This is a genomic window from Ruegeria sp. AM1 (assembly GCF_056540745.1).
In genome coordinates, this window is record NZ_JBQFXH010000001.1 from 615,792 (window position 1) to 838,954 (window position 223,163).

The 223,163-nt window shown below is 58.8% G+C and carries 221 protein-coding genes and 6 tRNA genes (2 of these 227 cut by a window edge); 108 read left to right on the forward strand and 119 right to left on the reverse strand.

Annotation, left to right across the window (positions count from 1 at the left end; translation table 11 throughout):
• The 4 genes in view from ACR0I7_RS03055 to ACR0I7_RS03070 are tightly spaced (at most 40 nt apart) and all read left to right on the forward strand, a layout consistent with a single transcriptional unit that may run on beyond the window.
• A protein-coding gene (locus ACR0I7_RS03055) for a [protein-PII] uridylyltransferase family protein (protein ID WP_480508305.1) crosses the window boundary here: on the forward strand, positions 1-2,328 show its 3' portion. It extends 465 nt beyond the left edge of the window; the window shows 2,328 of its 2,793 coding nt (coding positions 466-2,793); its start codon lies beyond the left edge, outside the window; the stop codon is at positions 2,326-2,328.
• Complete coding sequence (locus ACR0I7_RS03060) at positions 2,315-2,587, forward strand: hypothetical protein (protein ID WP_480508306.1); 273 nt, start codon at positions 2,315-2,317, stop codon at positions 2,585-2,587. Before ACR0I7_RS03055 ends, ACR0I7_RS03060 begins: the two co-directional genes overlap by 14 nt.
• Before the next feature lie 40 nt (positions 2,588-2,627).
• On the forward strand, positions 2,628-3,836 hold the full coding sequence (locus ACR0I7_RS03065; RefSeq protein ID WP_480508308.1) for an RSP_2647 family RNA methyltransferase: 1,209 nt from the start codon (positions 2,628-2,630) through the stop codon (positions 3,834-3,836).
• Positions 3,833-4,375 carry an RSP_2648 family PIN domain-containing protein gene (locus tag ACR0I7_RS03070; RefSeq protein WP_480508310.1) on the forward strand — a complete coding sequence of 181 codons (543 nt, stop codon included), beginning with the start codon at positions 3,833-3,835 and terminating at the stop codon, positions 4,373-4,375. The genes ACR0I7_RS03065 and ACR0I7_RS03070 overlap by 4 nt, the downstream gene beginning before the upstream one ends.
• Positions 4,376-4,402: 27 nt before the next feature.
• Here the strand turns inward: ACR0I7_RS03070 and ACR0I7_RS03075 are convergent, their stop codons facing one another.
• The 7 genes from ACR0I7_RS03075 to ACR0I7_RS03105 form a co-directional block, all read right to left on the reverse strand.
• On the reverse strand, positions 4,403-5,092 hold the full coding sequence (locus ACR0I7_RS03075) for a M48 family metallopeptidase (RefSeq protein ID WP_480508312.1): 690 nt from the start codon (positions 5,090-5,092) through the stop codon (positions 4,403-4,405).
• A gap of 77 nt (positions 5,093-5,169) precedes the next feature.
• Entirely contained in the window at positions 5,170-5,778 is a 609-nt protein-coding gene (locus tag ACR0I7_RS03080; protein WP_480508314.1) for an NAD(P)H-dependent oxidoreductase, read from the reverse strand.
• 101 nt (positions 5,779-5,879) lie between these two features.
• Positions 5,880-7,064: a vWA domain-containing protein gene (locus ACR0I7_RS03085; protein ID WP_480508316.1), complete on the reverse strand. Its 1,185-nt coding sequence runs from the start codon at positions 7,062-7,064 to the stop codon at positions 5,880-5,882.
• Positions 7,065-7,068: 4 nt separating this feature from the next.
• Entirely contained in the window at positions 7,069-7,239 is a 171-nt protein-coding gene (locus tag ACR0I7_RS03090) for a hypothetical protein (protein ID WP_480508318.1), read from the reverse strand.
• 7 nt (positions 7,240-7,246) lie between these two features.
• Entirely contained in the window at positions 7,247-8,614 is a 1,368-nt protein-coding gene (locus ACR0I7_RS03095) for a DUF2927 domain-containing protein (RefSeq protein ID WP_480508320.1), read from the reverse strand.
• Positions 8,611-9,102 carry an N-acetyltransferase family protein gene (locus ACR0I7_RS03100; protein ID WP_480508322.1) on the reverse strand — a complete coding sequence of 164 codons (492 nt, stop codon included), beginning with the start codon at positions 9,100-9,102 and terminating at the stop codon, positions 8,611-8,613. The genes ACR0I7_RS03095 and ACR0I7_RS03100 overlap by 4 nt, the downstream gene beginning before the upstream one ends.
• Before the next feature lie 77 nt (positions 9,103-9,179).
• On the reverse strand, positions 9,180-10,025 hold the full coding sequence (locus tag ACR0I7_RS03105) for an AAA family ATPase (protein ID WP_480508324.1): 846 nt from the start codon (positions 10,023-10,025) through the stop codon (positions 9,180-9,182).
• 383 nt (positions 10,026-10,408) lie between these two features.
• Here ACR0I7_RS03105 and dksA point away from each other — a divergent pair, with 383 nt between their 5' ends.
• Positions 10,409-10,831: an RNA polymerase-binding protein DksA gene (dksA, locus tag ACR0I7_RS03110; RefSeq protein WP_480508326.1), complete on the forward strand. Its 423-nt coding sequence runs from the start codon at positions 10,409-10,411 to the stop codon at positions 10,829-10,831.
• 72 nt (positions 10,832-10,903) lie between these two features.
• Complete coding sequence (locus ACR0I7_RS03115) at positions 10,904-12,052, forward strand: FAD-dependent monooxygenase (protein WP_480508328.1); 1,149 nt, start codon at positions 10,904-10,906, stop codon at positions 12,050-12,052.
• Between the two features lie 4 nt (positions 12,053-12,056).
• Here ACR0I7_RS03115 and xth read toward each other — a convergent pair whose 3' ends face one another.
• The 4 genes from xth to ACR0I7_RS03135 all read right to left on the reverse strand — a co-directional run bounded on the left by xth (position 12,057) and on the right by ACR0I7_RS03135 (position 14,936).
• Positions 12,057-12,836: an exodeoxyribonuclease III gene (gene xth / locus ACR0I7_RS03120; RefSeq protein WP_480508330.1), complete on the reverse strand. Its 780-nt coding sequence runs from the start codon at positions 12,834-12,836 to the stop codon at positions 12,057-12,059.
• Positions 12,837-12,977: 141 nt separating this feature from the next.
• The gene (fosX, locus tag ACR0I7_RS03125; RefSeq protein ID WP_480508332.1) at positions 12,978-13,382 is read right to left on the reverse strand and encodes a FosX/FosE/FosI family fosfomycin resistance hydrolase; all 405 of its coding nucleotides are present in this window, start codon (positions 13,380-13,382) and stop codon (positions 12,978-12,980) included.
• 108 nt (positions 13,383-13,490) lie between these two features.
• Positions 13,491-14,351, reverse strand: coding sequence for an EamA family transporter (locus ACR0I7_RS03130; RefSeq protein WP_480508334.1), 861 nt, complete (start codon positions 14,349-14,351; stop codon positions 13,491-13,493).
• Between the two features lie 261 nt (positions 14,352-14,612).
• Positions 14,613-14,936, reverse strand: a complete 324-nt coding sequence (locus ACR0I7_RS03135) for a HesB/IscA family protein (protein WP_480508336.1) — start codon at positions 14,934-14,936, stop codon at positions 14,613-14,615.
• Positions 14,937-15,012: 76 nt separating this feature from the next.
• On the opposite strand from ACR0I7_RS03135, the gene ACR0I7_RS03140 reads away from it, so the two are divergent.
• The gene (locus ACR0I7_RS03140) at positions 15,013-16,170 is read left to right on the forward strand and encodes a deoxyguanosinetriphosphate triphosphohydrolase (protein ID WP_480508338.1); all 1,158 of its coding nucleotides are present in this window, start codon (positions 15,013-15,015) and stop codon (positions 16,168-16,170) included.
• On the opposite strand, the gene ACR0I7_RS03145 is transcribed toward ACR0I7_RS03140, so the two are convergent.
• A complete protein-coding gene (locus ACR0I7_RS03145; protein ID WP_480508340.1) occupies positions 16,152-16,703 on the reverse strand; it encodes a putative pterin-binding protein in 552 nt (183 codons plus the stop codon). The two genes, ACR0I7_RS03140 and ACR0I7_RS03145, sit on opposite strands and share 19 nt — an antisense overlap.
• 132 nt (positions 16,704-16,835) lie before the next feature.
• Between ACR0I7_RS03145 and argS the strand changes: the two genes are divergently transcribed.
• From argS to ACR0I7_RS03175, 6 genes are all read left to right on the forward strand, one after another.
• The gene (gene argS / locus ACR0I7_RS03150; protein WP_480508342.1) at positions 16,836-18,581 is read left to right on the forward strand and encodes an arginine--tRNA ligase; all 1,746 of its coding nucleotides are present in this window, start codon (positions 16,836-16,838) and stop codon (positions 18,579-18,581) included.
• Between the two features lie 39 nt (positions 18,582-18,620).
• Positions 18,621-19,733, forward strand: coding sequence for an SPOR domain-containing protein (locus tag ACR0I7_RS03155; protein ID WP_480508344.1), 1,113 nt, complete (start codon positions 18,621-18,623; stop codon positions 19,731-19,733).
• A complete protein-coding gene (gene nagZ / locus ACR0I7_RS03160) occupies positions 19,730-20,734 on the forward strand; it encodes a beta-N-acetylhexosaminidase (protein WP_480508346.1) in 1,005 nt (334 codons plus the stop codon). The genes ACR0I7_RS03155 and nagZ overlap by 4 nt, the downstream gene beginning before the upstream one ends.
• A complete protein-coding gene (locus ACR0I7_RS03165) occupies positions 20,724-21,518 on the forward strand; it encodes a segregation and condensation protein A (RefSeq protein WP_480508348.1) in 795 nt (264 codons plus the stop codon). Before nagZ ends, ACR0I7_RS03165 begins: the two co-directional genes overlap by 11 nt.
• Positions 21,511-22,164 carry an SMC-Scp complex subunit ScpB gene (gene scpB / locus ACR0I7_RS03170; RefSeq protein ID WP_480508350.1) on the forward strand — a complete coding sequence of 218 codons (654 nt, stop codon included), beginning with the start codon at positions 21,511-21,513 and terminating at the stop codon, positions 22,162-22,164. Before ACR0I7_RS03165 ends, scpB begins: the two co-directional genes overlap by 8 nt.
• 63 nt (positions 22,165-22,227) lie before the next feature.
• Positions 22,228-22,470: a hypothetical protein gene (locus ACR0I7_RS03175; RefSeq protein WP_480508352.1), complete on the forward strand. Its 243-nt coding sequence runs from the start codon at positions 22,228-22,230 to the stop codon at positions 22,468-22,470.
• On the opposite strand, the gene ACR0I7_RS03180 is transcribed toward ACR0I7_RS03175, so the two are convergent.
• The 8 genes from ACR0I7_RS03180 to ACR0I7_RS03215 form a co-directional block, all read right to left on the reverse strand.
• The gene (locus ACR0I7_RS03180; protein ID WP_480508354.1) at positions 22,471-23,550 is read right to left on the reverse strand and encodes a 2'-deoxycytidine 5'-triphosphate deaminase; all 1,080 of its coding nucleotides are present in this window, start codon (positions 23,548-23,550) and stop codon (positions 22,471-22,473) included.
• 61 nt (positions 23,551-23,611) lie between these two features.
• Positions 23,612-23,688: transfer RNA gene (locus ACR0I7_RS03185), tRNA-Pro, on the reverse strand.
• 60 nt (positions 23,689-23,748) lie between these two features.
• Positions 23,749-24,327: a MerR family transcriptional regulator gene (locus tag ACR0I7_RS03190; protein ID WP_480508356.1), complete on the reverse strand. Its 579-nt coding sequence runs from the start codon at positions 24,325-24,327 to the stop codon at positions 23,749-23,751.
• Between the two features lie 18 nt (positions 24,328-24,345).
• Complete coding sequence (gene ihfA, locus ACR0I7_RS03195; RefSeq protein WP_480508358.1) at positions 24,346-24,648, reverse strand: integration host factor subunit alpha; 303 nt, start codon at positions 24,646-24,648, stop codon at positions 24,346-24,348.
• Positions 24,649-24,744: 96 nt separating this feature from the next.
• The gene (locus ACR0I7_RS03200) at positions 24,745-25,716 is read right to left on the reverse strand and encodes a beta-ketoacyl-ACP synthase III (protein WP_480508360.1); all 972 of its coding nucleotides are present in this window, start codon (positions 25,714-25,716) and stop codon (positions 24,745-24,747) included.
• 22 nt (positions 25,717-25,738) lie between these two features.
• Positions 25,739-26,827, reverse strand: coding sequence for a phosphate acyltransferase PlsX (plsX, locus tag ACR0I7_RS03205; protein WP_480508362.1), 1,089 nt, complete (start codon positions 26,825-26,827; stop codon positions 25,739-25,741).
• A 24-nt stretch (positions 26,828-26,851) separates the two neighbouring features.
• The gene (gene rpmF, locus ACR0I7_RS03210) at positions 26,852-27,058 is read right to left on the reverse strand and encodes a 50S ribosomal protein L32 (protein ID WP_480508364.1); all 207 of its coding nucleotides are present in this window, start codon (positions 27,056-27,058) and stop codon (positions 26,852-26,854) included.
• Positions 27,059-27,265: 207 nt separating this feature from the next.
• The gene (locus ACR0I7_RS03215; RefSeq protein WP_480508366.1) at positions 27,266-27,802 is read right to left on the reverse strand and encodes a YceD family protein; all 537 of its coding nucleotides are present in this window, start codon (positions 27,800-27,802) and stop codon (positions 27,266-27,268) included.
• 83 nt (positions 27,803-27,885) lie between these two features.
• On the opposite strand from ACR0I7_RS03215, the gene ACR0I7_RS03220 reads away from it, so the two are divergent.
• The 3 genes from ACR0I7_RS03220 to ACR0I7_RS03230 all read left to right on the forward strand — a co-directional run bounded on the left by ACR0I7_RS03220 (position 27,886) and on the right by ACR0I7_RS03230 (position 31,068).
• Entirely contained in the window at positions 27,886-28,362 is a 477-nt protein-coding gene (locus ACR0I7_RS03220; protein ID WP_480508368.1) for an outer membrane protein assembly factor BamE, read from the forward strand.
• A gap of 93 nt (positions 28,363-28,455) precedes the next feature.
• Positions 28,456-29,196: a GNAT family N-acetyltransferase gene (locus ACR0I7_RS03225; protein ID WP_480508370.1), complete on the forward strand. Its 741-nt coding sequence runs from the start codon at positions 28,456-28,458 to the stop codon at positions 29,194-29,196.
• 60 nt (positions 29,197-29,256) lie between these two features.
• Positions 29,257-31,068 carry an ABC-F family ATP-binding cassette domain-containing protein gene (locus tag ACR0I7_RS03230; RefSeq protein ID WP_480508372.1) on the forward strand — a complete coding sequence of 604 codons (1,812 nt, stop codon included), beginning with the start codon at positions 29,257-29,259 and terminating at the stop codon, positions 31,066-31,068.
• 54 nt (positions 31,069-31,122) lie between these two features.
• Here the strand turns inward: ACR0I7_RS03230 and ACR0I7_RS03235 are convergent, their stop codons facing one another.
• Positions 31,123-31,674, reverse strand: coding sequence for a sugar O-acetyltransferase (locus ACR0I7_RS03235; protein ID WP_480508374.1), 552 nt, complete (start codon positions 31,672-31,674; stop codon positions 31,123-31,125).
• Between the two features lie 9 nt (positions 31,675-31,683).
• Positions 31,684-32,439, reverse strand: coding sequence for an SDR family NAD(P)-dependent oxidoreductase (locus tag ACR0I7_RS03240; RefSeq protein WP_480508376.1), 756 nt, complete (start codon positions 32,437-32,439; stop codon positions 31,684-31,686).
• Positions 32,440-32,636: 197 nt separating this feature from the next.
• On the opposite strand from ACR0I7_RS03240, the gene ACR0I7_RS03245 reads away from it, so the two are divergent.
• Complete coding sequence (locus ACR0I7_RS03245; RefSeq protein ID WP_480508378.1) at positions 32,637-33,497, forward strand: hypothetical protein; 861 nt, start codon at positions 32,637-32,639, stop codon at positions 33,495-33,497.
• Between the two features lie 70 nt (positions 33,498-33,567).
• Here the strand turns inward: ACR0I7_RS03245 and tyrS are convergent, their stop codons facing one another.
• From tyrS to ACR0I7_RS03260, 3 genes are all read right to left on the reverse strand, one after another.
• On the reverse strand, positions 33,568-34,815 hold the full coding sequence (gene tyrS / locus ACR0I7_RS03250; protein WP_480508380.1) for a tyrosine--tRNA ligase: 1,248 nt from the start codon (positions 34,813-34,815) through the stop codon (positions 33,568-33,570).
• Positions 34,816-34,960: 145 nt separating this feature from the next.
• Entirely contained in the window at positions 34,961-36,238 is a 1,278-nt protein-coding gene (locus ACR0I7_RS03255; protein WP_480508382.1) for an MFS transporter, read from the reverse strand.
• A 147-nt stretch (positions 36,239-36,385) separates the two neighbouring features.
• On the reverse strand, positions 36,386-36,772 hold the full coding sequence (locus tag ACR0I7_RS03260; RefSeq protein WP_480508384.1) for a Rid family hydrolase: 387 nt from the start codon (positions 36,770-36,772) through the stop codon (positions 36,386-36,388).
• A gap of 592 nt (positions 36,773-37,364) precedes the next feature.
• Between ACR0I7_RS03260 and ACR0I7_RS03265 the strand changes: the two genes are divergently transcribed.
• The gene (locus ACR0I7_RS03265) at positions 37,365-38,444 is read left to right on the forward strand and encodes an anhydro-N-acetylmuramic acid kinase (RefSeq protein ID WP_480509697.1); all 1,080 of its coding nucleotides are present in this window, start codon (positions 37,365-37,367) and stop codon (positions 38,442-38,444) included.
• A 2-nt stretch (positions 38,445-38,446) separates the two neighbouring features.
• On the opposite strand, the gene ACR0I7_RS03270 is transcribed toward ACR0I7_RS03265, so the two are convergent.
• Together ACR0I7_RS03270 and ACR0I7_RS03275 are read right to left on the reverse strand one after the other, a co-directional pair.
• Positions 38,447-39,334, reverse strand: coding sequence for a fatty acid desaturase (locus tag ACR0I7_RS03270; RefSeq protein WP_480508386.1), 888 nt, complete (start codon positions 39,332-39,334; stop codon positions 38,447-38,449).
• A 30-nt stretch (positions 39,335-39,364) separates the two neighbouring features.
• Positions 39,365-39,784 carry a cupin domain-containing protein gene (locus ACR0I7_RS03275; protein WP_480508388.1) on the reverse strand — a complete coding sequence of 140 codons (420 nt, stop codon included), beginning with the start codon at positions 39,782-39,784 and terminating at the stop codon, positions 39,365-39,367.
• Positions 39,785-39,872: 88 nt separating this feature from the next.
• Between ACR0I7_RS03275 and ACR0I7_RS03280 the strand changes: the two genes are divergently transcribed.
• On the forward strand, positions 39,873-41,291 hold the full coding sequence (locus tag ACR0I7_RS03280) for a protein adenylyltransferase SelO (RefSeq protein ID WP_480508390.1): 1,419 nt from the start codon (positions 39,873-39,875) through the stop codon (positions 41,289-41,291).
• 1 nt (position 41,292) lies between these two features.
• On the opposite strand, the gene ACR0I7_RS03285 is transcribed toward ACR0I7_RS03280, so the two are convergent.
• On the reverse strand, positions 41,293-42,219 hold the full coding sequence (locus tag ACR0I7_RS03285; RefSeq protein ID WP_480508392.1) for an FHA domain-containing protein: 927 nt from the start codon (positions 42,217-42,219) through the stop codon (positions 41,293-41,295).
• A gap of 219 nt (positions 42,220-42,438) precedes the next feature.
• Here ACR0I7_RS03285 and ACR0I7_RS03290 point away from each other — a divergent pair, with 219 nt between their 5' ends.
• From ACR0I7_RS03290 to ACR0I7_RS03315, 6 genes are all read left to right on the forward strand, one after another.
• Positions 42,439-43,143: an endonuclease/exonuclease/phosphatase family protein gene (locus tag ACR0I7_RS03290; protein ID WP_480508394.1), complete on the forward strand. Its 705-nt coding sequence runs from the start codon at positions 42,439-42,441 to the stop codon at positions 43,141-43,143.
• A gap of 87 nt (positions 43,144-43,230) precedes the next feature.
• Complete coding sequence (locus ACR0I7_RS03295; RefSeq protein WP_480508396.1) at positions 43,231-43,644, forward strand: Fur family transcriptional regulator; 414 nt, start codon at positions 43,231-43,233, stop codon at positions 43,642-43,644.
• A 138-nt stretch (positions 43,645-43,782) separates the two neighbouring features.
• On the forward strand, positions 43,783-44,667 hold the full coding sequence (locus ACR0I7_RS03300; RefSeq protein WP_480508397.1) for a DMT family transporter: 885 nt from the start codon (positions 43,783-43,785) through the stop codon (positions 44,665-44,667).
• Positions 44,668-44,812: 145 nt separating this feature from the next.
• Positions 44,813-46,087, forward strand: coding sequence for a phosphopyruvate hydratase (eno, locus tag ACR0I7_RS03305; RefSeq protein WP_480508399.1), 1,275 nt, complete (start codon positions 44,813-44,815; stop codon positions 46,085-46,087).
• A gap of 124 nt (positions 46,088-46,211) precedes the next feature.
• Positions 46,212-46,733 carry a hypothetical protein gene (locus tag ACR0I7_RS03310; RefSeq protein WP_480508401.1) on the forward strand — a complete coding sequence of 174 codons (522 nt, stop codon included), beginning with the start codon at positions 46,212-46,214 and terminating at the stop codon, positions 46,731-46,733.
• Positions 46,734-46,940: 207 nt separating this feature from the next.
• Positions 46,941-47,108 carry a hypothetical protein gene (locus ACR0I7_RS03315; protein WP_480508403.1) on the forward strand — a complete coding sequence of 56 codons (168 nt, stop codon included), beginning with the start codon at positions 46,941-46,943 and terminating at the stop codon, positions 47,106-47,108.
• Positions 47,109-47,146: 38 nt separating this feature from the next.
• On the opposite strand, the gene ACR0I7_RS03320 is transcribed toward ACR0I7_RS03315, so the two are convergent.
• Genes ACR0I7_RS03320 through mazG form a run of 3 tightly spaced genes read right to left on the reverse strand, consistent with a single transcriptional unit; the run spans position 47,147 to position 49,455 of the window.
• Complete coding sequence (locus ACR0I7_RS03320) at positions 47,147-47,596, reverse strand: GNAT family N-acetyltransferase (protein ID WP_480508405.1); 450 nt, start codon at positions 47,594-47,596, stop codon at positions 47,147-47,149.
• Complete coding sequence (locus ACR0I7_RS03325; RefSeq protein WP_480508406.1) at positions 47,593-48,534, reverse strand: nucleoside hydrolase; 942 nt, start codon at positions 48,532-48,534, stop codon at positions 47,593-47,595. Before ACR0I7_RS03325 ends, ACR0I7_RS03320 begins: the two co-directional genes overlap by 4 nt.
• Positions 48,535-48,588: 54 nt before the next feature.
• Entirely contained in the window at positions 48,589-49,455 is an 867-nt protein-coding gene (gene mazG / locus ACR0I7_RS03330) for a nucleoside triphosphate pyrophosphohydrolase (protein WP_480508408.1), read from the reverse strand.
• 66 nt (positions 49,456-49,521) lie between these two features.
• On the opposite strand from mazG, the gene ACR0I7_RS03335 reads away from it, so the two are divergent.
• The 4 genes from ACR0I7_RS03335 (at position 49,522) to ACR0I7_RS03350 (ending at position 52,491) form a co-directional block, all read left to right on the forward strand.
• A complete protein-coding gene (locus ACR0I7_RS03335; protein ID WP_480508410.1) occupies positions 49,522-50,685 on the forward strand; it encodes a M20 aminoacylase family protein in 1,164 nt (387 codons plus the stop codon).
• A 124-nt stretch (positions 50,686-50,809) separates the two neighbouring features.
• The gene (gene speB / locus ACR0I7_RS03340) at positions 50,810-51,757 is read left to right on the forward strand and encodes an agmatinase (protein WP_480508412.1); all 948 of its coding nucleotides are present in this window, start codon (positions 50,810-50,812) and stop codon (positions 51,755-51,757) included.
• Between the two features lie 53 nt (positions 51,758-51,810).
• On the forward strand, positions 51,811-52,215 hold the full coding sequence (locus ACR0I7_RS03345; RefSeq protein ID WP_480508414.1) for a DUF1499 domain-containing protein: 405 nt from the start codon (positions 51,811-51,813) through the stop codon (positions 52,213-52,215).
• Positions 52,216-52,251: 36 nt separating this feature from the next.
• A complete protein-coding gene (locus tag ACR0I7_RS03350; RefSeq protein ID WP_480508416.1) occupies positions 52,252-52,491 on the forward strand; it encodes a DUF6404 family protein in 240 nt (79 codons plus the stop codon).
• A 105-nt stretch (positions 52,492-52,596) separates the two neighbouring features.
• On the opposite strand, the gene ACR0I7_RS03355 is transcribed toward ACR0I7_RS03350, so the two are convergent.
• Complete coding sequence (locus ACR0I7_RS03355; protein ID WP_480508418.1) at positions 52,597-52,887, reverse strand: hypothetical protein; 291 nt, start codon at positions 52,885-52,887, stop codon at positions 52,597-52,599.
• 63 nt (positions 52,888-52,950) lie between these two features.
• On the opposite strand from ACR0I7_RS03355, the gene prfA reads away from it, so the two are divergent.
• The 3 genes from prfA to ACR0I7_RS03370 all read left to right on the forward strand — a co-directional run bounded on the left by prfA (position 52,951) and on the right by ACR0I7_RS03370 (position 55,680).
• Positions 52,951-54,006, forward strand: a complete 1,056-nt coding sequence (gene prfA, locus ACR0I7_RS03360; protein ID WP_480508420.1) for a peptide chain release factor 1 — start codon at positions 52,951-52,953, stop codon at positions 54,004-54,006.
• Positions 54,003-54,860, forward strand: a complete 858-nt coding sequence (gene prmC, locus ACR0I7_RS03365; protein WP_480508422.1) for a peptide chain release factor N(5)-glutamine methyltransferase — start codon at positions 54,003-54,005, stop codon at positions 54,858-54,860. The genes prfA and prmC overlap by 4 nt, the downstream gene beginning before the upstream one ends.
• A 232-nt stretch (positions 54,861-55,092) precedes the next feature.
• Complete coding sequence (locus ACR0I7_RS03370) at positions 55,093-55,680, forward strand: DUF4167 domain-containing protein (protein WP_480508424.1); 588 nt, start codon at positions 55,093-55,095, stop codon at positions 55,678-55,680.
• Positions 55,681-55,746: 66 nt separating this feature from the next.
• Here ACR0I7_RS03370 and rsmA read toward each other — a convergent pair whose 3' ends face one another.
• From rsmA to lptG, 5 genes are all read right to left on the reverse strand, one after another.
• Complete coding sequence (gene rsmA / locus ACR0I7_RS03375) at positions 55,747-56,589, reverse strand: 16S rRNA (adenine(1518)-N(6)/adenine(1519)-N(6))-dimethyltransferase RsmA (RefSeq protein WP_480508426.1); 843 nt, start codon at positions 56,587-56,589, stop codon at positions 55,747-55,749.
• Positions 56,590-56,669: 80 nt separating this feature from the next.
• Positions 56,670-57,635 carry a 4-hydroxythreonine-4-phosphate dehydrogenase PdxA gene (gene pdxA, locus ACR0I7_RS03380; RefSeq protein ID WP_480508428.1) on the reverse strand — a complete coding sequence of 322 codons (966 nt, stop codon included), beginning with the start codon at positions 57,633-57,635 and terminating at the stop codon, positions 56,670-56,672.
• Positions 57,632-58,885, reverse strand: a complete 1,254-nt coding sequence (locus ACR0I7_RS03385) for a peptidylprolyl isomerase (protein ID WP_480508430.1) — start codon at positions 58,883-58,885, stop codon at positions 57,632-57,634. Before ACR0I7_RS03385 ends, pdxA begins: the two co-directional genes overlap by 4 nt.
• Positions 58,876-61,041 (reverse strand): LPS-assembly protein LptD, encoded by a 2,166-nt coding sequence (locus ACR0I7_RS03390; RefSeq protein WP_480508432.1) that lies wholly within the window; start codon positions 61,039-61,041, stop codon positions 58,876-58,878. Before ACR0I7_RS03390 ends, ACR0I7_RS03385 begins: the two co-directional genes overlap by 10 nt.
• Positions 61,041-62,141, reverse strand: coding sequence for an LPS export ABC transporter permease LptG (gene lptG, locus ACR0I7_RS03395; protein WP_480509699.1), 1,101 nt, complete (start codon positions 62,139-62,141; stop codon positions 61,041-61,043). The genes ACR0I7_RS03390 and lptG overlap by 1 nt, the downstream gene beginning before the upstream one ends.
• A 228-nt stretch (positions 62,142-62,369) precedes the next feature.
• Here lptG and ACR0I7_RS03400 point away from each other — a divergent pair, with 228 nt between their 5' ends.
• From ACR0I7_RS03400 to ACR0I7_RS03410, 3 genes are all read left to right on the forward strand, one after another.
• Positions 62,370-63,833 carry a leucyl aminopeptidase gene (locus ACR0I7_RS03400; RefSeq protein WP_480508434.1) on the forward strand — a complete coding sequence of 488 codons (1,464 nt, stop codon included), beginning with the start codon at positions 62,370-62,372 and terminating at the stop codon, positions 63,831-63,833.
• Between the two features lie 5 nt (positions 63,834-63,838).
• A complete protein-coding gene (locus ACR0I7_RS03405) occupies positions 63,839-64,297 on the forward strand; it encodes a DNA polymerase III subunit chi (RefSeq protein WP_480508436.1) in 459 nt (152 codons plus the stop codon).
• A 104-nt stretch (positions 64,298-64,401) separates the two neighbouring features.
• Positions 64,402-65,448 carry an aldo/keto reductase gene (locus ACR0I7_RS03410; protein WP_480508437.1) on the forward strand — a complete coding sequence of 349 codons (1,047 nt, stop codon included), beginning with the start codon at positions 64,402-64,404 and terminating at the stop codon, positions 65,446-65,448.
• 81 nt (positions 65,449-65,529) lie between these two features.
• On the opposite strand, the gene ACR0I7_RS03415 is transcribed toward ACR0I7_RS03410, so the two are convergent.
• Complete coding sequence (locus tag ACR0I7_RS03415; protein WP_480508439.1) at positions 65,530-66,516, reverse strand: GlxA family transcriptional regulator; 987 nt, start codon at positions 66,514-66,516, stop codon at positions 65,530-65,532.
• 133 nt (positions 66,517-66,649) lie between these two features.
• Here ACR0I7_RS03415 and bcoG point away from each other — a divergent pair, with 133 nt between their 5' ends.
• Both bcoG and ACR0I7_RS03425 read left to right on the forward strand, forming a co-directional pair.
• The gene (gene bcoG, locus ACR0I7_RS03420) at positions 66,650-67,567 is read left to right on the forward strand and encodes a 3-dehydrocarnitine:acetyl-CoA trimethylamine transferase BcoG (RefSeq protein ID WP_480508441.1); all 918 of its coding nucleotides are present in this window, start codon (positions 66,650-66,652) and stop codon (positions 67,565-67,567) included.
• 13 nt (positions 67,568-67,580) lie between these two features.
• Positions 67,581-69,047, forward strand: a complete 1,467-nt coding sequence (locus ACR0I7_RS03425; RefSeq protein WP_480509701.1) for a carnitine 3-dehydrogenase — start codon at positions 67,581-67,583, stop codon at positions 69,045-69,047.
• A 34-nt stretch (positions 69,048-69,081) separates the two neighbouring features.
• Here ACR0I7_RS03425 and ACR0I7_RS03430 read toward each other — a convergent pair whose 3' ends face one another.
• Together ACR0I7_RS03430 and ACR0I7_RS03435 are read right to left on the reverse strand one after the other, a co-directional pair.
• Positions 69,082-69,264: a hypothetical protein gene (locus tag ACR0I7_RS03430; protein ID WP_480508443.1), complete on the reverse strand. Its 183-nt coding sequence runs from the start codon at positions 69,262-69,264 to the stop codon at positions 69,082-69,084.
• Between the two features lie 98 nt (positions 69,265-69,362).
• Entirely contained in the window at positions 69,363-70,235 is an 873-nt protein-coding gene (locus ACR0I7_RS03435) for a helix-turn-helix domain-containing protein (protein ID WP_480508445.1), read from the reverse strand.
• A 108-nt stretch (positions 70,236-70,343) separates the two neighbouring features.
• On the opposite strand from ACR0I7_RS03435, the gene ACR0I7_RS03440 reads away from it, so the two are divergent.
• Genes ACR0I7_RS03440 through ACR0I7_RS03450 form a run of 3 tightly spaced genes read left to right on the forward strand, consistent with a single transcriptional unit; the run spans position 70,344 to position 72,366 of the window.
• Positions 70,344-70,547 (forward strand): DUF2061 domain-containing protein, encoded by a 204-nt coding sequence (locus ACR0I7_RS03440; protein WP_480508447.1) that lies wholly within the window; start codon positions 70,344-70,346, stop codon positions 70,545-70,547.
• The gene (locus tag ACR0I7_RS03445; protein WP_480508449.1) at positions 70,540-71,442 is read left to right on the forward strand and encodes a fatty acid desaturase; all 903 of its coding nucleotides are present in this window, start codon (positions 70,540-70,542) and stop codon (positions 71,440-71,442) included. The genes ACR0I7_RS03440 and ACR0I7_RS03445 overlap by 8 nt, the downstream gene beginning before the upstream one ends.
• A gap of 21 nt (positions 71,443-71,463) precedes the next feature.
• Positions 71,464-72,366: an EamA family transporter gene (locus ACR0I7_RS03450; protein WP_480508450.1), complete on the forward strand. Its 903-nt coding sequence runs from the start codon at positions 71,464-71,466 to the stop codon at positions 72,364-72,366.
• Positions 72,367-72,460: 94 nt separating this feature from the next.
• Here ACR0I7_RS03450 and ACR0I7_RS03455 read toward each other — a convergent pair whose 3' ends face one another.
• The 3 genes from ACR0I7_RS03455 to ACR0I7_RS03465 form a co-directional block, all read right to left on the reverse strand.
• Positions 72,461-73,810 (reverse strand): DEAD/DEAH box helicase, encoded by a 1,350-nt coding sequence (locus ACR0I7_RS03455; RefSeq protein ID WP_480508452.1) that lies wholly within the window; start codon positions 73,808-73,810, stop codon positions 72,461-72,463.
• Between the two features lie 185 nt (positions 73,811-73,995).
• Positions 73,996-74,925, reverse strand: a complete 930-nt coding sequence (locus ACR0I7_RS03460; protein WP_480508454.1) for a glycosyltransferase family 2 protein — start codon at positions 74,923-74,925, stop codon at positions 73,996-73,998.
• Between the two features lie 31 nt (positions 74,926-74,956).
• Entirely contained in the window at positions 74,957-76,564 is a 1,608-nt protein-coding gene (locus ACR0I7_RS03465; RefSeq protein WP_480508456.1) for a peptide chain release factor 3, read from the reverse strand.
• A 109-nt stretch (positions 76,565-76,673) separates the two neighbouring features.
• On the opposite strand from ACR0I7_RS03465, the gene ACR0I7_RS03470 reads away from it, so the two are divergent.
• The 8 genes from ACR0I7_RS03470 to ACR0I7_RS03505 all read left to right on the forward strand — a co-directional run bounded on the left by ACR0I7_RS03470 (position 76,674) and on the right by ACR0I7_RS03505 (position 84,104).
• Positions 76,674-77,036 carry a SnoaL-like domain-containing protein gene (locus tag ACR0I7_RS03470; protein WP_480508458.1) on the forward strand — a complete coding sequence of 121 codons (363 nt, stop codon included), beginning with the start codon at positions 76,674-76,676 and terminating at the stop codon, positions 77,034-77,036.
• Positions 77,037-77,109: 73 nt separating this feature from the next.
• Complete coding sequence (locus ACR0I7_RS03475) at positions 77,110-77,889, forward strand: SDR family oxidoreductase (protein ID WP_480508460.1); 780 nt, start codon at positions 77,110-77,112, stop codon at positions 77,887-77,889.
• Between the two features lie 2 nt (positions 77,890-77,891).
• Complete coding sequence (locus ACR0I7_RS03480; protein ID WP_480508462.1) at positions 77,892-79,007, forward strand: hypothetical protein; 1,116 nt, start codon at positions 77,892-77,894, stop codon at positions 79,005-79,007.
• Between the two features lie 101 nt (positions 79,008-79,108).
• Positions 79,109-80,155, forward strand: a complete 1,047-nt coding sequence (locus ACR0I7_RS03485) for a methyltransferase domain-containing protein (RefSeq protein ID WP_480508463.1) — start codon at positions 79,109-79,111, stop codon at positions 80,153-80,155.
• A gap of 121 nt (positions 80,156-80,276) precedes the next feature.
• A complete protein-coding gene (locus tag ACR0I7_RS03490) occupies positions 80,277-81,323 on the forward strand; it encodes an ABC transporter ATP-binding protein (RefSeq protein ID WP_480509703.1) in 1,047 nt (348 codons plus the stop codon).
• Positions 81,324-81,444: 121 nt separating this feature from the next.
• Positions 81,445-82,227 (forward strand): 5'/3'-nucleotidase SurE, encoded by a 783-nt coding sequence (surE, locus tag ACR0I7_RS03495; protein ID WP_480508465.1) that lies wholly within the window; start codon positions 81,445-81,447, stop codon positions 82,225-82,227.
• Positions 82,224-82,874, forward strand: a complete 651-nt coding sequence (locus ACR0I7_RS03500) for a protein-L-isoaspartate(D-aspartate) O-methyltransferase (protein WP_480508467.1) — start codon at positions 82,224-82,226, stop codon at positions 82,872-82,874. Before surE ends, ACR0I7_RS03500 begins: the two co-directional genes overlap by 4 nt.
• Positions 82,875-82,937: 63 nt before the next feature.
• Positions 82,938-84,104, forward strand: a complete 1,167-nt coding sequence (locus ACR0I7_RS03505) for a peptidoglycan DD-metalloendopeptidase family protein (protein ID WP_480508469.1) — start codon at positions 82,938-82,940, stop codon at positions 84,102-84,104.
• A gap of 48 nt (positions 84,105-84,152) precedes the next feature.
• Here the strand turns inward: ACR0I7_RS03505 and ACR0I7_RS03510 are convergent, their stop codons facing one another.
• On the reverse strand, positions 84,153-84,824 hold the full coding sequence (locus ACR0I7_RS03510) for a helix-turn-helix transcriptional regulator (protein ID WP_480508471.1): 672 nt from the start codon (positions 84,822-84,824) through the stop codon (positions 84,153-84,155).
• Positions 84,825-84,845: 21 nt separating this feature from the next.
• Positions 84,846-85,151 carry a hypothetical protein gene (locus ACR0I7_RS03515; protein WP_480508472.1) on the reverse strand — a complete coding sequence of 102 codons (306 nt, stop codon included), beginning with the start codon at positions 85,149-85,151 and terminating at the stop codon, positions 84,846-84,848.
• A 221-nt stretch (positions 85,152-85,372) separates the two neighbouring features.
• Here ACR0I7_RS03515 and ACR0I7_RS03520 point away from each other — a divergent pair, with 221 nt between their 5' ends.
• From ACR0I7_RS03520 to ACR0I7_RS03535, 4 genes are all read left to right on the forward strand, one after another.
• Positions 85,373-85,588, forward strand: a complete 216-nt coding sequence (locus tag ACR0I7_RS03520; RefSeq protein ID WP_480508474.1) for a twin-arginine translocase TatA/TatE family subunit — start codon at positions 85,373-85,375, stop codon at positions 85,586-85,588.
• A 6-nt stretch (positions 85,589-85,594) separates the two neighbouring features.
• Positions 85,595-86,053 (forward strand): Sec-independent protein translocase protein TatB, encoded by a 459-nt coding sequence (gene tatB, locus ACR0I7_RS03525; RefSeq protein ID WP_480508476.1) that lies wholly within the window; start codon positions 85,595-85,597, stop codon positions 86,051-86,053.
• The gene (gene tatC / locus ACR0I7_RS03530; RefSeq protein WP_480508478.1) at positions 86,050-86,970 is read left to right on the forward strand and encodes a twin-arginine translocase subunit TatC; all 921 of its coding nucleotides are present in this window, start codon (positions 86,050-86,052) and stop codon (positions 86,968-86,970) included. The genes tatB and tatC overlap by 4 nt, the downstream gene beginning before the upstream one ends.
• A gap of 120 nt (positions 86,971-87,090) precedes the next feature.
• The gene (locus ACR0I7_RS03535; RefSeq protein ID WP_480508480.1) at positions 87,091-87,933 is read left to right on the forward strand and encodes an ATP-binding protein; all 843 of its coding nucleotides are present in this window, start codon (positions 87,091-87,093) and stop codon (positions 87,931-87,933) included.
• Positions 87,934-87,959: 26 nt separating this feature from the next.
• Here ACR0I7_RS03535 and ACR0I7_RS03540 read toward each other — a convergent pair whose 3' ends face one another.
• The 17 genes from ACR0I7_RS03540 to ACR0I7_RS03620 form a co-directional block, all read right to left on the reverse strand.
• Positions 87,960-88,604, reverse strand: a complete 645-nt coding sequence (locus ACR0I7_RS03540) for an SDR family NAD(P)-dependent oxidoreductase (RefSeq protein ID WP_480508482.1) — start codon at positions 88,602-88,604, stop codon at positions 87,960-87,962.
• A 42-nt stretch (positions 88,605-88,646) separates the two neighbouring features.
• On the reverse strand, positions 88,647-88,895 hold the full coding sequence (locus ACR0I7_RS03545; protein WP_480508484.1) for a hypothetical protein: 249 nt from the start codon (positions 88,893-88,895) through the stop codon (positions 88,647-88,649).
• Between the two features lie 299 nt (positions 88,896-89,194).
• A complete protein-coding gene (gene purF / locus ACR0I7_RS03550; RefSeq protein ID WP_480508486.1) occupies positions 89,195-90,718 on the reverse strand; it encodes an amidophosphoribosyltransferase in 1,524 nt (507 codons plus the stop codon).
• Positions 90,719-91,363: 645 nt separating this feature from the next.
• Positions 91,364-91,951: a CvpA family protein gene (locus tag ACR0I7_RS03555; RefSeq protein WP_480508488.1), complete on the reverse strand. Its 588-nt coding sequence runs from the start codon at positions 91,949-91,951 to the stop codon at positions 91,364-91,366.
• Between the two features lie 41 nt (positions 91,952-91,992).
• The gene (gene radA, locus ACR0I7_RS03560; protein WP_480508490.1) at positions 91,993-93,357 is read right to left on the reverse strand and encodes a DNA repair protein RadA; all 1,365 of its coding nucleotides are present in this window, start codon (positions 93,355-93,357) and stop codon (positions 91,993-91,995) included.
• Positions 93,358-93,488: 131 nt separating this feature from the next.
• Positions 93,489-94,271 carry a kinetochore Spc7 family protein gene (locus ACR0I7_RS03565; RefSeq protein ID WP_480508492.1) on the reverse strand — a complete coding sequence of 261 codons (783 nt, stop codon included), beginning with the start codon at positions 94,269-94,271 and terminating at the stop codon, positions 93,489-93,491.
• 149 nt (positions 94,272-94,420) lie between these two features.
• The gene (locus tag ACR0I7_RS03570) at positions 94,421-94,873 is read right to left on the reverse strand and encodes a paraquat-inducible protein A (protein ID WP_480508494.1); all 453 of its coding nucleotides are present in this window, start codon (positions 94,871-94,873) and stop codon (positions 94,421-94,423) included.
• 19 nt (positions 94,874-94,892) lie between these two features.
• Entirely contained in the window at positions 94,893-95,246 is a 354-nt protein-coding gene (locus ACR0I7_RS03575) for a hypothetical protein (RefSeq protein ID WP_480508496.1), read from the reverse strand.
• Positions 95,243-95,989, reverse strand: a complete 747-nt coding sequence (locus ACR0I7_RS03580) for an ABC transporter ATP-binding protein (protein WP_480508498.1) — start codon at positions 95,987-95,989, stop codon at positions 95,243-95,245. Before ACR0I7_RS03580 ends, ACR0I7_RS03575 begins: the two co-directional genes overlap by 4 nt.
• On the reverse strand, positions 95,986-96,768 hold the full coding sequence (locus ACR0I7_RS03585) for an MlaE family ABC transporter permease (protein WP_480508500.1): 783 nt from the start codon (positions 96,766-96,768) through the stop codon (positions 95,986-95,988). Before ACR0I7_RS03585 ends, ACR0I7_RS03580 begins: the two co-directional genes overlap by 4 nt.
• Entirely contained in the window at positions 96,765-97,799 is a 1,035-nt protein-coding gene (gene alr, locus ACR0I7_RS03590; protein WP_480508502.1) for an alanine racemase, read from the reverse strand. The genes ACR0I7_RS03585 and alr overlap by 4 nt, the downstream gene beginning before the upstream one ends.
• Positions 97,800-97,967: 168 nt before the next feature.
• Entirely contained in the window at positions 97,968-99,458 is a 1,491-nt protein-coding gene (locus ACR0I7_RS03595) for a replicative DNA helicase (protein WP_480508504.1), read from the reverse strand.
• Between the two features lie 225 nt (positions 99,459-99,683).
• Positions 99,684-100,364, reverse strand: a complete 681-nt coding sequence (locus ACR0I7_RS03600) for an orotate phosphoribosyltransferase (RefSeq protein ID WP_480508506.1) — start codon at positions 100,362-100,364, stop codon at positions 99,684-99,686.
• Between the two features lie 142 nt (positions 100,365-100,506).
• Positions 100,507-101,688 (reverse strand): ammonium transporter, encoded by a 1,182-nt coding sequence (locus tag ACR0I7_RS03605; RefSeq protein ID WP_480508508.1) that lies wholly within the window; start codon positions 101,686-101,688, stop codon positions 100,507-100,509.
• Positions 101,689-101,837: 149 nt separating this feature from the next.
• Positions 101,838-102,320, reverse strand: a complete 483-nt coding sequence (locus ACR0I7_RS03610) for a CinA family protein (RefSeq protein ID WP_480508510.1) — start codon at positions 102,318-102,320, stop codon at positions 101,838-101,840.
• Positions 102,317-102,814 carry a phosphatidylglycerophosphatase A family protein gene (locus ACR0I7_RS03615; RefSeq protein WP_480508512.1) on the reverse strand — a complete coding sequence of 166 codons (498 nt, stop codon included), beginning with the start codon at positions 102,812-102,814 and terminating at the stop codon, positions 102,317-102,319. The genes ACR0I7_RS03610 and ACR0I7_RS03615 overlap by 4 nt, the downstream gene beginning before the upstream one ends.
• Positions 102,811-103,941, reverse strand: coding sequence for a bifunctional 2-C-methyl-D-erythritol 4-phosphate cytidylyltransferase/2-C-methyl-D-erythritol 2,4-cyclodiphosphate synthase (locus tag ACR0I7_RS03620; protein WP_480508514.1), 1,131 nt, complete (start codon positions 103,939-103,941; stop codon positions 102,811-102,813). Before ACR0I7_RS03620 ends, ACR0I7_RS03615 begins: the two co-directional genes overlap by 4 nt.
• A 183-nt stretch (positions 103,942-104,124) precedes the next feature.
• Here ACR0I7_RS03620 and dusB point away from each other — a divergent pair, with 183 nt between their 5' ends.
• The 7 genes from dusB (at position 104,125) to ACR0I7_RS03655 (ending at position 113,256) form a co-directional block, all read left to right on the forward strand.
• Positions 104,125-105,108: a tRNA dihydrouridine synthase DusB gene (dusB, locus tag ACR0I7_RS03625; protein ID WP_480508516.1), complete on the forward strand. Its 984-nt coding sequence runs from the start codon at positions 104,125-104,127 to the stop codon at positions 105,106-105,108.
• Complete coding sequence (locus ACR0I7_RS03630) at positions 105,105-106,172, forward strand: two-component system sensor histidine kinase NtrB (RefSeq protein ID WP_480508518.1); 1,068 nt, start codon at positions 105,105-105,107, stop codon at positions 106,170-106,172. The genes dusB and ACR0I7_RS03630 overlap by 4 nt, the downstream gene beginning before the upstream one ends.
• Positions 106,173-106,205: 33 nt before the next feature.
• Complete coding sequence (locus ACR0I7_RS03635; RefSeq protein ID WP_480508520.1) at positions 106,206-107,573, forward strand: response regulator; 1,368 nt, start codon at positions 106,206-106,208, stop codon at positions 107,571-107,573.
• Between the two features lie 162 nt (positions 107,574-107,735).
• Positions 107,736-109,958, forward strand: coding sequence for a sensor histidine kinase NtrY-like (locus ACR0I7_RS03640; RefSeq protein ID WP_480509705.1), 2,223 nt, complete (start codon positions 107,736-107,738; stop codon positions 109,956-109,958).
• Complete coding sequence (gene ntrX / locus ACR0I7_RS03645) at positions 109,955-111,364, forward strand: nitrogen assimilation response regulator NtrX (protein ID WP_480508522.1); 1,410 nt, start codon at positions 109,955-109,957, stop codon at positions 111,362-111,364. Before ACR0I7_RS03640 ends, ntrX begins: the two co-directional genes overlap by 4 nt.
• 85 nt (positions 111,365-111,449) lie before the next feature.
• On the forward strand, positions 111,450-112,040 hold the full coding sequence (locus ACR0I7_RS03650; RefSeq protein ID WP_480508524.1) for a helix-turn-helix transcriptional regulator: 591 nt from the start codon (positions 111,450-111,452) through the stop codon (positions 112,038-112,040).
• 73 nt (positions 112,041-112,113) lie between these two features.
• A complete protein-coding gene (locus ACR0I7_RS03655) occupies positions 112,114-113,256 on the forward strand; it encodes an MFS transporter (protein ID WP_480508526.1) in 1,143 nt (380 codons plus the stop codon).
• A gap of 9 nt (positions 113,257-113,265) precedes the next feature.
• Here ACR0I7_RS03655 and ACR0I7_RS03660 read toward each other — a convergent pair whose 3' ends face one another.
• A complete protein-coding gene (locus ACR0I7_RS03660; protein ID WP_480508528.1) occupies positions 113,266-113,745 on the reverse strand; it encodes a hypothetical protein in 480 nt (159 codons plus the stop codon).
• Between the two features lie 96 nt (positions 113,746-113,841).
• Between ACR0I7_RS03660 and trkA the strand changes: the two genes are divergently transcribed.
• The 4 genes from trkA (at position 113,842) to hflX (ending at position 118,397) form a co-directional block, all read left to right on the forward strand.
• Positions 113,842-115,218 carry a Trk system potassium transporter TrkA gene (trkA, locus tag ACR0I7_RS03665; protein ID WP_480508530.1) on the forward strand — a complete coding sequence of 459 codons (1,377 nt, stop codon included), beginning with the start codon at positions 113,842-113,844 and terminating at the stop codon, positions 115,216-115,218.
• Positions 115,218-116,756, forward strand: a complete 1,539-nt coding sequence (locus tag ACR0I7_RS03670) for a TrkH family potassium uptake protein (RefSeq protein ID WP_480508531.1) — start codon at positions 115,218-115,220, stop codon at positions 116,754-116,756. Before trkA ends, ACR0I7_RS03670 begins: the two co-directional genes overlap by 1 nt.
• A gap of 130 nt (positions 116,757-116,886) precedes the next feature.
• On the forward strand, positions 116,887-117,126 hold the full coding sequence (gene hfq, locus ACR0I7_RS03675) for an RNA chaperone Hfq (protein WP_005982826.1): 240 nt from the start codon (positions 116,887-116,889) through the stop codon (positions 117,124-117,126).
• Positions 117,126-118,397 (forward strand): GTPase HflX, encoded by a 1,272-nt coding sequence (gene hflX, locus ACR0I7_RS03680; protein WP_480508533.1) that lies wholly within the window; start codon positions 117,126-117,128, stop codon positions 118,395-118,397. Before hfq ends, hflX begins: the two co-directional genes overlap by 1 nt.
• Before the next feature lie 3 nt (positions 118,398-118,400).
• Here the strand turns inward: hflX and ACR0I7_RS03685 are convergent, their stop codons facing one another.
• The 4 genes from ACR0I7_RS03685 to hemB all read right to left on the reverse strand — a co-directional run bounded on the left by ACR0I7_RS03685 (position 118,401) and on the right by hemB (position 123,236).
• A complete protein-coding gene (locus ACR0I7_RS03685) occupies positions 118,401-118,796 on the reverse strand; it encodes an ester cyclase (RefSeq protein WP_480508535.1) in 396 nt (131 codons plus the stop codon).
• Between the two features lie 112 nt (positions 118,797-118,908).
• Positions 118,909-121,371 carry a penicillin acylase family protein gene (locus ACR0I7_RS03690; RefSeq protein ID WP_480508537.1) on the reverse strand — a complete coding sequence of 821 codons (2,463 nt, stop codon included), beginning with the start codon at positions 121,369-121,371 and terminating at the stop codon, positions 118,909-118,911.
• Positions 121,372-121,523: 152 nt separating this feature from the next.
• A complete protein-coding gene (locus tag ACR0I7_RS03695) occupies positions 121,524-122,096 on the reverse strand; it encodes a lipid-binding SYLF domain-containing protein (RefSeq protein ID WP_480508539.1) in 573 nt (190 codons plus the stop codon).
• A 141-nt stretch (positions 122,097-122,237) separates the two neighbouring features.
• Complete coding sequence (gene hemB, locus ACR0I7_RS03700; RefSeq protein WP_480508541.1) at positions 122,238-123,236, reverse strand: porphobilinogen synthase; 999 nt, start codon at positions 123,234-123,236, stop codon at positions 122,238-122,240.
• A 119-nt stretch (positions 123,237-123,355) separates the two neighbouring features.
• Here hemB and ACR0I7_RS03705 point away from each other — a divergent pair, with 119 nt between their 5' ends.
• On the forward strand, positions 123,356-123,880 hold the full coding sequence (locus ACR0I7_RS03705) for a component of SufBCD complex (RefSeq protein WP_480508543.1): 525 nt from the start codon (positions 123,356-123,358) through the stop codon (positions 123,878-123,880).
• 21 nt (positions 123,881-123,901) lie between these two features.
• On the forward strand, positions 123,902-127,357 hold the full coding sequence (gene mfd / locus ACR0I7_RS03710; RefSeq protein WP_480508544.1) for a transcription-repair coupling factor: 3,456 nt from the start codon (positions 123,902-123,904) through the stop codon (positions 127,355-127,357).
• Here the strand turns inward: mfd and ACR0I7_RS03715 are convergent.
• The 5 genes from ACR0I7_RS03715 to ACR0I7_RS03735 all read right to left on the reverse strand — a co-directional run bounded on the left by ACR0I7_RS03715 (position 127,354) and on the right by ACR0I7_RS03735 (position 133,185).
• Complete coding sequence (locus ACR0I7_RS03715) at positions 127,354-128,007, reverse strand: SH3 domain-containing protein (RefSeq protein WP_480508546.1); 654 nt, start codon at positions 128,005-128,007, stop codon at positions 127,354-127,356. The genes mfd and ACR0I7_RS03715 overlap by 4 nt on opposite strands.
• A complete protein-coding gene (locus ACR0I7_RS03720) occupies positions 128,004-129,668 on the reverse strand; it encodes a hypothetical protein (protein ID WP_480508548.1) in 1,665 nt (554 codons plus the stop codon). Before ACR0I7_RS03720 ends, ACR0I7_RS03715 begins: the two co-directional genes overlap by 4 nt.
• Before the next feature lie 58 nt (positions 129,669-129,726).
• On the reverse strand, positions 129,727-130,935 hold the full coding sequence (locus ACR0I7_RS03725) for a multidrug effflux MFS transporter (RefSeq protein WP_480508550.1): 1,209 nt from the start codon (positions 130,933-130,935) through the stop codon (positions 129,727-129,729).
• A gap of 76 nt (positions 130,936-131,011) precedes the next feature.
• The gene (locus tag ACR0I7_RS03730; RefSeq protein ID WP_480508552.1) at positions 131,012-131,671 is read right to left on the reverse strand and encodes a DsbA family oxidoreductase; all 660 of its coding nucleotides are present in this window, start codon (positions 131,669-131,671) and stop codon (positions 131,012-131,014) included.
• Positions 131,668-133,185 (reverse strand): class I adenylate-forming enzyme family protein, encoded by a 1,518-nt coding sequence (locus ACR0I7_RS03735; RefSeq protein WP_480508553.1) that lies wholly within the window; start codon positions 133,183-133,185, stop codon positions 131,668-131,670. Before ACR0I7_RS03735 ends, ACR0I7_RS03730 begins: the two co-directional genes overlap by 4 nt.
• A gap of 64 nt (positions 133,186-133,249) precedes the next feature.
• Here ACR0I7_RS03735 and ACR0I7_RS03740 point away from each other — a divergent pair, with 64 nt between their 5' ends.
• On the forward strand, positions 133,250-133,873 hold the full coding sequence (locus ACR0I7_RS03740; protein WP_480508555.1) for a helix-turn-helix domain-containing protein: 624 nt from the start codon (positions 133,250-133,252) through the stop codon (positions 133,871-133,873).
• Here ACR0I7_RS03740 and ACR0I7_RS03745 read toward each other — a convergent pair.
• The 5 genes from ACR0I7_RS03745 to ACR0I7_RS03765 form a co-directional block, all read right to left on the reverse strand.
• On the reverse strand, positions 133,870-134,097 hold the full coding sequence (locus ACR0I7_RS03745) for a hypothetical protein (protein WP_480508557.1): 228 nt from the start codon (positions 134,095-134,097) through the stop codon (positions 133,870-133,872). The genes ACR0I7_RS03740 and ACR0I7_RS03745 overlap by 4 nt on opposite strands.
• A 192-nt stretch (positions 134,098-134,289) precedes the next feature.
• Positions 134,290-134,949 (reverse strand): aquaporin, encoded by a 660-nt coding sequence (locus tag ACR0I7_RS03750; RefSeq protein ID WP_480508559.1) that lies wholly within the window; start codon positions 134,947-134,949, stop codon positions 134,290-134,292.
• Positions 134,946-135,422, reverse strand: coding sequence for an arsenate reductase ArsC (locus ACR0I7_RS03755; RefSeq protein ID WP_480508561.1), 477 nt, complete (start codon positions 135,420-135,422; stop codon positions 134,946-134,948). The genes ACR0I7_RS03750 and ACR0I7_RS03755 overlap by 4 nt, the downstream gene beginning before the upstream one ends.
• Positions 135,423-135,454: 32 nt before the next feature.
• On the reverse strand, positions 135,455-136,279 hold the full coding sequence (locus ACR0I7_RS03760) for an arsenate reductase/protein-tyrosine-phosphatase family protein (protein WP_480508563.1): 825 nt from the start codon (positions 136,277-136,279) through the stop codon (positions 135,455-135,457).
• A 32-nt stretch (positions 136,280-136,311) separates the two neighbouring features.
• Positions 136,312-138,138, reverse strand: a complete 1,827-nt coding sequence (locus ACR0I7_RS03765; protein ID WP_480508565.1) for an extracellular solute-binding protein — start codon at positions 138,136-138,138, stop codon at positions 136,312-136,314.
• A gap of 323 nt (positions 138,139-138,461) precedes the next feature.
• Here ACR0I7_RS03765 and ACR0I7_RS03770 point away from each other — a divergent pair, with 323 nt between their 5' ends.
• Positions 138,462-139,235: a 3-hydroxybutyrate dehydrogenase gene (locus ACR0I7_RS03770; RefSeq protein ID WP_480508567.1), complete on the forward strand. Its 774-nt coding sequence runs from the start codon at positions 138,462-138,464 to the stop codon at positions 139,233-139,235.
• Positions 139,236-139,259: 24 nt separating this feature from the next.
• The gene (locus ACR0I7_RS03775) at positions 139,260-140,291 is read left to right on the forward strand and encodes a patatin-like phospholipase family protein (RefSeq protein ID WP_480508569.1); all 1,032 of its coding nucleotides are present in this window, start codon (positions 139,260-139,262) and stop codon (positions 140,289-140,291) included.
• Here ACR0I7_RS03775 and ACR0I7_RS03780 read toward each other — a convergent pair whose 3' ends face one another.
• The 3 genes from ACR0I7_RS03780 to ACR0I7_RS03790 all read right to left on the reverse strand — a co-directional run bounded on the left by ACR0I7_RS03780 (position 140,292) and on the right by ACR0I7_RS03790 (position 142,847).
• A complete protein-coding gene (locus ACR0I7_RS03780) occupies positions 140,292-140,969 on the reverse strand; it encodes a DUF502 domain-containing protein (RefSeq protein ID WP_480508571.1) in 678 nt (225 codons plus the stop codon). It lies immediately after the preceding gene.
• Positions 140,970-141,042: 73 nt separating this feature from the next.
• A complete protein-coding gene (locus ACR0I7_RS03785; RefSeq protein WP_480508573.1) occupies positions 141,043-141,957 on the reverse strand; it encodes a pseudouridine-5'-phosphate glycosidase in 915 nt (304 codons plus the stop codon).
• Positions 141,954-142,847, reverse strand: a complete 894-nt coding sequence (locus ACR0I7_RS03790) for a PfkB family carbohydrate kinase (protein WP_480508575.1) — start codon at positions 142,845-142,847, stop codon at positions 141,954-141,956. The genes ACR0I7_RS03785 and ACR0I7_RS03790 overlap by 4 nt, the downstream gene beginning before the upstream one ends.
• A gap of 167 nt (positions 142,848-143,014) precedes the next feature.
• Between ACR0I7_RS03790 and ACR0I7_RS03795 the strand changes: the two genes are divergently transcribed.
• Complete coding sequence (locus ACR0I7_RS03795; RefSeq protein WP_480508577.1) at positions 143,015-144,148, forward strand: HupE/UreJ family protein; 1,134 nt, start codon at positions 143,015-143,017, stop codon at positions 144,146-144,148.
• On the opposite strand, the gene ACR0I7_RS03800 is transcribed toward ACR0I7_RS03795, so the two are convergent.
• Positions 144,145-144,765 (reverse strand): thiamine phosphate synthase, encoded by a 621-nt coding sequence (locus tag ACR0I7_RS03800; protein WP_480508579.1) that lies wholly within the window; start codon positions 144,763-144,765, stop codon positions 144,145-144,147. The two genes, ACR0I7_RS03795 and ACR0I7_RS03800, sit on opposite strands and share 4 nt — an antisense overlap.
• A 154-nt stretch (positions 144,766-144,919) precedes the next feature.
• On the opposite strand from ACR0I7_RS03800, the gene ACR0I7_RS03805 reads away from it, so the two are divergent.
• From ACR0I7_RS03805 to ACR0I7_RS03830, 6 genes are all read left to right on the forward strand, one after another.
• A complete protein-coding gene (locus ACR0I7_RS03805; RefSeq protein ID WP_480508580.1) occupies positions 144,920-145,663 on the forward strand; it encodes an RNA methyltransferase in 744 nt (247 codons plus the stop codon).
• 62 nt (positions 145,664-145,725) lie between these two features.
• Complete coding sequence (ctaA, locus tag ACR0I7_RS03810; RefSeq protein WP_480508582.1) at positions 145,726-146,871, forward strand: heme A synthase; 1,146 nt, start codon at positions 145,726-145,728, stop codon at positions 146,869-146,871.
• 5 nt (positions 146,872-146,876) lie between these two features.
• Positions 146,877-148,346 carry a carboxypeptidase M32 gene (locus ACR0I7_RS03815; protein WP_480508584.1) on the forward strand — a complete coding sequence of 490 codons (1,470 nt, stop codon included), beginning with the start codon at positions 146,877-146,879 and terminating at the stop codon, positions 148,344-148,346.
• Positions 148,347-148,499: 153 nt separating this feature from the next.
• Entirely contained in the window at positions 148,500-148,892 is a 393-nt protein-coding gene (locus ACR0I7_RS03820; protein WP_480508586.1) for a COG4315 family predicted lipoprotein, read from the forward strand.
• 41 nt (positions 148,893-148,933) lie between these two features.
• Entirely contained in the window at positions 148,934-149,446 is a 513-nt protein-coding gene (locus tag ACR0I7_RS03825) for an RNA polymerase sigma factor (protein WP_480508588.1), read from the forward strand.
• Complete coding sequence (locus ACR0I7_RS03830; protein ID WP_480508590.1) at positions 149,443-150,189, forward strand: anti-sigma factor family protein; 747 nt, start codon at positions 149,443-149,445, stop codon at positions 150,187-150,189. Before ACR0I7_RS03825 ends, ACR0I7_RS03830 begins: the two co-directional genes overlap by 4 nt.
• A gap of 61 nt (positions 150,190-150,250) precedes the next feature.
• Here ACR0I7_RS03830 and gyrA read toward each other — a convergent pair whose 3' ends face one another.
• Positions 150,251-152,974 (reverse strand): DNA gyrase subunit A, encoded by a 2,724-nt coding sequence (gene gyrA / locus ACR0I7_RS03835; protein WP_480508592.1) that lies wholly within the window; start codon positions 152,972-152,974, stop codon positions 150,251-150,253.
• Between the two features lie 193 nt (positions 152,975-153,167).
• Between gyrA and ACR0I7_RS03840 the strand changes: the two genes are divergently transcribed.
• A complete protein-coding gene (locus tag ACR0I7_RS03840) occupies positions 153,168-153,437 on the forward strand; it encodes an usg protein (protein WP_480508594.1) in 270 nt (89 codons plus the stop codon).
• A gap of 9 nt (positions 153,438-153,446) precedes the next feature.
• Here ACR0I7_RS03840 and ACR0I7_RS03845 read toward each other — a convergent pair whose 3' ends face one another.
• Together ACR0I7_RS03845 and ACR0I7_RS03850 are read right to left on the reverse strand one after the other, a co-directional pair.
• Positions 153,447-155,018 carry a caspase family protein gene (locus tag ACR0I7_RS03845; RefSeq protein WP_480508596.1) on the reverse strand — a complete coding sequence of 524 codons (1,572 nt, stop codon included), beginning with the start codon at positions 155,016-155,018 and terminating at the stop codon, positions 153,447-153,449.
• Positions 155,019-155,121: 103 nt separating this feature from the next.
• The gene (locus ACR0I7_RS03850; RefSeq protein WP_480508598.1) at positions 155,122-156,075 is read right to left on the reverse strand and encodes a radical SAM protein; all 954 of its coding nucleotides are present in this window, start codon (positions 156,073-156,075) and stop codon (positions 155,122-155,124) included.
• A 162-nt stretch (positions 156,076-156,237) separates the two neighbouring features.
• Between ACR0I7_RS03850 and zwf the strand changes: the two genes are divergently transcribed.
• The 4 genes from zwf (at position 156,238) to ACR0I7_RS03870 (ending at position 161,763) form a co-directional block, all read left to right on the forward strand.
• Entirely contained in the window at positions 156,238-157,692 is a 1,455-nt protein-coding gene (zwf, locus tag ACR0I7_RS03855; protein WP_480508600.1) for a glucose-6-phosphate dehydrogenase, read from the forward strand.
• Positions 157,689-158,360, forward strand: coding sequence for a 6-phosphogluconolactonase (pgl, locus tag ACR0I7_RS03860; RefSeq protein WP_480508602.1), 672 nt, complete (start codon positions 157,689-157,691; stop codon positions 158,358-158,360). Before zwf ends, pgl begins: the two co-directional genes overlap by 4 nt.
• Positions 158,361-158,365: 5 nt before the next feature.
• Complete coding sequence (pgi, locus tag ACR0I7_RS03865; protein WP_480508604.1) at positions 158,366-159,970, forward strand: glucose-6-phosphate isomerase; 1,605 nt, start codon at positions 158,366-158,368, stop codon at positions 159,968-159,970.
• Between the two features lie 173 nt (positions 159,971-160,143).
• Positions 160,144-161,763, forward strand: coding sequence for a long-chain-fatty-acid--CoA ligase (locus ACR0I7_RS03870; RefSeq protein ID WP_480508606.1), 1,620 nt, complete (start codon positions 160,144-160,146; stop codon positions 161,761-161,763).
• A gap of 18 nt (positions 161,764-161,781) precedes the next feature.
• On the opposite strand, the gene ACR0I7_RS03875 is transcribed toward ACR0I7_RS03870, so the two are convergent.
• The 3 genes from ACR0I7_RS03875 to ACR0I7_RS03885 form a co-directional block, all read right to left on the reverse strand.
• Positions 161,782-161,856 (reverse strand) — tRNA-Asn (locus ACR0I7_RS03875).
• 129 nt (positions 161,857-161,985) lie between these two features.
• Positions 161,986-162,060, reverse strand: a tRNA-Asn gene (locus ACR0I7_RS03880).
• A 74-nt stretch (positions 162,061-162,134) separates the two neighbouring features.
• On the reverse strand, positions 162,135-163,043 hold the full coding sequence (locus ACR0I7_RS03885) for an MBL fold metallo-hydrolase (RefSeq protein ID WP_480508608.1): 909 nt from the start codon (positions 163,041-163,043) through the stop codon (positions 162,135-162,137).
• A gap of 50 nt (positions 163,044-163,093) precedes the next feature.
• On the opposite strand from ACR0I7_RS03885, the gene ACR0I7_RS03890 reads away from it, so the two are divergent.
• Entirely contained in the window at positions 163,094-164,413 is a 1,320-nt protein-coding gene (locus tag ACR0I7_RS03890) for an ATP-binding protein (protein WP_480508610.1), read from the forward strand.
• 4 nt (positions 164,414-164,417) lie between these two features.
• Here the strand turns inward: ACR0I7_RS03890 and ACR0I7_RS03895 are convergent.
• Positions 164,418-164,494 (reverse strand) — tRNA-Ile (locus tag ACR0I7_RS03895).
• A gap of 106 nt (positions 164,495-164,600) precedes the next feature.
• Here ACR0I7_RS03895 and purM point away from each other — a divergent pair.
• The 3 genes from purM to rnd all read left to right on the forward strand — a co-directional run bounded on the left by purM (position 164,601) and on the right by rnd (position 167,512).
• Positions 164,601-165,647 (forward strand): phosphoribosylformylglycinamidine cyclo-ligase, encoded by a 1,047-nt coding sequence (gene purM, locus ACR0I7_RS03900; protein ID WP_480508612.1) that lies wholly within the window; start codon positions 164,601-164,603, stop codon positions 165,645-165,647.
• Positions 165,644-166,240, forward strand: coding sequence for a phosphoribosylglycinamide formyltransferase (gene purN / locus ACR0I7_RS03905; RefSeq protein WP_480508614.1), 597 nt, complete (start codon positions 165,644-165,646; stop codon positions 166,238-166,240). Before purM ends, purN begins: the two co-directional genes overlap by 4 nt.
• Before the next feature lie 114 nt (positions 166,241-166,354).
• Positions 166,355-167,512 carry a ribonuclease D gene (rnd, locus tag ACR0I7_RS03910; protein WP_480508616.1) on the forward strand — a complete coding sequence of 386 codons (1,158 nt, stop codon included), beginning with the start codon at positions 166,355-166,357 and terminating at the stop codon, positions 167,510-167,512.
• An 8-nt stretch (positions 167,513-167,520) separates the two neighbouring features.
• Here the strand turns inward: rnd and ACR0I7_RS03915 are convergent, their stop codons facing one another.
• The gene (locus tag ACR0I7_RS03915) at positions 167,521-168,045 is read right to left on the reverse strand and encodes a hypothetical protein (protein ID WP_480508618.1); all 525 of its coding nucleotides are present in this window, start codon (positions 168,043-168,045) and stop codon (positions 167,521-167,523) included.
• 138 nt (positions 168,046-168,183) lie between these two features.
• On the opposite strand from ACR0I7_RS03915, the gene ACR0I7_RS03920 reads away from it, so the two are divergent.
• A complete protein-coding gene (locus ACR0I7_RS03920) occupies positions 168,184-168,594 on the forward strand; it encodes a SufE family protein (protein WP_480508620.1) in 411 nt (136 codons plus the stop codon).
• A gap of 15 nt (positions 168,595-168,609) precedes the next feature.
• Here ACR0I7_RS03920 and ACR0I7_RS03925 read toward each other — a convergent pair whose 3' ends face one another.
• The 3 genes from ACR0I7_RS03925 to ACR0I7_RS03935 all read right to left on the reverse strand — a co-directional run bounded on the left by ACR0I7_RS03925 (position 168,610) and on the right by ACR0I7_RS03935 (position 171,228).
• Positions 168,610-169,263: a DUF1638 domain-containing protein gene (locus tag ACR0I7_RS03925; protein ID WP_480508622.1), complete on the reverse strand. Its 654-nt coding sequence runs from the start codon at positions 169,261-169,263 to the stop codon at positions 168,610-168,612.
• A gap of 85 nt (positions 169,264-169,348) precedes the next feature.
• On the reverse strand, positions 169,349-170,383 hold the full coding sequence (locus ACR0I7_RS03930) for a Hint domain-containing protein (protein ID WP_480508624.1): 1,035 nt from the start codon (positions 170,381-170,383) through the stop codon (positions 169,349-169,351).
• Between the two features lie 146 nt (positions 170,384-170,529).
• The gene (locus ACR0I7_RS03935) at positions 170,530-171,228 is read right to left on the reverse strand and encodes a corrinoid protein (RefSeq protein WP_480508626.1); all 699 of its coding nucleotides are present in this window, start codon (positions 171,226-171,228) and stop codon (positions 170,530-170,532) included.
• A gap of 307 nt (positions 171,229-171,535) precedes the next feature.
• On the opposite strand from ACR0I7_RS03935, the gene ACR0I7_RS03940 reads away from it, so the two are divergent.
• Entirely contained in the window at positions 171,536-172,603 is a 1,068-nt protein-coding gene (locus tag ACR0I7_RS03940) for a PA0069 family radical SAM protein (RefSeq protein WP_480508628.1), read from the forward strand.
• 49 nt (positions 172,604-172,652) lie between these two features.
• Here the strand turns inward: ACR0I7_RS03940 and gltA are convergent, their stop codons facing one another.
• Together gltA and gltX are read right to left on the reverse strand one after the other, a co-directional pair.
• The gene (gene gltA, locus ACR0I7_RS03945) at positions 172,653-173,948 is read right to left on the reverse strand and encodes a citrate synthase (protein WP_480508630.1); all 1,296 of its coding nucleotides are present in this window, start codon (positions 173,946-173,948) and stop codon (positions 172,653-172,655) included.
• Positions 173,949-174,069: 121 nt separating this feature from the next.
• Positions 174,070-175,470, reverse strand: a complete 1,401-nt coding sequence (gltX, locus tag ACR0I7_RS03950) for a glutamate--tRNA ligase (RefSeq protein ID WP_480508632.1) — start codon at positions 175,468-175,470, stop codon at positions 174,070-174,072.
• Positions 175,471-175,548: 78 nt separating this feature from the next.
• On the opposite strand from gltX, the gene ACR0I7_RS03955 reads away from it, so the two are divergent.
• Entirely contained in the window at positions 175,549-177,591 is a 2,043-nt protein-coding gene (locus ACR0I7_RS03955; RefSeq protein WP_480508634.1) for a ComEC/Rec2 family competence protein, read from the forward strand.
• On the opposite strand, the gene lexA is transcribed toward ACR0I7_RS03955, so the two are convergent.
• The 6 genes from lexA to ACR0I7_RS03985 all read right to left on the reverse strand — a co-directional run bounded on the left by lexA (position 177,588) and on the right by ACR0I7_RS03985 (position 182,415).
• Complete coding sequence (gene lexA, locus ACR0I7_RS03960; RefSeq protein WP_480508636.1) at positions 177,588-178,286, reverse strand: transcriptional repressor LexA; 699 nt, start codon at positions 178,284-178,286, stop codon at positions 177,588-177,590. The genes ACR0I7_RS03955 and lexA overlap by 4 nt on opposite strands.
• Before the next feature lie 80 nt (positions 178,287-178,366).
• Positions 178,367-179,539, reverse strand: coding sequence for a molybdopterin molybdotransferase MoeA (locus ACR0I7_RS03965; protein ID WP_480508638.1), 1,173 nt, complete (start codon positions 179,537-179,539; stop codon positions 178,367-178,369).
• Positions 179,536-180,009 carry a cyclic pyranopterin monophosphate synthase MoaC gene (moaC, locus tag ACR0I7_RS03970; RefSeq protein ID WP_480508640.1) on the reverse strand — a complete coding sequence of 158 codons (474 nt, stop codon included), beginning with the start codon at positions 180,007-180,009 and terminating at the stop codon, positions 179,536-179,538. Before moaC ends, ACR0I7_RS03965 begins: the two co-directional genes overlap by 4 nt.
• Positions 180,009-180,821, reverse strand: a complete 813-nt coding sequence (gene trpC / locus ACR0I7_RS03975; RefSeq protein ID WP_480508642.1) for an indole-3-glycerol phosphate synthase TrpC — start codon at positions 180,819-180,821, stop codon at positions 180,009-180,011. The genes moaC and trpC overlap by 1 nt, the downstream gene beginning before the upstream one ends.
• Positions 180,818-181,837, reverse strand: coding sequence for an anthranilate phosphoribosyltransferase (gene trpD, locus ACR0I7_RS03980; protein WP_480508644.1), 1,020 nt, complete (start codon positions 181,835-181,837; stop codon positions 180,818-180,820). The genes trpC and trpD overlap by 4 nt, the downstream gene beginning before the upstream one ends.
• On the reverse strand, positions 181,834-182,415 hold the full coding sequence (locus ACR0I7_RS03985; RefSeq protein WP_480508646.1) for an anthranilate synthase component II: 582 nt from the start codon (positions 182,413-182,415) through the stop codon (positions 181,834-181,836). The genes trpD and ACR0I7_RS03985 overlap by 4 nt, the downstream gene beginning before the upstream one ends.
• 187 nt (positions 182,416-182,602) lie before the next feature.
• Here ACR0I7_RS03985 and ACR0I7_RS03990 point away from each other — a divergent pair, with 187 nt between their 5' ends.
• Positions 182,603-184,105: a divergent polysaccharide deacetylase family protein gene (locus ACR0I7_RS03990; protein ID WP_480508648.1), complete on the forward strand. Its 1,503-nt coding sequence runs from the start codon at positions 182,603-182,605 to the stop codon at positions 184,103-184,105.
• Positions 184,106-184,195: 90 nt separating this feature from the next.
• On the opposite strand, the gene trpE is transcribed toward ACR0I7_RS03990, so the two are convergent.
• The 5 genes from trpE to fabI form a co-directional block, all read right to left on the reverse strand.
• A complete protein-coding gene (trpE, locus tag ACR0I7_RS03995) occupies positions 184,196-185,707 on the reverse strand; it encodes an anthranilate synthase component I (RefSeq protein ID WP_480508650.1) in 1,512 nt (503 codons plus the stop codon).
• Between the two features lie 11 nt (positions 185,708-185,718).
• Entirely contained in the window at positions 185,719-187,560 is a 1,842-nt protein-coding gene (locus ACR0I7_RS04000) for a peptidyl-prolyl cis-trans isomerase (RefSeq protein WP_480508652.1), read from the reverse strand.
• 79 nt (positions 187,561-187,639) lie between these two features.
• Positions 187,640-188,815 (reverse strand): aminotransferase, encoded by a 1,176-nt coding sequence (locus ACR0I7_RS04005; RefSeq protein ID WP_480508654.1) that lies wholly within the window; start codon positions 188,813-188,815, stop codon positions 187,640-187,642.
• A gap of 65 nt (positions 188,816-188,880) precedes the next feature.
• Positions 188,881-189,390 carry a xanthine phosphoribosyltransferase gene (gene gpt, locus ACR0I7_RS04010; protein ID WP_480508656.1) on the reverse strand — a complete coding sequence of 170 codons (510 nt, stop codon included), beginning with the start codon at positions 189,388-189,390 and terminating at the stop codon, positions 188,881-188,883.
• Between the two features lie 6 nt (positions 189,391-189,396).
• The gene (gene fabI, locus ACR0I7_RS04015) at positions 189,397-190,203 is read right to left on the reverse strand and encodes an enoyl-ACP reductase FabI (protein ID WP_480508658.1); all 807 of its coding nucleotides are present in this window, start codon (positions 190,201-190,203) and stop codon (positions 189,397-189,399) included.
• A 136-nt stretch (positions 190,204-190,339) separates the two neighbouring features.
• On the opposite strand from fabI, the gene pdxH reads away from it, so the two are divergent.
• The 4 genes from pdxH (at position 190,340) to ACR0I7_RS04035 (ending at position 192,186) form a co-directional block, all read left to right on the forward strand.
• Positions 190,340-190,945 (forward strand): pyridoxamine 5'-phosphate oxidase, encoded by a 606-nt coding sequence (pdxH, locus tag ACR0I7_RS04020; RefSeq protein WP_480508660.1) that lies wholly within the window; start codon positions 190,340-190,342, stop codon positions 190,943-190,945.
• 142 nt (positions 190,946-191,087) lie between these two features.
• Positions 191,088-191,594 carry a cold-shock protein gene (locus ACR0I7_RS04025; protein ID WP_480508662.1) on the forward strand — a complete coding sequence of 169 codons (507 nt, stop codon included), beginning with the start codon at positions 191,088-191,090 and terminating at the stop codon, positions 191,592-191,594.
• A gap of 7 nt (positions 191,595-191,601) precedes the next feature.
• Positions 191,602-192,066 carry a DUF192 domain-containing protein gene (locus ACR0I7_RS04030; RefSeq protein WP_480508664.1) on the forward strand — a complete coding sequence of 155 codons (465 nt, stop codon included), beginning with the start codon at positions 191,602-191,604 and terminating at the stop codon, positions 192,064-192,066.
• A gap of 43 nt (positions 192,067-192,109) precedes the next feature.
• A tRNA-Pro gene (locus tag ACR0I7_RS04035) sits at positions 192,110-192,186 on the forward strand.
• Between the two features lie 9 nt (positions 192,187-192,195).
• On the opposite strand, the gene ACR0I7_RS04040 is transcribed toward ACR0I7_RS04035, so the two are convergent.
• A complete protein-coding gene (locus ACR0I7_RS04040) occupies positions 192,196-192,630 on the reverse strand; it encodes a hypothetical protein (RefSeq protein ID WP_480508666.1) in 435 nt (144 codons plus the stop codon).
• Positions 192,631-193,165: 535 nt separating this feature from the next.
• Between ACR0I7_RS04040 and ACR0I7_RS04045 the strand changes: the two genes are divergently transcribed.
• Together ACR0I7_RS04045 and ACR0I7_RS04050 are read left to right on the forward strand one after the other, a co-directional pair.
• Positions 193,166-196,783: a vitamin B12-dependent ribonucleotide reductase gene (locus tag ACR0I7_RS04045; protein ID WP_480508668.1), complete on the forward strand. Its 3,618-nt coding sequence runs from the start codon at positions 193,166-193,168 to the stop codon at positions 196,781-196,783.
• A gap of 546 nt (positions 196,784-197,329) precedes the next feature.
• Positions 197,330-197,575 (forward strand): EF-hand domain-containing protein, encoded by a 246-nt coding sequence (locus ACR0I7_RS04050; protein WP_480508670.1) that lies wholly within the window; start codon positions 197,330-197,332, stop codon positions 197,573-197,575.
• Between the two features lie 53 nt (positions 197,576-197,628).
• On the opposite strand, the gene ACR0I7_RS04055 is transcribed toward ACR0I7_RS04050, so the two are convergent.
• A complete protein-coding gene (locus tag ACR0I7_RS04055; RefSeq protein ID WP_480508672.1) occupies positions 197,629-199,173 on the reverse strand; it encodes a trimethylamine methyltransferase family protein in 1,545 nt (514 codons plus the stop codon).
• A 435-nt stretch (positions 199,174-199,608) separates the two neighbouring features.
• On the opposite strand from ACR0I7_RS04055, the gene ACR0I7_RS04060 reads away from it, so the two are divergent.
• The gene (locus tag ACR0I7_RS04060) at positions 199,609-200,124 is read left to right on the forward strand and encodes an outer membrane protein (protein WP_480508674.1); all 516 of its coding nucleotides are present in this window, start codon (positions 199,609-199,611) and stop codon (positions 200,122-200,124) included.
• Positions 200,125-200,126: 2 nt separating this feature from the next.
• Here ACR0I7_RS04060 and ACR0I7_RS04065 read toward each other — a convergent pair whose 3' ends face one another.
• Positions 200,127-200,471, reverse strand: a complete 345-nt coding sequence (locus ACR0I7_RS04065; RefSeq protein WP_480508676.1) for an MmcQ/YjbR family DNA-binding protein — start codon at positions 200,469-200,471, stop codon at positions 200,127-200,129.
• A 216-nt stretch (positions 200,472-200,687) separates the two neighbouring features.
• Between ACR0I7_RS04065 and cysS the strand changes: the two genes are divergently transcribed.
• The 3 genes from cysS to ACR0I7_RS04080 are packed head-to-tail and all read left to right on the forward strand — an operon-like array spanning position 200,688 to position 204,525.
• Positions 200,688-202,085 carry a cysteine--tRNA ligase gene (cysS, locus tag ACR0I7_RS04070; RefSeq protein ID WP_480508678.1) on the forward strand — a complete coding sequence of 466 codons (1,398 nt, stop codon included), beginning with the start codon at positions 200,688-200,690 and terminating at the stop codon, positions 202,083-202,085.
• A 26-nt stretch (positions 202,086-202,111) separates the two neighbouring features.
• The gene (gene cimA / locus ACR0I7_RS04075; protein WP_480508680.1) at positions 202,112-203,746 is read left to right on the forward strand and encodes a citramalate synthase; all 1,635 of its coding nucleotides are present in this window, start codon (positions 202,112-202,114) and stop codon (positions 203,744-203,746) included.
• A 2-nt stretch (positions 203,747-203,748) separates the two neighbouring features.
• Positions 203,749-204,525 (forward strand): squalene/phytoene synthase family protein, encoded by a 777-nt coding sequence (locus tag ACR0I7_RS04080; protein ID WP_480509707.1) that lies wholly within the window; start codon positions 203,749-203,751, stop codon positions 204,523-204,525.
• A 21-nt stretch (positions 204,526-204,546) separates the two neighbouring features.
• Here the strand turns inward: ACR0I7_RS04080 and ACR0I7_RS04085 are convergent, their stop codons facing one another.
• A complete protein-coding gene (locus ACR0I7_RS04085; RefSeq protein WP_480508682.1) occupies positions 204,547-205,764 on the reverse strand; it encodes an MFS transporter in 1,218 nt (405 codons plus the stop codon).
• Between the two features lie 96 nt (positions 205,765-205,860).
• Between ACR0I7_RS04085 and ACR0I7_RS04090 the strand changes: the two genes are divergently transcribed.
• Genes ACR0I7_RS04090 through ACR0I7_RS04100 form a run of 3 tightly spaced genes read left to right on the forward strand, consistent with a single transcriptional unit; the run spans position 205,861 to position 207,643 of the window.
• Positions 205,861-206,493, forward strand: a complete 633-nt coding sequence (locus ACR0I7_RS04090) for a DNA-3-methyladenine glycosylase family protein (RefSeq protein WP_480508684.1) — start codon at positions 205,861-205,863, stop codon at positions 206,491-206,493.
• Positions 206,490-207,155 (forward strand): alpha/beta hydrolase, encoded by a 666-nt coding sequence (locus tag ACR0I7_RS04095; protein ID WP_480508686.1) that lies wholly within the window; start codon positions 206,490-206,492, stop codon positions 207,153-207,155. The genes ACR0I7_RS04090 and ACR0I7_RS04095 overlap by 4 nt, the downstream gene beginning before the upstream one ends.
• Positions 207,155-207,643, forward strand: coding sequence for an N-acetyltransferase family protein (locus ACR0I7_RS04100; RefSeq protein ID WP_480508688.1), 489 nt, complete (start codon positions 207,155-207,157; stop codon positions 207,641-207,643). The genes ACR0I7_RS04095 and ACR0I7_RS04100 overlap by 1 nt, the downstream gene beginning before the upstream one ends.
• On the opposite strand, the gene ACR0I7_RS04105 is transcribed toward ACR0I7_RS04100, so the two are convergent.
• Together ACR0I7_RS04105 and ACR0I7_RS04110 are read right to left on the reverse strand one after the other, a co-directional pair.
• A complete protein-coding gene (locus ACR0I7_RS04105; RefSeq protein ID WP_480508690.1) occupies positions 207,640-208,065 on the reverse strand; it encodes a VOC family protein in 426 nt (141 codons plus the stop codon). The genes ACR0I7_RS04100 and ACR0I7_RS04105 overlap by 4 nt on opposite strands.
• 32 nt (positions 208,066-208,097) lie before the next feature.
• Entirely contained in the window at positions 208,098-208,703 is a 606-nt protein-coding gene (locus tag ACR0I7_RS04110; protein ID WP_480508692.1) for an rRNA large subunit pseudouridine synthase E, read from the reverse strand.
• Between the two features lie 212 nt (positions 208,704-208,915).
• Here ACR0I7_RS04110 and ACR0I7_RS04115 point away from each other — a divergent pair, with 212 nt between their 5' ends.
• Positions 208,916-209,503 (forward strand): HNH endonuclease, encoded by a 588-nt coding sequence (locus ACR0I7_RS04115; RefSeq protein WP_480508694.1) that lies wholly within the window; start codon positions 208,916-208,918, stop codon positions 209,501-209,503.
• On the opposite strand, the gene ACR0I7_RS04120 is transcribed toward ACR0I7_RS04115, so the two are convergent.
• Both ACR0I7_RS04120 and ACR0I7_RS04125 read right to left on the reverse strand, forming a co-directional pair.
• Positions 209,500-209,970 (reverse strand): disulfide bond formation protein B, encoded by a 471-nt coding sequence (locus ACR0I7_RS04120; RefSeq protein WP_480508696.1) that lies wholly within the window; start codon positions 209,968-209,970, stop codon positions 209,500-209,502. The genes ACR0I7_RS04115 and ACR0I7_RS04120 overlap by 4 nt on opposite strands.
• Positions 209,967-210,545 carry a YqaA family protein gene (locus ACR0I7_RS04125; RefSeq protein WP_480508698.1) on the reverse strand — a complete coding sequence of 193 codons (579 nt, stop codon included), beginning with the start codon at positions 210,543-210,545 and terminating at the stop codon, positions 209,967-209,969. The genes ACR0I7_RS04120 and ACR0I7_RS04125 overlap by 4 nt, the downstream gene beginning before the upstream one ends.
• A 134-nt stretch (positions 210,546-210,679) precedes the next feature.
• Between ACR0I7_RS04125 and ACR0I7_RS04130 the strand changes: the two genes are divergently transcribed.
• A tRNA-Leu gene (locus ACR0I7_RS04130) sits at positions 210,680-210,765 on the forward strand.
• A 436-nt stretch (positions 210,766-211,201) separates the two neighbouring features.
• Here ACR0I7_RS04130 and ACR0I7_RS04135 read toward each other — a convergent pair.
• Entirely contained in the window at positions 211,202-211,813 is a 612-nt protein-coding gene (locus ACR0I7_RS04135; protein ID WP_480508700.1) for a type VI secretion system-associated protein TagO, read from the reverse strand.
• A 101-nt stretch (positions 211,814-211,914) separates the two neighbouring features.
• Between ACR0I7_RS04135 and ACR0I7_RS04140 the strand changes: the two genes are divergently transcribed.
• The 4 genes from ACR0I7_RS04140 to ACR0I7_RS04155 all read left to right on the forward strand — a co-directional run bounded on the left by ACR0I7_RS04140 (position 211,915) and on the right by ACR0I7_RS04155 (position 216,851).
• Complete coding sequence (locus ACR0I7_RS04140) at positions 211,915-212,049, forward strand: hypothetical protein (RefSeq protein WP_480508702.1); 135 nt, start codon at positions 211,915-211,917, stop codon at positions 212,047-212,049.
• Positions 212,050-212,624: 575 nt separating this feature from the next.
• Positions 212,625-213,593 (forward strand): TAXI family TRAP transporter solute-binding subunit, encoded by a 969-nt coding sequence (locus ACR0I7_RS04145; RefSeq protein WP_480508704.1) that lies wholly within the window; start codon positions 212,625-212,627, stop codon positions 213,591-213,593.
• Positions 213,594-213,699: 106 nt separating this feature from the next.
• On the forward strand, positions 213,700-216,423 hold the full coding sequence (locus tag ACR0I7_RS04150) for a TRAP transporter permease (RefSeq protein WP_480508706.1): 2,724 nt from the start codon (positions 213,700-213,702) through the stop codon (positions 216,421-216,423).
• Complete coding sequence (locus tag ACR0I7_RS04155) at positions 216,420-216,851, forward strand: universal stress protein (RefSeq protein ID WP_480508709.1); 432 nt, start codon at positions 216,420-216,422, stop codon at positions 216,849-216,851. The genes ACR0I7_RS04150 and ACR0I7_RS04155 overlap by 4 nt, the downstream gene beginning before the upstream one ends.
• A 9-nt stretch (positions 216,852-216,860) precedes the next feature.
• Here ACR0I7_RS04155 and ACR0I7_RS04160 read toward each other — a convergent pair whose 3' ends face one another.
• From ACR0I7_RS04160 to ACR0I7_RS04170, 3 genes are read right to left on the reverse strand one after another with little or no spacing between them, the layout of a single operon-like run.
• A complete protein-coding gene (locus ACR0I7_RS04160; protein ID WP_480508710.1) occupies positions 216,861-217,901 on the reverse strand; it encodes a lipocalin-like domain-containing protein in 1,041 nt (346 codons plus the stop codon).
• The gene (locus ACR0I7_RS04165; protein ID WP_480508712.1) at positions 217,891-220,305 is read right to left on the reverse strand and encodes an ABC transporter permease; all 2,415 of its coding nucleotides are present in this window, start codon (positions 220,303-220,305) and stop codon (positions 217,891-217,893) included. The genes ACR0I7_RS04160 and ACR0I7_RS04165 overlap by 11 nt, the downstream gene beginning before the upstream one ends.
• Complete coding sequence (locus tag ACR0I7_RS04170; RefSeq protein ID WP_480508714.1) at positions 220,302-220,949, reverse strand: ABC transporter ATP-binding protein; 648 nt, start codon at positions 220,947-220,949, stop codon at positions 220,302-220,304. Before ACR0I7_RS04170 ends, ACR0I7_RS04165 begins: the two co-directional genes overlap by 4 nt.
• Positions 220,950-221,110: 161 nt before the next feature.
• Between ACR0I7_RS04170 and ACR0I7_RS04175 the strand changes: the two genes are divergently transcribed.
• Entirely contained in the window at positions 221,111-221,545 is a 435-nt protein-coding gene (locus tag ACR0I7_RS04175; protein ID WP_480508716.1) for an ion channel, read from the forward strand.
• On the opposite strand, the gene cls is transcribed toward ACR0I7_RS04175, so the two are convergent.
• Positions 221,542-222,954: a cardiolipin synthase gene (gene cls, locus ACR0I7_RS04180; protein ID WP_480508718.1), complete on the reverse strand. Its 1,413-nt coding sequence runs from the start codon at positions 222,952-222,954 to the stop codon at positions 221,542-221,544. The genes ACR0I7_RS04175 and cls overlap by 4 nt on opposite strands.
• 22 nt (positions 222,955-222,976) lie before the next feature.
• Positions 222,977-223,163, reverse strand: partial view of an HAD family hydrolase gene (locus ACR0I7_RS04185; protein ID WP_480508720.1) — the end only. Its footprint extends 788 nt past the window's final position; 187 of the gene's 975 nt are visible here — the last part of the coding sequence; its start codon lies beyond the right edge, outside the window; it ends in the stop codon at positions 222,977-222,979.

Below are 223,163 nucleotides of genomic sequence, written 5' to 3' on the forward strand. Positions count from 1 at the left end.
ATGGTGATCCTCGCCATGGGGAAAATGGGCGCGCATGAGCTGAACTACAGCTCGGATATCGACCTGATCGTGCTGTTCGACGAAACCCGTTTTGAGCCTGACGATTTTTATGAGGCGCGGCAGGGGATGGTGCGCGCGACACGGAACTTCTGCGCGACGCTCAGCGATAAGACAGCAGATGGATATGTCTTCCGCACCGATCTGCGGTTGCGGCCTGACCCTGCGGTGACGCCGGTCTGCCTCGCGATGGAGGCGGCTGAGCGGTATTACGAAAGCCTTGGACGCACGTGGGAGCGCGCCGCCTATATCAAGGCTCGGCCCTGTGCGGGGGATCTGGCGGCGGGGCAACGGTTTCTCGAGGCGTTGCGCCCGTTTGTCTGGCGGCGTCATCTGGACTTCGCCGCCATACAGGATGCCCACGATATGCGGCTCCGCATCCGCGAAAACAAAGGGACGGGTGGAGCCCTGTCCATTCCCGGGCATGACATGAAGCTGGGGCAGGGCGGCATTCGCGAGATCGAGTTTTTCACCCAGACCCGTCAGTTGATCGCCGGTGGGCGAGATCCCGACCTGCGGGTGCGCGGCACCTTGGATGGCCTGGCCGCGCTGTCCTCCAAGGGTTGGGTGCCGCAGGAGGTTGCCGAAAAGCTGACTGATCACTACCGCGCACACCGCGAGGTCGAGCATCGGATTCAGATGGTTCACGATGCGCAAACCCACAAGGTGCCGCAATCCGAAGACGGGATCGAACGCATCGCCTGTTTGATGGGCACAGACCGCGCTGCGCTGACGGATGATCTGGCCCGCCGCCTGACCGAAGTTCATGACCTGACCGAAGGCTTCTTTGCCCCCGGACCCGGTGCCGCGCCCGCGCAGGCCGAAGATGTCGAGTTTGACAAAGGCATTCTGGCGCGCTGGCCGACCTATCCGGCGCTGCGGTCCCAACGAGGCGCGCGGATATTCGAACGGCTGAAGCCCGAGCTGTTGTCCCGCCTAGCCAAAACCGCGCAACCGGCCGAGGCTCTGGTCGCGCTGGATGGCTTTCTGGCAGGGCTGCCCGCCGGAGTGCAGCTGTTTTCCCTGTTCGAGGCCAATCCGCATCTCATCGATCTGTTGGTTGATATTGTCGGCACCTCACATGCGCTGGCGACCCATCTGTCCCGCAACGCGCTGGTCTTTGACGCGGTCATCGGCGGCAGCTTTTTCGACGACTGGCCGGGGCAGGTGATGCTGCAACGGGAATTGACCGAGGCGTTGAGCGCCGAGGATGACTATGAAACGCAGCTGGATCTGGCGCGCCGCTGGTGCAAGGAATGGCATTTCCGTATTGGCGTGCATCATCTGCGCGGCCTGATCGACGGGGCGCAGACCGGGCAGCAATATGCCGATCTGGCGCAGGCGGTGATCGCCGCGATTTTGCCGTTTGTAACCCAGAGCTTTGCGCGCAAGCACGGGCCACCTCCGGGCCGGGGCGCGGTGGTTCTGGGGATGGGGTCGCTCGGGGCAGGGCGGATCAATTCGCAATCCGATCTGGATATGATCGTGATCTACGACCCCCAGGATCAGGACATGTCGGATGGCCCCCGACCGCTGGCTACGCGCACATACTATGCCCGGTTTACACAGGCGCTGATCACCGCGCTGGCCGCCCCGATGTCGCACGGACGTTTGTATGAGGTCGATATGCGGCTGAGGCCGTCGGGCAATCAGGGGCCGGTGGCGACCAGTTGGCAAAGCTTTACCAACTATCAACAGAACGAGGCATGGGTCTGGGAACATCTCGCGCTGACGCGCGCGCATGTTGTTGCCGGAAATGACGGTCTGATGCAGGATATCGAGGCATTTCGCGCCGAATTCCTGTCGCAGCCCCGCGACCGGACCAAGGTTCTGCGCGAAGTTGCCGAGATGCGCGCCCGTCTGGCGGCGGCCAAGTCACCCGCCGGGATATGGGACGCCAAGAACGGCCCCGGACGCTTGATGGATATTGAACTGATCGCGGAAACCGGCGCGCTGCTTTCGGGGCACCCTGACCGGGATGTGCGGTCCGGGCTGGATGGCGCGGTCGCTGCCGGTTTGCTGGATGTCGCTCAGGCGCAAACGCTGAAAGACAGCTATGATCTATTCTGGTCCGTGCAAGTTGCCGCGCGGCTGCTGTCGGGCAAGGTGATCGAGGCCGACAAGATCGGAGATGGCGGCACAGCCTTTCTGTGCCGGGCCACCGGTTTTGAAAGGGTCGAAGAGTTGCAGATTGCGCTGCAGCAGAATTATGACACAGCGGCGGCCGTGATCAGCGCCGCAGTTGGAGGGGGCGAAGATGGCGCGCAGTGATGATCCAAATGATCCCAAGGGCCTGATTCAAGAGGCTTACCGGATTGACGGCATTGCCTTGCCTGAATGCCGCAGCATCTTTCTGGACTGGGCGCTCAGCCTGCCGGACGGTTTTGACCAGAAACAGGCGCTGACCGATTTGCACGCGACCTATTCGCAACAACATGCCGACCATCCTATGACGCAGGTGCTGCAGGACGGGTTGCAATCTGCACAGACACCCAAACGCCGCGGAGGCTGGCGCGCGCGGGCACGCTAATGGGCTTTTCCGCCGGCATAATCGCGACTATGAGGGCGGCATGACTGACAGCTCCACCTCCGACCGCCCGCTCATACGTCTGAAACCCAAGGCCAACGCCCGCGGTATCCGCCACGGCTTTCCCTGGGTCTATGCTAACGATATCGTCACCGACCGCCGAACCCGCAAGATCGGCGCGGGCGCGCTGGCGGTGCTTGAGGATGATGCGCGCAGCCCGATGGCTCTGGTGGCGGTCAATCCGAATTCAAAAATCATGTGCCGCATTCTGGATCGTGATCCCGCTGCTGTGCTCGATGACCGCTGGTTCGAGGCGCGCCTAACGCGCGCACTCGATATGCGCGACCGCCTGTTCGATGCCCCATATTACAGGCTGATCCATGCCGAGGCGGATGGATTTCCCGGTGTCATCATCGACCGGTTCAATGACACCTGTGTCGTTCAGCCCAACGCCGCCTGGGCCGAGCAACATCTGGAGCAGCTGACCAACGCGCTGGTAAAGGTGACGGGTGTTCAAACTGTCCTCAAAAACGCGTCGGGCCGTACCCGTGGGCTTGAAGGGCTGAATGATGTGAGCCTGACCCTGCGCGGCGCGGCACCGGACGCGCCGCTGTCGGTGCCGATGAACGGGGCGACCTATATGGCCGACCTGACCGGCGGGCAAAAGACCGGTCTGTTCTATGACCAGCGCCCCAACCACGCCTTTGCCGCGCGCCTTGTTCAGCCCGGTGCCCGCGTGTTGGATGTGTTCAGCCATGTGGGCGGTTTCGCACTCGCCATGCTGGCCGAAGGTGCCGCGCAGGCGCTGTCGGTTGATGGCTCTGCCGCCGCCCTGAAACTGGCCGAGGACGGGGCCGCAGCCTCAGGTTTTGCCGACCGTTTCGGAACACGGCAGGGCGATGCGTTCGAGATGCTGACAAAGCTCGGCGAAGATGGCGACAGCTTTGACGTAGTCATTTGCGATCCACCCGCCTTTGCCCCGTCGAAACAGGCGCTGGATGCCGGTTTGCGCGCCTATGAGCGCGTGGCGCGGCTTGCTGCGCCTCTGGTCCGGCCTGGTGGGTATCTGGGCCTGTGCTCGTGTTCTCATGCCGCTGATCTGACCCGCTTCCGCGAGGCTTGCGGGCGCGGGATCGGGCGCGCGGGCCGGCAAGCGCAGATGATCCATACAGGGTTTGCCGGGCCCGATCATCCGCAACTGCCACAACTGGCCGAAAGCGGATACCTCAAAGCTGTGTTCTACCGGTTGTGAAGGCGCTTCTGGATACCTGCGTCATCTATCCAACCGTGATGCGAGAGATGCTGTTGGGCGCAGCCAAATTGGGCCATTTCACGCCCATCTGGTCGCCCCGCATTCTGGAAGAGTGGGCGCGTGCCGCCCGCAAGCTTGGCTCGACCGGCGAGGCGCAGGCCCGCGCCGAAATCGCCCTGACCCAGTCGCAGTGGCCCGAGGCCAGTCGCGCGGCAAATCCGGGCCTGGAACAACGCCTTTGGCTGCCGGATGCTGCGGATATCCACGTGCTTGCCACGGCAATTGCAGCTTCCGCTGACCTGATCGTTACTCTCAACGCCAAGGATTTTCCCCGCAATATCCTGTCCGAAGAAGGTCTGGAGCGTCAAAACCCCGATGCGCTGCTGCACGGTTTCTGGCAGGCCGATCCGCTGGGCATGGCCGACGTGGCGGCACGTGTTCTTGCACAGGCCAATCGCCTGTCTGGCGATCAATGGGCGCTGCGTGGATTAATGAAAAAGGCCCGCCTGCCGCGTCTTGGCAAGGCCCTGACCGCCTGATTGCTGGGGGCTGTGAAAGGGCAGGCGTTAGTGGTTGGTGCCCCAGCGCTGTTCAAGAACCTCTAGAGCCGCAATCCGCTCATCCGTCTTGGGATGGCTCATCAACCAGGCCGGGGTGACGCCCGCCCTCTGCTGCGTCAGTTCCTCAAGCTTGTGAAACAGAGATTTCTGCGGCCCGATGCCGATGCCCGCTTTGGTCAGCAGCGCGGCGGCATATTCATCCGCCTCATATTCATCCCCGCGTGACAGGCGCGAGGCCAGCAGATGGGCCAGCATATTGGCGATCCATGCGCCGACAAAGGGAATGAACCGGTTGAGCAGCATCATCAACGCCGCGCGCAGTGCATTCTGCCCGGAAAAATCAATCATCCGTCGCCGCGCATGCCCCAGCGCGACATGGCCCAGTTCGTGGGCAATCACGCTGGCCATTTCCTCGGCCGAGACCTCACCATTGCGAAACTTGCGATAAAACCCACGGGTGATGAAAATCCGCCCATCCGGCGCGGCCAGCCCGTTCACCGGATCAATCTCATAGATATAGACCGGCACCCTCTCGATCCCGAGCGCCGCTGCCAAACGGTCCGTCATTCGTTTCAACGCAGGATCAGCCAGCTCGGTTGATTTCGCATCCAACTCACGATGGGTGCGCCACACCGAGATGCGGTACATGACGATGGCATACCCAATGGCCAGCAGGATCGGAGTGAGGCGCAGCATGGGATAGATATGGGTTTTGTGTGCGCCAAGGGCAAATGGAAACTCGCCTATGGTTCAAAAGTTGGCCGAGCACGTCGCTAGATTCGCGGACTTTGATCTTTCTGAGGGTGCGGTAGAGACAGACCTATATCGAAGCAATGCTCCAGAAGTGCTTGCCGCCGTTCTGCTGAACCGGTCGACCCATATAGCAGCTCGATTCTTCGCGGCGAAAATCCAAAATACCCGAATGTCCCTTTGATCCAGGCTGTCTCAAGGGCTTCGACATAGCCCTCTGCTTCCATTTCGTCGGAACGCGCGCCCGCAGGAACAAGCAACACGGCGCTGCGCGGTCGCTGCAGCGACTTCTCTGGGTTGTCCAGCTGATCATAGGCCCAACCCCAACTCCAAACACGATCTATCCATCCCTTCATCATGGACGGCATCCCCCACCAGAACAAAGGAAAGGCGAGGCAAATGGCGTCAGCGCGCGCAATCCGTTGTTGTTCGGCGAGAATGTCTGGGGGGCTCGTGGACCCTGCATCTCTTTCAATGTCAGCCATGGACCAGAGCGGGTTGAAGCCTTCGGCGTGTAAATCCGCAATCTCATTGGTATGACCCGCCGCCATTGAGCCTTCGGCGAATTTCGCGACGGCTGCCGCTGTGAAGGAGTTGGGATTCGGGTGATCGAGGACAGTCAGTATATGCACAGTAGGCTCTTCAGGTTTTGAATTCGGAACCGAGCCACTGTGCGGGCTCAACCCAACTTTAGGTCAAGCAGAAATTTCAACCGGCCTTCTGTGAATTTAGGCTACCGTGTCAGATCCCGCATCCCCTGTTCCAGCCCGGCCAAGGTCATCGGTACCATGCGGTCCTCGAAGATCTCTCGGATCATGCCGATTGAATGGGTGTAGTCCCAGTATTTCTCGGGCACCGGATTGATCCAAAGGTGCGAGGTCCATTGTTCGCGGGCGCGTTGCAGCCAGACCTGACCGGCCTCGGCATTCCAGTGCTCGTTGGCGCCACCGGGATAGGCGATCTCATACGGGCTCATCGACGCGTCTCCGACGAAGATACATTTGTAATCCCCGCCATAGGTTCGCAGCACCTCATGTGTGGGGGTCTGCTGATCCCAGCGTCGGCGATTGTCGCGCCAGACACCCTCATAGAGGCAATTGTGAAAGTAATAGTATTCCAGATGCTTGAACTCGGTCCGCGCGGCTGAAAAGAGCTCTTCTACCACTTTGATATGCGGGTCCATTGAACCGCCCACATCCAGAAACAGCAGCACCTTGACGGCGTTGTGGCGTTCAGGGCGGGTCTTGACGTCCAGATAGCCATGTTCGGCTGTGGCGCGGATCGTACCATCAAGGTCCAGCTCTTGTGCGGCACCTTCGCGCGCCCAGCGGCGCAGGCGTTTCAATGCGACCTTGATGTTACGGGTGCCCAGTTCAACTGTGTCGTCCAGGTTTTTGAATTCACGTTTGTCCCAGACTTTGACTGCACGGCGGTGGCGGCTTTCCTTCTGCCCGATCCGCACGCCTTCGGGGTTGTAGCCGTAAGCCCCGAACGGAGAGGTTCCGGCTGTGCCAATCCATTTGTTGCCACCCTGATGGCGGCCTTGCTGGTCCTTCAACCGCTCGCGCAGCGTTTCCATTAGCTTGTCGAAGCCGCCCAAAGCTTCGATCTCGGCCTTCTCTTCATCTGACAGATGCTTCTCCGCCATTTTGGCCAGCCAGTCGGCCGGGATGTCGACGGATTCGAGCACCTGATCAAACGAGATTTCGTCCAGCCCCTCAAAGCTGGCGGCAAAGGCGCGGTCGAACTTGTCGATGTTACGCTCATCCTTCACCATCGACGTTCGGGCGAGATAGTAAAACGCCTCGACATCATAGGTCGCCAATCCCTTCTTCATGCCTTCGAGAAAGGTCAGATACTCCCGCAGTGAAACGGGAATGCCGGCCTTGCGAAGGTTTTCGAAGAAGGGCAGGAACATGGTGCTATGCGATCATCCGCACAAGGATCAGCGACATCACCAGCCCGACCAGCGCAAAGGCGATCCCATAGCCTGCCGCATATTGGGCCATGTCGGCGCCGCTGCCGTTGCGTTTGCGCGCAGTCAGCACCCCCAGAATTGCCCCCAGTAACGCCATTCCCAGAACCACTGCCATATGCTTGTCATCCGCCTTCGATATTTTGCGGGTTCCGCAACGCAATATCCTGCATGAGCGAGCGAACCACAACTTCCGAACCAAAGCCGTATCGTGCCCACCCCAGACTGTCCAGTCTGACGGCGCGGGCTTCTTCGAAGCGGCGGGCCTGTCTGAGGGCCTCGGATTTCAGCAGCATCAGCGTCGCGAGGGACGAGGCATTTTCGGCGCGTGTCATGACAGCGATGGCCTGATCCAGTTCAGGCAGAACACTGGGTCCTTTACCGCGCGCCAACGCATAGGCTGCGGTCTGAGTGGTCACATGGGCCTGATGCAGCTCGGTCCCAGGCGTGACAGACAGGTATTGCTGCGCCAGCGCATATTGGCGTTGCGCTTCTTCCGCGCTGTCGAACTGTCCCATACGCCCCATCAGATAGTGGGGCAGCGCACGCCGCTGATCGGTCCAGCCCTGTTCCTCTCCGATCCTGGCAGCCTCTTGCGCGGCTTTCATACGCTGCCGGGGTGTCGCGCGCGATCTGACCGATTTGTGGATTGCCACAATCCATTCGCGGGGCGTTTCCGAAACTGGTTTTTCAGGCAGAGTATCGCCCCGCGGGTTTAGGCGGCTTAGGATGGACGGAATGGCCGCCGCGACCTGATCGCGGGTCATCCCGTTGCGCAGCTCGGGCGCATAGGTTGCGCGCAGCACCAACATGTCGAAACCGGTCAGGACGGTGTGAAAATTGTCATCGTTGAACACCGAATCTGGCAGGCGATAGAGGTCGTTCAGCGGCCCCATGGCCTGCGCAAGCTCTTCATGCAGGCAGTCGCGGGTTTCCTGCGGATTGACGTCATTCGGGACAAAAATTCCCAGCCGTTCCCGGCTGCGCAATCTGGTCCAGTCGCTTTTGGCCTTGCGCCGGTCACGGCGGTATTCTTCCAGGCTGGACGCGTTCGGCACCACGAAACAGGCGGCTTGCGGCAGGATGCGCTGAATCTCTTTCTGGCTGACGGCCTGAATTGTGATATTGGCCTGACCCTCATCGATTTCCCGGATGTCGATCCCGGCCTCGCGACGCAAGCGCGAGAGCAGGCGCGTTAGGTCCGATTGCATTGTGCCTGTGGGCGTACCCGTCAGCCGCACCGTGATGGGGGTCTCGAACCGGGTAAAGACGGGCAGGGCGGTGCCGCTTTCCAATGCAAAGTGGAGATCGAGGAAATCCCGCGCGATGTTTTTGTTCGATCGCGCCGGGGGCGTGGGATGCGGCGCGCCAAAAGAGTTGCTGGGCGGTAGCACAAGTTCGACCGACTTGATGTCATCCGGCAACTCGATCTTTTCGACCGAACTGCATCCGACAAGGGCGATTGCAGCCAGAAACAGCCCGAACCGCATCATGGGCGCGTATATTTGACGAACGGGGTCAACTGGCCGATCCTATCATACAGCGTGCGGGCTGTCTGGTTGTCATCCTGTGTCAGCCAGTACACCGTGGGGGCTCCTTTGCGGTCCGCATCAGTATAGACCGCTTCGATCAGGGCACGTCCAACGCCGGTGCCGCGCGCCGCGGGGCTTGCAAACAGGTCTTGCAGATAACAGACATTCTCGACCTTCCAGGCATGGCGGTGAAACAGAAAGTGGGTCAGGCCGACCAGTTCTCCGCCCATTTCAGCAACGAAACAAGAAAAATCCTGCGGGTCGTCGCCCAGAAGCCGCTGGAAGGTCGAGGCGTAGATCTCGCCCTCCAGTTCGGTTTCATAGAACGCCAGATAGTCCCGCCACAGCATGGACCAGGCTGGATAGTCTTCTGCGGTTAGAGGACGGATAGTCAAAGCTTGTGTCAAATGGCTGTCCTGTCGTGCAAAGCATGACTTTGGTATGGCCATGCGAGGTTCGGGCCGATGCTTGCACCGGGCTTGCCGCATGGCAAGCCGTGATCACCGAATGTTCATAAGGTGGCTGCTCAGCGCTTATTGCGCGCCATAAAGGCCAAACGCTCAAACAGATGCACGTCCTGTTCGTTCTTCAAAAGCGCGCCATGCAGTTTGGGCAGCGCGTTGGCACCGTCACGTTTGAGGTCTTCGGGCGTCAGATCCTCGGCCAGTAGCAGTTTCAGCCAGTCCAGTACCTCGGAGGTCGACGGTTTCTTTTTCAGTCCCTGCGTGTCACGGATTTCATAGAACTGGGTCAGCGCGGTGGTCAGCAACGCATCCTTGATGCCGGGGTGATGAACCTCAACGATCCGGCGCATCGTCGCCTCATCAGGAAAACGGATATAGTGGAAGAAACAACGGCGCAGAAAGGCGTCGGGCAGTTCCTTTTCATTGTTCGAGGTGATGATCACGATGGGGCGCTGTCTGGCGCGGATTGTCTCGCCGGTCTCATAGACATGGAACTCCATCTTATCGAGTTCCTGCAGCAGGTCGTTGGGAAATTCGATATCGGCCTTATCGATTTCGTCAATCAGCAGGACGACCTTTTCGTCGGCCTCAAACGCCTGCCACAGCTTGCCCTTGCGGATATAATTCGACACGTCATGTACGCGCTCTTCGCCCAGCTGACTGTCGCGCAGACGGCTAACCGCATCGTATTCGTAAAGACCCTGTTGCGCGCGGGTAGTAGATTTCACGTTCCACTCGATCATTTTCAGACCCAGCGCGCCTGCCACCTGCTTTGCCAGTTCTGTTTTGCCCGTACCGGGCTCCCCTTTGACCAGCAGTGGGCGTTCCAGCGTGACGGCAGCGTTGACGGCGATGGTTAGGTCATCGGTGGCAACATATTCTGCAGTGCCTTGGAAACGTGCGGTCATAGAGCCCTCATGTGTTTGCCGCGCAGTGCGCGCTGAATTCCTGCTGTTCGAGTTACAGATGGGCGCACTTATTTACAAGCCGCGCCGCTGCGTCTGACTGAGGCAATAATGGGCGTATCCTGATCGTTCCGTGCGTGATTCGAAGACAATTCGTTAAGCTGTTGGCTGCAATATCGCCTTAAAAGTTTCGCTGATAGGCGCGCCCAAGCAAGGATTTATCCTGAAAAGTCTCATGGTTAGACTTTGCAGCCATCGCTTTTGCTTGCCTACGTTTGTGTAGTGACATTCCGGGCTTCGTCGGATAAACGCTCGAAAAAAGGGAGAGCCGAATGTCAGCTAGATCCGCAAAGCCCGACGTTTCAGGCCATACCGAGGGAGCAAATATGAAGCAGGAAGTTTTTCTGCCGGAAGACTATCGCCCGGCCGAAGATGAGCCTTTCATGAATGACCGCCAGCTTGAGTACTTTCGTCGTAAGCTGACGGATTGGAAGACCGAACTTTTAGCAGGCAGCCGCGACACGATTGAAGGGCTGCAAGACAATACTCGTAACATTCCGGACGTCGCCGACCGCGCAAGCGAGGAAACTGATCGGGCGCTGGAGTTACGCACACGTGACCGCCAGCGCAAACTGGTCGCCAAAATCGACTCGGCCCTGCGCCGGATTGATGAGGGCGAATACGGGTATTGCGAAAAGACGGGCGATCCGATCTCGCTCAAGCGTCTGGATGCGCGTCCCATCGCGACCATGACCCTTGAGGCGCAGGAACGCCATGAACGCCGTGAAAAGGTACACCGCGACGATTGATCGCTGACCTCACGCGATGGATGAACGCCGGGACCTGTGGTTCTGGCGTTTTTTTTGGGCTAAGTCCGCATCATGAAAATAGATGGGCTGAAATTCTGCATTGTTGGCGCCGGGATTGGCGGACTGGCCGCGGCCATTGCGTTGCGCCAGCGCGGCGCAGATGTTGTTGTGCTGGAACAGGCTGCCGAAATCTCAGAGGTTGGTGCGGGACTGCAGATAAGCGCCAATGGGATCGCGGTGCTGCGCGCATTGGGCGTGGTTGGCGACGTGCCTCAGGCGGGGCTGCGCTCGCACGGGACGGTTTTGCGAGATTATAAGACAGGCCGGTTTATCAGCCGCATCAGCCCGCCCTCGGCTGGCCCTACATACTACTATCACCGGGCCGATCTGATTGATCTTCTGCACCGCAAGGCTCTGGCCACCGGTGTTCATATCCGTCTGGCAACAAAGGTTCAGACCCTGACCGAGCAGGCCGATCAAGTGACCGTCACCCTTGAGGGCGGTGAAGTGATCGAGGCAGCCTGTGCAATTGCCGCAGATGGTGGGCGCAGCGCGATCCGGCCGGTGCTGAACGGTGAAGAGATCCTTGGATTTACCCATCAGGTTGCTTGGCGGGCAACGATACCCTGGCAGCGCCACCTTGAGGCCCCCAAGGCACATCTGACCATGGGGCCGGGCCGTCATGTCGTCACCTATCCTTTGCGCGATCAGAGCCTGATGAACATCGTGGCGATCGAAGAACGCTCGGACTGGCAGGAAGAGGGGTGGCGCCTGACCGGAGACCCCGATGACCTGCGCGCGCGCTTTGCTGATTTCGGCGGCAAAGTTCGCGAGGTTCTGGCAGAGGTTCAGGAAACGCATATCTGGGCGCTGTTTCTGCGCCCGGTGGCGCGCAAGTGGCATTGCGACCGTGTCGCCCTGTTGGGAGACGCCGCGCATCCAACCTTGCCGTTCATGGCACAGGGCGCCTGTCTGGCGCTCGAGGATGCGTGGATTCTGGCGCGATCATTTGATCAGGATGACCTGACGGGCGCGTTGCAGGCTTATGAAACCACCCGTGCGCCCCGAGCCCGCAAAGTGGTCGAAGCCGCCTCGGGCAATGCCCGTAACTTTCATTTGCGCGGTCCGATGCGGATTGCGGCGCAGGCGGCGCTGACGGCGCTGGGGCCCAGGCTAAGTCGCCGTTACGAGTGGATTTATGACTATGATGCCACCCGCTGAAGGATCACAGGTCCAGGTCTACCCAAACGGGGACGTGATCTGACGGTTTCTCATGCCCGCGGATTTCGGTATCGATCCGGCAATCCCGCATCAGGTCCGCCGCCTGTGGAGTCAGCAGAAAATGGTCGATGCGGATGCCATCATTCTTGTTCCAGGCACCGGCCTGATAATCCCAGAATGAATAGTGACCGGGCCCCTGGGTTCGGGCGCGGAACGCTTCGGTAAAGCCCAGGTTCAGGATCTTGCGAAAGGCCGCGCGGCTTTCGGGGCGGAACAGGGCGTCTTCGCGCCACGCGTCCGGGCGTTTTGCGTCTTCGGCCTGCGGTATTATGTTATAATCCCCTGCCATCAGTGCGGGTTCTTCGGTCGCCAGCAGGGTGCGCGCGCGATCATAAAGCCGCTCCATCCAGCTGAGCTTGTATTCGTATTTTGGGCCGGGCACCGGGTTTCCGTTGGGCAGATAAAGCCCGCAGATGCGCAGCGCTTTCTTTCCGATCACCGTTGCTTCGATCCAACGGGCCTGTTCATCCTCGTCGTCGCCCGGCAATCCGCGCGATACATCCTCCAGCGGCAGCTTGGACAGGATGGCAACCCCGTTAAAGCTTTTCTGCCCATGGGTTTCGACGTTATAGCCACGCTCTTCGAACAGCTCGCGCGGGAAATTCTCGTCGACGGATTTGATTTCCTGCAGCAGCACGACATCGGGCTGCGTGTCGTCCAGCCAACGGGGCAGGGCCTCGGCCCGCGCTTTGATGCCATTGATGTTGAACGTGGCGATTTTCATGCGCGATCCCTCCGATGCCTCAGGGCAACCTATCGCCCAGAACCAGCCCAACGGCAAGTAGCGCGCTGTCGTCCTGCGCTGACGGGGTGAGGAAATCAGATTGCCGTCTGTTGTGCGCAGGGTCCTGCGGCAAAGGTCTGTTCACGTCTCAGCGTAGCGCTTTAGCCGCTCTTGCAGGGTGCCGCTGTGCAGTTCGAACATATGGTTGTCGTGGTCATAGAAGTAGATCGAATGGCCTTCTCCCGCGACGCGCGACCGGCCTTCACGAACCTCCAGGCCCAGCGCTTTAATGCGCTGCAACCTGTCGTCATAATCGTCGGGTCCCATTTTGAAGGCGACGTGGTTGTAGGTCTTGTCTGGCAGGGGGTCGCCCTCCATCGTCGCCACCCAGATGCCCCCGACATCAAAGAACCGTTCTTTAGAGAGCGAGAACGTTCTGTCGCCGCTGTCATAGATTTTCTTTGCGTTCAGGACGGTTACAAGCATCTCTTCCATTTTATCGAGATCGCTGACGATGAAAGTGATATGGCTGAGCCCCTGGTTCATACGACCGCCTCCAAATTCTCTTTTTGCGGCACATTAGCAGAGCTGTACGCAAAATCAGAATATTTCACCCCGACAAAGTTGGGCCGGAATCGCAAAACATCCGCATGGCTATTGTCCAGCTCCGGCAAGAACCACAACACCGGCCAGAATGACGCTTGCCCAGCACAGCCGGTGTTTCAACTGACCTTCGCCCAGCAGGAGGCTGCCCAGCAGCACCGTCAGCAGAACGCTGAGTTCGCGGATCGGCGCGACAAAGACAACCGGGGTAAAAGTCAGGGCAATGAGGACAAGGATATAGGCCAGCGGGTTGAACACAGCGATGGCAAGGACGCCCAGCTTATGCTGCTGCCATATTTCTTGAATCTGAGCACGACGGCGCATTGCCAGCGGTGCCAGTAGCACTGTTCGGCCCAGGCTGGACGCGTAATCCAGCAGCAGCGGTGGAATCATCAACGCCGAGACCGCATAGGCATCCCATGCCGTATAGCTTCCGATGAAGAGACCGGCCAGCAGACCGAAGCCAAGCGATAGTAACGTCCTGTTTGCGGATCGTTGGAACCCGCCTGTCAGCATCAGAACACCGAAGATGATGATTGCACCGCCTGTGGCGATCTGCGGGGTAAGGTGCTCGCCCAGAAACAACACCGCGAAGCAGGTCGAAAGCACTGGCCCGGTTGCACGTGCCGTTGGATACACCAGCGACAGGTCTCCTGTGCGATAGCCGATCTGCAACAGCAGGAAGTACCCCAGATGCAGAACTGTGCTTCCCGCGATGAAGAGCATCTGTGTGGCATCGAACCACGGAATGCCGGCGCTGATCCAGATTACCAGGGGGAGGTAGATCACCACCGAAAAAGCCGAAAATAACCAGACCAGTTCCGGTCCGGCATTGATGCGTTTGACAAAGAAATTCCAGGTTGCGTGACAGATTGCGGCTGTCAGGACGAGCGCGAAGCCAAGGATGGACATGTGTTACCTCAATGACGAGTTTCAAGCAGACGTGCATAAGCACACCCGTCCATCCCCCCTAGCTTTCTCGTCTTTAAGGTGTCCGCCCGTACACGGGCTCATAACGGCGCTCGGTCCAGACCTGATAACTCAGCGGAACCCTAGCCGCACATGGATAGGCAATATCAATCTATCACCGAAGGCCGCGCTGTAAAGCGCCAGCCGGGCAGGGCATCCGGAACTACGCATGTTTTCCGAATTGCCAGCAAATGAACTGGGGGTCTACATCGAGAATGAGGTGCCGCAACCGCAAGACGACGTTGCGTTGGGATTGTCGATCACAAAGCGCGCGCCGATCAGTTCCTGCGTGAAATCAATGACGGCGTTTTCCAGAAACGGCAGCGAGATCGCATCCACGATGACTTTCTCACCCTGACCTTCAAGGATCAGGTCATCGTCTTTTGGCGTGTCCAGCGCGATTTCATACTGAAAGCCAGAGCATCCTCCGCCTTCCACAGCAACGCGCAGCGCCTGACCCTGATTTGCGGCACCAATTTCGGCCAGCCGTTCAAAGGCGCGCTCCGTGACTTTAGGGGGCAGGTTCATGCCGATCTCCAAAGGTTTATTTCCTCAGTGCGTTACAATATATGAGAGCCAAGGACAGGCGACAAGGACAAGACCTTTGAACAGAGCATGTTTTGCCTCGGATCCAGACCGCGCGCGGGGGCGGTTGGTGCCAGAGGACGAGAGCAGCTTTCGATCATGCTTTCAGCGGGATCGTGACCGGATTATTCATGCCAGCGCCTTTCGGCGGCTCAAACACAAAACGCAAGTGTTCGTCGAACATGAAGGCGACAGTTATCGCACACGGCTGACCCATTCCATTGAGGTGGCACAGGTAGCGCGGACCATCGCCGGAGCACTCGGCCTGAACGTTGAGCTGACAGAGGCAGTTGCGTTGGCGCATGACCTTGGCCACACGCCGTTTGGTCATACGGGCGAGGACGCGCTGCATGCGTTGATGGCACCTTACGGCGGATTCGACCACAACGCGCAGGCCATCCGGATCGTCACAAAGCTGGAGCGCCACTATGCCGAGTTCGACGGATGCAACCTGACCTGGGAATGCCTTGAAGGCATCGCAAAGCACAACGGGCCGGTGGTGGGCGCATTGCCCTGGGCCTTGGCCGAATGCGACCAAAGCTTTGATCTTGAGCTGGGAACCCATGCCAGCGCCGAGGCGCAGGTCGCCGCTTTGTCGGATGATATCGCCTATAACAACCACGACCTGTTCGACGGTTTGCGCGCCGGGTTGTTCGACGATGATGACATCCGGCAACTGCCGATTATCGGGGTTTGTTATGCTGAGGTTGATGCCAGATATCCGGGTCTTGAACCCTATCGCCGTCGGCATGAAGCGCTGCGGCGGGTGTTTGGCGTGATGGTTGGCGATGTGATCGACACGTCCCGCGATCTGCTGACCACGTCCGGCGCCGGGGCGGTCGAAGATATCCGGCATCTGGGCCACCCCGTTATCCGGTTTTCGGACGAGTTGTGGGGGCAGTTGAAGCAAATCCGTGCGTTTCTGTTCAACCGCATGTACCGGGCGCCCAGTGTGATGGAGGTGCGAGCAACCGTCGGCAAGGTCGTCGAGGATTTGTTCCCGATTTACCTCAGCGACCCGATGCAGATGCCCAACCACTGGCACAGCGATATCGAAGCCGCCGAGGATGAGACTGCGCTGGCGCGGATCGTGTCAGACTATATCGCAGGTATGACCGACAGGTTCGCCCTGCAGGATCACGCACGGCTCACCGGCGATCATTCTATCGCGATATAAGCGATGGCCCAGACCTGCTGACCCGCCTGTGTCTGCGCAAGATCGGCGTCGTCGGTAGGAGGGAATACGATCATCGTCGGGCCATACCCGCCAATCCCCATGGGGGCACCATCCGCGTGGGTGGCGACAATTGGTTGATGCGTCGAGATGCTGTCCCATGAAATCTCAGCCTGATAACCGTCCATGGCCATAGGAAGCGCGGATTTACCGTGGGCGCCCGCCATCGTCATGACCTCGGACAGCAGGGGCCCGGAAAAGGTATGGTCGCGGGTGTTTTCCGGCGGGCCATAGGGAATGGTGATTTCAACCTGTTCAAGACTGTTAAGCATGGTCGCGTCGAAGCCTGCGGCCCCCTTATGCGCGACTTCGAGATAGCCCAAAAGCCCGCCATCCTCTGCGCTGCGCGCCGGCAGATTGGTCTCGGTCACCGCGCCGCCCAGCGTCAGCAGCACATGGCCGTCGGGCGCGGGCATTTCAGCCAACGCAGGCGAAGTGGCAGTCAGAAACAATATCAGGGGCAGGGCGCGGTACATCGGCAATCTCCGGTCGGTGAAACTGGGGTGAGACTAACGCGCCTGACCTGCAAGCCAAGCGCAAATATGAGGCGTCCATTGACCTTGCCGTGTCGCGTGGTAAACCGCCGGGCAAGCAAAAGGACATCCGAAATGAACCTGTTTTCCGAGATTCGCGGCCTGGTGCTGGACGCGCTGGCACAGATGCAGTCCGATGGCGCTCTGCCCGAGGGGGTGAGCTTTGACAATGTGGCGGTCGAACCGCCGCGCGATGCTGCCCATGGTGACATGGCAACCAATGCGGCGATGGTGCTGGCGAAACCGGCCAAAATGAAGCCGCGCGACATTGCCGATATGCTCGCCGGCAAGCTGGCGGCGGATGAACGGATCACCAGTGCCGAGGTTGCTGGCCCGGGCTTTCTGAACCTGCGTCTTGCGCCCTCCGTTTGGCAAGGCGTGCTGGGGGCGGTTCTTGCGCAGGGCACCGACTATGGCCGCTCGTCCATGGGGCAGGGGCAGAAGGTGAATGTCGAATATGTCTCGGCCAACCCGACCGGTCCGCTGCATGTCGGCCATACGCGGGGTGCGGTTTTTGGCGACGCGCTGGCAAGCCTGCTGGCCTATTCGGGGCATGAGGTTACACGCGAGTATTATATTAACGACGGTGGCGCGCAGGTCGATGTGCTGGCACGATCTGCCTACGAGCGGTATCGCGAAGCCAACGGTCTGAGCCCCGAGATTGCCGAGGGTTTGTATCCGGGCGATTATCTGATCCCGATCGGCGAGGCGCTGAAAGAGAAATATGGCGACAGCCTGATCGACAAGCCCGAGAGCGAATGGCTGGAGGATCTGCGTGAGTTCTCAACCGACGCGATGATGGACCTGATCCGCGCCGACCTGAAGGCGCTGGGCGTCGAGATGGACGTGTTTTTCTCGGAAAAATCGCTCTATGGCACTGGCCGGATCGAGGCTGCGCTGCAATCGCTGACCGATAAGGGCCTGATTTACGAAGGCGTGCTGGAGCCGCCGAAGGGCAAAAAGCCCGAGGATTGGGAGCCGCGCGAGCAGACCCTGTTCAAATCGACCGAGCATGGCGACGATGTCGACCGCCCCGTTAAGAAATCGGACGGCAGCTGGACCTATTTCGCGCCCGATATCGCCTATCACTATGACAAGGTAAGCCGCGGTTTTGACGCGTTGATCGACGTGTTCGGCGCGGACCATGGCGGGTACGTCAAACGGATGAAGGCAGCCGTATCGGCACTGTCCGATGGTGCGGTGCCGCTGGATATCAAGCTCTGCCAGCTAGTGAAGCTTTGGAAGAACGGCGAACCGTTCAAGATGTCGAAACGGGCAGGGAACTTTGTCACCTTGCGCGATGTGGTCGATCAGGTCGGGCCGGATGTGACCCGTTTCGTCATGCTGACCCGCAAGAATGACGCGCCTCTGGATTTCGATTTCGACAAGGTGCTGGAGCAGAGCCGCGAGAACCCCGTGTTCTACGTCCAATACGCCCATGCGCGTGTGATGAGCGTGCTGCGCCGTGCTGCTGAGGCCGGGATTGCGACCGACGATGCGACTCTTGTCAGCGCTGATCTGAGCAAGAATGATCACGCCTCGGAACTGACGGTTGCGAAGAAACTGGCCGAGTGGCCACGCCTGGTCGAGATCGCGGCGCGCACCAATGAACCGCACCGGGTCGCCTTCTATCTCTATGAATTGGCAGGGGATTTTCATGCTCTGTGGAATAAGGGCAATGACGAAACCCAGCTGCGTTTCATTCAGGATGGCGATGTGGCCACAAGTCAGGCAAAAATCGCATTGGCCCGGTCCGTTTCTGTTGTGATTTCAGCGGGCTTGGGTATTCTAGGCGTCACTCCGGCGCAGGAGATGCGGTAACCAATACCGTCCGAACCGCCGGATCGAGGCAGACAAGAAATGACCCGCGCGCCACAATTTAAGGCGCAATCGGGCGGTGAGGCGGATATGGCGAGTTACGATTACTCGGGGCAAACAGGCCCCGAGCACATGCATTACACGAATCAACCGCATCCTGAGGATGCGTATGATTATCCCGAGGACATGCAGGATTACGCCGACGCCCCGCGTGGGGCCGGGTTCGGGCGTATGGTCAATATCCTCGGTGCGGTCGCCTCATTGGCGCTGGTCGCTGGCGTCGGTGTCTGGAGCTACAAGCTGGTTATGCGCGACGTCAGCGGCGTGCCCGTCGTGCGCGCAGCCGAAGGTCCGATGCGTATTCAGCCGGAAAACCCCGGTGGCACACCTGCTGACCATCAGGGCCTTGCGGTGAACACCGTTGCCGCCGAAGGGTCCGCAGCACCCCCCGCAGATCGCCTGATCCTTGCGCCGCGTCCGGTGTCGTTGACCGACGAGGATGCCCCAATGGGAACGCTGCAGCCGACGCAGGCCGTGCATGTGGTCGAAGAAGAGATCACCAACCAGGAAGCGGCAGAGCTGCGGCAGGGAGCTGTCGACTCTCTGGTTGCGGAACTTTCTGGTGAAACTCTCACAACACCTCAACCTGAAGACGCTGGGGTTCAGCTGGCGTCATTGGCGACGATCGACGAAGAACCGGCAATTGACCCCGCCGATCTGGCCGCGCAACTGCCGGATCCCGCGATTGCAGCGCTTCCCGGTGTGCGCCGCTCGCTGCGTCCGCACACCCGCCCTGCGCGCGCCACACCCAGCGGTGCTTCAGCCAACAGCGCGACCGAAGACGCGATAAACGCGGCCGTCAAAGCGGCTGTTGGGCTGGACATAGATCCTGACACGCTGAGCAAAGGAACGCGTCTGGCACAGTTGGGGGCCTATGACAGCGTTGATGTCGCGCAGGCGGAGTGGGATCGTTTGAATGGGCGCTTCGCTGAATATATGGATGGAAAACAGCGCGTTATCCAGAAAACCTCAAGCGGTGGACGCACTTTCTATCGTCTGCGCGTGCTTGGGTTCGAAGATCTGAGTGACTCGCGTCAGTTCTGCGCAGCACTGGTCTCGCAGGGCGCGGATTGTATCCCGGTCGCAGCGCGGTGAGCTTTGGCGCTGCGATTACTGACGCGGCTGGCCTGCGTCTGACCTCAGAAGAAACAGCACTGTTCCGCGAGATGAACCCGTTCGGGTTCATTTTGTTTGCGCGCAACATAGACACCGCTGATCAGGTGCGTGCGTTGTGTGATGATTTTCGCGAAGCGGTTGGGCGGAACTGCCCGATCACCATCGATCAGGAAGGCGGGCGTGTGCAACGCTTGCGCGCGCCGCTGGCCCGCGAATGGCTGCCGCCGTTGGATCATGCCGAACGGGCAGGGGACGCGGCCGAACGCGCCATGTATCTGCGTTATCGCCTGATTGCGCATGAGCTGTTTGGCCTTGGTATCGACAGCAATTGTGCCCCTATGATCGACGTTGCGGGCCAAGCCACTCACGCCTTTCTTAAAAACCGGTGCTACGGGCATGATGCAGACAGCGTCACGCGCATGGGCCGCGCCGTGGCGCAGGGCCATCTGGATGGCGGCGTCCTGCCCATTGCCAAGCATATCCCCGGTCACGGGCGCGCAACGCTGGACAGCCATTATGACCTGCCGCATGTGAATGCCCCACCGGCAGAGCTGGAGCGAGATTTCGCTCCGTTTCGCGCCCTGAATGACCTGCCGATGGGGATGACGGCGCATCTTGTCTATGATCAGATCGACCCGCAAGCAGCAACGATTTCTGCGCAAATGATGTCGGTCATCCGAGACAACATCGGGTTCGATGGTCTGATCATGACCGACGATATCTCGATGAAGGCGCTCAGCGGCTCATTATCTGATCTGTCCCGGCAGGCCCTGCAGGCTGGCTGCGATGTGATCCTGCATTGCAACGGCTCATTTGACGAACGTGCCGAGGTCATGCAGGCCGCAGGTGAGATGTCGGAGATCGCGCAGCGTCGCGCCGAACAGGCGCTCGCCATGCGCAAACCCCCAGTGGCGCTTGACATCGAGGCTGCCGAAGCGGAACTATCCCGTTTGATGAACGGGCAGGTATATGACGGATAACCTTTTCAGCGAAGATCCCATCTCGGTTGCAGATCGCCTTGCGGCCGAGGCGCTGATTGTTGACGTTGACGGGTTCGAAGGCCCCCTGGATGTGCTGCTGACCCTGTCGCGGACCCAAAAGGTGGATCTGCGTAAGATCTCGGTTCTAGCGCTGGCGCAGCAATATCTGACCTTCGTGGAAAAGGCGCGTGCGCTGCGGATCGAACTGGCGGCGGATTATCTGGTGATGGCGGCGTGGCTCGCCTTCCTCAAGTCGCGCCTGTTGCTGCCGCCGGACCCGGATGAAGAGGGGCCAACGGGTGAGGAACTGGCCGCCCATCTGGCCTTTCAGCTTGAGCGCCTTCAGGCGATGCGCGACGCCGCTGCGCGGCTAATGGCGCGCGACCAGCTGGGCCGGGATTTCTTCAAACGCGGGCAGGGCGAAGATATCACCCGCATTCGCACCGTGACCTATTCTGCGACGCTGCTGGACCTGATGCAGGGCTATGCGCGCATCCGCACCCGGGATGAGTTCCGCCCCTTTGTAATGGACCGCGACGCCGTTTTCACGATGGAACAGGCACTGGAACGCATGCGCCCGCTGATTGGCTTTGCTGGCACATGGACCGATATGGAAACCTATCTGCCCGACGGGTGGGAGGCTGATCCGGTACGCCGCCGCTCGGCTACGGCGGCGACATTTGCAGCCTCGCTGGAACTTGTGAAAGAAGGACATATGGAGATCAAGCAGAGCGAGACCTTTGCTCCGATCCATTTGCGCAAGAGGACCGATACCCGTGACTGAAGCTGAGAATGAAGACGGCACCGGCTCCCTGTTCGAGGCCCCGCCTCTGGCCGAGCAGGAGCGTATGGTTGAAGCTGTCTTGTTTGCCAGCCCCGAGCCTGTGACCGTTGGTGATCTCGAGATACGGATGCCGCACGGCAGCAACGCCGCGCAAGCTCTTGAATCCCTTCAGAAACGATACGAAGGTCGCGGTGTACGCGTCGTCAAGGTGGGCGAGGCCTGGGCCATCCGCACCGCGCCTGATCTTGGGTTTCTCATGCAAAAGGAAACCGTCGAAACCCGCAAGCTCAGCCGGGCCGCGATTGAGACGCTGGCCATCGTAGCCTATCACCAGCCCTGTACACGGGCCGAGATCGAGGAAATCCGGGGTGTCTCAGTGTCGCGCGGCACGATTGATCAACTGCTCGAGATGGAGTGGATCAGGCTGGGCCGTCGCCGCATGACGCCCGGCCGCCCGGTGACGTTTGTTGTCACGCCCGAGTTTCTGGATCACTTCGGGCTTGAGAACGCACGTGACCTGCCGGGCCTCAAAGAGTTGCGCGCCGCCGGGTTGCTCGAGAACAGGCCGCCACCCGGAACGGTGCCACTGGGCGAGGGACAGGAGCAGGATGATGAGGATCAGACAGAGCTGTTCGAGGAAGAGTGATCAGCGCGCCCTTTTGTTGACGAAAATATCAACTATGTTCACGCGTGAAAGACGGAGGATGCCATGAACGCGAACCGGATCATCGACATGATTGTGCGACAGGTGATGCGTCGCCTCGTGAGCCGTGGGGTGGACAAAGGTTTTGACCTGGCGGGGCGGCTGACCAGCAAACCCGACCAAGAGGGTGACGCACAGACTGATCCGCGGGCCAAACAGAACATGCAGCAAAACGCGGGCCGTCAGAAACAGAACATGAAACAAGCGCAGCGCATGACCCGCCAGATGCGCAGGTTCATGAAGTTCTGATCAGCTTACTGGCTTGAAATGTTTGGATAGTTTCAGGCCTTGCCCCTGATAGTTCGACGCAATTCCTGCACCGTAGAGCTGCGTTGGCATGTCCGCCATACGCTCATAGACCAGACGCCCAACCACCTGTCCATGTTCCAGAACAAACGGGGCCTCGTGGCAGCGGACTTCAAGCACCCCGCGTGATCCTTCGCCACCAGCGGCCGCATGACCGAAACCGGGATCAAAGAAACCTGCGTAATGCACGCGGAATTCGCCAACCATCGCCAGATAAGGGGCCATCTCGGCGGCATACATGGGCGGAATATGGACTGCTTCGCGGCTGACGAGGATATAAAATGCACCGGGATCGAGGATGATCCGGCCATCTTTGGTGCGCACTTCCTCCCAATAGTCATGAGCGTCGTAATCACCGATCCGGTCTAGATCGATCACACCTGTATGCGGTTTTGCCCGGTATCCCACGAGATCGGTGTCCGGAAGTTGCAGATCAACCGAGAATCCGAGGCCATCCTGAATGACGGCAGGTCCGTCAACCAGCGGTGCATCGGCATGCAAAGCGGTCAGTTCCGCGTCGCTGAGAACGGCTTGTCCCTGACGGAATCGGATCTGATTCAGCCGCATCCCCGGACGCACCAGAACCGAGAAGGAGCGGGGGCAAATCTCAGCATAAAGCGGGCCACTATATCCTTCTGGGACCCGGTCAAACTCGGCCCCGCCATCGGTGATGGTGCGGGTCAACAGGTCCAGCCGCCCGGTCGAGCTTTTGGCGTTGGCAACCGCGCTGGTGCCCGCGGGCAGGTTCAGCGATTCCATCAAGGGCACGAGATAGACGCAGCCCTTTTCCAGCACCGCGCCATCGCTGATGTCGATACGGTGCATTTCGAATTCTGACAGACGATCAGTAACTGAACGCCCTTCGCCAGCCAGAAATGATGCGCGCACGCGGTAAGCCACTGTTCCCAGACGTAAATCAAGGCTGGCGGGTTGGATTTGCGCATCCAGGATTTCGGAACTGGCGGCAATCTCACCACGTCCGATCATCGCTTCGATCTGCTGGTTTGGGCAAACGCCTGTCATCTTGATCCCCCCTGGCACCAGAGCGGGATCTGGCCTGTTTGCCATAAACGTCGGTGTGATTTGGTCGGGCTAGCAGGACTCGAACCTGCGACCTTCCGTCCCCCAGACGGACGCGCTACCAGGCTGCGCCATAGCCCGACGTTGTGGTGTTCATAAAGACTTTCCCGGCAGGGGCAAGAGGAAATCATCGCCTTTTGTTCAACCTGCCGATCGATTTTCAACCCGGTTCAGCCAGGCGCGCAGGTCTTTGGCGACTGGTGCGATCTTGCGCAGAACCTCATCGTCAAAATCTGTCTTCTGCCAGGCTTGCGAGGCGATGCCGCCAAACAGAGGTGCCGCGCTGATCTCATCCGGTTCGGAAGGTGCTGGCGGCGCTTTCTGGGCGGCTTCGCCAGACGATTTGGCCACGTGCAATTCCATATCCATCTGCTGCGATGGTGCCGCCGGTTTGGGCGCAAAAGGAACTATGGTTTCATCTGCTGCAGGCGGCGGTGCGCCATCTTCAAGGGGCTGGGACAGCGATGCGACATGTGCCACGCCCTGTTCGCGCAAAATGCGCTGCACACCTTTGATGGTGATCCCGTCTTCGTGCAGCAGTTTTTTGATGCCGCCCAACAGGCGCATATCATTGGGGCGGTAATACCGTCGCCCACCCGCCCGTTTGACAGGTTTGACCTGACTGAACCGGCTTTCCCAGAAACGCAGGACATGCGCCTGAACACCCAGCCAATCCGCAACTTCACTGATTGTGCGAAACGCGTCGGGGGACTTGCTCATATCCGCGCGACCTCAGGCTTACTTGCGGTTCCCGACGGCGACACGATCCTTCATCAGGTGAGAAGGACGGAAGGTCAGCACGCGGCGCGGCTGAATCGGAACTTCTTCGCCGGTTTTGGGGTTGCGACCAATGCGGGCAGTTTTATCCCGAACGCTGAAGGTGCCGAAAGACGAAATCTTGACCTGCTCGCCACGAACAAGCGCGTCAGACATATGGTTTAGAACGCTCTCGACCAGTTGCGCGCTTTCGTTACGTGAAAGGCCCACCTCGCGAAAGACAGCTTCGCTCAGATCCATGCGGGTCAGTGTTTTATCGCCCATGCTTTTTCCCCTGTTGATAATGAAGAATACGGTCAGGGGAAATTCGCTGTCAATATCAATGAATTGCGGGCGGCTGCGTAAGCCGGATTGTGCCGCTCACCAGCGCAGAACCACCGCGCCCCAGGCCAGACCGCCGCCGATCGCTTCGGTTACGATCAGATCGCCGGGTTTGATCTGACCGCGCTCTTTGCCCACTGATAGCGCCAGCGGGATCGAGGCGGCCGAGGTGTTGCCGTGGTCCTGGACCGTGACAACCACATTCTCCATCGGCAGGCCCATTTTCCTGGCTGTGCCCTGAATGATGCGGATATTGGCCTGATGCGGGACAATCCAGTCGACATCCGCGCTGCTCAGCCCTGCGCGTTCCAGTGCGGTTTCAGCGGTTTTTGCAAGCTTTTCAACAGCATGCCGGAATACCTGGTTCCCCTGCATACGCAGATATCCGGTCGAATTGGTCGACACGCCGCCATCGACATACAGAAGGTCTTTGTAGCGGCCGTCAGAGTTTAGGTCGGTCGACAGGATGCCGCGATCGTCCGAGGTACCGGCACCGTCCTGATGCTCAAGCACCAGCGCACCTGCGCCGTCGCCAAACAGAACACAGGTCGAACGGTCGCTCCAGTCCATGATTCGCGAGAATGTCTCGGCCCCGATCACCAGCACGCGTTTGGCCTGACCGGACAGGATCAATGCATTGGCATTGCTGAGTGCGTAAACGAATCCCGCGCAAACGGCCTGCACGTCGAACGCAAAGCCTCTGGTCATGCCCAGCCGGGCTTGAACCATCGTGGCCGCAGAAGGGAAGGTTAGATCAGCCGTCGAAGTGGCCACGACAATGGCATCAATATCGTCGGCTTCTCGGCCTGCATCTTTCAGCGCTGCGTTTGCGGCATTCGTTGCCAGATCTGAGGTGCATTCGCCTTCTGCTGCAAAGTGACGCCGCTCGATCCCCGAACGGGTGCGAATCCATTCATCCGACGTATCCAGCGTCTCTTCGAACTCGGTGTTGGGAACGACGCGTTTTGGCAAATAATGCCCGACACCTACAACAACTGAACGGCCTGCCATTTTTGGGGTACTGCCTTCTTTGTTATTTTTTCACCTGCGGCGCAGCATGCGCGGCATCTTGTGCAAGCTGGGTCGTCGATGCAACCCGTGCCGCCAATTTTTCAGAGAAACCGGATTCGGCCAGCGTAAAGGCCAGTTTGACCGCAGCAGACACGCCAGTTGAATCCGCGCCGCCATGGGATTTGATCACGGTGCCGTTCAAACCCAGAAACACACCGCCATTCACACGCCGCGGATCGATGCGCTTTTTCAGGCGCTGCAGCGACGTAATCGCAAGCACCGAAGCCAGCCGCGACAGGGGTGTGTATTTGAAGGCTTCGCGCAGAAGATCGCCAATCAGGCTTGCGGTGCCTTCTCCGGTTTTGATCGCGACATTGCCGGTAAACCCATCTGTTACAATGACATCTGCCTTGTCGCCCGGAATATCGCTGCCTTCCACGAAGCCCACAAAATCGAAATTCGCCTGTTCAGCGAAATCCGCGATCATGGCATGCGCTTCTTTCAGTTCGGCGCGTCCCTTGTGCTCTTCGGTGCCAACGTTCAGCAGGCCGATCCGTGGACGGTTCAGCGCCATGCCGTTGCGGGCATACGAGGCGCCCATCAAGGCGTATTGCAGCAAATCTTTGGCATCAGCGCGCACATCCGCGCCCACATCCAGCATCACGTTGAACCCTTGTGGGTTGCGCGAAGGCCACAGAATGGCAATGGCAGGGCGGTTCACGCCGGGCAATTTGCGCAGCCGCATCATCGACAGCGCCATCAGCGCACCGGTATTGCCACAAGACACGGCGCCATGCGCCTCGCCGTCGCGCACGGCCTGCAGTGCCGACCACATTGAGGTCTGCTTGCCGTTGCGAACCACCTGGCTGGGCTTGTCCTCCATCGTGACCACGTCAGGGCAATCACGAAAAACGACGCGCCCTTCAAGGACACGTCGTTTCAAAACCAGCTTGCGCAGTACGTCTTCGGGGCCATGCAGAAGAAATCCGATGTCTGGATTCTTCTTTGCCGATTTCGCAATTCCAGCCACAACAACCGCGGGACCTGAATCCCCGCCCATTGCGTCAACCGAGATTACGATCCGTCCGGTTTGCGTGGGCTGCGCCGTCATGCCAGAACCTGCGTCAGATTAGGCTCAGGCCGCGTCTTCGTCCAGGTCGATTTCGTCGGCCTGCGCGACGACTTCACGATCGTCATAATGGCCGCATGCTGCACATACGTGGTGCGGACGCCGCAACTCGCCGCAGTTCGGGCATTCGTTCGGGTTTGCAGCAACCAGAGCGTCGTGTGCGCGGCGGTTGTTGCGACGCGACTTGGAAACTTTGTTCTGTTGGACGGCCATGGTCTCAACCTTTGTCTAATTAAGGGTCCGCAGATTCGCTGCCGACCGGGTTTCATTCTTCAGTTTTCTCGTGGTTTGACGCGCGTTTAAGGGCCTCGCCCCGCAATGTCCAACCCAAATTCCGATGAGCGCGCGAAAATACTGCGATTCTCGACATGTTCAAGCGATTTTTCTGGCCGCCTGCTATGACAGGAAAACGAGGCTCTGTCACTCGTCTTTTTTCAGCGCATCACGCAAACCCGCCAGTCCGGCAAAGGGTTTGACATCGTCATCCGTCATCGCTTGTTCGCCGGGGGCGGTGAAGTTGGCCTCACCCAGATGCGCGTCATCCTTGCGCGGATATTGGGGCAGGGCCAGCGACAGCGCCTCGGCCATCACCTGCGCCGGGTCGATCTCGGGGCCCAATGCCTCGGTCTCATCATCTTCGGGGATCTCGAATTCCGGCTCGTCCGGCGCGCTCCAGTCGGCCATATAGACCCGCCGCACCGGGATATCGATCCGCGTGGTCACAGGGTCCAAGGTGACGACACAGGGCTGGATCACCGTTGCTCCCAGCTTGCCGCTCAGAATCCAGTCGCGCTTGCCCTGCGCGCGAACGTCGCCCGAAAAAAACACCTTACGCAGCCCCAACAGCCCCAGTTCAGCTCTGAGCGTATCAAGCGCCGCTGTATCCGGGCGCAATTCAAAAGGCGTCGGCGCGTTCTGAGGCAGATCAGCGACCCGCAGGGTTGATTGGCTCGTCATTCTCGCCCTTTCCTGTGTTGAACGGTGGCACCGGTTTCTGTAATCGGATAGAAGCCGCAGCAGGCCAAGGCAAGAGGTTGAAGATGTTGAGTGTGATGAACAAGCTGAAACCAGCGTCAAAGGCGCTTGCCTGTGGTGTGGCCCTGTCGTTGGGTATTGCCTGCACGCCGATCTATAAGAATCACGGATATATCCCGACGCCCGAAGAACTTGCCGAGATCAAAGTGGGCGTCGACACGCGCGACACGGTCCAAGAGGCCATCGGCGCGCCCAGTTCGACGGGTGTGTCGCAGGACTCGGGCTATTACTATGTCGCCTCGCGTATCCGCCACTATGGCCCGAAACGGCCCGAAGTGGTCTCGCGCGAATTGGTGGCCGTCAGCTTTGATCAGCGCGGTGTGGTGCGCAATATCGAGCGTTTTGGCCTTGAAGACGGGTATGTGGTTGTTCTGGATCGCCGCGTGACCGATTCCAGCGTTCAGGACAAATCGTTCTTGCGTCAGCTGCTGGGCAACATCGGCAACTTTAACCCGGCGAATATTCCGGGCGTCGGCAACTAAACCCTCGCTGGTCTTGTACTTTCACAGGATGGTCACACATCTTGTGATAGGGACGCAAAGAGAAAGCGGTCAGCAACCTCGGAGGATGCGACCATGGCCAGTACAGTGTTGTTGAGCAAAGGACGCTATCGCGCCCGACTGGCGGCGTCCCCCGAGGATATCGCGGCGGCGCAGGCGCTGCGCACACTGGCCTTTGGTACGCAACAGCCTGACCGGGATGCGTTTGATGATCGCTGCGCGCATATTCTGGTCGAGGATATGGGGGCCGCCGGGCAGCTGGTGTGCTGTTTTCGTATGCTGATGATGCAAAGCGGGGATGAAATAGGTCAAAGCTATTCAGCACAGTTCTATGATCTGTCCGCGCTCAAAGGCTTTGAGGGCCGGATGGTCGAGTTGGGGCGCTTTTGTGTGCATTCCGATTGGTCTGATCCTGATATTCTGCGTGTCGCGTGGGGGGCGATGACCGCTTTTGTGGACCAGAATCAGGTTAAAATGTTGTTTGGATGCTCGTCCTTTGCCGGGGTTGAGACCGACCACTACATCGATGCGTTTGCGATGCTCAAGAAACGCCATCTGGCCCCCAAACGCTGGCTGCCGCGTGTGAAGGCCCCAGATGTCTTTCGCTTTGCTGCAAGGTTGCGGCGGCAACCCGATGCGAAAAAGGCCATGCTACGCATGCCCCCGCTGCTGCGCACCTATCTGATGATGGGGGGCTGGGTCAGCGATCACGCGGTTGTCGACCGGCACATGAACACGCTGCATGTGTTCACCGGGCTGGAGATTGGCGCAATCCCTCCGGCGCGCAAACGTCTGCTACGGGCCGTGGCGGGATGATCTGCGAAAAGGTGGCAGCGGGGCGTTGACGCCTTGTGCGCACCGGTTTAGCTGGCGGGTATGGCGAGAATTCCTTTGTTGCAGATGTCCGGCGTTTCCCTGACCTTTGGGGGCGATCCGGTGTTGTCGGAACTGGACCTTGTGGTTCAGCCGGGTGATCGTGTCGCTTTGGTCGGCCGGAACGGTTCGGGTAAGTCGACGCTGATGAAAGTGATGGCCGGTCTGGTCGAGCCTGATCGGGGTGACATCGTTATTCCGCCTGGAAAATCCGTGGGTTACATGGAGCAAGACCCTGATATGAAAGGGTTTGCAACCTTGGGTGACTATGCCTCAAGCGGGCTGGAGCCCGGTGAGCTGTATAAGGTCGAACGGGCTGGGGAAGGTCTGAAATTCGATCCGTCCCGCGCTGTTGAAACAGCCTCGGGCGGTGAACGCCGACGCGCGGCATTGGCCAAGCTGATGGCCGAGGCACCTGACCTGATGCTGCTGGACGAGCCCACGAACCATCTGGACATCGAGGCGATTGCCTGGCTCGAACGCGAGCTGGGCTCGACCCGTGCGGCCTTTGTTCTGATTTCGCACGACCGGGCATTCTTGCGCGCATTGACGCGCGCCACGTTGTGGGTTGATCGCGGCGAGGTGCGGCGGCAGGAGCAGGGGTTTGAGGCCTTCGAGGGCTGGCGTGACAAAATCTGGGAAGAAGAGGATCAAAAGCGGCACAAGCTGAACCGGCTGATCAAGTCCGAAGCACGCTGGGCAGTCGAAGGTATCAGCGCACGGCGCAAGCGCAATCAGGGCCGGGTGCGCGCGCTGCAGGCGCTCAGGGCCGAACGTGCGTCGCAGATCAAGCGTCAGGATTCCGCCGCTATGTCGTTGGAATCCGGTCCAAAATCAGGGCGCAAAGTGATCGAGGCCAAAGGTCTGTCCAAGGCGTTTGATGGCAAGCCGATTGTGCGAAACTTCGATCTGCTGGTGCAGCGCGGGGATCGTGTTGCCTTTGTCGGCCCAAACGGGGTGGGCAAAACCACGCTGCTGAAAATGCTGTTGGGTCAGACTGCACCGGATGCGGGGGCGGTGACGCTGGGTACCAATCTCGAGGTGGCGTTTTTTGACCAGACCCGCGCGCAGCTGGACCCTGAGATGAGCCTGTGGGACAGCCTGACCGGTGATCCCGAAATGCGGGTCTCGGGCAAGGCGGATCAGGTGATGGTGCGCGGGCAGCCCAAGCATGTCGTGGGCTATCTCAAAGAGTTTCTGTTTGACGATCAGCAGGCAAGAGCGGCTGTTAAGTCCTTGTCTGGCGGGGAAAAAGCGCGATTACTGCTGGCCAAGCTGATGGCGAAATCATCGAACCTTCTGGTGTTGGATGAGCCGACAAACGATCTGGATGTCGAGACGCTGGATCTGTTGCAGGAGCTGCTGGATGACTTTGACGGCACCGTCTTACTGGTCAGCCACGACCGGGATTTTCTTGACCGGGTGGCCACAACAACCATCGCTATGGAGGGCAATGGCAAGGCCACCGTCTATGCGGGCGGTTGGTCGGATTACATCGCGCAGCGCGGCGATGTGGTCGAGAAAAAAGAAGACAAAACAAAGGCCAACAAGCCGAAGATAAAGCAGGAGGCTAAGCCCAAGGCCGGGCTTTCTTTCTCGGAAAAACATCGTTTGGAGAAACTGCCAGACGAAATCGCGCGGCTTGAGGCCGAGATCGCCAAGCTCGAAGAGCTGATGTCCGATCCCGAGCTGTTCACGCGTGAGCCGGTCAAGTTTCAGAAAGCAACCGAAGCGCTGGTTGAACGGCAGGACAAGTTGTCTGCCGCAGAAGAAGAGTGGCTGGTGCTAGAAGAGAAGGCCGAAGCCGCATCTTAGGATTTGTACAATACGCCAGGGGCCGATTGTCTGGTTTGTACAAACTTTCCCAGCCTATGATCCGAGGGTAGCACGGGCCGGATTGCCGACAACTGTGGTGTCGGGCGGCACGTCCTTGGTCACGACACTGCCTGCGCCGATCGTTGCGTGATCACCGATGGTGACACCGGGCAGAAGGATGGCCCCGCCACCGATCCAGACATGCCGGCCAATGGTGACCGGCAGCGCGATTTCGAGCCCTTGCGCGCGTTCCGCAGGATCCTTGGCGTGATGCGCGCAATAGATCTGCACTCCGGGTCCGAACATGGTGTCATCGCCGATGCGCACCGGGCCGGTGTCAAGCACGGTGCAACCGGCGTTGAAATAGACCCGCGCGCCCAGATGAATGTTGATGCCATAGGCGCAATGAAACGGGGCCTCGAGAAAACAGGCCTCTCCCGTTTCGGCAAACAGCGCCTTTAGCTCGGGTGCCATGGCTCCGCGCTGATCTGGGGGACAGTGATTGTGGGCGTGGACGGCGCGCCGGGCCTGTGTGCGCAGTTCATCCAGTTCTGGGGCCAGACAGGTGTACCATTCCCCGGCCCGCATTTTCTGTAACTCGCTCATGGCGAAGAGTTACCGCATTCGCAGCGCGCCGTCGATGCGGATGACCTCGCCGTTGAGATAGCCCATTTCGATAATGAACCCGGCCAGTCGGCCAAATTCACGTGGATCACCCAGCCGGGGCGGGTTGGGGACGTCGGCGGCCAGTTGCTGTTGGACCTCTTCGGGCAGCCCGGCCAGCATGGGTGTCATGAAGATGCCGGGCGCGATGGCCATGACCCGGACACCGCTTGAGGCCAGATCGCGCGCCATGGGCAGGGTCATGCCGACAATCCCGCCTTTGGATGCGGCATAAGCGGTCTGTCCCTTTTGCCCGTCATAAGCGGCGATTGAGGCGGTGTTGATGATCACACCGCGCGCGCCGTCAGGGTCGGGTTCATTTTTGGCCATCGCGGCTGCGGCAAGGCGCGAGACGTTGAAAGTGCCGATCAGGTTGATGTCGATGGTGCGCTGAAAGGCGTCCAGCGGGTGGGGGCCGTCGCGGCCGACGGTCTTGATGCCATATACGATGCCCGCGCAATTCACGACGGCGGTGATTTTGCCCATCTGTTCCTGTGCATCCGCGACGGCCGCAGCCACCGAGGCCTCATCGGTTACATCGGTTTCGACGAAATGCCCGCCTATTTCAGCTGCGACCTGAGCGCCGCGCGTCGCATCCCGGTCCAGAATCGTGACCTTGGCCCCGTTTTCGGCGAAATACCGGGCGGTTGCTTCACCCAGGCCCGAGGCCCCTCCGGTGATCAGGGCAGCGGTGGTGGACAGGTGCATCGCGGTCTCCTCAACGTATCTGAACAGTTGTTCATTTACTATCTGTTAAGGCGTCTGTCCAGCGTCGCAACCTTTTTGGGGCAAGGCGCGTTTCTGAAGGGATCATCAGACGCGCTTCATTTGGGCTTCATGATGGCTCTCCATCTCGGACGCAGAAGTTCCAACGCTGAGGCGTTTGCGCGAAGGAAGGGTAAAAGATGAAAAAGGTAGCGAGATATTCTGTAACTGCGCTGGCTGCGGGGCCATTGGTGGGGGTGTTCATGGTGAGCAGCACGGCTGCGGCACCTGAAACCTGCAACTGGCGCACCGCGCGGGATCTGGCCAATGCGGGCGACTATGCCGGGCTGTGCCATTGCGCGCAGGTCACGCCGAGTTTTCTGGAACGGCTGCAGAGCCGGTCGGATTTTGCCACAACGCTGAATGTGACCGGGCAGCAATGCCCCGGATTGGCAGCGCTGTTGACCGACCTGCCGACCGACACGATCAGTGCAAGCAACCGCGGAGAGGATCGCAGTTCTGATCTGGCACAGCTGAGTGGACCGGGCGGAAGCAGCTCGGGCGGCGGCGGTGATGATGGATCGGGTAGTGGTGGGTCCAGCAGCGGCGGCGGTAGCGGTGGGTCCAGCAGCGGCGGTGGCAGCGGTGGGTCCAGCAGCGGCGGCGGCAGCGGCGGGTCCAGCAGCGGCGGTGGCAGCGGTGGGTCCAGCAGCGGTGGCGGCAGCGGCGGGTCCAGCAGTGGCGGCGGTAGCGGTGGCTCCAGCAGCGGTGGCGGCGACGGCGGTGGTAGCGGTGGCTCCGGCAGTGGCGGCAGCGGTGGCTCGGGCGGTGGTCACGATGGCCCGGGTAAAGGCGGTGGCAAAGGTAACGACGGCCCCGGTAAAGGCGGAGGCAAGGGCGGCGATGGCCCCGGTAACGGCAACGGGAACAATGGCAATTCCGGCAACGGTGGCGGAAACAATGGCGGTTCTGGGCCGGGCACCGGCAATGGCGGCAACAATAACGGTCAGGGCAATGGCTCTGGAAACGGCAAGGGCGGTGACGGTAAAGGCAAACGCTGACCGCAATTGACGGAAACAGAAACGGCCACCTCAGCGGGTGGCCGTTTTTGTATTTAGACTGTCTGTGGGCTTAACCCAACTGCACCAGCGCGTGCCGTTTTTTGCCTGCGCTCAGCTTGATCGGCGAAGACAGCGCGCCCGCGTCGATCATCAGCCCGGCATCGGTCAAGGGGGCGTCATCCAGTTTCGCGCCGTTTTCGGCAATCAGGCGCTTGGCCTCTTTACCGGATTTGGCGAGGCCGGACTTGACGATCACCTGGACGATGGACACAGGCAACTCAGCGTCGCTGAGCGTCAGGGTCGGGAGGTCTCCGCCAATGCCGCCCTTTTCAAAGACCTCACGTGCGGTGGCCTCGGCCGTCGCGGCAGCCTCGGCCCCGTGCAGCAGGGTGGTGACCTCATTGGCGAGGCGGATTTTGGCCTCGTTGATCTCGGACCCTTTCAGTGCGCCCAGCCGGTCACATTCGTCCACCGGCAGTTCGGTGTAGAGCTTGAGGAAACGCCCGACATCGGCGTCCGTGGTATTGCGCCAGAACTGCCAGAATTCGTAGGGCGAGCGCATCTCGGCGTTCAGCCAGACCGCGCCATTCTGCGATTTGCCCATCTTCTTGCCGTCGCTGGTGGTCAGCAGGGGCGAAGTCAGGCCGTAGATCTCGTGGTCCAGCACGCGGCGGGTCAGGTCGATACCGTTGACGATATTGCCCCACTGATCCGAGCCGCCCATTTGCAGAACACAGCCATAGCGGCGATTCAGCTCGAGAAAGTCATAGGCCTGCAGGATCATGTAGTTGAATTCGAGAAAGGACAGCGATTGTTCGCGGTCCAGCCGGGATTTTACGGATTCAAATGACAGCATCCGGTTGACCGAGAAATGTCGCCCGATATCACGCAGGAAATCGAGGTAATTCAGGTCGTCCAGCCACTCGGCATTGTTCAGCATCAGCGCTTTGTTGTCGGCCTCGGTGTCATAATCGATATAGGCCGAGAACACCTTTTTGATGCCCGCGATGTTTTCGTCGATCTGTTCGGGGCCCAGCAGGGGGCGTTCGTCGGCGCGAAACGACGGGTCGCCCACCTTGGTGGTGCCGCCGCCCATCAGGGTGATTGGTTGGTGCCCGGTTTTTTGAAACCAGCGCAGCATCATGATCTGGATCAGGCTGCCCACATGCAACGACTTCGCCGTTGCATCGAACCCGATATAGGCCGGTTTACACCCACTGATCAGCGCGTCGTCAAGGCCCTGATAATCGGTGCAGTCGGCGAGAAAGCCGCGCTCGATCATCGTGGCGATGAAATCCGATTTGGGGTGGTAGGTCATATCGTGCCCTCGGGACTAGTGTTGCGGGGCACTGTATAGGCGGGGGACTTCGCAAGGAAAAGGCACCATTTTCAAAGAATAGAGGCGCAAGGATAAGGCGGCCTGTCGTGCATGTGCATTGGCAGGTTTTGTAAGGATAGATGTGTCAGTCTTTGGCGCCGACGGCGGGCAGGCGGAAGGCATAAAAGATCGCAACCATGTTCAGCAGCGCCAGAACGATGATCGGCGTGACCGGGTCGTGCAGATGCGCAACGGCACCCAGGATCGCAGCAAAGGCGATGCCGATCAGCCCGGCGGCGACATCGCCAAGGGCAACAAGATAGGGGCGTTCTTTTTCCTTTGTCATCTCAATGAGATAGAGGTAGCGACCATAGATCACCCCGTTGCCGCCCAGCGACAGCAGCAGGATCACCAGCGCGTAGACCAAGACATTGTCGGCATAGCCCAGCAGCGTGCAGGTCAGCGCCATGACGGCCGACAAGGTCGAGATCAGGCAGCCCAGCCACATCACCGGTTTGACGGAAATCCGACCACTGAGCCAGCCCCACAGGACTGATCCGATCACCACCCCGCCGCTGGCGGCGATCACAAAATAGCTGAGCGAGTGTTTCGTGCCGACATGATAAGTAGCGGCGTGTATCGTGTAAAAGGGCATCGCCAGCTCGACCGAGACAAAGATCAGCCGAGCGACAATGAACTTGCGATACCAGCGATAGGCCATGCCGGTTTTGAACCCGGTCACCAGTTCAGCCATCGGTTTGGGCGTTTTGCTGGGTTCGGGGCTGAGGGCCTGTTCCTGTTCGATGATGCGCACGGCGGCAAAGCTGATCCCGGCGGCAAACATCGCTGCCACGCCGCACCACATGACCACGATATGGCGCTGCATCGGCTGGTCCGAGACCAGCAGGTCCTTGGTCAGCCAGACAACGGCGATGGCAAGGACACCCGAAATGGTCGCCTGCGCAAACACCATGCGGTTGCGCTTGTGCTCGGGCACGGACACGCCGTAGATCTGGCTGGTGCCGAGGCTGGTGATGCCCTGACACAGCCCCATGATAATCGAGGTGGCTAGAAACAGCAGTACGACCAACAGTTGCGGCAGATCAGTGGCAAAGAGCGCGACCAAGGCCAGGGTCGCGCCGGTGAGCAGGTTCGGCACATATACGGCCAACTTGGCCCGCGTTACCCGGTTGATGAAGGGCGAGACAAAAATCTCGGCAATCAGGCGTGCGCCGGTCACGAAAGGCAGCAGGAGTCCGGCGATAAAGGTTGGGGCCCCGAGAGCGAGATAGAGAAACGGCAGCACCAGCCGTGGATTGACCAGCTGATTACCGATCGTCGCCAGCGCGCCAGACCAGAAGATCAGCTGATAATCGCGCCCTTCGCCCGGAGGCGTTGATCTGGATGTTTCGGTCTGTGGCATTGTGGAGTGCTGCGGCCCTGTGCCTGTGTAAGCGCGATCTTGTGACACCGGTCACTGCGGCCCATCATACACTTTTTGCTCAAACGTCAAGGATTTCTGGCTCAATGCCGGTTTTGCGGCGCATAGTTAGCTTTCGCCAATGGCTGCTTACCTATGCGCAACCACGCGTAATTCTACCAGGACGCCTTCTGAGGCGAAACCCGCGACCTCTATTGCTGTCCAAGCTGGATAAGGTTCACACATCCGTTCCGCCCAAATCGCCTTGAATGTTTTCAGATGATCTTTCAGTCCGATATGATAGCTTGTCACCTCCACAACGTGGCGAGCATCCATTGCTCCTTCGCTTAAGACACTGAAAACTTGGTCGAAGGCAGTATTGATTTGCGTTGCTGCATCAGGAGAGGTCACACCGTCCAAGCCTGCTCCGTTAAACCCTGTCAGAAAGACGAAACCATCGACTTCAGAACCCGGTGCCATCTTCCAGCTCCGATAGAGAGCTGTCATGTCTTTGGGTATGATTGCTCGTTTTGCCACGCACTACACCTTTCGAAGGAGACAACTGACTTAAAGCGGAGATTAGCTGCATCGCGGTAGGCTGTCACACTGGGCTCACAACCGTCACCCAAATGTCTTATGAGTGCATATCTTTGCAACCGGTAGGAGTTGAAATCCGCGCGCTCATTCATAGTTGAGAGGGATGCTTTTTATGTTCTTGATATCTTTTGCATGTGGGCTTTGGTGCTTCCGAACGGCTCGGACTAAGAACCTGAATACGCGCTTACATACCTTGATTGGTGTGCTGTTGGGTCCGCTTGGCATGATGTGTACCGTCCTGACCGAACGCAAAGCCCCGGCCTGATGGCCTGACCCCAAAAGCACGGCTGTATCTGCTGGCTGGTTCGCGCGCGCCGAAGTGGCGCGTGTGTGGAACCTGAGTATCTTTGCACAAAAAACACCTATGCGTGTCTTCATCCGTCTTGCCAGCAGTTGGACAGAGGGGGCAGTGTAGGCGCACAGCAAGATGAGAAGCAGGGAGGCTTTGGCCAACCCGGCGGGTTTGCAGGCAGGAGAGATGACCGTGAGGCGAAACATCAAGGGTGGCGGGGCACTCAGAGCGCTGGGGGCGATGTCGGGAACCTCGCTGGATGGCGTGGACGCGGCGGTGGTCGAGACCGACGGGCAGGTGATCACTGGTTTTGGCAAGACGCGGTACCGGGCCTATTCCGAAAGCGAACGTGCGGTATTGCGGGATGCGCTGGGCCAATGGCACGGGGTCGGGGTCGAGCATGCCGGGGAACTGGTCACCCATGCCCATGCGGATGTGTTGTCTGAGTTCGAGGATGTTGACCTGATCGGATTTCACGGTCAGACGCTGGCGCATGAGCCACGCGGGCGTGGCACGTTGCAGGTGGGCGATGGCGTTGGCCTGTCGCAGGCGCTGGGTCTGCCGGTGGTTTGGGACTTTCGCAGCGATGATGTGGCCATGGGGGGCGAGGGCGCTCCGCTGGCGCCGTTTTTTCATTTTGCCTGTGCCAAGTGGATCGGGGCCGAAGCGCCGGTTTGTTTTCTGAATTTGGGCGGGGTCGGCAATCTGACCTATGTGGACCCGTCTTTTGATGCGCCTGAGGCTCCGGGTGCGTTGCTGGCCTTTGATACAGGGCCGGCCAATGCGCCGGTGGATGACCTGATGCAGGCGCGTCTGGGGCTGCCGATGGATCGCGACGGGGCCATCGCGCGTAATGGCACGGTTGAGACTGGTGCGCTAGAGCTGTTTCTGGCCGAGCCGTATTTCTCACGGATGCCGCCCAAGTCGCTGGACCGCAACGATTTCGCCGAGATGATCCATTTGGTGCAAGAGCTGTGCGATGCGGATGCAGTGGCTACGCTGACGGGCATGTGTGCGGCAGGTGTGGTGCAGGGTATGGAACATTGCCCCAAACCGCCGGAACGCTTGCTGGTGACGGGTGGGGGGCGCCACAACCCGGTGCTGATGGAAATGCTGCGGGTTGCGCTGGACTGCCCGGTCGAGCCGGTCGAGGCGGTTGGTCTGGACGGCGACATGCTGGAGGCGCAAGCCTTTGCCTATCTCGCGGTGCGTGTGGCGCGCGGGATGCCGACCTCTTGCCCCGGCACGACGGGCGTTCAGGCGCTGGTGGGCGGTGGGATCGTGTCGGCCCCCGCGCGTGGCGTATTGGCCGAAGGCTGATTCTAGGTGAGGCTGCGCATATAGTCGGCGCTGAATTGGCTGTAGCCGTCTGAGGTGGATTTCAGGTGCTGCTGCGTCCAATCGTGGAACGCGGGTAGCTGGTGGAACGGCACGTTTGGAAAGGCGTGATGTTCTGCATGGTAGGGCATGTTCCAGGCGACAAAGCGGATCAGGCGGTTCGTGAATGTGGTGCGCGAGTTTTCCAGCATATTGGCCACCGGCGGGCACAGGCCGTGTTCGGCCAGCAGGTAGACGCGCAGCACAGGCTGGGCGATCAGGACTGGCAGCAGCCAGACCCAGAGAATTGTGAGGGTGTAGAACAGGCTGATCGCAACCAGTGTGTAAAGCACGAGCAGCAGGCGCGCCTCAACCCGCATTGCCCGGTGGCGGCGCGCGGGCAGGTAAGGCGCATCGATGCGGCCAAGGGCATTTGTGATCAGCACCCGGGCCATGCCGGTCCAATAGACCCAGCCGCTGAGATAGATCAGCAGGCTGGGCCAGCTGTCCGGTCTGGGTTTGCCCGCGAGTTCGGGGTCGCGCAGAGGATCGTTGGTCCATTTGTGATGGGCAAGGTGGAAGTAGCGAAACCAGACAAAGGGCAGCGCAATAGGCAGCGCGATCAGGTGTCCGACAGCGTCGTTCAGCCAGCCGGTTCGGAACGGTGTTTTATGGGTACATTCATGACTTAGCGTGAAGAAGAAAACCAGCAGGATACCTTGGGGCAGCATCAGCAGTGGCCAGAGCGGGATTTGCGCAATGATACCAGTACTGGTGACAGCCAAAGCGCACAGATAGAGGACCAGATGCCCGAGACCGCTCAGGTCCGAGCGGCGCTGAAGTTTGTCTCTGATGTCGGGCGGAAGGGCCGCTGTCAGGGTGCGATGATCCATAGGATGACTTTATCGGCAAGCCGGAACGGATCAAGCCTGCGGGATGTCAAAGCCGGGCGCGGCAAGCTCGAACCCGTCAAACTCAAAACCGGGTGAAACGGTGCAACTGACCAGCGTATAGGCCCCCGTGCTGCGCGCGGCTTGCCAGTGGTTCTGCGGGACGATCAGTTGCGGCGCACCCTGAAAGAGGTCGGGCGACAGCAGGTGGTCCGTGGCGGGCCCCTGATCGGTTGCGCTGAGCGACAGGATCAGCGGCGCGCCTGAATGGTAGAGCCAGATTTCGGTGGCGTCGACCCGGTGCCAGTGGCTGCTCTCACCTTCTTGCAGAAGGAAATAGATACAGGTGCCGGTGGCGCGGCCCGCATTGTCCGCGCGCCATGTTTCCCTGAACCAGCCGCCTTCGGGGTGGCGTTGCAGGTTGAGGTGATCGATGATGTCTCGCGCGGTCATGGGCATCCTCTTTGGTATCCGGGGTGATTATGCATGCAGTCATGCGATCTGCTATGGCAATTGTGGTTTCCGGCCATATGTTTGCGTCATGACGCTGAATATCCCCTTTGACAACACCTATGCCCGCCTGCCGGACGCGTTCTATGCACGGCAAGCGCCCGAGCCGGTACGGGCGCCGCATCTAATCGCCTTCAACACTGCACTGGCGGAGGTCCTTCAGATCTCGGCCGGGGATGTGCAAGAGATGGCTGACGCCTTTGCCGGGAATGTGGTGCCAGAAGGGGCTGAGCCGCTGGCGCAGCTGTATTCCGGGCATCAGTTTGGCAACTATAATCCGCAGCTGGGCGATGGGCGTGCCGTATTGCTGGGGGAAACGGTGGGGACGGATGGTCTGCGCCGGGACATTCAGCTCAAGGGCTCGGGGCGGACGCCGTTTTCCCGACGGGGGGATGGCCGCGCATGGCTGGGGCCGGTGCTGCGTGAATATGTGGTGTCCGAGGCGATGCATGCGCTGGGCATTCCCACCACACGGGCGCTGGCGGCTGTTGAAACCGGCGAGGTTGTGCTGCGCGAGGGGCCGATGCCAGGTGCGGTGCTGACGCGGGTTGCTCGAAGCCATCTGCGCGTTGGCACGTTTCAGGTTTTTGCCGCGCGCGGTCAGTTGGGCAGTTTGCGGGAACTGACCAACTATGCCATTGTCCGCCACTACCCGGACGCGCAGGGTCCCATGGAGCTGTTACGGGCGGTGCGGGATGCGCAGGCGCGGCTGATTGCGGGGTGGATGAGTGTCGGCTTTATCCATGGGGTGATGAACACCGACAATTGCGCGATCTCGGGCGAGACCATCGATTACGGTCCCTGCGCCTTTATGGACAGCTATCACCCCAATACAGTCTTCAGTTCGATCGACCACATGGGGCGCTATGCCTATTCCAGTCAACCCGACATCGTTGTTTGGAACATGGCGCAGTTGGCCACAGCATTGATACAGCAGGTCGAGGATAGGGAAGCCGCCGTAGAAGAGGCGACCGAGATCGTTCACGCCATGCCCGTGCTTTTGCAAGAGAACTGGCTGGCGCGGTTCCGCGCCAAGATCGGTCTAGCGACCGCGGAAGAGGGCGATCTGCAACTGATCTCGGATCTGCTGACGCGGATGGCGCAGAATCAGGCAGATTTCACCAACACGTTCCGGGCTTTGGGGAATGATACGGCGCGGGATCAGTTCACCGATCCAACCGCCTATGACAGTTGGGCCGAGGGCTGGCGCGCGCGTCTGGAGCGTGAAGAGGACCCGCATCGCGTGATGGCGGCGTCCAACCCGGCCTTCATTCCGCGCAACCACCGGGTCGAGCAGATGATCAAGGCGGCGGTTGACGGGGATTACGCGCCGTTCCACCGGCTCAATACGGTTTTGGCGCGACCCTTCCAGGATCAGCCAGAGCATATCGACCTGACCCGCCCGCCATCAGAGGGCGAAACGGTTCATGCAACCTTTTGCGGGACGTAGGTTAAGAGGCGCGCAGATTGGCATCGCGGCGCAGCGCGTCGCGATGTCTGAGTACCTCAAACTGCAGATGGGCTTCTGAGCTGTCCAAGGGCATGGTCGGAGAGATCACGCCACTGTCGGCCAGCATGACGCTTTCGCGTTTCAGGTGGATTTCCCGACCGGCATCCGACTTCACATAGGTCCCTGAAGTGCTGCGATCTGCTAGGGTCAGCTTGCCTGCCTTCATGCTGATTACGGCGTGAAAACGTGACACCCAGGGTTGGGGCAGAACCACGTCGCAATCTGGGGCGCGGCCTATGGTCAGCTCGCCGTTATTGCGGCAATGCCAGGTGCGGTCTTCATGCCGCAACAGCAAGGTCAGGGTTTCGCCATGATACAGCTGCTCCTGTCGCCGGCCGAATTGCAGGGGCAGGCGGGTCTGCAGGCTGGCCCCTGAGGTTGGGCTGATCAGGGAATAGGCCATGAACGGGTCGGTGATCCCTTTTAGGCGCAGCAGGCCGATGGGTTTCAGCAATTGCTGATGGGCAGGGTCGAGCATCTTGAACACGCCCTCGCTGATGCAGGCCTCGCCCGGATTGGCGGCGCTTGCTAGTCGCGCGGTAACGTTGACCGCCTCGCCGTAGATGCCTTTTTCCGCAATCACGATCGGGCCGCAGTGAATGCCGACATGCACCGACAGCACCGCATCTTCGGGTGGGTCGATCAGTTGCAGCGACGCCATCAGCGCCGCATCGGGATCGTCGAAGTAACTGAGGACATCGTCCCCCTTTTGCCCGACCGGAATGCCGCCATGGGCCAGCAGCACGTTTCTGAGCCTGTCGATCTCTTGTTGGATCAGCAGCTGGGCCTCATTCTCTCCGACAGCTTTGTAGAGCGATGTGCTCTCCGAGATATCGGCGATGATCATCGTGGCGAATTTGGTGCTCAAGAAATGTGATCCCTGGTTACGCGTGCAAATACAGTTTAACAATGGCGGGCAGCCTGTACATAGCTTTGAAATAGCCTAATGATTGCAGCCAGGTACAGCCCTCATTCATTAAGAATTTGTGGCGGTCATTCGCGAATGTGATCCCAACGCGGGTGAGTTTTGTGTTGCGCCGGGGGATGGCCGTGGCACTGTGAGGGTTCAGATTTACTACGGTTTGCCATGACATTGCCCGCCACTCTGCGCCTTGCCAGCTATAACATTCAAAAATGTGTCGGGCTGGATTTCCGCCGTCAGCCGCAGCGTATCCTGCAGGTGCTGGACGGGCTGGGTGCTGAAATTGTCGTGTTGCAGGAGGCCGACAAGCGGTTGCCGCCGCGGCCCGCCGCCTTGCCGCATTTCATGCTGGAGGAGTCCGGCTGGCAGGTTGTTGATCTGGGTGGCGCGGGCAGCTTGGGCTGGCACGGCAACGCAGTGATCTGGCGGGGCGAGGGGATCGCGGTGCGCCAGACCGGCCATCACGATCTGCCCGGTTTTGAGCCACGCGGGGCGGTGCGGGTCGAGTTCGACACGCGGATCGGGCCTTTGCGGGTGATGGGGATGCATCTGGGGCTGCTGCCTGCTTCGCGGCGCAGGCAGATCACCCATATTCGCCAATGCGATTCTGATCTGCACCAGATGCCCACGGTCTGGGCGGGCGATTTCAACGAATGGTCACGGCAGCCCGTGTTGGACAATCTGGCCCCGGATATGCAGTTTCTGCCGCCGGTGCCCAGTTTTCCTGCTGCGCAACCGCTGGGCGCGCTGGATCGGATCGCGCTGGGCGGCGGGTTGCGGGCCAAGGCCCATGGCGCGCATGGCGCGCGGCCCGCCCATATCGCATCCGATCATCTGCCGGTCTGGGTCGACCTGCAACCCGCTGCCTGATTGGCCGGGACAGAATGCGCAATTCCCCGGTGGCGCGTGGGATATATACGTACTAAGACAGAATCCCACGCCAGTCTGAGGGGTCTTATGTCAGATACGATCATCGCCCGTTGCGAAAATAAGGGACTGCGCATGACCGGTCAGCGCCGGATCATCGCCAAAGTCCTGCAGGAAAGCGCGGACCATCCGGATGTCGAAGAGCTGTATGCCCGCGCCTCGGCCATTGATTCGGGTATCTCGATCGCGACGGTGTATCGTACGGTAAAGCTGTTCGAAGAGGCCGGAATTCTGGAGCGGCTGGAGTTCGGAGACGGCCGCGCGCGCTATGAAGACGCAGAGCGGGATCACCATGATCACCTCATCGATATGCAATCGGGTCAGGTGATCGAGTTTGTTGATCCAGAGATCGAAGCCCTGCAGGAAAAGATCGCCGCCAAGCTGGGATACAAGCTCAAAGGGCACCGGCTGGAGCTGTATGGCGTGCCGCTGGAGCAGGACTGACCTATCACGGTTTGCGATTGGTCGCCTCACATCTCTTCATCGAATATGACGCGAAGTGGCTTGTCAGGTCGCGGGACATGCGGTTCGGTGCATGACTAAAGCGGGCGCTTTGGCCCATTCCTTTTAACGGACGTCGCGATGAATAACGTAAACGGCATTTTGCTGGTCATAGGGGCCATGTTGGCCTTTGCGCTTGAGGATATGTTCATCAAGCACCTGTCGGTCAGTGTGTCGATCGGGCAGATCATGGTCGTTTTGGGCGTGATCTGCGGGTTGATGTTTGCGGTGATGTCGGTGGCGATGCGCAAGCGTATCTTCGATCCGCTGGCCTGGCGGCCCATGCTGTTGGTGCGCGCCGGGGCCGAGGCGGTGGGCGCGCTGGCCTTTGTGACCGCCTTGTCGATGATTGACCTGTCTACGGTTGCGGCGGTGTTTCAGGCCCTGCCTCTGGTGGTGACCATGGGAGCCGCGCTGTTTCTGGGTGAGCAGGTAGGTTGGCGACGCTGGAGCGCGATTGGCGTAGGTTTTGTCGGCGTTCTGATGATCATCCGACCGGGGCTGGAAGGGTTCCAGCCCGAGTCGCTGTTTGTGGTGATCTCGGTCGTTGCGGTTGCCGCGCGGGACTTGATCACCCGCCGGGTGGACAGCCGCGTGGCCTCGTCCGTGGTGGCGATGCAGGCCTATATCGCCGTCACACTGTCGGGCGTTGTGACGATGGTGATCTCGGCACAGCCCGTTGCGCCGCTTCAGACCGCCCAGATCGGCCCGTATCTGGGCGCCATCGGATTCAGCGTGCTGGGCTATTACGGCATCGTCACCGCCATGCGGATTGGTGAGGCCTCGGCCCTGACGCCGTTCAGATACACACGGCTGGTGTTCTCGATCACCGCCGGGATGCTGATGTTTGGCGAGCGGCCCGACGCGATGACGCTGGCAGGTGCTGCGCTGATCATCAGCTCGGGCATGTATGCGTTTCTGCGTGAACGACGTCTGGCCAGCGCGATGCAGGCCGCAGCCCATTGACTGATCGTCGCACGTTGGCGCAAACAGGGGCGTGTTAGCCCTAAAGGTCGGTAAATATACGTGTTAGCGATAACAGGGCCGGTTTACTTTTCGCCGGTTGCTGTTATGAGGCGTGCAACGGATTTCAGCCACAGGGACGGGCCTCATGAGCACCATCATCGACATCCACGCACGCGAGATTCTGGACAGCCGGGGCAACCCGACGGTCGAGGTGGACGTGATTCTGGAAGACGGCACCATGGGCCGCGCCGCCGTGCCCTCGGGCGCGTCGACCGGAGCCTATGAGGCGGTGGAAAAGCGCGACGGTGACAAGGCGCGTTACATGGGCAAGGGCGTGCTGGAGGCGGTTGCGGCCGTCAACGGCGAGATCGCCGAAGAACTGGTGGGCTTTGACGCGACCGAGCAGGTGGCCATCGATCAGGCGATGATCGAGCTGGACGGGACCGAGAACAAGGGCCGTCTGGGCGCGAATGCCATTCTGGGTGTTTCGCTGGCAACCGCAAAGGCGGCGGCGGATTTCACTACGCAGCCTTTGTATCGCTATGTGGGCGGCACCTCGGCCCGCGTTCTGCCGGTGCCGATGATGAACATCATCAATGGCGGCGAACACGCCGACAACCCGATCGACATTCAGGAATTCATGATCATGCCGGTCTCAGCCGCGAATATCCGCGAGGCGGTGCGCATGGGGTCGGAAGTGTTCCACACGTTGAAAAAAGAGTTGTCGGGCGCAGGTCTGGCCACTGGCGTGGGCGACGAGGGTGGCTTTGCTCCCAATATCGCCAGCACCCGCGAAGCTTTGGATTTCATCCTGAAGTCCATCGAAAAAGCCGGTTACAAGCCGGGTGAGGAAATCCATCTGGCGCTCGATTGCGCGGCGACCGAATACTACAAAGACGGCAAATACGTTTTGTCGGGCGAGGGCAAAAGCCTGAACTCGGAAGAGAATGCCGATTATCTGGCGGCGCTGGTCAATGACTATCCGATCATCTCAATCGAAGACGGCATGTCCGAGGATGACTGGGACGGCTGGAAAGCCCTGACCGATGCCATTGGCGACAAGGTGCAGCTGGTGGGCGACGACCTGTTCGTGACCAACCCGGCGCGTCTGGCCGAAGGGATCGAACGGGGCTGTGCCAACTCAATGCTGGTCAAGGTGAACCAGATCGGGTCACTCACTGAGACCCTGCGCGCCGTCGATATGGCCCACCGCGCGCGGTATACCAACGTGATGTCGCACCGCTCGGGCGAGACCGAGGACGCCACAATTGCTGATCTGGCGGTAGCGACCAATTGCGGTCAGATCAAAACCGGCTCGCTGGCGCGGTCGGACCGGTTGGCCAAGTATAACCAACTGATCCGCATTGAAGAATCGCTGGGTGAGGTTGCAGAATATGCCGGGGCGTCGATCCTGAAGTAAGATCGGCCACTTCGGACATGACAGATCGCCGCGCCTGATCCGGGCGCGGCGTTTTTTGTTGATCCATGCCGCGCGTGATACTGACACTGCCCACAGCGGGTCATCGCGAAATGGATGCGAAAGAATGCTCAGGAAACTTGCGCTTTTTATGATCGGACGGGCAGAGCGCCGGCTCGGGGTGAAATTCGACTATGTTCGCCACATGGCCGAGACGGATTGCGGGTTGCTGAACCGGTACAACCGGCTGTTTGGAATGATCGACCCGCGCAGTCATGTCTCTTCCGAGATATACCATGCCGCACGCATCCGGGCCGCGCTGGCCGCAGATTGCGGCACCTGTGTTGAGGTTGAGTACAATTTGGGCCATAACTCCGGTGTTTCGGACAATCTGCTGCGGGACATTCTGAAAGGCAGCACCACGGATCAAACGGTGCAGGCGGCCATCGATCTGGCGCATGCGGTTGTGCGGGACCGGACCGATCACCCCGAGGCGCGGGATGTGATCCGGGCAGCCTGCGGCGAGACCGGGCTGATCGAGTTGTGTCTGGCGATGAACGGGGCCGCCATGTTGCCGGGGATCAAGCGCGGTATGGGATATGCCACCGCCTGCGACATGACCCTGATGCGCCGGTTAGGCGGGGCCTGATCGGACCAACCCGCTCGCGCTGCTTCCACGCGTGCATCCATAAGGTGCATCGGGTGCTGTCTTTTGCAATCTGACCGGTATCCATGCGCGTTTTTTCGGAATTAATCCCCGAAAATGGGCAATATTGTCCGCTATGTGTGAACTTTTTCCTATTTGCGGGGCGCAGGCTTCTCCTAACCTGCCAGCAGTGCAGAAAAGGAGAATGCCATGACTGGTTCGAAATTCCTTCTCGTCGCGTCGGTGATCAGCACCGTATTTCTGGCGGCCTGTGCAGGCCCCGGCACCTATCCGATAACGGGCGAGAGAGTCTCGCAGGATGATCCGGTGAAAGAGATGTACAATCCCAACGTCATCTTCCGCGGCGAATCCCGGTAAATGGTACGGCTCTGAACGATCTGAGACCGAAGCCGGTCTCAGAGTGTTTTACTCATCAGAAAATAACGCTCGCGGGGTTTGAACCCCGTGCGCAGATACAGCCGCTGGGCGGTTTCGTTGGTGCGGTCAACCTCAAGATGAATGGCGGTCAGGCCAGCCCCGGCCAGCGCTTTGGGCAGGTCCAGCAGGACTTCGGTTGCGATCCCGCGCCCGCGAATGGCGGGGCGGATATAGATCTCGTCAACAAAGGCGTCCATGCCGCCAAATTCGACCGACCAGCCGAAGGTCAGGATGATATAGCCCAGCGGTGCGCGTGCGGGGCCGATCAGATAGACGCAGCCATGCGGGATACCGTCCAGCAAGGGGGCCAGCGCCTGGCGGCGTTGGTCGTGATCCTGCTCGATCCCTTCTTCTTCGTGAAAGGCAGTCACCAGCGCCATGACACGGTCTAGGTCCTCGGGGCGGGCAAGGCGGAGCGCGGCGCTCATAGCCGGGCCAGCCGTTCGGTCAGTAGGGCAAAAAAGCCGTCCGCATCCAGATCGCCGACAAACAGGGCATTGGGTGTGCGGTCGGTGACACCCCACCAATCGGCTACGGTCATGCCCATGGTCAGCTCAGACTGGGTTTCGATCTCGACATTGACGTGGCGGCCCGAGAACAGATCGGGCCGGATCAGATAAGCGGTGACGCAGGGATCGTGCAGGGGCGCGCCCTCGCTGCCGTATTTGTTCTTGTCGAAGCGTTCAAAGAAATCGGTCATCTCGGCCACGGCGATGCCGGCCTTGTTGCCAAGCGCGCGGAACGCATCGTTGCGCGGTTTGGTCACCAGCGCTTTATGCGTAACATCCAAGGGCATCACCACGATGGGAACGCCAGATTTAAATACGATATCAGCGGCTTCTGGGTCTACGTGAATGTTAAACTCTGCGGTGGGGGTGATATTACCGACCTCGAAATAGGCACCGCCCATCAGGATGATTTCCGGTACCCGGTCGACGATATCGGGCGCTTTTTGAAAGGCGGTGGCGATGTTGGTCAGTGGCCCCAGCGGGCAGAGCGTCACGGTGCCGGGCTTGTGCGTGCGCAGGGTGTCAATGATGAAATCGACCGCGTGGCCGTCGGTCAGCGGCATTTGCGGATCGGGCAGCACGGGGCCGTCGAGCCCGGTTTTGCCATGCACGTGTTCGGCGGTGATCAGGGGGCGGTTCAGCGGGCGGTCGCAGCCGGCATATACGGGAATCTCGGTGTGGCCCGCCAGTTCGCAGACGATACGTGCGTTCTTGGCGGTCAGCTCAAGCGGGACGTTTCCGGCAACGGCGGTGATGCCCAGAACCTCGATCTCTTCTGGGCTGGCGAGCGCCAGCAGGATGGCGACGGCATCGTCCTGCCCGGGATCTGTGTCGATGATAATTTTGCGGGGGGCCATGGCTGTCTCCGGCTGTCGTGAAGGTGGGACACTCGCAACTGTTGCCGCACTTGTCTAGCCGCTTTGCGCGTCCGGGCGTGCCCCGGCAGGCGGGAGTTTGCCATTGCGGCGATGCTCTTCGATTTTGACCTCATCCCAGAGCGCGTCCATCTCGTCCAGCGTGCTTTGCGATGGGTTGCGGCCGCGATCGGCCAGCCGGGCCTCGACCTGTTCGAAACGGCGGGTGAACTTGGCGTTGGTGCGGCGCAGGGCGGCCTCGGGCTCGATACCCAAATGGCGGCCCAGATTGACCATGACAAAGAGCAGATCGCCGAATTCGTCTTCCAGCGCGTCGGCGTCCATGCTGTCGCGGGCCTCTTCCAGCTCGGCGGCCTCTTCTGTGATCTTGGCGAGCACATGGCTGGCGTCGGGCCAGTCAAAGCCTACGCGGGCGGCGCGTTTCTGTAGCTTGTGTGCGCGCAACAGGGCAGGCAGGTTGGCGGCGACGCCGTCCAGCGCGCCTTTCTGTGCCTTGCCTGCGCGTTCGGCAGCTTTGATGGTTTCCCAATCCACGGTTTGTTGATCAGCGGATTTATCGCGGGATTCTTCACCAAACACATGCGGATGGCGGGTGACCATCTTGTCGGACATCGTGCGCACCACGTCCTGAAAGGTGAAATGGCCGGCCTCTTCGGCCATTTGCGCGTGGAAGACGGATTGGAACAGCAGATCGCCCAGCTCTCCCTTCAGCTCGTCATAGGCTTCGCGTTCGATGGCGTCGGCGACCTCATAGGCCTCTTCGATCGTATAGGGCGCAATAGTGCTGAAATCCTGTTCGATATCCCACGGGCAGCCGGTGTCGGGATCGCGCAGGCGACGCATGATTTCCAGCAAACGCTCGATCCCAGCGTCGGTATCATAGATCAGCGGATTTTCAGCCATTGCGAAGCCCCTTATTCCGGTGTCAGATACCTCAATCTCGTAGCTAGGATCAGGAGTCCACCCCATATGCCCGTCGTAAACCGAATTGCTGACTATGCCGCCGACATGACCCAATGGCGTCAGCACCTGCATACGATCCCTGAGCTGGAATTCGAGTGCCACCAGACAGCGGCCTTTGTGGCCGAGCGGTTGCGTGAGTTTGGCGTTGATGAGCTGCATGAGGGGATCGCCAAGACCGGCATGGTTGCGATCATCAACGGGCAAGGCGAGGGGCCGACGATTGGTTTGCGCGCCGATATGGATGCGCTGCCGATTACCGAGGAGACGGGGGTTGACTATGCCTCGAAAAACCCCGGCAAGATGCACGCCTGCGGGCATGACGGACACACCACGATGCTGTTGGGCGCGGCGCGGTATCTGGCCGAGACGCGGAATTTCGCGGGCCGCGTTGCGCTGATCTTTCAGCCAGCCGAGGAAGAGGGCGGCGGCGCGGGTGTTATGGTCCAAGAGGGGATCATGGACCGGTTCGGGATCACTCAGGTCTACGGCATCCACAACACGCCGGGCCGCCCCGAAGGCACGTTCGAGACAACTCCGGGGCCGCTGATGGCGGCGGTGGATACGTTTGAGATTCACATTCAGGGTGTGGGCGGTCATGGGGCGATGCCGCATGAGACGCGCGACCCGGTGATGGCCGCCTGCGGGATGGCGCAGGCGATTCAGACCATCGTCAGCCGCAATCACTATGCGCTGGACGATCTGGTGGTCTCGGTGACGCAGATTCACACCGGCACGGTGAACAACGTGATCCCCGATACCGCCTTTCTGAACGGCACCATTCGCACCTTTGATCCGGCGGTTCAAAAGATGGTCATGGAGCGGTTGGAGCAGATCGTTGCCGGGCAGGCGGCTTCATATGGGGTCGAGGCGCAGCTCGATTATCAGGTGGGCTATCCGGCGACGATCAACGACGCGGACAAGGCCGCCTTTGCCGCTGATGTTGCGCGCGACGTGTCAGGCGCGGATCGGGTCATTGCGGATGCGGGGCGCGAGATGGGGGCAGAGGATTTCTCGTACATGCTGCAGGCGCGCCCCGGCGCTTATCTGTTTCTGGGGCAGGGTGACGGGGCCGGGTTGCACCACCCGAAATACAATTTCAACGACGAGATCACCCCGGTCGGTGCATCATTCTTTGCACGTCTTGTCGAAAAGGCGCAGCCCTTGCGGTGACAGGGCCGCCTGCGGGGCCGGGCGCCGGTTTTCGCGGAGGGCGCCTTGGGTCTTAACCATTGGTTAGCCATAAATCCGGTATTTGCTGGTTAGGGCATACAGGCGGTATGGGAGACAACACGAAATGACCCAATTCAATCAACCGATTGGCGGCAATGATCTGGCGCGGTTTTCCGGGCCGAACACGTTTATGCGACTGCCGCAGGCGGCCTCGCTTGAGGGGCTGGATGTGGCCGTGTTGGGCATTCCGATGGATATCGGTACCTCGTGGCGGTCGGGCACACGGTTCGGACCCAAGCAAATCCGCAGCGAAAGCGCGATGATCCGACCTCATAACATGGCAACATTGGCCGCACCCTTTGACAGTTTGCAAATCGCCGATATCGGTGATCTGGCGATCAATACGTTTTCGCTGGCCGACAGTCTGAAGATCATCAAAGACAGCTATGACGGTATTCTGGCGCAGAATGTGATCCCGGTGGCGATGGGGGGCGATCATTCGATCACCCTGCCGATCCTGCGGGCGATTGCCGCCAAACACGGGCCAGTGGCGCTGGTGCATGTGGATGCCCATGCGGATGTGAATGACGAGATGTTCGGTGAGCGTGAGACCCACGGCACCGTCTTCCGCCGCGCCTATGAAGAGGGGCTGATCGTCCCCGACAAGACCTTTCAGATCGGCATTCGCGGCTCGGGCTATGCCGCCGGTGATTTCACCGAGGCGCAGAGCTGGGGATTCACTCAGTTCCCCGCGTGGGAGCTGTGGCAGCAGAACCTGACCGAGATCGGCTCGCGCATTCGCAAGACGGTGGACGAGCATCCGGTTTATATCAGCTATGACATCGACAGTCTGGACCCGGCCTATGCCCCCGGCACCGGCACGCCCGAGATTGGCGGGCTGACGACCCCGCAGGCGTTGCAACTGATTCATGCGCTGAAGGGGATGAAGGTGGTGGGCTGCGATCTGGTCGAGGTGTCGCCGCCTTATGATCCGTCCGGCAATACGGCGCTGACGGCGGCGAATCTGTTGTTCGAACTGCTGTGTATCCTGCCCGGCGTGACCTCGGGGTAGGGTGGCTTGCCACTGCGGAAGAACCCGCTAGGTGCCGCGGCAGAGGATGTGCGATGAGGGCTAAGGTGCTTTGGGTGGTTATTGTTCTGGCGGGTGCCGTTGCCGGGTATATCCGGTTGGCGCCGTCCGATCCGGCGCGGTGGCACGTTGCGCCCGTTGGTGAAGGCAATCGGGATATGCCGGGCGGTGTGTTTCGCGTTATCAGCGTCGGGCCTGAGGGTCTGGCCAGAGTGGATGCAATCGCACAGCATAGCCCGCGCACCACGGTTCTGGCTGGCTCGGTTGAGGAGGGGATGGTGACCTACGTCACCCGCTCGTTGGTCATGGGGTTTCCCGATTACACGACTGTGCAGCAAGCGGGTGAGACATTGCGTATTCATGCAAGGCTGCGGTTCGGACAGAGCGATATGGGAGTCAACAAAACGCGGGTCGAGGGATGGCTGGGCGCGCTGCAATAGGTTGAAAAATATAAACAAAGCTCCCATATAGGTGGCATGAGTGACTATGAACGAAAGTTCCTCTGCGCGGTGGCTGAGCTTGAGCAAGCCGGGCTGCGCAACCCGGACAGGACCACCCGCATCAATCGTGTTTTGCGAGGTTTGGGACTAAAGCCGTATCTCTATCGCAGCATGGTTGCGCAATTTATGACAACAGCGCTCTGCGCCGGGGGATTTTGGGGGCTGGGTATGTATGTCTTGGCCTGCACGAGCGACAAATCTGTTCTGGGTTGGTGATCGCGTCTGTGCTCTTCGGCACTTTTTTCGGACTTTCGGACACGCAGGATTCACAGAAGGTACGGAAACAGCATAATCTGAGCAGATGGGACGACCTGAATGTCGCTAGCCTGAGCCCTGAGTAGCGTCTGATGTGCCGTTGCCCGGCCAAGACTGCTGGAGGTTTGACGACAAACACCCCTCCTGCACCTCGCGCCACATAGGCACGTTCAGTGACATCTGGCACTGGGCGGTGAACATGCGGCCGTCGACCTGCAGGCAGATCATCTCGCCCAGTTCAATGCGCGACCCGGATTTATCTGTGCAATAACAATCGCGAACCTTGCCATCCGGGCCGACATAATCAGCCATGGCGGGCGCAGCGATCAGCGACAATACGAGAATGTACCCCTTCATGACACAAAGTTTAGCACAGGGCGGGGCCTTGACCAAAGCCCGCGGATGATAGACACCGCCTGAATGATCCCCGAAGAACGTCTTGAACAGATAACCCAGCGATTCCAATACCTCGAAGCGGCCATGGCGGATGGTGCCTCGGGCGGCGATATTGCGGCGCTGGCCAAGGAATATTCCGACCTCAAACCCGTGGTCGATCAGATCATGGCGTGGCGTCAATTGGTCGGTGATCTGGCTGAGGCCGAGCTGATGCTGTCCGACCCGGATATGAAAGAGCTGGCCGAAGAGGAAATTCCTGACCTGCAGGCCCGTATCCCCGAGGCGGAACATGCATTGCAACTGGCCCTGCTGCCCAAGGATGCGGCGGATGCGCGCCCGGCGATGCTGGAAATCCGCCCCGGCACTGGCGGGGACGAGGCGGCCCTGTTCGCCGGAGACCTGCTGCGGATGTATCAACGCTATGCCGAAGCGCGGGGATGGCGCTTTGAGATTATCGAAGAACAGGCCTCGGATCTGGGCGGGATCAAAGAAGTGGTGGCCCATATCAAGGGCGAAAATGTCTTTGCCCGGATGAAGTACGAATCCGGCGTCCACCGGGTGCAACGCGTGCCCGAAACCGAGAGCGGCGGACGGATACACACCTCGGCCGCAACTGTGGCGGTTCTGCCCGAGGCCGAGGATGTCGACATACAGATTGAGGCCAACGACATTCGCATCGATACGATGCGGTCGTCGGGCGCGGGAGGACAGCATGTGAACACAACCGACTCGGCGGTGCGGATCACGCACCTGCCCAGCGGTATTGTGGTCACCAGTTCCGAGAAGTCCCAGCATCGTAACCGTGAGATCGCGATGCAGGTGCTGAAAACCCGTCTCTATGATCTGGAGCGGCAGCGGATTGATAACGAACGCTCGGCAGATCGCGCCAGTCAGGTGGGCTCGGGCGACCGCTCTGAACGGATCAGGACCTATAATTTCCCGCAGGGCCGCATGACGGATCACCGCATCAACCTGACGCTTTATAAGTTGGATCAGGTGATGCAGGGCGATCTGGATGAGGTGATCGACGCGCTGACCGCCGACGATCAGGCCCGGCTGCTGGCCGAGATGGCGCAATGAACGGGGCGCAGACAGCGGCACAGGCGATGGTGGCCGCCACCGCACGGTTGCGGGCGGCGGGGGTGGACGACCCGGCCCGCGATGCGCGCGTGTTGCTGGCCCATGCGGCAAAGATCGAGGCCAGCCGGGTCACTCTGATCGCGCCAGAAGAGCTGTCGCCCGATATCGCCGAACGCTATGACCAGCTGATCTCGCTGCGGGCCGTTCGGGTGCCGGTCTCGCATCTGCTGGGCGAACGTGAGTTTTATGGCCGCCGTTTTCGCGTCAGCCGCGACGTGCTGGACCCGCGCCCTGAAACCGAAGCGCTGATCGAGGCGGCGCTGAGCGCGCCGTTTGACCATGTGCTGGATCTGGGCGTCGGTTCGGGCTGTGTGCTGGTGACGCTGCTGGCCGAACGGACCAGCGCCTCGGGCGTGGGGGTCGATCTGAGCGAGGCCGCCTGTTTACAAGCCAGCGCCAATGCCGTGCAGCATCAGGTGCAGAGGCGGGCAGAGATTCTGCGCTCGGACTGGTTTGAGGCGATTGGCGAGGATCGGTTTGATCTGATCGTGTCCAATCCGCCCTATATTTCCGCCGAAGAGATGGCGGAGTTGTCCCCGGAGGTTTTGGAGCATGAGCCGCGGCTTGCCCTGACCGATGAAGGGGACGGACTGGGCGCCTATCGTCATATCGCTGCATCGGCACCTGATTTTCTGGCACAGGGCGGCCGTATTCTGGTTGAAATTGGGCCAACTCAGGCTGCGTCTGTGTCTGCGTTGTTTGATGCGGCTGGGTTGGTTGATATCAGTGTGATCCCGGATCTGGATGGCCGGGATCGGGTCATCGGTGCCAGAATGCCGGGTTTGATGCGGTAACTGAGGCTGAAAAGTGCCGGTTCAGGTAAAAAAGCTGCGAAAATACGTATTAACCCCTTGTCTGCGCCCTCAGGACATGTTTACTCAGGATTAGTCGGCGAGGTTGACGCTGTTTCAGCGCGCCCCTGACGCCAAGCCCAAAAAGTCGATAGCGCGCACCGGCAAAATGCCACTGAGCCGCGTTAGATACGGGTTGATCGACAGTGTATTTATAAGGCTGACGTAAAGTAAGATGAGATCTTCCAAATCCCGCTCGCGGGCCAAGAATAACCGCAATCGTCCTTCTGGCGGCAACGTCGTAAACCGGGTTTTTGACAGCTCGGGCCCCGAGGGCAAAGTGCGCGGCACGCCGCAGCAAATTATTGATAAGTACAATCAGTTGGCGCGTGACGCTCAACTGTCAAATGACCGCGTGGCGGCTGAGAATTTTCAGCAGCATGCCGAGCATTATCTGCGGTTGCTAAGTGATGCGCAGCGCGAAATGGAAGCACGCCGGGAAGAGCAGGAGCGGCAGAACCGCGAGCGTCAGGCCGAGCGTGACCGCGAGCGCGCCGAACGTCAGGAGCGTGAAGCCGCCCGTCAGGCCGACCCGGCCGAGGCACCGCAGCCCGATGTGATGGATTTCGGAGCTGAGCCCGCATCCCCCGAATCCGGCCTGGTTGAAACGCCCGAGAGCAAGGACGCAGCTCCGGCTGCCGAAGAACCTGCGAAAAAGGAAAAGGCGCCCCGTCGCCCCCGGACGCGCAAGCCGAAGGCTGCGCCCGCAGAGGCAGAGCAGCCTGCTGCCACAGGCGGCGATGCGCCTGAGGCGGCTGAGTAAGCGCCCGTTTATATTACGTTTAAGCAAAAACCCCGGCCATTGTGCCGGGGTTTTTGCATTCACTGCTCAAGTGGTTCTGATTTCTCGCGCCAGCGCACAGAATGCCTCGAGCGGGACCTGCTCGGCGCGTTCGGTGGGCTGGATGCCGGCGGCAAGAAGGCGATCCTCGATATCCGGGGCAACGCTTTTTAGTGACGCGCGGAGCATTTTGCGACGCTGGTTGAAGGCCGCTGCAACAACGCGCGACAGTGTCGCGGCGTCTGCGGGATAGCGCGGTTCGGGCAGGGCGGTCAGGTGGACAACCGCGCTGGAGACCTTGGGCGGCGGCGTGAAGGCGCCGGGCGGCAGCGACATGGCTATGCGGGCGTCAGCGCGCCATTGCGCCAGGATCGCGAGGCGGCCATAGGCTTTGCTGCCGGGCTGCGCCACGATACGTTCGGCGACCTCGCGCTGGAACATCAGCGTAAGGCTCTGCCAGAACGGAGGCCATTGGGGCGGGGTGAGCCAGCGCACCAGCAGCTCGGTGCCGACATTATATGGCAGGTTGGCCGCGATGCGGATCGGAGGTGTGAGATGCGCCAGCGGATCGATTTCCAGCGCGTCGCCGTTGATCACCTCAAGCTGACCCGGATAGGCGGCCGCAATATCGTTCAGAGCGGCAATGCAGCGGGTGTCTTTTTCCACCGCGACAACCCGGCGCGCGCCTTCCGACAACAGCCCGCGGGTCAGGCCGCCGGGGCCGGGGCCGATTTCCAGCACATCGCATTGGGTCAAATCCCCAGCCTGCCGCGCAATCTTGGCGGTCAGGTTCAAATCCAGCAGAAAATTCTGGCCCAGCGATTTGCGGGCCGAAAGCTGATGGGTTGCGATGACCTCGCGCAGCGGCGGAAGGGTGTCGATGGCGCTCATGCTTTACCGTGACGTGAGATGAGGGGGCGGCGCCAGAGGTTTCTTGCCTCTGGCGGGGATATTTTCAGGCAGACAAAGCATCACGCGCTTTGTGCCATCTGTTGCGCCAGTTTCAGGGCCTCGATCAGGCTGGTGGGGTTCGCGATGCCCTGTCCGGCGATGTCCAGCGCGGTGCCGTGATCGGGCGAGGTGCGGATGAAAGGCAGGCCCAGGGTCACGTTCACGCCCCGGTCGAAATCAAGCGTTTTGATCGGGATGAGGGCCTGATCATGATACATCGCCACCACCGCATCATATCGCGCGCGGGCTGCGGCGTGAAACAGGGTATCGGCGGGATGCGGGCCGGTGACCGTGTATCCATCAGGGGTCAGATCAGCCAGAAACGGGGCGATCCAGTCCAGCTCTTCGCGGCCCATTTTGCCGCCTTCGCCGGCATGTGGGTTCAACCCAGCCACTGCGATACGCGGATTGGGGATGCCAAACCGGGTTTGCAGACCCTCGGCCGTGATTGCGATTGTGTCCAGCAGCAGAGCGGGGCTGAGCACTGACGGCACCTGCGACAGGGCAATATGAATGGTGGCGGGGACCACGCGCAGCGCCGGGCTGGCAAGCATCATCACAACCCGGTCACGCCCGGCAAGGGCCGCCAGAAATTCGGTATGGCCGGGATAGTCAAAGCCCGCGCCGTCGATCAGCGCCTTTTTGTGGATCGGCGCGGTGCAGAGCGCCGAGGCCGCGCCGGATTGGGTCAGGGATACGGCCTGTTCAATGGCATCGACAACCGATGGTGCGTTTTCCGGGTTCGGTTGACCCAGAACATTGGGGGCCGGGAATTCCATGTGCAAAACCGGAAGCGCGGTTGCGCTGGCGGTCCGGGCCTCAGAGATGTCGTCAATCAGGGCGATGGGCGTGGTCTGGGGCAGATGTGACGCATCGCCGATATAGGCAAACGGGCAGCTGTCGCGAAGGTCGGCCCAGGCCTTGGCGGCAATCTCAGGCCCGATGCCCGAGGGTTCGCCACAGCTGAGCGCAACCGGGGCACTCATTGCTCAATGATGATCGCATCTGAGCGCAGCTGTTCCAGAAAGCTGTCGGACAGGGCCTGCAGCCGCTGCTGGGTCAGCGCGTTCGCGACATCCTGACGGGTGGTGTCTTCGCCCAGATCGCGTGTCCGGGTACACAGCATCAGGAACATCAATGTCTGGCCATTGTTGCGGGTCAGAGCGGTCGAGACCTCGTTCGGGTCCAGCTTGGCCAGCTCTAACGCGACATCACGCGGGATTTCGGAGGGGCTGGATGAGATGCGTTCCAGCACTTGGGGCGATTGACCTTTGGCGACACCATAGAGGTCATCGCAGGTGTCGATGCTTTCTTTCAGCTCAGCTGCGGTTTTCTGCGCCTCAGCGCTGCGGCCACCGGGGATGTAATAGATGGCGTAGTCAATCTCGGAATAGCGCGGTGCCCCGGTGGACACTTCACGGATTCCGCGCATCTGGAAAATGGCAACCGCATTGGGCAGATTGATCGGCTCGGTGATCTCACCATTTTCGAGGCTAAGGATAACCGGTTGCAGGGCCGGGGGCAGGTTGTTGATTGACAGCCAGTCGAGGCGGCCACCGTTGTTACGGGTGGCGGCTGCGGAATACTGCGTGGCCGACGAAGAAAACGCGTCGAATCCTTCAACGCGCGAGATTTCCTGTGCCAGCGCATCCGCCTGCGCCAGTGTCTGTGGTGTCACCGGAATGATGATTTCGGACAACAGTACCTGAAGGCCGCCGCCGCCGCCCTGACCCATGGCGCGATCGATCTCATCCGCGGTAGGACGCGCCTGTGAAATAAAGCGGGTGCTTACAAAATCGCGCCACGACAGTTGATCTGCCACGAAATCACGCACGGTTTCCGGGTCGATGCCCTCTTGTCCGAGCAGTCGGAGGAATTCTTCGGTCGACAGCTGCCCGCGCGCTGCGAATTCATCAATACCTGTCTGGACAGCCTCAGGGCTGGCCTCGATCCCGGCTTCGCGGGTGGCCTGTTTGCGCAGCCGGTCGTCAATCAAGGCTTTCCGCACCTCTTCATCCGAACTGCCGGGAATGCCGAGAATGTCGAGGAACTGCTGGCGTTGCTGCAGTTCATACCATGTCACGATATCCTGATTGACCCGGATCGCGGGCGAAAACAGGCTTTGAGCATGGGCCTGAGGCGCGGCAAGGGCGGTCAGTGCCAAAGCAAGTACTGGCAGGGCCGGTTTGCGCCAACCGGTGCGGAGAAATCTTTTGAAACCTGAAATCAACTGCATTGCCTTTTGTACTTTTTACCCCCGCCTTCAACGGCGTATCCTGTCAGTGCAACGGTAAAGCCGAATTCTGTCGAAGGCTCAATACTTGATGTTGAGGTAAAGCGACGTCTCACGGACATATTAACCTGCACACATTCGTTTTCGTAGGTAATTCCCAAACCAAACCGGATGGGCTCGGATTCGCTGAGATCATATCGTGCCGAGGCGCGGGTCAGCCAGTTCTGATCTACGCGGTACTGCCCGGTCAGCCAGATTTCAGAGATTTCGTCACCTGCGTTTTCGGCCGGATCAGCCTCTTGCCAGACATAGCTGCCGGTGACCCCGTCATCACCCTTGGACCAGGCGCCGCGGAATTCAGCTTTGGCGAAGCCGAAATCGCCGTCTAGCAGACCGCGCGCCGCGAGGGACCAGCCGTTGAGTGTTTTCACCTGACCGGCCAGCAGCAGGTCCGACGACGTGCCCTGTAGACCAGAGGTCAACGTGAAATCCGGATCGGCATCAGCGCGAAAGACCTGGCCAATTGTAGCTAAGGCTTGCCAGCCGCCCGGGGCATAGCGGGCCCAGTTCAGGCCGACGACGGCTGTGGCGCCGTCTTCGCGCCGGTCCTCGGCCGGAAAGCGCGAGAGTGATAGCAGGTTGCCCTGATCGAATTCCTGAAATGTGCTTTCGTCATTGGGCACATCCGTGTCCGAGACATGGGTCCAGCCGATCTGTGCGATCGGTTCCAGAAATTGCGTCGCGCCCGAGCGTTCACGTCGGGTCGTCGGATAGCGCAGGGTCAGCGCGGCCCGGGGGGTGGAGCGGGTAACCTGATTGGGGAACTCGCTGTCATCACGGACATCGAACGTGTCCACCGAGGCCCCAAGGCGCGCATCCGCCCGCAGACCCGAGGCAAAGGTCCAGCTGCGCAGCCATTCGGCGTCGAATGTCGCGCGCGCTACGTCGCGTCCTATGATGTCCTGATCGCTGGTGCGGGTGTGGGCGTGGCCGATAAAAGCCAGACGAACCTCGCCCCCCACCGCGCTGGGGAACAGGCGCTTGCGATAGTTCAGGTCAAAGACCCGTGAGGGGATTTCATCCTGTTCTTCGCTATCGCGCAGCGTTTTGTAGTGGATGAAGCTGGTTTTGAAGGCCGTGTCGCGTTTGATCCGCTCCAACGCCAGCTCACTGCGCAGGCGGTCATAGTCCGGCAGGCCGTAATCCGCCAGATAGGCATCGTCCGAGGCCGCCTGAACTCCGAAGGTCAGCCGGAAATCGTTTTGCAAGTTGAACCAGCCATTTGCGAAGATGTAACCGCGATCCTGATCGGGCTGCACATCGTCGCGGGTAAATGCGCCTTCTAACTGGATGCGTCCGTTTTTGAACGCCTGCCGGTAGCGATAGCCCAGCGTTGTAGTCTTGGACGAGAGGTATGGCGTCAGCGTTAGGTCCTTGTGATCGCCCAGCCGGAAGAAATACGGAACCTGTACCCCAGTACCCAGCTGCGACGTTGTGCGGATCGATGGCACCAGAAAACCGGTAGCGCGTTCAAGCGTCGGATCGGGCAGGCGCAGCACCGGAAAATAGAAGACCGGGAAATCCAAAATGCGGAACTGCGCGCCCTCAAAATAAAGCTGCCGTTCAAGCTGATCATGGGTCACCTTGCGGGCTCGAATCTGCCAAAGCGGCGGGCGGCCATTGGCGCAGACATGGCACGAGGTCGCGGACACTTTGCTGAACTGAGTATAGCGCCCGCCGGCGCGGGTGGCCTGCACGGCGGCGATTTGCACCTGCTGATCAAAAACCATCCGTGCGCCGATCAGCAGTCCGTTCTGGATGCCGTCATCCAGTTCCGCTGAATCCGCCAGCAGGGTGGATTGGCCGTTCTGATCGATGCGGATCGGACCTTCGAGCGTCAGCCCGCCCGTCTCGCGATCATAGGTGACACGGGCGGCTGACAGTTTGATATCGCCCTGAAATGCCTCGACATTGCCTTCGGCAATCAGTTTGCGGTCGGGGGTAATGAACACCTTGTCCGCCACCAGCAGGGCGGGCTGATCCTGTTCAGCGGCGCCCGTGCTATTGGTCGCGGCTGCCGGGGCGTTCTGCGCAAGGCCGACAGCAGGTGCTGCCAGAACCAATGTGCTGGACAATAGCAGGGACAGTATGTGGCGCATCAGCCGTCCTCCGCATGGAGCAGTAGGCCGAGAGAGAGCAATATGGCGGCAAAAGGCGGCGCCCAGGCTGCGACGTAGATCGGCAACTGGCCGTTCTCCCCAAGAATTTGAGCAAAGTTACGAACAAAATAGATGGCAAAGCCCAGCAGAACTGCGGTCAGAACCGCGATACCGGTGCCGCCGAACCGGACGTGACGCATGGTAAAGGCCGCCCCGATCAGGACCATCGAGACAAGAAAGAAGGGTCGGGCCAGTTGGACCTGCAACCAGACTTCGTACTGTTTCGTGGAAAACCCTGCCTCTCGGAGATCGCGGATCAATTGGGGCAGGTCATAGACCGACACGGAATCCTGTTGTCCCAGAGTATCCAGAATGCGGTCGCGCGTCAGCGTGGTGGGCAGGTCCAGCCGCTCATGCGTAACCGAATTGGTTTCGGGGTTCATGCCGTCCTTCAGCGTCCAGACCTTGACCTGAGTCAGAACCCAGTTCTCGTCCTCAAGCTGGGCGTGTTCGGCAGTGATCTGTTCGGTCGGTTTGCCCTCGGGGGAAAAGGTGGTGATGGTCACATCCCTCAGGCCGAACGTATCGCCATTGTCGGTGCCGGTGGCATGAATGACCGACTGGCCTGCGGCTGAGCCCTGACGCAGCCACAGCCCCTCGCCACTGATGGACAGGGCTGAACTGCCATTGTTGCGATAGCCGTTTGACAGCCGCTGATACTCTTCCGACGTGGCCGCAGCGATGGGATTGAGCATTGCAACCGCCAATGCGCCGATGGTCAGCGCCAGCAGGACCGGCGCTGCAAGCGCACGTATACCGGACCGTCCGATGGCCCGCGTCACCACAAGTTCGGAACTGCGCGCAAGCCCTACGAACAGAGCGATGGTTGTCAGGATCATGAGCAGGGGCAGCATCTCGCTGATTGCGGCGGGCGTGTTCAACAGCGTCAGGCGCAGAAGCTGGCCAAAGCTGAGATCGACATCATTGAAGCGACGCACCTGCTCGATAAGGTCGATCAGGATCATTAGGGTCAGAAAAATACCGCCTATCACCAGAAAGCTCTGCATGAAACGCCGGGCAAAGTAACGGTCGAGGATCACAGATTCGCCCTCGTCCTGCAGCGATGGCACGCGGGCACACGGGAATCATCCGGGCATGAAATCATGCGCAACGGCTTATGCCTGCCGTGTGGTGCCAATACGTGTCCCCCGAGCCTGCCGGTTATTTTCGGGCGACCTTAATGCAAATGGCGGACGGGGAAAACTGCTATCTGGTCAATATCGGCGACGCGCGCTAGGTCTTGGGAAAGAGTTTTTCAGGAGCATGAGATGAGCAGTCTGGTACCCATCCGTTTTCAAGACGTCGATTTGGATCATATGACACAGGCCGAGGGGCGCGTGGTCATCATCATTACGCCTGATGGCAAGCTGGGGCCAGCGCCACGCCGGGCCAACCGGCTGACCCGTGGTGCAGTGGCGCGGCTGGTAGAAAGCGACCGGTTTGAAAAGGCCAAGACGGGTGAGGTGATATCGTTGGCGTGGCCCGCCGGAATGGCGGCTGAGGCGCTGGACGTGCTGGTGCTTCCACGCCGTCCCGATCATGATGAGGCCCGCAAAGCGGGTGCTGCACTGGCCAAACTGGCTAAGGGCAATGTGCTGCTGATGGCAGGCAATCAGGTGCGGATCGAAGATCTGGCGATGGGTATGGTGCTGCGCAGCTATGACTTTGACGCGCACAAGACCAAAGAGGCCGAGCCTTCGGGCGAGATTGTGATCGGCCACACAAAACCGGCCGAGGCCGAGGCGGCCTTTGCCCCGTTGAACGGCATCGCTGACGGCGTGCGGATGACTCGCGATCTAACAAATGAGCCCGCCAACGTGCTGACCACCACCGAATTTGCCAACCGACTGGCCGAGATGGAGGCGCTTGGGCTTGAGGTCGAAGTGCTGGAAGAGGACAAACTGGGCGAATTGGGCATGCGCACGCTGCTGAGCGTCGGACAGGGCTCGGTCAGCCCGTCGAAAGTGGTAGTGATGCACTGGAATGGCGGTGACAAGGACGACGCTCCACTGGCGCTGGTCGGGAAGGGCGTTGTGTTTGATACCGGTGGTATCTCGCTCAAGCCGGCCGGTGGCATGGAGGACATGACCATGGATATGGGCGGCGCGGGTGTTGTCGCAGGCACGATGCGCGCCCTGGCGCAGCGCAAGGCCAAGGCCAATGTGGTTGGTCTGGTCGGGTTGGTCGAGAATATGCCCTCGGGCAATGCAACGCGCCCTGGCGATGTGGTCAAATCGATGAAGGGCGATACCGTCGAGATCATCAACACCGACGCCGAGGGTCGCTTGGTTCTGTGTGATGTGATGTGGTACGCGCAGGAGCGTTTCAAACCCGTTGGGATGATCGATCTTGCCACCCTGACCGGGGCTGTGATTATCGGCCTTGGGCATGAGAATGCGGGCGTGTTTTCGAACAATGACACGTTCTGCGATGCGTTCCTGAAATCGGCCAAGGCCGAGGATGAGGGCGCGTGGCGACTGCCTTTGGGCGACGGCTATGACAAGCTGTTGAAATCGCGGATCGCTGACATGAAGAACGTGGGCGGACGGCCTGCCGGTTCGATCACTGCGGCGCAGTTTCTGCAGCGGTTCGTCAAAGAGGAAACGCCCTGGATTCACCTGGACATCGCCGGGGTCGCCTCGGTCTCGTCCGAGACGTCTTACGCGCCCAAAGGCGCAACTGGCTGGGGCGTGCGCGCGCTGAGCCGGTTTGTGCAGGACAATTTCGAGTAATCGGAATGGGGGCCGTCTATTTCTATCACCTGACCCGCCAGCCGTTGGAGCAGACCTTGCCGGTTCTGCTGGACAAGGCGCGGCAGGCCGGGTGGCGGATTGCCGTGCGGGGCACAGATCCGGCGCGGATGGACTGGCTGGACGAGAAACTGTGGCTGGGCCCCGAAGAGGGGTTCCTGCCACATGGCCGCGCGGGCGGGCCATATGATGCGCAACAGCCGATCCTGCTGACCACCGAGACGGCGGCCGCCAATGACCCCTCCTGTCTGATGACGGTCGATGGGGCACCGGTCGAGCCGGATGAAATCAAGGCTGCCGAACGGGTCTGCATCCTGTTCGACGGCAACGATGATCAGGCGGTGCAGGTGGCGCGGGATCAGTGGAAAGCGCTGACTGCGGCGGGCTGTTCCGCGCAATACTGGTCCGAGGCCTCGGGCCGGTGGGAGAAAAAGGCAGAGGCCTGACACTTTCAAGGTTCGCGCTCGCCCGATCTTGAGACCGGGCCCAGAACGGGCTTGCGCTGTCGTTGCCCGGCGCTAGGGTGTCGCGCGAGCAAGAGGGATAACGCATGAAAATGAAACCATTAGGGCGCACTGACATTATGGTGTCGGATCTGTGCCTTGGAACCATGACCTTTGGCACCCAGACATCCGAGCTGGATGCGCACCGGCAAATGGATATGTCGCTGGATGCGGGGCTCAATTTTGTTGATGCCGCCGAGATGTATCCAGTGAACCCAATCTCCAAAGAAACCGTCGGTCGGACCGAAGAGATTCTGGGCAACTGGAACGCGGCGAATCCTGCGCGCCGGGGCGACTATGTGCTGGCGACCAAGCATTCGGGCGCGGGCTTTGCCCATGCGCGGAACGGGGCGCCGATTTCGGCGCAAACCATTCCTGAGGCAGTGGAAGGTTCACTGCGGCGCCTGCAAACCGATTGCATCGACTTGTACCAGTTTCACTGGCCCAATCGCGGTAGCTATATGTTCCGTCAGAACTGGGATTATGATCCCTCGGGTGGCGACCGTGAGGCCGTGGTTCAAAACATGCGGGAATGCCTTGAAGCCCTGCAAGTGCAGGTCGACAAGGGCAATATCCGTGCGTTTGGGCTGTCGAATGAAAGTGCGTGGGGAACTGCGCAATGGGTGCGTTTATCGGATGAAATGGGTGCGCCACGTGTTGCTTCGGTTCAGAATGAATATTCGTTGCTGTGCCGCCATTTCGATACCGATATGGCCGAGCTGAGCGCGCATGAAGATGTGGGTTTGCTGTCGTTTTCTCCGCTGGCTGTGGGTCTGCTGACTGGCAAGTATCAGGGTGGCGCGGTGCCCGAGGCGTCTCGGATGTCGCTTGTTCCTGAACTAGGAGGGCGTAAGTCCAAGCGCGCATTCGACGCGGTCGAAGCTTATCTTGAGATCGCAGCGCGGCACGGGTTGGACCCGGTGCATATGGCGCTTGCCTGGTGTCAGGCACGGCCATTCATGACGTCGGCCATTTTTGGAGCCACGAATGAGGCGCAGTTGCAGCACATTCTGGATGGACGCGATGTGGAATTGTCGGATGACGTGATGCGCGAGATCAGCGCGGCCCATCGGGCGCATCCGATGCCGTATTAGCGGATGAGGGGGCACCGCCCCCTCTTACCTCTGAACGTAGTTTGCACCCGAATATGTGTTGGCAGATGAAGGAGCCTCGGGTCAGTGATGGGTCGGGTGCGCGCGGTCTTGTCTGAGGTCGCGGGCTGACAGACCGTGGGCGGTGCGGAAGGCGCGGGCAAAGCTGGATTGTGAGGCAAAGCCAGTGGCCAGCGCCACATCCATCAGCGACATATCCGTATCGGTAACCAGTCGGCGTGCCTCGGCCAGACGCAATTGCAGGTAGTGATCCTGCGGCGTTGTATTCAGACGCAGGCGGAACTGTTGTTGCAGGTTGCGCGGACTAGTGCCCAGACGGTCGGCGATATGCGCCAAAGGCAAGGGTTCATCCAGCGAGGATTCCATCAGGGAATTGGCCTTGGCGGTCAGGCTGGTGTGGCGGTGCGGCGCGCCTGTGCGACTTTGCGGTTTTGAAGGCGTTGAAGCCCCGTCATATAGAAACAGGCCAGAGACGCGCGCGGCAAAGCCCGCGCCGTGCCGGGCGGCGATGATGTGCAACATCATGTCGACGGCCGGTATGGCCCCGCCAGAAGTGAGGCGGTTCTTGGATATGGTAAACCGGTCCTGGCGCACGTCGATCTCAGGGAAGCGACCGGCGAAATTCTCGAGGTCCTCCCAATGGGTTGTTGCGGCATGGCCGTCGAGCAGGCCCGCCTCGGCCAGCAGCCACGGGCCGCCGTCGATACCCGCCATGGTGGCGCCGGTGGCGGCAATGCGGCGGAGACCGGCCAATAGGCTGGGTGTGGCCTGGCGGGCCAGTTGAAAGCCAGCCACAACAATCATCAGATCGCAGCTTTGCAGGCGGGCCAGCGGTATGCCGGGCACCTGCAGAGCGCTGGTCAGCATCGCGGGTTCGGACGTGGCCGTGATATAGTCCCAATCAAAGGCTGGACGATCGGCCAGCCGGTTTGCAGCACGCATCGGATCAACTGCGGAGGCAAAGCTGAGCGTGTTGCATTCGTCCAGCACCAGCACGGCCGTTTTCAGGGCGCGATGTTCGGGTTTCAGTATGTTTTTTGCGGATTTCATCAAGTACGATTCGCATTCTGGCAAGTTCTTTGCCCAAGGCTGCGTCAGAGTCAGGCATGAACGCAAATCGGAATCCGTGGAGAAGCCTGGGGAAAACCCAGTGCGAAACCGGGTATAACTTGGGGAAAACACCATGCCTCTGGAAATGAACCGCGAAGTCTTTATCACCTGTGCCGTCACAGGCTCGGGCGGAACGCAGGATCGCAGCCCGCATGTGCCGCGCTCGCCGCAGCAGATTGCCGACAGCGCGATTGCGGCGGCCAAGGCTGGCGCGGCGGTGGTACATTGCCATGTGCGCGATCCCGAAACGGGTGCGCCCTCGCGTGATCTGGCGCTGTATCGAGAGGTGACGGAGCGCATTCGTGAGGCCGAGGTGGATGTGGTTTTGAACCTCACTGCCGGGATGGGGGGCGATATGGTGTTTGGGCCGACCGAGTCTCCGCTACCGTTGCGCGAAGATGGAACGGATATGATCGGGGCCGCGGCACGTGTAGAGCATGTGGCGGAATGCCTGCCTGAGATTTGTACGCTGGATTGCGGCACCATGAACTTTGCCGAGGCCGACTACGTGATGACCAACACGCCGGGCATGTTGCAGGCGATGGGACGGGTGATGACGCATCTGGGTGTGAAGCCCGAGATCGAGGCGTTTGATACAGGCCATCTTTGGTACGCAAAGCAACTGGTGAAGGACGGCATTTTGGACAGCCCCGCGCTGGTGCAGTTGTGCATGGGGGTGCCCTGGGGTGCGCCCGATGATCTGAACACCTTTCTGGCGATGGTGAACAACGTGCCTGATGATTGGACCTTCAGTGCCTTTGCGTTGGGTCGCAACCAGATGGCCTATGTTGGTGCTGCGGTGTTGGCGGGGGGAAACGTGCGTGTGGGGCTTGAGGACAATTTGTGGCTGGACAAGGGCGTGCTGGCCGAGAACTGGCAGCTGGTCGAACGCGCCGGGACCATTATCGAGAATATGGGCGCGCGGGTGATTGGCCCTCAGGAAGTCCGTGAGAAACTGGGCCTGGTGAAACGCGCCCCGGTGGCCAAGTAAGCGGCGGGCAGGGATCATGAAAACAGCGGCAATCATCGGTGGCGGTGTCATTGGCGGCGGTTGGGCCGCGCGGTTCTTGTTGAATGGCTGGGACGTGCGGGTTTTTGACCCGGACCCTGAGGCAGAGCGCAAAATTGGCGAGGTGTTGGACAATGCGCGGCGGTCCTTGCCTGGGTTGAACGATGTGCCTTTGCCGCCGGAGGGGGCGTTGTCGTTCCATGACACCATGGGCGAGGCCGTGCAGGGCGCGATCTGGATACAGGAGAGTGTGCCAGAGCGCCTAGATCTGAAGTTGAAAGTTTACAACGGGTTGCAGGAATTTTGTGACCCTGAGGCCATCATCGGGTCGTCAACCAGTGGGTTCAAGCCATCCGAACTGCAAGAGGGTGCATTGCGACCCGAACAGATCGTGGTGACGCATCCGTTTAATCCGGTTTATCTGCTGCCGCTGATCGAGTTGGTGCCAACAGACAGCAATCCGCCTGAGATGGTGGAGCGCGCGCAAGAGTTGCTGAAATCGGTTGGTTTCTTCCCTTTGCACATCAAAAAAGAAATAGATGCGCATATCGCGGACCGGTTTCTTGAGGCCGTCTGGCGCGAGGCACTGTGGCTGGTCAAAGATGGCATCGCAACAACCGAAGAAATCGACGAGGCCATCCGCATGGGCTTTGGCATTCGCTGGGCGCAGATGGGTCTGTTCGAGACCTACCGTGTGGCGGGCGGTGAGGCCGGAATGCGGCATTTCATGGCACAGTTTGGCCCGGCCCTGAAATGGCCCTGGACCAAGCTGATGGATGTGCCCGAGTTTACCGACGAATTGGTGGATTTGATCGCTGACCAATCGGATGCGCAATCGGGTATGCACTCGATCCGAGAGTTGGAGCGTATCCGAGACAACAATCTGGTTGGCATGATGCGCGCGCTTAAGGCGCAGAACTATGGGGCAGGCGCGGTGCTGAACCAGCATGACGTGCTACTGAAACCCGGCGCATTGCCGACGCTGGATCAGGCCGATCTGAGCCAGCCGATCCTGACCTTGTCGCGTGCGGTGCCGCTGGACTGGACCGATTACAACGGCCACATGAACGAGGCGAAGTATCTGGAGGCCTTTGCCGCGGCCACCGACCGGTTCATGGAGATTATCGGCTGCGATGCCGATTATATCGCCTCGGGTGGCAGCTATTTCACCGCTGAAAACCACATCCGGTATATGAACGAGGTCCATGCGGGCGTGAAGATTGATGTGCGCACGCAGATGTTGCTGGGCGCCGGTAAGAAGCTGCACGTCTTCCACAGCATGTATGCTGGCGATACACTCTTGGCGACGGGAGAGAGTTTTTTACTGCATGTCAGCCTTGAGACCCGTCGCCCCAGCGCACCGTCGCCCGAGATAGAGGCGGCGATGGCACGCATCGCTGAGGCGCAGGCTGGGCTGCCCTATCCTGAAGGTGCAGGGGCGGGTATTCGAAAGCCCTTGTGAGCTTTCGGGGAAATCTGCGTTGCTATGCGGCGGGTCAGCCCTGATTTGGGCCGCGAATCTGGCGAATGGTCTGTCGGACGGCTTGCCAGTTCTGCGCTTGCAGAGTCTCACCAGCGGCTTTGCATTCGCGCATCTTTCTGGCTGCTTCGGCCTCGGCCTGATCGCCATGTGCTGAATACAGGGCACGTGCATATTGAGCGGTTTGTAATGCGTCCATGTCTGTCATCCTCCGTTTCTGGTCGGAATGCCCGAAGGTTCGCGCCCGGCCACTATACTACAGGTAGAGCGCCTTGGCACTGATCACCTTTCGGGCAATCAGGATTTCGCGCTGGTAGTTGCCGATCGAAGCGCGTTTAGATGGTCGGGGAAGTTGCGTGCAGTCATATCAGCTTCGCGTACTAAGGTGTCGAAATGACGCGTAAAAACCTCGATCCGGTCACGGTCGCGGAAGGCCATATATTGGCTGCCGACATAAAACACGCAGAGCAAAGGCCCGAATATTGTTAGCGGTGCTGAATACAGGCGTTTGGCATCGAACAGATATATGCGCAGCCGGGGATAAAGCTGTTCGCATAGGCCCAGAAGATGGTCGATTTGCTCTAAACGAACCTCCAATGGCAGACCGTGATAATACCCGGTGGCATGAACAAAGCTGTAAATCTCGTATAGCGGCATCGCAATTTCATAGTCTGACTGGGCGCTGCGCATCCATGTCAGGCGATCCTCAGAAGCCCCGATTGCCTGATCCGCGGTGCGTCCCAGATGCGGCGCGTATTCCCATTCCAGAACCGAACGGGTTTTCAACATGTCGGGCAAAGTGGCGGGAACATATCGAATTTTGTAACCCGCAGCCTGTTGGTGCCATTCGAAAATACGCTCATCCACCAGTGCGCGCGGTGCCTCGGCCATCGTGAGTGAGCTGGCCAGCAGTTCGGCGGCGCTTTCCGGTCTGTCGGAGAGGCTGAGCAACCAATCAGCTGACACGCCAAGCACAGACGCACAACTGCCGACAACATGCGCATTGGGCAGGCGCGCGCCTGCGCCCGTTAGCAACTGCGATACGGTGGACCGGTCGACCCCGATACTACGCGCTAGGCCGCTTTGGGTGACATCACGCTCTTCCATCGCGCGGGCCAAACGCAGACGGAATTGCTCAGCGCGGTCTCTTTTGTCGATTTTATCGGTCATATGCTTATAAATATCATAATTGATTAATTTTGTTAATCATATTCAGAATTCTCATCATGTGGCCCGATCTGTAACGATTTTGTGAGAACAATAAAAAAGGGGTCCGGAATGGAGACGCGACGAAGATCTGTCGTGAAGGCAGTTATTTGGAATGCGATCGGCTTGGCCATGATGACGGTTGTTGGCCTGCTGGCAACCGGCTCGGCCGCCTTGGGGGGTACACTTGCGGTAGTTAATACAGCCATCGGTCTGACGATGTATGTGATTTACGAACGCGTTTGGGCGGGAATCCGGTGGGGGCGTAATGCCTGACCGCGCAACACCCGAAACACCTGAATGGGGCACATTCATTCTGATCGTGGCGTGTTATTCCGCTTGGCTGGTCGTTGTCTTCTGGCTTGCAGCGTTTTCGATATGGCTGGCCATCCCGGCGATGGGGCTGGTGGCGGGGTTGCATTCCTCGCTGACGCATGAGGCGCTGCATGGGCATCCGTTTCGTGCGCAGTGGTCGAATGAGGCGTTGATGGCGCTGCCACTGACCCTGTTCATTCCGTTCAACCGATTCCGGGACCTACATCTGGCACATCATCAGGATTCGAACCTGACTGATCCCTATGACGATCCAGAAAGCAACTATCTTGATCCAGCCGTCTGGTCGGCGCTGCCGGGTTGGAAAAAGGGTATCTTTGCACTCAACAACACTTTGCTGGGGCGGATGGTGCTGGGCCCGGCGATTGGTCAGATCGCATTTATGCGGGACGATTTTCAGGGAGCTTTGCGTGGTGACCGTGCGATCCTGTTAGCGTGGGCGCTGCATTTGCCCGGCGTTGTCGCGGTTCTGTGGATGATATCGCTGTCATCCATGCCGGTCTGGGCCTTTGTCCTGTCGGCTTATATCGGGCTGGCGCTGCTGAAGATCCGCACTTTCCTAGAACACCGCGCGCATGAGAAATCGCGCGCCCGGACGGTCATCATCGAAGATCGGGGGCCACTAGCGTTTCTGTTTCTGAACAACAACCTGCATGTTGTGCATCACCTGAATCCGACCGCACCGTGGTACCGGTTGCCGGCGTTGTACCGGGCGGGAAAGGACAGGTATCTGGCCTGTAACGAAGCCTATGTCTATCGGTCCTATGCCGAGATTTTTCGCCGCTATTTCTGGCGCGCTAAAGATCCGGTGCCACATCCACTCTGGCCAAACCAGTGATTTGAAGACACAAGGGAATTCATGAGTTTATGGATTCCCGTCACAATTGCAGCCGCGACGATTCAGACCGTACGGTTCATGCTGCAAAAATCATTGAGCAGCGCCAAGCTGTCGGCCGCAGGGGCCACCTTTGCGCGCTTTGCCTATTCGTTCCCCCTTGTGCTGATCGGGCTGTTCATAGCCCTGCAGTTCACCGGGATGTCGGTGCCGCCGTTGAGTGTTAAATTCTGGACGTTTGTGGCCATTGGCGGGACCGCGCAGATCCTTGCGACCATCTGCGTTGTCGCCTTATTCAAACAACGCAACTTTGCGGTTGGCATAACGTTCAAGAAAACCGAAGTGATCCAGACCGCCATCGTCGGGTTCATCCTGTTGGGGGACGAGGTTTCAACCGGCGCGCTGATGGCCATTCTGCTTGGGCTGCTGGCGGTATTGCTGCTTTCCAAGACGCCGGGCGGGGGTGGATCGTGGTGGAAACATTTGACAAACCGAGCCTCACAGCTGGGGCTGGGGTCGGGTATTTTGTTTGCCTTTTCGGCGGTCAGCTATCGCGGCGCGTCGCTGCAGCTGTCCGAGCTTGACGCCTGGTTCCGAGCGCTGATCACGCTTGCCGCCGTGGTGACGTTTCAGTTCATTAGCATGGGGTTGTGGCTGCTCTGGCGCGACCGGGCCGAGCTGCGCGCAGTATGGCAAACCCGCAGCACCGGGGTCTTTGTCGGCCTGACTAGCCTTGGCGGGTCGTTTTGCTGGTTTCTGGCCTTCACGCTGCAGAACGCAGCCTATGTCAAAGCGCTGGGGCAGGTGGAACTGATCTTTAGCCTGATGGCATCGATCCTGTTCTTCCGCGAGACCATCACCCGGCGAGAAGTCGCCGGGATGACGTTGTTAGGTGTCTCAATTCTGGCGCTTGTGCTGGCGATTTAAGGTGCTTTGCGTTTATCCAAGGGGACATAATCGAAATGCGCGTGCGCCCGTAGGGAGCGGCAGCATATTTCAATGCAAATCAAACGCAAACGACCTAGCCAGTGCGGCGCTCATCAAAGCTGAGCGCGATAAAGCTGGGCAGATGATCGCCCATGCCAACCACCGCCGGGCCGCCATCGTCTTTGCGGCCCCGACCGCGGCCCTTGGACTCGCGCTCTTTGCGGGTATCGCTTTTCTTGGCATCGGAAGATCTGGTTTTCTTCTCGGGCTTTGAAGTGTCAGCTTTAGGCTCGTCCTTGACCGGGTTGTCGAGGCGCGGAATTTCTTTCTGGATCAACTTTTCAATCGCATCCAAAGCCTTTTCATCGCGGCCCGAGCAGATCGTAACCGCCTTGCCCTCGCGCCCTGCGCGACCGGTGCGGCCGATACGGTGGACGTAGTCCTCGGCGTGGCCGGGGACGTCGAAGTTGAACACATGGCTGACGGAAGGAATATCCAAACCCCGCGCGGCCACATCTGAGGCCACCAGCAGGCGCAGCGATCCATCGCGGAACCCGTCCAGCGTTTTCATCCGCTGCGACTGATCCAGATCACCATGGATGGCGGCGGCGTTATATCCGTATTTCTTCAGCGACTTTGCGCAGATATCCACATCCGTCTTGCGGTTGCAGAAGATGATCGCGTTGGTGCATTTCTCACCTTCGCCATCAATCAGCGCGCGCAGAACCTTGCGCTTGGCGCTGGCCTCGCGGTCGCGGCGACCGCCTTTGAACATGACGACACCCTGTTCGATGGTCTCAGACGCGGTGGCCTGGCGGGCAACCTCGATCCGGGCCGGGGCGGACAGGAACGTGTCGGTGATGCGCTCGATCTCGGACGCCATGGTGGCCGAGAAGAACAGCGTCTGGCGTGTGAACGGAGTCAGCGAGAAGATGCGTTCGATATCAGGGATGAAACCCATATCCAGCATCCGGTCAGCCTCATCCACCACCATGATCTGCACGCCGGTCAGCAGCAGTTTGCCGCGTTCGAAATGGTCCAGCAGACGGCCCGGTGTTGCGATCAAAACGTCTACGCCCCGGTCGATCAGCGCATCTTGTTCCTTGAAGCTGACACCGCCGATCAGCAGCGCTTTGGTCAGCTTTACGTTTTTTGCATAGGTGTCGAAATTCTCAGCCACCTGCGCGGCCAGTTCCCGCGTTGGGCACAGCACCAGCGAGCGCGGCATGCGCGCACGGGCACGGCCACGCGCCAGCAGTGTGATCATCGGCAGCGTAAAACTGGCGGTTTTGCCGGTGCCGGTCTGGGCGATCCCAAGGACATCGCGCCCTTCCAGCGCAGGTGGAATCGCGCCTTCCTGGATCGGAGTGGGGGTCTCATACCCGGCTTCCTCAATGGCTTTGAGGACCTTCGGGTTCAGGTTCAGTTCGCTAAACTTTGTCATGTATGTCCGGTTTTTGCGGACATTTGACCTGGCCCGCGCGTCGAAAATGTGCCGGGCCCGGATGGCCACGCGCATGCAGCGCATTTCGGCTTGGGCGGGGACATAACAAAAACGTGGGGCGGGGTCAAATGCCGGGACCCATATCTTGTGCCGGGTTTGCCACATAACAGAATTTGCGCAACAATTCAGAGGCTTTGCGGAAAGTGTTTCTGCAACTTCTGATCCAGATTCAACGGTCGGTGCCGGATCAGGTCGTGTGCCTTCAATCGCGCCAGCACATCCGGGTCTGCGCCGCTGAGTTCGTCAAAGAAGGCGCGCAGGCCGTCTTCGCCGCTTTCTTCCTCGATCCAGCTGAACAGGTCGTGTTTGTTCAGGCCGCCCAACTCGCGTGGGACATTGGGCGACATACCGGGTTTGTAGGACCCACGCGTCATGCGAAACCGGTAATGTGCCAGCCAATGCTCCCAGTCGGGGGCGTGGCGGTGGCAGAGGTCAATCTGATCCAGTTTGACATGTTCGCGCACCGGTTCCCCGTTCTGGAAGAGGTTGTGGATACGGTAGTTGATCTTATTCAGCCCCGTTCGCACAAAGATCTTGCCCTGCACATGGCTGAAAAACCCGCCCAGAACAAAGGCGCCATATGTGGGAAAGAGGGTCTGAACCAGCGCGTCACGCTCGGGGCCTGTTGGGATGAACGCCTTATAGAGGTCATCGCCGCAGGCCAGCGCCTCGATCGGGCGCACGCGGGCCACCGGGATGTCGGCAGGGACGGCCGCAAGCAGGTCAGCAATGGGCTGCTGAGGCCAGAGAAATTCATCGATGTCGATATGGACCAGCCAATCCAGATCGGTGCGCCTGTAGGTGAAAGACGCGTTTGCCGTCTGGCGCAGCTGGTGTTGCTCGGGCTTTTCGCGTTTGCGCGTGAGCGTCCAGTAGTCTTCATCGCAATTCCAGACCTGCACCCGTGGGTGATCCTGCAACGCTGCAAAAGCGTCTGGGCTGGGTTCATCCAGAAAGATGTGCAGCCGATCTGCCCCAAGATCGAGATGATAGGCGACAAAGCGCAAAATCTCAGCAGTGCTGCCGCGGACGGTTGAGACGACGCCCCATCTCACATCGTGATCTCCGAAACGGGGCGTGGCTGTGTCACGTCATCATTTCCTTGGTCGCGGTCAGGGTCAGTGCCGGATAGTCGCGCACCACGCGGTCGATATCCCATTGCAGGCGCGTCAGATAGACGATGTCGCCATCATGATCATGCGCGATATGCTGTTTGTTGGCGTTGACGAATTTCTCGACCTCGGGCTTGTCACCGCTGACCCAGCGGGCTGAGGTGAATTGCGACGCCTCGAACCGTACGGGCAGGCCGTATTCCATCTCAATCCGGCTGGCGAGTACTTCGAATTGCAGCGCGCCGACAACACCCACGATAAAGCCCGAGCCGATCGAGGGTTTGAACACCTTGGCGGCGCCTTCTTCGGCGAATTGCATCAGGGCCTTTTCCAGATGCTTGGCCTTCATCGGGTCGCCGGGGCGCACGGTCTGTAGCAGCTCCGGCGCGAAAGAGGGGATGCCGGTCACGCGGATCGCTTCGCCCTCGGTCAACGTGTCACCGATGCGGAGTTGGCCGTGATTGGGGATGCCGATGATGTCACCGGCCCAGGCCTCTTCTGCCAGTTCGCGGTCAGAGGCGAGGAAAAGGACCGGGTTGGAAATCGCCATCGGCTTTTTCGACCGCACATGGGTCAGTTTCATGCCGCGTTTAAAATGGCCCGAGGCCATGCGAACAAAGGCAACGCGGTCGCGGTGCTTGGGGTCCATGTTGGCCTGCACCTTAAAGACAAACCCGGCGACCTTTTTCTCATCCGGTGCGATCTGGCGGGGTTCGGCGGACTGGATCTGCGGCTGCGGGCCGTAGGCGCCGATGCCTTCCATCAGCTCTTTGACACCAAATGAGTTAATCGCCGAGCCGAACCAGATCGGGGTCATATGCCCCTCAAGCACGGCCTGTGGGTCGAGCTTGGGCAGCAGCTCGCGCGCCATCTCGACCTCTTCCAACAGCTTGTCCAGCAGGTCGGCGGGCACATGTTCGGCCAATTTCGGGTCGTCCAGCCCGTTGATCTGGATGCTTTCGGCCACCTTGTTCCGGTCGGCGCGGTCCATCAACTCCAGCCGGTCGCGCAGCATGTCATAGCAGCCGATGAAGTCACGACCCACGCCAATCGGCCATGCGGCGGGCGTGACGTCGATGGCCAGCATTTCCTGAATTTCGTCAATGATTTCGAACGTATCGCGGCTTTCGCGGTCCATCTTGTTACAGAAGGTCAGGATCGGCAGATCGCGCAGGCGGCAGACTTCGAACAGTTTCTGCGTCTGGCTTTCAACACCTTTGGCGCCGTCGATCACCATCACAGCGGCGTCTACGGCGGTGAGCGTCCGATAGGTATCTTCCGAGAAATCGCTGTGGCCGGGTGTATCCACTAGATTGAAACGGAAGTTTCCGTAGTCAAAGGACATCGCCGAGGCCGAGACCGAGATCCCGCGATCCTTTTCCATTTGCATGAAATCCGACCGCGTGCGCCGTGCCTCACCCTTGGCCCGCACCTGACCGGCCATCTGGATCGCACCCCCATACAGCAGGAACTTTTCAGTCAGCGTCGTCTTGCCCGCATCCGGGTGCGAGATGATGGCGAATGTCCGGCGCCGCGCGATCTCGGGCGGCAGGGTGGGTTGGTTCGAGGCGGTATCAAGCATATTGCGGCGTATAGGCGGGGAATCCTGCCGAGGCAAGACAAAGGGGGTGGTTCGAATCGCAGGGTCGTGGCAATAAGAACAAATAGCGAACATATAGTGGAGTGGAACAATGAATTTGAAAGAAATTGCACAAGAACTGGTGGCGGGATGTCGTGAGGGGCGCGCCAAAGAGAATTTGGATAAGCTCTATGCGGCAAACGCAGTCTCTGTTGAGGGCGCTGATACAATGGGCATGGGGCGTGAAACCCACGGCCTGGATGCGATCCGAGGCAAACATGAATGGTGGGAGGGCGCGCATGACGTGTCTGGCGCGTCGGTGAGCGAGCCCTTCCCGCATGGCGATGACCGGTTTGCCGTGATTTTTGAGGTCCAAGGCAAGGTCAAAGAGAGCGGCGAAGCCTTTGATATGAAAGAGGTTGGCGTTTATCACGTTGCGGATGGCAAGATCGTTCGCGAAGAGTTTTTCTATTAACGCATAAGGGCCATCTAGTCTTCTTTGCCGGGCCGGTGCTAGACATTTTGCAACAACCGACAAGGAGGGTCAGATGGATCTTGGAATTCACGGAAAACGCGCGCTGGTCTGTGCCAGTAGCAAGGGGCTGGGTTTGGGCTGTGCCGAAGCGCTGGCCGCTGCGGGTGTGGATCTGGTTATGAATGCACGCGGTGCTGACGCTCTGGAGGCAGAGGCAGACCGTATTCGTTCCGAGCATGGCGTTCAGGTTCAGACGGTTGCATGTGATGTGACCACTCAGGACGGTCAGGCACAGGTGATTGAGGCTGCGGATGGCGTAGATATTTTGGTCACCAACGCGGGTGGTCCGCCGCCCGGAATGTGGTCGGACTGGGAACGGGATGATTTCATCAAAGCGCTGGACGCTAATATGCTAACGCCCATTGCCTTCATGAAAGCGTTGCTGCCGGGCATGATGGATAAGGGTTGGGGGCGGGTGGTCAACATCACCTCGCAATCCGTACGCGCGCCTATAGCCGTGCTTGGTCTGTCGAATGCAGCGCGGACAGGGCTGACAGGATATGTTGCCGGTACGTCGCGGCAGGTGGCGCCGCATGGCGTGACCATCAACAACCTGTTGCCGGGCATTCATGCAACCGACCGTGCAGATGCTCTGGACAGCGGTGTTGTTGCGCAAAAGGGGATTTCCATGGATGACGCGCGTGCCGAACGTGCTGCCACGATCCCCGCGCGCCGCTATGGAACGCGTGCCGAGTTTGGAGCGACCTGTGCGTTCCTGTGTTCGCAACATGCCGGTTTCATTGTCGGGCAGAATATCCTGCTGGACGGTGGCGGTACCAATCTGACGATGTGATTATGAGCCAAGGCTTTTCGCTGAAAGATCAGCTCTATAACGCTGAAAAAACGCAGTATCTGAGTGGCTTGTTTGCCGCAGCTGATGCCGGGTTCGATGCTCCGGCGTTCGAGGCTGCGGTGATGTCCAAGTTGCTCGAGCTGGAATTGAAAGATCGGATCAACTGGATTGCCGCGTGTTTGCAAGAGGCCATGCCCGGCGAACTGCCTGCGGTTGCTCCGGTGATCCTGCGGGCGTTGCCGCCCCCGCTGGACCCCAACAAAACAGACGATGATTTCGGCGATTTCATCTTTGCGCCGCTTGGGGAATGGGTGGTTTCGGTCGGGATGGAACATCCCGATCTGGCGCTGGATGTGCTTGAAGAGATAACGCAGCGGTTTTCGATGGAATGGGCGATCCGTCCCTTCCTGAATACACATCAAGAGCAAGTGCTGGCGCGGATGCAGAAGTGGTGCCAACATTCCAGCTATCACGTGCGCAGATTGGTCAGCGAAGGGACACGGCCGCGCTTGCCTTGGGGGCTGGCGGTTGCGCTTGAACTGGCTGATCCAATGCTGCTGCTGGATGCGCTGCATCAGGACAAAACGCGCTATGTCACACGGTCGGTGGCCAATCACCTGAACGATATCACTAAGAAGCAGCCGGAACTGGTTCTGGAGCAGCTTGAGGAGTGGCAAAAGGCCGGCCAACAGGATGCGGATGAGCTGCAGTGGATGACCTCTCATGCGCTGCGGGGTCTCGTGAAATCGGGCCATCCGGCTGCGATGAAGATGTTGGGATATGACCCGGATGCAAAGCTTGAGGTGGCCATCACGCTCGACGGCGAGGCACGCATCGATGGTGCGTTGGAGTTTGACGTATCGATTGACGGGGCTGATCAACCTGTTTTGGTGGATTATATCGTTCATTTTCAGCGGCCTGGCGGAAAAGTCTCTCCCAAGGTGCATAAGCTGAAACAGGCGGTGCTGAAGGACGGATCGCTGCGGCTGTCCAAGCGGCACAAGCTCAAGGGCAATGCAACGACATTCAAGCTGATCCCCGGTGCCCATCGTCTTGAGATTCAGGTGAATGGCCGCATCCGAGGCGGCGTGGATTTCGATTTGCTGGACCGCGCCTAGACACGCGGCTTCACGCTTTCGTCAGATCGAACCCTCCCGGATTGCGCGCCATTCCGGGCTGGCTTAGCTGCTGTTCAGATCATGACAAAGGGACAGCTGAGATGAAGCATGAGGCGGTGCAAAACTACTATGGCGAAGTTCTCCAGGGCAGCGCGGATTTGCAGACAAATGCCTGCTGCACGCCAGATGAGATGCCGGATCATGTAAAACAGATTCTGTCGCAAATTCATGATGATGTACTGACACGTTACTATGGGTGCGGGCTGATCGCGCCGCTGGATCTGGAGGGGATGCACATCTTGGATCTGGGCTGTGGGGCTGGGCGGGACGTTTATGCCCTGTCCGCCATGGTTGGTGAAAAGGGTCGTGTTGTTGGCGTGGATATGACCCCTGCGCAGCTGGATGTAGCGCGGTCTCATCAGGAGTTTCACGCCAAGGCGTTTGGCCATGCGGCCAGCAACGTGGAATTCCATCATGGTTACATCGAAAAGCTGGATGAACTAGAGCTGGAGCCGGGGTCGTTTGATATCATCGTCTCGAACTGTGTGATCAATCTGGCTACGGACAAAGCTGCCGTTCTGCGCGGGGCGCATCGGCTGCTGAAGGACGGGGGCGAGATGTATTTCTCGGACGTCTATGCAGACCGGCGCATCCCCAAAGCGATGGCCGAGGATGAGGTTCTGTATGGGGAATGCCTGTCAGGTGCGCTGTATTGGAACGATTTTTTGACCTTGTCGCGCGCCGCCGGGTTTGGCGACCCGCGTCGCGTCACCCATCGCCCGCTGACCATCGAAAATCCGCTGCTTGAGGCGCGCGTTGCGCCGCTCAGCTTCATTTCGGCCACCTACCGGCTGTTCAAACTGCCCGCGTTGGAGTCGGATTGCGAAGATTACGGTCAGGCGGTGATCTATAAGGGCACGATCCCCCATGCGCCGCATGAATTTGTTCTGGACGACCACCATGCCATTCAGACAGGCAAAGTGTTCCCGGTCTGCGGCAACACCTGGATGATGCTGCAGGACACCCGATTTGCGCGCCATTTCAACTTCATCGGCGATTTCTCGACCCACTACGGGATATTTGAGGGTTGCGGCGGCGACAGCCCATTTGTGACTGAGGGCGAGGCGGCCTCGGCCGGGTGTTGCTGACGTCTTGCGCCTGAGGGGCGGGATTGTTATCCCCGGCTAAGCCCGATGGAATTTATCGGGAAAAGAACGGGGTCCATCAGTGACAGTTGACGCAGCGCCTCCGCGTTTGGAAATCCGCAATATGGTATGCCGGTTTGAGGGTCGTACAGTCGTGGACGATGTCTCGCTGAGCGTTCAGGCCGGGCAGGTGACCTGTCTGCTGGGGCCGTCGGGCTGCGGCAAATCCACGACCCTGCGCATGATCGCGGGCGTCGAGATGCAGGATTCGGGCGAGATTTATGTGGACGGCAAGCTGATTTGCGACACGGTCTTTCGCGTTCCGCCCGAGCGACGCGAAATTGGCCTGATGTTTCAGGACTTTGCCCTGTTTCCGCATCTAAGCGTTGCCGATAATGTGGCCTTTGGCCTGCGAACCGGCAAAAACGAAAAACGAGCACGGGTCGAAGAGCTGTTGCAGAAGGTTGATCTGATGCGGTTTATCGACGGTTTTCCGCATCAACTGTCAGGGGGCGAGCAACAGCGCGTCGCTTTGGCGCGTGCGTTGGCGCCGCGACCCCGGATCATGCTGATGGACGAGCCGTTCTCGGGGCTGGATAACCGGTTGCGCGATGGTATCCGCGACGAAACGCTCGCGATCCTCAAGGAAGAGGACGCGGCGGTGCTGCTGGTGACGCATGAGCCGGAAGAGGCGATGCGCATGGCGGATGAGATCGCCCTGATGCGGCGCGGCAAAATCGTGCAGCAGGGCGCGCCATACAATGTCTATACCCGTCCGGTCGACAAGGCTGCTGTCGCTTTTTTCAGCGATGTGAACATCTTACCTTCAGTTGTGAATGGTGCATTGGCAACTACGTCCTTTGGGCAATTTCTGGCGCCGGGCGTTCCCGATGGCACGGATGTCGAGATCGTATTCCGGCCGCAGCACGTTAAGCTGGACTTTGACCGCAACGGCAAAGGGCCTGCGCCAACGCCAACGGATGGCACAGCAGCGCGCGGCGTGGTGGAGCGGGCGCGGTTTTTGGGAAATGAAAGCCTTGTGGAATTTCGGATGGATTATGACGGGTCGATCCTGAAAGTGACGGTCCCAAACGTCTTTGTTCCGCAGGCCGGGCGCGCCATGTGGCTGAAAATTCGCCGCGACCGCTGCTTTGTTTTCCCGGTCAGATAGCGCATCCGACGCAGTTTCCGCGCAAGTGGTGCGCGAATGCCGCAAATTGTAGGCCCGGTCCGCTTGCCGCAAAACCGGGGCGCGTCTATCAAGGTCCAAACGTGGGGGTAGTGCGGGCATCATGCGAATTCTTCTGACAAATGACGACGGCATCAACGCGCCGGGGCTGATCGTGTTAGAGGCGATTGCCGCAGAACTGGCCGGCCCCGATGGTGAGGTCTGGGTGGTTGCCCCGGCATTTGAACAGTCGGGTGTTGGGCATTGCATCAGCTATACCCATCCCATGATGGTGGCCAAGCTGGATGAGCGCCGGTTTGCGGCCGAAGGCTCACCTGCCGATTGTGTGCTGGCCGGGTTGCACGATGTGATGAAGGACGCGCCGCCTGATCTGGTGTTGTCCGGGGTGAATCGGGGCAATAACTCGGCGGAAAACACGCTCTATTCCGGCACGATCGGGGGCGCGATGGAGGCGGCCTTGCAAGGTATTCCCGCTATCGCTCTGTCACAGTATTTCGGCCCGCGCAATCTGGGTCTGGATGATCCGTTTGAGGCCGCAGCACGCTATGGCGTAGATCTGGTGCGGCGCATTCTGGCTGCAACGCCTGAGGAAGAGGCGGATTATCGCCTGTTTTACAACGTGAATTTCCCACCCGTTCCGGCGGATGAGGTGCTGGGGACGCGCGTTGCACCGCAGGGATATCGCCGTGACACGCATTTCAGCGTCGAGCCACACAGCTCGCCTTCGGGACGGCGGTTTTTGTGGATCAAAGGTGGTTATCAGCACAATCCCACCGCGCCCGGAACAGATGCGGCGGTGAACCTGGAAGGCTACATTTCGGTTACGCCGATGCGGGCCGATTTGACCGCGTATGATGCTCTGGACGCGCTGAAGGCAATCGAATGACCGGATCAAGCCCTGAAACCATCATGCAGTTCCTATTCGCCTTGCGCTCGCGCGGTGTCACCGACGCGCGCGTTTTGGCGGCGATGGAACAGATTGACAGGGGCTTATTCGTCAAGGGGTTGTTTGCGGATCGCGCTTATGAGGATACTCCGCTGCCCATCGCCTGCGGGCAGACGATCAGTCAGCCCTCGGTCGTGGGACTGATGACACAGGCGCTGCAGGTCAGTCCGCGCGATACGGTGTTGGAGGTCGGCACCGGCTCGGGCTATCAGGCGGCGGTGTTGTCGAAACTGGCGCGGCGCGTCTATACGGTCGAGCGCCACAAGCGTCTGGTGCGCGAAACCGGACAGCTGTTTCGCGAGATGGGGCTGACAAATGTGACGGCGATGTTGTCAGACGGATCCTTTGGATTGCCCGAACAGGCCCCGTTTGACCGCATTATTGTGACCGCTGCGGCAGAAGACCCGCCCGGACCGCTCTTGGCGCAGCTTAAAATCGGCGGTATCATGGTATTGCCCGTAGGACAGTCGGATGCGGTGCAGACCCTGATCAGGGTTCGGCGCACCGAGGACGGTCTGGACTATGACGAATTGTTGCCCGTTCGTTTCGTGCCCCTGCTTGAGGGGCTGGGAAAGGATGAGGCGTAAAGAACGTTTCCGAATTGGGCACCGGAACCCCGGTAAACAGGGGCAGGTGTTGAGGACAGAGATATGAGAGCAGTTTCCAGATCAGCCATGCGCCGCTGTGCGACCGGTGTTGCCGCGCTTGCGCTTCTTGCCGGGTGCGATGGGCCATTAGATTATGACTTGCGTGGCAATGTCGGTGGGTTTTCGACAGCCGACGCCGCGTTGGCAGCCACCGCAAACCGCCCGGCACCCGATGCGCGCGGTGTTATCAGTTATCCGACCTATCAGGTCGCCGTTGCCCGAGGGGGGGACAGCGTGACCGACGTCGCCTCGCGCGTTGGGCTGCCACCGGCCGAACTGGCGCGATATAACGGCCTACAGGTCAATGACCCGCTGCGGGATGGTGAAGTTCTGGCCTTGCCGCGCTCGGTTGGCGCAGGTGGGGGCAATGTTGATATCGCGACGATCGCCCGGTCGGCCATTGATCAGGCGCCTGCGACTGGTGGCGTGCAGACCTCGACACTTGAGCCGGCCAAGCCTGCGCCTGCACCCGTGGCTTCGGGTCCCGAACCGATCCAGCACAAGGTCAAGCGCGGCGAGACGGCCTATACGATCTCGCGCCTCTATCAGGTGCCCGTCGAGTCGCTGGCAGAATGGAATGGTCTGGGTTCGGATTTTGCCGTGCGGGAGGGTCAGTTTCTGCTGATCCCGGTCAAGGATCAGCCCGCGCCGCGCCAGACAGCAGCAGCCACTGCCACCGGGACCTCTGCGACCACGCAGCCCGGAGAGGGATCGCCCACGCCGACACCGCCCAGTGCGACGCAACCTTTGCCGGAAGAAGAGGTAAAACCCGTTGCGCCCCCGCCGGACGTGACCGCCGAGGCCCCCACCAACACCAGCAGCGCGGCGCTGGCGCTGCCTGTGGCGGGCAAGATCGTGCGCACCTATGACAAGGGTAAGAACGAAGGTATCGATATTGCCGCGTCCCCTGGTACAGCCGTGAACGCGGCTGAGGCCGGGACGGTTGCGGCAATCACCGCCGATGCCGATCAGGTGCCGATCATTGTCGTCAAACATAACAATGACCTGCTGACCGTTTATGCGAATGTTCAGGATATCGCCGTCAAGAAGGGCGACCGCGTGCGTCGCGGGCAAAAGATTGCCGCGTTGCGTGGTGGAAACGATGCCTATGTGCATTTCGAGGTGCGCCAGGGCTTTGAGTCTGTGGACCCTGAACCGTATCTGAAGTGATGCTGGCCTGTTTCGGGCCAGTTCTTCACGTTTGAATGACAAATAAGATCAGGCGGTTGGGTCATAGTCACTCAGCCGCTTCCCGGGTTCATCGGCAAAGATTTCCGGCATTGGTGTTACCATTTCGATTAGGTCGATGCGAAAGACGCGAAACCCGTCGCGCAGCTCGCACCAGGCGGTCAGGGTCCAGACGCGGCCCCAGTATTCCATATGCAGCGGGCGGATGAACCGGTCGGTCAATACGCCATCGATACGCCGGTAAGACAGGCGCAGTTTTTGCCGGGATTTGATCGCGGCACGGATCGGGGCCATATGCGCCAGCCCGCGTGCCGCATCGGCAAAGGGGTAAACCGCGAATTTCCAGCTGTCGGCCTCGGCCACAACCTGCGTTGGCAGAACGGCATCGACCTTTTCGGCCAGCGTTTCGGCCGCCGCCTTAAGGTCAGGATCTGCCGCTTCGGCCACGATCGCCATGCCAAGGTTGAGGGCTTCCAGCTCAGCCGGGGTCAGGTTCAGCGGGGGCAGGGTGATCTGCTCGCGCACCATATAGCCGACGCCGCGCTCGCCCTCGACCGGGACGCCCGAGGCGACCAGCGTGTCCATGTCGCGATAGATCGTGCGGACCGACACTTCCAGCCGGTCCGCGATGTCCTGCGCGCGGTGCAGTTTACCGTCGCGCAGGATCTGGATGATGTCGAACAGACGATCAGTGCGGCGCATGACGCGCTGCCTTGACCGTCCTTAAGCGGTCATATCCCATAATACATACTCGTGGCGTATCTGAACGCTGTCTGGGTCAATGGCGGCCATCAGCGAAGGTGCAAACGCCTGTTGCGGGAATTGCGCCGCCACATCCTTGGCCGATTTCATGTCCTGCCAGATGACATAGTCGGTCCAGCGCCCGTCCTCTCCCTGGCTGAGCTGGCGGTGGGTAAAGCCTGCGGCGTTGCGCACAAAGCTCTCGGTGGTTTGGCTCAGCTTCACGAACTCTTCCACAGTTGTGCCATTGACCAGCTTGAAGGTTACGATTTCAGCGACGTGAGTCATTTGTCTCTCCATTGACTAGGTTTCGATACTGGTGACCTAGCCGTTACCAACTGACATAAACCTGTCAGTTGGAAAAGGCGAGACCTGATAAAATGCGCTGACGGATCAAATTTTGGTGCCAAATTGATCTGCATCCCTTTCTGGAGCGGGTCGCGACGCGTAAACACAAGACGAATTCGAGATTTCGGCGCGACAGGCGTCGACGCAAAAGGAGAAGAGACATGCTTAACAATATCGGTCTTCCCGGTCTTCTGCTGATCGCCGTTGTGGTGCTGGTGCTGTTTGGCCGCGGTAAAATCAGCTCGCTGATGGGCGAGGTTGGCAAGGGCATCACATCATTCAAAAAGGGCGTCAAAGAAGGCGCGGATGAGCTGGAGCAGGACGCATCCGAGCTGGCCAAAGACGTCACGCCCGACTCTGAAAAAGACAAGGTCTGATCCGGCATGTTTGATCTCGGCTGGACCGAGCTTCTGGTCATCGGCGTTGTGGCCCTGATCGTGGTCGGGCCAAAAGATCTGCCGGTTCTGTTTCGCAATGTCGGCCGCTGGGTCGGCAAGGCCCGTGGCATGGCGCGCGAGTTCAGCAATGCGATGAACGACGCCGCAGACGAGGCCGGTGTCAATGACATCAAGAAGGGCCTGAATGCAGCCGCCAATCCGGTCGGCACTGCCATGGACAGTGTCAACGAGGCGGCTCGGGACATGGCCAAAAGCATGGACCCGACCAAGTTCGATCCCGACAGCGAAACCGGCAAACTGGCGGCAGAGCGCGCAGAACAGGCCAAGAAGATACAGGCCACAACGGCCCGTGCCACGGCTGAGCGCAAAGCCAAAGAGGCTGCGGATGCTTTGGCCAAGGCCGAAGCTGCCGAAGCGGCGCTGGATACTGAAAGCAAATCATGAGCAAGACCGACGAGATCGAGGATACCTCGGCCCCCCTGATCGAGCATCTGGCAGAGCTGCGCACGCGGCTTATCCGGTCGGTCATCGCGTTTGTCATCGGCATCGTGGTGGCCTTTACGGTTGCGGAACCGATCCTGCAGTTTCTGGTGCAGCCGATTGAGGCAACGCTGCGCGAGCTGGGTGATCCATCTCCGACGCTGCAATATACCTCGCCGCAGGAATACCTGTTCACGCTGTTCCGCATCTCGATGGTGTTTGGTTTTGCGCTCTCCTTTCCTGTGATCTCATACCAGCTGTGGCGCTTTGTGGCACCGGGGCTGTACCGGTCGGAAAAAGGGGCCTTTCTACCTTTTCTGATCGCGTCGCCGTTCATGTTCCTGCTGGGGGCTGCCTTTGCGCAATTCGTGGTCACACCGTTGGCCATGCAGTTTTTCCTGGGCTTTGCAGATGTCAGCTCGATTTTTGCCAACCTGCTCTCGGCAACCACCGGAGACGTGCCGGATGAGATTGTTGTGGTTCCCGAAACCACAGAAGGGGTGAAGATCACCTTCTTCGGCAAGGTCAACGAGTCGCTGGATATCACGCTGAAGTTCATCCTGGCCTTTGGTTTGTGCTTTCAGTTGCCCGTGCTTCTGACCCTGATGGGTAAGGCTGGTCTGGTCAGCGCCGAAGGTCTGGGCAGCGTGCGCAAATACGCGATGGTCGGAATTCTTGTTCTGGCGGCCCTGGTGACCCCACCCGACGTCATCACTCAGGTCATCTTGTTCGTCGTGGTCTACGGCCTTTACGAAGTGTCGATCTTCTTGGTCGGGCGTGTTGAAAAGAAACGCGAAGAGAAGCTGCGCGCCGAAGGCTACTATGATGACGAGGCCGAAGCTGACGAAGAGATGATGCAGGACTACGAAGAGAACAAGTAGACCTTGCAGACAATACGAAACAGGGCGCGCCACCGATTGGCGCGCCTTTTTCATATCCCTCCCTTGCTGCGCCAGGGTGAACATGCTTTGAACTCTGCCATGCCAGACCCGGAGACGCCCATGGATGACCAAGCCCTGAACCGTATTGCTGACGCGCTAGAGCGCATGGCCCCGGCGCCGCTGGCGGCCCCGGATTTCAGCGCTGCCCCTGCCTTTGTCTGGCATATTGAACCTGACCGGCTGGAGTCGATTGCCGAGGTCAATCGCGTCGATCTGGACCTGCTGGTGGGTATCAATCGCTCACGCGAGACGCTGCTGGATAACACGCGCCGGTTTGCGGGTGGGTTCAAGGCGAATAATGCGCTGCTGTGGGGCGCGCGCGGGATGGGGAAATCCAGCCTTGTGAAAGCGGTGCATGGCACATTGAAAGCCGAGTTTCCCGATCTCAAGCTGGTTGAGTTGCAGCGTGAAGATATGGGTTCGGTCGCACGCCTGTTGAACCATCTGCGCAGCGCGCCGTATCGGTTCATCCTGTTCTGCGACGACCTGTCGTTCAGCCATGACGACCAGCACTATAAATCGCTCAAGGCCGTTCTGGATGGCGGTATCGAAGGGCGGCCCGAGAATGTGGTGTTCTACGCCACCTCTAACCGTCGTCACCTGATGCCGCGGGATATGATCGAAAACGAACGCTCCAGCGCGATAAACCCGTCGGAGGCGGTTGAGGAAAAGGTCTCACTCTCTGATCGATTCGGTCTTTGGTTGGGCTTCCACCCCTGCGATCAGGATGAATACCTGGCGATGATTGACCGTTACTGCGCGGCTTATGGCGTGTCAGTCGACGCTGTGACGTTGCGCGCCGAAGCGATCGAGTGGCAAGCGACGCGTGGTGCCCGCTCGGGTCGCGTCGCCTGGCAGTTTTTCGTCGATCTGGCCGGTCGCAACGGTGTGCATATCGCGTAACCCGTCGGTATGGGACAGGGCGCAAACTACAGTTGTGACAGAACCTGTGCTGCCGCATCCGCTGTGCTGGTCAAACCGTCCCGATCTTCGCCGGGGTGAAACCGCGCGCGTACCGCAGTGGGCATCGGGGCAGGTTCAATGATTGACACCCGGGGGCCGGTACGCTCGGTCTCGGCCTGCCAACTGCGGGCCAGTGCCATTTGCGCTGCCTTGGTCGCGCCGTAGATGCCATAGAACTTCTCGCCGGCTTTGGGGTCGTCAAAAAACACGGCATGTCCAATCTCACCCAGTAAGGGGGTGATATAGGGGATCAGAACCGAGACTGCATTGGCATTGGTGTTCGACGCTTTGGTCCACTCTTTGGGGTCGACAAAATGCACTGGCGTGAGGGCCGAGGTATGCACAGCCGTATGCAGCCACAGATCGACCTTACCCCAGCGATCGTGAATGCCCCTGCACAGCGTCGCCATAGCATTTGGATCGGTGATATCCATCGGGGCCAGCGTGGCATGGCCGCCCTTGGCCTGAATACGGTCATCCAGCTCTTCCAGCCCGCCGGTCGTCCGGGCGACCGCGACGATGTGATACTCGGGCGCCAGCGCCTCGGCCAGAGCAGCGCCCAGCCCGCGTGAGGCCCCGGTGATGAGGGCAATTTTGGTCTGATCTGTCATGGATGCGGTTTGAACGGCTATCGGCAAGGCGTCAACCCGAGATCAGCTTCCGGGGATGGCGATCCGCTTGGTCTGGCCGCTTTGTCGCAGCATGACGCCGTGTTCATCAATGGCAACTACGGTTCCCGAGGCCACCCGACTGCCGGGTTTAACCTCTTTGACCCGACCAGAGGACAGCCGCATCAGGGCACGCATTTCGGATTTTGGCCCGAATACGCCCAGCACAGAGACCGAGTTCTTTTTGAGCGAGCCCTTTTGCGTGGCCGCGTTCTTAACAGTGGCGTTCGACATGCAGTGTGATCAGGGAGGGGGCGCCTGATCCCTTTGTGGTGAGTGGTGTTGCGCGCGGGCTATCAAACCGGGAAACCGATTTGAAGCGCGCCCCTACGTCACCATGACGTCGTGAAATCGCCGCCCGGCGAACCCATTGCAAACGCGACAAGTTCAGCGGCTGGTTGTAGGCAAGAACTCACCGGGCCTGCGCCGTCCGACGCCTGATCCAGCATTCAGCACGTCCAAAGTGATTCGCTGCGTGGGGCGCAAAGGGTGGGTAGGGCCCAAAGACAGATCTCTGGCCCGGCCACATATCGTCAGCCGGATGCCGCCGCCGAGTTCCACGACCCGCCGACAACGCGCATGTCTTCTTTCTTTTGGCTGACGCGACTGCTGCTTTCCAGGCTGTCCAGATAATCGTCGCTGACGCTGCCGGTGATGTAGTTGCCATCGAAACAAGAGCAGTCGAAGGCTTCGATCTCGGGGTTGCCTTCTTTGGCAGCCCAGATCAGGTCGTCGAGTTCCTGATAGAACAGTGCGTCGGCCTCAAGCTCTTGCCGAATCTCCTCGACGTCTTTGTCGTTGGCTATCAGCTCGTGTTTGGTTGGCATATCGATGCCGTAGACGTTGGGATATTTCACGGGCGGCGAGGCGCTGGCGACATAGACTTTCTTTGCTCCGGCATCGCGGCACATCTGGACGATCTTTTTGATGGTGTTGCCACGGACAATAGAGTCGTCGATCAGCAACACATTGTGACCTTCAAATTCCAACGGTACGGCGTTCAGTTTGCGGCGTACCGACTTTTGCCGTTCGGCCTGACCGGGCATGATGAACGTGCGCCCGACATAGCGGTTTTTGACCAAACCTTCGCGATAGGGAATGCCGGTGATCTTGGCGGCCTCAAGTGCAACAGGGCGGGCGCTGTCGGGGACCGGGATGATCCGGTCGATCTCCAGCCCGGAGTCCTGAATTTGCTTTGCCAGAGTCTGCCCCATGCGCATCTGGGTTTTGTAAACCGAAATGCCATCCAGCAGGCTGTCGGGCCGGGCCAGATAGACATATTCGAAAATACAGGGTGTCAGCTGGCCTTCGACCGCCTGAAACTCGTGCATCTGTCCCTCAAGATCGATCAGGATCGCTTCGCCAGGGTTCAGATCACGCAGTTTATCGAATCCGTTGATGCCAAAAGCCACATCTTCGGACGCAAAGGCATAATCATCGCCGGTGTCATCATCGCTTGTGCGCCGCGCAACCGACAGGGGGCGGATGCCATACGGGTCACGGAAGGCCAGCATGCCAACACCCGCCACAAGGCAGATCACCGAATAGGCGCCCTGTACCCGTTCCATGGTCATCTTGACGCCGGCAAACAGATTGCGGATCGGATCTGCATTGCCATTGACCTTGATGGCATCGGCCACCTTATCCGCCAGCACGTTCAGCAAAATCTCGGAATCCGAGGTGGTGCGCAGGTGGCGGCTGTATTTTGCGGTGACCTTTTCGCGCTGTTCTTCGGTGTTGGTGATGTTCCCATTGTGGACCAGATAGATCCCGTAAGGGGCATTTACAAAAAAGGGCTGTGCTTCAGAAGCGCTGAGCGAGCCTGCAGTAGGATAGCGGACATGCCCGATGCCGACCTTCCCCAACAGAGTTTCCGCATCCTGCGCGTTAAAGACATCCTTGACCAGCCCGTTGGCTTTTTTCTCGCGAAAGAACTCGCCGTTATAGGTTACTATGCCCGAGGCATCCTGACCCCGGTGCTGCAGCATCAGCAGCCCGTCATAGATTTCCGCAAACACATCATGCGTTCTGCTTGCGATCCCCAAAATCCCACACATTGTCGGGCTCCAATTTCTATGACGTTTTTCTGCTGGCTCTGTTGCGCGCATTAGGGGCAACAGTTTCGGCACGGATGGCGGCTGCTTTTTCTGATGCCACATAAGTAAGCGTTGCTGTGGCGATCACGAAGGAAAACAGAAAAAACAAGATCGGTGGCTCCGATTCCGTGGCGGTCTGGCACCCACATAATGCCTAATGCAGCTGCTGTCATCAAAGGATCACATTCATGGTCAGGCGCGGGCCAGATTTATGATGATGCAAAGCTGGTGACACGGGCGGGGATGTGTGATCTGATGCTGAATAATCCGCAGATAAGCGGAAATCCGGGTTCGAACAGCAGATGCAATATGTGGCAGCATAAACCTCAACGTCCTAAGGAACAGCCTGCAAAACGCAGGTGTCATCGGTGTCGCGGCAATGGGCGCGCACCCTGCCAGATTTGCAATGGGGCGGGTGAAGTCATCAAAAGCAGGGATATCTTTGGCAAGCCCAACTACAGCCGCTGTGACGGGTGTTTCGGATTGAAAACGATCCGCTGTACGGTGTGCGGCGGCGAAGGGTTCAGCTGAACATATTTGCGCAGCTTCTCGAAATAAAAAAGCCCGGCACGCCGGGCTTTTTATCGTTCAAGTGTCAGTTGGTGATCAGCCGTCGATGCCGGTGGGGGCAGGTTCTGAACCTGCTGTGCAGCTTGCGACCAGCTCTTCGTATTGCTGCGTTATCCAGCCCAGAGCGGCCTCTGGGTTTTGCTCTTCGATTTTGCTGCTGAATTGCTCAAAAACCTTAGCCGAGCGGCTTTCGTCAACGATTGTGTAGGACTGTCCGGTCATCACCGTGTCGTAGACAAAGAAGGCAATCGCAACCAGCAGGATGCCGCGTGCGACGCCGAAGAAAAAGCCCAGAGCCTGATCAAGACCACCCAGCGCCGAGCGCTGTACGAGCGACGAAAACAACGGTGTAAAGATACTGACCACAATCAGCGCCACGGCAAAGACCGAAGCAAAGCCTGTAATCACAGACAATTCACAGCTGTCGCGCAGGAAATCCCCAACAACAGGTATCTCTTTGACCAGCGGGACTGCTTGCGGTGCAAAGATGAATGCCAGAACGGCGGCGGCGGCCCAGCCGGCAATGGCCAACACCTCGCGCATGAAGCCGCGCGAATAGGCAAGTATGCCCGACAGCACGATGATCAGGGCAACCACCCCGTCAATTATTGTAAAACCTTCCATGGCCCTCGCCTGTTCTTTTTTCTGCCCTTCAGGGCGCGACTTTAACCTGCTCCGAAGGTTTCGCCAACAAACCCCACCAAATCACTGGGTCGGGTGAGTGTCAGACCTGCCACAGTGCCGGTTTTGCCACCCGCCGGAGCAATTGCCGATGTGAAACCAAGTTTTTGCGCTTCTTTCAACCTGTTTTCGGTCTGTGGGGCAGGTCTAAGTGCCCCGGATAACGAGATTTCTCCGAAAACGACTGTATCAGCGGGCAGGGCGCTGTCCTCGCGCGCGCTGAGCAGCGCAGCAGCCACCGCAAGGTCGGCTGCAGGTTCGCCGATTTTGAGCCCTCCGGCGACGTTCAGATAGACATCGAGCCCCGCGAAGGGGATGCCACAGCGTGCCTCAAGCACCGCGAGGATCATCGCGAGGCGCCCGCTATCCCAACCGACCACGGTGCGCCGGGGTTGTGAATGAGGTGAGGGCGCGACGAGCGCCTGAAGTTCAACCAGAACCGGTCGGGTGCCTTCGATCCCCGCAAATACAGCCGAGCCGGGGCTGGGTGTGCCGCGCTCAGACAGGAACAGGGCCGACGGGTTGGTGACCTGCGCCAGACCCTTGCCGGTCATTTCAAAGACGCCGATCTCATCTGCAGGACCAAAGCGGTTCTTGACCGCGCGCAAAATACGGAACTGATGGCCGCGCTCGCCTTCGAAATAAAGGACGGTGTCGACCATATGTTCAACGACACGAGGGCCTGCAATCTGACCATCTTTGGTGACGTGGCCGACCATGATGATGGACACACCGTGTCGTTTCGCAAACGTGGTCAATTCATGGGCTGCAGCCCGGACTTGTGACACAGAGCCCGGTGCGCTGTCGACATTGTCGGCCCACATGGTCTGAATCGAGTCGATAATGGCGAGGCCGGGTTTTTCAGCCTCAAGCGTGGTGAGGATATCGCGCAGGTTGGTTTCTGCGGCCAGTTGAACTGGCGCGTCCTCGAGCCCCAGACGGCGCGCGCGCATGCGGACCTGCGCGCTGGCTTCTTCGCCAGAGACATAGATGGTTTTGACGCCTGCGCGCGCGAACCGGGCGGCGGCTTGCAGCAACAATGTGGATTTGCCGATGCCCGGATCTCCGCCAACCAGCAGGGCCGAGGCGGGGACGAGGCCGCCGCCAAGAACGCGGTCAAGTTCCTCGACCCCGCAGAGTGTGCGGGGCGGCGGGGTTTCTTCAGTCGACAAATCCGTGAGTGTGATAGACTGTCCGCGCTTGCCGCCCAGCGATTTTTTGGCCGGTCCGGCAGAGAGCGGAACATCCTGTACAATCGTATTCCATTCGCCACAGGCGTCGCAGCGCCCGGACCAACGAGAATGTGTGGCGCCGCAGGCCGAACATGAGAAAGATGATGACTTTGCCATGCGGCCTTTGGTGCCCGAGGATGGGCGGTTCTTCAAGCCCTTGCGGGCATTCATCACCGCCGGTGGGGCGCGGTGACCTCAGGCCCTGCGGGCCGTCGGTCACCGCGGGCGCAGATGCGCCGGGTGAGTGGCTATTCGGCTGCCCGTGGGGGTGACATGGCGATGACGCTTGAGGCGCTGGGATCGCTGTCATCGGGCGGGGTTTGCAGTTGCGCCGAAAGTTCGGGTAGGAGGTCGAAGAGTTCGTCCCTGAGCCGGGTCAGTTGGGATTTTGCGATGGATTCCTCGATCTCGATATCGCGGGTCCATTGGCGCAATTCATGCAGGATGGTCTGGGCGTCTTCGATGCGGTGCTGAAACAGTTCGACCTCTTCCTGGCGCTGCTGAAGGAAACCGCGCGCGCGGGCGACCTTGGCCTCGCCATAGGTTTCGGCCAGTTCCTGACTGACCTGGCTCATCTGAGCGGCCAGTTCCAGAACCTCAGGTTCCAGTGCCTGCAGGTCAGGATGGGTGCGCAGAAAGGCCATACGTTCCTTGACCGCATCAAATTCAGAGGCCAGCGCAAAGACGCCGCTACGGTCAGAGGCATGCGCGACCTGATAGGCATCGACAATATCCTGCATATTGAGCGAGAATTTCCGATGGGTGGCCTCAAGCGCCATCATCCGCGCATTGGAGGGCAGGTAGAAGGCCAGCATCAGAATCAAGCAGGTCAGGCCGATCTGGACAAAGGGCCCTGCGTCAATCACCGGTCTGTTGTCCAGCCCTGCCTGCATCGACAGCCAAGGCCACAGACCTGCGGCGGAGAGTATGGTTGAGACAATCGCAAACAGTGCGGCGGCACAGATCAGAAAAAACGTAAAACGCAGAAATATATTTTGAAATTGCAATGTAATGGTATGGAGTGCGGCCATAATGTCCATCTCCTTTCGAACCGGTAATTGACCGGACCCGGGCGGAGGCACATCTCATATCAACGACGATCCGCGGCGGACCCGTAAACTCGCTAAACCTTGGCTGCTCGAATATTTAATATGATACCAAAATTAATGTTTTCAATCAATTAGACATGAGGTTTTCGTGAACTGGATGTCATTTCCGTAATGTGACCCAGCGCGATCGAGGCCAGAATGCAGGCCGTGAACAGGTAGAGCCCCCACGCCGTTTCGATGGTCGCATACGAGATGCCCTTGGCCAGCGTGATGTACAGCGCGATGAGGAAAATGTCGGCCATGGCCAGTTTGCCGAGGATATGCAGCGCCGGTTGAACGCGGTCATCCAGCAGGTTCCATTGGATCAATGCGGTGCCAATGGTTTTTAGGTAAGGCGCAAAAAGGGCGAAGGCGGTGACGATCAGGGCGAGGAAGACGTCGGACTTCCAAAGGGACTGGAGCCCGGTGATGACGCTGATTTCGCTGAGGCCAAAGATCGGCAGGAAGCCTGCGCGCATTAGCGGGGCGAACCATGCGATGGGGTAAAGGATCAGTAGGGAGAGGGTGGCGAGGCGGATGGTCATGCATTTGGTGCCGATGTTGTCACACGTTGCTCAGCAATAAGATCACAAACAAAACCGCGCTGATAGTCGAAATGACGACGTTCCAATGTCTGGGCGATTGTACTTTGCTTAGAAGGTCTTTGTGTAATTCTAATGTGCCTATGAAGATGGAAATAGCCGGTAGAAGTTGGCCTGCAATTTCTGCATTTGGAAAAGCCAGCAGCATAATATGGTCAAGTGCGGCACCAAGTAGAATGAAGAGGGAAAAAACGTATATCTGTTTCTGGAAAAGCAGCCCTACAGTTAAGCGGTTTGCCGTTACCCAGCAAATAAATACGGCGGCTAAATACGTGAAAAGCAGAGAGTTCAGAAGTTGATCTCCATTGCTGCTCACCTAACTGCCTCAATCGGCCCCTCGGCACTCCCGCTGATGAACTGCTCCACATAGGGATCACCCGAGGCGTCCATCTGCCCGACCGGACCGGTCCACTGGATCACCCCTCCGTGCAGCATGGCAACGTTGTCGGCAATCGCGCGGACCGAGCTCATGTCGTGGGTGATGGTCATTGCGGTGGCGCCCATCTCGGTCACGATCTCTCGGATCAGATCGTTGATGACGCCGGACATGATCGGGTCCAACCCGGTTGTGGGTTCGTCGAAAAAGATGATCTCGGGCTCGGCGGCGATGGCGCGGGCGAGGCCGACGCGTTTTTGCATGCCGCCCGACAGTTCCGCAGGCAGCCGGTCTGCGACGTCCGATTTCAGGCCGACGCGGCGCAGTTTTTCGATAGCGATCTCGCGCGCCTCATCCGTGGGGCGTTTCAGTGAGCCGCGCAGCAGACGGAAGGCGACGTTTTGCCAGACGGGCAGGGAATCAAACAGGGCCGCACCCTGAAACAACATCCCGAACCGGGCCAGAAACGCGTCGCGGTCGCCTTTGGTGGCGTCTTTGCCATCGACGTAGATCATGCCGCTATCGGGTTGGATCAGGCCTAGGATGCACTTGAGCGCGACGGATTTCCCGGTGCCCGAACCGCCGATGATGACCATCGAGGTGCCCTTGGGAATCTCAAGGTCCATGCCGCGCAGCACTTGGTTGTCGCCAAAGGCTTTTGTTACGTTCTCCATCCGTATCATAGCGAGAAGAACACCCCCGTGAGAACGAAGTTGGCGGCCAGGATCAGCACGGCGGCGGCCTCGACTGATCCTTTGGTGGCGCGGCCCACACCTTGCGCGCCGCGGCCTGAACTCATGCCATAATAGCAGCCCATGATGGCCGCGATCAGGCCGAAGGCGGCGCCTTTGACGAGGGATGAGACGATGTCGCGAGCCTCAAGGAAATTAACCGTGTTTTGCAGGTAGGTCGCGGGGTTAAAGCCCAGATTTTGGGTGGCGACCGTATACCCGCCTGCGATCCCAATCACGTCGCCCACAGCCACAAGGGCGGGTACGGTTATCAATGCCGCCAGCACGCGCGGCGCGGTGAGGTACTTCATCGGGTGGGTCGATAGGGTGACCAGCGCGTCGATCTGTTCGGTCACTTTCATGGTGGCAATCTCAGCTGCGATCGAAGAGGTCACGCGGGCGGCGATCATCAGGCCGACCAGCACCGGCCCAAGCTCGCGCACCATGCCGATGGCGACGATCTGCGGGACGACGGCTTCGGCGTTGAAGCGCGCGCCGCCGGCATAGATTTGCAGGGCCAGCGCGCCGCCGGTGAAGATGGCCGTCAAGCCGACCACGGGAAGAGACAGCCAGCCGATATTCAGCAGGGCGATGCCGAATTCACGCGGATAAAAGGGCGGGCGGAAGATGTGTGAGATCGCATCCAGCGCAAATAACGCCACCCGGCCAAACGCGGCCAGCAGGCGCAGGGCCGCCCGACCCAATCCTCCGAGCAGGTCCAGAGGATTCATTCCACGTAGCCCCGAGAGTAGCGTTTGCCTAGCGAGGTCAGGATTTCATAGCCAATGGTGCCCGCAGCCTCGGCCAGATCATCGACGGTCTGGTGCCCGTTCAGGATGCGCAGGCGTTCCGGGGCATAGGGCAGGTCGGTGACGTCCACGGTGATCAGGTCCATCGAGATGCGGCCGACAACAGGGCAGGGTTGGTCACCCGCAAAAGTGTCGATACCACCGCCGATGGCCCTGTGCAGCCCGTCGGCATATCCCGCGGATACGGTTGCGATCCGCGACGGGCGGCGCGCTGTCCAGCTGTTGCCATATCCCACGGTTTCGCCCACTGCGACGTCACGCACCTGGATCACCGGCAGGTCCACGGTCACAACCGGTTTTGCGCCCGCAAACGGCATTCCGCCATAAAGGCCGATGCCCGGGCGGCAAAAGTCAAAATGGAATTCAGGGCCCAACAGCGTGCCCCCCGTTGCGGCAAGCGATTTCGGGGCGGCGACGCCTTCGGTCATCTCGCGAAATGCTTTGAGCTGCTGCTGGTTCATCGGGTGGTCCGGCTCATCCGAGCAGGCCAGATGAGACATCACGACCACCGGATTCAGGGCTTCGGCATTGGGGCGCAGTTCGGCCCAATCGTCAGGCTCTAACCCCAGACGGTTCATGCCGCTGTCCAACTGAATGCCGACCGCATGGTCTGGCAGCGCCTCGGTATGGCGTTGAAACTGCTCGGGCGAGTTGATCAGCGGAGTCAGATCATGATCACGCAGCAGGTCGGTGTCGCCCTCCATATGACCGGAAAAAACGCAGATCATCGGGCCGGGCCCAATAGCCTCGCGCACAGCGACACCTTCCTCGGCGGCGGCGACAAAAAACTTGCGCACGCCTTCTTCGGCAAGGGTTTCGGCCACCGGACCTGCGCCCAGACCATAGGCATCCGCTTTTACAACGGCGCCGGTTTCGACATCCGTTTTTGCATCCAGCGCGCGCCAGTTGCTGGCCAGCGCCTGAAGATTGATCGTCAAACGTGCAGTACTCATGCCCCGTTCATGACATTGGCGCGAAGGAGGTCAAGAGGGAATGCGCTTAAAACCCTCGGAATAGCCTGCGGCATAAGCAACTTTTGGCTGGATGGGGGTGGAATGAGGCATTGCGCTATCAGAGAGTTACGCATGGAAACTGCGTAACTCATTGTTGCGGAATGCAGATCAATACCCTTCGATCTGACCGTCCTGTTGCCAGGGTTTGACCAGATTACCAAACCGGGTGAATTGCGCCTCGAACGACAGCTCGACCGTGCCGATGGGGCCGTGACGCTGCTTGCCGACAATCACTTCGGCCTTGCCGTGCAGGCGCTCCATGGCCTGCTTCCACTCTTCCATCTTTTCAAGCTCGTGATCGCCGGGCTTTTCACGTTCTTTGTAGTATTCCTCACGGAATACAAACATCACCACGTCGGCGTCCTGCTCGATCGAGCCCGATTCCCGCAGGTCAGACAGTTGCGGGCGTTTGTCATCCCGGCTTTCGACCTGACGCGACAGCTGAGACAGGGCGATGACGGGGATGTTCAGCTCTTTGGCGATGGCTTTCATGCCCATCGAAATCTCGGCGATTTCGTTGACCCGGTTGTCGGCCATACCGCGGCAAAGCTGAAGGTAGTCGATGACCAGCAGGTCCAGGCCATGGGTCCGCTTCAGACGCCTCGCACGGGCCGCCAGTTGCGAGATCGGCAGAGCCGGTGTGTCATCAATGAATAGGGGGCAGGCTTCCAGTTCCTTGGCCGCATCGACGAAGCGGCGGAATTCGGCCTCGGTCATGTCGCCCTGACGGATTTTATGGCTGGAAATCTCGGATGCTTCGGCCAGAACCCGGCCTGCCAGCTGTTCGGCGCTCATCTCAAGCGAGAAGAAACCCACGACACCGCCGTCAATCGCGCCCTCGGAGCCGTCTGGTTTCAGCCCACGTTTGTACGCCTTGGCGACATTGAATGCCACGTTGGTTGCCAGAGAGGTTTTTCCCATCGACGGACGACCGGCAAGAATAATCAGGTCAGACGGGTGCAGGCCACCCAGTTGTTTGTCCAAGTCGGCCAGACCGGTGGAAATCCCTGCCATGCCACCACCGCGCTGGTACGCTTCGTTGGTGACGTTGACGGCTTCTGTGACCGCCTTGAGGAAGGATTGAAATCCCTGTTCGGTCTGGCCCTGCTCGGATAACTGATAAAGCTGTTGCTCGGCCTCGACGATTTGTTCTTTCGGCTCGCTTGAGACATCAACCCGCGCCGCCTTGTCCGAGATATCCCGACCCAGCCGGATCAGCTCGCGCCGGATGGCAAGATCATAAATCATCTGGGCATAGTCATGCACCGCAAAGGCGCTGATCGATGCGCCCGCCAGTTTGACCAGATAGGCCGGGCCACCCAGTTCCTGCAGGCCCTCATCCTCGGCCATGAAGGATTTCAACGTCACGGGCGAGGCCAGCGCATTCTTAGCTATCCGGGTCGAGGCGACCTCATAAATCCGGGAGTGAACCGGGTCATAGAAATGCTCGGCCCCGATGATCGAGGCGACCCGATCATAAAGATCGTTATTGGTCAGGATCGCACCCAGAAGCTGCTGTTCGGCCTCAATGGAATGCGGCATGGTTTCGGCGTTCTGAATCCGAGCTGCTGCCTGCTCGATGCTGCTGATCTCGTTCATTTTGTCCCCGCTGCCCTGCGGCGCTTTCTACACGCTATTTCGGCGTGTCGGCTATCTGGAAATACCTGTGGCTAACTATGGATAAAGCCTTGGGATAACTTTCCTGACAGTTTGGATACCTGTGTATGCGTAGCTTATTATGTAGGATTTGGGGGAAAAGTCACCAGATATCGTGGCCGGTCGACCGATTCTTCCGGGCTTATCCCCAATCTGTCCACAAGAGGTTTACGTGGATTTATTTGCTTCCTGCCAGCCACGCGGGTCTTTCAGGAAGGCTTCGACACCGTCAAGTGTTTCCTGATCAAAGGCTTTCTGCGCTTTGGCCTCGGCCAGAACATCCCACCATGTGCACAGGTGATGCAGTTGGATGCCGTGGTCGCCCAAGGTTTTTTCGGTCTCGGGGAAGATGCCATAGTAGAAAATGACCGCCGTGTGCCCACAAGTGGCACCTGTTTCGCGGATCGCATCCACGAAGGACAGCTTGGACCCGCCATCGGTGGTCAGATCCTCGACCAGCAGCACGCGTTCACCTTCGCTCATCGCGCCTTCGATACGGGCGTTGCGGCCATAACCCTTTGGCTTTTTGCGCACGTAGGTCATCGGCAGCGCCAAACGCTCGGCAACCATGGCGGCGAAGGGGATGCCCGCGGTCTCACCGCCGGCGATATTGTCGAATGCCTCAAACCCGGCATCCCGCATCACGGTGACGGTCAGGAAATCCATCAGGGTCGAGCGGATGCGCGGGTACGAGATCAGCTTGCGGCAGTCGATATAGGTCGGGCTGGGCAAGCCGCTGGCCAGTGTGAACGGCTCACGCGAATTGAAATGGACGGCTTTGATCTCCAGCAACATCCGCGCGGTCAGGCGAGCGATTTCGGTGCTATCGGGAAATGAACTGGGGATCATGTCGGGTCCTCGGCGCTGAAATGACGTTGCGGGCTGATAGCCCGTCCGCAAGGTCAGAGTCGAGAGGGTTGGTCACAAAAGAAAGCGGGCCTCATCAGAGACCCGCTTTGCCCTTTCGGGCGGCAGAGCGGCCAAGGTGGGCTTAGCTGCTCATATCGTAGGCACGTTCTCCGTGAACCGAAAGGTCGAGCCCGTTTGTTTCGGTCTCTGCGTCTACGCGAAGTGGGGTGATCAAAGCAACCACCTTGACCAACACAATCGTCATAACTGCCGTAAAGGCACCCACGATAACTAGCCCACCCAGCTGTGCTGTCCACGTGCCCAGACCGAACAGGGCAATCATGAGCGTCCCGAAGATACCGCCCACGCCGTGCACGGCGAATACGTCGAGCGTGTCGTCGATCTTCAGGATGTTGCGGATAACATAGACGGCCTCCTGACAGAGGATGCCAGCGACACCGCCGATGATCAGAGCCTGAACCGGGCCGACAAAACCCGATGCCGGAGTGATTGAGGCCAGACCTGCGATCGTACCTGTGACCAGGCCAACCATAGATGCCTTACCAAACCGGATACGTTCCCACAGGGCCCAGGTCAGCGAGGCGGTGGCTGCAGATAGGTGCGTGACGGTCATCGCCATCGCTGCGCCGCCATCTGCGGCCAATTGCGAGCCGCCATTGAAGCCGAACCAGCCGACCCACAGCATCGCCGCGCCAACCATGACATAGCCGGGGTTATGCGGGGGCGTGGTGCGGTTGCGGCGCGGCCCCAGAACAACGGCGATGATCAGAGCGGCCAGACCGGCGGTTTCATGCACCACGATGCCACCGGCAAAGTCGCGGACGCCGATCTCACCCAGAATACCGCCATCGGCCAGCATCCCGCCGCCCCAGATCCAATGCACCACCGGCGCATAGCACAGCAGCATCCACAGCGCCGAGAAGGTCAGGACAAAGCCAAACCCCACACGCTCGACATAGGCGCCGACGATCAGGGCAGGGGTGATGATCGCAAAGGTCATCTGGAAGGCAAAGAACAGAATCTCGGGCAGGGTTCCGGCCAGGCTGTCCGCATCGACGCCGTTCAGGAACGCTTTGCCCAAGCCGCCCCACAAGCCGCCTTCGCCCGGTCCAAACGCGATAGAATACCCGGTGACCAGCCACAGAATGCTCATCAGGCAGGCGATGGAAAAGCAATGCATGAAGACGCTGAGCACGTTGCGCGCCCTTACGAGGCCTCCGTAAAACAGTGCCAGACCCGGCAATGTCATGAACAGGACCAGTGCGGTTGCAACGATGATCCAGGCTGTATCGGCTCCGTTCATTGGGCCGGTCTCCTCTTTCTCTTCTGGGGTGCCGAGGGTTCAATCGGACAGCGGTCGAAGAAAAAAGAGGCAGATGCTATAAATTATGCCTGTTTTGCCATCAATTTGTGAAGTGACGTTATTGTGGGCACAATAATTGCGCAGTAGCCTTATTTTTGTGCAGTTTTAAAAAGCGCTTGTGCCAACAAATTCAGCGCGTGATCCCGCGCGGCCACGCGCACGTTGTCACGGCCAGCTGCGCCAAATTCGACTGTTTCGGTGTGGGTGGGGTGCCCGTCAGATGCCAGGCCAAAGCAGACACGACCTTCGGGTTTGAACTCGGATCCGCCGGGGCCTGCGATACCGGTGATCGAGACGGCCAGCTGTGCATTGGAATGCCTGAGCGCGCCCTCTGCCATCTCGCGGGCGACCTGCTCTGAGACCGCACCATGGGCCGAAAGCGTCTCGCCCCGGACGCCAAGCATGTCCTGTTTGGCGGCGTTGGTATAGGTGACAAAGCCGCGGTCCACGACGGTAGAGCTGCCGGGAATATCGGTGAGCGCAGCGGCCACCATGCCGCCGGTGCAGCTTTCGGCTGTGGCGATCATGATCTGTTGGGTTTTGGCCTGTTCCAGCAGTTCGGAGACGGTCATAGGCCCAGCACCCCATGCGCAACGCCCGCCAAAAGTGCCACGCCGATGGCGGCGAAGATGCCGGCGATGACATCGTCCAACATCACGCCCAACGCATCGCCGCGCCGGTCGGCCCAGCCGATGGGGCCAGGTTTGGTGATGTCAAACAGGCGGAACAAAAGGAACGCCGCCAGCCAGCCGGGCCAGAGCGCCGTGATGTCGATCCCATGCGCCCAGGCCGGGTAGGAAATCGCCCAGATGGCGATGAACTGCCCGGCGACCTCATCAATCACGATCTCGGACGGGTCGTGATCCTGCTGTCCGGCGGTCATGATCCCCGTCGCCCAGATGCCGCCGACAAAGGCCGCCAGCGTGGCCAGCGCCAGCAGAGGAAACCCGCCGATCACATGCAGGCCGCACGCCATCGGCAAGGCCGCAAGCGATCCCAAGGTGCCGGGGGCCGGGCGCAGATATCCGACGCCGCAGACGGTTCCGATCAGGCGCGCCGCGGTCATGTTCTGACCAGGCAGGCTGTGGCCAGCGACGCGATGCCCTCACTGCGGCCAGTAAAGCCCAAGCGTTCCGATGTGGTCGCCTTGACCGAGACCTGATCCGCGCGTAAGCCCATGATTTCAGACATCTTTGCACGCATACTTTGCGCGTGGGGGCCGATTTTGGGGTATTCGCAGACCAAAGTGCAATCGACGTTCGAGATGCGATATCCCATCTCATCCGCCAGCTTGACGGCGTGGCGCAGAAAGATCTCGCTGGCGGCGCCTTTCCATTGAGGGTCGGACGGGGGGAAATGCTGTCCGATATCGCCCTGCGCCAATGCGCCATAGATGGCGTCCGTGACAGCATGCATGCCGACATCCGCGTCCGAGTGACCCTGCAGGCTGCGATCATGCGGAACCTTTATTCCGCACAGGATCACGTGGTCACCGTCGCCAAATCGATGCACGTCATAGCCGTTGCCCAGTCTTACATCCATATGCGTTCCCATTATGCGTTCTGCCCGGGCGAAATCCTCGGGTCTGGTGATTTTGATGTTGTCCGCATCGCCTGCGACGATGGCCACAGGCAGGCCCGCCGCCCGCGCGACCTCGACATCGTCTGCCGCACCGCCGGGGTGGGTCGCGTGGGCGGCCACGATGTCATCATACCTAAAGCCCTGAGGGGTTTGAGCCCCAAAGAGGCCAGTGCGATCCTGTGTCCCGGTCACCTGATCCTCATCGCCCGTCCAAAGCGCATCGGTTACTGGAAGTCCCGGCGCTGCGGCGGGGTGTGTCTCAAGCGCTGCCAGGACGTCCTGAACAATATGTTGACTGACGCAGGGACGCGCTACGTCATGAATAAGAACGCGCTCTATCTCTTTGTTCTGCAAAGCTTTCAACCCGTTACGCACGGACCCCGCACGGTCGCTGCCGCCCTGAGCCAGAATCAGGTCTGTTTCGCCGAACTCAGCCCAGGCCGCAGAATCATCCGATGCGAGCACAAGAACGATGTGGTCGATGTGACCGGCAAAGCGCGCAATGGTCCAGTCTGCGACCCGTCGGCCCGCCAGTGCCTGCCATTGCTTGGGCAGTTTTCCTCCGGCGCGCTGGCCTTTGCCTGCTGCGACGATGATTGCGGCGGTGGACATGGATATTCTGACTCCTGCGGACTGAGGATTGTTTAGGCGGCGGCGCGTGCAGAGGCAATCACCCGGGTTGATGTGATTAAAAAATATGCAAACGATGATTTTACAGGCTGAATCGCCCGGGGTTTATTGTTCATATGCGCCGTATTCTATATCAAGCGTGAAAATGCCTAAGGATTAAGCACGTTGACCCTGCAACTCGCCGATAAAACCCTGACACCGCCGGTGCTGCTTGCGCCGATGGCCGGAATCACCGACCGGCCATTTCGCGATCTGGTGATGCGGTTTGGTGCCGGCATGGTCGTCAGTGAGATGGTGGCCAGCCAGGAGATGGTGCAGGCCAAGCCCGGCGTGCGCGAGCGCGCTGAGCTGTCCGCAGATGTCGAGAATACCGCCGTGCAACTGGCCGGGCGCGAGGCGCATTGGATGGCCGAAGCCGCCCGTCAGGTCGCCGATCGCGGTGCGCGGGTTATCGACATCAATATGGGATGTCCGGCCAAGAAGGTGACCAACGGTTATTCGGGATCAGCCCTGTTGAAGACACCTGATCACGCGCTGAAGCTGATCGAGGCGGTGGTCGCAGCCGTGGACGTGCCGGTGACCCTAAAGACCCGGTTGGGCTGGGACGACAGTCTGTTGAACGCGCCCGATGTGGCCCGCAGGGCGCAGGAGGCCGGTGTACGGATGGTCACAATCCACGGGCGCACCCGCTGTCAGTTCTACAAGGGGCGCGCCGATTGGCAGGCGATTCGGGCCGTCAAAGAGGCCGTGACCATCCCGGTGATTGCAAATGGTGACATAACCGGCACCGATGCGGCGCGCACCGCGTTGCAGCAGTCGGGCGCAGATGGGGTGATGATCGGGCGGGGCGCGCAGGGCAAGCCATGGGTGCTGGCGCAGATTTGTGCCGATCTGTATGAGCGCGCGGCCCCTGAGGTGCCCACCGGGCCCGATCTGGTTGACATGGTGTGCGCGCATTATCAGGCGATGCTGGCCTTTTACGGCCTTGATCTGGGCCTGCGCGTCGCGCGCAAACATCTGGGCTGGTACATGGATGAGGCCGGCACGCCTGCGGCACTGCGCCGGGCCATTTTGACCTCTCGCGATACGGAAGAGGTGCTGCGCCTGCTGAATGATGCGCTCACGGCCAGCGCAGAGGTGGCCGCATGACATCTGACCAGGAGATTTGGACCTCGCTGCCGGTCCCGGCCTTCATTATCGACGGCGAGGATCGCATCGCGGATGTGAACTCCTCTGGTGAGGGCTTTCTGAACGCATCGCGCAAATCGGTGATCGGGCATCCGGTCTGGGATCAGATTGCAGTGGATGCACCGCTCGAGGAGGCTTTTCTGCGCGCCCGTGCGCAGGGCACGCCTTTGTTCGTCAATGACGTGGATGTGGGGTCTGGCAATCGGGCGCCGCTGCAATGTGCGTTGCAGATCGCGCCCATGGTCGGACACCCGCAATCCATGATTATGATCATCTCTCCTCGTGAGTTGGCGGGGCGGATGACGCGCGGCAATACAGTAAAATCAGCCGCGCAGTCTGCCATCGGCATGGCCGAGATGCTGGCCCATGAGATAAAGAACCCGCTGGCGGGGATCACGGGGGCGGCACAGTTGCTTAGCATGAATATCGCGCCGCAAGACCTTGAACTGACTGATCTTATCGTTGCAGAAAGCCGTCGGATCGTGAAGCTGCTTGAGCAGGTTGAGCAGTTTGGAAACCTGTCCCGCCCCGAGTTGAAGCCGGTCAACGTGCATGATGTTTTGGACCGGGCGCGCCGCTCTGCATTGCTGGGCTTTGGGGCGGATATGACGATCGTCGAGGACTATGACCCCTCGCTGCCGCTGGCCTATGGCGATCCCGATCAGTTCCTGCAGGTTATCCTCAACCTTCTGAAAAATGCGTCCGAGGCGGCGGGCCGCGGTGGTGGGACGATCCGCCTGCGCACCTATTTCGAGCATTCCTTTCGGCTGCGGCGCAGCGACGGTTCGGGCCACTCCCTGCCGTTGCAGATCGAAATCATCGATGACGGCCCCGGCATACCCGAGGCGATCCTGAGCGATATTTTCGACCCCTTTGTTTCAGGCAAAGAGAATGGCACCGGGTTGGGGCTGGCGCTGGTCAGCAAGATCATCTCTGACCACGACGGATGGATATCCGCCGAATCTGTGCCCGGTCGGACCGTATTCAAACTGTCGCTGCGGCGGGCACCGCGCGATGCACAATAAGGCCGGAAGCGGCACAATGAAGGAGAGCACCTGATGGATGGTACAGTACTGGTTGCAGACGATGACCGCACAATCCGCACCGTTCTGACTCAGGCCCTGACGCGGGCCGGCTGCAAGGTGCATGCAACCTCGTCTTTGACTACGCTGATGCGCTGGGTCGGCGAGGGGAAAGGCGACGTTGTGATCTCGGACGTTGTTATGCCGGATGGCAACGGGCTGGAGATGCTGCCCAAGATTGCCGAAGACCGGCCCGGTCTTCCAGTGATCGTCATCTCTGCTCAGAACACGATCATGACGGCCATTCAGGCGGCTGAGGCGGACGCGTATGATTATCTGCCCAAGCCGTTTGATCTGCCTGATCTGATGAAGCGCACAGCGCGGGCGCTGGATCGCAAGCAGCGTGCGCAGCCAGAGATTGCTGATGATCGCAGCGACAGCCCCGATGAGCTGCCGCTGGTTGGTCGCACCCCGGTGATGCAGGCGCTGTATCGCTTGGTCGCGCGCGTGATGAATACGGATTTGCCGGTGATGATTTCGGGAGAAAGCGGTACCGGTAAATCTTTGATCGCACGCGCTATTCACGACTTTTCGGATCGACGCACATTGCCATTTGTGACCGCAACTGCCGCGGACCTGCAGGATCTGGAAGGTCCGGCGCGGGTTATGGCGCGTGTGCGGGGCGGCACGTTGCTGATCGACGAAATCGGCGACATCGATGATGAGATTCAGGCGCGCATTGTTCGGATGATGGACACGCCCGGCGATCATGTGCCGCGCTTCATGGCGACCTGCCAGAATGATCTGACCGACGCAATGGAGAGTGGTCGCGTGCGGCAGGACCTGTACTATCGCCTGTGTGGGGCGACGGTCCATGTGCCCTCTCTGCGCGAGCGTGTCGATGACATCGCGTTGCTGGCCGATCATTTTCTGTCGCGTGAAGAGCGTGATACCGGCGCTAAGCGCTGGCTCAGCCCTGATGCTGTGGAACTGGTGCGGCGCTATTCGTGGCCCGGAAACGTCCGGCAGCTGGAGAACGCCATCCGGCGGCTCAGCCTGACCAGCCGCGCCGAAGAGATATCGCAAGCCGAAGTTGAAATGGTGTTGGGCAGCCAGCCCGAGGCCGAACCTGTATTGGGTGATGGCGAGCGCGAGAAACTGTCGTCATCGGTCGAACGCCATTTGCGTCGCTACTTTGATCTGCATGGCAATATTTTGCCTCCACCGGGCCTCTATCAGCGCATTCTGCGTGAAGTTGAGGCGCCGTTGATCGATATCGCGCTTGAAGCAACGGGTGGAAATCAGGCGAAATGCGCCGATTTGCTGGGGATTAACCGGAATACGCTGCGCAAAAAGATTACAGACCTCGATATTCAGGTGACACGCCGACGCAAACTGATGTAATATCGCCACACAAACCGTGGCATCCGGGTTCTCACCCGGCAAAGACCACGACATATGGCGGTAAGTCGCGCAAGCGACACATCAGGATGAGGGCAGACGGTGGCAACCCGGGCACAGAACCGGCCTATTCTATCGATCAATCGGTGGCGTAAGTCCCGAAAGATGCGCAATTTTGGCACTCTGGGTCTTGTTGTCCTGGGGCCTGCACTGGCATTGGCAACCTATCTGGTTATCGGGCCTTTTGATCTGGGCGCAACGGCGCCCACGCTGCGCCTGATTCTTCTTGCGGATCTGGTTTATGTTTTGGTTGTCGCGGCGCTGGTGTTGGGCCAGTTGGGCAGCTTGATCGCTGCAAGGCGCGCGAAATCAGCCGGATCGCGGCTTCATCTGCGTTTGATTGGGGCCTTTACGCTGCTGGCGCTGGTGCCCACGGTGACAGTTGCGATTTTTGCGGGCCTGACGGTGAATATCGGTCTTGAAGGCTGGTTTTCGGACCGGGTGCGACAGGTTGTGGGCTCTTCTCTGACCGCGGCCGAAGCCTATGAGCTGGAACACCGACAAGGTCTGACACAGGATGCCGCCGTTCTGGCGCGGTTCCTGGACAATGCGCGCGCGCTGGATTTCTATATTTCAGACGCTGAACTGCGCGAGGTTTTGGCGCAGGGCCAAGCGCAGATTCAACGCGGGTTGCGCGAGGCCTATGTCATTGATGGCAGCGGCGAAATTCGGTCACGCGGGGATCGCTCTTATCTGTTTAACTATGAGGCGCCGACGTCTGAGCAGATGGTTCAGGCAACAGACAACGGCATTCTTGTAATCGCCGACTGGCCGAATAACGAGTTTCGGGCTCTGGTGCCGTTGCGGGCATATCTCGATCGGTATCTCTATGTCAGTCGCGACGTGGATGGCCAGTTGCTGACGCTGCTGGACGACACAAAAGAGACAGCGCAGTTCTACCAGCAACTCGAAAGCGAGCGGGGCAGGGTATTGTTCGAGTTCGGTCTTTTGTATCTGGGCTTTGCGTTGATCCTGATCCTTGCGGCCATGTCTTTGGGCATGTGGTTTGCCGAGCGTCTGTCACGACCGGTCGGACGTCTGACCACGGCGGCACAGCGCGTTGGCGCCGGTGATCTGAGCGTTCAGGTTATCGAAGAAGCCAATGACGATGAAATCGCCATGTTGGGGCGGTATTTCAACCAGATGACCCGGCAGTTAAAAGGTCAACGCGATACGCTGCTTGAGAACACGCATCAGATTGAACGGCGGCGGCGGCTGTTTGACTCGGTGCTCAGTTCCGTGACCTCGGGCGTTGTCGGTCTTGATCCGGATGGCCGCGTTACCTTCGTGAACCGCTCGGCCGAGCGGTTGCTGGATTGGTCCGGAGATCAGCAACACATCGCGATTGGTATTGCCGTGCCGGAATTCCTTCCGCTGTTTGAAACCTTGCTGGAAGGCGGGCAGGAGGCTGTGCAGGGTGAGGTCAAGGTAACCCGCAAGGGCCAATTGGAAAATCTTCTGGTGCGTTTAGCCACCCGGCGTGGCGAGGATGGTGGTCTGGAAGGGTATGTTGTGGCCTTTGACGACGTGACCGATCTGGTCAGCGCGCAACGGATGGCTGCTTGGGGCGATGTGGCACGGCGTATTGCGCATGAGATCAAGAATCCGCTGACGCCAATCGGTCTGAGCGCTGAGCGGATCAAGCGCAAATTCTCGCGCAAGCTGGATGAAGAAGATTGCAGCAGCCTCCAGTCGATGACCGATGTGATTGTGCGCCAGACAAATGACCTGCGTCGCATCGTTGACGAGTTTTCGAAATTCGCCCGCATGCCGGAACCGGACCGGAACGAAGAAGATGTTGTTGGTCTGGTGCGAGAGGCGGTGTTGTTGCAGCAGGCGGGTCAGCCCGATGTGCAGATCGATGCGACGTTGCCCGATCAGCCAATCCTGGCCGATGTCGATGCAACGATGCTCAATCAGGCTTTGACCAACCTTATCAAGAACGCTGGCGAAGCCATTGGAACCTTGAAGGAAAAAGGTGCACCGGAAAACTTGGTTCCGCAGATCAAGGTGGTGGTATCCAGCGATGATGCGGGCACGATCGTCACTATCGCGGATAACGGAATAGGTTTACCCGAAGACCGGGCGCGATTGTTCGAGCCTTATGTGACCACACGCGACGAAGGGACAGGTCTGGGCCTGCCCATCGTCAAAAAGATTATCGAAGAACATGGCGGCGCGCTGACCCTTGAGGATGCGCCCGTATTTGACGGACAGGACCATTTTGGCGCGATGGCCGTGATCCGCTTGCCAGTGAGCAATACCTCACAGGTCGCGCCACAGAAGCAGGCAATTGATACAAGCAAACTGAAAGCAGGCCAAAGATGAGCGACATTCTGATCGTAGATGACGAACGCGATATTCGCGAACTGGTGTCCGACATTCTGGAGGACGAAGGCTATACAACCCGGCTGGCAGGCAACTCTGATGAGTGTATGTCACAGATCAATGCGGAACCGCCCGGGTTGTTGATCCTGGATATCTGGCTGAAGGACAGCCGCATGGACGGGATCGATATTCTTAAAGCCGTCAAGCGCGACAACCCGGATGTGCCGGTGGTGATAATTTCAGGCCACGGCAATATCGAGATCGCGGTCGCCGCGATCAAGCAGGGTGCGTATGACTTTATCGAAAAGCCTTTCAACATTGATCAGTTGATGGTTGTGATCCGCCGCGCGATGGAGACGTCGCGCCTGCGCCGCGAGAACACATCGCTCAAGCGCAAAGAGGTCAGCAGTTCGGATATGATCGGCAAATCTGCTTCGTTCCGGGGCATGCAGAGCCAGTTGGATAAGGTGACCAAATCGAACGGTCGGGTCATGCTGAGCGGTCCGGCAGGGTCCGGTAAGGAAATTGCGGCGCGCTATATTCACGCTCATTCCAACCGTTCCAACGCGCCTTTCGTGACTGTGAACTGCGCTGGTGTTGAGCCCGAGCGGATGGAAGAGGTCCTGTTCGGTCGCGAGTCCTCTGAGCGCGGCGTTGAATCCGGCCTTTTGGAAGAAGCGCATGGTGGCGTGATCTATTTCGATGAAGTGGCCGATATGCCTCTGGGCACTCAATCCAAGATTTTGCGCGTATTGGTCGATCAGCAATTCCAACGTGTCGGCGGCGCTGACAAGGTTCGGGTTGATCTTCGGGTGATTTCGTCGACCAATCGGGATCTGGATGAAGAGATTGCCGCAGAACGGTTCCGCGAAGAGTTGTATCATCGCCTGAATGTTGTACCCGTCGCCGTGCCGTCTCTGGAAGAACGGCGTGAGGATATTCCGGTTCTGGCAAAACACTTCATTGATATGTGCAATGAAACTCAAGGGTTGCCAGTGCGTGAGCTGTCGGACGAGGCGATTGCTCTGCTACAGACGATGACCTGGCCCGGCAATGTGCGGCAGTTAAAAAACCTGATTGAACGTGTGTTGATACTTGGTGACGGCAATGGTCCGATCGAAGCCCGTGAATTGCCGAATGAAGAGGAAAAAGCAGAAGAATCCGGGCGTGTGGTTCTGTCGGGGGCGCTGGCCACTTTGCCGCTGCGCGAGGCGCGTGAAGCGTTCGAGCGTGAGTATCTGCTGACGCAGATCAATCGGTTCGGCGGCAACATCAGCCGCACAGCCAGCTTTGTTGGCATGGAACGCAGCGCGCTGCATCGCAAACTGAAATCGCTCGGGGTTGTTACTTCGAACAAATCCGGCGCGCGGGTTGCACATATGGATGAACACGAGCCAGCCGAATAGGGGGCTGACGAGCCGAATTTCGATGTCGGGTGCAATCTGACCGTCAGATCGCACCCGAGGCCTTTGGACCAGTGAGGTGGCGGAGATGCAGTTGAGATCAGAGGTCGCGCGACGCTCTGAAACCATAGGATTTCCGGGCTTTGGCAACAGACTAAAGAGGCTGCGCCGGTCTGTTGGATTGAAACAGGCGGCGGTGGCGGATCTGTTGCAGGTGGATCAAACCACCATTTCCAGATGGGAAAACGGCGTTCAGACGCCGACTGCTCATGTTCAGCAATCTGTGTTTACGGCGCTTGGGGCCGCTCGCGTCGAGGATGCTGCGCTGAAAAGGCTGGTGTTGCATTCAGCCGATTGCGTCCATCTGGTGGAAGAAGCCAGCCATGTGTGTCTGGCCTATTCCGCCAGCCGCGCCAGAGACTGGGACACCAGCCAGCGGGCCTTGCTGGGCGTGTCTTTATGGCCGTTTGCGACCGATGAAATCCGGCAGGCCGAGACCGAGCTGAGGGATGACGGATGGTGGGACCTGCAAACGCCGGCGCCGAAGGCATTTCTGACGTCAGGGGTAGTGCATGATGAAATCAGGATCAGCGCCGGTCAGATCATCTGGGAACGTCTCTATCTGTCCGATGGCACTCCGGTTCGCCTGGTCAGCGGGTCGCGGACCTCGCGCGCATAATTTATGCGTTCCGGTCATCGCGTTGACGCGATAGACCCTGAATATGTTTCAATCCGTTCGCTTATTTCTGCAGGTGATCCTGCTATGGTTTGCAGGGCTTGGCGCGGCCACGCAATTTGCCAAGATCGCCGTGCCCTTTGCCGAGGTCGCAACGCACTATCCTGACAATGCCGACGTCATTGGGTGGTTGCTGTCGATCATCTCGCTGATGGGGATGCTTTTGGGGGTGGTGTCCGGCGCGATTGCCGGTTGGATCGGCCCGGTCAGGTTGCTGATCTGGGGTCTTGTGTTTGGTGGCGTGATCTCGGCGCTGCAGGCCCTGCTGCCGGGATTTCAGATCATGTTGGCCAGCCGGGTTGTTGAGGGTCTGTCCCATCTGGCCATTGTCGTAGCCGCACCGACGCTGATTGCCCAGATCACACAGGGCAGGGCCCGGAATTTGGCGATGGTCCTGTGGAGCACGTTTTTTGGCGTCGCCTTTGCCCTGAACGCCTGGCTTGGTCTGCCTATCGTCGAACGCTTTGGTCTTGCGGCGTATTTCACGGTGCATGGTGCCCTGATGCTGGCCGTCGCGGCCCTGGTGGCGCTGTGTCGTTTGCATGTTGAAATCGGAACGTCCGAGAAGTTGAACTGGGCCATGTTTGCGCGGGCGCATGTGCAGACCTATCGCTCTCCTTTCATCTCGGCGCCTGCGATTGGCTGGCTTTTTTATACGCTGACCTTTGTCTCGCTGCTGGCCATTCTGCCGGGGCGGTTGCCCGGCGATCAGGGAGCCACGATTGCCACGCTTATGCCATTGGCGGGCATTGCGTTGTCCTGGGCGTTCGTGCCCGTTCTGTTGAACGCAGTTTCGCCGGTTTTCGTTGTGAACGTTGGCTTCGGAGCGGGCATTGCGGCCATCGCCGCGCTGTTTATCGGGGCGCCGCTTGGATTTGTCTGTGTCGCGCTGTTTGCTGTCTTGGGTTTGGTGCAGGGGGGCAGCTTTGCGGCGGTGCCAGTGCTCAACACAACGCCAGAGGATCAGGCGCTGAGCTATGGCGCGATGGCGCAGACGGGGAATGCCGGAAACCTGCTTGGCACACCGCTTCTGCTTGCGGTGTTGTGGCGTGGTGGAGAGGCCGCGATGTTTGTTACGGTTGGTGTGATCTATGCGGCTGCTATCGCACTACACATCCTGCTGAGCCGCCGACGTGCAATATCTGGTCCAACGCGATAGCGATCATGCTCAGCCAGCCTGACCCGGCGTGATGATCTGGAACGATCCGTCGTCGAATTTGACATAACAAGATGCACTGTTCAGCGGAGGAAGCGTGGTCGTCCGCACCGGCGCCACGCTCGATTTCACGCCTTGTTTGCAAGGCGGCAGGCTGACAGGGCGATAGCCCTTTGCGGCCATGCACTGTGCCTCGACCTTGTTGCGTAACCCCTGATTGACATCGACGGAATAAACGCGCCCGGGCTCCCACCAGCCGGGCGAGCGATAGCAGCGCCCGTTATTGTCGCAATAAGTTCGACCAGGCCAATAAACCGGCGGGCTTTGTCGAATCTGGTTGGCGACGGGCGCATCTTTCAGGGCCTGAACCTGACATTGGGTCGTCTCGGTTTGCATACGCGCGACCGGCTCACCCTCGCGGTAATACAGCGACAGTGGACCGCATGAGGACAGCACCATGATTGGCAGAAGCAAGCGCAGCAATGTTTTCATGTGCTTATCTTGCCCCAGCTCGTCGACTATGACAATTCAATTGACCCCTATCGGGGCATCTGTCATTCAAAACGCTCAGGCAGAAGGGCCAGAAACATGAAGGTCATCATTTGCGGTGCCGGTCAGGTCGGCTGGCAGATTGCACGGCACCTTTCGGGCGAACTGAATGACGTAACGGTTGTGGACAACAATCCCGACCTTGTCCGTCGCGCAACCGAAACGCTGGACGTGCAGGGTATCGCGGGGTTTGCCAGTTATCCGGATGTGCTGGATCGGGCAGGGGCGCGCGACGCTGACATGATAATCGCTGCCACCCATTCGGACGAGGTGAATATGGTCACCTGTCAGATGGCGCATTCGGTGTTTTCCATTCAACGCAAGATCGCGCGCCTGCGCTCGAAATCTTATCTACAGGCGATCCATTCAGACCTGTTCCGCCGCGACCACCTGCCCATTGACGTGGTGATCAGCCCTGAACGTGAGGTGGCTGCCGCCGCAATGCGCCGCCTGTCGGCGCCCTCGGCCTTTGACACCGAGATTTTCATGGACGGCAAGGCACAGCTGTTGGGCATCCGCGTAGACGAAGACTGCCCCATCGTGAACACACCGCTGCGGCAACTGACCGATCTGTTCTCGACGCTCAGCTCTATCGTCGTTGGTGTGCGCCGCGAGGGGTCGCTGTTTGCGCCGGAATCCGAAGATCAGCTGTTTGTCGGCGACGAATGTTACGTCTTTACCAGCGTCAAAGACGTCGACCGCACTATGGAGGTTTTTGGCAAGTCGCAAAAGAAACAGGATCGCGTGGTGATCGTGGGCGGCGGCAATGTCGGGCTTGAAGTTGCCCGGACGCTGGAAGAACGCGAGAGCCGGGTGCGTGCCAAGATCGTCGAACGGGATCGTCGCTGTGCTGAGATTGCGGCCGAAGCTTTGGAACGTACCATTGTGCTGAACGGTGACGGTCTGGACGCTGCGCTGCTCAGTGAGGCCGGGATTGACCGGGCCGATGCCATGCTGGCCGTAACGGATGACGACCGGACCAATATGCTGGCTGCTGTTCGCGCCAAGGCCGAAGGCTGCGCGCTTGCCATAGCGCTGATCAACGACCCCAGCATGGTTGCGCTGATGGGGCCGCTGGGGATTGATGCGTATATCAACCCACGCGCCACCACGGTCAGCTCGATCCTGCGGCACATCCGTCACGGGCGTGTGCGGCAGGTCTATTCCATCGGCGATGCCGAAGCCGAAGTGATCGAGGCCGAGGTCATGTCGACCTCGCCCATGGCAGGCCAGAAACTGCGCGATATCGACTTTCCCGAAGGTGTTCTGGTGGGCGCCGTTCGCAAAGGCGACGAGGTTCTGCGACCCACTGGCAGCTTGCGCATCGACGAAAAGGATGTGGTGGCGATCTTTGCAATGGCCAAAGATGTGCCCGAGGTCGAACGGCTCATGCAGGTTTCGATCGATTTCTTCTGATGGGCGAGGCGGGCGCACAACAGATCGGCTTGCTGCGGCGATTGCCGTTGTTGTTGTTGATCTGGGGGACTGCCGCATTGGCGATGTGGATACCGGCGATCTATGCGCTGGCGCTGGATGATCATCCGACATCGCGTTCGTTTTTCTATTCCGGGATTGTCGGCTTGTTTCTGGTGACGATTGTCGGGTTGGCGATGTCAAATCGCCAGCCCCGCAGGGGGACGCTGGGCCAACTGGCAGTGCTGCTAGCCTCGTTTACAATCCTGCCGTTGTTTCTGGCCATCCCGCTGCACGACGCGGTGGGCAATACCAGCTATCTCAACGCCTATTTCGATATGGTCAGCGCTCTGACCACGACCGGGGCCGATATGTTTCCCGACCCGGATCGCCTGACCGCGCCGGTGCATTTGTGGCGCGCGCTGGTTGGCTGGCTGGGCGGGCTGCTCATGTGGATTTCCGCTGCGGCTATTCTGGCCCCTCTGTCTCTGGGTGGGTTCGAGATTACGGCCCGCGGTCAACCCGGTCGCCCGGTTTCCGGTGTGGCGCAAAGCGAAAAGATTGATCCGCGAGGCCGCCTGATCCGTGTAACGCGTACGTTGACGCCGGTTTATGCCGGCCTGACCGCGGTGATCTGGATCTTGCTTCTGGTTGCGGGCGAGCAGGGGCTGACCGCCGTTTGCCACGCCATGTCGGTGATCGCGACCTCGGGCATTTCACCCGTTGGCGGGTTGGAGGGATCGACAGCAGGGATTACAGGCGAGGCGATCCTGTTTCTGTTTCTGTTCTTCGCGCTGTCGCGGCTGACTTTTTCGACCGACACGGCGGCATCAGGCTATGCCCGACTGGACAAGGACCCCGAGTTTCGGATCGGTGTGATGATCGTACTTGCCGTTGCATTGCTGCTGTTTTTCCGCGCGATAGCGGGTGTCAGCGAGATCGGCGGACAAATCGATGGTCTGCAGGCGCTGAACGTGTTTTGGGGCATGATGTTCACCGTGATGTCATTTCTCACTACTGCGGGTTTTGAAAGCGCAAACTGGAATGATGCGCAGCAATTGTCTGGCTTGGGAACGCCGGGATTGGTGCTGATGGGGCTTGCTCTGATCGGCGGCGGCGTTGCAACCACTGCGGGTGGGGTCAAGTTGCTGCGGGTCTATGCGCTCTATCTGAACGGTGCGCGCGAGATTGACCGTCTGATCTATCCCTCGTCAGTCAGCGGTGCAGGCGGCGGTAACCGCCGCATTCAGAGCGACGGGGCGTTTATCGCCTGGATCTTCCTGATGATGTTCGCTCTGACGCTGGGTCTGTTTGACGTGCTGCTGGCCGCAATGGGCGTTGGCTTTGAGCAGGCGATGGTGCTGAGCGTTGCCATGCTTAGCACAACGGGCCCGTTGATTGAACTAGCCACTGATATTCCGATCCGGCTTGTGGACCTGTCTGGTGGGGCCAAGCTGGCGCTGTGTGCGGCGATGGTCATCGGACGGCTAGAAACGCTGGCGATCATCGCACTGATCACACCGTCGCTCTGGCGCGGGTGACACGCTTGCATCGCCTTGCGCTAGTGCCTGATTTTTCATCTGGAATATCTGTGCGCGCCACTCCATACTCACGCAAAGGGAGCGCGTTGGTCCGCAGCGCGTAGCAAGAACAATGGCGAGATAATAAAATATGGCTTCGGACAGACAGAATCTTCAGGACGCGTTCCTGAATAATGTACGGAAAGCAAAGGTCCCGGTCACGATATTCCTGATCAATGGCGTCAAATTGCAGGGTGTAATCACCTGGTTCGACAATTTCTGCGTATTGTTGCGCCGCGACGGACAGTCGCAGCTGGTCTACAAACACGCGATTTCGACGATCATGCCATCGCAGCCGATCAACCTGTATGAGGGCGAAGACGCCTCTTGATGGAACATGACAGGACGCGCACCCGGGCCTGGGTGCTGCATCCCGAAATCAAATCAGATGAACAGCGCCGTGTTCCTGAACCGGCGTTGCAAGAGGCGGTTTCGCTGGCCGCTGCGCTGCCTGATCTGGATGTGATCGGGTCCGAAATTGTGCGATTGCCACGCGCGCAGGCCGGGCTGCTGTTCGGCAGCGGCAAGATCGACGAGTTGGGTGAGCGTTTTCACGAGAATGAAATTGAGCTGGTCCTGATAGACGGGCCGGTCACCCCGGTTCAGCAGCGCAATCTTGAGAAAGCATGGAAGGTCAAAATCCTCGACCGGACTGGTCTTATCCTCGAGATTTTTTCGGATCGGGCGCGCACCCGCGAAGGTGTCCTTCAGGTTGAGATGGCGGCGCTGAGCTATCAGCGCACCCGCCTGGTCCGCGCGTGGACCCACCTTGAAAGGCAGCGGGGCGGGCTGGGCTTTGTCGGCGGTCCGGGCGAAACGCAGATCGAAGCCGACCGACGTGCTATTGATGAGCAACTTGTGCGCCTGCGCCGACAGCTGCAAAAGGTGGTCAAGACCCGCACGCTGCACCGTGCTGCGCGGGCCAAGGTGCCATACCCCATTGTTGCGCTGGTGGGCTATACCAATGCGGGCAAGTCGACATTGTTCAACCGCCTGACCGGGGCTGAAGTGATGGCAAAGGACATGTTGTTTGCCACGCTCGATCCCACCATGCGCCGTGTTGAGCTGCAGGATGGCCCTGAGGTGATCCTGTCAGACACGGTGGGCTTCATTTCGAACCTCCCGACCGAGCTCGTTGCCGCGTTTCGCGCCACGTTAGAAGAAGTACTGGGCGCTGATTTGATCTTGCATGTGCGCGACATCAGTCATGAAGAGACCGAAGAACAGGCCCAGGATGTCGAGGCCATCCTGGGCTCGCTGGGTGTAGATGATACGCGACCACGTCTGGAGGTCTGGAACAAGATCGACTTGCTGTCAGATGAAGAACGGTCCGGCGCCTTGGCGCGTTCGGAGCGCGACGCGGATATCTACGCGATTTCAGCCGTTACCGGCGAAGGGATCGAGCCGCTGCTGGCCGAGATCGCAACCAAGTTGCAAGGGGTTCGCCACGAGATGACGCTGACGCTGGACTTTGCCCAAGGGGACAAGCGCGCGTGGTTGTTCCGTCAGGATGTTGTTCGCGCGGAGGAGCAGACCGAGAACGGATTTGAAGTCACCGTTTTGTGGACGGACAAGCAGGCGGCGCAGTTCGACAAGCTCTGATCGCTATGTGCCGTCTATCTGACGCTGATAATCATCTGCATCGAACCAACCAAGCGAAGACAGAATTTTGTTGTCGGTGCCTAGCTCCCATTCTTCCCAGCCTCGGGTGACGACACGGTTGCCTGTCTCTGCGTGATGTCCTTCGAGGGTCCAGACGAAAATCGCGTGGCTGCCCGCCCACCGCAGCATATCGCAACGCACTTCAAGATCGGGAAAGTCTGACTGAAACCCGCGTACCATGTCGGCAATCGCAGCGCGTCCCTGTATCGGCTCGCCTCGGTTGATCGTGATCTGGCCATCGGGCGCAAAGAAGTCCGCCACCGCGTCGGGGTCACCTGAACTCCAGGCAATGGCGTAATCGCGCGCCAGATTGTTGAGCGTGTCACGAACGCTGCCCACGAGTTTCCCCCTTTTTTGCCAATGCGTCGACCCGACTGATGCTATGCGATAACGCGGCCAGCCGTCCACGTTGGGCGCAACAGGGGGCGAGGTTTCGCCGAAGCCTCGCGGATTATCGCGGATTGAGGACAGTGACTCCTACGGCCGCGGCGCGCGCAAGGTCGATGTCCAGCGACATCGGAATATATTCGCCACGCCGCCACAGCTGCGCCTGATCGTCGTAGTAGCGCGACAGGAAGTGGCCCGACTGGCCGGTGGCCGTGATAAAGACCGAACTGTCCGGATCTGCGAAATCGTAAACACCGCGATAGCCCGCGCCATGGACATTCTGAAACGGATCGGGACCCTCGCCCGAGGTGCGCCCGCGCAGAAGGGTATTGTCGCCGCCACTAGTCGATTGACGGATGTTTACAAAATACCGCAGCACCGGAACAGTTCCCAGAACCGGGTGATCATGGGTTGCCTGATGCGCATCCCCCCAACGCAGGGATTCCAGCGAGCCGCCATAGCGTTCAGAAATCCAGATCAGGGCGTCGTCCAGCGCTAGGCGGGCCATGTCGGTGCAGGTTTCGACCGGTGCGCTTTGAATGACGTCGCACCACACGGCGGCGCCATCAATGTCGCGGTAGACCCGCTCGATAAACAAAGGCTCGACATGTTTGTATTCGCTGGCCAGCGGCCCCAGCTCATCCGAGATCAACCTGATCTGCAGGGCACGCAGCCACGCGGCATAGATCAGCGGCTCGGGCAGGTGCTCGTTCATCTCGCCGTTCCAATCGGCCAGCAGGCCAAGCGCAACCTGCCGCTTGCGCTCAAGGGTGCCGTCTGGGGCTGACGCACCAGTGAACCAGAGATCGGCCCCGATCAGCGGCAGCAGCGAACGCGCGGTAAAGCTGACGGTGTCCAGTTGCGCCTCAATAAAACTGTCGCGCGTATGCACTTCGCGTGATTGCATCAAACGTTCCCAGCGGTGAACGCGTTGCGTGTCGCCCCATTCGTAGGACACGTGATTGGGGAAAGGGCGGCTGATGATCTTGTTATTGGTATTGCCCAATACGCCCCCGGCAGGCGCGACAAATTCCGGGTTGCTGGCATAGGGCAGGCGGCCTTGCCAGCGGTTTTCAGCGCGCCAGCCGGGCGTGGGGATGCGCCCCCGACTTTGGTTATTCAGGTCCCGCTTGGGCATGGCGCCGATCAGTTTGAGTGCAATGGTGTCGCGGTCGACTAGAGACAGGTTCTGAGAAGGCGCGATGAAGTCTTCAGCAACTTCAATTGCGTCTTGGACCGTGTTGGAGTTCATCAGTGCCATCGATGCGGTCATCGAAGTGTCGCGCGGGCTGAGCGCGGTCCAGGACAGCGAGGCCACATGCCCCGGCGGGGTGATGGTTTCCAGATCATAGTGACTGCCGGGCAGGACGGGGCCGTTCTCGGTCCAGCGCAGGGTCAGGGTGATGGGCGGCGCGTCTTTGATCTCGATGATCGAGGGGCGGTTTTCAAAGGCTTTGTATCCGTCCGGCGTCAGATACTCTTCGGGGTTGTCGGGGTTGAGCTGTTCGATATGAACATCCTGATCGTCCAGATAAGACGAGGTCAGCCCCCAACCCAACCGATCGCTGCGTCCGGTCATAATTGCGGGAACGCCAGGGATTGTCGCACCGATGACGCCGCCATTGGCCAGTTCGAGCCGGGCAAGATACCATATACTGGGCGCGGTCAGGCCAAGGTGTGGATCGTTGGCCAGCAGGGTTCCACCACTGGCCGATCGCGAGGGGGCCGCCGACCACGCGTTCGACGCGCCCGCCAAACCGCGTTGCGGTAGCGGTGACAGCGGTAGGCGCGGCTGGTGCGTGGCCTCAGCATATCGCGGCAATTCCGGGAATAAAGAGGCATATTCCGGCAGAGCGGCAATGCCTGGGCCCGGCACATCCGGCAGGATATCTGCCAGCCGCGCCGCATCGTTCAGCATCAGAGAGGTGCGGGCGCGCAGCACTTCGTCCTGCAGGTGCCCGGACAGCTGCAGGCTCATGAGTTTGATCACGGCAAGGCTGTCGCCGGGTTGCCAGGGTGGGACGGGGGCGTTGAACAGGAACATCTCGGGCGCACCGCGCCCAAGCGCCTGTTCGTTGATCTCTTGCAGTCGCGCGTTGACCCCGGCGGCATAGGCCCGCAGCGCGGCCTGAGTATAGTCATCCTGCACCTCGACCGATCTGTGGGCCAGGCCATACAGGTCGAACCGCCGCAGCAGTTTGTCGATGGGAACGGTGCGCTGGCCAAACACCTCGGACAAACGCCCCTGCGCGGTGCGCCGCAGGACGGTCATCTGCCAGAGACGATCCTGCGCATGGGCATAGCCCAGCCCAAAGAACACATCGGGGTCGTTTTCGCCCAGAATATGCGGAACATTTGCAGTATCGCGGACGATTTCAATCGGGGCGTCCAGGCCGCTGACCGATAGGGTCTGATCGTAGTCAGGCAGGGACTGGTTCGCCAAAAAATAGGCCAGCCCAACCGCAGCCAAGGATATAACAACAAGGCCTGAAGCGATGCGCATCAACCAGCGAAAGACAAGACCCATCCGTACCGTACCAAATTGTTTATTTCAGATTGCGCCGACGTTAAATCATGGCGCGAGCTACCGAAAGAGGACAGCCCCAGAATCTGGCCTCAAAATCAAAACCCCGCCATGGCAGAGCAAGACGGGGTTCAGGTTTCGCGGTGATCGCGTGATCACGGTATGATGCGGGTATACTTCGTCCCTTCGACGGTGGCGCCGAATTTCAGGCCCGCTTGTCCAAAGACGGCGGCCAGAACGGGTTTGCGCAGCTGGTTGGTGTCGGTCGACACCGACTGCGCCGTCGCGTCGACGACATACCCGATATCCGCGCCCGCGGTCCAACCGCTGGACCGGCGGAAGTCGTTCAGCGCCTCTTCGGTCATGAAGAACAAAACATGCGCATATTGCTGCGCTCCGATCTGCAGGCCTGCGCTGCCTGATACTGCAGAGTAGTAATCGACCGTCGCTCCCTGAATGCGCAGTGCGCCCTGACCATAAGCACCACCAAAGATAAATCCGGCTTCTGTGATCAGTGGCATAACCAGCATCCCGTTGGCCTTATTGGCGATTTCAACGGTGTTTGGATACTTGCTGTACATTTCGGTCAGCGTTGCATCAACGCGGGCGTCGATGGTTGTGGCATTTGAATTGCCAATGCCGTTGCCGCATGCTGCGGTCACGGTCAATCCGGCCATGCCAAGGGCAAAGCCGCGACGGCTCAGTCGGGGTGTTTGTGAACTGCTCATTTTCTTTTCTCTGTCGATGTGCCTGATATGTCGGGTCTTCCCGATCTTATATGCTAGAATACGCCCATTAACGGCCCATGTCACGGGAAAGCTGCCGACCGCGCGCTGGTGATCGGCGAAAAGCCGCAATGAAACGGGATATTAGCCCTGCAGAGTCTTTGCCACTTCGGGCGCGAAATAGGTCAGGATTCCATCACAACCCGCGCGTTTGAATGCCAGCAGGCTTTCCAGCATCACCTTATCGCCATCGATCCAGCCATTCTGCGCTGCTGCCCGGATCATCGCGAACTCGCCCGAGACCTGATAGGCATAGGTCGGCGCGCCGAACGTGTCTTTGACCCTCCGACAGATATCCAGATAGGGCATGCCGGGTTTGATCATCACCATATCCGCGCCCTCGGTCAGATCGCGTTCGATCAGGCGCAGGGCCTCGTTCGAATTGGCCGGATCCATCTGATAGGTTTTCTTGTCGCCCGTCAGTGCACCAGATGCCCCAACCGCGTCTCGGAACGGCCCGTAAAAGGCACTGGCATATTTTGCGGCATAGCTGAGTATCATCACGTTCTGGTGCCCGGCTGCCTCCAGCGCGCAGCGCATTTCGCCGATGCGGCCGTCCATCATGTCAGACGGGCCGATGATATCCGCACCTGCGTCGGCCTGAGCCAACGTCATTTTGACCAGCGCTTCAACGGTCTTGTCGTTTACGATTTCTCCGTCCACGACATATCCGTCGTGACCATTAATGTTGTATGGGTCCAGCGCAACGTCGGTCATGACCGCGATGTTGGGCGCTGCGGACTTGATGGCGCGAATGGCGCGGTTTGACAGGTTGTCGGGGTTCCAGGCATCGGCGCAGTCTTCGGTTTTCAGCGCCGCGTCCGTGTAAGGAAAAATGCAGATCGCGGGGATGCCCAACGCCTGTGCCTCAACCGCGGCTTTGGCGATCAGATCAACCGAGCGGCGCATAACGCCGGGCATGGATGGCACGGGCTCTTCGATCCCTTCGCCATCGCGGACAAAAACCGGCCAGATCAGATCGTCCACGCTCAGCGTGTTTTCCCGTACCAGCCCCCGGATCGCATCAGATTGGCGCGCCCGGCGAAAGCGGGCAAGGGGATAGGGGGCGATGGTCGGTTTCATGAAGCGTTCTCCTTGAACAATCGCGCATTGGGTGGCATGAATTCGCAACGGTCTCAAGGGTACCAATGGACGCGCTGGTGCGATAGAACCCGCTGAGGATTTTGAATAAAGGGCAGGGTTTGGACTGGTATTCGTCGATCTTCGAACTCATCGATATGCGCAGCTTTTCGAATCTGTGGTTCTGGATCGTCCTTGCGGTCGTGTGGTCCTCGGCCAGCCACTGGGTGATGGGTGTGCCATATGATCTGGTGATCCGCGCGCGCCGGGTGGGAGGTCAGACCGAAATCGACCTGCTGGATATCGTTCGTATCAACACCAACCGAATCCTCTATATCGTCGAGATCTCTGGGTCAGCCATTCTTGCGCTGTCCTGTTTCATATTCACGGGCCTGGCTACGCTGGGCTTTTATTACGGTGTTGAGTTTGCTCAGGCGGTGTTTTTGCTGTTGTTTCCGATGACAATCGTGGCCCTGATCAACATCTTTGCTGCGCGGCGGCTGAGGCGGAACGACCTGACGCTGGAAACCGTTTCCAAGGCGCTGAATCGATGCCGTCTTTACACACAGCTTATTGGGATGGTGGCGATACTGGTCACTTCTCTCTGGGGCATGTATCAGAACTTTTCCATTGGTGTTCTGGGATAGAATAATCCGAAAGGCGAAACGATGACGGTTCCGAACCACGTGACAGTTGGCGGTGCCCCTGAAGGGTTTGATGCACAGCTGGTCCTGAACGAGATTGCTCGTTCAGGTGGGCCCGTTTGCCATGTCGCGCGCGATGACAAACGGATGGAGGCGATGCGCGCCGCGCTGGCCTTTTTCGCACCGGACATGCCCGTCATTGTCTTTCCTGGCTGGGACTGTCTGCCTTACGATCGCGTGTCGCCGAACGCCGATATCGCGGCGGCGCGGGTCTCGACCCTGGCGGCGCTGGTGCATCAGATGCCGAAGCAATTTGTGCTGCTGACAACTCTGAACGCGGCTACGCAGCGGGTTCCGGCGCGCGATGTCCTGCGCGAGGCGGCGTTTACGGCGCGTGTCAATCATCGGGTTGATGAAACTGCGCTGCGGACATTTCTGGTTCGGATGGGCTTTACCCAAAGCCCGACGGTGATGGAGCCCGGTGACTATGCCATCCGCGGCGGCATCATCGACATCTTTCCCCCCGGCGAATCCGGCCCCGTGCGGCTGGACCTATTCGGCGATGTGCTGGACGGCGTGCGCAGGTTCGATCCCGTGTCGCAACGCACAACCGAGAAACTGGACGTGATCGAGTTGGCCCCAGTGTCCGAGGTCATTCTGGATGAGGCCGCGATTACCCGATTTCGTCAGAATTATCGCATCGAATTTGGCGCGGCGGGCACGGATGACCCTCTGTACGAGGCGGTCAGCGCGGGTCGCAAGCATCAGGGCGTGGAACATTGGCTGCCCTTCTTCCATGAAAAGCTTGAGACCCTGTTCGACTATCTGCCGGATGCAGCAATTTCGCTGGATGATCAGGTCACGCCAGCCCGGTTGGCCCGGTGGGACAGTATCGAAGATCAGTACGAAACGCGGCGGCTGGCACTGGAAAACCGTTCGCGTATGGATACGATCTACAAGCCAACGCCGCCGGCCTTATTGTATCTGGACGATGCCGCATGGGAGCGGGCCGTCGACGGCCGCCGCGTTTTGCAATTCAGCCCGCTGCCACAGGCCAGTGGCCCCGGCGTGATCGATGCGGGCGGGCGGATCGGGCGCAATTTTGCCCCCGAACGCCAGCAGGAAAGCATCAGCCTGTTTGGGGCATTGGCGGATCATATCAAAGGCAAGCTGGATAAGGGTCCGGTTCTGATCGCCTCGTATTCCGAGGGCGCACGCGAACGTCTGACCGGCCTGATTGAGGACGAAGGGCTGGCCGAGGCGATACCCATCACCGACGGTGCGCGGTTGGGCAAACGCGGGCTTCATCTGGCGGTCTGGGCACTGGAACACGGGTTCGAAACCCCCGATCTGACGGTGATTGCTGAGCAGGACGTTTTGGGCGATCGCCTGATCCGCCAACCCAAGAAACGCCGCAAGGCCGAGAATTTCCTGACCGAGACCCAATCGCTCAGCCCTGGTGATCTGATTGTGCATGTCGACCACGGCATTGGTCGGTACATGGGGATGGAGGTGGTGACGGCTGCCGGTGCTGCGCATGAATGTCTGCTGCTGGAATATGCCGAACAGTCCAAGCTGTACCTGCCAGTCGAAAACATCGAATTGCTGTCCAAATACGGTCACGACGAAGGGCTGCTGGACCGTCTGGGTGGCGGCGCATGGCAGGCAAAAAAGGCGAAGCTCAAGGAACGTATCCGCGAAATGGCGGACAAGCTGATCCGCATCGCGGCCGAGCGCGCCTTGCGCAAGGCTCCGGTCATGAATCCACCGCCACATGCTTGGGAAGAGTTCAGCGCGCGGTTCCCGTATCAGGAAACCGACGATCAGCTGCGCGCGATTTCCGAAGTGATGGAGGACATGCATTCCGGTGCGCCAATGGATCGTTTGATTTGCGGCGACGTCGGCTTTGGCAAGACCGAGGTCGCCATGCGCGCGGCCTTTGTCGCGGCGATGTCTGGGGTGCAGGTTGCCGTTGTGGCGCCAACGACCTTGCTAGCGCGCCAACATGCGGCGTCTTTCAAAGAACGCTTCCGGGGCTTCCCGCTGGAGGTGCGACAGCTCTCGCGCTTTGTCTCAACCAAAGAGGCGCAACAAACACGGGACGGGTTGGCGCGTGGTACGGTGGATATCGTGGTTGGCACACATGCGCTGCTGGCCAAGGGCATTCGGTTCAACAATCTGGGCCTGCTGATCATCGATGAAGAACAGCATTTCGGCGTAGGTCACAAAGAGCGGCTGAAGCAGCTGCGCAGCGACATTCATGTGCTGACGCTGACTGCAACGCCAATTCCCCGGACCTTACAACTCTCGCTTACTGGTGTGCGCGATCTGTCGATCATCGGCACACCGCCTATCGACCGTCTGGCGATCCGCACCTATGTCAGCGAATTTGACGCGGTCACGATCCGAGAAGCCTTGCTGCGCGAGCATTATCGCGGCGGACAGAGCTTTTATGTGGTGCCGCGCATATCGGACCTGCCTGAGATTGAGGAATTCCTGAAAGAACAACTGCCGGAACTGACCTATGTCGTCGCTCATGGTCAGATGGCGGCGGGCGAGTTGGATGACCGCATGAACGCATTCTATGACGGTAAATATGATGTCCTGCTGGCTACGACGATTGTGGAAAGCGGGCTGGATATTCCAACCGCAAACACGATGGTTGTGCATCGGGCGGATATGTTCGGGCTTGCGCAGCTCTATCAGATCCGGGGCCGGGTGGGGCGGTCTAAGGCCCGCGCCTATGCCTATCTGACCACCAAGCCGCGTCAGAAACTGACCGCGACAGCTGAGAAGCGTCTGCGGGTTCTGGGCTCGCTGGATACGTTGGGAGCGGGGTTCACGCTGGCAAGCCAGGATCTTGATATCCGCGGTGCGGGCAACCTGCTGGGTGAGGAACAGTCCGGCCAGATGCGCGATGTGGGCTATGAACTCTATCAATCCATGCTGGAAGAGGCGATTGCCAAGATCAAGGCCGGTGAAATGGAGGGGCTCAGCGATGCGGATGACCAATGGGCCCCGCAGATCAACCTCGGCGTACCGGTTCTGATCCCGGATGATTATGTGCCCGATCTGGATGTCCGTCTTGGTCTGTATCGCCGCCTGTCCTCACTCTCGACCAAGGTCGAGCTTGAGGGGTTTGCCGCGGAACTGATCGACCGGTTTGGCACGCTGCCGAAAGAGGTCAACACCCTGATGCTGGTCGTGCGCATCAAGGCGATGTGCAAACGGGCCGGGATTGCCAAGCTGGATGGCGGACCCAAAGGCGCCACGATCCAGTTTCACAATGACAAATTCGCATCGCCGCAAGGGCTGGTTGAATTCATCCAGAACCAGAATGGACTGGCCAAGGTCAAAGACAACAAGATCGTTGTCCGCCGCGACTGGAAGAAAGACAGTGACAAGATCAAGGGCGCGTTCGCAATTGCCCGCGATCTGGCCGAGAAAGTGATGGCCGCGAAGAAAAAGACCAGCGCCTAGTCGCCAGTGACAAAGGTGCAAAGCTGCCAGTCACCGCTCTGGGATTTTGTAAAGGCGGCGCGATAGCCGACCATGGACCAGAGGTAGTCGCTGGACATGTACCCGCGCGTTCCATCGGTCAGCCGAACCAGCTGATACGCAGCCTCGGCTTTATAGTCCGGAATGATGACGACCTCATGGCTGATCTGCGCCAGCGCGGGTTCTGTGCGCGCCGGTCCGTTGCGCAGCGTGACATTCTGCCCGGTGACATAATAGGCAGTGAAGGGATCAAGCGAGGCTGGCAGCGTGAGTTTCCACTGATAGGGCATCCAGAACTCACCCTCATCGTCAAAATACCCCGGCTGAGACAGCGTTTCTTCTAATGCGGCCCAATAGGCGTCGCGGATGTCGTCCGGGGTATCTGATGCCTGCGTGAGATTGGCCTCAAGCTCAGCAGGTCCGCCCGAACCGCCGTGGCTGAGATAAATGTCAGGGCAGCTCAGGGCGACAATGCTGTCGACATCGCGTGCGGCAACATGCGTCAGCAGTTCGGTTCTGAAGGCCCGCAACGACGGGTCCCGGACCGCTTCGTCAACCGGAGCAAAGCTCTGCCGGTCGGCCTGTGCAGCGGTGGTGAACAGGGTGGTCAAAACCAAAGTGGCGTATTTCATTCGGCAGCCTTCATTGCGGCTTGCGCGCAGAAGCACGAGGCACCAACCGCCCGGTCGGCGCGCGCCAGCGCAAGGTCAAGTCGTTGTTTGATTTGGGTGATCTCGATTGTGTCGTTGCGCGCTTTCAGGCAGTCATACAACCCTTTGAGGCTCCAGACATTGTCGGGATGGATCGACGCGCGGCTCAGCGTTCCGCTAAGCCCCAGATCCTCGCGATAGACGGCCTCGGCCTCATCCACATGCCCCTGTTCGAACAACAGCGCGCCCAACGCATGGCGGGTGGGCTGCATCCAGCCCCACGGTTCGTCATAGGGCAGCGTGTCATCCAGCGTGACCGAGCGGCGCAGATGGGCAAAGGCGATTTCGTAATTGCCCTTGCGGTACTCGATCTCGCCGCGCAGCATTTCGCGAGCGATTTCAAGCAGATCAATAACGCGATTATTGTGCAGCCGCCGTGTTTCGGGCACGCGATCCTTGGCGGCAAGAAACGCTTTTTCTTCCGCTTCGGCGTCGGCGACCTGACCGGTCGCAGCCAGAGCAATGGCGCGCGCGTAGTGGGTGGTCGCCGTCAGGGTACGAAAAAGATCGGGGTCCGCTGGCAACTCCATCGCTTTGGCGTTTTCCCAACGGCCGAACCGGATCAGGATATGCGGACCCATCGACATATAGCTTTCGAAGTAATCCGCCATAGGCGGGCTCTCGATGCGCAGCAGGTCCTCGGGTGTGGTGTCCCAAAGGCCCTGATTGGCGCGCAATGCTGGTTCCATCTGCCCCAGAAACAGAGCGCCATAAAGGGCGAAGTGATAATCGTGCTGACGATATCCGGTGTAGATATTGAACGCGCCTTCGCGCTCATAGTACTTCAGGTCGGCCTCTGTGGCTTTCTCGTTCCAGTGGACGACGTCGTGATAGTGGCCGCAGAGCACGTCGATATGGGTTGGCATATGCACCAGATGGCCCGCGTCCGGCACAAGTGTACGCAGGATATCTCCGGCTCTGAGCGCCTTTTCGGGGGTGGGCGACATCTCCATCAGATGGACGTAGAGATGCAGCAGGCCGGGATGCGTCATCGCGGCTGGTTCATTGGTCATGGCCCATTCCAGCGCCTCTTGGGCCTCAAGCGTTGCAGCGCCGTCAGCCGGTTGGCCGGTTTTCAGATCCCACATCTGCCAGGGGGTCAGGTTCATCAGGGCTTCGACATAGATCGTGCGCAGGTCCAGATGATCCGGCTGTTCGGCGAACGCCGCCCGCATCGCATCGGCAAAGTCGTAGTCCCAGCGGTGCATATCCTCAGCAGGATCCCGCTGTGGATAGCGGGCGGGCAGGGCGCGGATCAGCGCCTGTTCAACGGCGGTGCCGTGCTGTGCCAGCGCAAGCGCCTTTTGAGTGGCGTCGAAGGCGGTGTTTAGCGCTTTGGTCTGGCCATTTTCGTCCCGCAAATCCCAGGGAAGATTATAGTTCGGACCAGCTGCATAAGCGACGCCCCAGTGTGCCATGGCGCAGTCGGGATCATATTCAAGTGCCCGCTCAAAACAGACGACAGCCTCATCATGGTTGTACCCGTAGGTCCATACGAGGCCCCGGTCGAACCATTTCTGTGCGTCAGCCGATGACGTTGTCACCGGGCAGGAATATGTCCCCAGATCATAGTACTCGCCCATCAGAAATCCCCCCAATGACGTCTGGGCAGGTTAGCGCGGTTTGCAGCGTCTGCACAGATCAGGCGGGCAACCGGTTTTCAATGCGGCCCATGTGCAGCATCAATCCGAACCCAAGGATGCACATGATCAGCACGCCTGTGGTCAGAGGCGTAAGTGAGCCGTCAAACAACAGCCCCACCGGTGCCGCTATGGCCGCAGCAAGAACTGTGGCGACCGATCCGATCACCGATGCGGCCATGCCCGCGATATGCCCCATCGGTTCCATCGCGATGGCGTTCAAATTGCCCATCGTCACACCAGCCATGAAGAACACGGTGGTCTGCCAGAACACAAACAATGCAAACGATCCGTTTGGTGAGAGCTCCGCTATATTTAAGGTGATGACAGCTGAGGTGATCAGGATTTGCGCGCCAAGCGCCCATGTAACCATCCTGCGCATACCGACGCGCATAACCAGCGCAGCATTCAGCAAACTCGCAGAACCCGACATGAGCGCGACAAACCCAAACCAGAATGGAAAGCTCTCGGCCCGGTCGTAGATAACGTCATAGACGGGTTGAACCATTGTCAGCATGGTGAAAAGCAATCCCATGCAGAGGGTCTGAACAAAGATCGACAGCCGGACCGTGGGATGTGCAAACATCTCTTTCGTGGCCGCGATCATCAGTGGCAGACGGAAGGGGCGGCGGTTTTCGGGTGCCAGAGACTCGGGCAGCCGAATTCCCATCCAAAAGACCACGATCAAGGCAAACAGGATGAAGGATGCGAACACGCCGCGCCATCCGGCGATTGCAATGACTCCAGCGCCCAGCATGGGTGCAACCGCCGGAACCAGGGTAAAGATCATCATAGCGATCGAGATGATCCGCGCCATTTCGCGACCGGAATACAAGTCACGGATGATTGCCATGGCCACCACGCGGGGGCCTGCGGCCCCCAGCCCCTGAACGATGCGGGCCGCAAGAACTAGTTCTAGCGAAGAACTTGCCCATGCTACGGCAGACGCCAGAATATAGAGAGCTGCACCGACGAATATGACCGGTTTGCGCCCGAACGCGTCAGAGAGAGGCCCGGTAAAGAAGGTCCCGATACCCATCCCAAGCACGAAGGATGTCAGGATCAGTTGGGCCCTGTTGACGTCATCGGGGCTGAGCTGCGCGCCAATCTCGGGAAGGGCGGGCAGCATTGAATCAATCGAAAATGCAATCGTGGCGAACATCATTGCGATCAACGCAATGAACTCCGGCCGGGACACACGGTTGGCCATAAAAATGCTCCTTACCCACTCGCGCTATCATGGCTGAGCGGGTTGAGCCAGATGGGAAAATGCACAGAACTATGTGCTATTCTGCAGGGGATGCATCAATTTGAGACATGATCTCATCAATCACTTTCGCCCATAATTCAGGGGGTTGCGCGCCGGGGACAGCGTGTTGATTGGCAACGATGTATGTGGGCACAGAACTGACCCCCATCTCGCGAGAGTGGCCGTCACGGGTGCGGATGTCTTCGCGGTCAGCATCAGATTTCAGCAGTTTCAGCACGACGGCCGCATCCATGCCCGCGCTGTCCGCTATGTCCGCCAGAACCTCGTGTGCCCCTATATCGCGGGCCTGAACGAAATATGCATCAAACAAAGCGTCAACAACGGCGTTTTGCTTGCCTTCGATTCCGGCCCAATGGATCAGCCGGTGCGCGTCCAACGTATTTGGTGTGCGCTTCATCCCCTCAAAGTCGATCTTGAGCCCGGCGTTTTCGGCGTGTTCAACCACCGGAGCATAGGCCCGCACGGCACCATCTTTTCCGCCAAACTTGCGTTCGAGATATTCGCGCCGATCCATACCAGCATCCGGCATGTCCGGGTTCAGTTGAAATGGATGCCACTCAATCACAAAAGGGTGGTTCGGTACCTTGGACAAGGCTTTGTCCAGATGGGTCTTGCCGATATAGCACCAGGGGCAGATCGGGTCGGACATGATGTCGAGCTTGACGGATTGTGTCATTCGGACGGAGCCTTGAAATAGGCCGGCAATGCGCGGCGCAGGAGTTTACCGTTCCCGCCGGTCGGCAGGGACGAAAGGTAGACAAAGACGCGCGGTTGTTTGTATCGCGCCAGATTTTCTTCGACATAGGATTGCAAAACCGCTTCGTCCAGTTTTTCCGGCCCGGTGTAAAAGGCTGCGATCACAAATGTGTCTTGCTTAACCTCAACAGCGGCTGCCCCGACTTGCGAAATGCCTGGCAGGCGAGACAGCGCTGCCTCGACCTCGACTGGTGAAACTCGGTAGCCGCCCGCGTTCATCATGTCGTCGTTGCGGCCGAGATAGGTAATTTGCCCATCGCGGTCCATCGTTCCCTGATCCCCGGTCAGGAACCAGTCGCCCTGCATCCGGGCCTGTGCCTCGTCCGGAGCATTCAGATAGGTCAGCATCAGGCCGGGGTCGGATTTATGGATGGCAATTGTCCCCTCGGTGTCCAATGGCACCGGGCCATCTGGTCCGAGAATTGCAAGGCGGCGTCCCTGTTGTGGCCGACCCAGGCTGTTGCCCTGCACAGGCCGATCCGGACAGGCGGAAATGAAGGTTGAACACTCGGACATACCATAAGCTTCATAAAGCTCGGTATGCGTCGCCCGCGTCCAGCGCTCATGCAGATGCCGCGAGAGTTTTTCGCCCGCGCACAGCCCATGGCGCAGATCTGGAAGTGCTATATCGCCGACGTCCTGCAGCATCTTGCGAAATACGCCGGGCGCGGCGGCAAAGATCGTCGCGCGATGTTGGCGCAGCAGATCGGGAAGTGCCGAAATGTCTGTCCCCGGTTCCGGGATCAGTGAGGTCGCACCGATCGCCCAGGGGTCCATCAGCCCTGTACCCAATGTGTAGGTCCAGTTGAACGCGCCGGCATGGCATAGGCGGTCAGTGGCGCGCAGTCCGTACCACCCGTCGACCATCATCTGCCGTGCCCAGATTGCACGATGGGCATGGGCCACGGCGCGCGGCTTACCCGACGTGCCTGAGGTATAGACCACATAGGCCAGCCTGTCAGGATCACCCATGTCATAGGGGGCGGCGGGCAGCTCTCGCATCCCAAGAAGGTCGCGCAGGCCGATCTCTTTCGGGTGTGGCGCACACGCGACTTTAGGGTCCCGCAACACTGCTGCGGGTGCAAGTTCTGCGATAATCGATGCCGTCTCGGGCTCGGTCAGCTGCGATGAGCTCGGGACGGGCACAAGGCCCACCGCGATGGCCCCCAGATATGCGATCGGAAAATCCACCGTGTTCCCGAGGCGCATGAGGACAAGATCCCCCGGTTGCAATCCAGCCCTGAGAAGGCCTGTGCCGGTACCAAGAACCGCATTTCGCAGGTTGGCATAAGTCCAGTCCTCGTGGCCCGTCCGCCCCAGTACTGAGAGCGCAACTTTGCCTGAACGGTCATGGGCATGACGCAATACATGCGCGGCCAGATTGAACGGCGCCGGGCACGGTGGCGGAGGACCCTGGTCAAATATGGATAACATGCGAACTGGCTACCGTTGCGCAAGTCGCGTTGCAAGCTCCGGTCGCTACCCCTATAGAAAGATCATGACGAAACGCGATCACAAGTCCATCGTCCGCATCGCGCGAGACAATGGTGTCCAAACCGAGTTGGAGCCCGTCGATCTGGGCGCCCGTGTGCGTGAGTTGCGCAAGGCACGTAGTTGGACGCTAGAGCAGGCCGCCAATCAGGCAGGGCTGGCGCGATCCACGCTCAGCAAGATCGAAAATGGTCAGATGTCGCCGACTTATGATGCGCTCAAGAAACTTGCGACAGGTCTTGAAATCTCGGTTCCGCAGCTGTTTACACCCCCAGAACGCGAGCAGGTCATTGGCCGAATGGCGGTCACCAAGGTCGGAACCGGGACGGCACATGCAACTGCGACGTATGAACATGAACTGCTTGCCGAAACCCTGACACAAAAGCAGATGCTGCCATATCGTGCGCGCGTCCGGGCGCGTTCGATGGAAGAATTCGATGGCTGGGTGCGCCATGACGGCGAAGAGTTCATGTATGTCCTGACAGGCGTGGTTCGCCTATACACTGAATTCTATGAGCCGGTTGAGATGCGTAGGGGCGACAGCGCATATTACGATGGCAGCATGGGACACAACGTGGTGTCCGTCAGCGATGAGGATGCGACCATCCTCTGGGTCACGTCCCTTACCTAGCGGCTGGCCAGTTCGCGGTTCAGCCCCTCTGTAAAGAGAAAATCCTCGACCTCTTCTCTGGCCTCATTGACGGTCAGATGATGGCGTTCGGCCAGATAGGCTTCGAACTGTTGCCGGTTTGTGGTGACGCGCGACATGTCTCGGTCGCGCAGGTTTGGAAAACGGCGTTTTGCGCGCGCGTAAGACTCACTCCAATTGTGCGTCAAATCAGTCCAGTTCAGCATCTCCGAGCTTCCCATTTGTTCAGGTTTCAGGTCCGCTCTCCCCTCGAGTAGGGTGATTGGAGATGGGCGACCTGATGACATGACAAAATGTCGCACCCTTACGTGACGTAATATGCTGTCCAAAGCGCCCGTTGCGGAGCTCCCGCAACGGGCTGACGGACCTGCGTTTTGGAGTGAGTGGCGGCCGGTCCGTTATTCTTCGTGTCTGAAGAGCCAATTCAGGACTATGTGCCCTATAAATACAGCAATAATCTGCATCGCAATGAACATCAGTATATGCGTAGGGTATATGCCGGCGAAGGTATCCGTAAACCCCCTTGCGATGGTGACGGCGGGGTTCGCAAAACTTGTGGATGATGTGTACCAGTAGGCGCCGGTGATATAGAGCCCTACTAGGGCTGGTACGGTATCAGGTTTGTGCCGAATTCCGCCGAAAATCACGAATAGCAGGCCGAGGGTCGCGATGATTTCGGAAAACCACTGATGCGAACCCGTGCGATGCAGCGTTTCCGAGGTCTGTAGAATCGGTAGGTCGAACATGTAATGGGAGGCCCAAACGCCGGCGATGCCGCCCGCGATTTGTACAATCATATAGGGGGCGACGGCGCGCCATGGGTGTTCGCCACGCAGCGCAAAGGCCAGGGTCACCGCTGGATTGAAATGCGCACCCGAAACCGGGCCCAGTGTTGTGATGATTGCATACAGCATACAGCCGGTGGCGATCGCATTGGCGAGCAATGCAAGCGCGATGTTGTCCCCCGACAGGGTCTGCGCCATGATCCCCGATCCCACGACGCCGATCAGCAGAAAGGCGGTGCCCAGGAACTCGGCAAAGTAGTGGCGCGCGTTCATGGCATCTCTCCGATGCGTTTGAGCTGCGCTGTCAGTTCCTTGCTGTCCATGGTTTCAAAAGGCAGGTCCATTAGTGCCGCCGCGCGCCGACCCAGAATGTCATAGGCGGTGCGAAACGCCTGATCCCAATCTGTCTCGGTCGCCGCGGCGGGGTCTTCGACGCCCCAATGGGCCCGGACCGGTGCGCCGGGCCAAACGGGGCAGGTTTCCTCGGCAGCAGAGCCACAAACGGTTATGACCATGTTCATCTCGGGCGCTGTATCCGGGGCGAACTCATCCCAGCTTTTCGACCGGGCGTCCGAGATGCTGTGCCCTTCGGCCTGCAACAGTGTCAGGGACTGGGGATGGACCTTGCCGGTTGGATTTGACCCGGCCGAGTAGGCCCGAACGCGTCCGCCGCTTGTGTGGTTGAAGATCGACTCAAGAAGAATGGACCGGGCAGAGTTTCCGGTACACAGAACCAGTATGTTCATCTGTATGTCCTTGGATATGGAGGGGAGGTGGATCAGCCGCTCATGCGACCGATGTCATCGACTTTGTGTTGCAGGGAAATGCGGTCGAGTGTTTCCAGCGGAAGGCTGACAAACGCGGTGATACGGTTGCGCAGCAGGCCATAGGCCTGTTGAAAGGCCAGGTTTCGTTGCGCGTCCGTGCCCTGGGCTTTGACGGGATCGGCCAGACCCCAATGAGCGCTCATCGGCTGTCCGGGCCATGCGGGGCAGGCCTCGTTCGCCGCATGATCGCAAACGGTGAACACAAAATCCATCTGAGGGGCATCCGGTGCCGAGTATTCGCTGACCGTTTTTGAACGCAGCTCGGAGGTGTCGTAACCTTTCTGCTGTAGCAGCTTGATCACCTCGAAATTGGGGGCGTCCGATGGTGCGGTGCCGGCCGAATAGGCCCGGAACATGCCTTTGCCTTCTGCGTTCAGAATGGCTTCGGCCATGATCGACCGGGCAGAGTTGCCGGTGCAGATGAACAGGGCATTCAAAACGCGGTCAGGGTTGGCCTTGATCGGAGCTTTGGAAGGGCTCAAGCAAAGGTCTGGCCGGTTCTGGCAACACTCGCCCAGCAGCTGATCAAACAGCGCGCGTACCGCGGGCAGCTTGGCGGTGTATTGCAGCGATGTACCCTGACGGCTCTGTTCGATCAGATCCGCTGCCTTGAGCGCATTGAGATACGTAGAGGTGGTGTTGGCCTTGAGCGACAGCGCCTCAGCAATCTGTCCGGCCGGAACAGGATCGGGATAGCGGCGCATCAGCAGCCGGAACAGATCCAGCCGCTTGGGATGGGACAGGGCGCCGAGCCTGTTGTGAATCTCTATTTCCATATTTCATGAAATATGGAAATAGAGGGTGCGCGTCAATCCTCATACCACCAGACTTGGGGCATATATTCTGGCCCGTCGCCATAGATTGGCAGCCTGACGGGCTGCTTAAGCTCTTTGGCATGGGCAATGCGGCCAACGTCAAAGCTCCAAAGGGGGATCACATAACGACCGGCGGTCAGAATGCGATCGAGGGCACGGGTGGCAGCGACGAAATCGTCGCGACTTTCCGAGGCTAGCATCGCGTCGATCATTCCGTCGACGGCGGGCGAGGTCACGCCCATCAGATTTCGGGTGCCGGGTGTGTCGGCTTTTTCGCTGCCCCAGTACAGGCGCTGCTCGTTACCTGGGGACAAAGACAGAGCGCGGCGGAACGGGGTCATATCGAAATCCAACTCGGTAATCCGAGAGGTGTATTGGGCGTCATCCACCTTGTCGACCGTCAGCTGAATTCCAAGACGCTCGAGCGCTCGGATATATATCTGGGCAATCGAATCGACATTTTGGACAACATTCAATGCGCCCTGACTAATCAGCAATGTAGCGGTGAATGGCTCACCTGCCTCATTCTGCAGTACGCCATCCTGAATTGTCCAGCCTGCCTCGGCCAGCAGCTGTGATGCCTTGCGGAGGTTGGACCGATTCCGCGCGGACCCGTCGCCTTGTGGTGGCTCATATCCTTCGACGGTGCCAGGCAGTAAATCATCCGCATAGGGCTCCAGCAGTTCTGCAACACGGCCTTTAGCCGGGCCGGGCTGCATCGCAAGATCAGAGCCTGAGAAATACGAAGTGATCCGGGGCTGCGCGCTACCAGTGACGGTGTCGTTGATAAATTCAAAGTTAAAGGCAAGTGTCAGAGCCTCGCGCACACGCCAATCGTCGAATGGCGCTTTGCGCGTGTTCATGACAAAGCCCGTCATACCCGATGGCTTGCGATGAGGAATCTCGGTTTTGATTACATCGCCGCGTTGGATCGACGGAAAATTGTATTGCGTCGCCCACTTGTCGGCGTTGAATTCGCGCACGGCGGTCAGTTCTCCGGCTTTGAAGGCTTCGAACAGAACCGTGCCGTCGCCGTAGAATTCCAGACGCATATTGTCGAGATTCATTGTCCCGCGCCGAAAGGGGATATCTTCGCCCCAATAGTCGGGGTTGCGGCGCAGGTTTACAAAGCGGCCAGCCTCATAGTCATCGATTACATAAGGCCCTGTGCCAACCGGGATTTCGTGCAGGGGGGCATTGGCGAAATCTTTGCCGTCCCATTGCGATTTCTTCAGGATCGGACGCAGGCCTGCGATCAAGGCAAGCTCGCGATCAGGTTCTTTAAACGTGATTCGGACCGAGCGCTGACCCGTCTGTTCGATGCTGTCGATCTTGGACCACAGACCGCGATAGCGTAGGTGCCCTTCGGTCCCGAGAATCTCATACGACCAGATCACATCGTCCACGGTGACCGGATCGCCATCCGAGAATTTGGCATCTTCGCGCAGCGTAAATTCGACCCAGGATCGGTCTGGCGCAGTCTCAACTGATTCGGCTAACAGCCCGTAAAGCGTGAAAGGCTCGTCCCAGGAGCGGCCCATCAGCCCCTCATGTGTCCAAAACCGCAACTGCCAAGGAACGGTGCCTTTTTGCACGAAGGGGTTTAAGCTGTTATAGCCACCGGTATTTCCAAAAACGGCGTTGCCACCTTTGGGTGCATCCGGATTGGCATACGGAAGAGACACAAAATCCGGTGGTAGGGCGGGGTCGCCATACATAGCTATGCCATGTGACGATTCTGCATGTGCTATCGAGACGGCAAAAATAGCGGCGATTCCCGTGATCATCGTGCGAAACGGGTTGGGATAATACTGGCTCATTTTGGAAACAATCCTGCTCTGGCCTTATTTTGTTGGGATTCACCGTACCGATGATTTTTCTTATTATCAAACTTTTAGCTTGGATGAGTGCAAGGAATTGCTTATAAAGGTTGCACTGCTCGATAGGTTTCTTGCCTGTATGAAACCTGCCTCAATAACTTAACGCCCGCTTCGCGCGGGCGTTTTTTTCTGCCCGCACTTCATTGGATCACAGCGCGCCGGCGAAGACTGGCATGATCTGCAACTGCATGCGTTTCCCCATTTATTTCGCAGGTGCAGCATGGCAGTGTGTGATCAAATTATAGATCACTGGGAGAGCTGACATGACGCTGTCGGGCAAAACTGCCATCGTAACGGGTTCGAATTCCGGCATTGGTTTGGGCGTGGCACGGGAACTTGCCAAGGCTGGGGCTGACGTGGTGCTAAACTCGTTCACAGATCGTGACGAGGACCACGCGCTAGCGGCAGAGGTCGCGCGCGAGACCGGAAGCAATGTGCGGTACATCAAGGCCGACATGTCCAAAGGCGACGAATGTCGCAACCTGATCGAGCAGGCCGGGGCCTGCGATATTCTTGTCAACAATGCGGGCATTCAACATGTCGCCCCTATCGATCAATTTCCGGTCGAGAAATGGGACGCGATCATCGCGATCAATATGAATTCAACCTTTCATACGATGGCTGCTGCGCTGCCGATGATGCGCAAGGCGGGGTGGGGCCGTATCGTGAATATTGCCTCGGCGCATGGTTTGACCGCATCCCCTTTCAAAGCGGCCTATGTGGCGGCCAAGCATGGGGTGGTCGGTATGACCAAGACAGTGGCGTTGGAAACCGCCCCAGAGCCGATCACCTGCAACGCGATTTGTCCCGGCTACGTTCTGACGCCGCTTGTCGAGGCGCAAATTCCCGACACGATGAAAGAATACGACATGAGCCGTGAGGACGTGATCAAGAACGTCATGCTCGAACGGCAACCTTCGAAAGAGTTCGCCACCGTAGAGCAACTGGGCGGAACAACAGTGTTCCTGTGTTCGGCCGCGGCGACCCAGATCACCGGCACAACCATATCGGTTGACGGCGGCTGGACCGCGCTTTGATCCCAGTTCGGTGAGAAAAGGGGCATGACGGTGAAACGGATCAATCTGGCATTGCAGGGCGGTGGCGCGCATGGGGCCTTTACTTGGGGCGTGCTGGATCGCCTGCTGGACGAACGGGACCTTGAGGTTGCAGCGATCACCGGTACCTCCGCCGGGGCACTGAATGGTGCGGCTTTCAAATCTGGCATGGTAAATGCCGGGCGCGAGGGTGCGCGCGCTGCGCTGGATGGTTTGTGGAAACGCATGGGGGCCGTCGGCGACATGCGTTTGGCCAACTGGATGAGCGGCATAGAGCCTGCCCAGATTGCGCAGGCGATGGAATACTCGCTGCCATTCTCGGTTGCGGATACGTGGTCGCGTATGGTGTCTCCCTATTCCTATGGCCCGTTTTACCGAAATCCGCTGACGCCGGTCGTGGACCGTTTCAACTTTGACGAGGTTTGCGCTGATGAAGGCCCGCAGCTGTTTGTCTGCGCGACCTGTGTGCGCAGCGGCAAGATTCGAGTGTTTACCGGCGAGGAGGTCTCGACTGATGCTATTCTGGCGTCGGCCTGCCTGCCCAACCTGTTTCAGGCGGTTGAGATCTACGATCCCAAAACCGAACGGATTGAGGCCTATTGGGACGGAGGATATACCGGAAACCCGGCGCTGTACCCGCTGTTCAACGGAGATTTGCCGGACGATGTGGTCATCGTGAATATCAACCCGCTGGAACGAGATGAGGTGCCGAAAACACCACAACAGATACAGAACCGGATCAATGAGATCAGCTTTAACTCGTCGCTGTTCCGAGAGCTAAGGGCGATCAATTTCGTGCAGCGCCTGCTGGCCGAGGGCAAGCTGAAGGCGGGCGAAATGAACCGGGTTCTGGTACATATGATTGCCGATAATGAGCTGATGAACAGCCTGTCGGTTGCAACCAAGACCGTGCCCAACCCTGTCATATTGCACAAGCTCAAGGCTGCCGGGCGCGAGGCTGCTGATCAGTTCCTGAGCCAGTACAAGGACGATCTGGGCGAGAAAAGCACCGTTGATCTGCCAGCGATGTTCGGCTGACTATTCGGGTGGCTGGGTTGGGTCCTTGTCATTGGGATAGACAAGCCCGGCTGAGATCACCAGCTTGGCCGCCTCTTCAATGGTCATATCCAGCAAAATGACGTCTTCCGCCGGAAAGAACAGTAGAAAACCGGATGTTGGGTTTGGAGTTGTGGGGACAAAGACACTGAGCAACTCGCCACCGGTTTCGGCGCGCTCGCTGACCTCTCCTCGGGCTGTTGTCGAAACAAAACCTATCGCCCAGATACCGCGGCGAGGATATTGGATAAGGCACGCCTTTTCAAAAGATCGTTCGGTCTGGGCAAAAACGGTCTCGGATATCTGTTTGATCCCAGAATAGACTGAGCGCACCACCGGCATCCGGTCAACCAAGCTTTCGCCGAAATGAATAAGCGAACGTCCCAGAATGCCCTTGGCGACCCATCCAACCAGAATGGTAAAGATCAGAAAGATGACGACGCCAACGCCACGAAGGTTGATACCCACATACTGTTCAGGCTGAAACTGTTGGGGAACCAACGGCAACACGGCGCTGTCGATCCAGCCCACAACCGACCAGATCAGCCAGACGGTCAGCCAGACCGGCGCAATGACAACGATGCCGGTCAGAAACGACGCGCGAAGCCGGGACAGCAGGCCAGGGCGGCGATGGGGTTCTTCGTCAAATGGTGTATTCATTGCGGATCCGGGCAGTTTGCGGATTTAGTTAAGTAGTCCGGGGCGTTGGTACAATAGTTTATTCCCGGAACTCCTATTGGGCTGCATCTGCCAAAGCACGCGCAATACCGGCGGCCAGACGCGCATTGTTCCTTACAAGCGCAATATTGGCGGTCAACGAGCGGCCCTTGGTCTGTTCATAAATCCGCTGCAACAGGTAGGGCGTGACCGCTTTGCCGGTGATCCGGTGCGCGTCGGCATCTGCCTGCGCCGAGGCGATGATCGGCGCCAGTTCCTCGCTTGGGATTTGATCCGCCGCGGGGATGGGGTTTGCGATCAGCTGCCCCCCGGGCAGGCCAAGGGCGCGCCGGGTTGCATGGGCTCGCGCGATCTCGGTCGCGCTGTCCATGCGGAGCGGAGCCGCATAGGGTGATTTCGATGACCAGAATGCCGGAAACTCTGATTGACCATGAGCGATGACCGGAACGCCCAGCGTTTCAAGCACTTCCAGCGTTTTTGCCAGATCAAGGATCGCCTTGGCACCCGCTGCAACTACCGTAACGGGCGTTTGCGCCAGTTCGTGCAGATCCGCAGAAATGTCAAACGAAGTTTCCGCGCCCTGATGTACGCCGCCAATACCGCCGGTGGCAAAAACCTCGATCCCGGCAAAACGGGCGGCGATCATGGTGGCCGCAACGGTGGTCGCTCCGGTGCCGCCAGTTGAGATACAGGCGGCCATGTCCGCGCGCGAGATTTTTGCGACGCCCTGCGCCTGTCCCAACTCTTGCAGCTGATCGGCCTCTAGCCCCACATGCAGCTTGCCTTTGATCACGGCCATTGTCGCCGGAACAGCGCCCGCATCACGGATGTCCTGTTCGACCTGGGCTGCGACCTCAATGTTTTGCGGGTAAGGCATGCCATGGGTGATGATTGTGCTTTCCAGCGCAACGATGGGCTGGCCCGCATCTTTGGCGGCGCGAACTTCGGCGGAGTATTGAATGTCGATCACAGTGGAGTTTCTCCGGAAACATAGGTTGCGGCGGCGTGCAGCGCGCGGCTGAGCGCCGTTTCGTGGTCTGCGCCATTAGCTTCGGCGGCGATATGGGCCGCCATGAATGTATCACCTGCGCCGGTCACGCGCGTGACAAGCACGGAAGGCGGTGTTTGCGTCAGGATGTCGTCTGCAGTGCCGATCGTTGCCGAGTTGCCACCGTCGGTGACCAAAACCCGCAGCGCGCCGCGTTCCAGCAGGCCTTTGGCGGCTGTCTCAGAATCGGGAAACTCGCATTGGCACAGCAAGCCGGCCTCTTCGAGATTAACATACAGGGTGGCACGGGCGTGTTTGAGGAAGGGAAGCAGGCGCTCTGCCTTGCCCGGAGACGCAGGGGCTACCCGCAGGTCAGCCTTGGCAAAGGCGGGGCTTTGCGCGATCTCTTCCAGCAGATCGAGTGTCAGGTTGCCATCAAGCGCGATCAGCCCGTCGAAGGGCGTGTTCTCATATCCGAGCGGGCCGTGCATCAGCGGCCGGAGAATCTTGGCACCGGCGGCCTCCAGCGAGTGCGCGTCTGCGATGGCCGCGATCAGACCATTGGCACCTTCGACCGCCATATAGCGATCTGTTGGCAAATCCTGCGAGCGGTAGATGTGTTCGGTCACCATGCCCAAACGCGTACAGGCATGGACCAGTTCGTCGCCTTCGGGGTCACGTCCGATGGCCGTTAGCAGTGTGGGGGCCATGCCAAAACGCACAAGCGTCATGGCGATGTTCATGGCCACGCCGCCGGGCAGGCGGGTGATGCGCCCCGGCACATCCGAGCCCTGGCGCATGTGGCTGGCAGAGCGACCGACAACGTCCCAAAGAACAGAGCCGATGCATAGAATTTCGCTGGTTTGAGTCATGTGGTTGTCATGCCGCAGCCCCGCTGCGCGCGCAAGTCAGTTGATCGCCTTCAGCAACAATTCGGCAACGCGGCCCCGGATTTGCCTTTGGACTTGCCAATGGGTCCTATCGATTGAACACTAAAGGCAATGATTTTTCTGTTCTCGTCTTTCATGGTCAATCGCGTATGAAAAGCAATTTCGCTTCGGCAGTTTTTCATCGCTTGTGTCTGTTTCTGTCGCTGATCATCGCGGTGCTGACCTTGGGGTCATCGCCCGGAATGGCTCAGCCCGCTGAGCCAACGATCATGGATTTCCGGGTCAGCGACAATACACTGTTTTTGGACATCACTCTGAATGCGGAGGCTGCAATCGCCGGTGTCGATCCGTCGGGCAGCTCTGCCTCTGCTCAGTATCAAAAACTGCGCAGGCTGGTCTCAAGCGAGTTGGAGCCTGAATTGCATGACTTCATCCGTTCATGGTCGGACACGTTGGGCGTTGAGGTCGGTGGGCCGGTTGAACTGGCCTATGAGGGCGCGCGCATTCCGGTTGTGGGCGATCCCAACACAGCCCGTATGTCACATGTTTTGCTGGCCGGAGACATCCCCGATGGCGCGGGCAGCCTGCGCCTGACATGGCCCGCAGGGCTGGGGGCCGTTGTGCTGCGGCAGCAAGGGGTCGATGCGCCATATACCGGGTATCTTGAGGAGGGTCAGACAAGCCCTCTGATCCCGCTGCAAGGCGGCGCAGGTCTGGATGCCGCGCAAACGCTTGAGGCGTTTTTTCCCAAGGGGATCAGCAGCATAATCCCTGCAGGTCCTCAGCAGGTTTTGTTTGCACTGGCCGTGCTGTTTCTGTCCGCCAGGCTGCGGGCAGTCGTCAGTCAGATGTTGGTGCTGTCAGTGGGTCTGACACTCTCGCTCGTTTTGGGGGCGATGGGCGTCTTCAATGTGCAACAGACGACAGTTGCACAGTTGGTACCGGCCTCGATCGTTGTACTGGCGGTGTGGAACCTGTTTGCGCGCAAGGCGGGTTTTCTGCGTCTGCTGGCGGTTTTTCTGGCGACGCTGCCGCAGGGGATGGCGCTGTCTCACACGCTGTCCGGGATCGGCATCCCGCCCGATCGGGTCCCGCCCGCGATATTGGGCTATCTGGCGGGTGCGTTGTTGGTCTTGTTGGCAGTCATGATTGCGACCTCAGCCCTGACCATCGTGTTGTCGCGCAATTCGTATCGCTATCGAGGCCGGATATCCGTTCTGGCCTCTATGATGATTGCGCTGGTTGGACTATACTTGAGCGCTGCGGCTTTGCTGCCGCTTTAGCCCATTGCGGCGCGTAGGACGTTCAGCGCAGCAAGCGGGTTTTCGGCTGACCAGATCTCATCCCCGATCCCAAAGAAATCCGTACAGGGGGCAAGGGCTTTGACGATCTCAGGCGTAAGACCGCCCTCGGCCACCACCGGAACTTCAATCATCTCTGACCACCATTGGAACAAATCCCGCTCGGCCAGAGTGCCATCGCCCAAAGACGCATTCCCGACCGGACCAAAGGCGACATAGTCAACGCCTGCTTCGCCCGCGGTCATGCCGTCATGGCTGGAATTGCCGCAGAAACTGCCAACGATGGCGTCGGCCCCAAGCTCTTTGCGCGCAGCCCTGACCGAGCGGGCAGCGTCATCCAGATGCACGCCGTCCAGACCCAGACGTTGCGCCAGCAAGACATGGTTGGAAATCACCAGCGCCACATCCCGCGCATGTGCCACCTCGCGGCAGGCATCTGCGGCGCGCGCAATCGCGTCTTCGTCGCTTCCGGCCAGCGCCAGCCGAACACACGCGATCTCTGCCCCGTCCAGAACCTGAGCCAACTGGTCCGGGAACTTGCTCAGCTCGATCGTTGGCGGGCTGATCAGATAGATTTGCGGCTGCTCGGGGGTGTCCATTGGCGCGTCCTTCGGCTTGCGGTCTTTCGCGCGGTTTAGCGGATTGCGGGCGGGAAGCAAACTTTTATACCCGTCCGTGCGGGTTTTCGCACCGGCAATGGCTTGCTCTGCGGGAACGTGCGGATTAGAGCAGGCGGAAGTTTCGGAGTCTCTCATGCCCAGCGATAAATCCCAGCCGTCCTTTGTGCTTGTGCGCCCGCAGATGGGCGAAAACATCGGTGCCGCCGCTCGGGCGATGTGGAATTTCGGACTGGACCGGATGCGGATCGTGGCCCCTCGGGACGGGTGGCCCAACCCCAAGGCGGTGGCGATGTCCAGCGGGGCAGGGCGTCTGCTGGACGAGGCGCAGCTGTGCAATGATCTGGCGGGGGCCCTGTCGGATACCACCTTTGTCTTTGCCACCACGGCGCGGCAGCGTGGGTTGACCAAACCGGTCTACAGCCCCGAGCGTGCCATGCAGATCGCCGCCGAAAAGGTCGCGGCAGGCGAGCGGGTGGCCGTTCTGTTCGGCCCGGAACGCGCCGGGCTTGAGAATGAAGATATCGCCAAGGCCAACGCCATCATCTCCGTCCCGGTGAACCCTGAATATGCCTCGCTGAACCTCGGGCAATGTGTTCTGCTGACTGCCTATGAGTGGATGCGGCAATCCGGTGACGTGGTGCATGAGGCAACCGATCTGGGCAAAGGCGATTGGGCCACAGGCATCGAAGTCGAAAAGCTGGTCGAGCATTATGAGGATCGGCTGGACGAGGCGGGTTTTTTCTATCCCCCCGAAAAAGCCGAAGGGATGAAGACCAATCTGCGCAACTTGTGGTCGCGGATGCGGATGACACGGGCAGATGTGCAGATGCTGCACGGGGTTATGCGTCAGATGGTCCGCTGGAAGGACCGGGGCTGAGGCTGGACCTTGCGCCCCCTTCGCCCTAGCTTGCGACGAAATTGAAGGCACATGAGGACAGCATGAGCGGTAAGCGCAGCATCTTCGAAGAAGTCTCGGACAACGAAAAGCAGCAGACGGTTCAACCTGGTATGATCGACCGGGGGCGCGGCGGGGCACGGTCTTTGATCCGTGCCTGGCTGATGATCTTGTTTGCGCTGGTTGTCGTGATGATCGCCGTGGGTGGGCTGACACGTCTGACAGATAGCGGCTTGTCGATCACCGAGTGGCGTCCGATCACCGGAGCCATCCCCCCGATGACCGAAGCGGATTGGCAAGCCGAGTTCGGCAAATACAAAGAGATCGACCAGTGGCGCATCCAGAACCAGTGGATGGAGCTGAATGACTTTAAATTCATCTACTGGTGGGAATGGGGTCATCGTCAGCTGGGCCGCGTGATTGGTCTGGTCTGGGCGCTGGGGTTCTTTGGCTTTCTTGTTGCGCGCAAGATACCGGCTGGCTGGACCGGGCGCTTGCTGATCCCCGGCGTGCTGGGGGGGATGCAGGGTGCTGTGGGCTGGTGGATGGTCGCCTCGGGTGTGACGCAGGGCGAGGGCATGATAGCCGTTGCCAGCTACCGTCTGGCGGTGCATCTGGGGCTGGCCTTTGTCATTCTGGGATATCTTGCGTGGTATATCTTTACGCTGGGCCGCGAAGAGCGGGACCTGATGCAGGCCCGACGCGCGAAAGAGGCCAAGCTGTTCTCGCTGTCGACCGGACTGTTGCATTTTGCCTTTTTGCAAATCCTGATCGGTGCGCTGGTTGCTGGTATTGATGCCGGGCGCTCGTATACCGACTGGCCGTTGATCGGGGGGCAATTGCTGCCGCCTGATGCCACAATGCTGGAACCGATGTGGCGAAACTTTTTTGAAAGCCCGGGTCTTGTGCAGTTCATCCATCGCTGTGCCGGATATCTGCTGTTCATCTTCGCAGTTGTCGTCTGGCGCCGTGGCGGGACAAGCGCTCATCCCCAGACCCGTTTTGCCTTCAACGCGGCCTTTGCAGCGCTGTCGCTGCAGGTTGTGGTGGGCATTGCAACCGTGGTCTATGGCGCGCCGTGGCAGATCGCGATTTTCCATCAATTCATGGCGGTGGTTGTGTGGACGCTGATCCTGCGCGCACGTTTTCTGACCGCTTATCCTATTGCAACCTCGCTGCGCGGAGCATGACTGAAATGACAGTATTTGAAGAACTGATGGCCTATCAGCGCGAAACCTCTGCCCTGGGGCAGATTGCAGGTCGCTTGGGCTGGGATCAGGAAACCATGATGCCCCGCGGTGCCGCCCCGCAGCGCGCGGAAGAAATGGCCGCGATCGAGGCCGTGCTGCACGCCCGCCGGTCAAACCCGCAGGTTGCCGACTGGCTGGACCGGGCCGAGATCACAGGGGAGGCTGCACAGGCGCAGCTACGCGAAATCCGTCGCGCTTACGAGCGGTCGGTGAAGGTGCCGGCTGATCTGGCCAAGGCCATCGCGCGGGTGACCTCGACCGCGCAGGGGCAATGGGCGCAGGCGCGCGCAGATGAAGACGTTGCCGCGTTTTTGCCGGTGTTGGAAGAAGTGGTCGCGTTGAAACGCGAAGAGGGCGCGGCCCTGGCGCAAGGCGGCGATATCTATGACGCCATGGTCGAGGATTATGAGCCTTATACAACGGGCGCACAGATCGCTGAGATATTCGACCAGATGCGCCCGCGTCTGGTTGCGCTGCGCGCCGCCGTCTTGGATCGGCCCGCGCCGCAGGCGCTTTCGCACAGTTTCGACGAGGCAGACCAGATGCGTCTGTCACAAGAGCTGGCGGTGGCCTTTGGCTATGACCTGAACAAGGGTCGCGTCGACAAGGCAGTGCATCCGTTCAGTTCAGGCAGCGGTTCGGACGTGCGGATTACGACACGGACCAACCTGACCGATCCGTTCAATTGCTTCTACTCGACGATCCACGAAGTAGGTCACGCGGCCTATGAGCAAGGCGTCGATCCGGCCTATGCGCTGACGCCGCTGGGCCAGGGCGTATCGATGGGCGTGCATGAAAGCCAAAGCCGGATTTACGAAAACCAGCTTGGACGCTCGCGCGCCTTTACCGGCTGGCTCTACGGCAGGATGCAGGACGTGTTTGGTGACTTTGGTATTGCAGACGCTGATGCGTTCTATGCAACGGTCAACCGGGTGCATAACGGCTATATCCGGACCGAGGCCGATGAGGTGCAATATAACCTGCACATCATGCTGCGTTTCGATCTGGAGCGCGCGCTGATGGCGGGTGACCTCTCGGTCGGGGATCTTGAGGCCGCCTGGAACGACCGGTTCAAAGCCGATTTCGGTTATGCGGTCGACAAGCCCTCGAACGGGTGTCTGCAGGATGTGCATTGGTCGGTGGGCCTGTTTGGGTATTTCCCGACCTATTCGCTGGGCAATGTCTATGCGGGGTGCCTCTATACCGCGCTGCGTGAGGCCGTCGCTGATCTGGATCAGCAATTGGCACAGGGCGATACCTCTGGTGCGACCGCGTGGCTGCGTGAAAACGTTCAGCGCCATGGCGGGTTGTACGCGCCGCGCGAGGTGATCCGCAACGCAAGCGGGCAGGAGCCTGGCCCCGAGCCGCTGCTCTCCTATCTGGAGGAAAAGTTCGGAGCGCTGTATTCGCTTTGAACCGACGGGCAACCCGATCGTTTTCTTAGAACAAAAAAAAGGCCCGGCATGCATGTTGCCGGGCTTTTTTTTGCGGCAGCGGGAATTTTTCTGTCTCTAGCTCGTATGTTCTGTGTCTGCAGCTTGGCAGACCTGAAAAAAGTTGGAGAAACCATGTCGTTTAAATTCATCTCATTGTCCGGCGTTGTGCTGGTTGCAACCGCGGGTCTGGCGTTGGCCGATGGTCATGGTGCGGTCCCGGCCGTGACCGGAGAGCTCAATGGTGAGACCTTCATCATGGATGCGCATAAGATGACCCTTTATACCTTTGATAAAGATGAGGATTCTGTTTCGAACTGCTACGATGACTGCGCCACAAAATGGCCGCCTCTGGCGGGTGAGGCCGGTATGGATCTGCCCAAAGGTTACAGCGTGATCGAGCGTAAGGATGGCACCCTGCAGGTCGCCTATAAGGGTCAGCCGCTGTATCTGTGGTTCAAGGATGAAAAGCCCGGCGACATGACTGGTGATGGCGTCAAAGGCGTTTGGCATATCGCGCGCCCATAAATTCAGGTATCGGGGGCGGGTTCGTCCCGCCCCGCAAGAAAATGATGATCCAATCCTTCGACACACAGCTCGAAAACTGCCTGCCTGATCTTTGGCGCTATGCCTGGTCGCTGACACGCGACCGGGATGCTGCTGACGATCTGGTTCAGGATTGTATCGAGCGTGCCTTGCGCAAGCGTTTGCTTTGGATACCCGGACGCCCGCTGAAACCCTGGCTGACCCGTATTCTTCTTAACCTGTTCCGCGACCGATGGCGCCGTGAGGCGCGCTTTCGCGCGGTTGGTCTTGATCAGATCGGTGAGATTGCCTCATCCTCGCACAGTGCGGAAGAACGGCTGGAGATCACGGCGATCTGGCAAAGTTTGGAGCGCGTTCCGCAAGAACAGCGCGAAGCGTTGTTGGCAGTGGTGATTGGCGGACTAAGCTATGAAGAGGCGGCCACAGCTTTGGGAATTCCAAAGGGCACGCTGATGTCGCGTATTTCCCGCGCGCGGTCTAAGATATGCGCCGATATGGATGCGCCCACCACGACTAAGATCAGGAGCGTAAAATGACTCCGCACCCGTCAATCCAAGAACTGATCCAGCGCAGTGTAGATGGAGAGCTGTCTGACAGTGACCGTGAACATCTGGAACGCCACCTCAAGGCCCATCCGGATGATGCCGCGTTGCTGGAACAGTTGCAGCGGCAGGCTGCGCTGATCCGTCAGAGCGTTCCTGTTCCGTCACCCGCGCATCTGCGCGATTTACGCCAACATGCAGAACGCGGCCGCATGCAACCGATGCGCCTCGCTGCGTCGGTTGCGATCTTTGCCGCAGGTTTGGGGCTGGGCGCATTGTTGCCGTTCAAAACCACCAATGATCCGGTTGGTCTTGTTGTGTTCGCAGATCACGCCAAGGCCGCCCATGCCCTGTATGTCAGCGAAGTGCTGCACCCGGTTGAGGTTGACGCATCGCAAAAGGATCACCTGCAAACCTGGCTGTCCAACCGGCTGGGCGCGGCTATTATCGCGCCACAACTTGGTGATAGCGGATATTCCTTGATCGGGGGGCGGTTGCTGCCTGCGGGCGATCAGGCCTCGGCGCTATTCATGTATGAAAATCAACAGGGTGACCGGCTGAGCCTGCTGGCCAAACACGGGACATCGACGCAAAATCAGTCTTTTCGGTTTCAGGACGAAGACGGCTATCTTGTTGTTTTCTGGCAGGACGGCCCGTGGCAATATTCTTTAGTTGGGCGAGAGCCAAGAGAACCGATGGGTGAGATTGCACGGATGATTCACGGGCAGCTGATCTAGGCGCAGCCCTAAACATCAGATCAAAAAGCCCCGCAGACGTCGCTGCGGGGCTTTTTTCATTCTATTCTTCGGTGTCCTCATCGCCCTGATCTGCGATCCAGGCAACGCTGACGACCTCTTCGCCCTTGCCAGTGTTGAACACTTTCACACCACCGGCCGAGCGGGAGCGGAAGGATATCCCATCCACCGGTACACGGATCGACTGACCCTTGGATGTGGCCAGCATGATCTGGTCATCAATCTCAACCGGGAAAGAGGCAACCAGTTCCCCTCCGCGCATGGCCTTATCCATCGCAGCAACACCCATGCCGCCGCGTCCGCGGACGGGGTAGTCGTGGCTGGAGCTCAACTTGCCTGCACCACCCGATGTGATCGTCAAGATCAGGTTTTCCGCTGCCGACATTTCGGCATAGCGTTCTTGGGTAATCAGGCCCGGAGTGGCCTCGTCCTCGTCCGTTTCGCCATCATCGGCAATCCCGGCCACGGCGCGGCGCATCTTGAGGTATGCGGCCCGTTCATCCGGGTCGGCCTCGAAATGGCGGATCACGGACATCGACACTACGCGATCACCATTGCTCAGCCGGATGCCGCGCACACCGGTGGATTCGCGCGAGTTGAAAACGCGCACATCCGTGGTGCGGAAGCGGATCGCACGGCCCGAATTGGTGATCAGCATCACGTCTTCGTCCTCGGAACAGATGCGCGCATTCACCAGTTCCACATCTTCGGGCAGCTTCATCGCGATCTTGCCGTTCCGACGGACATTCGTGAAGTCCGACAAGCGGTTGCGCCGCACGTCGCCCGCGCTGGTCGCAAAGACGATCTGCAGGTTCTCCCACTCCTCATCCGGCACATCGACCGGCATAATGGCCGCGATGGAGACGCCGGTTGGAATGGGCAGAATGTTGACGATGGCCTTGCCCTTACCGGTGCGGCTGGATTGCGGCAGGCGCCAGGTCTTTAGCTTGTAGACCATCCCTTCGGTGGTGAAGAACAGCAGTTGCGTATGCGTGTTCGCCACGAAGAGGTTGGTGACCACATCCTCTTCCTTGGTCTGCATCCCCGACAAGCCCTTGCCGCCGCGTTTCTGAGCCCGGAAATCGGCCAGCGGCGTCCGCTTGATATAGCCGCCCGAGGTGACGGTCACGACCATATCTTCGCGTTCGATCAGGTCTTCGTCTTCCATGTCGCCGGACCAGTCGACGATCTCCGTGCGGCGTGGCACTGCGAATTGCTCGCGCACTTCGCGCAGCTCATCCCCGATGATCGACATGATGCGCTCGCGCGAGGACAGAATATCAAGATATTCCTGTATCTTGGCGGCCAGTTCTTCCAGCTCGTCGGTGACTTCTTTGACGCCAATCTGGGTCAGGCGTTGCAGGCGCAGATCGAGGATGGCGCGGGCCTGAACCTCGGTCAGGTTATAGGTGCCGTCGTCGTTCATCTTGGACAGCGGATCGTCGATCAGGCGCAGATAGCCTTCGATCTCGGCCGCAGGCCAGCGACGGGTCATCAGCTTCTCGCGCGCCTCGGCGGCGTCGGCGGACGAACGGATGGTGGCGACCACCTCATCCACGTTCGATACCGCGACCGCCAGGCCACACAGAATGTGGCTGCGCTCACGTGCTTTCCGCAGATCATAGGCGGTGCGCCGGGCAACGACATCTTCACGGAAGTCGATGAAGGACGTCAGGAACCGGCGCAGCGTCAGCTGTTCAGGCCGTCCACCGTTCAGCGCCAGCATGTTGCAGCCAAAGGAGGTCTGCATCGGCGAGAAACGATAAAGCTGGTTCAGCACCACCTCGGGCGTTGCGTCGCGTTTCAGCTCGACCACGACCCGTACACCGTTGCGGTCGGATTCGTCCTGCACGTGGCTCACGCCTTCGATGCGCTTTTCACGCACGGCCTCGGCGATCTTTTCAATCATCGAGGCTTTGTTCACCTGATAGGGGATCTCATCCACAACAATCGCATAACGATCTCTACGAATTTCTTCGACACGCGTTTTGGCGCGGATGATGACGCTGCCGCGCCCTTCCAAATAAGCTTTGCGCGCCCCCGAACGGCCCAGCATCACGCCTCCAGTCGGGAAGTCGGGGCCAGGGACATATTCGATTAACTGCTCGGATGTCAGATCTGGATCGTCGATCAGCGCCAGTGTTGCATCAACGACTTCGCCCAGATTGTGCGGCGGAATGTTGGTCGCCATACCTACGGCGATACCACCGGCACCATTGACCAGCATATTCGGGAAACGGGCGGGTAGGACGGTCGGCTCTTTGTCTTTGCCGTCATAGTTGTCCTGAAAATCTACCGTCTCTTTTTCGATATCGGCCAGCAGGGACGCGGCAGGTTTGTCCATCCGTACTTCGGTATACCGCATGGCCGCCGGGTTATCGCCGTCCATCGATCCAAAGTTGCCCTGACCGTCCAGCAACGGCAGCGACATCGAGAAATCCTGCGCCATTCGCACCAGCGCGTCATAGATCGCACTGTCGCCGTGCGGGTGGTACTTACCCATCACATCGCCAACAGGACGCGCCGACTTGCGATACGCCTTGTCATGCGTGTTCCCGGTCTCGTGCATCGCATAAAGGATACGCCGGTGAACCGGTTTCAGCCCATCGCGCAGATCGGGGATTGCGCGGCTTACGATGACCGACATTGCATAGTCCAGATAGGACGTGCGCATTTCGGATTCGATGGACACCGTCGGACCGTCGTAGACGGGGCGCTCGGGCGGGTTTTCATCCATGTTTTCAGGAATTTCTGGCGTATCGCTCACGTAAACTGCCCGTGTATTGTTCTGGGTCTATATCTTGTGGATGCACCTTATCAGACCCGGCACATAAGGTGCAAGCAAGCAACGGTTTTGTCTGCGAGAAACCGAAGTAACACCTGAGTAACATATTGTTAAGTAAGGATTAGGTGGTTGTCGTGCTATCATGCAGAGACCTTGCAAGAAATTGGAGGTCTGCATGAAGCGAAGTGAAACGGAATTGATGCTCAAGGGATATGGGCTGACGACGGCAGAGTTCTTTTACCACATGCCCGACTATATCCATGTCCTGAATACGTTCATCTGGCAGGAGTATGATCTGGCGCCAGATCATCCGAAACTGTTCGAATTTATCGAGTTCTGGCAGCGGGAAATCGAAGGTCCGCTGCATTCGGTCCGCTATACCCATCGCAAGATGATCGCCCCGGGCGAGTGGCGCAATATGGTGGGTGAGTTTCGTGTGAACTGACGTTTCGGCTCAGCCCGCGCGCCAGGCATAAACCGAACACCCGGTTGAGCCGGTGCTAGTAAAGCTGTTGCCATCTTCGGCCAGACGCCCGCGCCATTTGACCGTGATGCCGGGGAAGTAGTCGGTCCCGCTCAGCTGCTGATCATTCAGATACACCTCGGTATTCGCATTTTGACCAAGCGAGTCGGACAGACGACCCGAGAACTTGTTTGCGCCGGACTTCACATAGTTGATAGACCCGGTGACCTTCACGACCAGCGCGCAGGTTGCCTTGTATTTCCAACTGCCAACGAGTGAGAGGGCGCTCGTAGTCGATGTGGTCGGCGCGGCGGCGGTTGTTTCGCAGATCGTACCGCTTTTTCCCTCGAGTTCTTGCAACGCATGTTTTGTACCAAGGTCATCTGGCCCCAGTGTTGAGGCGCTGGCCGATAGATAGCTTGCAAAAGCGCGCTTTGTTCTGGGTCCGGCGATGCCATCCGCCCCGCCAGCGCTGCATCCCAGCGCGTTCAAAGCCGCCTGCGTGGCGCGCATCACCTGAATGTCGTCGGATATGACCGGCACGCTGACCAGTTCGACGGGCGTTTCGCCGCCGCGTAGGTTGGTCTCTTCGGTTGGCGTTACGGCGGCGGCGGTAAGACCTTCGCGGATTTGTAGTGCAACCTGATAGCTGTAAGCCTCTGTCTGATCTGAGTATTTCTCAAGAAATGTATCAAACGCATCAACTGTTCCAACGGATCTGGCCAGATTCAGGTCAGCACGCATGTCATCTGCGGGACCAGATGCAGTCTTATCGTCCTCCGAGGTCTGAACCGCCGGGGTAAAGTAGAACTCGCCCAGTAGCTCATCGTAATAGGCTGGGGTCTGCTCGTGTTGTACGGTGCGGGACAGATCCCTGACCTCGGTCCGAAGACCCGCCACCATGCTGCGCAACTCAAGCCCTGGCTGGGACAGGCGCGGCAGAAGGGCACGGGTAAACACCGAATTCCGCGCGACATCATCATCGCTGAGCCGATCCAACGCCATTTGTCCTGCACCGGCCGAGAAAATCACGAACATGCCTTGTGGTGCGTTGATCCGACCCAATCCGCGCGTACCGCCGATGCTGCGTCCGTTGGTTGTTTTGAATGGGTTGTCGCGGCAGGCATCAATGATTGCAATCGACGTCCGGGCCCCCGTGGCACGGACCCGGTCCAAAAGGTTGGACAGGGCGATCGATTCCGATTTGATGAAATCGGATTGGCCCGCCTTCGGCGTCTCGATATCGGTGGGCAGCAGATAGTTTTCACCATCTATTTCAACGCCATGGCCCGCAAAAAAGATGAATGCGGTGTCACCAGATTCCAACTGCGCGGTGAACTCGGAAATACGTTGGTTCATGCCGCGACGATCTAGGTTGACTCCCTGAAAGGTCTCGAACCCCAGGCCTTCAAGCTTTGTTGTGATGGCCTGCGCATCCGCAACCGCCTTTTGCAAATCGACAACCGAGTCATAGTCGTCATTGCCGATCACCAGTGCCAGGCGATCCTGCGCCCAAAGCGGGGCGGCCAAAACTAAGAAACAAAAACCAAACAACCACTTCATTGGCACGGCCCGCATTTAGAACACTATGGTCCATGATATACGGGATCACGGCTGAGATGCGCAGTGAAATTGATCACTCAGAAAAAATACCGCGCCATTCTGATCAGGCAGAGCAGCTTGCGCCCCCCAAAACACAGAACTTTGCGCAATGCGGATGGTTCAGGTGGACATCGGCCTCGGCTTCGGCCAGCGATGTGCCCATTTCAAACTCGGGCGCATAGGGCAGCAGGGTGCATGCCAGTACAGCCGGGCGTTCGGCCCCCTTGCGTTTCACGACCATGCGAGAGTTTGAGCACATCACAGCGTCGGGAGACTTGTCCAGAATACCCCAACAGGCGGTCGTAATCTCGGGCACCTCGACCTGCTCATCCATTTCGGGGAACAGAACCGTCTGGCCCGGATTCAGTGCGTCTATGTCAAAGCCGTGTGCATCAAAAAACGCCTGATACCCTGCGCGGCTGTCTGCATCGGTTTCGCCCCACATGGTGCGGCCTGCAATCGCCATCCGAAAGCCGTTATCGCGCAGCCATTCCATCCCCGTGATGGTCTTGGCAAAGCTGCCTTTCCCACGTTCGGTATCGTGCAGATCGGCGCGATAGTGATCGACAGAAATCCGCAGCGTCAGCTTATCCGTATAGTCCCGCTGCAACGCCAGCAAGCCTTCGCGCATCTTCCGGCGCATCATCGGCAGCATGGCGTTGGTCAGAACCAGCACCTCATAGCCGCGTTCCAGCGATGCGCGCAGCATATCTATCATCTCGGGGTTCATGAACGGCTCACCACCGGTGAAACCAATCTCGCGGATGGGCCAGTTGCGCTGATCAATCTGGTCGAGGTAATCGCTCACCTCTGCAGCGCTGATATAAACCAGCGCATCATTTGTGGGGCTGCTGGCGATATAGCAGTTCACACATTCGATGTTGCATAAGGTTCCGGTGTTGAACCACAACGTCTCGGGGTTGCTCAGCGCGACCGAAGCGCGGGTCTGACCATCCGCTGTCACCAATTTGTTCCTAAACTTGCCGATATTGGCGATCTGAGGGGCGTTGTCTTTCATTCGATGTCCGGTCGGTTGAAACTGTCTGTCCGATGTAACCGGTTGTAGGGTAAGAGTTAAGGTTGTTGTCACTGTGCTGACAGAGTTTTGATGAGCGGGAAGATCTAATAAATGGTGGCGCTAACATTAGACATGCATCTGGTTGCAAGGTAAGGACAGCTCATGGTTTCTCGCGTCATACCCGTAGACCCATTTGATCTGGTTATATTCGGCGGGACCGGCGATCTGGCGCAACGCAAGATCCTGCCGGCGCTGTTCCGTAGGTATTGTGCCGGGCAGTGGCCGGAAGAGGTTCAGATCATTGCTGCTGCGCGCAGCGACCATGGTCGCGCGGCGTTTCAGGCCGTGGTTGCCGAATCGTTGCAGTCCCATGCAGCCGATGAGGCAGGTGATACGGCCAAGCTGAACGGCTTTTTGCAGCGCGTAGATTATGTATGCGTCGATGCGCTGTCAGATCAGGGATGGCGCCAGCTTGCTGAGAAGCTGCATGGCGGATGCATCCGAGCCTTTTATTTTTCCGTTGGTCCCCGCCTTTTCGGACCGCTGGCCGAGCGGATCAAGTCCAACGGGATGGCGACAGCCCAGACGCGGATCGTTGTTGAAAAGCCGTTTGGTCATGATCTGCAAAGCGCGCGCGATCTGAATGCGACGCTTGCGGCCCATTTTGACGAAGGTCAGATTTACCGGATCGATCACTATCTGGGCAAAGAAACAGTTCAGAATTTGATGGCTGTTCGATTTGGTAACATGTTGTTTGAACCGCTGTGGAACAGTCAATATGTCGATCACATCCAGATTACGGTTGCCGAGACCGTCGGCATCGGCGGGCGCGAGGAGTACTATGAACGCGCAGGGGCCATGCGGGACATGGTGCAGAATCACTTGATGCAACTTTTGTGTCTGATCGCGATGGAACCACCCGCAAAATTTGACCCCGATGCGGTGCGGGACGAAAAGCTCAAGGTCATTCGCGCCCTCGATCTGGTTGAACCGCATCATATCGTGCGGGGGCAGTTTGCCGAAGGGCCTGACGGGCCCGGCTATCGCGAGGTTGTTGGCAATCCGCGCTCATCGACCGAAAGCTATGTTGCGCTGCGCGCCCATGTCAGCAACTGGAGATGGGCGGGAACGCCGTTCTACTTGCGCACGGGCAAGCGGCTGGTAGCGCGATCCTCGGTGATCAACGTCATGTTCAAAGATGCGCCGCATTCGATTTTTGGGGAAGAGGCGGGCCGGCACGCAAACATGTTGTCGATCCGCTTGCAGCCAAACGAAGGGATTACGTTGAAGGTGACGATCAAAGAACCGGGGCAGGGTGGTATGCGACTGATGGATGTGCCCCTGGATATGAGCTTTGCAGAGGCCTTAGGCCCAGACGTCCAGAATGCCCCCGACGCTTATGAGCGGCTTGTGATGGACGTCATCCGCGGCAATCAGACCCTGTTCATGCGCGGAGACGAGGTCGAGGCGGCATGGGCCTGGACCGACCCGATTATCGCGGGCTGGCAGGCGCGCGGTGATGTGCCGAAACCTTATGAAAGTGGCAGTACCGGTCCCGGCGACGCCGAGCTGCTGATGAAACGCGATGGTCGTCACTGGCAAGGGATCAATCCATGAGAATTATGGAATATGCAGACCGCGACATGCTGGCCATTGATGTGGCGAACGCGCTGGCCGGAGATATCGAAGCCGCGCTGCTGCACCACGATACCGTCGCGCTGGCGGTTGCAGGGGGCACCACGCCCGGGCCGGTCTTTGACAGCCTGTGTGCAGCTGATCTGGAATGGAATCGGGTTCGCGTTCTACCCACCGATGAACGCTGTGTTCCCGGTGACAGCGAACGCTCGAACGAGCGCCTGATCCGCGCGCGCTTGCTGACCAACCGGGCAGCGACCGCTACGTATCTGCCGCTCTACCTGCCTGGGAAAGAAGCCGAGGCAGTGCTGCCCGAAATCGAATCCCAGATTGCGCCCGTTCTGCCACTATCTGTCCTGCTGCTTGGGATGGGGGAGGATATGCACACGGCCTCTCTGTTTCCCGGGATGGACGGGCTGGCTGAGGCATTGGAAGGCTCGGCCCACACGCTTGCGGTGGCGCGTACGGAAACGCAGCCCGAACCTCGTATCACACTGACGGCGCCGGTGCTGGATGGGGCCTTGTCAAAGCATCTGGTGATCTTTGGGGCTGCAAAGCGCGATGCCCTTGAACAGGCGATGGCGCTGCCACCCGAAGAGGCCCCGATATCAGCGGTTCTGAGCGGGATTTGTGTGCATTGGGCGGAGTAAGAGTTATGCAATTGGATGCACTTCGGGCCCTTGCGGCCAGAGACCTGAAAATCCTTGATCTTTTTGATGAAACACCGGATCGGGCGCAGCGCTTTGCTGCATCGACCGGGGATTTACTGTTTGATTATTCGAAAACACAGATCGACGCCCAGACGCGAGCAGCACTGATCACCCTATGCGACGCTGCGGGTCTGGAGGTCTGGCGCGAGGCGATGTTCACGGGCCAAAAGATTAACGAAACCGAAAGCCGCGCAGTGTTGCACACAGCATTGCGCAATCTGGATGGTGACCCGGTCGAGGTAGATGGTCAGGATGTCATGCCCGAGGTTCTGGCCACCCTGCAGCGCATGCGTGTCTTTGCAGAAGAGGTGCGCGGCGGCGCCGTGCAGGGGGCAGGGGGCAGCTTTACGGATGTCGTGAATATCGGCATCGGCGGTTCGGATCTTGGGCCGGTCATGGCAACGCATGCCCTGTCGCCTTATCACGATGGACCGCGCCTGCATTATGTGTCGAATGTCGATGGCGCACATATTGCCGACACGCTCCGGCAGCTTGATCCGACGCGGACACTGGTGATCGTGGCGTCCAAAACCTTTACAACGATTGAAACTATGACCAACGCGCGCACGGCGCGGGCCTGGATGAAGGATGGCGGTGGCGATCCGGCTGCACAGTTTGCAGCAGTCTCCAGCGCGCTGGACAAGACGCAAGCGTTTGGCATCCCTGAGGATCGCGTGTTTGGCTTTGCCGACTGGGTTGGCGGGCGCTATTCAGTGTGGGGGCCGGTAGGCCTGCCCGTGATGATCGCGGTTGGCTCCAACGCATTTGATGCTTTCTTGCGCGGCGGACAGGCGATGGACCTGCATTTTCGCACCGCCGAGTGGGCGGAAAACATGCCGGTGATGCTGGCCCTGTCGGGGATTTGGCACCGTCAGGTGTTGGGACATGCAAGTCGTGCGGTGTTGCCCTATGATCAACGTCTGCTGCGTTTGCCGGCCTATTTTCAACAGCTTGAGATGGAATCGAACGGCAAATCAGTCGCGATGAATGGCGATGACCTGACCGTTCCCTCTGGCCCGGTGGTTTGGGGGGAACCTGGCACCAACGGCCAGCACGCTTTCTACCAGTTGATCCATCAGGGAACCGATATCATACCCTGCGAATTCATGGTCGCGGCCGAGGGGCACGAACCCGAACTGGCCCATCACCACCGTCTACTGCTGGCCAACTGCCTCGCTCAGTCCGAGGCTTTGATGCGTGGCCGCTCGCTGGATGAGGCGCGCGCGCGCATGGCTGAAAAAGGTCTGACGGGGGATGAACTGGAACGGCAGGCCCGTCATCGGGTCTTTCCGGGCAACCGTCCATCCACGACGCTGATCTATCCAAAGCTGACACCGTTTGTGTTGGGGCAGATTATCGCGCTGTATGAACATCGCGTATTCGTCGAAGGTGTCCTGCTGGGCATCAATTCCTTCGATCAATGGGGTGTTGAGCTTGGCAAAGAGCTTGCGACTTCTTTGGCACCGATCGTGGACGGCGAGCAAAGCGCTGCCGACAAGGATGGATCAACCGCCGCGCTGGTGGACTACGCGTTGCGTCATCGCGACTGAACCCACGCTATTTGTGTAACTTGCCCTTAGGGCAGGTTGCATTCTCTTATTGTCAGACAATTAAATGATTGGCAGGGTTGTCCAAGGGAGGGGCTCTGGCCGACCGCAGTGTTCGCTGGGGCCTGAGTTACAGCCGCGGCACAAACAGCGCGGTTGCCAAAGGGAGGACGCCCATGCTGGGACAGATGATGACGCAGCCGCTGCTGATTTCGTCACTGATAGATCATGCAGACCGCTATCATGGTCAGACCGAGATTTTTTCGGTTGAGACAGACGGGTCTGTCACGCAAACCAACTGGTCCACGATCGCCGTGAACGCACGACGCATGGCCTCGGCGCTCAGTCAGTTGGGATTGCAGCCGCAGGACCGGATCGGAACGCTGGCCTGGAACAATCGGTGTCATCTTGAGCTTTATTTCGCCACCTCTGGTGCGGGGTTTGTCTGCCATACAATCAACCCGCGTCTGTTCCCCGAGCAATTGGCCTATATCATCAACCACGCCGAAGACCGCGTGCTGTTCTTTGACGCGACCTTTACGCAGCTGGTGGCTGGTCTGCTGGAGCATCTCAAAGAGGTGCAGCATTTCGTGCTGATGGGCCCCCGGGACGATGACGCCGTGGCGCAAATACCGGGGCTGATGTTTTATGATGAACTGATCGAGACCGGCACGGCCGATTTCGAATGGCCCGATTTTGATGAAAACACCGCGTCCAGCCTTTGCTATACCTCGGGCACCACGGGGCACCCCAAGGGGGTTCTGTATTCGCACCGGTCCACCGTCTTGCACAGCTTTGCATCAAACACGCGGGACGTGATTGGGTATTCGGCTGCGGATGTGGTGATGCCAGTGGTGCCGATGTTCCATGTGAACGCATGGGGGTCACCCTATGGCTGCGCGATGTCGGGCTCGCGCATGGTTTTGCCGGGCCCTGATCTGCGCGGCGAGGCGTTGGTCGGTCTGATCGACACGTATGGCGTGACGCTTGCGATGGGGGTCCCGACGATCTGGCAGGGCCTGCTGGCGCATGCGGCGACCTCAGGAACCAGACTGGAGAGCTTGGAACGGACGGTGATCGGTGGCGCTGCATGTCCGCCCTCAATGATCGAGACGTTCCGGGAAACCTATGGCGTTGATACCGTCCACGCCTGGGGGATGAGCGAGATGAGCCCGCTGGGAACAGCAAACCTGCCGCTGGCCAAGCATGGCGACCTGCCACTTGATCAGCAGCATAAGCTGCGCGAGAATCAGGGGCGCCCGCCCTTTGGGGTCGAGCTGAAGATTGTGGACGATGACGGAAACGAGCTGCCCAACGACGGCGAGACGCAGGGTGACCTGATGGTCCGCGGGCATTGGGTTCTGGACAGCTATTTCCACATGCAGGATCAGGACCTCTTGCAGGACGGCTGGTTCGCGACGGGGGATGTCTCAACGCTTGACCCGGACGGTTATATGACGATCCGCGACCGGTCCAAGGATATCATCAAGTCGGGCGGAGAATGGATCAGTTCGGTCGAGCTGGAAAACATCGCCGTCGCCCATCCCAAACTGGCAACCGCAGCCGTCATTGGTGTGCCGCACCCCAAATGGGGGGAACGTCCGTTGCTGGTCGCTGTGAAAGCCGACGGAGCAGAGCCGAAAGCAAGCGAACTGCTTGAATTCTATGAGGGAAAAATCCCCAAATGGCAGATTCCCGACAAGGCCGTATTTGTGGATGCTTTGCCGCTGAATGCGACAGGTAAGGTTCTGAAGCGCACCTTGCGCGCGGATTTCAAAACCGAGCTATCGGGTTAGTGCCAAAAAGGGTGGAATTGGCTCCGGCGGTAGGGATCGAACCTACGACCAATTGATTAACAGTCAACTGCTCTACCGCTGAGCTACGCCGGAACGGTTCGCGCCGTATAGCAACCCGGTTCTGCCGCGTCCAGAGGGGGCGGCACATTTTTTTCGACAGAAATCCAGCCGCGACACGGAATAAGTGTAACACTTTGATTTATGTTTATTTTCAGGGAAATCTGGCTCCGGCGGTAGGGATCGAACCTACGACCAATTGATTAACAGTCAACTGCTCTACCGCTGAGCTACGCCGGAACTGAGGGGCGTATAACAATCCGGTTTTTCGGCGTCCAGCCCAGATGCGCTCCTAACTGCAAAAAGTTTTGCCGTCAGATCTGCCTGCGGAAAACGGCATCAGCAGACAGCGGGCCGATGGGGGACACGTTTGATTTTCCTGTAAGGTCAACAAGATGCGCAAATACGTTACGTTCGGCCGCGGGCAGCAAGGCTGATGGCGTTTCGGTGTAAATCTTTTCGGTCAACTGCCGGGCGGTACCCGGAGCGTCAGCCAGCGCCGCCAGAATCTGCGCCTCGCGCGCTTGTCGGTGCTGAATCAGCCAGTCCAGCCGTCCAGCCGGATCGGTGATCGGCGCGCCGTGTCCGGCATGAAAGACAGACCAGTCACGTTCGCGCAGTTTGTGGCAGGCCTCCATGAAATCGGTGAGGTCCCCGTCCGGCGGTGAGACAAGCGAACTGGCCCATCCCATCACATGATCTGCGGTGAAACAAACATCTCGCCAAGCCAAGGCAATGTGGTTTCCTAAATGACCCGGCGTATGGATGACTTCAAGCATCCAGCCGTCACCATCGATATGCTCGCCGTCGCTCAGCTCGATATCGGGGCGGAATTGGGCGTCGATGCCTTCTCCGCCGCCGGCAAGCCCCTGCTTGGCGAGGGTTGTCATCACCACGCTTCTGCCGGCTTGCGGGCCACCAAACGCCAGCACCGGCGCGCCGGTGCGCGCTGCCAGGGGGGCTGCCAGCGGCGAGTGATCCAGATGGCTGTGCGTAACAACGATATGGCTGATGCGCTGCCCCGGCTCTAATGCGGTCTCGATCGCCTCAAGATGGGCATCTGACAGCGGGCCGGGATCGATGACGGCGATATCCCGTTCGCCCAGCAAATACGTGTTGGTTCCGCGAAAGGTCATGGGCGACGGGTTTGGCGCAACAATACGCCTGAGGCCGGGCTGCAGTTCGATGGCCGCGCCATGAGGTGGATTGAAATCATTGGGCAATTGCGGTCCGTCCTCTTCCTCTTGCCGGAGTAGCCCGCTAAGTTTAACGCATGTCTACAGGATGGCTCAAACCCTATATGCCGCGCAGCCTCTATGTTCGTGCTGCACTGATTCTGGTTCTGCCGGTTGTCGTTGTGCTGCTGGTGGTTGCCATCGCGTTCTTGCAAAAACACCTTGAGAATGTGACCGATCAAATGACCCGCACAGCATCGCGTGAGGTTAACCTGATCCTTGAAACGATGGAGGACGCGGAAACTCAACAGCAGGCCCTTGCGGCCGTTCGGCCGGACCTGGTTGCGTTGCAGATGAAGATGCAGTTTCTGGCACCAAATGAGGTTCCGGTTACGCGAAAGCGCCGCTGGTACGACTTTATCGCGCCGCAAGTCGACGCTGAGATGCGCGAGTTAGTGCCAGAAACGCGAGTGGTTTCTTTGCCCAACAGTCAGGAGGCCAGCCTGTTTCTGGACACCCATCTGGGCATTCTCAAATTGACCTTTGATCGCCGCCGTCTTTCCCCGACGGCACCACATCAGCTGATCGTGACGATGTTGTTTTTTGCGATCCTCATGACGTCGATTTCATTCCTGTATATGCGCAATCAATTGCGTCCCATCACGCGACTTGCGAATGCTGCGCAGGCCTTTGGGCGCGGTCGGGTTGTGCCATACACCCCAGGTGGCGCTATTGAGGTTCGCGCTGCGGGCAATGCGTTTTTGGACATGCGGGCCCGAATCGAACGCCAGATCGAACAGCGCACGCGGATGTTGTCAGGTGTCAGCCACGATCTGCGAACGCCGCTGACACGGCTTAAGTTGGGTCTATCGATGATGCCCGAAGACGAGGCCGCACCGTTGCTGAAGGACGTGAATGAAATGCAGCTTTTGCTGGATGCTTTTCTGGATTTCTCGCGCAGTGCTGCCGAGATTGACCCGGAAGAGGTGGATGCAGAGGTGCTGCTGACTCAGATCGTGAAAGATGCGCAGCGCGCGGGATTTGCTGTCGAACTGATCTCGGTCGAAGGGCAGGGGCGATCGACCCTGCGACCGGTTGCAATTCGCCGTGCTGTTGAAAATCTGATCGGTAATGCGGTGCGGTACGGCAAGCGTGCTGAGGTCAGCCTGATGATCACTGCGAAATCACTGCGTATCCGGGTTGAGGATGACGGCCCTGGCATTCCGCCCGAACAGCGCAATGAAGCGGTCAAGCCTTTCTCGCGACTGGATCCCGCGCGTAATCAGAATCAAGGCAGCGGTGTGGGCCTGGGCCTTGCAATTGTTGCGGATATTGCGCGCACGCACGGGGGAACGCTGCGGCTTTCGCAAAGCGAACAACTTGGCGGATTGTGCGCAGATATCATCATCGGGCGGTGATTTGTGGTAGGCCCGGAGGGACTCGAACCCCCAACCAAAGCGTTATGAGCGCTCTGCTCTAACCAATTGAGCTACAGGCCCGCCTGAGCGCCTTGGGTATCACGATGGCGGCCCGCGTCAAGCCTGACCGTTGCAACATCTGTCACAATCGACTAACCCGCGCAAAAGCACTCATGAGGGAATAGCCATGACAGCGGGTAAGAACGGCATCAGCTACGCGGATGCAGGCGTCGACATTGATGCGGGGAACGCTCTGGTCGACCGGATCAAACCCGCCGCCAAACGCACCAACCGACCGGGCGTCATGAGTGGGCTGGGCGGTTTTGGAGCGCTCTTCGACCTCAAGGCTGCCGGCTACAATGACCCTATTCTTGTTGGCGCAACTGATGGTGTCGGGACCAAGCTGCGGATTGCGATTGATACCGGGGTTGTCATCGGCGTCGGCATTGATCTGGTGGCAATGTGCGTGAACGACCTGATCTGTCAGGGGGCCGAGCCGCTGTTCTTCCTCGACTATTTTGCGACCGGCAAGCTGGAAACCGATACCGCCGCGCGGATCATAGAAGGGATCGCCGAGGGGTGCGCGCAATCCGGCTGTGCCCTGATCGGTGGTGAAACTGCCGAAATGCCCGGCATGTACCCGGACGGAGATTTCGATCTGGCAGGGTTCGCCGTTGGTGCGATGGAGCGTGGCTCTGATCTGCCCGATGGTGTACAGCAGGGCGACGTTCTGTTGGGGCTGGCCTCGAACGGGGTGCATTCGAACGGCTATTCTCTGGTGCGCAAGCTGGTTGATCTGTCGGGGCTGGGCTGGGACGCAGCCTGCCCATTTGGTAAGGGAACGCTGGGAGAGGCGCTGCTGACGCCCACGCGCCTTTATGTGAAACCTGCGCTGGATGCGATCCGGGCAGGGGGGGTACACGCACTTGCGCATATCACCGGCGGCGGCCTGACCGAGAACCTGCCGCGTGTGTTGGCCGATGGCCTTGGTGCAGATATCGACCTGACGGCCTGGGATTTGCCACCCGTGTTCAGCTGGCTGGCCGAGACCGGTGGCATCGTCGAATCCGAAATGCTCAAGACCTTTAACTGCGGCATCGGCATGATCGTTGTTTGCGCCGCCGATCAGGCCGAGGCTCTGTCGGCGTTGCTGACGGGTGCCGGTGAAACTGTCGCTCGGATCGGTACGGTGACCGGGGCCGAAGGGGTCCGCTATTCAGGGCAGCTCTTGTGAGCCACAAACGCGTTGCGATCCTGATCTCGGGTGGCGGCTCCAACATGGTGTCGCTGGTCGATAGCATGACCGATGATCATCCGGCGCGGCCCTGTCTGGTGTTGTCGAACGATGCGCAGGCGGGCGGGCTGAGAAAGGCCGCCGACCGGGGCATCGCAACAGCCGCTGTCGATCACCGCCCGTTCAAAGGCGACCGTGCCGCATTTGAGGCCGAGTTGTTGAAACCCATCGTCGAGGCCGAACCTGACATCGTCTGTCTGGCAGGGTTCATGCGGGTGCTTACCGCAGATTTTGTGTCCCGCTTTCAGGGGCACATGTTGAACATTCATCCGTCTTTGTTGCCGAAATACAAAGGCTTGCATACACATGCCCGCGCGCTTGAGGCGCAGGATGCCGAGCATGGTTGCACGGTGCATGAAGTCACCGCCGCGCTGGATGACGGACCCATTCTTGGGCAGGCCCGTGTTCGAATCGAACCGGACGATACGCCCGATACGCTGGCGGCGCGGGTGCTGGTGTTCGAACATCAGCTCTATCCGGCGGTTTTGCGACGCTTTGCGCAAGGCAACAGAACACCAGTTCTGCTGCCCTGATTACCTGTGGGTGATTTACACGCCCATACTATTCAGCCTATGGTCGCCTGTAGCGCTCGGAACAAGGAAAAATATCGGGCAGACTCAAGAACAAGAGCAAGAATAGTACGGCGTATGAAGACCCTGACAACGACACAAGAGCTGGCCGAGTTCTGCGAGGCAGCCGCAAGATACCCCTATATTACGGTAGACACCGAGTTCCTGCGAGAGCGGACCTATTACTCGAAACTCTGCCTTGTCCAACTGGCGGTTCCATCGGACGAAGAAGACAGCGCCGTGCTGGTCGATCCGCTGGCCGATGGGATGTCTTTGGCGCCGCTTTACGAGCTGTTCGGCAATCAGGATGTGGTCAAAGTTTTCCACGCCGCGCGTCAGGATCTTGAGATTTTCTGGGTCGAAGCGGGGGTCTTTCCCAACCCGCTGTTTGATACGCAGGTGGCCGCAATGGTCTGCGGCTTTGGAGAGCAGGTCGGCTATGAAACGCTGGTGCGGAAGATTTGCAAACAGGGCGTGGACAAGACCTCTCGATTCACGGACTGGTCTCGCCGCCCGCTGACAGACGCGCAGAAAACCTATGCTCTCGCAGATGTTACGCATCTGCGTCAGATCTATGAATATCTTGCTGCCGAGCTGAAAAAATCCAAGCGCAGTCATTGGGTTGCCGAGGAGCTGCGGATTCTGACCAACTCCGCCACCTATGACATCGAACCCCAAGACGCATGGCGCAGGGTTAAGACGCGGACAAATTCCGCTAAATTCCTGGCGGTCGTCCGAGAGCTGGCGCAGTTTCGCGAGGCCTATGCCCAGGAAAATAACGTCCCGCGCAGCCGGGTGTTCAAGGATGATGCGCTGATCGAACTGGCCTCGACCAAACCCAAAACACCAGGTGATCTGGGAGGATCGCGATTGTTGTTGCGCGAGGCACGCAAGGGCGCGATTGCCGAAGGTATTCTGGCCGCCGTCAAGCGGGGCGTGAACTGTCCGGCAGATCAGCTGCCAAGGCTCGATAGCAGCAAAGACAAGCTGAAGGTGAACCCGGCGCTGGCCGATTTGTTGCGCGTTCTGCTCAAGTCCAAAACCGAAAGCGCGGGCGTTGCCGCCAAGCTGATCGCGACAAGTTCAGAGCTTGACCAGATCGCAGCCGGTGAACGCGAGGTCCCCGCATTGTCAGGCTGGCGCTTTGAAGTCTTCGGAGAGGATGCTCTGAAGCTCTGCGAAGGGAAAATCGCACTGGCTGCAAAAGGGCAGGTGGTTCAGGTCGTTTCCCTGTAGTCCCGCGTTCAGCGGCGCCGTGATTCCAGGGCGTTTTGCTGGCCCGTCACGCGGACAAGGCGAATGCCCTCAAGATCCTGTGCGCTCAGGCTAATGGCATCTGACACCATCCGTGAGCGTTCGCTTCCCTGATTGGTTGCGCGGCGCGGGTATGTGACCTGGAACGTGAACTCCATAAGCCCGTTCTTTTTGTTTTCTTCCGACTCAACCAAGCGAAGCTGGGCGTTGTATGCGCCCTGACGAACAGCCGTACCCGCGGCATAGACGATCGCGCCTGTGGGCGTCGGGTCAATCCGCAGCTCATCGATGACGGCAATGGGCACACTCGTGTCCTCATCCGCGGGGCGGGAGAACAATCCTGTTCCGCTGCTTTGTTTGGGTACGAGAGCATCCGCATCATTCGGCGATGTCTCAACAGGGGCAGGGGTGCTGCTGCCGAACCAGTTCGTCGGGTTCACCCGAGAATCTCGCCAGCCGCTGCATGCAGACAGAACCAATACGGAGACCAGAAGAGCGGAAACGGTTTTTTGCATGATCCCAAGCGCTTTGAGTAGTAATTACCGCAATGGGTTAGCGCAAAAATGCAGAGTTGAAAAGCCATGCTGGGGTAGACAGGCGGGCAACAGCGGCATAGGTGACAAATTGTGATCGTAATCGAAGGACCGCCGCAAATGGCAACACCTGCCTTTGAAGAAATTGTTGAAGATTTCGAGTTTCTGGAAGACTGGGAAGATCGGTACCGTCATGTGATCGATCAGGGCAAGGCCATGCCCCCGCTTGATGAGGCGCTGAAGGTCCCCGCGACCAAGGTGGACGGGTGCGCAAGTCAGGTTTGGCTGCATCCCGTCATTGATGCTGGCGTCTTTCGGTTTGACGGCGACAGTGATGCGTTGATTGTTCGTGGCCTGATCGCGGTTCTGCGGGCGCTTTATAACGATTTGCCCGTGGCCGAAGTGTCAAAAGTGGACGCACCTGCCGAACTGGCGCGATTGGGGCTGAACGATCACTTGTCGGCACAGCGCTCGAACGGGGTGCGTGCAATGGTCGAGCGTATTCGAAACGTGGCGCATGAAAACGCCTGACCCAACCGGGTCCTGTCAGCTGTCTTTTGCCCAGTCAGAGAGCGTGGTCTCGAGATCTCCGTAACCCGTAAGGCGGCGTTCAAAGGCCAATCCCATACGGTCGGCGCAGTCGCGGGCACGTTGGGTCAGGGCAGGGTCGTCGACCTGCGCCTGATAGATCAGCTTGGTGTAATTGCCGAAATACATCTCAAGCAGTTCGGGATGACGATCCAGCCCTAGCGGTTTCCAGACAAACGCATCGAATTGGCGCGCTAGAAAATCTGTCAGGTAAAAGGCGGTGGTTTCATCTTCGCCACGCTTCTCGAAAGTCCGATTGCCTTCGTAAAAGGAATAGCAATGCGGGCCCGGAATCATCTCAACCCCCAAGCGTTCACAGGCCTGTTGCAGTAACCCTCCGGTGCCGCAATCGGCATAAACGACATAGATCTTGTCATAGTCGTTTTGATGCTTGGCAACAGCGTCTTCTACGGCGCGTGTAATGCGGTCAGGATGAACATGCAGAATCGCCGGAAGGCAGGTCAGTGCCATGTGGTCCCAGCCATTGCGGTGTTTGAGATCGAGAATCTCGCGCGCCAGCGCGCCGCAGGCAATCAGCAAGATGTTCTGCTGTGCGCTGCGGCTCTCAAAACCTTGTGTTGTCAGCCTCTGGTCGTCAGGCGCTCCGTCCATTTGCATGCTCTGCGTCTCTATGAGAAGGTGCGACCAGAAGATATCCAATGCAGGACTAAGGCAAGCCCGGTTCCGGCATTTTAGGTCAGGTGACCGACGCTCTGGTCTCGACGCCACTGAGCACAGGGCGTGCCACAGGGCCATATGCTTCAAGTCCAATATCGGACAGTTCGGGAAACAGGGACATTATCTCTTGGCGGGCGTCGTCTTCCAGACTGGTCCATCCGACAAGGCCCGGATGAAAGCTCTCGCTCAAACACCCTTCGGACCAGACCAGTTCATGTTGGTCAAACAGCAGATGATAGTAGGTGACCAAGCCGCCTTCTTGCAGCACCACAGACTGGCCGTCTACCAGATGTTTTGCAGGGGTCAGCGCCTCAGCATGGCCGGTGTTCAGTTCGACGCGCCAATCACGGATCAGCATTCTGTGCTGCTGAGAAACCAGCAGTTCGCGGCGGTTTCCAACTGCGCCAGCACGGAACAGAACGGGTGCAAATTTGCCTAATGCAGTAACGGTCCTTTCTCCGATCCAACGCAACGGTTGAAAGCCGTGATCCAGAGTCTTGATCAAACTACCGGCTCGGAGGGTCTCAATGGGGACCTCGCCGCGGTCTGTCGTAATCAATGTGCCGGTTGTAAAACATGTCACGATATCCCAGCTTTCACGGCTTCCAGTCAGGCCAGAAAAGTTGTTTCCATTCAGGCTATTGAAGGTGATTGATCTGATTGCTCCAGCTTCAAGCGTCGCCTGATCGGCGTTGGGCGAGAATTCTGGCATCAGATACGCATTGCCATTGATGTCTTGAGCCACAACAGCTGTTATGTTTGCGGTGGTCCCATCAATGTAAGTGATCGTAGCGTTGTATATCGATGTGCCATCAAAGGTCTGAGCTGGCCCGCCGTCGATCGAAAACTGCTCCGGTGGAGAGTTGTCCATTTCATAGACGTTGCCGGAGAGGCTGACGGGACTCCATGTAACCGCATTGTTCAGAAGGGCATCACCAGGTCCACCAAATGTCTGACCGACCAGAGCTGACGCGTTCTCGGCGATATTGTTGCCTTCAACTGTATCAATATCGGCAAGAACACCAAGCGAGATAGCTGTAAACGTTGTGGGCACGGTAACCTCGAAACTAAAGTAATGCTTTGTACTGAATAATCTCCTTAAATTCTGTAAAGATGTTTTTTAAGGGGAAATCTATAAATTTAATAAATTGAAAAGGCCGCCCTGAACGAGCGGCCCTTGGAAATTTGGCTAATACTAAGTTAGCCCGCCAGTTGATTGTGTTTGCGAGACACGAATTCTTTGGCTGTTTCCACCGCAACCGCCGCGTCGCGGCAATAGGCATCGGCGCCAATTGCTTTTCCGAATTCCTCATTCAGGGGGGCACCGCCGACAAGCACGATGTAGTCGTCGCGTACACCCTGTTCGACCAGAGTATCTATCACAACTTTCATGTAGGGCATTGTGGTTGTCAAAAGCGCGGACATACCCAGAATGTCAGGCTCTTCCGTTTCCAGCGCTTCAAGATAGTTTTCGACCGGATTGTTGATACCAAGATCGACAACCTCAAAACCTGCACCTTCCATCATCATGGACACGAGGTTCTTGCCGATATCGTGGATATCGCCCTTGACCGTGCCGATCACCATTTTCCCGACACGTGGTGCGCCGGTTTCGGCCAGCAGGGGCTTAAGGATCGACATACCGCCCTTCATCGCGTTGGCCGCCAGCAGGACTTCGGGCACAAACAGAATACCGTCGCGGAAATCATGGCCCACGATGGTCATGCCGCCAACCAGTGCTTTGGTCAGGATGTCGTAAGGCATCCAACCGCGTTCGAGCAGGATGTTCACACCTTCTTCGATTTCTTCCTTCAGACCGTCATAGAGGTCATCGAACATCTGCTCGACGAGCTCATCGTCGTTCAATTCTGACAGGACGATGTCTTCTTCATCGGACATAGGTCATTTCCCTGAGCTGTAAGGACGTGCGGTCCTGGTTGGCATTTTTTTCGTTTTGGCCATTTCGTCGCAGTTAGACTGTGACGATTGCGACCAAGGTCGTTCTGGGACCGACCTTTAAGACAAAATCTGAATTGTCACGACCGAATTATTTGCATGATCATCCTGTATTTCTTTCAGGTTAGCCTCACGTCATCACGAGACGGTCGCCAAGCAGGAATGGCAGAGGGCGGTCGGGCCAGAGCGTAGTTTTTCTTGCCTGACTGGGTGAATTGGCATAAATCAAATTAGAACAAAGAGAGAACATATGCCTGGTCAATCAAAAGCAATAGGACGAGGAGCCGTCTCAAACACCGCGGGCAGGTTTGAGCCTCTTGCGACTGAAGACATCGATGATGGCTGGGACCTGATCGAGGATTTGCCGCCCTTGCGCACGGATATACGTGATGAAACCGCGCGCAGTCTGATCACGTATAATCGCTCTCCGGACTTGCCGTTTGATCGGTCTATCAACCCTTATCGGGGGTGCGAACATGGCTGCGTCTATTGTTTCGCCCGCCCGACACATGCCTATTTGGGCCTGTCAGCTGGGCTTGATTTTGAAACCCGGCTGATTGCACGGGCCAACGCGGCCGATGTTTTGAGGCGCGAGCTGTCTGCGCGGCGGTACAGGGTTGCTCCGCTGGCGTTGGGGACCAATACGGACCCATATCAGCCCATTGAGAAAACGCGGCAAATCACCCGATCCTGTTTGAAGGTGCTGCAAGAGTTTCAGCACCCTTTGGGCATCGTGACAAAGGGGGCTTTGATTGAGAGGGATCTGGATATTCTGGCGGCTATGGCGCAGCGTGGCTTGGTGCGGGTGGGTATCTCGCTCACAACGCTGGACGCTGGTTTGTCTCGTCGGATGGAACCGCGTGCCCCGTCACCGCGGCGCCGGATTCGTATGATAGAACGACTGACCGGGGCAGGGGTTCCGGTGCGTGTGATGACCTCGCCCGTCATTCCCGGCCTGACTGATCATGAGCTGGAGAGCCTGCTGGAAGCGGGGCGTGATGCGGGTGCTGACGCGGCCAGTTGGATCATGCTGCGCCTGCCGCGCGAGGTGTCGACGCTCTGGCAGGAATGGCTTGAGGTGCATCAGCCGAACAGGGCGGCTAAGATCATGGCCCGGCTACGTGAAATGCATGGCGGCAAAGACTACGATCCCCGCTGGGGGCGCAGAATGCGGGGCGAAGGCGTGTACGCGGAAATGATTGCTAAGCGCTTCAAAGCGGCGACCGAGCGTTTGGGGCTGGCCGTCAGGACGCCACCGTTGCGCTGTGACTTGTTCGCAAGGCCCGCGCAAGCCGGGGATCAACTCACCTTGTTCTAACGGCAAAGCCCCGGAGCGTGTCCGGGGCTTTGGGATGTTTTGGCTTTAATCAGCGGTTTTCGATGTCGACATAGTCGCGCATTGTTTCACCCAGATACAGCTGGCGGGGACGGCCAATCTTGTTTTGAGGATCGGCGATCATCTCTTTCCACTGGCTGACCCAACCAACGGTGCGCGACAGCGCAAAGATCGGGGTGAACATCGAGGTCGGGAAACCCATCGCCTCAAGGATGATGCCCGAATAGAAGTCTACATTCGGGAACAGCTTTTTCTCGGCGAAATACGGATCTTCCAGGGCTTCTCTTTCCAGCTCTTTGGCGACCTGCAGTTTGGGGTTGTCTTCGATGCCCAGCAGATCGAGCACTTCGTCGGCCGACTGTTTCATCACTTTGGCACGCGGGTCAAAGTTCTTGTAGACGCGGTGGCCAAAGCCCATCAGGCGGAACGGGTCGTTCTTGTCCTTGGCGCGGGCGATGTATTCCGGGATGCGGTCAACGGTTCCGATCTCTTCCAGCATCTCCAGGCAAGCCTGGTTCGCGCCGCCATGGGCCGGGCCCCAGAGGCAGGCAATACCCGCCGCGATACATGCAAACGGGTTTGCACCGGAAGACGACGCCAGACGGACCGTCGAGGTGGACGCGTTCTGTTCGTGATCAGCGTGCAGGGTAAAGATCCGATCCATCGCGCGGCTGAGAATCGGGTTCACTTCATAATCTTCGGCAGGAACTGCAAAACACATCTGCAAGAAATTGGATGCATAGTCGATATCATTACGCGGATAGATGAAGGGCTGGCCGATGTGATATTTATAGGCCCACGCCGCTATGGTAGGCATCTTTGCGATCAAGCGATGGGAGGCAACCTCGCGCTGATGAGGGTCCGAGACATCGGTTGAATCGTGATAAAAAGCCGACATTGCGCCCACAACACCAACCATAATTGCCATCGGATGCGCATCGCGGCGGAAACCGCGATAGAAATACTGCATCTGCTCGTGCAGCATCGTGTGGCGGGTGATCGTCGTCTCGAATTTCTCCAGGTCTTTTGCTGCCGGCAGTTCTCCGTAAAGCAGCAGATAGCACACCTCTAGGAAATGAGATTTTTCCGCCAGTTGATCGATCGGGTACCCGCGATGCAGCAGCTCACCTTTTTCGCCATCGATATAGGTGATGGTGCTATCGCAGCTGGCCGTCGACGTGAAACCGGGGTCATATGTAAAAACGTCAGCCTGGCCGTAAAGCTTGCGGATGTCGATGACATCAGGCCCGGCCGTTGGTGAATGTACTGGCAGCTCATACGTCTTGCCATGGACATTCAAAGTAGCGTTTTTCTGGCTCTCGGTCATGGTATCCCTTCCTCAATCTTGCACATATCGGTTCGCTGACCGACAGGGCGGGCAACGGCTGCGCGCGGACGCGCAGTCCGGGTGTTAGCGGAGCAGCGTTACCCGAATGTGAAGTCTGGGTTTACTTCGCTGCATCGGAAAGCCGCGCCAGGCTTTCTTCTCGTCCCAGCACAAGCATCATGTCAAAAACCGAAGGTGTAACTGCACGACCTGCCAGCGCAGCCCGCAGAGGGCCCGCAAGTTTGCCGAACTTAAGCCCTTTCGTTTCTGCAAACGAATTCAGGGCCTCCTCCAGTTCGCTTCGCGTCCAGCTAACATTTTGCAGCTGCGGCGTCAATTCCTCCAGTATACCGTCGGATACAGAACTGAGCGCTTTCGTCGCTTTTTCATCAGGCTGAACCGGTCTTGAAATCAGCGCAAAATGCGCTTTTTCAAGGAGTTCTGGAAATGTTTTTGCCCGATCTTTGAGGCAATAGAGCGCACGTCCCAGATCACCGGATTGTGTCTTTGACAGCGCGGGCAGCTGTGACGCCGACAGATAATCTTCAAGTTCCTGCTGCAATGCAGCATCATCTGTGATGGCAATGTGCTGTCCACACAGATTTTCCAGTTTTTTCAAATCGAAACGGGCCGGGCTCTTGCCGATTCCGTCCAGATCGAACCATTCGCGCGCTTGTTCATCGGTGAAAAACTCGTCGTCACCGTGGCTCCAGCCCAGGCGTGTCAGATAGTTGCGCATCCCCGCAGCCGGGTAGCCCATCGCCTGGTATTCCTGCGCACCCAACGCGCCGTGGCGTTTGCTGAGCTTTTTGCCATCAGGACCGTGGATCAGAGGAATATGCGCCCAAACCGGGACGTCCCAACCCATCGACTCATAGATCATCATCTGGCGGGCGGCATTGTTCAGGTGGTCGTCGCCCCGGATCACATGGGTGACTCCCATATCGTGGTCGTCCACCACCACAGCCAGCATGTAGACCGGTGTTCCATCCGAGCGCAGCAGGACCATGTCGTCCAACTGGTCGTTGCGGATCGAGACATCGCCCTGCACCTGATCCCGGATTACCGTGACGCCCTCTTTCGGGGCTTTGATGCGGACAACATATGGCTGGTCGGGGTGGCTGGCGGGATCGGCGTCGCGCCACGGGCTTTGGAACAGAGTCGATTTGCCGTCCGCGCGCGCCTGTTCGCGGAATGCTGCAATCTCATCCTGAGTAGAGAAGCATTTATACGCCTTGCCCTCGGCCAGCAGCTGATGTGCAACCTCGGCATGTCTTGCGGCACCTTCAAACTGGCTGACGACCTCGCCATCATGGTCCAGCCCCAGCCAGGACATGCCCTGCAGAATCGCGGCCGTCGCCTCGGGCGTCGAGCGCTCGCGATCGGTGTCTTCTATCCGCAGCAGAAACTTGCCCCCGCGGCCCCGGGCATACAGCCAGTTGAACAACGCAGTACGCGCGCCCCCGATATGCAAAAAGCCTGTGGGCGACGGGGCAAAGCGGGTGACGACCTGATCAGACATAGTGTTGATTAACCTTTTGGTAACCGTGTCGGGCATAAGCTGGCGCCTGTCTAACGAGCCCGGAGGACGGGGGCAACCATGCGTGTTCTGGCACGGGTCGAGGCGGCAATGCTGAACCAGCGCGGATACCTGTTTCAGTGGTCTCCGGTTTGCTTGGCGATTGGCATCGGCCTCTATTTCGCGTTGAGATTCGAACCGGACCCGCAAAGCTACTATGGTCTTGTAGTTGTTGTTCTTTTGGGCGGTTGGGTTGCGCGCCGAATGCCCGACGCCTGGTCTCCGCTGGTCATCGGAGGAACTCTGATTGCGGCGGGGTTCATTCTGGCAGGCGCGCGTGCCCATATGGTGGCCGAACCGGTCCTGCAATGGCGTTACTACGGCCCGGTAGAGGGGCGGGTCGTGGCGCTGGACCGGTCAGCCTCGGATGCGCTGCGGGTGACGCTGGATCACGTCCGGATCGGTGACGTATCCGCCAAGCGGCGCCCGCAGCGTGTTCGGATTTCGCTGCATGGCGGCACGGTGCCTTTGTCGCCGGGGCAACGGATCATGACCACGGCTTATCTGTCGCCGCCGCAGGGTCCGGTAGAGCCAGGCGGCTTTGATTTCCGACGCCATTCATGGTTTCAGAGACTGGGTGCCGTTGGCTATACGCGCGTTCCCGTTCTGACAATTTCACCACCGGGCGAACATCAAAAGGGCGTACGCGTCACCGCATGGCGTATGGCCATATCTGAACGAGTGCGTTCGATCCTGCCCGGTGAGATTGGCGGGTTCGCCGCCGCAGTGACAACGGGCGACCGCAGCGGGATGGGGCAGGCGACCCTTGATGCGTTACGGCAATCAAACCTCGCGCATCTGCTGGCCATTTCCGGCCTGCATATGGGGTTGCTGACCGGATTTGTCTTTGTTGCTTGCCGGATTGGACTGTCAGCCATTCCCGCGCTGGCGCTGCGCGTGCCGGTCCGCAAACTGGCGGCAGTCTTCGCCCTGGTCGCTGCACTGATCTATTTCCTGCTGTCGGGCGGAAATGTTGCCACGGAACGCGCATTTGTAATGGTGAGCGTCATGCTGGGGGCGGTTCTGATCGACCGCCGCGCGATCTCTCTCAGGGCGGTGGCGGTCGCTGCGCTGATTGTTCTGGTTCTGCGACCCGAATCCTTGCTGAGCCCGGGTTTCCAGATGTCCTTTGCAGCCACAACGGCTCTGGTGGCCGTTTTTGGTGGGCTGCGTGACTATGGACCAAATCATCGCCTGCCCAAATGGCTGCGCCCGGTCTCGGGCCTGTTGCTGTCTTCGGCAATTGCCGGGCTTGCAACAGCGCCGATTGGTGCGGCGCATTTCAACACGATGGCGCATTATGGGCTATTGGCGAACCTGTTGTCGGTCCCGGTGATGGGCATGATTGTTGTCCCGTCGGCGGTTGTCGCGGCGCTGCTTGCGCCATTGGGGCTTGAGAGTTTGGCGCTGTGGATCATGGGGCTCGGGCTTGGGTGGATAATCTCGGTTGCGGATTGGATCTCGGGTTTGAACGGCGCGCAGGGCTATGTCATCAGCCCGCCGGACTTTGTATTGCCTGTCATGGCGTTGGGGGCGTTGTGGATCATGCTGTGGCAAGGGCGCTTGCGTTGGATCGGAGCGGTCCCGATTGTGAGCGCGTTGACGTTTTGGGGGCAGGGGCAGCGGCCCGAGGTTTTGATCGCCGAAACCGGTGGGCTGGTTGGAGTGATGACAGAAACGGGTCGCGCATTGAGCAAACAGAAGGGGAGTGGATTCGTCGCGACGGTCTGGTTGGAAAACGACGGTGACGGCGCGGATCAGTCAAGCGCAGCAGACCGATGGCCAAATGAAGTCGCGCAGGTGCAGCGCTATTCTTTGAATGACAAAGAACTGGTCCATCTGACGGGGCAACGCGCAGCGCGGGCTTTTACCACATGCCACAGCGATCAGATCGTCGTATCGGCGGTACCTGTTTCGCTAAAGGGCGAATGCCTTTTGTATGATCCTGACAGGCTGCTTGAAACCGGCAGCCTATCGATCTCGCAGGGAAAAATACGCAGCAGCACCCAAATATCCGGGCACCGGCTGTGGTCGCCCGTCCCATCGGACGGGCCAAGGCCTTAATAGCTGCGGATCAGGCCGACCAGACGCCCTTGAACCTTGACCTTGTTGTCGGGCAATACACGGGTTTCATAGGCTGGGTTTGCAGCCTCCAACGCAATGGCGTTGCCGCGCCGGAAAAACCGTTTGAGCGTCGCTTCCTGATCCTCGACCAGAGCGACCACGATATCACCATTATCCGCAACCGTTGTTTCGCGGATGACAACGACATCTCCGTCGTTGATTCCGGCATCGATCATCGAATCCCCACGAACCTCCAGCGCGTAGTGATCCCCTTGCCCCGTGACCATCGAGCCGGGCACCGCCACGCGATGAGAGACATGGCTGATGGCTTCGATCGGAACACCGGCAGCAATGCGACCCATCACCGGCAGTTCCATCGCATCAACCGTAACCGGTTCGAAATTCGCGGGCCGTGGGCCCATGGGCTTGTCCCCTTCAATGACGCGCGGCGTGAAGCCGACAGTTGGCTCTCCTCCAAGGCTTTCCGGCAGTTTGACAATTTCGATGGCCCGGGCGCGGTGTGCCAGACGGCGAATAAACCCGCGCTCTTCCAAGGCGGTGATCAGCCGGTGAATTCCGGATTTCGACCTAAGATCCAGTGCGATCTTCATTTCGTCAAAACTGGGCGGAACGCCATCCGCCTGAACACGTTTGTGGATGAATTCCAACAAATCCAACTGCTTCTTGGTCAACATAGCTGACACCTCGTCGCTCACATGTTTTCTTTTGTTCTACGCATGTTCACGTTTTGTGTCAACGGATTTGCTGATCAGGCTCAGATCGGCAGGAATTGAACCTCTTCGCCGGCCTGCCGCGCAGGGTCATGCGGCGCGCGCAGCAACAGAGCGTTGGCTTCCGCCAGAACGCTCAGCAGGGAGCTGTCCTGATTTTCGCTGGCGCGTATGCCGTCTTCGTCGACGATAGCGCGCATATAATGCTCCCGTGGGCCATTTTCATTTAACGGCATGCTGAGCTTGGTGCGGCGCAAGCGGGGCAGAACCTGATCCAAGCCCAGCATGCGACGGACCATGGGGACAAGGAAGACATAGCCGCAAACCATCGCACTGACAGGATTTCCGGGCAACCCGACCATGGCTGCGTCGCCCAGCCGTCCGGCCATAAGCGGTTTGCCAGGGCGCATCCTGACCTTGTAGAATGCCTGTTCCATACCCAGTGTCTGAGACACATCCGACACCAGATCATAGTCGCCGACGGACGCGCCGCCGATGGTGACTATCAGATCAGCGCCTTTGGCCAATCCAAACGCTGTTTCAAGGGACCAGGTCGTGTCCCTTGCAATTGGCAAGATACGCACATGCGCGCCTGCCTTTTCCAGCAGCGCCTTAAGCCCGAACGTGTTCGACGCGATAATCTGATCCGGGCCGGGCGTATCCCCGGGCATGACCAACTCATCACCAGTTGAAATCAGGGCGATCTGCGGTTTCCGCACTACTGGAACCGATGCGATGTTCATCGCGGCCATCAGGGCAACGTCTTCGGCCCGGATAAGGCGCGGCGCGGTGAGGGTTGTGCCCTTGGTAAAGTCGATCCCGGCCGGGCGAATGTTGGATTTGCTGCCCGGTTGATCGGAAATTGTAATCAGGTCGTCGCGGCGATCCACATCCTCTTGAATGACAACAAAATCAGTGCCTTGCGGAATTGGCGCGCCCGTAAAGATACGGACCGCCTGTCCGGCTCCTACCGTTCCGTCGAAACGTTTTCCGGCAACGGCTTCGCCGATGACCTTGAACATGGCGTGCAGCTCGACCTCGTCAGCCTTGACCGCATAGCCATCCATCGATGACGCCGCAAACGGGGGCTGATTGCGTGTTGCTGACACATCTGCGGCCAGAACACGACCCGCGGCCTCAGCCAGAGGCACCGTTTCGGCAGCCAGCGGTGAGACCAGTTCAAAAAGAAGGGCGCGGGCGTCCTCGACCGTGATCATTTCGCTTCGTAACGTCCTGATTTGCCGCCGTCTTTCAGTAAAACCCGGATTCCACCAATCTCCATTGCCTTATCGACGGCCTTGGTCATGTCATAGACAGTCAGCGCAGCGGTTGACGCTGCCGTCAGCGCCTCCATCTCAACACCGGTCTGGCCCGAGGTTTTGACGGTTGCCTCAATCTGAACGCCGGGCAGCTCTGGATCGAGGGTCAGCTCGACCGCCACTTTGGTCACCGGCAGAGGATGGCAGAGCGGGATAAGGTCCGGTGTTTTCTTGGCCCCCATGATGCCGGCCAGCCGGGCAACACCCAGAACATCACCTTTCTTTGCCCGACCTTCTGAAATGATATCAAAGGTTTCCTGCGCCATTTTGATATGCCCTGCTGCAACGGCAACACGGTCAGTGATCTGTTTGTCAGAGACATCAACCATATGCGCCTGACCTTGGGCGTCGAAATGCGTCAGCGACATCACATCCCTCCGGGGATCAGTGGATTTGCAAGCAGTGTACGTGTGGCCTGCGCGACATCTTCTTGCCGCATCAGGCTTTCACCGATCAGAAAGCAACGCGCCCCGTAGCGGGCGATATCGGCCAGATCTTCAGGCGTGCTCAAACCGCTTTCGCACACGATGGTCCGATCCCCCGGCACCAGTTTTGACAGTTGGCGTGTCGTATCAAGAGACGTCTCGAACGTCTTGAGATTACGGTTGTTTATGCCAATCAGCGGGCTCTTTAGGTTGGCTGCGCGAGTCAATTCTGCCTCGTCATGGACCTCGATCAAGACATCCATGCCCCAATCAAAGGCGGTCTGTTCCAGCTCTGCGGCTTGCCCGTCGCTTACCGATGCCATTATGATCAGAATACAGTCTGCACCCAACGCACGCGCTTCGACCACCTGATAGGGGTCGTACATGAAATCTTTGCGTAAGGCGGGCAGCGAACAGGCCTCGCGCGCGGCGGTCAGATACTCTTTTGCACCTTGAAAACTGGGCGTGTCGGTGAGCACGGACAGGCAGGCCGCGCCGCCCTCTTCATAGGCCTGGGCCAGTGCCGGCGGATTGAAATCTTCGCGGATCAGACCTTTGGACGGGCTGGCCTTTTTGACCTCGGCAATCAGGCCATAACCCTGCCGCGTCGCGGTTTGCAGCGCTGCGGCAAATCCGCGAACCTCGGAGGCCTCACGCGCCTCTTGTTCGATTTCTTCTAGGGGCTTGCGCGCCTTGTCTGCTGCGACTTCCTCAAGCTTGTAGGCTTTGATCTTGTCCAGAACGGTCTCGGTCATGCGGCTTCCTGTGTAATGCGGGCAAGTGCAGCGATCTTGTCTTTGGCTTTGCCGCTGTCGATGCTTTCGGCGGCTTTTTCCACACCTTCGCGAAGGTCGCTGGCTGCGTCGGCGACCACAAGGGCCGCAGCTGCGTTCAGCAAAACTGCATCACGATAGGCAGATGGCGTGCCATCTAGCAGGGCGCTAAAGGCGGTGGCGTTTTCGGCCGGCGTGCCGCCAATGATATCCTCGAACGGATGAACGGGCAGGCCGGCGTCTTCTGGATGCAGTTCAACATCTTTGACCACGCCATCCTCAAGCGCTGAGACCCAGCTGACGCCTGTGATCGTCAGTTCATCGGTTCCGTCTGAGCCATGGACGAGCCAGGCGCGTTCGGCCCCCAACAAACCAAGGGTTTCGGCCATGGGGCGGATCAGCTCTCGGCTGAACGCTCCGGTCAACTGCCGTTTGACCCCGGCGGGGTTGGTCAGTGGACCGAGGATGTTAAAGATCGTGCGGGTCCCAAGCTCTTGCCGCGACGGCATGACATGAGCGATCGCGGGGTGATGCATCGGGGCCATCATAAAGCCGATCCCGGCATCTTGCAGAGCTTTTTCAACGACCTGTGGCCCAACCATCACGTTGACACCCATCTGACCCAGCGCATCTGCAGCGCCGGATTTCGAGCTAAGATTGCGATTGCCATGTTTGGCCACCGTGACCCCGGCTCCGGCCACAACAAAAGCCGTTGCGGTTGAAATATTAAGCGTGCCCTTGCCGTCGCCGCCGGTGCCGACAATATCCATTGCCCCAGCGGGCGCGGTCACCTTGTTGCATTTGTCCCGCATGACGGCTGCGGCTGCGGCAAATTCCTCGATCGTTTCGCCGCGGGTGCGCATGGCCATAAGCAGCCCGCCAATCTGGCTGGGCGTGGCTTCGCCATCAAACAGAATCGCAAAGGCCTGTTCTGCCTCGGCACGGGTCAAGGGGCGGTCGGCAGCGGCTCCGATCAGCGGTTTAAGGGCGTCGCTCATGCGGGGACTTTCATCTCATTCAGGAAATTTTTCAGCAAGGCATGCCCATGCTCAGATGCGATGGACTCGGGATGAAACTGAACGCCGTGGATCGGCAGCTCTTTGTGCTGCAGGCCCATGATGGTACCGTCCTCCAGCTCTGCCGTGATCTCAAGACAGTCGGGCAGGGTGCCGCGTTCGACCACAAGGGAATGGTACCGCGTGGCCTCAAACGGGGATGGCAGGCCAGCAAAAACGCCTTTGCCACTGTGTTTCATCGTACCCATCTTGCCATGCACGATTTCATGACAGCGAATAACCTTGCCGCCAAAGCTTTGACCGATGGTTTGGTGACCAAGGCAAACGCCCATCAAAGGGGTCTTTGTCTCTGCGGCTGCTTCGGTAAGCGCAAGGCAAATTCCGGCCTGATCCGGATCGCAGGGGCCGGGGCTCAGCAGGATGCCGGCGGGGTTCATGGCCATGGCTTCCTGCACATCCAGCGCATCGTTGCGCCGAACAACCATTTCAGCGCCAAGCTCGCCCAGATAGTGAACCAGATTGTAGGTAAACGAGTCGTAGTTGTCGATCAGCAGCAGCATTTGGTTACTTACCTCAGCTATGGCATTTCAGGCTGGCGATGCCGCCCTTTGCCACGGTATAATGTCGGGACATACATGCTCAGGCTTGTGCGGCAGCGTCAAGAGGACATCCAGTACTGTTCTGCCACTCAGGTGAGCACCGCATCAGACGGTGAACGAGGCAGGCAAAAGGCGAGAGGTAAAGAAGATGGGCGGATTTATCGGTGGAATGGTCGCCGGGGTGATCGTTGTTCTGATCCTGGGCGCGATGCTGTCGCTGAACGCGCCGCTTTCCGGAAAGCCTGAATTGACAACGACGGCGCCTTCGGTTGCCGAGGCAGAGCCAGCCGGACCAGTGGCTGAGATTGCCGAAGTTGCGCCAGAGGCAGACCTTGTCGAACAGGCCCCGAGCGCGCTTGCGGATGCGGATGTGGAGACGGATACCCTGACCGATCTCGAAGGTTTGGGGGCCGAACCGGATGCCAGCCCGACGATTGGGGATCAGGCAAAAGGGTTGGACAGCCCGGCTGTTGCCGATACATCTCCGGTAAAGGTCATGACCGAAGCGCCCGTCGCACCGGCCGCGCCCGTTCCGGTCCCCGAATTGCCGCAGCAGAGAGCCGAGCCGGTGATGGTGGACACAACCGCGCCCGAACTGGCCCAGCCACAGCCCGAAGAAGACGTTGCAGCCGTTGAACCTGAGCCTGCCGTACCCGCTGAGCCTGAGAAGCTTCCAGAACCGTTGCCCGCGCCAGAGACAAACTCTGTTCCAACAGACAGCGAAGAATTGCCCGAGGATGCGGCGCCCGACGAAGACATCACTGAAGAGGACGCGCTGAAAGACAACCCAATTGCTGTGGAAGGCGACGAAGATACGCTGCCGCGCGAACGCCCGCGAATTGCTGCGCTGCCTCAAATTGGCGGGGCACAGCCTGATACGGGGACGACGTTAGCCGGAAAGCGCGTCGTGCCGTTGACCGATCGCGATGACGAAGTCGCCGAGGGTGCGACAGAATCAGAGGAGCGCCAGCTAACGGGCGAACCCATCAAAGACTATGCTGCAAGTTTTGAAAACGCCGACTCCAAACCAATGATGTCGATTATTTTGATCGACGACGAGGGCGCTTTTGGAGCCGAGGCACTCAAAGATTTTCCGTATCCTCTGAGTTTTGCCATTAACCCCTCTGATCCCGAGGCTGCACAGAAAATGGCACGTCACCGCGAGGCTGGCTTCGAAGTGCTGGCTCTTGCTGATCTGCCCAAGGCTGCAAGCGCACAGGATGCTGAGGTCTCGCTGTCTGTCTGGCTTGAAACGCTGCCCGAGACGGTTGGTATTCTGGAAGGTGTTGACACGGGCATTCAGGGCAATCGCAAACTCGCAGATCAGGTTGCTGAGATTGCCGGTGGTACCGGACGGGGGCTGATTACGCAGGACAATGGTCTCAACACGGTTCAGAAGCTTGCGGCGCGCAACGGCGTTCCGTCGGGCGTTGTCTTCCGCGACTTTGACGGAGCCCGGCAAGACCCCAAGGTCATGCGCCGGTTTCTGGATCAGGCCGCGTTTCGCGCAGGGCAAGACGGTGCTGTGGTCATGCTTGGACGCCTGCGCCCCGAGACAATCTCGGCATTGCTGCTATGGGGCCTCGAAGATCGCGGGAACAGGGTCGCCATGGCTCCGATCTCGGCCGTGATGATCAGCAATACTCAATAGGCTTTGCCGACGACGCGCGTCCGATACGGCGTACGCTCCTGAACGCAATAGAACCGGAATTGCACGGCCCGCCAGAGAGTGGGCCGAAACCTAGCGATTTTGAGTATCGGTGAAACGGGCGGCATCTGCTGCGGCGCGTCGGATGGCGTTCGATTTGTGAACGGTTTCCATGTATTCGGCCTCCGGATCGCTGTCATAGACCACGCCACCGCCTGCCTGAATGTAGAGCTTGTGATCCTTAACGATGGCCGTGCGCAACGCGATGCACATATCCATGTCGCCACCAGCGCTGAAATATCCGACGCCACCGCCATAAACGCCGCGTTTTTCCGGCTCCAACTCGTCGATGATCTCCATCGCGCGTACTTTGGGTGCGCCTGAAACGGTGCCTGCGGGCATCCCGGCAAAGAATGCATCCAGGGCATCTTTGTCCTCAGCCAGTTCGCCGACCACGTTAGATACAATATGCATCACGTGGCTGTAGCGTTCGATTATGAACTCTTCGGTTGGCCGCACGGTGCCGATTTTTGCAACACGCCCGGTGTCATTGCGGCCCAGGTCCAGCAGCATGAGGTGTTCGGCCAGCTCTTTTTTGTCGGCCAGCAATTCGACCTCGTTTGCCTTGTCTTCTTCGGGCGTTGCACCCCGGGGGCGTGTTCCGGCGATAGGCCGGATAGTCACTTCGTCTCCAAAAACGCGAACGAGTATCTCGGGGCTTGCGCCAACAACCTGGAAATCGCCAAAGTTGAAATAGAACATAAAGGGTGACGGGTTGGTCCGTCGCAGCGAACGATAGAGCGCAAAGGGCGGCAGGGGGAATTCCTGCGTCCAGCGCTGCGCAGGAACCACCTGAAAGATATCTCCGGCGCGGATGTATTCCTTGGCCTTTTCAACAGCCTCCATATACCCGGATTTGGTGAAGTTCGATACGGGCGGGGCGGTTTCATGCGCGTCACCCAGATCGCGGGTTTCCGCAGGCATGGCGCGCTCCAGATCACGAACCGCGTCCATGACACGCTCAGCTGCTTGCGCATATGCAGCCTTGGCAGACAGCCCATCATTGACCCAGGCCGGAGAGATCACAGTGACCTCGCCCTTAACGCCGTCCAGCACGGCGACCACGGAAGGGCGCAGCATGATTGCATCAGGCAAGCCCAGCGGATCGGGGTTTACATCCGGCAGGTATTCGACCAGACGCACCATGTCATATCCCAGATATCCAAACAGACCAGCAGCGGCTTGCGGCAGGTCATCAGGCAGGTCAATCCGGCTCTCGGCGAGCAGATCGCGCAGGTTGTCCATCGGATTGCCGCTTTGCGGCTCGAACGCATCGGCAGCAAAGCGCGCGGTCCTGTTCAGGGTCGAGGTCTCGCCCTGGCATTTCCAGATCAGGTCAGGTTTCATCCCGATAATCGAATACCGGCCGCGCACTTCGCCGCCGGTCACAGATTCGAGCACAAACGCATCCTTCTGGGCGCCTGTCAGCTTGAGCATCAATGAAACCGGGGTGTCCAGATCTGCGGCCAGACGGGTGTAGACGATCTGATTTTCGCCGGCGTCATAGGCGCGCGCGAAATGATCAAACTCGGGGGTCAGTGCCATGTCCGCTCTCTTTAATAGCTTGCCTGAACGGCATTCAGCGCGGGCTGATCCACCACAGGGCGCGCGCGAGTCCGAGCATCGCGCACATAAATTTCAAAGATGTTCTGCGCCAGCGCCTGGTTCAACTGCTGGGCAAGGGCATCCTGCATCTGGCGCTGCTCATCGGTCTCGGCGGGGGGCAGTACTTCGTCCAGCCGCACGATCAGCGCTGAGCCAACACCGGGAATAACCCGCACCTCGTCAGGTTCCATTTCAAAGACCTGAGGCATGAAGTCCGCTGGCACATCATCAAGAAACGCGGTCCGGGTTAGCGCATTTTCAACACGGAAGGGCAAACCTGTCTCGGTGAAATCGCCGTCTGTGGCCAGTTGGGTCAAAACAGAGCCTGCCTGTTCCTGCAGAGCTTTGGCGGTCTCATCCTGAACCCAGGCTGCAATCACACGGTTGCGCGCTCTGTCCAGCGGCTCGGGCCGTTGCGGAAGAACCTCGTCTAGACGCAGGGCAAAGATCGAGCCGTCCTCGAGAAAGGCAACTTCGGGGAAGTCATCTTCCTGTACAGCCTGCGCGGCGCTGCGGAATCCGTCATAGGCGGCGACGCCGTCTTCGCTGTTCTGGGTCCAGTCGATCTGACCAAGCTCCATGTCTGTTTCGCTTGTCAGCTCTTCCAGTGTCGCGCCACCGGCCAGCAGGTCATTGATCTCTTCTGCCTGCGCTTCGATCAGGCGGCGCGCGCGGTCGGCGGCCAGCTCTTCGCGCAGCTCGGGCAGGGCATCTTCGAACGAGACATTATTTTCCGCCAGTGCGCCATTGACGCGGAACAGTGCCGGGCCAAATACGGACGGCAAAGGGCCGACCACATCACCGATCTCGGCTGCAAACACGGTGTCGGCGGCGTCGCCTAGATCTTCACGGGTCACATCGCCAAGGTCGACATCGCTCAGTTCCAGCTGGCGACCACGTACCAGTTGCTCGAAATCGGCACCGCCAACTTCTATCTGTGCCAGCGCTTCAACCGCTGCGTCTTGGTCGGGGAAGGGCAGGCGTTCGACCAACCGGCGTGCGGGTTGCTGATACTGTCCAGAACGTTGGTCATAGAGGCGCTGCAGCGACTCGTCGTCGATGTCCACCGCATCCAGAAGCATTTCGGGTGACAGGATTGCGTAGGCCAGGCGCTTGGTGCGAGGCAGGGTGAACTGATCGGCGTTCTCCTCATAGTAAGCCTGAACCTGCGCGTCGGTCGGGGCGGGCACCGGGGCCTCCAGCGCATCCGCAGCCAGGGTCGCAACCGTAAAGCTGCGCCGGGCCAGCACATAGTTGGCCAGCGCGTCGGTCATTGCCCGTGGCATCTCGACACCGCTGACGACCGCTCCCTGAACGATTGTGCGTGCGGATTCCTTGCGAATATCGGTTTCGAACTCGGCATCGGTGATGCCCAGTTGTTCAAGCTGAAAGCGATAGGCCTCGCGATCAAAGGTACCGTTTACGCCCTGAAAGGCCTGGATCTGCACGATTTCCTGCTGGAGGTTTTCGTCCCCGATCGAGATACCCAGCGCACCGACCTCGTTGTCCAGCGCAGCCTGCGCGATCAAACGAGACAGGGCGAGTTGATCAAGGCCAAGCGTATGGGCCTGCGACATCTGCATGGCCTGCCCGGTCTGCGCCTCGACCGCGCGGATTTCGCGCTGTAGCTCGCGCACATAATCCTGAACCGAGACGTTTTCGTCCCCGACTTGCGCAACCGTACGCACGGTACCGCTCAGGTTTACGGCACCAAAGCCTGCAAGCCCCAGCATCAAAAGACCCATGAGAATCCAGACAAAGGTTTTGGATAGGTTTTTCATGCCTGTGGCCATCGTGCCCTCTTGCGTTTTGGCAGGTATCTGCACTGTCAGTTGCGGCCCTGAATACGACGCACGTCGACGGGGGGCAAGGTCAGAAGGTCAGCGCGTGCAGCCGGTCGAACAATTGGTCGATGCCAGCCCGGTCAAGGTTGGCAAATGCAATCCGAACCTGCTGTTTCCCGACCGGATCGTGATCTGGCATAAACATCGTACCCGGCAGCAGCAAAATACCCGCTTCGGACACCAGACGTTGGGCCAGCTCGTTCGAGGGGATATCGAACGGGTGTTGCAGATAAGCGAAATAAGCCCCTAGTCCCAGCAATCGCCACCCCTTAGCCTCAAGGGCAGGGAGTTGTTCTGTGATCGCGGCCCGACGATCCAAAATCTCGGCACGCTCGTCGGCCAGCCATTGGCGTAGGTTCTGCATGCCCCAACACGCGGCAAACTGCCCGATCTGGCCGGGGCAGATGGCGACCGTATCCAGAAACTTCTCCATTTCGTCCAGCAGATCAGTCCCCGTGGCAACAGCCCCAACACGATGCCCCGTCAGACGATAAGCCTTTGAGAATGAATAGAGATGAACAAGCGTGTCCTCCCAGCCCGTCTGCTGAAAGAGGTCATGAGGTGGGACGTCGCGGCTATCAAAATCGCGGTAGGTCTCATCCACCAGCAGCCGAATGCCGGCATCACGTGCCAGTTCAAAGAACGCGTGGACAAGATCGGACGGGTATTCGACACCACCGGGATTGTTGGGCGTGACCAGTGCAATGGCGCGTGTTTTGTCCGTGATCAGTGCGCGCGCCTTTTCCGGGGCGGGCAGCAGATTGCTTTCAGTCGGCAAATCCACCGCACGTACCCCGGCCATATCCAGCCACATCTTGTGGTTAAAATACCAAGGGGTTGGCAGAATGACCTCATCCCCTTGATCGGTGAGTGCTGATATCGCCGCCGAGAAAGCCTGATTACAGCCCGAGGTGATCGCGATCTGCGACGGGGTGACCTGAGCGGCGTAATGCGTGTTTATTTCGCGGGCCAGCTCTGCGCGCAGGTCGTCATTGCCCAAAACCGGGCCATAGAGATGCGCTTTGTCCTCGCGAACCGCATATTCTGCCATGGCCTGGCGCAGTTCAAGTGGAGGAGGATCAACCGGGGCGGCCTGACTGACATTGATGAGCGGGCGGTCGGCCGGAAACGCGACGCCCTCCAGCCACCGGCGCGCCTCCATCACAGGCGGGGCAAAGGTGGCAGTGGTGCGTGTAGATGTCATTGTTTAATGCAACTGTGATTGCGCAGGCAGGCGCGTTTCAAGTTGGCAGTGAACTGAAAAACAGGTCAGTCAGTGCCGCGATAGGGTTCGACATATTGCAATGCCATATCCCAGGGGAAAAAGATCCACGTGTCCTGACTGACCTCGGTGATGAATGTATCCACCATCGGGCGTCCTTTGGGTTTGGCATAGACCGTCGCAAAATGTGCCTTAGGGTACATATTACGCACCAGTTCCAGCGTTTTGCCGCTGTCGACCAGATCGTCGATAATCAGAACGCCTTCGCCATCGCCCATCAGCCCGGGATCGGGTGCTTTGAGTACTTCGGCCTCACCTTGTTCCTGATGGTGGTACGAGCGAACGCTGACTGTGTCGACTGTGCGGATGTCCAGCTCACGGCTTACAATCATCGCGGGGGCCATGCCCCCGCGGGTGATGGCAACCACAGCACGCCATGCGCCGTCATCAGGGCCCTGACCGTCCAGCCGCCAGGCCAACGCGCGCGAGTCGCGATGAATCTGATCCCAGCTGATGTGAAAACCTTTCTCGTGCGGCAGACGGTCCTTAGCACTCATGACCTGTCATCCTTTTTCAACATCGGGTGCATCGACGGCTTTCATACCAACGATATGATAACCGGAATCTACATGCAGGTTCTCGCCAGTGACACCGCTGCTGAGGTCTGACAGCAGATACAGAGCCGAGTTGCCCACATCATCGATGGTGACGTTCCGGCGTAAGGGTGAGTTATATTCGTTCCACTTCATGATATAGCGGAAGTCGCCAATACCGCTGGCGGCGAGCGTCTTAATAGGGCCGGCCGAAATCGCGTTGACGCGAATACCGTCCTTACCCAGATCCTCAGCCAGATATTTAACCGATGCTTCAAGCGCCGCCTTCGCGACACCCATGACATTATAATGTGGCATTACCTGTTCGGCACCGTAGTAGGTTAGCGTGATGGCGCTGCCGCCCTCGGTCATCAACTTTTCAGCGCGCTGCATCACCGCGGTGAACGAATAGACCGACACATCCATGGTCAGGTTAAAGTTCGCACGCGATGTATCGACATAGCGACCACGCAGCTCATTTTTGTCAGAGAACCCAATCGCGTGGACTATAAAGTCCAGCTTGCCCCATTTTTCTGAAAGCGAGGTGAATAACGCGTCGATTGACGCTTCGTCGCTGACATCGCAGGGCAGGACGATTTCACTACCCAATTGCGCTGCCAACGGGTCGACGCGCTTTTTCAGAGCGTCCCCTTGGTAAGAAAAGGCCAGTTCGGCCCCGGCTTCGGACAAGGCGCGGGCGATTCCCCATGCAATTGATTTGTCATTGGCCAGTCCCATGATGAGGCCACGTTTGCCGGCCATCAACTGATTTGACATGATTGGTTCTCCGCCTGTCTTCGCGTCATGTTGGGTTGGTTTATGCCATTGATTGCGTTGCTTCAAGGCCGTGTGCTCTTGCACCGGGGCGGGTTCTCGCCGTAGGGTTGTTAACAACTCGCTTCAGGGGATGGTGATGAGTGATTTGACGGGTATCTTTTCGGGGTCCGATCCCTTGGAAATTACGAGGCGATGGCTGGCCGAAGCTGAAAAGACAGAGCCGAATGATCCAAACGCGATTGCACTTGCAACTGTGGACCCGGATGGTTTGCCGAATGCTCGCATGGTTCTGTTGAAAGAGCTTGAAGATGATGCATTTGTATTTTTCACAAACTACGAAAGCGTAAAGGCGCATGAGTTGGACAGCGCCGGTAAAGCCGCCTTTGTGATGCATTGGAAATCTTTGCGGCGACAAATCCGCGTTCGTGGTATCATTACGAGAGAAGATGGGCCGCAGGCCGATGAATATTATGCGTCACGTTCACTCAAAAGCCGCTTGGGCGCTTGGGCGTCGCATCAGTCGCAGCCGTTGTCCGGCAGGTCGGCTTTGATGGCTGAGGTGGCCAAGGTGACGGCTAAGCTGGGAACGAACCCGCCGCGCCCGCCTTTTTGGGGAGGGTATCGTCTGACGCCGGTAGAAATTGAATTTTGGGCCGATGGGGCGTTTCGTTTGCACGATCGGTTCCGATGGTGGCGTGAAACACCGGGTGAAGAATGGAAGGTGCAGAGGTTGAATCCATGACATTCGCGTATCGTGAACTGCAACGCTCAGATAAAAAAGGATTTTTTCAGCTTGAATTTGCGGGCCAATACCATACACATCAAACGTTCAACAACCCGCTAAATTTCGTGATGGGAAAATCGTGCCAGAAGACCTGAACACTATGTACCGCGTTCGTGGACACGTAAAATGGTTCGATCCCGCCAAGGGATACGGATTTGTTGTGTCCGGCGAAGGAGGTCCGGATATTCTGTTGCACGTGAATGTCTTGCGCAATTTCGGCCAGAGTTCTGTTGCCGATGGTGCGGGCATCGAAATCATGACACATCGCACAGATCGCGGGGTGCAGGCGGTTGAGGTTCTTAACATTGAACCGCCGGAACGGGCCGACTCACTGCTGCTGGCTGACTTTGCCGAACTTGATCCGACCGCAATTGCACAGGCACCGTTGGAGGCCGCTCGTGTGAAGTGGTTCGACAAAGGCAAAGGGTTCGGCTTTGCAAATGTGTTTGGCCGCAGCGAAGATGTGTTTCTGCATATCGAGGTCCTCCGCCGCTCTGGACTTGCGGATTTGCAGCCGGGCGAGGCGCTTGCGATGCGGGTCATAGATGGTAAGCGAGGGCGCATGGCAGCTCAGGTTCTTGCTTGGGAATCCGCACTGAACGATTGAGCGTTTTATGAAATTTGTCCCGGTACTTGCATTCATTTCATTGCTTTGGTCCGGGGCGGCGCTCTCGGCTTGTCGCCCTGAAACCGTAGATATCAAGAATGACCGTGCCCAGATTCGCTTTGATGTCGAACTGGCGATTACACCGCAGGAACGGTCGCAGGGGTTGATGTTCCGCGAAACACTTGCCAGCCGATCAGGCATGATGTTTGTGTTTGATCCGCCGCAGCCGGTGTCTTTCTGGATGAAGAACACCCTGATTCCGCTCGACATGATTTTCATCGATAAAACGGGAACCGTCACGCATGTGCATGAACGAGCTATACCGGGTGATTTGACGCCGATTGACGGGGGCGAAACGGTGTTTGCGGTGCTCGAGATCAATGCTGGGCTTGCTGCGCGCTATGCGATTGAACCCGGAACCGTGATACGGCATGAAATTTTTTCACAAGGCCCCGCAATTTGGCCCTGTTAGGGGTTTTCAAATCAGATCGGCATCGTTAGGAAGGCGCACGGTCCGGGGCGTGGCGCAGTCTGGTAGCGCACCTGTTTTGGGTACAGGGGGTCGTAGGTTCGAATCCTGCCGCCCCGACCACTTCTTCTCTTAAATCGGTGTGCCGCCAAAGTGGCGGTAGAGTTCTGTTAATTGCTCATCCAGCATCGTGCTTTCCAAGGGCACTTTGAGGGTCGAGCCGTCTTTCTGCGGGACCAGAAAATACAACTCGGCGTCAACTCGGTATCCGGCGGTATTTTTCGCAGATGACATGCGCCGCACGCTTTGCGGCAGTTTTTGTGGGAACCCATCATAGTTTAGAATCAAAAACGCGGTGGTCTCTGGTGGCAACAACTCGTGGCATTCGAAGCGACCATTGCCGAGCGTTTTGAAGTCCTCGCCCGGTCCATCACAGCTGACTTCAAAGGATTTGAACAGTTGGTCGGGGTATTGAGCGAATTGCGCACTCTGGGATGTGGGCAGGGGTTCTTGGGCAGAACAGGCTGCGATCACAGTGAGCAGGGGAAGAATGCGCAACACTTTCATTGAAAAACCTATCTCCGCTAAAACCACACTTTGTCATCACCTTATGCGAGTCATGGCGGTTTAGCGACGATGATTCTCTGCTGCGTTCGTTAACGCGCTTTAAGGTGATCATTCTCAGGTAACCGTGCCGGGAAAAAAGAGAATTTCACATCAAGGAATTTGTCCGGAATCGTGTCTGGGAAAATCTCCGCCTGTGGAGGAATCGCCTGGGCTCATCTGGGCAGACGGTAGCGAATTCAGGTCAACAAAAAAGATTATGAAAATGATCAAAAATTGGCGTTGACGTTGTATGGCAAGATACGCCAAGTTGTATGGGCCGAAAGCAAAGCCACTAAATCTGGTAGAAAACCAGAAGCGGTGACGGGCGAGGGTCGGAAAGCACTTCTATTGTTACGTGCAACCGTTGGATCGGTTTGCGCTGCAGCTTGCAGCGGTCCGTTCTCTGCGCCTGAACTTCTCCGGCAAGCGGTGGTGCTCCGCTTTTGACGATTGGTACCGGGAACGTGAATTGGACAGATAGATCAGGGCAGCGGTCATGAAGATTGAAAGAAAGTTTACCAAGCAGGGGCAGGACGCATACGCAGAGCTGGACTTTGTGTCGGCAACCTCTGAGATCCGCAACCCCGACGGTACAATTGTGTTTCGCCTGGACGACATTGAGGTTCCCGCAAGCTGGAGCCAGGTTGCCAGCGATGTCATCGCACAGAAATATTTTCGCAAGGCTGGCATCCCGTCCAGGCTGAAGAAAGTCAAAGAAAAAGACGTTCCTGAATTCCTGTGGCGCTCGGTCCCTGTTGATGGCGCGTCGTTCGGTGGTGAGACCTCGTCAAAGCAGGTGTTCGACCGTCTGGCCGGGGCTTGGGCCTATTGGGGCTGGAAAGGCGGCTATTTCTCGACCGAGGAAGACGCGCGCGCCTATTTTGACGAGATGCGCTATATGCTGGCGACGCAGCGCGCTGCTCCGAACTCGCCGCAATGGTTCAACACTGGCTTGCATTGGGCCTATGGGATCGATGGTCCGGCGCAGGGGCACCACTATGTTGATTACAAAACCGGCAAACTGACCAAGTCGAAATCGGCCTATGAACACCCGCAACCGCATGCGTGCTTCATCCAGTCCGTCGACGACGATCTTGTGAACGAAGGCGGCATCATGGACCTGTGGGTGCGTGAGGCGCGGCTGTTCAAATACGGTTCGGGCACCGGCACCAATTTCAGCCATCTGCGTGCAGAGGGCGAGGCGCTGTCGGGAGGCGGAAAATCCTCGGGTCTTATGGGTTTCCTGAAGATCGGTGACCGGGCTGCGGGCGCTATCAAATCGGGCGGAACAACCCGTCGCGCCGCAAAGATGGTGATCGTCGATGCAGACCACCCCGATATCGAGCAGTTCATCGAATGGAAGGTGATCGAAGAGCAGAAAGTGGCCTCTATCGTTGCCGGTTCGAAGATGCACGAAAAGATGCTGAACGGCATTTTCGAAGCTATCCGGTCGTGGGACGGTGCGCAGGTTGATGCGTATGATCCAAACAAGAATGACAGCCTGAAAAAGGCCGTTCGTGAAGCCAAAAAGGTCGCGATCCCTGAGACTTATATCAAGCGCGTGCTGGACTATGCGCGTCAGGGTCACGACAGTATTGAGTTCCCGACCTATGATACGGACTGGGATTCGGAAGCTTACAGCTCGGTCTCGGGTCAGAACTCGAATAACTCGATCCGCGTGACGAATGCGTTCCTGACAGCCGTTGAGAAAGACGCAGATTGGGAGTTGATCAACCGCACCGATGGCAAGGTCGCCCGCACCGTTAAGGCGCGCGATCTGTGGGAAAAGGTTGGTCACGCTGCATGGGCCTGTGCCGACCCGGGCATTCAGTTCCACGACACAGTGAACGAGTGGCACACATGCCCCGAGGATGGTGAGATTCGCGGCTCGAACCCATGCTCGGAATATATGTTCCTTGATGATACGGCCTGTAACCTTGCTTCGATGAACCTGCTGACATTCCTCAAGGATGACGAGTTTCAGGCGGCGGACTACATGCATGCTTCGCGTCTGTGGACTCTGACGCTGGAAATCTCGGTGACGATGGCGCAGTTCCCGTCGAAGGAAATCGCGCAACTGTCCTATGATTTCCGTACGCTGGGTCTGGGCTATGCCAATATCGGCGGCCTTCTGATGAACATGGGCTACAGCTATGACTCGGATGAGGGGCGTTCGATCTGTGGCGCGCTGACCGCGATTATGACTGGCGTCGCCTACGCGACCTCGGCCGAGATTGCGGGTGAACTGGGCGCGTTCAAAGGTTATGAGCGCAACGCAGATCACATGCTGCGCGTTATCCGCAACCACCGCCGCGCCGCACAGGGCGTGACCGAGGGATATGAGAAACTGGCCGTCAAGCCGGTGTCTCTGGACCACGATAACTGCCCGGACAAACGCCTGATAGATCTGGCCATGTCGGCCTGGGATGAGGCGCTGAGCCTCGGCGAAAAGAACGGCTATCGCAACGCGCAGGCGACTGTGATTGCGCCCACCGGCACCATCGGTCTGGTGATGGATTGCGACACCACCGGGATCGAGCCGGACTTTGCGCTGGTCAAATTCAAGAAACTTGCCGGGGGCGGGTATTTCAAGATCATCAACCGTTCGGTGCCGTCGGCACTGGAAAAGCTTGGCTATTCCTCGTCTCAGATCGAAGAGATCGTTGGTTACGCAGTTGGTCACGGTACCATCGGCAATGCGCCGGGGATCAACCACACCTCGCTGACCGGTCATGGGTTTGGCCCCAATGAACTGGCCAAGGTGGACGCTGCGCTGGAAAGCGCCTTTGACATCCGGTTCGTTTTTAACCAGTGGACGCTGGGCGAAGACTTCTGCACCGGCGTTCTGGGCATTCCGGCCACCAAGCTGAACGACCCGACCTTTGATCTGCTGCGCCATCTGGGCTTTACCAAGGCGGACATCGATGCGGCTAACGACCACGTTTGCGGCACAATGACGTTGGAAGGCGCACCGCATCTGAAGGAGGAGCATTACGCCATCTTCGACTGCGCCAACCCGTGCGGTAAGAAAGGCAAGCGGTTCCTTGGCGTTAACAGCCACATTACCATGATGGCCGCGGCGCAAAGCTTTATCTCGGGTGCGATCAGCAAGACGATCAACATGCCCAATGACGCGACCATTGATGATTGCCAGAAGGCCTATGAACTCAGCTGGTCGTTGGGCGTGAAAGCCAATGCTCTCTATCGTGACGGTTCGAAACTGTCGCAGCCGCTGGCGGCGGCCCTGGTCGAGGATGATGACGAGGCAGCGGAGATCCTTGAAAGCGGCTCGCCCGCAGAAAAGGCCGCCGTTCTGGCCGAAAAAGTCATCGAGAAGGTAGTCGTTAAGGAAATCGTCCGCTCGCATCGTGAGAAGATGCCGGAACGTCGGAAAGGCTACACGCAGAAAGCCATCGTGGGCGGCCACAAGGTCTACCTGCGGACCGGCGAGTATTCGGATGGCTCGCTTGGTGAGATCTTCATCGATATGCACAAGGAAGGCGCTGGCTTCCGTGCGATGATGAACAATTTTGCCATCGCGGTCTCGGTCGGTCTGCAATACGGTGTACCGCTGGAAGAGTTCGTGGATGCCTTTACCTTCACCAAGTTCGAACCGGCGGGGATGGTGCAGGGCAACGACTCGATCAAGAATGCGACGTCGATCCTGGACTACATCTTCCGTGAACTGGCGGTGTCCTATCTGGATCGCACCGATCTGGCCCATGTGAAACCCGAAGGCGCGACCTTCGATGATCTTGGTCGGGGTGAGCAGGACGATGTGTCGAACGTATCTCAGATCAGCGACAGCGCGGCCACCAAGTCTCTGAAAGTGCTGAAACAAATCAGCTCGACCGGGTACCTGCGCAAGCGGCTGCCGCAAGATCTGATGGTCTTTAACGAAGGCCAGGTTGACACAAGCGGCATGGCGGAAACCGCTGCTCAGTTCGAGGCACCGGCAGAAACCGCAGTGGCGACCAGCATGGACGCCCGGACCAAAGCCAAAATGCAAGGCTATGAGGGCGATCCTTGTGGCGAGTGCGGAAACTACACGCTGGTACGCAATGGCACCTGCATGAAATGCAACACGTGCGGGGCGACCAGCGGGTGTAGCTGACGAAAACGCCCCGGCAACCCGGGGTGCAGGGGTCTGATAGCTGCCACAGGTACCGACCCCGACGAATACGGAGAAAGGCACTGAGACTTACCAAGCCAGTCTTTCTCCACTCGGCCGACATGCTCGTGTTGGCCGGGAACAGGGTGGGGCGGAATATTTGCTCCCTCCCACTCTCTCACGGGGCGGGTGCGCTCGCCCCATGCGCAGTCCAGGCCGCAGGCAAAAAAAACACCGGGCGGTCAACGAAATGAGCCTGGAAGGCGAAACTGACAGGGGGCTTCGGCCCCCTTTCTTTTTCGTAACCGAATGCCGGCATTTGAGCGGTGGCTTGCCTGAGCGAACCGAAAGCGTAGGGGGATAGCTGCCAGTTCGTTGGTGACCCGTTTTGACCAGCAAGAGGCCGCACGGTGTGACGGCGCAAACGGGCGGTCTTTGGCGCGAATCGGAAGGTTTTTGATTGGCGCGGTGACATCTCTTTGGTGGAGTGTTTTTTGATGCTTGTCCGGACGAACTACCACATAAAAACCCCTATCAGGAGATATCACAATGAAACCGACAAAACTGACAGCACTGGCTGCAATGGCAGTAGTATTTCCGGCCATGGCATTTGCCCTGTCGAGTGCCGACACTAACGGAGACGGTGTTCTGACGATCGAAGAAGTGCAGGCAATTTTGCCGGAAATGGACGCAGACAGCTTTTCGTTGCTGGATGTAAACAGCGACGGTGCCCTTGATGAGGCCGAGATCGTGGCCGCTCAGGAAGCTGGGCTGCTGCCTGCAAGCAACGGTTAACCTGTGACACGAGTACAGGCGGCCCGCTTTGCAGCGGGCCGCTTTTTTGGGGGCTATTGGCGTAGGTGAATATTGAACTTGTCGCGCAATTCTGCATCCAATAATGGGTCAAAACTTGCTGGTGAAGGGGATGCGAGTATCTCTTCCTTTCGCTTAGTCGCTTTTTCGATCAGATCAGGTTTCCCCAATTCGGCCCATTCCTTAGGTGATGTCCGATCCCCAAATGTCGGATAAACATAGTCCGCCTGCATCCGGCTGAGCGTGGCATCGGTTCCAAGATAGTGACCGGGGCCACCCAGGCAAACCTCAGCCATCTGATCCAGTGCCAACGTGTCATCTGTCACCTCAATCCCACGGACACAGCGCAGGGCCTGACCGATCAGGTCATCGCCAAGGATCAGGCTCTCGTGACAGAACCCCAGCAGGGATGAGTGCATACCCGCAGCCTCATATACCATGTTCAGCCCGGAAAGCCCGGCCATCACGTTTGAACACATCTGTTCCCACCCGGCCTGCATATCCGGCAGTTTTGAATCAGAGGCGCCCGCAGCAGCGCCACCGGGCAATCCGTAAAAACCATGCATCTGAGCGCATCCCGCGCTGAGCAACGCTTGCTCTCCGGAACCAACGGACATCGCGCCTGTGCGCAAATCCAGCCCGAAGGGCCATGTGCCAAAAATCGCGGGAGCACCGGGGCTTACGGCATTTACATAAACCAAACCTGCCAGGCATTCGGCCGTGGCTTGGGTGATTGCGCCGGCAATCGTCGAAGGGGCGGTTGCGCCTGCCATTCCTGCGGACAATAAGAGGATCGGCATGCCTGCTTTGATACAGGCCTCCATTACCTCGCAGCTTTCGGTCGCGAATTTCATCGGGGGCACGACGAAACAGTTGGTGTTCGACACGAATGGTCGCTCGGTCCACTTGTCTTTGCCGCCTGCGATCATGTGCAGCATCTCCATCGCTGGCGCGACATAGCTGGGATCGGTGAAAGAGGTGCCGATATGCTTATGGGTGCCGGAACAGCAGGCATAGATCGTATTAAGATCCATTTCCTGATTGTCCAGAATGTCACGACACACCATCGGGCGCTGAACAAAGTGAATATTATCAAGCTGTTCACAGATGCGCGCCGCATCATGCAGATCCTGCACCGTTGAATCACGGTACTCGCGGCCATGGACATCAACCATGCTGACGGCGGCACCCGCCGTACCGTAATGCACCCGCGATCCCGACAAATCCAAATCTGTCTTGCCGTCTCGGCTGTGCAACACGACCTCGCGATTTGCTTTGGTCAGAACATCCTCGACAAGGGATCGGGGAAAGCGGATACGACCGTCGTCTCCTAAGGTACAGCCGGCTGCTACGAGGTAGTCGATCCCGCTTTGTGGTGCATCGGCAAGGCCAATGGTTTCAAGCGCGGTCAGGGCTGCGGCGTGAATACGTTCCATATCCTGCAGGCTGAAGGGTTTATAGCTGCCACCTTCCATGCCAGGACGGACCGGGCGCAGGTGGTCGGGCAGGGCAGCCGCGCGCGCCGAACGGCGCGCGGCCCGTCCTCCGCTACGAGATGGGCTGCGGGTTTGATCGTTCATGAGAGTTTTCCGATTGCTTGAACGTGTTCAGGTTGTGGCGGGTTCACGTGCAGGCGGGACGACCACGGGCCGCACGACCGCGATCTGCACCGATCGTCCGGCTTATCAGTCGGATTTTCCAATATTCGCTGCGCATTCAGGACCTCAATCAGTCAATGACCAAGCTTTGCATCGCCGATCGACGCGATCTGTCCTGTTTACGACCTGTTGTTCAGAAACTTTCGTGCCATCAGACCGCTTGGATCAGGCGTGTACTGCCAGCAAACGAGCCATTTAACATTTTTTCCCGTTTTGAGAGAATTCTGTTAAGATGTATTCACTTATTGGAAATGAATTGTGACTTGAATTGAGAGGGAGCACACCCAGATTCGTGCCAAGGTCTTACAACGTGTTGCTGACTTGAGAGGGTCGTGACGCGGAATGCTGGAGAGGCAGATGATACCAAGATCGGCCATATACGCTGCGCTGCTGATTTTCAGCACTACGCCTGCTTTTGCCGAAGACTGGACCGGGGCCTACGCAGGTTTCAGCTTTGGGTACACTGATGCGGATGGCGGAGGTGGTGTTAGCGGGAATAACACAAGTTTCGGCCCTCATATCGGATATGACTATGATTTCGGCGATTTTGTTCTGGGGGGAGAGTTCGAGTATGACCGCCTGAACCTCGGGCTTGGTGCCGAAGGCAGCCTGGACAGTGTCGCCCGCCTCAAGTTTCGCGGCGGATATGATTTTGGTCCGGCCCTGGGTTATGTCGTGGTCGGTGCCGCGCGCGCAGAAGCGTCAGACAACAGCGACACCGCCGCAGTTTATGGAATCGGGGTCGCCTATCCCATCGGCGACAGGTTTGTCATCAGTGGTGAGGCGCTGCGGCAGGAATTCAACGACGTTACACGTTCGAATGGCGATCTTGACACCAACACCTTCAACCTGCGGACAACCTTCCGCTTTTGATCTTAGCCTCGTGGGGGAAACGTCGCCTGCAGCTTTTTGGTCAGCGTGGCGCGAACGATATCGTATGACGCGATCAGCCGGTGCTGCATCTCAGCCTCATCGGTGTTCCAGGGCAATCTGATCCAGCTGCGGTGAAAGTAGGGGGCTTTGATGCCGACACCGGCCTCGATCAGCATCTGCGCCGTTTCGATATCCGGGGTTTTCACCGAAACACCGTCACCCACCGCTCCGATACAAGCAAACATCTTACCGCCGATCTTCCACGCATCATGACCGCCACCCCAGGGGTCGGACAGTTCGGCTCCGGGCAACGCGCGGCAGATAGAATTCACATAGTCTCGGCTCATGCCGCGCAGCTTGCCGAAGGAGGAAGATGAACTCAAGCCTTGGCGAGGGCGGTCTCTCGTGCTATCGAAGGGCCATGAACCCGATGACCTGCATCATTATTTGCTGCATTACCTGCTGAACTTTCAAGCGGGCCGGTTTCTTTCGTTTTCATCCCTGAGACAAGTTGCTAAGCCCGCGTCAACGCGCATGTACCTGCTGTTTCTAGGAGCCGACTGATGACGACGATCAAACTGCACAACACACGGAAACGGGCGAAGGAAGACTTTGTCCCGATCGATTCCGAAAACGTGCGGATGTATGTCTGTGGCCCCACGGTATATGATCGCGCCCATCTGGGAAATGCGCGTCCGGTGGTGGTGTTTGATGTGCTGTATCGGTTGTTGCGCCATGCCTATGGCGCGGAACATGTCACCTATGTCCGCAACTTCACCGATGTGGACGACAAGATCAACGCCACTGCGCTGGCGCGCAAGCAGGCAGGCGCAGACGGGTCGTTGGAACAGCTGGTGCAGGAACGTTCGGACGAGACCATTGACTGGTATCTGAACGATATGGGCGCGCTGGGGGCGCTTGAACCCAATGAGATGCCCTGCGCCACGCAGTTCATTGCGCAGATGATCGCGATGATCGAAGGTCTGATCGCCAAGGGGCATGCCTATGCCGCCGAAGGGCATGTTCTGTTTGCGGTCGACTCGTGGAGTGAGGGGTATGGCAAGCTGTCTGGCCGCTCTGTCGACGACATGATCGCAGGTGCGCGGGTTGAGGTTGCGCCTTACAAGAAGAACCCGATGGATTTCGTGTTGTGGAAACCGTCGACCGATGAGTTGCCGGGGTGGGAGAGCCCGTGGGGTCGGGGACGACCGGGTTGGCATATCGAATGCTCGGCCATGAGCTATGAGCTGTTGGGTGAAAGTTTTGACATTCACGGCGGTGGCAACGATCTGATGTTCCCGCATCATGAAAACGAGATTGCTCAGAGTTGCTGCGCGCACCCCGAAGGTGAGTTCGCGCGCTATTGGCTGCACAATGAAATGCTGCAGGTTGAGGGTAAGAAAATGTCCAAATCACTGGGCAATTTCTTCACGGTGCGTGACCTGCTGGAACAGGGTGTGCCCGGTGAGGTCATCCGTTTTGTCTTTCTTCAGACGCATTACCGCAAGCCGATGGACTGGACCGCGAAGAAGGCACGGGATGCCGAGGCGGTGTTGCGGAAGTGGCGGGCGCTGACGGCGGGCATCGAGCCCACCGCCAGCGCGGCCCCGTCGGTGGTCGCGGCGCTGAGCGACGATCTGAATACAGCGGGGGCCATTGCCGAACTTCACCGTTTGGCGGCAGTAGGCGATGCGGGCGCATTGCTGGCCGGTGCGCAGTTGCTTGGCCTGCTGACCGATGAATTAGGCGCTTGGGCGGATGACGGGGAAATTGATTTGTCCGCACATGCAGAGAAGCTGGCAAATGCGCGTTCTGAAGCGATGCAGAGCAAAGACTTTTCGGAGGTCGATCGCCTGAAATCCGCGTATATTGCAGCTGGGTTGGAAGTGCGAATGAGCAAAGCCGGGGTTGAGCTGGTGCCGGGTGCAGGCTTTGATCTTGCCAGGCTAGAGGATCTGTGATGGCCGGACGCCAGCGGGAGCAAGCGATGACAAAAGAACGCCTCTATCTGTATGATACCACCCTGCGCGACGGGCAGCAGACGCAGGGCGTGCAGTTTTCAACGGCTGAGAAGGTCCAGATTGCCCAGGCTCTGGATGCCCTGGGTGTCGACTATATCGAGGGCGGCTGGCCGGGCGCGAACCCAACCGACAGTGCGTTTTTTGATGCAGCCCCGGCGACCGCGGCGCGGTTGACCGCGTTTGGCATGACCAAACGGGCGGGGCGTTCCGCCGACAATGATGAGGTTCTGGCTGCGGTCATGAACGCGGGTACGCAGGCGGTCTGTCTGGTGGGGAAATCACATGACTATCACGTCACCCATGCGCTTGGTCTTTCGCTCGATGAAAACATCGAGAATGTCCGCGCATCGGTCGCGCATATCGTTGCCCAGGGGCGCGAAGCCCTGTTCGATGCCGAGCATTTCTTTGATGGATACAAGGACAATCCGGACTATGCCCTGCAGGTGTGCAAAGCAGCCCTCGCGGCTGGTGCGCGCTGGGTTGTTTTGTGCGATACAAACGGCGGCGCGCTGCCTGCTGAGGTCGGGCGCGTGGTCTCGAACCTGATTGCGGCGGGGCTGCCGGGGGACCGTCTGGGGATTCATACGCATAATGACACTGAGAACGCTGTTGCGTGTTCTTTAGCGGCTGTTGATGCGGGCGCGCGGCAAATTCAGGGGACACTCAATGGTTTGGGCGAGCGCTGTGGCAACGCCAACCTGACGGCGCTGATCCCGACCTTGTTGTTGAAAGAACCCTATGCCTCGCAATTTGACATTGGTGCTAGTCGTGAGGCCGTGTCGGGGCTGACCCGCCTTAGCCGGATGTTGGACGACATCCTGAATCGGGTGCCCAGCAAGCAGTCAGCTTATGTCGGTGCGTCGGCTTTTGCTCACAAGGCCGGCCTGCATGCGAGCGCTATCCTGAAGGATCCCTCCACATACGAGCATATCGATCCGGCGACCGTGGGCAACGCACGTGTCATCCCGATGTCGAACCAGGCCGGGCAGTCCAATTTGCGCAAGCGTCTGACAGAGGCCGGGCTGTCGGTAGAGGCGGGTGACCCTGCATTGGGACGCATTCTTGAACGGATCAAGCAGCGCGAGGCTGACGGGTATTCCTACGACACAGCGCAGGCGAGTTTTGAGTTACTGGCGCGAGAGGAACTGGGACAACTGCCTCAGTTCTTTGAGGTGAAACGGTACAAGGTCACCGTCGAGCGCAGAAAGAACAAGTACAACAAGATGGTCAGCCTGTCTGAGGCTGTTGTTGTCGTCAAAGTGGACGGGGAAAAGAAGCTTTCTGTCAGCGAATCCGTGGATGACACGGGCAGCGACCGGGGCCCGGTGAACGCCTTGGCCAAAGCGTTGTCCAAGGATTTGGGGCAATATTCGCCTGTGCTGGATGACATGCATCTGGTCGACTTTAAGGTCCGGATCACCCAGGGCGGGACCGAAGCCGTCACACGTGTTATAATCGACAGCGAAGACGGGCAGGGGCGCCGTTGGTCCACTGTTGGCGTCAGTGCAAATATAGTCGACGCCTCGTTCGAGGCGTTGCTGGAGGCCATTCAATGGAAACTGGTGCGTGACGGCGACACCGTTTCGGCAGCGGCAGAGTGACCGTGACATTCGACGAAGATGTGAAAGCCTGCGCCGCGCTTGTGCATCGCGCCGACCCGGATCGTTTCATGGCCGTGATGGCGGCACCGGTCGCCGCGCGGGCGGTTTTGTTTCCGATCTACGCCATGAATATCGAGGTTGCCCGCGCGCCCTGGGTCACGCAGGAACCCATGATCGCTGAGATGCGCTTGCAGTGGTGGCGCGATGCGTTGCAGGAAATCTCGCAGGGGCCGACGGTGCGGCGTCATGAGGTGGTCACGCCGCTTTCGGGGGTGCTTTCAGCGCATCTTGCCTCACTGTTGGATGAATATGTCTCTGTAAGGCGTTGGGATATATACAGAGACCCCTTTGAAGATGAAGATCATTTCGACGCCTATATCACCCACAGCGCCGGAACGCTGATGGTGGTTTCGGCGCAGGCTCTCGGCCCGGCAGACGACACCGTCCTGCGTGATTTCGGATACGGTGTGGGGGTTGCCAATTGGTTTCGTGCAATTCCGGACCTTGAGGCGCGCGGACGCGTGCCACTGATCGATGGCACGCCTGCCGGAGTTCGGCAGTTGGCGCAACGCGCGCTGGACAGATTACGTTGCGCTCAATCCAATCGAGCAGCCGTTTCGGCCGATGCAGCGCCCGCTCTGATGGCGGGTTGGCAGGCCGCATGGGTCCTCAAGCGGATCATCGAACGACCGGAACGGGTTGCTGAAGGCAGGCTTGCCCAGGGTGAAATCCGCCGCCGCCTGTCACTAATGACCAAGGCCGCCACGAAACGCTGGTGACCGGCCGGGCTCCTCGACGGGCTAAGCCGTCCGTGGGCGCATGCTCAACCACAGCAGAGCTCCGCCCGCCAGTGTGAGCAGTGGGATCATCGCGAGGTTCACGGCATTCCACCCCTCGACCGGTGATCCGCCAGAGCAGTTCATCAGGCCACCCGATGCCAGAGAGGCCAGCGTCACGCCGCCAAATACCAGCAGGTCGTTCAGGCCTTGCATCCGCCCACGCTCGTGTACTTCGTGAGATGCAGCCAGCATGCTGGTGGCGCCGATAAAGCCAAAGTTCCAGCCGACGCCCAGCAGAATCAGAGCGATATAGAAATTTCCAAGCTCAACACCCTGCAGCGCCACCACGCCAGCCCCGGCAAGGATCGCAAGGCCCAGAGCGACGATTTTCTCAACCCCAAATCTCGAAATCAGATGCCCGGTAAAGAAGCTTGGGACGTACATTGCCAGAACATGACTTGTCACCACATCTGCCGCGTCATTTGCGGAATAACCACAACCGACAACCGCCAGCGGTGTGGAGGTCATCACAAGGTTCATCAGCGCGTAAGAGACCATTGCACAAATGACGGCAACCGCGATGCGTGGGGTTTTCAGCAGTTCTATCCGGGTGCGCCCTTTGGGGGCGTCTGCGGTTGGACGGGGGGGCGTTGGGATATCCAGAAAGAAAAACAGAACCGAACCGATCAGGTTCACGCCAATGACGGCAATGTATGTGCCCAGAAACGGGATCACATATGTTTCAGCGGTGAGTTTAACGATTTGTGGCCCGACAATAGCAGCCACCAGTCCACCCGCCATTACGTAAGAAATTGCCTTGGGCCGAAACTCGTCTGATGCCGTGTCTGCGGCCGCAAAGCGGTAGAAGCCGTGGGCGCTCATGTAGATGCCGGTCAGCAGGCTGCCCAGCAGAAAGACGGGGAACGATCCGAGATACAGGCCATAGGCCCCGACGAGCCCGCCGCAGGCACCGGCTGTTGCCCCCACAAGGAAACCCGCGCGGCGACCCCATCTTTGCATAATTGCCGAAACGGGCGTTGCCGCCAGCATAGACCCAAGCACGATTAGCGAGATCGGCAGCGTGGCAAGGCAGGGGTTGGTCGCCAGCGACTGACCTGCCAGCCCGCCAACGATGAACAGCATCGGCATCTGTGCACCAAGAATGGTCTGCGCACCGACCAGCACGGCCACGTTTCGGATGGCCTGACGGTTGTCTGTTTTTGTGGCTGTCATCGTCATGGGCTCATGCCTATCGGCGAAATCAATCACATACAAGCGGGTTGCATATGCGACAAAGGCGCCTAACGTGCGATGGATTGCTGCGCTGGAGAAGACATGCCCGTCGGACATATTATCGAGACCCCCGAATGTGTGGAAAAGGGCGCAGTGTGGCTGGCCAATAGCTGTCCGCGGATGGCCTATGCAATCGAACGGACAGGTCCGTTGCCCTTGCGCCGCCGTCCTGACGGTTTTGCACAATTGCTGAGCGCCATCGTCAGTCAACAGGTCAGCGTTGCGTCCGCAAATGCCATCTGGAAACGTTTGAAGGATGCCAGGCTGACGGGGCCGCGCAAGATCATGTGGGCCACCGACGATGATCTGCGCGCAGCCGGATTGAGCCGTCAGAAGGCGCGCTATGCCAAAGCGCTAGCCGAAGCGCGCATCGACTATAAGGCGCTGCGAAACGCCCCTGACAACGAAGTTGTCGCCGTGTTGACGGAAGTGCCGGGAATAGGGGTGTGGACCGCCGAGATATACGCCATGTTTTCGCTGGGGCGCGCTGATGTCATCGCACCGGGCGATCTTGCTCTGCAAGAGGCCGCGCGCGTTCTATACGACTTACCAAAACGCCCAACCGACAAAGAGTTGAGGCAAATGGCCGAGGCCTGGTCGCCGTGGCGATCGGTTGCGGCGCGGGTTTTGTGGGCCTATTACCGCGTGGCCAAAGACAGAGAAGGGATCAGATGACACGGGTTTTGAATGCGCTCAGGAAAGAGCCGGTTTCGGGCGTCACGCGCTCGGTCGTGGTGTTTGTACACGGCTATGGAGCAAATGGGGCCGATCTGTTGGGGCTGGCCGATCCGCTGGGGGAACACCTGCCGGACACGTTGTTTGTGGCCCCTGACGCGCCAGAGCAGCTCCCTGGAATGCCGAACGGCTTTCAATGGTTTCCGATTCCGTGGATAGATGGATCGTCCGAGGAAGAGGCCCGGCGCGGGATGGAAATGGCTGTTGAGGATTTCGACGCCTTTCTCGACGCCCTTATGGTGGACGACGACGTTTTGCCCGAACAGGTGGTTCTGTTTGGCTTCTCGCAAGGCACGATGATGAGCCTGCATGTCGCGCCCCGGCGTGAAGACCCCGTCGCAGGCATTGTCGCATTCTCAGGCCGCTTGCTGGAACCGGACATGCTGGCGGATGAAGTGGTCAGCCGGATGCCCGTCCTGCTGGTTCACGGCGATGCCGACGATGTTGTGCCACCTCAATCGCTACCCGAGGCCGCCGAAGCGCTGCAGGGTGCCGGGTTCAAAGAGGTCTATGCCCATGTCATGAAGGGCACTGGCCACGGTATCGCGCCTGATGGTCTGAGCGTCGCGCTTGCCTTTATGCGCGACAAGCTGAGTCTGTGATGATCGCGGTTCGCCCCATGATGCCCGAGGATGTGAGCGCCGCTTGCCACATCCTCAACCAGATCATCAATATCGGCGGGACAACAGCGTTTGAGATCCCGTTTTCTGAGCCATTATTCGTTCAGAGCTACCTGGATGGAACAGATAAAATCTGCTGCCACGTTGCGCTGGATGATCAGGGTGAGGTCGCAGGTTTTCAGTGGCTCGGGACAAAGGATACGCTGCCAGACCATTGCGCCGACATCGCCACGTTCAGTCGACGCGACCCTGTATTGAAGGGCGCAGGGCGGGCACTGTTCTCCGAGACCTCAAAGGTCGCCGCCGCCACGGGCTTTACCGCGATCAATGCCACGATCCGGGCGGATAACGTGCCCGGCCTGAGCTACTATGACAGAATGGGCTTCAAGGATTATTCCGTGGCGTATGGCGTCCCGTTGCGAGATGGCACCCCGGTCAACCGGATATCCAAGCGTTTCGAACTGAGTTAGTCCCAGAGATGCCCTTCGGCAAACTCGACAGAATTTCCGGCGGGATCACGAATATAGAGCGATCTTGCGCCGTTTGGCCAATCGAACTCGGCATCTACCGGAATGTTCCAGTCCAGCAGATGTTTGCGCATGGCGGCAATCTCGTCTCGTGACAGAGCAAGACAAACATGGCCCGCGCCACGCGCACCGTGTGGCGGGACAGGCCGTTGCGGATCAGAAGGAGGGCGCGAGGTTTCCTCGGGGTTGAACAACAACAGAACGGACCCGCCGACCCGATAAAACACGTGCCGATCTGTGACGCGCTGAATTTGCTCAAGTCCCAGCACATCTCCATAGAAACGTTCTGCCGCGTCCAGATCATCGACATACAACGCAGCCTCAAGCACGGCTGAGGGGGCTGGTATGTCCGGCGTTACTTTCATGCTTGTCAGCTTAGCCTGAACAGAGATGGCTGTCACCGACGCGGGCGGCGATCCCGCTTGCGTTTCGGGGACGCGTCCAGAGCGACCATCGGCAGGCTCTCCCATTGGCCCGGCGCTAACCCGTCGAGCGACCACTCTCCTATCTGCGCCCGGATCAGGCGGAGGGTTGGATGACCCACCGCTGCTGTCATCCGGCGCACCTGTCGATTGCGGCCTTCGCGCAGCGTTAGCTCGATCCAGCTGTCGGGGACAGATTTCCGCTCGCGGATCGGTGGCGTGCGGTGCCAGAGTTGTTCGGGCTCATCCATCCGCCGCGCCTTGGCCGGACGCGTTGGACCGTCTTTCAGGTCAACGCCATCCCGTAAGGCCTTTAGGGCTGCCGCATCCGGTACGCCTTCGACCTGCACCCAATAGGTTTTCGCCATCTTGTGTTTGGGATCCGCGATCTGCGCCTGCAATCGCCCGTTGTCGGTCAGCAGCATCAGCCCTTCGCTGTCGCGATCCAGCCGGCCTGCAGGGTATACGCCCGGCAGATCAATGAACTCTGACAAGGTGCTGCGCGGCGTATCCGCGTTGGCGCGATCGGTGAATTGCGGCAGCACATCAAAGGGTTTGTTGAATCGAATGAACCAGCTCATGCCTCGCCATAGCGCGAGCACCGCGTGATGTGCAACCTGTGGATAACTGTCATGCCACTGTTACGGATTCGGCTTACCCAGTCTTCGACATATTGTGGAAAATCAGGGCTTGTCAGAGTTTTAACACGATATATAGTCGTGAAAAGACCGGGGCGGGTGCTCCCCGCTCTGGTGTCATAAATGGGCAGCTGAGAGCGAGGAGCGATTCTGTGATGGACGGAGACTTCAGGACCGAATTTGTCAGGGAAACAGGTGCGCTCAAGCACCATCCGGCTTTGGTTTTGAACGCCGACTATCGCCCCTTGTCCTATTACCCATTGTCACTGTGGCCCTGGCAGGAGGCGATCAAGGCGGCCTGGCTGGACCGGGTGGACATTGTCGCCGAATATGATGAAGTCGTGCGAAGCCCGAGTACAGAAATACGAATACCCTCGGTTGTCGTTCTGAAAGACTATGTAAAACCCAGAAAGCGCGTGGCCTTCACGCGCTTTAATTTATTTCTGAGGGATGAATTCAAATGTCAGTACTGCGGTAGCCGCGAAAACCTGACCTTCGACCATGTTGTTCCCCGTGCGGCGGGCGGCGTGACCAGTTGGCAGAACGTGGTTGCGGCGTGCAGCCCCTGCAACCTGCGCAAAGGGTCAAAATCGCTGCGTCAGGCGCGCATGACGTTGCAAAAACCGCCCAGACAGCCGGATGCCGAGGCGTTGCGCAACATCGGACGCAAGTTTCCGCCGAACCATCTGCATGACAGCTGGATCGACTTCCTATATTGGGACGCCGAACTGGATGAAGCTTAAAGCTGGCTTTGGCGCCACGCGGCCAGCCAGATCATTACCAGACCTGCTGATATCAACGCATTCCAGCCGGCCATCGACAGGCCAAACAATTCCCACGGAATATCATCGCAGCGCACAAGCGGTGCCGACATAATCTGGTCCATCAGCTCTTGGGCGGACAATCCACCAATATCGCCCGAGGTGCAGCTGGTCGGACCCTCCCACCATCCCTGTTCCACGCCCGCGTGAAAAACGCCGATCCCGGCTGAGACTGCAACCGTCAGTGCGCCTAGAAAGGGCAGAAGGCGCTGGCCGGGCAGGGCAAGCGCAAGCAGGCCTACCAAAACAGCTATACCGTGCGGATATCGCTGCCAGATACACATTTTGCAGGGCGCCAGACCTCCGAGATACTGGAACCCCAGTGCCCCCAACAACAACGCAGCCGAGCCGCCAGCCGCAAGAAGAACGTAGGTTCTGTGCTTTGTCATATGTATTTCACCGCAAAGAAGCCTCCGACCAGCAAGAGGACGAAGAGCGTAAAGACCAGCCCCAGACGCTTTTCAATAAAGTCGCGGATAGGTTCGCCAAAGCCCCACAGCAGGCCCGCAACGATATAGAATCTCAAAGCGCGCGCCAGAATAGAGGTCGCGATAAAGGTCCCCAACGGCATACCCGTCCAGCCCGACATGATGGTGATGACCTTATAGGGGAACGGCGTCACACCGGCGGTCAGAACCGCCCAGAACCCAAAGTCGTTAAAGCGCTGGTTGAACTCTTCCATCGCATGACCCTTGCCCATCGCCTCAAGAATGGGCTGACCTACGCTTTCGTAGAAAAAAGCGCCGATGGCATAACCCATCATCCCGCCCAGAACCGAGGCGACCAGTGCAACCGTTGCTATCAGCCACGCGCGTGAGGGTCGTGCCAGAATCATCGGGATCATCAGAACATCAGGAGGGATCGGAAAGAACGAGCTTTCGACAAACGCTACAATTGCCAACGCCCAAAGGGCACGAGGATGATCCGCCAGACGTATCGTCCAGTCATAAAGCGATCGCAACATTCGGCACTAAAATCCTGAGAACTGTCGAGGCCAGCCAAACCATGTGCCCGACGACGCGTCAACCGCTGTTGAGGAAATTGGATGTTTTTTGCCTCTGGACCTTCCCGTCGCAGGACGCTAATCCAATGCGCGTGGCCCAAGTGGCGGAATGGTAGACGCAGGGGATTCAAAATCCCCCGCCTTCACGGGCGTGAGAGTTCGAGTCTCTCCTTGGGCACCACTGATTTTAAACGATAAAATCGGAAAGCGGGCACCCGTACCAGAGTGCCTTTATGCTCGTTGATTGCTCACACGAAGTACGCGTTGAGCTCTCACGTTTCCGAACGGATTCGGATAATCTAGTTTGCGAACGACTATCTGTCGCGCATATAGTCATCGGTCGGCCGGCGACTGGCGTTCTTGCGCTTGAAGGGGCATCTGATCATCACCCAGTAGCCCATCGTCTCGCTCGCCGCTTCAACCCTCACGTTACGGCAGCGCGGACCAATTGTCATGTACGCTGGTGCAATCAGTAGGAGGCAGGCGAGGCGGTCAGAGCAATATTGGCCGCCCACAGCAATCCGACTGTGACAAGGATCAGATGCAGGCCATTGCAGAGATAGGGGAAGTGATCGAAGCCCTTGATCACGTGCACGTCTTGAGGCCGAAGCGATATGCTACCAGCTGCATTCCTTCCGCAAAGGCTTGATGGCTTCACTCAGGCCTGCGGTCTTAAACTCTACGGTTGTAGGGGATTGATTGAACGGGGTGAACCTCATCAATACTCGATCAGAGTCGATCATCTTTTTGATGAACGGGATAGACTTCCCGCCGTTCCAAAGACCGAGCGCGCTGTTGTCGGTACTTGCTTCAAAATTCCGGTCTCCGGCGGCCTGGTCGTCAATTCTGTAGTCGATGACACCGTATCCGCCATGACCGGATGCTAGGTGGCAGTTTGTGTTGAGGAAGATCGCTGTCGTGTTTTCCTTACAACGAATCATCAGTGTAGCCTTTTCCTGGCCACCAAAGCGATTGCAGTTCATCAGATCGTTCGAATGCACCGAAAGATAAATATCGGTCGTGTCCTCAAAATCGGATTTTTTGGGTTGAATAAGCCAGTCGCCCCCTTCCGATTTCTGAACTTCTGTTTTCGGTGTCCGACCAGAGGCCTTGTCATAGCAGGCAAGCCGATCCAAATCCGCATCGATCGACACACACTCATCAATTGCAAATGCTGCAGTGTTGGAAGCAGCCAAAATTACCGCTGCAATGGTCAGGAGCCTGCTCATAAATCAATCCTTCGTAGATTTTGTGTCGCCTACAGAGTTCTTTTCGAATCTGCGTGCATACAATCAAGGCTTTTGCGGCCTTTCGATGGCTCAATCTAGACTTGAGAAATCTCGACCGCGCCGGGACTGCGTGGACCCTTCCTATCGGTATCTACCTGACCCAGACCGCCGAGCGCGACTATTTTTTCTTGAAAGATGCAATCATGTCCAAGGATACTACCAAGATCGACAATTAGTTGATCGAGGTCGATCCGAATGCACCGCCCAAAAAGGGCTGGAGCGCATTCACAGCAATAAGCAATCCAGTTCTGATGCGTCATCTGCGCAAGACATCGGCCGAACAGCTGGGCTCTCATAGGGAGGTCCTTTCCATGATCGAGCGAATTTACGGCATGTCGGACAATAAGCTGATGCACTAGACCATGTGGTCTGCAAACGGGTCCCAAACCCAGAGGTCTGTCGGCTCAAATCAGACTGCGTTTCGGAGGCCTATGAACGACATCAGGTGAAGAAGCAGCCGCGTGATTGCGTCCTGCTGGCCGCAAAAGCGCTTGAAAAGCACATGCTATTCCCGGGCTGTGACGGGGAAAGATACGCGATCAGCGTCAGAAATGCAGAATGGCGCATTCGAAATCTGCACGGGACTTGACAAGGCAAGTGTCTGAATGAAACGTCGAGAGTGTTGGGAGATTCTTGAAACTGAGGCGCTTGTACCTGTTGCAAGGCACGTGTGCTTATCATAACGACGGCCCCCCTGGATGGGTTCGCCGAACGGTTTCCCATCCACCAAAAGAATTGGGAGTTCTCAAAAATGAAAAACAGCAGCAAGCTTAGCCTCGGCGCGGTTGTTACCGCAGCCCTTATGGCTCCGGCCGCTTATGCCGAAGACTTCATCACGATTGGAACAGGCGGTGTTACGGGTGTTTATTATCCGACCGGCGGCGCGATCTGTCGTTTGGTGAACAAGGGCCGCAAAGAGCATGGCGTGCGTTGCTCGGTCGAATCGACCGGCGGGTCCGTCTACAACATCAACACCATTCGCGAAGGCGAGCTGGAGTTTGGTGTTGCACAGTCCGACTGGCAATATCACGCGTTCAACGGCACGTCGAAGTTCGAAGAGCAAGGCCCGTTTGAAAACCTGCGCGCGGTCTTCTCGGTGCATCCCGAACCGTTCACTGTTGTGGCTCGCGCCGATGCGGGGATCACCAATTTCGAAGACCTCAAGGGCAAGCGTGTGAACATCGGTAACCCCGGTTCTGGTCAGCGCGGCACGATGGAGGTTCTGCTGGGCGAAATGGGCTGGAGCACTGGCGATTTTGAGCTGGCAACCGAGTTGAAGGCGGCCGAGCAATCCGCAGCTCTGTGCGACAACCAGATTGATGCGATGGTCTATACCGTTGGGCACCCGTCGGGCTCGATTCAGGAAGCCACCACTGCGTGTGACTCGGTCCTGGTAAATGTCAGCGGCGAAGCCGTTGATAAGCTGGTCAACGACAACTCGTTCTACCGTACCGCAACCATCCCAGGGGGTATGTATCGCGGGTCTGACGGTGACACTGCCACATTTGGTGTGGGCGCAACCTTTGTTACTTCGGCAGACGTGTCCGACGAGGCCGTCTATGCGGTTGTCAGCTCGGTCTTCGAAAACTTCGATGACTTTAAAAAGCTGCACCCGGCCTTTGCCAACCTCAAGCCTGAGGAAATGATTGCAGACGGCCTGTCGGCTCCTCTGCATCCGGGTGCTGAGAAGTACTACAAAGAAAAAGGCTGGATTCAGTAATCCGCTAACTCAAGAACGAGGCGCGGTTTGCGCCTCGTTCCCAACCGGGTCACGACCGGAACATAAAAACAGTGCCGAAATAGGCCGCTGAACGGGGAGAGATTTGATGAGCGCTGACAAACAGGGCAATCGTCCTTTATCCGAAGAAGAGCTTCAGGAACTGGTTGCGTCCTCAGACGCAGGCGCACGGGACCCTGCAGGGAACGTTGGTCTGTTTCTGGCGATCGTTGCCGCGATCTGGTCGATCTTCCAGGTTGTTCTGGCATCGCCGATTTCCAACTATGTGCTGCCCGGCAGCGTTGTGAACAATGCGCGGCAGTTTCATCTGGCCTTTGCCATGTTTCTGGCCTTTGCTGCCTATCCGGCGCTGAAATCCAGCCCAAGAAGCTACATCCCGATTCAGGATTGGCTGATGGGAATTCTGGGGGCGGGTGTCGCGCTTTATGGTTATTTTTTCTACGACAAGATTGTGAACGCTGGCGGCCTTGCCGATGATACCGACAAGTGGATCGCCCTTGGCGGGTTGTTGTTGCTGTTCGAGGCCGCGCGCCGCGCGCTTGGCCCGGCAATGGCGGTCATTGCGACGGTGTTTCTGGCCTATGTGTTCTTCGGCTCGTCCGAATGGGTTCCCGAAGTCATTCGCTGGAAAGGTGCGAGCCTGAAAAAGGCGATGAGCCACATGTGGATCACTTCTGAGGGCGTCTTTGGCATCGCCTTGGGTGTTTCAACCAAGTTCGTGTTCCTGTTTGTTTTGTTCGGGGCGCTGCTGGATAAGGCTGGGGCAGGGAACTATTTCATCAAAATGGCATTTGGGGCACTGGGCCACCTGCGTGGCGGCCCGGCCAAAGCAGCGGTTGTGGGGTCGGCTGCAACCGGCCTGATCTCGGGCTCGTCGATCGCCAATGTGGTGACCACCGGCACCTTCACCATACCCCTGATGAAACGCGTTGGTTTCAGTAGTGAGCAAGCTGGGTCGGTAGAGGTTGCATCCTCGGTCAATGGTCAGATTATGCCGCCCGTGATGGGGGCAGCGGCCTTCCTGATGGTCGAATATGTGGGCATTTCCTATGTCGAAGTGATCACGCATGCCTTCCTGCCTGCGGCGATTTCCTACATCGCGCTGGTCTACATCGTTCACCTTGAAGCCGTGAAGCGGAACATGCCAACATTGGGTGACCGCGAGGTGCATCTGGCGCGGACGATTGTTGGCATGGCCAGCTTCTTCCTGGTCTTTGCAGGATTGTGTTATGGATCGCAATTTCCGGTAGATGCCGCTGAGGCCTGGGTGCCCAGCATGGCCGATCTTTTGATCACGGTTGCCATCCTGCTGGTTTATGTCGCTCTGCTCGCCATGGCCGCACAGGTGCCCGATCTTGAGCCCGATGATCCCAACGCCAAAACGGTCGAGCTGCCGGATATCACCAAGATTTACAAAGCCGGGCTGCACTATCTGCTGCCCATCATCGTTCTGGTTTACTTCCTGATGATCGAACAGAAATCGCCGGGTCTTTCGGCCTTCTGGGCGACGGCGCTGCTGTTTGTCATTCTGGCCACGCAGAAGCCGCTCAAAGCGATTTTCCGGGGGCAGAGCGCCCTGGCGAACGCTTTTGTCAGCGGCATTGCAGATCTTTGGGAAGGTCTGATCGCTGGCGCGCGCAACATGATCGGTATCGCTCTTGCAACGGCGACGGCTGGCGTGATTGTGGGCACGGTCACCCTCACCGGGATTGGGCAGGTCATGGCCGATCTGGTCGAGGCGATGGCATACGGTCTGACCTATTTCGCTGCGATCTTCGTTCACCTGATCAGCCCTGTCACCGATTTGGTCGGACTGACGGCGTTTCAAGGAACTGTTGCAGAGCGTGCGCAAGACATGACCGGCACAACACTGGTCTTTGTTCTGATGTGTGTCGGGCTGCTGAGCCTTGTTCTGGGCATGGGACTGCCAACCACGGCGAACTATATCGTGGTCAGTTCGCTGATGGCCGGCGTTGTGGTCGAGCTTGGAGCGCAGAGCGGGCTGATTGTTCCACTGATTGCGGTGCATTTGTTTGTCTTCTACTTCGGGATCATGGCGGATGTGACGCCCCCGGTTGGGTTGGCCAGCTTTGCTGCAGCGGCTGTGTCTGGGGGCGACGCGATCAAGACGGGCTTTACCGCCTTCTTCTATTCGCTGCGAACTGTCGCCTTGCCGTTTGTGTTCATCTTCAACACAGACCTGCTGCTGATTGATGTGACATGGACCGAAGGTATAATAGTCGCCATATCAGCGACGATCGCGATTTTGGTCTTCACTGCCGGAACAATGGGTTACTTTGTGACCCACAACCGCATCTATGAGAGTATCGCGTTGATTCTGGTCGCGTTTGCGCTGTTCAGACCCGACTATTTCATGGATCGCATCGCGCCGCCGTATACATCGGTCGAACCTTCAGCCTTCGTTGAAACCATGGACAAAACGCCACCTGGCACCGAGGTACGAATGGTGATCAGTGGGCCGGATTTTGACACCGGAAATATGGTTGATACGACTATCGTGATCCCCGTTGGTTCGGAAGACGGTGGGGCCGCGCGTGTCGAGGCGATGGGTCTGTTGCTGATCGAAGAAGACGGGCTGGTCAAGCTGGATGAACCTCTGTTCGGCACACCTGTTTCCGCGGATCTGGGTAACTTCGACTACTACGGCGATGAGGCGGTGCGCATCGCGTCAGTCAGCCTGCCGTCGACACAACCTCCACAGCAACTGATCTATATACCTGCGCTGATCCTTCTGGGTCTGATCGCATTCCTGCAACGCGGCCGCGCCGCAAGACAAGAGGTGCCGGCATGACCAAATCCGTTCTGTGTGCCGTTGATATCAGCAATGGTGATCTTGATGCTGACGTTCTGAAAACCGCGGGCGAGATAGCCGCTCGCGAAGGTGCCCAGCTGGATGTCGTGACAGTGATGCCGGATTACGGTGAGTCATTTGTGACTAGTTTCTTTGAGCCACATCATCACGAGCAAGCGCAGGAAGAGGCACACAAGCAACTGAGCGCGCTGTGCATATCTACGCTTGGCGCTGATCAGAACGCCTCGATCCGGCATGTAGTTGCGACCGGAACAGCCTATCAGGAGATTCTTAAGACGGCTGAAAGCGCTGGCAGTGATCTGATTGTGATCGGCGCGCATAAGCCCGATTTCAAAGACTATCTGCTTGGGCCAAACGCCTCGCGGGTAGTGCGGCACGCAAAGGTCTCGGTCTATGTCGTGCGATAGGCGCGCGGCCTAGTATCCGGTCATTTCCAGATAGCCGCGCCCCGCATGGCTGCCGGTGACAAGCACAGGTCCTTCCCAATAGGCAAACTGCGTTCCCATCCAGGACTGTGGCGTCAGGGCTGTGACTTCAACCTCAAGATCACGCGCCGGCAGCGATATATGCCAGCGCACGGGGATGTCCCGATCAGCCACGTGGTTTGTTTCCTGCGGGGTAAAGAACACGCTGCCATCGGGCAGGGCGGTGCCGTTCCCCTGCGCGTCAATCCAAGTGGCAGAGGTATAATCGCCACGCGCCCCCCGCAGGCGGAATGCCATCAGTTTCTGCCCGTCATCAAAGCTGAGCGAGAACCAGTCCCAGCCGCTTTGATCCTGTGCCAATGGCTGCGACGACCATTCACGATCCAGCCAGCCGTGGCCCGTGACAGCCACGTCGCCCTGAGGCAAACGCAACACCCCATCGACGGAATAGCCGGGCTGCGAGTAGTAATAGCTGGCCTGACCATCGGCTGATTTGACCGAATACCCGGCATCCCCGTGAAAAACAAATGGCGTATGCGCGGTCAGGGACAGGTCATATGAAAACTCGGTGCCAGTGGCGGTCAGGTCCAGTGCGTTGATATCGTCGTTGTTGGATTTCATATGCCATTCGTCAATCCACGCCTCAAATGGCTGAGCGTTGACACCGGCCTGTCCAATCCCGCCGCGCGACAGGCGTTCGGCGAAATAGTGGTTCTCCGGGGTGGTGACCGCCGCGTGCGCGAGCCACAGCTGCGGGCTTTGCCATCCTTCGGCCTCTTCGGGTTTTAGTGCTGAGCGGAACAGCGTCCATTGGATTCCATAGTCGCGCCCGTCCTCACCCTTCAGGTTTGCGGTCAGGTACCACCACTCGATCCGATAATCAGGGTGCGGGCCGTGATCGCGCGGGAACTGAAACGCATATCCGCGCTGGGGTGCTGTAAAACCATCCGCATTGCCACCCAGACCGGCATATCCCTGCGCAAGCGCGGACAGCGGAAGCAGCAGAAACAGCAAGAGCGCTCTAACGTTCATTGGCAAAAATCCTCAGCAAATCAGCCGGTGGCAGGCGTCTGAGCCGCAGCGCGGGCAGAGCGGCTGCGACCGTGGCGGCCAGCAATGTCAGCAGGAACAGCCACAGCCATTCGATGGGGAACAGATACATCGGCAATTGCCAGCCAAAGGCCTGAACGTTGATCACAGACAGCAACACCCAGGCCAGCACCAGCCCCAGCGGAAGCGCCAGACAAAAGGTCAGCGCGGCCAGAACGACACTGCGCAGCAGCTCAAGCCGCGCCAGTTGTACGCGGGTCAATCCCAGGGACCAGACCGGTGCAAGCTGAGGCAAGCGCTGCGTCCAAAGGGTCAGAAGGCTGGTGAGAATGGCAAAGCCTGCGACGCCAAGCGTCAGAATGTTCAGAGCGGACGTGACGACAAATGTCTTTTCAAATATCGCAAGCGAGCGCGCCTTCATCGCAGCCTGCTGCACAACGGCTTCGTTCCGTAAATCAAAGCGATCCCGAATGGCTTGCGCCAGTTCGGTCGCACGGTCTGCGGGCAGCCGGACGCCAAACCGCCGCGACACCGCACCCGGTACGATCGTATCTAGCTGATCCATTGAAACAATGGCCTGACCAGTGGGGTTGCCATAGTCGGAATAGACCGCCGCGATCACCAGCGACTGGCTTGGCGACAGGTGCAGCGCGTCCCCGGGCCAAAGGTTGGCGCGGCGCGCCAGTTGTTCGTTGATCAGAACGGCCTGACCCTCCATCACGCGATCCCACGCATCGGGGCCTTTGGCGATCAGCGGCCAGTTTTGTCGATAGCTCTGATCGTCGACGACGCCATACAGGAACAATGGCCCGGTCTCATGGCTCAGCTCTGCGCTGCGAATGGGCAGGATGGCGTCAACCTGCGGCTTCAGCCAGTCGACAATCTGCACGCCTTGCTGTTCGTTGTGCGCGGTCACATACAGCTCGGATGTCAAGCGTTGATCGAGCCAGCCTACAAAGGTCAGCCGAAAGCTCGAAACCATGGTACCAACACCGATATTGGCCGCCAAAGCCAGCAACAACGCCATCAGCGCAAGGGATAGGCCGGGCAGCTGCGTACGCATGTCCGCCAAGACCCATTGCGCCACCGGTTCACGGGCACGACGGGCAAAAAAGCCCAGTGTTAGAGACAAAATAGCAGGTAGCAGCAGGGCCGCGCCGGTCAGTATTCCGGCCAGCATCACAAAGCCTGAAATCAGCCCTTTGACGCTGATGAAGACGACCAATCCGCCAAGGATCAGAGCGATCCCGGCGACGCCGGCGAAAATGCGTCCTGCGGTATGGTTGCTCCAGGCCTGTTGACCCGGTCCGGCCAGCAGCGGCAGCCGAGACAACCGCCACAGCGCATGGGCGCTGGCGACCAGCGTGCCTCCGACCGCCATGGCCAATCCCGATGCTACCCACTCAGGGCGCAGCGCCAATTGCCCCTCAACAGGCGCGCCATAGAGGCCGCGCAGGGTTGCGGCCACGTCCGGCAGCAGCGCGCCTGCGATAAGGTGACCCAACACCAGACCAGCCACACCGCCGATCAGCGCGAACAGGATCAGTTCGGCCAGAATAATACATATGAGGGTTCGCATTGGCGTGCCGAGCGCGCGCAACGTTCTGATCATTCCGCGCCGCTGCGCAAAGGCCAAGCCAACGGTTCCGTTCACGATAAACAGCCCAACCGCAAAGGAAAGCAAGCCAAAGGCCGACAGGTTCAGATGAAAGCTGTCGGTCAGCTGCGCGGTATCAACCTGGGCCGAAGGGGTTATGCGTTCAAGCTCGGGCGCAATTTCGGCGAGGGGGGGCGCATAGGCCGTCTGATCCGGCAGGATGACAAGCCGTGAAATCTGGCCCGGCCGATCAAGCAACCGTTCGGCCACTCCGATATCGGTTAGTATGAAATCGGGCGGCAGCGCCGTTGAGATCAGGGTCGGCGGCACGTCATCGCGCCCCTCGAACACTTCTGCCAGCTCCGGCGTGATCAAAAGGCGTCCCGGTGCTGTCAGCATATCGGCGGGGTCAGGTGCTGTGCCGGTTTGTTCAATCTCGGTGATGGCGGGCAGGGCGGGATAGGCGACCATATCCACCCCCATCAGCCGCAGGGTGCGCCCATCCATGCGGACAGAACCCTCAAGCACCGCGGCGACCTGCCAGCCTGCGCGCCGCAGCTCGACATAGCGGGACAACGGGATGAAACCCGCAGGATGGCGCAGCTCATCCAATTGTCCAAAAGACAGCTGCGCATTGGCGCGGGCATAGCTGGCGCGCGCCTCGGCGTTGATCGCCTGAACCGCAGACCACAGACCTGTGGCCAGCGCGATGCCAGTCAGCAATGTGGCCAGTTGCAACCAATGCGCCCGCCAATGAGACAGCAGCGCCTGAACGACCGCACCTGTCATGCAACCCGTCCATTGGCCAGATGGGCCCGACGATCCAGCCGCGCGGCGATGTCTTGTGAGTGGGTGACCAGCAGCAGGGCCGCATTGGTTTCAGCGACCAGATCCAGCATCAGGTCCAGAACAACGGCGCTGGCGGTTTCGTCCAGATTGCCAGTTGGCTCATCCGCCAGCAGAAGCCTGGGCCGCATGGCCATCGCGCGCCCGATGGCGACACGTTGCTGCTGGCCACCCGACAGGTTTTCAGGATACCGGTCCAACAGCGCGTCCAGCCCCAACTTTTGAGCCAGATACGCGGTCCAACCCTCATCCTGCCGATCCGCAAGCCTTGCGTGAAAGGCCAGATTCTGCGCGACGGTCAACGACGGGATCAGATTGAACTGCTGAAACACCAGTGAGACCTTCGACTGTCTTATCTCTGCGCGTTCACGATCATCCAGAGGTGACAATACTACGCTATCAAGCGTAATTTCCCCGGCATCAAAATCATCCAGCGCGGCCGCGAGGTTCAGCAATGTGCTTTTGCCACTGCCGCTTTCACCGGTCAGCGCAAGCGTCTGGCCATGGTCAAGCGTCAGCGAGACATCCTGCAGCACCGGACGCCCACCTGGATAAGTCTTTTGCACATGGTCTATATTCAGCAGCATTGGAAACTCACCTTTGTTGCGTCACAATGTGCAACGCGATTGTCAGCTGTCCATAGTTAAGGCCAGCAGGGTTCCATTCGCCGCACCTTCCGCGGGGTTGTTCTGGGATAGGCAAACGGCCATGCTGGCGATGCACGTGTCATTGGAAAGCAGGTCAAATCATGACGTTGTCACAACAAATCCTATGGGGCAGCCTGTATCTGGGCCTGTGCTTTCTGATCGAGATCATCCTGCTGACATGGTGTACCTTTGCCATTCGTCGCCTGGTTGAGAAATGGGAGGACAAAGGCGGTATTGTGCCCACCGCCGGCCCGATCACGCTGGCGCTGGCCTTTATCGTTGTCACCCATACGATTCAGGTTTGGATCTGGGCCATCGTCTGGGTTCTGGGCGATGTGCTGCCGGACTGGAACACGGCGCTCTATTTCTCGCTGGTGACATTCACAACGCTTGGCTACGGCGACATTGTTCTGGGCGAAGGGCTGCGTATCTTTGGGGCCTTCGCCTCGGTCACGGGGCTGTTGGCCTTTGGATTGTCGACGGCCTTTATGGTGGCGCTGATGACGCGCGTGTTTCAGGAACGCTTTCTGAACTAAAGGATCGGTGCAAAAAGCCGCGCGAGTGGCGCGCCGAACCGGATATGCATGGGCTGTTCTTTCAGCGATCGGGTCAGTTCATAGCTTGCTTCGAAATCCGTCTGCAACATTGCGTCGACGGCCTGTGCGGCGCGGGCGTCAAAGAACAGCGCCATGGCTTCGAAATTCAGTCGGAATGAGCGGTTGTCCAGATTGGTTGTGCCAACAGCGGCCAGAGTATCGTCGACCACAAACACCTTTTGATGCATGAAACCATCGGTATAGCGGAAAATCTTCACGCCGCAGTCCCGGACCTCATCGAAATAGGCAAAAGCGGCCAGCCAGGGCAGGCGGTGGTCAATGACCTCGGGCACCAGAATACGGACGTCGACACCGCGCAGGGCAGCGTGTTGCAGGGCTGTGAGAATATCGATATCAGGCACAAAATAGGGCGACGCGATCCACAACCGCTCCTTAGCTTCGGCAATCGCGGAAAAAAACATCATCGCGCCGGTTTCGGTTTCATCACCCGGACCGGTCGCAACCAAAAGTGCATTCATGTCCTGTTGCGCTTCGCTACCGGCCCAATCCAGCTGATCGATCAGATCTTCGCCACGGGCCCAGTGCCAGTCTTCGGTAAAGATCAACTGCAGCTGACGAACGATATGGCCCTGCATTCTGATATGGGTATCGCGCCAGCGCCCATATGCTGGATTTCGACCCAGATATTCGACTCCGACATTGTGACCGCCGATAAACCCGACTTCTCCATCGATGATCACGGTTTTCCTGTGATTGCGATAGTTGAGTTGAAATCGGAAATTCGGCCCCCGTTGCTCCCGCGGGTCCGCGACATCGACGCCCGCTTCACGCAGTGTCTCAAGATAACTAGACGGCAGGCCATAGCTGCCAACTGCATCGGTCATGAACCGCACATGCACACCGCGTTGGACAGCCGAAATCAGCTTCTCCTGCAGCAGGGTTCCTAAAGCGTCATCACGCACAATGTAAAACTGGATCAAGACATAGCGCTGCGCCGCGTCGATGGCTTTGAAAATCGCCTCGAACGTGGCATCGCCATCGACCAGCAGCTCGACTCCGTTGCTGCGAGAGACGGGCAGATGCGCCAGCGCTTCAAACGGTCTTGGATTGATCTGCATGGTCTCGGGGTTGGGCTTTGCATAATCAGCGAAGGTCTTGATGCCCTCGACTACTTGTTCGCTTTGTTTGCGGGCGATGCGATAGCCGCGAAACCGGTGGCGTCCCAGAAACAAATAAAGGGGGACGCCCAGCATCGGCGCCGAGAGCAGGAACACCACCCATCCAACAGCACCCTGCGGGGTGCGGGCCGTTTGCGCGGCACGCAGCGAGAAGAACACTGCCACGCAATAAAGCGCAAACAGGGAAAAAGAGACCAGCAATGTCCACATCTATGAAAGGCGTCCCGACTGTTCAGTTGGCCCCACTGTAGATGCGGGACCAGTCCTGCGCCATATCTACGATGACCCAACCCATGTCGGGCCCTTTATCCAGCCCGTCCACCAGACGGCCGATATGGCTGTCGCGATCATAAGCCCATTCACGTTCGGCATCCGTATGATGGATCAGTACGCCCATGCGCGCACCTTCTCCGGCTGTG

Bases quoted from the DNA above. Each gene is read 5' to 3' on its own strand.
- ACR0I7_RS03060 (WP_480508306.1), top strand. From the start codon at position 2,315: ATGGCGCGCAGTGATGATCCAAATGATCCCAAGGGCCTGATTCAAGAG.
- ACR0I7_RS03065 (WP_480508308.1), top strand. From the start codon at position 2,628: ATGACTGACAGCTCCACCTCCGACCGCCCGCTCATACGTCTGAAACCC.
- ACR0I7_RS03075 (WP_480508312.1), bottom strand. From the start codon at position 5,092: ATGCTGCGCCTCACTCCGATCCTGCTGGCCATTGGGTATGCCATCGTC.
- ACR0I7_RS03085 (WP_480508316.1), bottom strand. From the start codon at position 7,064: ATGTTCCTGCCCTTCTTCGAAAACCTTCGCAAGGCCGGCATTCCCGTT.
- ACR0I7_RS03090 (WP_480508318.1), bottom strand. From the start codon at position 7,239: ATGGCAGTGGTTCTGGGAATGGCGTTACTGGGGGCAATTCTGGGGGTG.
- ACR0I7_RS03095 (WP_480508320.1), bottom strand. From the start codon at position 8,614: ATGATGCGGTTCGGGCTGTTTCTGGCTGCAATCGCCCTTGTCGGATGC.
- ACR0I7_RS03100 (WP_480508322.1), bottom strand. From the start codon at position 9,102: ATGGCCATACCAAAGTCATGCTTTGCACGACAGGACAGCCATTTGACA.
- ACR0I7_RS03105 (WP_480508324.1), bottom strand. From the start codon at position 10,025: ATGACCGCACGTTTCCAAGGCACTGCAGAATATGTTGCCACCGATGAC.
- dksA (WP_480508326.1), top strand. From the start codon at position 10,409: ATGAAGCAGGAAGTTTTTCTGCCGGAAGACTATCGCCCGGCCGAAGAT.
- ACR0I7_RS03115 (WP_480508328.1), top strand. From the start codon at position 10,904: ATGAAAATAGATGGGCTGAAATTCTGCATTGTTGGCGCCGGGATTGGC.
- xth (WP_480508330.1), bottom strand. From the start codon at position 12,836: ATGAAAATCGCCACGTTCAACATCAATGGCATCAAAGCGCGGGCCGAG.
- fosX (WP_480508332.1), bottom strand. From the start codon at position 13,382: ATGAACCAGGGGCTCAGCCATATCACTTTCATCGTCAGCGATCTCGAT.
- ACR0I7_RS03130 (WP_480508334.1), bottom strand. From the start codon at position 14,351: ATGTCCATCCTTGGCTTCGCGCTCGTCCTGACAGCCGCAATCTGTCAC.
- ACR0I7_RS03135 (WP_480508336.1), bottom strand. From the start codon at position 14,936: ATGAACCTGCCCCCTAAAGTCACGGAGCGCGCCTTTGAACGGCTGGCC.
- ACR0I7_RS03145 (WP_480508340.1), bottom strand. From the start codon at position 16,703: ATGTACCGCGCCCTGCCCCTGATATTGTTTCTGACTGCCACTTCGCCT.
- argS (WP_480508342.1), top strand. From the start codon at position 16,836: ATGAACCTGTTTTCCGAGATTCGCGGCCTGGTGCTGGACGCGCTGGCA.
- ACR0I7_RS03155 (WP_480508344.1), top strand. From the start codon at position 18,621: ATGACCCGCGCGCCACAATTTAAGGCGCAATCGGGCGGTGAGGCGGAT.
- ACR0I7_RS03165 (WP_480508348.1), top strand. From the start codon at position 20,724: ATGACGGATAACCTTTTCAGCGAAGATCCCATCTCGGTTGCAGATCGC.
- ACR0I7_RS03175 (WP_480508352.1), top strand. From the start codon at position 22,228: ATGAACGCGAACCGGATCATCGACATGATTGTGCGACAGGTGATGCGT.
- ACR0I7_RS03180 (WP_480508354.1), bottom strand. From the start codon at position 23,550: ATGACAGGCGTTTGCCCAAACCAGCAGATCGAAGCGATGATCGGACGT.
- ACR0I7_RS03190 (WP_480508356.1), bottom strand. From the start codon at position 24,327: ATGAGCAAGTCCCCCGACGCGTTTCGCACAATCAGTGAAGTTGCGGAT.
- ihfA (WP_480508358.1), bottom strand. From the start codon at position 24,648: ATGGGCGATAAAACACTGACCCGCATGGATCTGAGCGAAGCTGTCTTT.
- ACR0I7_RS03200 (WP_480508360.1), bottom strand. From the start codon at position 25,716: ATGGCAGGCCGTTCAGTTGTTGTAGGTGTCGGGCATTATTTGCCAAAA.
- plsX (WP_480508362.1), bottom strand. From the start codon at position 26,827: ATGACGGCGCAGCCCACGCAAACCGGACGGATCGTAATCTCGGTTGAC.
- rpmF (WP_480508364.1), bottom strand. From the start codon at position 27,058: ATGGCCGTCCAACAGAACAAAGTTTCCAAGTCGCGTCGCAACAACCGC.
- ACR0I7_RS03215 (WP_480508366.1), bottom strand. From the start codon at position 27,802: ATGACGAGCCAATCAACCCTGCGGGTCGCTGATCTGCCTCAGAACGCG.
- ACR0I7_RS03220 (WP_480508368.1), top strand. From the start codon at position 27,886: ATGTTGAGTGTGATGAACAAGCTGAAACCAGCGTCAAAGGCGCTTGCC.
- ACR0I7_RS03225 (WP_480508370.1), top strand. From the start codon at position 28,456: ATGGCCAGTACAGTGTTGTTGAGCAAAGGACGCTATCGCGCCCGACTG.
- ACR0I7_RS03230 (WP_480508372.1), top strand. From the start codon at position 29,257: ATGGCGAGAATTCCTTTGTTGCAGATGTCCGGCGTTTCCCTGACCTTT.
- ACR0I7_RS03235 (WP_480508374.1), bottom strand. From the start codon at position 31,674: ATGAGCGAGTTACAGAAAATGCGGGCCGGGGAATGGTACACCTGTCTG.
- ACR0I7_RS03240 (WP_480508376.1), bottom strand. From the start codon at position 32,439: ATGCACCTGTCCACCACCGCTGCCCTGATCACCGGAGGGGCCTCGGGC.
- ACR0I7_RS03245 (WP_480508378.1), top strand. From the start codon at position 32,637: ATGAAAAAGGTAGCGAGATATTCTGTAACTGCGCTGGCTGCGGGGCCA.
- tyrS (WP_480508380.1), bottom strand. From the start codon at position 34,815: ATGACCTACCACCCCAAATCGGATTTCATCGCCACGATGATCGAGCGC.
- ACR0I7_RS03255 (WP_480508382.1), bottom strand. From the start codon at position 36,238: ATGCCACAGACCGAAACATCCAGATCAACGCCTCCGGGCGAAGGGCGC.
- ACR0I7_RS03265 (WP_480509697.1), top strand. From the start codon at position 37,365: ATGTCGGGAACCTCGCTGGATGGCGTGGACGCGGCGGTGGTCGAGACC.
- ACR0I7_RS03270 (WP_480508386.1), bottom strand. From the start codon at position 39,334: ATGGATCATCGCACCCTGACAGCGGCCCTTCCGCCCGACATCAGAGAC.
- ACR0I7_RS03275 (WP_480508388.1), bottom strand. From the start codon at position 39,784: ATGACCGCGCGAGACATCATCGATCACCTCAACCTGCAACGCCACCCC.
- ACR0I7_RS03280 (WP_480508390.1), top strand. From the start codon at position 39,873: ATGACGCTGAATATCCCCTTTGACAACACCTATGCCCGCCTGCCGGAC.
- ACR0I7_RS03290 (WP_480508394.1), top strand. From the start codon at position 42,439: ATGACATTGCCCGCCACTCTGCGCCTTGCCAGCTATAACATTCAAAAA.
- ACR0I7_RS03295 (WP_480508396.1), top strand. From the start codon at position 43,231: ATGTCAGATACGATCATCGCCCGTTGCGAAAATAAGGGACTGCGCATG.
- ACR0I7_RS03300 (WP_480508397.1), top strand. From the start codon at position 43,783: ATGAATAACGTAAACGGCATTTTGCTGGTCATAGGGGCCATGTTGGCC.
- eno (WP_480508399.1), top strand. From the start codon at position 44,813: ATGAGCACCATCATCGACATCCACGCACGCGAGATTCTGGACAGCCGG.
- ACR0I7_RS03310 (WP_480508401.1), top strand. From the start codon at position 46,212: ATGCTCAGGAAACTTGCGCTTTTTATGATCGGACGGGCAGAGCGCCGG.
- ACR0I7_RS03315 (WP_480508403.1), top strand. From the start codon at position 46,941: ATGACTGGTTCGAAATTCCTTCTCGTCGCGTCGGTGATCAGCACCGTA.
- ACR0I7_RS03320 (WP_480508405.1), bottom strand. From the start codon at position 47,596: ATGAGCGCCGCGCTCCGCCTTGCCCGCCCCGAGGACCTAGACCGTGTC.
- ACR0I7_RS03325 (WP_480508406.1), bottom strand. From the start codon at position 48,534: ATGGCCCCCCGCAAAATTATCATCGACACAGATCCCGGGCAGGACGAT.
- mazG (WP_480508408.1), bottom strand. From the start codon at position 49,455: ATGGCTGAAAATCCGCTGATCTATGATACCGACGCTGGGATCGAGCGT.
- ACR0I7_RS03335 (WP_480508410.1), top strand. From the start codon at position 49,522: ATGCCCGTCGTAAACCGAATTGCTGACTATGCCGCCGACATGACCCAA.
- speB (WP_480508412.1), top strand. From the start codon at position 50,810: ATGACCCAATTCAATCAACCGATTGGCGGCAATGATCTGGCGCGGTTT.
- ACR0I7_RS03345 (WP_480508414.1), top strand. From the start codon at position 51,811: ATGAGGGCTAAGGTGCTTTGGGTGGTTATTGTTCTGGCGGGTGCCGTT.
- ACR0I7_RS03350 (WP_480508416.1), top strand. From the start codon at position 52,252: ATGAGTGACTATGAACGAAAGTTCCTCTGCGCGGTGGCTGAGCTTGAG.
- ACR0I7_RS03355 (WP_480508418.1), bottom strand. From the start codon at position 52,887: ATGAAGGGGTACATTCTCGTATTGTCGCTGATCGCTGCGCCCGCCATG.
- prfA (WP_480508420.1), top strand. From the start codon at position 52,951: ATGATCCCCGAAGAACGTCTTGAACAGATAACCCAGCGATTCCAATAC.
- prmC (WP_480508422.1), top strand. From the start codon at position 54,003: ATGAACGGGGCGCAGACAGCGGCACAGGCGATGGTGGCCGCCACCGCA.
- ACR0I7_RS03370 (WP_480508424.1), top strand. From the start codon at position 55,093: ATGAGATCTTCCAAATCCCGCTCGCGGGCCAAGAATAACCGCAATCGT.
- rsmA (WP_480508426.1), bottom strand. From the start codon at position 56,589: ATGAGCGCCATCGACACCCTTCCGCCGCTGCGCGAGGTCATCGCAACC.
- pdxA (WP_480508428.1), bottom strand. From the start codon at position 57,635: ATGAGTGCCCCGGTTGCGCTCAGCTGTGGCGAACCCTCGGGCATCGGG.
- ACR0I7_RS03385 (WP_480508430.1), bottom strand. From the start codon at position 58,885: ATGCAGTTGATTTCAGGTTTCAAAAGATTTCTCCGCACCGGTTGGCGC.
- ACR0I7_RS03390 (WP_480508432.1), bottom strand. From the start codon at position 61,041: ATGCGCCACATACTGTCCCTGCTATTGTCCAGCACATTGGTTCTGGCA.
- ACR0I7_RS03400 (WP_480508434.1), top strand. From the start codon at position 62,370: ATGAGCAGTCTGGTACCCATCCGTTTTCAAGACGTCGATTTGGATCAT.
- ACR0I7_RS03405 (WP_480508436.1), top strand. From the start codon at position 63,839: ATGGGGGCCGTCTATTTCTATCACCTGACCCGCCAGCCGTTGGAGCAG.
- ACR0I7_RS03410 (WP_480508437.1), top strand. From the start codon at position 64,402: ATGAAAATGAAACCATTAGGGCGCACTGACATTATGGTGTCGGATCTG.
- ACR0I7_RS03415 (WP_480508439.1), bottom strand. From the start codon at position 66,516: ATGAAATCCGCAAAAAACATACTGAAACCCGAACATCGCGCCCTGAAA.
- bcoG (WP_480508441.1), top strand. From the start codon at position 66,650: ATGCCTCTGGAAATGAACCGCGAAGTCTTTATCACCTGTGCCGTCACA.
- ACR0I7_RS03430 (WP_480508443.1), bottom strand. From the start codon at position 69,264: ATGGACGCATTACAAACCGCTCAATATGCACGTGCCCTGTATTCAGCA.
- ACR0I7_RS03435 (WP_480508445.1), bottom strand. From the start codon at position 70,235: ATGACCGATAAAATCGACAAAAGAGACCGCGCTGAGCAATTCCGTCTG.
- ACR0I7_RS03440 (WP_480508447.1), top strand. From the start codon at position 70,344: ATGGAGACGCGACGAAGATCTGTCGTGAAGGCAGTTATTTGGAATGCG.
- ACR0I7_RS03445 (WP_480508449.1), top strand. From the start codon at position 70,540: ATGCCTGACCGCGCAACACCCGAAACACCTGAATGGGGCACATTCATT.
- ACR0I7_RS03450 (WP_480508450.1), top strand. From the start codon at position 71,464: ATGAGTTTATGGATTCCCGTCACAATTGCAGCCGCGACGATTCAGACC.
- ACR0I7_RS03455 (WP_480508452.1), bottom strand. From the start codon at position 73,810: ATGACAAAGTTTAGCGAACTGAACCTGAACCCGAAGGTCCTCAAAGCC.
- ACR0I7_RS03465 (WP_480508456.1), bottom strand. From the start codon at position 76,564: ATGCTTGATACCGCCTCGAACCAACCCACCCTGCCGCCCGAGATCGCG.
- ACR0I7_RS03470 (WP_480508458.1), top strand. From the start codon at position 76,674: ATGAATTTGAAAGAAATTGCACAAGAACTGGTGGCGGGATGTCGTGAG.
- ACR0I7_RS03475 (WP_480508460.1), top strand. From the start codon at position 77,110: ATGGATCTTGGAATTCACGGAAAACGCGCGCTGGTCTGTGCCAGTAGC.
- ACR0I7_RS03480 (WP_480508462.1), top strand. From the start codon at position 77,892: ATGAGCCAAGGCTTTTCGCTGAAAGATCAGCTCTATAACGCTGAAAAA.
- ACR0I7_RS03485 (WP_480508463.1), top strand. From the start codon at position 79,109: ATGAAGCATGAGGCGGTGCAAAACTACTATGGCGAAGTTCTCCAGGGC.
- ACR0I7_RS03490 (WP_480509703.1), top strand. From the start codon at position 80,277: ATGGTATGCCGGTTTGAGGGTCGTACAGTCGTGGACGATGTCTCGCTG.
- surE (WP_480508465.1), top strand. From the start codon at position 81,445: ATGCGAATTCTTCTGACAAATGACGACGGCATCAACGCGCCGGGGCTG.
- ACR0I7_RS03500 (WP_480508467.1), top strand. From the start codon at position 82,224: ATGACCGGATCAAGCCCTGAAACCATCATGCAGTTCCTATTCGCCTTG.
- ACR0I7_RS03505 (WP_480508469.1), top strand. From the start codon at position 82,938: ATGAGAGCAGTTTCCAGATCAGCCATGCGCCGCTGTGCGACCGGTGTT.
- ACR0I7_RS03510 (WP_480508471.1), bottom strand. From the start codon at position 84,824: ATGCGCCGCACTGATCGTCTGTTCGACATCATCCAGATCCTGCGCGAC.
- ACR0I7_RS03515 (WP_480508472.1), bottom strand. From the start codon at position 85,151: ATGACTCACGTCGCTGAAATCGTAACCTTCAAGCTGGTCAATGGCACA.
- ACR0I7_RS03520 (WP_480508474.1), top strand. From the start codon at position 85,373: ATGCTTAACAATATCGGTCTTCCCGGTCTTCTGCTGATCGCCGTTGTG.
- tatB (WP_480508476.1), top strand. From the start codon at position 85,595: ATGTTTGATCTCGGCTGGACCGAGCTTCTGGTCATCGGCGTTGTGGCC.
- tatC (WP_480508478.1), top strand. From the start codon at position 86,050: ATGAGCAAGACCGACGAGATCGAGGATACCTCGGCCCCCCTGATCGAG.
- ACR0I7_RS03535 (WP_480508480.1), top strand. From the start codon at position 87,091: ATGGATGACCAAGCCCTGAACCGTATTGCTGACGCGCTAGAGCGCATG.
- ACR0I7_RS03540 (WP_480508482.1), bottom strand. From the start codon at position 88,604: ATGACAGATCAGACCAAAATTGCCCTCATCACCGGGGCCTCACGCGGG.
- ACR0I7_RS03545 (WP_480508484.1), bottom strand. From the start codon at position 88,895: ATGTCGAACGCCACTGTTAAGAACGCGGCCACGCAAAAGGGCTCGCTC.
- purF (WP_480508486.1), bottom strand. From the start codon at position 90,718: ATGTGTGGGATTTTGGGGATCGCAAGCAGAACGCATGATGTGTTTGCG.
- ACR0I7_RS03555 (WP_480508488.1), bottom strand. From the start codon at position 91,951: ATGGAAGGTTTTACAATAATTGACGGGGTGGTTGCCCTGATCATCGTG.
- radA (WP_480508490.1), bottom strand. From the start codon at position 93,357: ATGGCAAAGTCATCATCTTTCTCATGTTCGGCCTGCGGCGCCACACAT.
- ACR0I7_RS03565 (WP_480508492.1), bottom strand. From the start codon at position 94,271: ATGGCCGCACTCCATACCATTACATTGCAATTTCAAAATATATTTCTG.
- ACR0I7_RS03570 (WP_480508494.1), bottom strand. From the start codon at position 94,873: ATGACCATCCGCCTCGCCACCCTCTCCCTACTGATCCTTTACCCCATC.
- ACR0I7_RS03580 (WP_480508498.1), bottom strand. From the start codon at position 95,989: ATGATACGGATGGAGAACGTAACAAAAGCCTTTGGCGACAACCAAGTG.
- ACR0I7_RS03585 (WP_480508500.1), bottom strand. From the start codon at position 96,768: ATGAATCCTCTGGACCTGCTCGGAGGATTGGGTCGGGCGGCCCTGCGC.
- alr (WP_480508502.1), bottom strand. From the start codon at position 97,799: ATGAGTACTGCACGTTTGACGATCAATCTTCAGGCGCTGGCCAGCAAC.
- ACR0I7_RS03595 (WP_480508504.1), bottom strand. From the start codon at position 99,458: ATGAACGAGATCAGCAGCATCGAGCAGGCAGCAGCTCGGATTCAGAAC.
- ACR0I7_RS03600 (WP_480508506.1), bottom strand. From the start codon at position 100,364: ATGATCCCCAGTTCATTTCCCGATAGCACCGAAATCGCTCGCCTGACC.
- ACR0I7_RS03605 (WP_480508508.1), bottom strand. From the start codon at position 101,688: ATGAACGGAGCCGATACAGCCTGGATCATCGTTGCAACCGCACTGGTC.
- ACR0I7_RS03610 (WP_480508510.1), bottom strand. From the start codon at position 102,320: ATGACCGTCTCCGAACTGCTGGAACAGGCCAAAACCCAACAGATCATG.
- ACR0I7_RS03615 (WP_480508512.1), bottom strand. From the start codon at position 102,814: ATGACCGCGGCGCGCCTGATCGGAACCGTCTGCGGCGTCGGATATCTG.
- ACR0I7_RS03620 (WP_480508514.1), bottom strand. From the start codon at position 103,941: ATGTCCACCGCCGCAATCATCGTCGCAGCAGGCAAAGGCCAGCGCGCC.
- ACR0I7_RS03630 (WP_480508518.1), top strand. From the start codon at position 105,105: ATGACATCTGACCAGGAGATTTGGACCTCGCTGCCGGTCCCGGCCTTC.
- ACR0I7_RS03635 (WP_480508520.1), top strand. From the start codon at position 106,206: ATGGATGGTACAGTACTGGTTGCAGACGATGACCGCACAATCCGCACC.
- ACR0I7_RS03640 (WP_480509705.1), top strand. From the start codon at position 107,736: ATGCGCAATTTTGGCACTCTGGGTCTTGTTGTCCTGGGGCCTGCACTG.
- ntrX (WP_480508522.1), top strand. From the start codon at position 109,955: ATGAGCGACATTCTGATCGTAGATGACGAACGCGATATTCGCGAACTG.
- ACR0I7_RS03650 (WP_480508524.1), top strand. From the start codon at position 111,450: ATGCAGTTGAGATCAGAGGTCGCGCGACGCTCTGAAACCATAGGATTT.
- ACR0I7_RS03660 (WP_480508528.1), bottom strand. From the start codon at position 113,745: ATGAAAACATTGCTGCGCTTGCTTCTGCCAATCATGGTGCTGTCCTCA.
- trkA (WP_480508530.1), top strand. From the start codon at position 113,842: ATGAAGGTCATCATTTGCGGTGCCGGTCAGGTCGGCTGGCAGATTGCA.
- ACR0I7_RS03670 (WP_480508531.1), top strand. From the start codon at position 115,218: ATGGGCGAGGCGGGCGCACAACAGATCGGCTTGCTGCGGCGATTGCCG.
- hfq (WP_005982826.1), top strand. From the start codon at position 116,887: ATGGCTTCGGACAGACAGAATCTTCAGGACGCGTTCCTGAATAATGTA.
- hflX (WP_480508533.1), top strand. From the start codon at position 117,126: ATGGAACATGACAGGACGCGCACCCGGGCCTGGGTGCTGCATCCCGAA.
- ACR0I7_RS03690 (WP_480508537.1), bottom strand. From the start codon at position 121,371: ATGGGTCTTGTCTTTCGCTGGTTGATGCGCATCGCTTCAGGCCTTGTT.
- ACR0I7_RS03695 (WP_480508539.1), bottom strand. From the start codon at position 122,096: ATGAGCAGTTCACAAACACCCCGACTGAGCCGTCGCGGCTTTGCCCTT.
- hemB (WP_480508541.1), bottom strand. From the start codon at position 123,236: ATGAAACCGACCATCGCCCCCTATCCCCTTGCCCGCTTTCGCCGGGCG.
- mfd (WP_480508544.1), top strand. From the start codon at position 123,902: ATGACGGTTCCGAACCACGTGACAGTTGGCGGTGCCCCTGAAGGGTTT.
- ACR0I7_RS03715 (WP_480508546.1), bottom strand. From the start codon at position 128,007: ATGAAATACGCCACTTTGGTTTTGACCACCCTGTTCACCACCGCTGCA.
- ACR0I7_RS03720 (WP_480508548.1), bottom strand. From the start codon at position 129,668: ATGGGCGAGTACTATGATCTGGGGACATATTCCTGCCCGGTGACAACG.
- ACR0I7_RS03725 (WP_480508550.1), bottom strand. From the start codon at position 130,935: ATGGCCAACCGTGTGTCCCGGCCGGAGTTCATTGCGTTGATCGCAATG.
- ACR0I7_RS03730 (WP_480508552.1), bottom strand. From the start codon at position 131,671: ATGACACAATCCGTCAAGCTCGACATCATGTCCGACCCGATCTGCCCC.
- ACR0I7_RS03735 (WP_480508553.1), bottom strand. From the start codon at position 133,185: ATGTTATCCATATTTGACCAGGGTCCTCCGCCACCGTGCCCGGCGCCG.
- ACR0I7_RS03740 (WP_480508555.1), top strand. From the start codon at position 133,250: ATGACGAAACGCGATCACAAGTCCATCGTCCGCATCGCGCGAGACAAT.
- ACR0I7_RS03745 (WP_480508557.1), bottom strand. From the start codon at position 134,097: ATGCTGAACTGGACTGATTTGACGCACAATTGGAGTGAGTCTTACGCG.
- ACR0I7_RS03750 (WP_480508559.1), bottom strand. From the start codon at position 134,949: ATGAACGCGCGCCACTACTTTGCCGAGTTCCTGGGCACCGCCTTTCTG.
- ACR0I7_RS03755 (WP_480508561.1), bottom strand. From the start codon at position 135,422: ATGAACATACTGGTTCTGTGTACCGGAAACTCTGCCCGGTCCATTCTT.
- ACR0I7_RS03760 (WP_480508563.1), bottom strand. From the start codon at position 136,279: ATGGAAATAGAGATTCACAACAGGCTCGGCGCCCTGTCCCATCCCAAG.
- ACR0I7_RS03765 (WP_480508565.1), bottom strand. From the start codon at position 138,138: ATGAGCCAGTATTATCCCAACCCGTTTCGCACGATGATCACGGGAATC.
- ACR0I7_RS03770 (WP_480508567.1), top strand. From the start codon at position 138,462: ATGACGCTGTCGGGCAAAACTGCCATCGTAACGGGTTCGAATTCCGGC.
- ACR0I7_RS03775 (WP_480508569.1), top strand. From the start codon at position 139,260: ATGACGGTGAAACGGATCAATCTGGCATTGCAGGGCGGTGGCGCGCAT.
- ACR0I7_RS03780 (WP_480508571.1), bottom strand. From the start codon at position 140,969: ATGAATACACCATTTGACGAAGAACCCCATCGCCGCCCTGGCCTGCTG.
- ACR0I7_RS03790 (WP_480508575.1), bottom strand. From the start codon at position 142,847: ATGACTCAAACCAGCGAAATTCTATGCATCGGCTCTGTTCTTTGGGAC.
- ACR0I7_RS03795 (WP_480508577.1), top strand. From the start codon at position 143,015: ATGAAAAGCAATTTCGCTTCGGCAGTTTTTCATCGCTTGTGTCTGTTT.
- ACR0I7_RS03800 (WP_480508579.1), bottom strand. From the start codon at position 144,765: ATGGACACCCCCGAGCAGCCGCAAATCTATCTGATCAGCCCGCCAACG.
- ACR0I7_RS03805 (WP_480508580.1), top strand. From the start codon at position 144,920: ATGCCCAGCGATAAATCCCAGCCGTCCTTTGTGCTTGTGCGCCCGCAG.
- ctaA (WP_480508582.1), top strand. From the start codon at position 145,726: ATGAGCGGTAAGCGCAGCATCTTCGAAGAAGTCTCGGACAACGAAAAG.
- ACR0I7_RS03815 (WP_480508584.1), top strand. From the start codon at position 146,877: ATGACAGTATTTGAAGAACTGATGGCCTATCAGCGCGAAACCTCTGCC.
- ACR0I7_RS03820 (WP_480508586.1), top strand. From the start codon at position 148,500: ATGTCGTTTAAATTCATCTCATTGTCCGGCGTTGTGCTGGTTGCAACC.
- ACR0I7_RS03825 (WP_480508588.1), top strand. From the start codon at position 148,934: ATGATGATCCAATCCTTCGACACACAGCTCGAAAACTGCCTGCCTGAT.
- ACR0I7_RS03830 (WP_480508590.1), top strand. From the start codon at position 149,443: ATGACTCCGCACCCGTCAATCCAAGAACTGATCCAGCGCAGTGTAGAT.
- ACR0I7_RS03840 (WP_480508594.1), top strand. From the start codon at position 153,168: ATGAAGCGAAGTGAAACGGAATTGATGCTCAAGGGATATGGGCTGACG.
- ACR0I7_RS03845 (WP_480508596.1), bottom strand. From the start codon at position 155,018: ATGAAGTGGTTGTTTGGTTTTTGTTTCTTAGTTTTGGCCGCCCCGCTT.
- ACR0I7_RS03850 (WP_480508598.1), bottom strand. From the start codon at position 156,075: ATGAAAGACAACGCCCCTCAGATCGCCAATATCGGCAAGTTTAGGAAC.
- zwf (WP_480508600.1), top strand. From the start codon at position 156,238: ATGGTTTCTCGCGTCATACCCGTAGACCCATTTGATCTGGTTATATTC.
- pgl (WP_480508602.1), top strand. From the start codon at position 157,689: ATGAGAATTATGGAATATGCAGACCGCGACATGCTGGCCATTGATGTG.
- pgi (WP_480508604.1), top strand. From the start codon at position 158,366: ATGCAATTGGATGCACTTCGGGCCCTTGCGGCCAGAGACCTGAAAATC.
- ACR0I7_RS03870 (WP_480508606.1), top strand. From the start codon at position 160,144: ATGCTGGGACAGATGATGACGCAGCCGCTGCTGATTTCGTCACTGATA.
- ACR0I7_RS03890 (WP_480508610.1), top strand. From the start codon at position 163,094: ATGTCTACAGGATGGCTCAAACCCTATATGCCGCGCAGCCTCTATGTT.
- purM (WP_480508612.1), top strand. From the start codon at position 164,601: ATGACAGCGGGTAAGAACGGCATCAGCTACGCGGATGCAGGCGTCGAC.
- rnd (WP_480508616.1), top strand. From the start codon at position 166,355: ATGAAGACCCTGACAACGACACAAGAGCTGGCCGAGTTCTGCGAGGCA.
- ACR0I7_RS03915 (WP_480508618.1), bottom strand. From the start codon at position 168,045: ATGCAAAAAACCGTTTCCGCTCTTCTGGTCTCCGTATTGGTTCTGTCT.
- ACR0I7_RS03920 (WP_480508620.1), top strand. From the start codon at position 168,184: ATGGCAACACCTGCCTTTGAAGAAATTGTTGAAGATTTCGAGTTTCTG.
- ACR0I7_RS03925 (WP_480508622.1), bottom strand. From the start codon at position 169,263: ATGGACGGAGCGCCTGACGACCAGAGGCTGACAACACAAGGTTTTGAG.
- ACR0I7_RS03935 (WP_480508626.1), bottom strand. From the start codon at position 171,228: ATGTCCGATGAAGAAGACATCGTCCTGTCAGAATTGAACGACGATGAG.
- ACR0I7_RS03940 (WP_480508628.1), top strand. From the start codon at position 171,536: ATGCCTGGTCAATCAAAAGCAATAGGACGAGGAGCCGTCTCAAACACC.
- gltA (WP_480508630.1), bottom strand. From the start codon at position 173,948: ATGACCGAGAGCCAGAAAAACGCTACTTTGAATGTCCATGGCAAGACG.
- gltX (WP_480508632.1), bottom strand. From the start codon at position 175,470: ATGTCTGATCAGGTCGTCACCCGCTTTGCCCCGTCGCCCACAGGCTTT.
- ACR0I7_RS03955 (WP_480508634.1), top strand. From the start codon at position 175,549: ATGCGTGTTCTGGCACGGGTCGAGGCGGCAATGCTGAACCAGCGCGGA.
- lexA (WP_480508636.1), bottom strand. From the start codon at position 178,286: ATGTTGACCAAGAAGCAGTTGGATTTGTTGGAATTCATCCACAAACGT.
- ACR0I7_RS03965 (WP_480508638.1), bottom strand. From the start codon at position 179,539: ATGATCACGGTCGAGGACGCCCGCGCCCTTCTTTTTGAACTGGTCTCA.
- moaC (WP_480508640.1), bottom strand. From the start codon at position 180,009: ATGTCGCTGACGCATTTCGACGCCCAAGGTCAGGCGCATATGGTTGAT.
- trpC (WP_480508642.1), bottom strand. From the start codon at position 180,821: ATGACCGAGACCGTTCTGGACAAGATCAAAGCCTACAAGCTTGAGGAA.
- trpD (WP_480508644.1), bottom strand. From the start codon at position 181,837: ATGAGCGACGCCCTTAAACCGCTGATCGGAGCCGCTGCCGACCGCCCC.
- ACR0I7_RS03985 (WP_480508646.1), bottom strand. From the start codon at position 182,415: ATGCTGCTGCTGATCGACAACTACGACTCGTTTACCTACAATCTGGTT.
- ACR0I7_RS03990 (WP_480508648.1), top strand. From the start codon at position 182,603: ATGGGCGGATTTATCGGTGGAATGGTCGCCGGGGTGATCGTTGTTCTG.
- trpE (WP_480508650.1), bottom strand. From the start codon at position 185,707: ATGGCACTGACCCCCGAGTTTGATCATTTCGCGCGCGCCTATGACGCC.
- ACR0I7_RS04000 (WP_480508652.1), bottom strand. From the start codon at position 187,560: ATGGCCACAGGCATGAAAAACCTATCCAAAACCTTTGTCTGGATTCTC.
- ACR0I7_RS04005 (WP_480508654.1), bottom strand. From the start codon at position 188,815: ATGACATCTACACGCACCACTGCCACCTTTGCCCCGCCTGTGATGGAG.
- gpt (WP_480508656.1), bottom strand. From the start codon at position 189,390: ATGAGTGCTAAGGACCGTCTGCCGCACGAGAAAGGTTTTCACATCAGC.
- fabI (WP_480508658.1), bottom strand. From the start codon at position 190,203: ATGTCAAATCAGTTGATGGCCGGCAAACGTGGCCTCATCATGGGACTG.
- pdxH (WP_480508660.1), top strand. From the start codon at position 190,340: ATGAGTGATTTGACGGGTATCTTTTCGGGGTCCGATCCCTTGGAAATT.
- ACR0I7_RS04025 (WP_480508662.1), top strand. From the start codon at position 191,088: ATGTACCGCGTTCGTGGACACGTAAAATGGTTCGATCCCGCCAAGGGA.
- ACR0I7_RS04030 (WP_480508664.1), top strand. From the start codon at position 191,602: ATGAAATTTGTCCCGGTACTTGCATTCATTTCATTGCTTTGGTCCGGG.
- ACR0I7_RS04040 (WP_480508666.1), bottom strand. From the start codon at position 192,630: ATGAAAGTGTTGCGCATTCTTCCCCTGCTCACTGTGATCGCAGCCTGT.
- ACR0I7_RS04045 (WP_480508668.1), top strand. From the start codon at position 193,166: ATGAAGATTGAAAGAAAGTTTACCAAGCAGGGGCAGGACGCATACGCA.
- ACR0I7_RS04050 (WP_480508670.1), top strand. From the start codon at position 197,330: ATGAAACCGACAAAACTGACAGCACTGGCTGCAATGGCAGTAGTATTT.
- ACR0I7_RS04055 (WP_480508672.1), bottom strand. From the start codon at position 199,173: ATGAACGATCAAACCCGCAGCCCATCTCGTAGCGGAGGACGGGCCGCG.
- ACR0I7_RS04060 (WP_480508674.1), top strand. From the start codon at position 199,609: ATGATACCAAGATCGGCCATATACGCTGCGCTGCTGATTTTCAGCACT.
- ACR0I7_RS04065 (WP_480508676.1), bottom strand. From the start codon at position 200,471: ATGAGCCGAGACTATGTGAATTCTATCTGCCGCGCGTTGCCCGGAGCC.
- cysS (WP_480508678.1), top strand. From the start codon at position 200,688: ATGACGACGATCAAACTGCACAACACACGGAAACGGGCGAAGGAAGAC.
- cimA (WP_480508680.1), top strand. From the start codon at position 202,112: ATGACAAAAGAACGCCTCTATCTGTATGATACCACCCTGCGCGACGGG.
- ACR0I7_RS04085 (WP_480508682.1), bottom strand. From the start codon at position 205,764: ATGACGATGACAGCCACAAAAACAGACAACCGTCAGGCCATCCGAAAC.
- ACR0I7_RS04090 (WP_480508684.1), top strand. From the start codon at position 205,861: ATGCCCGTCGGACATATTATCGAGACCCCCGAATGTGTGGAAAAGGGC.
- ACR0I7_RS04095 (WP_480508686.1), top strand. From the start codon at position 206,490: ATGACACGGGTTTTGAATGCGCTCAGGAAAGAGCCGGTTTCGGGCGTC.
- ACR0I7_RS04100 (WP_480508688.1), top strand. From the start codon at position 207,155: ATGATCGCGGTTCGCCCCATGATGCCCGAGGATGTGAGCGCCGCTTGC.
- ACR0I7_RS04105 (WP_480508690.1), bottom strand. From the start codon at position 208,065: ATGAAAGTAACGCCGGACATACCAGCCCCCTCAGCCGTGCTTGAGGCT.
- ACR0I7_RS04110 (WP_480508692.1), bottom strand. From the start codon at position 208,703: ATGAGCTGGTTCATTCGATTCAACAAACCCTTTGATGTGCTGCCGCAA.
- ACR0I7_RS04115 (WP_480508694.1), top strand. From the start codon at position 208,916: ATGGACGGAGACTTCAGGACCGAATTTGTCAGGGAAACAGGTGCGCTC.
- ACR0I7_RS04120 (WP_480508696.1), bottom strand. From the start codon at position 209,970: ATGACAAAGCACAGAACCTACGTTCTTCTTGCGGCTGGCGGCTCGGCT.
- ACR0I7_RS04125 (WP_480508698.1), bottom strand. From the start codon at position 210,545: ATGTTGCGATCGCTTTATGACTGGACGATACGTCTGGCGGATCATCCT.
- ACR0I7_RS04135 (WP_480508700.1), bottom strand. From the start codon at position 211,813: ATGAGCAGGCTCCTGACCATTGCAGCGGTAATTTTGGCTGCTTCCAAC.
- ACR0I7_RS04145 (WP_480508704.1), top strand. From the start codon at position 212,625: ATGAAAAACAGCAGCAAGCTTAGCCTCGGCGCGGTTGTTACCGCAGCC.
- ACR0I7_RS04150 (WP_480508706.1), top strand. From the start codon at position 213,700: ATGAGCGCTGACAAACAGGGCAATCGTCCTTTATCCGAAGAAGAGCTT.
- ACR0I7_RS04155 (WP_480508709.1), top strand. From the start codon at position 216,420: ATGACCAAATCCGTTCTGTGTGCCGTTGATATCAGCAATGGTGATCTT.
- ACR0I7_RS04160 (WP_480508710.1), bottom strand. From the start codon at position 217,901: ATGAACGTTAGAGCGCTCTTGCTGTTTCTGCTGCTTCCGCTGTCCGCG.
- ACR0I7_RS04165 (WP_480508712.1), bottom strand. From the start codon at position 220,305: ATGACAGGTGCGGTCGTTCAGGCGCTGCTGTCTCATTGGCGGGCGCAT.
- ACR0I7_RS04170 (WP_480508714.1), bottom strand. From the start codon at position 220,949: ATGCTGCTGAATATAGACCATGTGCAAAAGACTTATCCAGGTGGGCGT.
- ACR0I7_RS04175 (WP_480508716.1), top strand. From the start codon at position 221,111: ATGACGTTGTCACAACAAATCCTATGGGGCAGCCTGTATCTGGGCCTG.
- cls (WP_480508718.1), bottom strand. From the start codon at position 222,954: ATGTGGACATTGCTGGTCTCTTTTTCCCTGTTTGCGCTTTATTGCGTG.